Raw genomic sequence first — 227,702 nt, 5'->3', positions numbered from 1 at the left:
GGCAAGACCGCAGCGGGCAGAGCATTGCCCGCCACCGGCGCGTCGAAGGCGAAAAGCCCGCCCGCGAGCGGCTGGGCCGCCAGCGCCGCCGCATCCAGCCCGACGCGCGCTGTCGTGACATAAGCCGTGCGAAGGTCCGCGCCGCCGAACGCGATCTTGGTAACGCGCGCGCAGGGCAACGCGACGGTCAACAGCAGCTCCCCGTCGGGCGCATAGCGGCGGACGCCCCAGCCGTCCCAAAGCGCGACCCACAAACAGTCTTCGCTGTCGAGCACCACGCCATCGGGATAGCCGTCATGCGGCGTGAGTTGCAGGAATATTTCGGGATCGCCGATGCTTGGTCCTTCACCGATCGCATAGCGCCAGATCCTCCGATTTCCCGAGTCCACGTGATAGAGCGTCCGCCCATCGCGGGTGATCGCGGGACCATTGGTGACGACCGCCTCACCGCCGATACGGTGCAAACTCCCCTGATCGAGGCACCACAGCGCGCCGGTCGGTCGGCGCTCCTCGTCATCCATCGTGCCGAACCACAACCGGCCCTGCCCGTCGACTGTGGCGTCATTGGTGCGATTGTGCGCAGGCATCTGGATTTCGGTGACGACCGCCCGCGTGACGCCGTCACTCCCGACCGACAGGATGCGGTTGCCCGCTCCTACTACCAGCGTGCCGTCGTGTGCCAGCACGACGAAACTCGGCTGCCCGCCCAGGTCGAAGGTCTCCCGCGTCCCCGACCTAGGCATATAACGGTGCAGCTGCCCGCGCTTGATATCGACAAAGCGCAATGCCGCTTCATCGGGAACCCAAACCGGCCCTTCGCCGAGCAGCGCTTCAACAGGCCAAACAAGACGAACGTCGATACTCACTTGGGCGCTATGCACCCCTTGGCGTCGCGTGTCCCCGCCCAGGCGACGGCTTTTTCGAGCATTTGCACGTAAATCGGATCGCCATAGCGTTCGGGGCGGTGGCCGATGGCCGAATAAAACATGCGCCCCTTGCCGACACAGCGGCTCCAGGCAATCGGGTGATCGCCCATCCGCAAATTCTGGCCGCCGAAGCCATCGGGCTTGTACGTGGTTTCGTCGAGCGTTGCGATGATGCGCGATCCGCTCGCGCGCGGGTTGTTCTTAAACGAATACCATTCGTCGCTCATGTCCCAAGTCGCGGGCAACCCCTGCGCGACCGGATGGGCGCTGTCGTCGATCTTGATGCGCGCAATCTGGAACTGCGGCGCCATCGGGTGCCCGGCGAACCGCGCCCCGAGCAATGTGTCTACATACCAGTCCCAGAAATAAACCGGATCGCCGGCCGAGCCGTGCACGCCGATGAAACCGCCGCCCTGTTCCATGTAACTCTGAAACGCGCGGCGCTGCATCAGCGTGAGCACGTCGCCGCTGATGTTGTTCCAGATCACCGCATCGAACTGACGCAGGATGGCGGGGGTGAAGGCACTGCCCTTTTCCGTCGTGACCAGTGCCCAGCCCTTGCGCGCTGCCATCGAGACAAACGCAGAATGGGCGGCATCGACCGAAGGAACGTCGCGAAATCCGTTGATCTTTTCGAACAACAGGATGCGCGGGCGACCGCTCGGGATGACAAGCTTCGGCGGGTCGGTGTCATACCGCGAGCACCGCGCGATCTTGTCGGCAATCGTGACCGGGATAGCCGCCAGTTCACGGTCGATGGCGGGCAGTTCGGCGGACGGCAACCGCAGAAATCCCGATGCTTCTTTCAACGTCAGGATCGCGGCGAAGCTGGGAGGCGTTGTTCCCATGAGCTGGGCAGGCAGACGCGTGGCGATGCCGGGCAACGCCCTTTCGGCGACGGCCTTCGCTTGCGGGTTGAGCAGGATGTCGATCAGTGGCGAGGCCGAAGAATAAGGCGCGTCGCGCATCGGGCAATCGACCGGAGGTGCCGCCGACGCCGAGGCAGCAAAGGCGGCCGAAAACGCCACCAGCGCAAGTCGCACGTGTTTCAAGGTAGTCCTCCTAGTGACCCGCACTGACACCTTCTTCGATCGCATGCGTTGGCGCGTGACGCGCAGCCCGGGCGAACCAGAGCACATAGACGTAGCACGCCAGCGGCACCACGAACGCCAGCGACCGCGCGCCGATGGGAACGCCCGCCGCAAAGACATCGATCACCGCCCCATACAAGATCGAGATGAAGCCGCCGCCGCAGATCGCCATGCACATCAGGCCCGATGTGGCCGAGGCCGGAGCGCTCGACCGCTCGAGCGTCAGCGTGAAGATCGTCGGAAACATGATGGAGTTGAATAGGCCGAGCGAAATCGCGGCGAGCGCGGGCACGAAGCCCATCGTGAGCGGCGCCACGAAGCCGCCGGGCAGTGTCACCGTCCCGCCGAGCGGCGCGGCGGCGGTGCCATAGGTTGCCATGACAATCAGGCACAGGATCGATGCGCCTGCAGCCACGATGCCGAGCATCGTCGTTGCGGCAATCCGGCGCAGCAGCACACTGCCGCCGAAGCGCCCGACCATTGCCAGCAGCATGAAGATCGGCGCGATATAGCCCGCGACCTGCGACGGGATGTTGAGGATCTGCGGTTGTTCGAGAAAGAAGATCATGCCCGAAATCACGCAGACTTCGGCGCCAACATAGAGAAAGATCGCCACCGCGCCGAGATTGGCCCAGCGCGACTTCAGTGCGGACAGCGGCGATTCGACGTGTTGCGGGATCGCCGGGGCGTGCGCCGATATTGTTTTGCGCACGAAATAAATCGCCAAGATGAACACGGCGAGCGCCACCGCGATCAGGAAATAGACCTCTGTGACGAAGGACAGTCCCTCGGCCTTGAGCGCATCGGTCAGCACGACGTCCTTCGTGAAAAGGTCGCCCTTCAGCAGATAGCTCGCGCCGAAAATGCCGCCGACGTAAGCGCCCAGCGAGTTGAACGCCTGGCTGAGGTTGAGCCGGAAATGCGAACTCTTCTGGTCGCCCATCGAAGCGATCAGCGGGTTGGCAGCGACCTGGAGCAAGGTGATTCCCGAAGCAGCGACGAACAGTCCAATGAGCACGGTAACGAAGCTGTGCGACAGGCTGGTCGACCAGGCGATCAAGCACCCCGCCACGACGCCCACCAGCCCGAGGATGATCGAGTTCGCATAGCCGCGACGCGAAAGATACCAGGCGGCGGGAATCGAAACCACGCCGTAAGCGATGAAGAACGCGAACTGGTTGAGCTGCGTTTCGAAATCGGAGAGCGTGTAGATGACTTTCATGCTCTTCACGAGCGGATCGATGAGATTGGTAACGAACGCCCAGATGAAAAACAGCGCGGTGACGAACACCAGCGCGGTCGCCACCTTCGACGCCTGCGTTCCCGTCGTGCCGCCAGCCGTGCTCGCCATCCCGCCTATTCCCTCTCGCGCATTTTGTATTTGTATGAGTATAACGCCAGCATTAAGGGGTCAACACGATCGAGGGGGCACCATGCCGGGTTGGAGTAAAGCGCTGATGGCCGGAATAGCAGCGGCGCTTTCGCTGGCCGCAGGACCGGCGAACGGGGCAAGCGCCGAGCGGTCGGCGGCGGGGAAGCTGAAGGACGGAACCGCAGTTGAGGCGATCACGCTGCGCAACGCCCACGGCGTTTCGGCGCGCATCCTGACTTATGGTGCCACGCTCCAGTCGCTGGTCGCGCCCGACCGCCAGGGTCATGCTGCCGAAATCACGCTGGGGCATGACACGCCCTCCGATTATGAGGCGCATCAGGATTATCTCGGCGTGACAATCGGCCGCGTGGCCAACCGCATTGCAAACGCCCGGTTCGAGATCGACGGAACGGCCTATACCGTGCCCAAGAACAACGCGCCGAATTCGCTGCATGGCGGTGGGCAGGGATTCGACCGGGCGAACTGGACGGTGGCACATGTCGTTGGTGGCCCGGTGGCGCGCGTCGTGCTGACTCACCGGAGCCCCGACGGCGAGATGGGCTATCCCGGCAATCTCGACGTGACAGTCGCCTACACGCTCGACGAGCGCGGGGAGCTGGGCATCGTATTCGAAGCGACGACCGACAAGCCGACGGTCGTCAACATGACCAATCACGCGCTGTTCAACCTGGCCGGCAAAGCGGCGGTGCAGGGGGCGATGCTCCACCTTCTGACGATCCCTGCTGCGCGCTTCACGCCCGTCGACAAGACGCTGATCCCGACGGGCGAGTTGCGCGACGTTACGGGCAGCGTCTTCGATTTCCGGCGCGGTCGGGCGCTGGACGACGGGGTGCGCGACGGCAAGGACCCGCAGATCGCGATCGGCCGGGGCTATGACCATAATTTCGTGCTCGACAAGGGACAGACGGCGACGCCGCAGCTTGCCGCGCGGCTGGAGGACCCGGCGTCGGGCCGCGTGCTCGAGGTGCTGACCACCGAACCCGGCGTGCAGCTCTATACCGGCAATTTTCTCGACGGGACGGTGGCAGGCAGAGGCGGCCATCTCTACCGCATGGGCGATGGCATCGCGCTCGAGCCGCAGAAGTTTCCAGACACGCCGAACCAGCCAGCCTTCGGCTCCGCGCGCGTCGACCCCGGCAAGCCGTACCGCCACGCGATGATCTACCGTGTGTCCGTGAGCCGCTGATGACCAAGCTCCGGTCCGCTGCCTGGTTCGACAATCCGGCCAATGTCGACATGACGGCGCTCTATCTCGAGCGCTATCTGAACTTCGGTCTGAGCCTCGACGAACTGCGCTCGGGGCGTCCGATCATCGGCATCGCGCAGACAGGTTCGGACCTGTCCCCCTGCAACCGCCACCATCTCGTGCTGGCCGAACGCGTGCGAGACGGCATCCGCGAGCAGGGCGGCATTCCGATCGAATTTCCGGTCCATCCGATCCAGGAAACCGGCAAGCGCCCGACAGCGGGGCTCGACCGCAACCTGGCTTATCTCGGGTTGGTCGAGGTGCTTTACGGCTACCCGCTGGACGGGGTGGTGCTGACCATCGGCTGCGACAAGACGACGCCTGCCTGTCTGATGGCCGCAGCGACGGTCAACCTGCCCGCCATCGCGCTGTCGGTGGGGCCGATGCTCAACGGCTGGCACAAGGGCGAGCGTACCGGCAGCGGCACCATCGTATGGAAGGCACGCGAGATGCTCAGCCGGGGCGAAATCGACGATGCGGGCTTCATAAAGCTGGTGGCGTCGTCCGCCCCTTCGACCGGCTATTGCAACACGATGGGCACGGCCACGACGATGAATTCGCTGTGCGAAGTGCTCGGGATGTCGCTGCCGGGGTCGGCGGCAATCCCCGCGCCCTATCGCGATCGGCAGGAGAATGCGTATCGCACCGGGCTTCGTATTGTCGAGATGGTCGACGAAGACCTGAAGCCGTCGGACATCATGACGCGCGACTCGTTCCTCAATGCCATCGTCGTCAATTCGGCCATTGGTGGTTCGACCAATGCGCCGATCCATCTGGCGGCGATTGCGCGGCACATGGGCGTCGATCTCGACCTGCGCGACTGGCAGGACCACGGCCACAAGGTGCCGCTGCTGGTCAATTTGCAACCGGCGGGCGAATATCTGGGCGAGGATTATTACCACGCGGGCGGCGTGCCCGCTGTCACCAGCCAACTGATCGAACAGGGGCTGATCCGCGAGGATGCGATGACCGCCAATGGCAAGACAATTGGCGACAATTGCCGGGGCGTCGCAATCGAAGACGAAAAGGTCATCCGGCCCTTCGCCACGCCCATATTGGCCGACGCCGGTTTCCTCGTACTGTCGGGCAATTTGTTCGACAGTGCGGTGATGAAAACCAGTGTTATCTCGCCGGAGTTCCGCGCGCGCTATCTGTCGAACCCCGACGATCCCGATGCCTTCGAGGGGCCGGTGATCGTGTTCGACGGGCCGGAGGACTATCACGCGCGGATCGACGATCCCACATTCGCCATCGATGCGACAACGATGCTGGTGATGCGCGGCGCAGGGCCCATCGGCTATCCGGGTGCCGCCGAGGTCGTGAACATGCGCGCGCCCGCCTATCTGTTGCGTGAGGGGGTTGCGGCGCTGCCCTGCCTCGGCGACGGGCGGCAATCGGGCACGAGCGGGTCGCCCTCGATCCTCAACGCCTCGCCCGAAGCCGCAGCAGGCGGCGGACTGGCGCTGCTAGAGAGCGGCGACCGGGTGCGGATCGACCTGAAGCGCGGGACCGTCGATGTGCTGATCGACGATGCCGAGCTCGCCGCGCGCAAGGCAAAGCTCGAAGCGGCAGGCGGCTATCGCTACCCGGCCTCGCAAACGCCGTGGCAGGCCATCCAGCGCGCGCACATCGGACAGTTGCAGACCGGCGCGATTCTCGAAGGTGCCGAAGACTATCAGCGTATCGCGCAGACCCGCGGCCTGCCGCGTGACAATCATTAGCGCGCCCGGACGATGACGCACCCTATCCGCCTCGGGCTGGTCGGCCTCGGCAAGATCGCGCGCGACCAGCACCTTCCCGCCATTGCCGCGACCGAGGAGATCGAGCTGGTCGCGGTCGCCAGCCGCAACGCGACGGCACAGGGTGTTGTCAACTATGCCGATCTCGGCGCGATGCTGGCGGGCGAACCCGGCCTCGATGGAATTGTACTGTGTCAGCCGCCGCAGGCACGCTTCGACGCGGCACGCATGGCGCTGGCGGCGGGCAAGCACGTCTTTCTCGAAAAGCCCCCCGGGGCGACGGTTTCCGAGGCACAAGCGCTGGCGGCACTGGCGGCGCACCGGGGCACCACCCTGTTTGCCGGGTGGCATTCGCGCCATGCTTCGGCAGTGGCGACGGCCAAGGCATGGATCGCCGCACGCCGGATCCAGCAGGTTGTCATCACCTGGAAGGAAGATGTCCGTCACTGGCATCCGGGGCAGGACTGGATCTGGGAAGCAGGCGGCTTCGGCGTGTTCGACCCCGGGATCAATGCCCTGTCGATCCTGACCGAAGTGATCGGCGAGCCGGTGCGCCTGATCGACGCCGAACTCGAAACCCCCGCCAACCGGCACGCCCCCATTGCCGCGCGCCTAGCCATGGCGACAGCGGGAGGCGTGCCGGTGGCTGCCGAATTCGACTGGCGGCAGACCGGCCCGCAAACTTGGGACATAAGGATCGAGGCCGATGGCGAAGCGCTATGCCTGTCGCACGGCGGCAATGCGCTCACGATTGACGGCGTTGTTCAGGACACCGGACCCGAAGCCGAATATCCCGGTCTTTACCGCCGCTTCGTCGAGCTGGTCGACGAAGGGAAGAGCGACGTCGATCTCGCCCCATTGCAGTTGGTCGCCGACGCTTTCCTGCGTGGGACCAACCGCATCGTCGCCCCGTTCGACGCATGAGCGCTCCACACTATGGCAAGGGCTGAGCGCCTGCACCAAGCGATTGCCCGCCAGCTGGGCAGCGCGATCCTGAGCGGTGCCTACCGGCCCGGCGACGCGCTCGATGGCGAGATCGAACAGGCGTTAGCGCTCGGCGTGTCGCGCACCCCCTATCGCGAAGCCATCCGCATTCTCGTGGCCAAAGGGCTGCTCGAAAGCAGACCGCGTGCCGGCACGCATGTCACGGCCCGTGCGCGATGGACCCTGCTAGATCCCGATGTACTCGCCTGGACCTTCTCGGGCGAACCGGACGAGCAGTTCGTCAAAGGCCTGTTCGAGTTACGCGGCATTATCGAGCCTGCCGCCGCGTCGCTCGCAGCGCAGCGGCGGACCGAAGCGCAGATCGCGGCAATGCAGGATTCGCTGGCATCGATGGCGCATCACGGCCTTTCCTCCGAGGACGGCCGGGCAGCCGACCAGCAATTTCACCGCTCGGTGCTGGAGGCCACGCATAACGACGCGCTGGCATCGCTGGCGAGTTCGGTCGGTGCGGCGGTCCGCTGGACGACCCGGTTCAAGCAGCAGCGTGTGGCTCTGCCGCGCGATCCCCTGCCCGAACATATCGCGGTGTTCGACGCGATTGCCGCCAACGATGGGGAGGGCGCCCGCCACGCCATGGAGGAATTGCTGCGCCTCGCGCTCGACGACATGGCTGCCGCCCTGCCGTAACAATGACCATCTGTGAAACGGCTACGCGTGTTCAGCCGACGTCGCCGCGAAGGCGGTTGCTCCAGCTGATCACCACGCCGAGGCACAGCCCGGCAAGTTCGACGCCCAGCGAAACCTGACGCGGATTGGGATCGGCTCGATCCTCGAGTGCGACCTTCAATTGCGCACCGCCGTTGTTCGAAGCGACAACCAGAGCAATAGCTGCAAAGATAACGGCCAATCCCCGCCTGCGCTTCGTCATTCTCGCCCCCACCGCTTGTTCCGATAGCGTTACAGTTAGTGACACAACATGGCCGTGCAATGAACAACGGTTCATCTGCGGCGAATTTTACGCGACGCGCCATTCATCGCAGAGCGTCCGTCGCACGGGCTGTCCGCCTTCGAACCATTGCCATGTCCGAGCACGGCTGTTGCCGTCGGCGCTCAGTTCGATCATTTCGGTGAAATAGGCATCCGCAACGTCTTTGCGATCGAGGCGGAGCATCACGACACCGCCATGGGTTTCCCAGCCGGTACCGCTGAACCGGTGGGTGTCCCAGCGGAGCACGCCGTTGCGGAACGCCCCGCCGAAACTTCGCTCCTCGGTGCGGCCGTCGGCCCATGTCAGGCGGTTCGACTGGATATAGGCATAGGGTCCGTCCGCGGGAAATTCGCACTTCGTCCACATACGGTGTTGATCGACCAGTTCGAAATCGCGGCTGACGTGGCGATAGATGCCTTGCCATTCGCCCGCGTGGCGCAGCATGTTGGGCATGGCTTCGGCGAAGGATGCGCTCATTTCTGGAGCTGGTTCATTTCGATGAGGACGCCATCGGGGTCGAAAAAATTGCAGCCGATGACGCGGATCGGCGCTGCCCCGTTGCGTCCGGGATAGACTTGTTCGCGCGGCGCACTGGTGACGGTCACGCCCGGCACCTTGGCGGCGGCGGCGCATTTGGCGGGAACGTCGTCGGTATTGGTGACAATCACCACACCGCCCGGTCCCATGCGTTTGGGGTACGGGCCGGGATCGGGCAGCTTGGGGGCGGTCCACTGCATAAGGCCAATCCAGCCGATATAGGGATCGTTGCTGTTGAGAAGCACCAGCCGCGCCTTGGCCCCCGGCTCGCCTGCGGGAAGCGCGACGCCAGACGTGGTGACGACCGTGTCGTAATTGACCTTCAGCCCCATCACGTCGCGATAGAGCTTCAGCGAAGTCTCCATGTCGCGCACGATAATGGTCGCGCGACGAATGTCGGTGGGGATCCGCTCGGCAGGCTTTTCGACGCCGGCGGCTATGTTGGTCCGGTTGCCGGGGGGCGGCGGAGCGGGCTGCGCTGCAGCCGCGGCAAGCACGAGCAGGATCGTCATCTTTGGGCATCCTCTGCATAGGTGGAAATCGGAAGAGCGGAACCGGACTGGCGAATGATCGCCTGTTTGCGAAAAAAGCGGAGCAGCCCGGAATCGCCCATGCGCGACGGCCCCATACCGCTCGCCCCGAAACTGGTTTTCTCGACCTCCCAGACCATGGCGGTCAGCGATCCGTCATTGATCGAGACCGCACCGGCTTCGAGGCGGACGGCAACCGCTTCGGCTTCCTCGACCGTTCCTGCGAGCACGGCGGCGCTCAGCCCGAAGTGGCTGGCGTTGGCGTCAGAAATCGCATCCTCGACATTCTCGAAAACGGTCACAGGTATAACCGGCCCGAACGTCTCTTCGCGCATGAGTGTCATCGCCGGCGTGACGCCGGTCAGGACGGTCGGACGGAGATACAGTCCGCCACCCATTGTTTCGATCTGCCCGCCCGCGAGCACAGTCGCGCCGCCCGCGACGGCGTCATCGATCTGAGCTTGCACGATTGCGGCCTGCTTGTCGAAAATGAACGGCCCGATGTCGCCGACAGCGATATCGGGAAAGTTAGGACGCACCGATTTTGCTGCGTTGACGAGCGCAGCAATAAACGGCTCGTAAATGCTCCGCGCGACCAGAACGCGCTCGATCGACTGGCAGGCTTGTCCGGTGTTGACGATCGACGCGCGCAGGGCAGTGTGCGCGGCCGCCACCGGGTCGGCACTGGCGAGGACGATCATCGGATCCTTGCCGCCAAGTTCGAGGCTGGCAGGAATGAAAGCCTCTGCGGCGGCAGCGGCGACCTTGCGACCTGTGGCGACACTGCCGGTGAAAGCGATGAAATCGACAGCGCGCACGAGTGCCGCACCGGTTGCGCCATCTCCTTCGATCACGAGCAGCGGCAATTCGGGCACTTCGGCAATCGCGGCCATCAGGGGACCGATAAACCGCGGCGTGATCTCGCTCGGCTTGACGATGACCGCGCACCCGGCGGCCAGCGCGGGGATCGCGTCGATCAGCGCCAGGGTGAGCGGAAAGTTCCACGGGCTGATGACCCCGACGAGCGGATACGGCACAAGGCGGGTCGAGGTCGCGATCGTCGGGATCGCGGTCGGCTGGTCACAAGGCGAGGCCGCCGCGATCAGGCCGGGCGCGCGGGCCGCCCAGCGGCGGATCGCGCCTATGGTTCCGTCGACCTCGATCTGCGAGATGGCTTGGCGACCGGTGTCGATTGCGAGCGCCGCGGCAATCGAGACGCTATGGCTTTCGACGGCATCGGCAAATGCCACGAGGACAGCGCTGCGCCGGTCGGGTGACAATGCGCCCCAGTGTTTCTGCCGCACCCGTAAATGCTGCGCAGCATTTTCGACGGCGACAGTATCGAGCGGGGCGATCTCATGGTCGTACACGCCAGTGCGCGGGTTGCGGATTTTCATTGCTGCACGTCCCAGGCAGCGATGATTTCGTCACCGCTTGCGAACCACGCGCCATTGGCCTTCAGATCGGCGAGCAGTCTTTCGAACGCGTCGATGCGATAGGGCAGGCCCATGATGTACGGCGTAATGTGCAGCGGAAGCATGCGCCCGCCTTGCGTTGCTGCTTCGCCCGCCAGCCAGTCGAACGCGTCGCACATTTGCTGCGCATAGCTGTCCGCCGATTGCTGCTGGACTGCGATAATCTGACGGTCGCTAAGTTCGTGGTTGAGAGGCAGATTGATGAGGCCGTTTTCGAAGCGATACGGCAGCTCGTCGTTCACCCAGTCGCAGCAATAGCGCACCCCCGCTTCGTGCAGCAAGCGGGGCGTGTTCCAGCTCTGCGAACGGGCGATGGAGAGCCAGCCGGTCGCGCGGGTGCCGCTCACACGTTCCAGCGTGTCGAGCGATGTCGAGATCAACGCGCGCTCGTCGGCTTCGGGCAGACCGGTGGCGATAGTGCCGTTCATGTCGGTGGAATGCGCGACGATCTCGTGCCCTGCGCTCACGATGTCGGCGATGATCGACGGATAGCGTTCGGCGATGGTGCTGTTGGTGGCGACCGACACTTTGATGTGCGCTTTCGCAAACGCATCGAGCAGGCGGTAAAACCCGACCCGCGTCCCGTATTCGCGCGCGGTATAGTGGCGGTAGTCGGGATAGGCGGTTTGCATATGCCCCGGCGCGCGGAACGGCGTGTCGGTGGGGGTGAGGGGGAAAAATTCGAGGCTGACGCAGATCCAGACCGCGACGTTCGCGCCGCCGGGCCATGCGACGGGCTTGCGGTCCTTGAGCGCCGACCAGCCGTAGATATCGTGGTCATAGCCATGCTGGCGATGCGGGTAGTCCAGATAGGCGGGATCGAGCGTCATTGCTGTTTCGCCCAAGCATCCGCAATCTCGCCCGCCGTCGTCAGCCAGCCGCGCCCATCCGCCGCAATTTCGCGCAGGGCCTCCTCGAACGGCCCGATGCGGTGCGGCTGGCCGATAAGATAGGCGTGCAGCGGAATGCACATCACGGTGCCACCTTCATCCGCAAGCCGCCGGTATTGCCGCACCAGCGTGTCGGCATAGTCGCGGGGCGACATGTTGTAGACGAAGAAGCCGTAATGATCGTTGACCTCGAGGCTGTAGGGCATCGAAATCAGATCGCCGGTCTTGGTCTTCACTCGCTGCGGCTGGTCGTCGTGGTAAAGGTCGCAGGTGTAATCGAGACCGTATTCGGCAATCAGGTCGAGCGTGTTCTCGGTATGCGTCAGCGCGGGCGCCAGCCAGCCGCGGATCGTCTGTCCGGTTGCCTCGCGGACGGTGCGGATCGAATCCTCGATGATCGCGCGTTCCTGTTCCTCGTCCATGTCGTAGGCGTAGCGGGTGTTGTAGATGCCGTGGCTGAAGAACTCCCAGCCGCGCGCCGACCCATCGGCGACGACTTCGGGATGGTGCTGGCACAGCGCCACCGACAGGCTGACCGAGCCCGGAAAGCCGTGGCGCGTCATGACATCGGCCATCCGCCAGTGCGAGACGCGGTTGCCGTGGTCGCGGTGACTATAGCCGACAACATCGGGATGAACTTTGGTCCACGCCTTGCGGCGGGGATGGGCGGGGGGATCGATTTCGTAATATTCGAGGTTGGGTGCGACCCAGACCGCGACCTGCTTGCCGCCGGGCCAGACGATGGGCGCGCGGCTGCGATAGGGAACGAAGTCGTAGAGGCCAGGGTCGGATTTCACCGGCTCTCAAGCCAGTCGATCACAACCTGCACCGGCTCCACATCGGCATATTTCAGCTGGAGGTCGGTCAGATTGGCGAAATGGTAGCTTTCGTGCTTGTCGGCGCAGGTCTCGATGGGGACGATGGCGCGATAACCGTGCGACAACGCCTCGACGGCAGTCGCACGGACGCAACCGCTGGTGCTGCCGCCAGTGACGACCACGGTATCGATTTTGTGCCAGACGAGATAGCTCGCCAGCGGTGTCTCGAAGAACGCACTCGGCATGCGTTTGGTGAATTGCAGGTCGCCCGGGTCGATCTCGCAGCGCGGGTCGTAGGCGTGGCGTTCGGAGCCATAGCCGATGTTCTGCAATGAATCGGGCGTGTCGGTGCGCGTCCCCCAGACCCCGGCATCGCTGCCGTCATCGGCATAGCCGACCCGCGACCAGATGACGGGCATCCCCCTCGCGCGCGCCAGACGGCTGATCGTGTTGACATAGTCGATCTGGCGCGGGTCGGTCTCGTACGCGGTCTTGAAGGCGTGGATATCGGTATAGGCGCGCTGGAAATCGACGTTGACGATGGCGAGTTTCGACCCGAAGCCGAATTTGGCGCGGGCAGGGTTCGCGATGACATCCTCGAAAATCTGGCGCGCGGTGCGGCCGTCGGACAACATGCGGGAGCCAACAATCGTCATGGCATTACCATGCAGACACGATTAGGGGTTGTCGAGATGAATTTGTCCGGACAAATTATGCCCGTGATCACGCGGCATTTCATCGACGTTGGCACACGCCGTGTGCATTACCGCAAATGCGGTTACGGCCCGGCGTTGCTCATGGTTCATCAGTCCCCGCGCTCGTCGAAGGAATACGAGTCGCTGATGCGCGACTGGGGCGCGCATTTTACCTGTATCGCGCCTGACACGCCGGGGTTTGGACAGTCGGAGCCTTTGCCGGGTTCGCCCGCCATCGACGATTTCGCCGACGCCAATATCGCGCTGCTCGATGCATTGGGGCTGGGGCAGGTCGCGGCATATGGCTTTCATTCGGGCGGGATCATCCTCGTCACTGCGCTGAAGCGCCATCCCGAACGGTTCAGCCGCCTCGCGGTCGGTGGCTATGCGATCTGGACGCCGGAGGAGATGGCGATTTTCGGCGAGAGTTATCTGCCGCCGTTCGTGCCCTCGGCCTATGGCGAGCACCTGACCTGGCTGTGGAACCGCATCCTCGAACAGAGCTGGGTATTTCCGTGGTTCGATGTGCGCGATGCAGCGCGGTTGCTGAACCCGCATGACGACCCGGCCAAGGCTCACGCCGTCGTCATGGAAATGCTCGACGCAGGCGACGCCTATCGCGCGGGGTACGGTGCGGTGTTGCGCGCGCCGCGCGACATTCCGCCGGTGGATGCGGCGACGCCGCCGGTGCTGATCACAGCATACGACGGCGATCCATTACAGGCGCACATCGACCGGCTGGGGCCGATGCCGAAGGGGTGGTCGGCGGCGAAAGTCGCGACACCGGCGGCGCATCAGGCGGCGAGTCTGGCGTTTCTGATGGAGAGCGCTGAGGAGGCGGTCGGAGCGCTGCCCGAGGCTGGGGACGCGGGGTTCGTCCACGTAACGACGGCTGAATTCGATGGTCTTATTCATTGGCAGGGCGATGCCGTCGATCCGCCCGGGCATGGGCTTTCGGACGATTTTCAACCCTCTTCGCCCCGCAGAGAGGGCGATGCGAAGCATCGGGAGAGGAACGAGCCGCCGGGTCGTTCCTCTCCCGGCTCCGCTGGTGCTGCGCCGCCCTCTCCACAAAGTGGAGAGGGTTGGGACAGGTGGCAGGCTGTGTTCGACGCGTTCGAGGCCGCAACTGGGCGTAAGGTTGTCCTGCCGCCGCTGGCCAAAGGCGATCCCGATTTGCTTTATCCCGATTTGTCGCCCGACCGTTTCGGCGCGTATCTGGCCAAGGCTTGGAGTATTTCGCGCGCGGCGACGCTATTCGAGCCGTGGTATGAGGTGTGTGCGGCGACCGCGCTGCCGATCGATCCGGCGCGGATTACGCCTGAGGCATTGGCGCTCGACACGCGCAACCGGCTGCGCGCTCCGGCGGCAAAAGCACTGCATTTGGCACGACTGGAAAGGGGAGAAGGCTGATGGGAATCCGCGAAGACATGCCGTTGCTCGCAAAGCATGAAGGCGTGTGGGATGGGGTCTACACCTATTTCAACGCCGACAATGTGAAGATCGACGAGCATAAATCGCGCCTGCTGTGCCGTTTTCCCGACAGCGGACCTTCGCCCTATCACCAGACGAACTGGTACACTTGGGACGATGGACGCACCGATATCCGCGATTTTCCCGCTGAATATCGGGATAAGCGCGTTTGGTGGGACAATGAGCTGATCGTCGGCTGGGCGGCGGAAGTCGGGCTGGACGAATACAACCGCACCGTGATGCTTTACTGGCAACGGCAAGGCGACCCGTCGCTCTATCTTTACGAAATGATCCAGCTCGCCGACGATGGCGTCAACCGCTGCCGGACGTGGCACTGGATCAGAAACGGCCTGCTGGAAACGCGCACCGCGATTCAGGAAAAGCTGGTGACGCGCGACTGGCGCGCGGTCGAAGCGGAGATGACGGCTGGCTGAGCGCACGCTCTTCGACAAGCTATGGGACGCGCATGTCGTGGCCGATCTGGGCGATGGAAACGCGCTGATCGCCGTCGACCGGGTGTTCCTGCACGAACGCACCGGCGCGTCGGCGCTGAAAAGCATGGCAGCGGCGGGGCGTACGGTCGCCGATCCTGCGCGGGTGTTCGCGGTTATGGACCATATCGTCGATACACGACCGGGACGGGGCGATGCGACGACCATGCCCGGTGGCAGCGCCTTTATCACCGAGACCCGCGCAGCGTGCCACGCGGCAGGGATCACGCTGTTCGACGTCGATGACCCCGATCAGGGGATCACGCATGTCATTTCGCCCGAGCTGGGGATTGTGCTGCCGGGCGTGACATTGGTCGCGCCGGACAGTCACACCTGCACGCAGGGGGCGTTCGGCGCGTTCGCCTGGGGCATCGGGTCGAGCGAGGCCGAACATGCGATGGCGACGGGGACGCTCAGGATGGCGCGCCCGAAAACGATGCGGGTGACATTCGACGGACAGCTGCGACCCGGCGTGACCGCCAAGGACATGATCCTGACCTTGCTTGCGCGCCACGGCGCGGGCGGGGGCAGCGGCCATGTCGTCGAGTTCGCCGGAGATGCCGTGACCGCGCTCGACATCGAGGCGCGGCAGACTTTGTGCAACATGGCGACCGAATTTGCGGCAGTCAGCGGGATCATCGCGCCCGATGCGGTGACACTCACCTATCTGGAGGGGCGTCGCTACGCGCCCAATCCGTTGCCCGACTGGTCGGACCTGAAGTCCGACGAAGGCGCGGTGTTCGATGCCGAGATCGTCATCGATGCGGGCGCGATCAGGCCGATGGTCAGCTGGGGGACGTCGCCCGAACACAGCATCGGGATCGACGGCTTCGTGCCGCAGGGGCCGGGGCGTGTGCATGACTATATCGGCCTCGCGGCGAGAATGCCGATTGCCGGTGTGCCGATAGATGCTGCCTTTATCGGCAGCTGCACCAACGCGCGGCTGTCGGACCTGCGTCGTGCCGCTGCCATTCTAGACGGACGGCATGTCGCGCCGGGGGTGAAGGCGCTCGTTGTACCTGGGTCACGCGCGGTGAAGCGCGCTGCGGAGGCCGAGGGGCTGGATGTCATCTTCACCCGCGCGGGGTTCGAATGGCGCGACAGCGGGTGCTCGCTGTGTTTCTATGCGGGCGGAGAGGGCTTTGCGCCGGGAAGTCGGGTCATTTCATCGACCAACCGCAATTTCGAAGGGCGGCAAGGGCCGGGGATAAGGACGCATATCGCTTCGCCCGAAGTGGTAGCGGCGAGCGCGGTAGCGGGGTTTGTCACCCAACCCTCTTCGCCTAGCGGAGAGGGCGATGCGAAGCATCGGGAGAGGCCCGAGCCGACTGTTCAGGCCTCTCCCGGCTCCGCTGCGCTCCGCCGCCCTCTCCGCGAGGCGAAGAGGGTTTGATGCCCCCCTTCACCACCCTCACCGCGCGCGTGGCACTGCTCGCCCGCGACAATGTCGACACCGACGCGATTATCCCGTCGCGCGAGATGAAGACCACGGGACGGACCGGCCTTGCCGAAGGGCTGTTCGCGCCATGGCGCTATGTCGAGGGACGCGTGCCCGATCCCGCCTTCGTGCTCAACGCGATGCCCGATGCGCGGATTCTCGCGAGCGGCGAAAACTTCGGCTGCGGGTCGAGCCGGGAACATGCGGTGTGGGCGCTGGCCGAATGGGGCATCCGCGCGGTGATTGCCGAGACCTTCGCACCGATTTTCCGCAACAACTGCATCCGCAACGGGGTGCTCCCGGTGGTGCTGGCGAAGGAGGCGATTGCAGATATTGTGGGGCGTGAGGTCACCATCGACCTGCCCATGCAGACGGTTGCGGGCTACCGGTTCGAAATCGATGCCGAGGCGAAGACGATGCTGGTCGAGGGGCTCGACGCCATCGACCTGACCCTGAAACGCAGTGCGGCAATTGCGGCATTCCATCGACGCGACCGCATCGCGCGGCCATGGGTGTATCTATGATATTGATCTCCGAAGTCGGCCCGCGCGACGGGTTGCAGAGCATCGACCGGGTCATGCCGACCGAAGCGAAGAAAGCGTGGATCGCCGCCGAGGCCGCCGCGGGGGTACGCGAAATCGAGGTGGGGAGTTTCGTGCCGCCCTCGCTGTTGCCGCAAATGGCCGACACCGCCGAGGTTGTTGCGTTCGCGCGCACCATCCCCGGGCTGAATGTCGTTGCGCTGGTGCCCAATGCCAAGGGGGCAGCGCGGGCGGTTGAGGCTGGCGTCCACGGCATGTCGATCCCGTTTTCGATGTCCGAAACCCATTCGATCAAGAACGTCCGCAAGGATCACGCGGCGATGCTGGATGAGGTCCGCGCGGTCGTCGGCATTGCGGCGGAGGCGGGCGTGAAGTTCGCGGTCGGACTGTCGACGGCGTTCGGCTGCACGATGGAGGGGCCGGTCAGCGAGGACGCCGTTGTGCGGCTGGCGGCGGCGTGCGCCGAGGCGGGCGTGACCGAGTTCAGCCTGTCGGACACCACTGGCTATGCCAATCCGGCGCAGGTGCGGCGGCTGGTGAAGGGGGTGCGTGGTGCGGTCGGCGAGCGGCTGACGACGCTGCATCTGCACAACACGCGCGGGCTGGGGCTGGCGAACGTGCTCGCCGGATTGGACGAGGGGATCACGACGTTCGATGCGTCGCTCGGCGGCCTTGGCGGCTGCCCGTTCGCGCCGGGGGCGTCGGGCAATATCGTGACCGAGGATCTGGTGTTCATGCTGCAGGCGATGGGGGTGGAGACCGGGATCGATCTGCCCGCGCTGCTCAAGGTGCGCGATATCGTCGCGGCGGCGCTGCCGGGCGAGCCGCTTTACGGGTTCACGCCCGACGCGGGCTTGCCGCTGGGGTTCGCGGCATGACCGCCACACCGCTGCTCGGCCTCAAGGTCGTCGAATTCACGCACATGGTGATGGGGCCGGCGGTCGGGCATATCCTCGCCTCGCTGGGGGCCGAGGTCGTCCGCGTCGAGCCCATCGGCGGCGACCAGACACGGCGGTTGCTGGGGTCGGGCGCGGGCTATTTCCCGATGTACAACCGGCACAAGGACAGCATTTGTCTCGACCTGAAGGCTGAAGAGGGCCTTCGGATCGCGACGCAGCTGGCCGAGCGCGCCGACATCCTGATCGAGAATTTCCGCCCCGGGGCGCTCGACCGGCTGGGTCTGGGTTATGACGCGCTGAAAGGGGCCAACCCCCGCCTGATCTATTGCTCCGAAAAGGGATTCCTCCCCGGCCCGTACGAGAGCCGCACCGCGCTCGACGAGGTCGCGCAAATGATGGGTGGGCTCGCCTATATGACCGGCCCGCCCGGTCGCCCGCTGCGTGCCGGGGCCAGCGTCATCGACGTTACCGGCGGCATGTTCGGGGTGATCGCGGTGCTGGCCGCCGTCGAGGAGCGTCACCGGACGGGTAAGGGGCAGAAGGTCCAATCGTCGCTTTTCGAAACCACGGTGTACCTCGTCGGCCAGCATATGGCGCAAAAGGCGGTGACGGGTCGCGCCGCCGACCCGATGCCCGCCCGGATTTCGGCCTGGGCGATCTATGACGTGTTCGAGACGGCGGACGACAGCCATGTATTTATCGGCGTCGTCACCGACGCGCTGTGGCAGAAATTCTGCGAGTTGTTCGGCCTCGACGACCTGTGGGCCGACTTGGCGCTGCGCAAGAACAACGAGCGCGTCCTCGCCCGCGACCGGTTGATGCCGCAGGTCCGCGCGCTGGTGAAGACATTCGCGCGCGACGATATTATCGCCAGGCTCGACGGCACCGGCCTGCCCTTCGCGCCCATCGGGCGGCCCGAGGACATGTTCGACGATCCGCATCTGCTGGCGTCGGGCGGGCTGGAGGCGGTCACGCTCGACGACGGGCGGGCGACGCTGCTGCCGGGTCTGCCTATCGAAATGGACGGGGTGCGTCCGGGGGGCGGCGATGCGCTGCCCGCACCCGGGCGGGATACGCAGGCTGTGCTGGCGGCGCTCGGCTACGACGCCGACGCGATCTCGGCGCTGATTGCCAAAGGGGCAGCAGCCTGACCGCGCTCAATGGTCTTTACAGCACCGCGCAATCCGACGCAGGGGAAAGCGTCACTTGCCGGGATTTGCCATGTCGCACAGCTATGATGTCCTGATCGTCGGCGCCGGCCATGGCGGCGCGCAGGCGGCGATCGCGCTGCGCCAGCGCGGCTTTACCGGGTCGATCGCGATGGTCGGCGAGGAACCCGAGATTCCCTATGAGCGACCGCCGCTGTCGAAGGACTATCTGGCGGGCGAAAAGGAGTTCGAGCGCATCCTGATCCGGCCCGCGAGCTTCTGGGCCGAGCGCGAGGTCGATATCCTGACCGGGCGTCGGGTCGTCACGGTCGATGCGGCGGCGCATCGCGTTGTCACCGAGGATGGCGACAGCATCGGCTATGGCAGCCTGATCTGGGCGGCGGGCGGGCACGCACGGCGGCTGAGTTGCCACGGCCATGACTTCGCGGGGGTACATTGGGTGCGGAGCCGCGCCGATGTCGAGACGATGATGGGCGAACTGGCGACCACGACGCGGGTGGCGGTGATCGGCGGCGGCTATATCGGGCTTGAAGCAGCGGCGGTGCTGAGCAAGCTCGGCAAGCAGGTCACGGTACTCGAGGCGCTGGACCGCGTGCTGGCGCGCGTCGCGGGCGAGGCACTGTCGCGCTTCTACGAGGACGAACACCGCGCGCACGGCGTCGATGTGCGGCTGGGCACGATGGTCGAGAGCATCGAAGGGGCGGACGGGCGCGCATCGGGCGTACGGCTGGCGGACGGCGAGGTCGTGCCGTGCGAGATGGTGATCGTCGGCATCGGGATTGTCCCGGCGGTCGAGCCTTTGCTGGCGGCGGGGGCCGAGGGCGGCAACGGCGTTGCGGTCGATGCGCTGTGCCGCACGAATTTGCCCGATGTGTTCGCCATCGGCGACTGCGCCTTCCATGCCAATGATTTCGCCGACGGGGCGTCGATCCGGCTGGAGTCGGTGCAGAACGCCAACGACATGGCGACGACGGTGGCCAGGGTGCTGACCGGCGAAGAAATACCCTATCACGCCGTCCCGTGGTTCTGGTCGAACCAGTACGACCTGAAGCTCCAGACCGTCGGCCTGTCGACCGGCTTCGACCGCGCCATCGTGCGCGGCGACATGTCCGCGCGGAGTTTTTCGGTGGTGTATCTGCGTGACGGCGCGGTGATCGCGCTCGATTGCGTCAATGCGGTCAAGGACTATGTGCAGGGCAAGGCGCTGGTGGTGAACGCGACCCGTGCCGATCCGGCGTTGCTTGCGGATGCGGGCACCCCGCTGAAATCCCTGTTGGAGGCCGCATGAACGACGAAGCCCTGCGCGACGATTTCCGTCAGGCAATGCGGCGGCTGGCAACGACAGTCGCGATCGTCACGACCGGCAGCGGCGACAGCTATGCCGGGATGGCGGCGACTGCCGTTATGTCGGTGACCGCCGACCCGCCCACGCTGGTTGTCGCGGTCAATCGCACCGCGAGCATGTCGCCGATCCTGGGCGAGCACGGCTGGTTCTGCGTCAACCTGCTCGCCGAGCGGCATCAGGAACTGGTCGCGGTTTTCGGCGGCAAGAAGGCGGGACAGGCGCGGTTCGAGGATGGCGACTGGACGCTGAGCGTCGATATGCCCCCGGTGCTGGCCGACGCCGCCGCGAGTCTGATCTGCCAGACGACCGGCCGCTTCGATGTCGGCACCCATACGCTGTTCGTCGGCGAGGTCCGCGCGATTGCCAATCACCCGCAGATCGACCCGCTGATCTGGGTCGATGGCAAGGTGGCGTCGGCAAAGCGGGCTGACTGAACGTTATCGAAGGAAAATCGATGGCAGCGTTTGAAACGATAACGACGGCTATCGACGACGGCATTTTTACGCTCACGCTCAACCGCCCGGAGCGCATGAACGCGTTTACCCCGCTGATGATGCGCGAGATGTGCGCGGCGTTCGATCTGGTGGACGCCGATGATGCCGTGCGGGCCGTGATCGTCACCGGCGCGGGCAAGGCTTTTTGCGCGGGGGCCGATCTTGGCGGTGGTGCGGCGACGTTCGATTATGCCGCGCGCGGCGGTAAGGACGGCGTCGGCTCACCGATTCGCGACGATGGATCGGTCGACTGGGACCATGAGGGCGTGCGCGACAGCGGCGGGCGGCTGACGCTGCGCATGTTCGCCTGCAAAAAGCCCGTTATCGGCGCGATCAACGGGGCCGCGGTCGGCATCGGCGCGACGATGCAGTTGCCGATGGATTTCCGGCTGGCGAGCGACAGTGCGCGGTTCGGCTTTGTGTTTGCGCGACGCGGGATCGTGCCTGAGGCGGCTTCGAGCTGGTTCCTGCCGCGCCTCGTCGGTATCGGGCAGGCGCTGGAGTGGTGCTATTCAGGCCGGGTGTTCGATGCGGCGGAAGCGCTGAAGGGCGGACTGGTCCGCAGCCTCCACGCGCCAGACGACCTGCTCCCCGCCGCGCGCGTACTGGCGAAGGAATTGACGTCCGAAAGTGCGCCGGTGTCGATTGCGCTCACCCGCCAGATGATGTGGCGGATGCTGGGTGCCGCCAGCCCGATGGACGCCCACCGGCTCGACAGCCGGCTGGTCTGGGCGCGCGGCGGGATGGCCGATGCGAAGGAAGGCGTGGCGTCGTTTCTGGAGAAGCGGGCGGCGGTCTATCCCGATATGGTGTCGCGTGACACGCCGCACTTTTCGCCATGGATGGACGATCCAGCCTATTGAGTGGCGTCGAGTTCGGGCAAGCGATCGATGTAGACGGGCTTCGCCGGCAGTTTCTTCGTGACGAGCGGCCCCGGCGTATAAGGTCCATCGCGCGACACGAGTTTCAGCGTGCGGCGCGTCCGGACGCCGGTCAGCAGGTTCCAGCTCGTTTCCACGCCGTCGTGCGACCAGGTCCGGCTGTAAAGCGTGGTGTCGAAGCCGATGAGCTGCATCTTCTTCGCCGCCGCATTCCAGCGCAGGCGGTAGGTACCCGACGTCGCCGTCGTGCCGCCCGTCATGTCTTCGACGACCAGCACGCCCCGCACGATCTTGAGGTCGGCATTCCCTAGCGGATAGGCGTTCAGCGCGCCCTGCCCCGCCGGATCATGGCCCATGTCGGTTTCGTTGCGATAGGCCATCAGCACATAAAGCGTCCGCCGGTCCTCGCCGCGTCCGACAAAGGCGGTGTCGATCTGGCCGTCACCGTTGAGGTCGCCGTCGGCGCGCGTTTCGAGGGTTTCGCCTCTGGCGAGCTGGTTCGTTAGCGTCTCGGTCGAGGCGCGCGGCACTGTAGGGCGCTGGGCCGGTGCCGAAGCTGCGACGGCGAGCGCCAGCAGCGCGACCGCCGTGCCCTTCATTTTGCCGCGGTCCACGTCTGCGTCTGGCAGAAGAACGCGATGCACCCCTGCACTTTCAGCGTCCCGTCGGGATTGCGCGCCACGTTCGAGCGATACGACTTGCCGTTGCGCGGGTCGTAGATCGTACCGCTCCATTGGCTGCCCGCATCGGTGAAATCCGACAGAATCGGGACGCCCAATATCGGCCGCGTCCGCAGCGCGGGATTGGGGTTGAACTTGTCGGTTGCGGTGCCGTCCTTCGCCGGTTTCAGGATCTTGGCGACACGCCCGCAGACTTTTGCCCCGCATGGCGCGATCTCGATGACCGAATCCTTGGCCGGGGTCAGCCAGCGCCCTTGTACCGATGTTGCGGCAAGCGCCGGAGTTGCGGTCAGCAAGCTGGCGAGAAGGACAGTACGCAGAATCAATTCGGGTCTCCGGCTTGGCGTCGGGATGCAGGGGTGCAATAGTCCGTGCCCATGAACAAGCCCTGTCTTTACGTAGCGGTGTTCGCGCTGTCCGCTTCGCCGCTGGCCGCAAAGACGATTGCGGTAGCCCCCGGACCCAATGTTCAGGAAGTGCTACAAACCGCGCTGATCGAGGCGAAACCCGGCGATGTCGTCGAGCTGGCGGCAGGACGATACGTCCTGACCGACGGCCTGTCGCTCGACGTGAACGGGGTGACGGTGCGCGGGGCGGGGCCGGACAAGAGCATCCTCGACTTCAAGTCGCAGAAGGCGGCAGGCGAAGGATTGCTCGTTACGTCGGACGATGTGGTCCTGCGCGGTTTCGCGGTCGAGGATGCGCGCGGGGACGCGATCAAGTCGAAGGGCGCGGACCGCATCATCTATCACGACCTGCGCGTCGAATGGACCGGAGGCCCCAAGGAAACCAACGGCGCGTACGGTGTCTATCCGGTGTCCTCGACCGATGTGCTGATCGACAAGGTCGTGGTGCGCGGCGCGTCCGACGCGGGCATCTATGTCGGCCAGTCGCGCAACATCATTGTCCGCAACTCGACCGCCGAAGTGAATGTTGCCGGGATCGAGATCGAGAACAGCTACAATGCCGACGTCCACGACAATGTCGCGACGAAGAACGCCGGTGGCATATTGGTGTTCGATCTGCCCAACCTGCCGCAGATGGGCGGACATTCGGTGCGGATCTACAACAACCGCGTCACCGACAATTCCACGCCGAATTTCGCGCCGAAGGGGAACATCGTGGCGAGCGTCCCAACCGGTACCGGCGTCATGGTGATGGCGAACCGCGACGTGCATGTGTTCGGCAATACGCTGGCCGATAATGCGACCGCCAACGTCATGGTCGTCGCCTACAAGCGCCCCTTTACCGATGCGACGTATAACCCGTTGCCGCGTAACGTCGTCATCCGCGACAACACGCATGGCCGCGCCGGTTGGGCACCCGCCTTTCCGGGCGGCGACATGCTGGCGAAGATGATGGGCGGGTCGATCGCGCCGGTGTTCTGGGACGGCGCAGGCGGGATGGCCGCGACCAATATCCGCGTGACCGATAAGGTCGGCGTGCTGACCATGGGCCTGCCCGAACCGCTGACGCCGATCATGGAGGCCAAGCCTGCGCCGGTAGATTTGTCGAAGGGGACGGCGATTGCCGAACCGGGGGCGGTTGTGCTGCCCGCGAGCATGGAAGCGGTGGTAGTCTCGCGTTAGCCACGCAAAAATTATCCAAATAGGCACTTTTTGGTTGACATACATGCTGCTCTTGTATAGAACATAACAGGATCAAACGTGGGGCCGTTCGAACGCTATATCAGGACGGGGCGAGTTCGTCAGCCCGACGCGCTAGAGTTGAAGTTCAACCCTTGGCACGATCCGGACAACGGCCGCTTCACCTTTCGCAGGTGGATGGAAACTTAGAAGACTTCAGTTTCAAGAATCGCAAGGGAGGTCGCTAATGCGCTCGACGGATATCGGTTCCGATTACGAGGAGCTCGCACACCTGATCGTTGAGGCGTGTGGCGATGCGACAGATGGCCTTTTCCTTTATGCGGAAGTGGAACCCGGAGTCGTTGGTTCGGGACTGTTTCAGGAACTTGGTGGTCGGGTGGTCTATCATCATCCTACGCGCGACCTGACCAATAAGCTGGACGAAATCTGGGAGAAGCTGGACGGAGATGACCGCTGGCATGCCATCCGTTGTCGGGTGGTCGGCGGGCGATTCAGTGCTGAATTCGACTTTCCTTCGGACCTGAAGCCGGGCGAAAGCCTGAGCGAACGCCGGCCGCGTGCGTTGAACGCAGTGTTTGGAGACAAGCGCATCGAATATCCCGAACTCTGACGGTGTCTAAGTTTCGGCGAGGCGCCACAGGTCATCTTCATTAAGCTTGGCGACCGGTCAGCTCGGTCTATTTTCTGTGCAAATGCGCCAGGAAACGGCAATAGGAGGCAATGCGCCGCCTGCTTCCCTTGATCTTGATCCTGCTCGGTGCAGCACCCGCGTCGTCTCCCGTGGCACTGGATCTGATCGCATCGGACGCGCTGCCCCCCAAACTCTCCGATTTCCGTTTCTTCAACGGTGCGCGCCCGAATAGCGGCGTGCGACCCTATGCGCTGAATACGCCGCTGTTCTCCGACTATGCGGAGAAGGATCGCTATCTGTACCTGCCGCCGGGTACGAAAGCGACGTTCACCGGCGAAGGGCTGCCCGAGCTTCCCGTCGGCGCGGCGCTCATCAAGACATTCCGTTACGGCGCGAGCAAGGTCGAGACGCGCGTGCTGCTCCACCGGGCGAGCGGCTGGGTGGCGCTGCCCTATGTCTGGCAGGGCGACGATGCCGTCCTGAAACGCGCGGGGACGCGGGTGGCGCTGATCGTCGATGTCGGCGGGCAAAAACAGGCGATCGATTATGCCGTGCCGAACGTAAACCAGTGCAAGGAATGCCATGCACTGGGCGACGCGATGACCCCCATCGGGCCGAAGGCGCGGAACCTGACGCCGGGGATGCTGGGCGTGACGGGCGGTGGCGTGCGCTTGCCGAAATGGGGCGACACCGGTGCGCCGCTCGAAGCCCGCGCGCGTGCCTATCTCGACGTCAATTGCGGCCATTGCCACAACCCGAAGGGCGCGGCGTCGAACTCCGGCCTCAATCTGACCTGGGAGACCACCGACCGCACCGCGCTCGGCATCGGCAAGACGCCGGTGGCGGCAGGGCGCGGGTCGGGCGGGTTCCTTTACGCCATCGACCCGGGCCACCCCGAACGCTCGATCATGGTCCACCGCATGGCAACCGCCGAGCCCGGTGTGGCAATGCCCGAAGTGGGACGTGCGCTGGTCCACAAAGAGGGCGTGAAGCTGGTGAGTGACTGGATTGCGGGAATGAAGCATGAGTGAGTGGGTGATCGGCGTCATCGGCGGCTCCGGGTTGTATGCGATCGACGCACTCGAAAACCCGCAATGGATCGCGGTTGCCTCGCCCTGGGGTCAGCCGTCGGACGCTTTGCTGACCGGTACGATATCGGGCGTGAAGTTCGTGTTCCTTCCGCGACACGGACGGGGGCACCGGGTCAGCCCCGGCGAGCTCAACGCGCGGGCGAACATCGATGTGCTGAAGCGCGCGGGCTGCACCGACGTGCTGTCGATCTCGGCAGTGGGGTCGCTGGCCGAAGAATTGCCGCCGGGTAAATTCGTGATCGTCGACCAGTTTATCGACCGGACCAAGGGGCGGCCGTCGTCGTTTTTTGAAAGCGGGATGGTCGCGCATGTCAGTATGGCCGATCCCGTCTGTCCGCGCTTGTCCGGTCTTGCGGCGGCGGCAGCGCGGGCGGCGGGGGCGGACGTGCACGAAGGCGCGACCTATCTCGCGATGGAGGGGCCGCAATTCTCGACGCGCGCCGAATCGAACCTCTACCGGGGGTGGGGCGCGCATGTGATCGGCATGACCGCGATGCCCGAAGCGAAGCTCGCGCGCGAGGCCGAGCTGCCCTATGCGCTGGTCGCGATGGTCACCGATTACGATTGCTGGCGCGAGGGCGAGGCGCATGTCGACGTGGCAACCGTTGTGGCGCAATTGGGCAGCAATGCCGCGACGGCGCGCGCCTTGCTGGCCGAACTGGCGAAATCGCTGCCCGCGACGCGCGCGCCGTCGCCTATCGACACCAACCTCGATGTCGCGCTGATCACCGCGCCCGATGCCCGCGACCCGGCGCTATTGGCGAAACTCGATGCGGTGGCGGGCCGGGTTCTTCGTTAGGCACTTATGCGCTGCGTTTCGGTCTGTTTGCTGGTCGCGATGTCCGCCCCGTTGCGGGCGCAGGACGATATTGTCGTAACGGGTCGCGGGCTGGCCGATCCAGCGGGCGATGCCGCTTATAGCGTCATCACGGTCGAGCGCGCGCGTCTAACCGGCACGGCAAGCGGGCGGCTCGAAGACGCACTGAAGGACGTGGCCGGGCTGCAGCAGTTCCGGCGGTCGGATGCGCGGTCGGCCAATCCGACCAGTCAGGGAGCGACGTTGCGGGGGCTTGGCGGCAATGCGGCGTCGCGGGCGCTGGTCCTGCTCGACGGGGTGCCGCAGGGCGATCCGTTTGCGGGCTATCTGAACTGGCCGCTCTATTCGCCCGAGCGGCTGGGACGGGTCCGCGTGACCCGCGGCGGTGGGAGCGGCGCGGGTGGATCGGGGGCGCTGGCGGGGACCATCGAACTCGAGAGCGTCGCAACGGGGGATGCTCCGGGGCTGGCAGGGTCGGTCGCGGGCGGTAGTTTCGGCGCAGTCGAGAGCCGGGTGCTAGCGTCGGGTCGGCTCGGCAGCGGGTTTGCGCTCGTGTCCGGCGGCTATGCGCGCGGCGACGGGTTCGTACCGGTCGTGACTCCCGGCACCGCCGACAGGGGTGGGCGCTACGAACAATATAACTTTGCCGCCCGCGCCGTCATTCCTGTCGGTGCGAGCGAGCTTCAGGCCAATGTCGATGCCTTCGACGATGCCCGCACGCGCGGTAGCGATTTCAGTGCGAACCGCACGACGGGCGCGGATGCCAGCCTGCGCCTTGTCGGCAGGCAGTTCGTCGCGCTCGGCTATCTCCAGCTGCGCCGCTTCACCTCGCAATTCGCCAGCGTCGATGCAGGTCGGACCACAGCAACGCAGACGCTCGACCAGTATAATACGCCCGCCACCGGTGTCGGTCTGAAAGTCGAGGCGCGGCCCCAAATTGGCAGTACCGAACTCCGTCTCGGCGGCGAATGGCGGCGGACTTCGGGCGAGACCAACGAGGCGTTCAGCTATGTGTCGGGCTCCCCGACGCGGCTGCGCGTGGCGGGCGGCGCGAGCGATATTGTCGGCGGCTTTGCGGAGGCGACGCGGGTGGCGGGGCCGTTGACGCTCACCGGCGGCGGGCGGGTCGATTACTGGTCGTTGACCGGCGGTTTCCTGACCGAGCGGCGGCTGGACGGGACGGTCGTGACCGACAACCACTTTGCCGACCGTACCGGCTGGGCAGCGACCGGGCGTGCGGGGGCCGCCTATGCAATTTCCCCGACGCTGACCGTCAGCGTCGCGGGTTATGTCGGCTGGCGTTTGCCGACGCTCAACGAGCTCTACCGCCCGTTCCGCGTCGGGGCCGAAGTAACCAATGCCAATGCCGCGCTGCGGCCGGAGCGGTCGCGCGGGATCGAACTGGCAGCACGCTGGCGACCGGGCGGGGGGGCGGCAATCACCGTGACGGCCTTCGACGTGATGCTCGACGATGCCATCGCCAATGTGACGCTGTCGGGGACGACGCGGCAACGGCAAAACCTCGACGCGCTGCAGTCGCGCGGGATCGAGGTCGATGCCACATTCGCGCGCGGCGACTGGCGACTCGCCCTGTCGGCTGCCTATGCCGATGTCGTCCTGCAAGGCGCCGGGGCATCGGCATCCCTGACTGGCCTGCGACCGGCGAGCGTCGCGCCGTTCCAGTCCTCGGCGACGTTCGGCTGGCGCGGTCTGTCGGCGACCGCACGATATGTCTCGGCTCAGTTTGACGACGATCTCAACACGCGGCGACTCGCGCCTGCGCTTACTGTGGATGCCGTCGCCGATTTACCGCTAGGTCGTGGTGCGATTGTGCAACTGCGCGGCGAAAACCTGTTCGACACGCGCGTCGAAGCGGCGGTCAGTGCGAGCGGGGTCGTCGAACGGGCCAGTCCGCGCACGATCTGGCTGGGCATTCGTTTCGAAAGGTAAACGACTGTGGCGGGATATCGAACGTCTCGCATCCGTCACGCGTTGCGGCTACGCTGTCACGGCTGCGGCCAGCCCGCCCTATTAACGGAGAGACGATATGAGCATTTTCGGTGCCATCAAGGACGCGATTTTCGGCAAGCCCGCTGAGGCCGCAACGCCGCCCTCGCCCGCTGTTGTGGCGCCCACGCCGCCGCCGCCCGCACCGGTCCCCGCGACTCCCGAGGACATCGATGCACGCCTCGCCTCGATCGCGGCATCGACGGGACATCCGTCGAATTACAAGACGTCGATCGTCGATCTGATGAAGCTGCTCGGTCTCGATTCGAGCCTCGCCAACCGCACCACGCTGGCGAAGGAACTCGGCTACACCGGCGACACCAATGATTCGGCCACGATGAACATCTGGCTGCACGGTGAAGTGATGAAGAGCCTCGCCAACAAGGGGGCGTAACTTCTTCGCCGAGCGTTAGCGAGGTGCTCTTTCGAGCGTCAGCGAGAATCACAAAGTCACCTCGCTGGCGCTCGGCAGGGCTTCTCGCTGCGCTCGAAGAAGCGTAGTCACGTCGCATGTCCGATCTTTCCGTACCCCCCCTCTCGCTGGCGACCCAGTCCGCCGACCCCGAAGCCTTTGCGCGCGATTTCGGCGCGTCGTTCCAGCGTTTCGGTTTCGCCATCATCGCCGATCACGGCATCGACGCCGCGCTGATCGACCGCGCCTGGACCGCGACCAAGGCGTTTTTCGCCTTGCCGCTCGAAGAGAAGATGAAATACCGGGCCGGAAAGGGCGGCCAGCGCGGCTATATCCCGTTCGGGATCGAGATCGCCAAGGGCGCGACCGAGAACGACCTCAAGGAATTCTGGCACATCGGGCGCGACCTGCCTGTCGGCCACGCTTTCGCCGACCATATGCCGCCCAATATCTGGCCCGCGCATCCGGACGATTTCCGCGCCATCTTCACCGAGCTCTATGCCGAATTCGACAAGGTCGGCGCGCGGTTGCTCTCGGCAATCGCGCTCTATCTGGGCCTCGACAAGGACTGGTTCGTCGACCCCGTGCGCGACGGCAACAGCGTGCTGCGGCTGCTCCATTATCCGCCGGTGTCGCCCGATGCGCCGGGAGTGCGCGCCGGCGCGCATGAGGACATCAACCTGATCACCCTGCTGCTCGGTGCCGAGGAGGGCGGGTTGCAGTTGCTGACGCGCGAAGGCGAGTGGATCGCCGTCGCGCCGCCACAGGGTGCGCTGGTCGTCAATGTGGGCGACATGCTCCAGCGGCTGACCAATCACGTCCTGCCCTCGACCACGCACCGTGTCGTCAACCCCCCGCCAGAGCGCCGCGGTGTTGCGCGCTATTCGATGCCGTTCTTCCTGCATCTTGCGAGCGACTTCGAGATTTCGACGCTGCCGGGGTGTGTGACGGCGGACAATCCGGATCGCTATCCGCAGGTGATCACCGCGAACGGGTATCTGGAGCAGCGTTTGCGGGAAATCGGGTTGCTCTAAGCGGCACCTCTCCCCTTGCGGGAGAGGTCCACACGCGCGTAAGCGCGGCGGGGTGAGGGGGCGAGCCTTTGGCTCGCGCGGCGCTTCGCGCCGCACCCCTCATCCAACTTCGCCTAAGCTCGCTTCGCTCGCTAAGGCTTCGTATCCTTCTCCCGCAAGGGGAGAAGGGCTAGCTGGGAACCGCATGACCGAACCTCTAAAAATCGCCCTCGCCGGGCTCGGCACCGTCGGCGGCGGCGTCGTCAAGCTGCTCGATGCCAACCGCGACCTCATCGCGCGTCGCGCGGGACGGCCCATCGAGGTCGTTGCCGTGTCGGCCCGCGACCGCAGCCGCGACCGGGGCGTCGATCTGTCGCGTTTCGACTGGGTCGACGACACGACCGCGCTGGCAGAACGCGACGGTGTCGATGTCGTCGTCGAACTGATCGGCGGCAGCGACGGCCCCGCGCTTACGCTTGCCAACCGGACGATTGCGGCGGGTCGCGCCTTCGTCACCGCGAACAAGGCGATGATCGCGCATCATGGGCTGGAACTGGCAAGCGCTGCCGAAACGGCGGGCACCGCGTTCAAATATGAGGCAGCGGTCGCGGGCGGTATCCCCGTCATCAAGGGGTTACGCGAGGGTGCCGCAGCCAATGAGCTGACCCAGGTTTACGGCATCCTCAACGGCACCTGCAATTACATCCTGACGCGGATGGAAGCCGAAGGGTCGGGCTTCGACGCGGTGCTTGCCGACGCGCAAGCGCTGGGTTTCGCCGAAGCCGATCCGTCGTTCGACGTCGATGGCGTCGATGCCGCGCACAAGCTCAGTATTCTCGCGAGTCTCTCGTTCGGAACGCGGATCGATTTTGCGGGTGTAGCCTTGGGCGGCATCCGGCAGGTCCAGGCGGGCGATATCGCGCAGGCGCGGACGCTCGGCTATTGCATCCGGCTGGTGGGCTTGGCCGAGGCGGGCAGCCATGGCCTTTTCCAGCGCGTCCACCCTTGCCTCGTCCCGCTGTCGCACCCGCTGGCGCATGTCCAGGGGCCGATGAATGCGGTTGTGGCGGAAGGGAATTTCGTCGGGCGGCTGTTCTTCGAGGGGCGCGGCGCGGGCGAGGGACCGACCGCGAGCGCCGTCGTCGCCGACCTGATCGACATTGCGCGCGGCGAGATCGGACCGGCCTTTGCCATGCCCGTCGCCAGCCTCGCCGCTGCCACGACCGCCGATCCCGGTGAGCGCCGCGAGCGGGCGTATCTGCGCTTCGCCGTCGCCGACAAGGCGGGGGTGCTCGCCGAACTGACCGCCGCGATGCGCGACGGCGGGGTGTCGATCGAAAGCATGATCCAGAAGGGCGAGACGGCAGACGGCGGCGTGTTCGTCGCGATGACCACACATGAGGGTCCTGCCCGCGCGGTGCACGCCGCGCTCGACCGGCTCGACGGCAGCCCGAGCCTGACCGGCAAGCCCGTGTGGATGCCGATTTTGGACGTCTGATCAGGGCGCGAGCTGCCTCAGCTTCAGCCCGTCGCCCGCCATTCGCGTACTGACACTCACGCCCACGCCACCGCCGCAGTCTGCAATGATGGCACGACGACCGCAGGGCGGGCGATGCTCGTCTGAAATCCGCTTGCGTTCGCCCTCGACGCTCTCGCCGCGCGGATCGCCCAACTCATAACCGACGAACGGCACCCGCCAGCGGTCCGCCCGTCGCGCACCGCAGACCAGGATGTCGCGATCCGACGACGGGCGAACGCAACGTGGCTCCACACTCGTCAGTTTTTGATAGGTTTCCAGCGTGTCGGGTGTTGCGGCCGACAGGGGGATGGCGACGCCAAGCGCGGTTGCCGCAATGACAATTCTCGACAATGACACATGCGGCTCCTATCGGCCTGCCAACTGTTGCGATCCAAGGATGCCATAAATCGTGCCCGAAACAAATATCGCCCCCAGCGACGTCCTCGACCGTGTCCTCGTCCTCGAAATGGTGCGCGTCACCGAAAAGGCGGCGATTTCGGCCTCGGCGTTGATCGGGCGGGGGGACGAAAAGGCCGCCGATGCCGCCGCTGTCGAGGCGATGCGCGACGCGCTCAACAGCCTGTACATGGACGGTACGGTCGTCATCGGCGAAGGCGAGCGCGACGAGGCCCCGATGCTGTTCATCGGGGAAAAAGTCGGCTCCGCCCCGGGCAAGGGCCCCAAGATCGACATCGCGCTCGACCCGCTCGAGGGAACGACGATCACGGCCAAGGCCGGTCCCAACGCACTTGCCGTGTTGGCGGCAGCAGAGGGCGGCAACCTGCTCAACGCGCCCGACACCTATATGGACAAGATTGCGGTCGGCCCCGGCTATCCGGAAGGCGTGATCGATCTGACGAAATCCGCGACCGAGAATGTGCACGCGCTCGCCGCTGCAAAAGGCGTGGCACCGAACGAGATCATCGCCTGCGTCCTCGACCGTCCCCGCCACGAAAAGCTGATCGCCGAACTCCGCGCGATGGGCTGCGGGGTCATGCTGATCGGCGACGGCGATGTCGCGGGCGTGATCGCGACGACCGATCCCGACACCGGCATCGACATCTATCTGGGTCAAGGCGGCGCGCCCGAGGGTGTGCTCGCCGCAGCCGCATTACGCTGCGTCGGCGGCCAGTTTCAGGGCCGCCTTGTCTTTCGCAACGACGACGAGCGTGCCCGCGCGCGCAAATGGGGGATCGAGGATCTCGACCGCGTGTATCACCTGAACGACCTGGTGAAGGGCGACTGCATCTTCGCCGCCACCGGGGTGACCGACGGCTCGCTGCTCGGCGGCGTCAAGCGCAAGGCCGGCGGGCGACTGACCACCGAAAGCATCGTGATGCGCGCATCGACCGGCACCGTTCGCTGGGTCAAAGGCGAACACCGTATCCGGTAGTCAGCGCACCTGCGCGGTGAAGCTGAGCGTGAAGCTCGGCTGGCTGGTCAGCGTCGCGCCTGCCATCTGCGTCGTCGGCGGCCCTGTTCCGGGGGCAAAGCGGATGCCCGTGACCAGCGTATCGAAGCCATTGGCATCGGCGACCGGCGCATAAGTGAAGGCGCTGTTGCCGCCCGCTGCTTTCGTCCATTTGAGATCGGTGGCCGCATTCCATGTCAGCCCGCTCGGCACCGCGCCGTCGGTAAACGTGACGGGCGTGCCCGCGACATAGGCCATCACTGTCGTGGGCAAGGGATCGACGATCACGATCGTCCCGCCATCGACGGTTCCGGGACCGGTATTGGTGACCGTGATCGAATAACGGATCAGGGCGCCCGGAATCGCCTTGGGATTGGTCGTACCGTTGACGGGGTCCGACACGACGATCCACGCCTTCGTCATCCCCAGAATGGCTTTGGTCGGATTGGGCGTATTGGTCAGCGTGCAGGCGATGTTGTCGCCCCAGTCTGGCGTCACCGTCCCGCCGACGGTTGTGGGCAGTACCGTTCCCGAGACGCCATAGGCATTGGTGCACGACAGCGCGCCACCATAGAGCAGCGTGTTGGTCGTGCCGGCCGCGATTTCGGTCAAGGTGTAGGCAGTGGCCGTCACCACCTGCTGCACGCCGGTCGTGCCGGTGCTGACGGTGGCACCCGTGCCGGTCGTTGTGGCGCTGGCGACAACCGTCGCCCCGTTCTTGATCTGCACGGTGAATTGGTCGGTATTGAAGACGCGGTTGCCGCTCAGCGCTTTCGACAACGCGATGCGCGGCTGCGGCGCGTTGACGAAAGTGCAGGTGATCGCATCGCCATAGGCAATCGAACCGAGGACATAGCTGGTCGTGGTCAGGTTGGTGGGAAGAACGGTCGGCGACCCGGCGTTCGAGTTGGTACAGCTGAGCTTGCCCTGATATTGCGACAGGGTGCTGGTACTGCCTGCCGCCATCGCCTCGCTGAGGGTGATCGAAATGCCCGACGCCAGCGACGCAGCAGCATTGGTGAAGGGTCCGGCACCGGTGCCGGTCGACGTGGCCGAGGACAATGCGGTCCCCGAGCTTGTCGATCTGATGCTGTAGGTGAACTGGTCGGCGGCGGCGAGGCGGGTCGAGGCGATGGTCTTGTTCAGCCGCACCGAGGCGAAGCGTACCGCGAACATCACCCCCTGGAGGCCGCCCGCGACGATTGTCGTCGTTACAGTGGTCGGTGACGTGCTGCCGAAAATCTGCCCGCCGACGGTCCCTGCGACGCCCCCCACATTCACGGTCGTGCCGCTGTTGGTGTAGGTGGGATAGACCGCGCCCGAAATCGGCGGCACCAGATCGAGCAACTGCCAGTTGCCGCCATTGGTTTGATAGGCGAGCGATTCGCCGTTGTTGCTCGATTCGCCGTCGGCAACGATGAACATGTAGCTGCCCGACGTCGCCCCGGCCGGCGGCGTGATCGACATGCCCGACATCGTCAGCGTGATCGTGCTCGCGTTGTTCGCCGAATACATGATCGGCTTGCCGGGGATGGTCAGGAACGAGGTGTTGCCGATGGCCGCCCCCGTCCAGGCAGGGGCGGTCGTCGCCGTGACGCCTGTCGCTGCGGTGCTGACCGTCTTGACCGTGACGTTGAAGACCGAGCCGTCGCTGAGGTTGAACGTCATCGCCTGTCCCGAGGCGGAACGCGCGGTCGCATCGTTGTAACTGGTCATGTCGAGCCAGCAATAGGTGTCCCAGCCATTGGCGGCCGCGCCCGCCGAGCCTGCGGGCGCACAGCTGGCGGCGTGCGCGGGAGCCGTAGCGAACAGGCACAACAGGGCCGCCAGCAGCGACCGGAGGATCAGCAGCTTGACCAAGCTGTTGCAAAAAAACGGAATAATGCCCGTCATGGTCCGGCCAATCTACCGAAACAAGGTTAACAAGGCGTTGGAAAAAGCACGATGTTGACCCTTGTTTACACCCTCCCCCCTCCGCATAGCGGCGACCATGAACCCCCTGGACGTCAACCAGTCGATCTCCGGCCAGTCGTGGCGCTGGCGCAGCGGCGTGGGTCCGGGCGACGATCTGGTCGCCGGGCTGTTGCTGGCGCGGGGTTGTCCGCCCGACGAGATCGACGCGCACCGCGCGCCGACCTTGCGCGGTTTCATGCCCGATCCGTCGATGTTCCGCGACATGGACGTGGCAGCGTCACGGCTGGCGGATGCGGTCAGTCGGGGCGAGGCAGTCACGGTGTTCGGCGATTATGACGTCGATGGCGCAACCTCGGCGGCGCTGCTGATCCGTCTGTTGCGCGGCCTCGGACTCGATCCGCAGGCGTATATCCCCGACCGGCTCATGGAGGGTTATGGGCCGTCGGGCGAGGCGCTGGTGAAGATTGCCGAGGGCGGCGCATCGCTGATCGTGACGGTCGATTGCGGCGCGCAGGCGTTCGAGGCACTTGCCATGGCGCGGGACGCCGGAGTCGACGTGATTGTCGTCGATCACCACCAGTGCGCGGCAACGCTGCCGCTGGCACTGGCGCTGGTCAATCCGAACCGGCTCGACGAAGGCGAAGGGGCCGCCCACGGGCATCTGGCGGCGGTCGGGGTGGCGTTCCTGCTGGGGGCGGCGCTGCTGCGCGAGCTTCGCGGGCGGGATTTTTTTGCCGCCCGCGCCGAGCCGAAACTGATCGAACTGCTCGATCTTGTCGCGCTCGGCACCGTCGCCGATGTGGCGGCGCTGCGTGGCCTCAACCGGGCGTTCGTAGCGCAGGGGCTGAAGGTCATGGCGCAGGGCCGCAATATCGGGCTGGAGGCTTTGCTGGCAGCGTCTCGGCTCAAGCGCGCACCGCAATGCTCGGACCTCGGCTTTGCGCTGGGGCCGCGGATCAATGCGGGCGGGCGGGTCGGCAAATCCGACCTTGGCGTGCGCCTGCTCACGACCGATGACGCCCAGGAAGCGGCGGACATCGCCGAACAGTTGAACCAGTTGAACGAGGAACGCCGCGCGATCGAAGCCGGGGTGCAGGCCGAGGCCGAAGCATTGGCGGTCAACAAGGGCAACCGCGCTGTCGCGGTCGTCGCCGGGCAGGGCTGGCATCCGGGTGTCATCGGCATCGTTGCGGGGCGGCTGAAGGAGAAGCTCGGCAAGCCCGCCATCGTGATCGCGCTCGACGAAGCTGGCGTCGGCAAGGGTTCGGGCCGCTCGATTTCGGGCGTCGATCTGGGCGCGGCAGTGCTGGCCGCCAAAGACATGGGGCTATTGGTCGCGGGCGGCGGCCACGCGATGGCGGCGGGACTGACGGTCGCGGAGGGACAGGTCGAAGCCTTCGCCGATTTCATCGACGAGCGGTTGTCCGCCGATATTGCCCGCGCGTCGGGCGACCGGGCCCTACTGCTCGATGTCGTCGTATCGTGCGGCGGCGTGACACCGTCGCTGGTCGAGGCGCTGGAGGGGGCGGGTCCCTATGGCATGGGCTGGCCCGCGCCGCGGGTGGCAGCCGGACCGATGCGCGTCATCAAGGCCGATGTTGTCGGCAGCGGCGGCCATGTCCGCGCGATCATGCAGGGCGACGACGGCCGCAGCCTGAAGACGGTCGCCTTCCGCAGCGCCGATACGCCGCTGGGCCAGGCGTTGCTCGCTGCCCCGCGCGACCGGCGGCTATGGGTAGCGGGGCGCGCGAAAATCGACGACTGGGGGTCTCGCCCAGCCGCCGAACTCCACATCGACGATGCGGCATGGTGCGATTGAGGGAGGCAGGAACAATGTTCAGCCACATAACGCTCGGCACCAACGACTGGGCACAGGCGCGCCCCTTCTGGATCGCGGTGATGGAGGTGCTCGGCCATCCGGCGCTGTTCGAACGCGAAGGGGGCATCGCTTTTGGCGAAGCGGCCGGACCCAAAACATTTGTCGGCCCCGCGTTCGACGGCGAACCGGCAAGCGTGGGCAATGGCACCCATATCGCCTATCTCGTGCCCGACCGCGCGACGGTCGACCGCTTCCATGCGGCCGCTGTTGCGCACGGCGGTGCCGACGATGGCGCGCCGGGGCTGCGTCCGCATTACCATCCCCATTATTACGGGGCCTATGTCCGCGATCCCGACGGCAACAAGCTGCAGGCGGTATGCCATCGCCGTGAAGCATGACGGGCGAGGTTGACGATACGAACGCTTATGCTATGCGCGCGCCTCGCTCCGACGGCCCCATCGTCTAGCGGTTAGGACGCGGCCCTTTCACGGCTGAAACACGGGTTCGATTCCCGTTGGGGTCACCAGGCGGATGTCCCGGGCGGACCGCTTTCGACAAATCGCGCACCTCTCTGCCGATACCGGACGGCCCGGCATTGCCGTCAGCGAAAATATCACAGACAAACCGGTAGCTTGCGCGCCGTGTCTACTGTCTGGTTGACTGCGCCTTAACCGCTTTTTCTTGGCGCGCGCATTTCCGGCAAGAATCGGCGTGTCGAACGACAATGGCGCACAGATGGGCGCATCCGGCACTATAATAACGATTCTGCGATTGACAGCTTTCGAAAGACTGCGTTAGTCTCAAAAGAAAAGAGCAGCTCTCAATCGGGATCGCAGATTGGAGTAGCAAAATGCCCCAGACTCTGACGTGGTCCTTCAGCGCCGGCAGCCCAAGCGGCGCGCTCAATACATCGGGCAGCACCGAAGTAGATGCCTTGGTTTCCGCGAGCGTTACGCTCGATGCGGCGATGGCCAATACCAAAGACCTTGCACTCCAGATCGACGATGTCGCCAAGGTGCGCTTCCTGTCGATTTCCAGTTCGGACAGCGGCGGCAAGGTCGAGGTCAAAGGCTCGGGCGCGGCCATTGCGCTGACCGGACCGCTCGTACTCTATGGCGCTGCGGTACCGCTGTTCGCCACCGATCTGAGCACGATCAAGGTGCAGAACAAGCACGCGACCAATCCCGCAACCCTCACCATCCTGGCCGGTCTGACGCTGGGCGCCTGACGCCTTCGCGTTCCGGTCGACGCTCGATCCACGTCCGGCTTTTACCGAAGCCCACCACTTAACCCGCCACACAAGGGGAAAGTCCATGGCGATTTCACCGACCTATCCCGGGGTATATTTGCAGGAAATCGATTCGGGCGTCCGCACCCTGGCCGGTGTGCCGACGTCGATCGCCGCACTGATCGGGCGGGCGCTGCGCGGACCGGTCAACGAACCGACCACCTGTTTCAGTTTCGGCGAATTCTCGCGACGCTTCGGCGGCCTGTGGACCGATGGTCCGCTGTCCTATGCCGTTGCCGATTTCTACGACAATGGCGGCGGCCAGTCGGAGATCGTGCGGTTGTTCAAGGCAAAGGCCGGGGGCGACGGGATTGCCACGATCGATATCGGTGCGCTGCGCCTGCGCGCGGCGAACCCGGGCAGTTGGGGGAACGCGCTGAATTGCAGCGTCACCCATCCGTCGATCGCCGACCCGACCGGTACCCAGGCAGCAGCCGACCGTTACGGCCTGCTGCCCGACCAGCTGTTCGACCTGAGGGTGGAGGACACCGGCAACCGGACAGTCGAGGTGTTCCGCAACCTGACCACCGAAGAAACCGGCGGCTCGCGGCGCTTCGACCGGGTGCTCGCCGATGCTTCCAACCTGGTCCGCTGCGCGTTCAACCTCGACGGCTCGGTGCGCCTCGGCAACCGTCCGGCGAACAACTCAACCGGCACCGGCACCGGCGGCGACGATGGCGACGCGCTTACCCCGGGCGACTATATCGGCGCCGAGGCCGATAAGACGGGCCTGTTCGCCCTGCTCAAGGCGGACATCTTCAACCTGCTCTGCATTCCGCCCGACGTGCGCGGCGGCACGCTCGACAAGAGCGTCTGGGAAGCAGCGGCTGCATTCTGCAAGAAGCGGCGCGCGTTGCTGATCGTCGATCCGCCCGCCAGCTGGGATGCCAATCCCGCCGAGGCCGCCGCCAAGGTCAAGGCGGAACAGCTCGATCCCAACAAGATGGTGCTGTCGCTGACCAATGCCGACAATGCCGCACTGTACTTCCCGCGCCTGCGCAAGCGCGATCCGCTGCGCGCGGGACAGATCGACACTTTCGTGCCCTGCGGCGCAGTCGCCGGGATCATTGCCCGCACCGACGTCAACCGGGGGGTGTGGAAAGCACCGGCCGGGATGGCCTCGACGATCTCGGGGGCCGACGGCCTGACGGTGAAGCTGACCGACGACGAAAACGGCCTGCTTAATCCGATCGCCGTCAACTGCTTGCGGAGTTTCCCCAATATCGGACGCGTCGTCTGGGGCGCGCGGACGATGAAGGGGTCCGACCAGTTGTCGGACGACTATCGCTATGTGCCGGTGCGCCGTCTGGCGCTCTATATTGAGGAGAGCCTGTTCAGGGGGACGCAATGGGTCGTGTTCGAGGGCAATGACGAACCGCTCTGGGCCCAGATCCGCCTGTCGGTCGGCAGTTTCATGCATCGCCTGTTCCGGCAGGGAGCGTTTCAGGGCAAGAGTCCGCGCGAAGCCTATTTCGTCCAGTGCGATGGCACCACCACGACGCAGGACGACCGGAATCGCGGGATCGTCAATATCGTGGTCGGCTTCGCGCCGCTCCAGCCCGCCGAATTCGTGATCATCTCGATCCAGCAAATCCGCAACGCGGCCTGATCGAAGGGGGACTGAACCCATGCCGAAGTTCACCAAAAATGCCGACCACCGGAACGGCGATCCCTATAAGACCTTCAAATTCCGCCTGAAGATGCCCGACGGGGCCTATGTCGCGGGCCTGAGCAAGGTCGGCGCGATGAAGCGCAGCACCGACGTGATCAAGTGGCGCGAAGGGGGCGACCCTTCAAGCTCGCACAAGACGCCGGGGCACACCGAGTACGAGGCGATCACGCTCGAACGCGGCGTCACCCACGACATCCAGTTCGAGCAATGGGCGAACAAGGTGTGGAATTATGGCGCGGGGCTGGGGGCCGAAGTGTCGCTCAAGGATTTCCGCAAGGATCTGGTTCTCGAAATCTATAACGAGGCCGGACAACTGGCGATTGCCTATAATCTCTACCGTTGCTGGCCTTCAGAGTTCGTCGCTTTCCCCGACCTCGACGCGTCCGCCAATTCGATCGCGATCCAGACGCTCAAGCTCGAGAACGAAGGGTGGGAACGCGACTATGATGTCGGCGAACCCGACGAACCGTCGTTTGTCGAGCCGGCCCAATGAGCTAGGCCATGCACGCGCTCAGCCCCGCGCAACTGCTCGATCTGTCGGAGCGCGGACGGTCGCTTGGCATGGCCAGCCGCGCCGCGCTGGTCATCGGTGTCGCACGTCCCGACCTCGCCGCAACCGCGATCCACGCGCTGCGGCTGGGCGAGGCGGGACGGTTGTTGCTCGAATTGCGTGCGGCGACTTTTGCCGGCCCGCTTAGTACCAGCCAGCCCTGCCCGGCCTGCGGCACCGCGATCGAGTTCGACCTGGAATGCGACGAACTGCTCGACAGGTTTTCGGGAACTAGCGACCCTGCCGCGCCCGCTTTGCAGCTGACCGATCTGATCGCGGTCGAGGTCGAGGGCGAATACGATCCCGACCGGATCAGGCACCTGCTGCTCGCGCGGATCGCCGGGGAGAGCGACGACGACCTTGCGGCCCTGTCCGCTGCGCTGGAAGCCGCCGATCCCGACGCGGATATCCAATGCGAGGTCAACTGCCCGTCGTGCGGCACCGACCAGCTGCTACTGTTCGATCCGGCAACGTTCCTGTGGGGCGAGATCGCCGCGCAGGTGCCGCGCATCCTGCGCGAGGTCGCCGAGCTAGCACGCGCCTTTCACTGGTCCGAACGCGATATTCTGGCGATGTCGAGCCAGCGCCGCGCGCACTATCTGGGCATGGTGCAGTGAGCGCGTTCCTCGACCATATCGCCGGTCGCGCCGCCGGTACCGCGCCGATGTTGTTGCCGCGCAAGCGCTCGATTTTCGAGCCTGTCCCCGGCCTCGCCGACAGCACGCCCGAACCGCTTGAGGCGAGTGTTTTCGAGGAAGGATTGGCTCCCCGAGGCGATCCGGGTCCGGCGACCCGGCGCGCGCCCGAGACCGCTGTCGAGGTCCCGCCCGAACCTATGCGGGGGACGAACGTCGCAACGACCGCACCACCGCCTGCTCCGGTGCCGCTGCGACTCGGCGCACCGATTGCGGACATCGTCCAGCCGGCGCCCGCTTTGCCATCAGCCGCAGCAGTTGCCCCCTCCCCGATAGCGCTGACTGCAACGGCACCTGCAGTTGCGCTTCCGGCGCATGCCATTCCGGCAGCGAGCCGCGCCACTGCCGGGGCGCTACAGCGCCGGGAAACGGCGTCTCATATGGCAGCGACGATCGACATTCGCAGTTCGTCGCCGACACAAGCGATCCCCGACCGCGCCGGGTCCGGCATTGATCGGTCGCCCGACACGGCGGGCAGCCCGATATCCACGCCACCGCGCCGCCGCACCGGTTTTACCCCGGTCGAACCTGTGCCGCTGCAGACCGAGACAGCGCACCGGGCGTCTCCAGCCGCGACGACGCCGCTGCCCGCAGTGGCAGCGGGGCAGAGCTGCTTCGCACAACTTGCCAAGGCAACTTTGCTTACGGCGGAAACCGCGCCTGCCGAACCAAAGCCGGTGACCCCATCGACGCGTCCGGTCGCCGGGCAACCGCGCTTGCCCGAGACCCTGCGGGCACCACCAGTCCAGCCAATTCCGCCGCTTCCCGCGCTCGCCCGCCAGGTCGATGCGCCAGCACCCATCGAAGTGCATATCGGTCGCGTCGAGATCGTTGCGGATCGCACGCCGACGGCCTCTGCGCCGGCGGCGCCCGTGTCGCAGGGTCCATCGCTCGATGCCTTTCTGGCGCGGCAGCGGCGATGAGCAACTTCCGCGCCATCGCCGCCGTGGTCGCCGCGCTCGAGCAAGTGGTGCAGACTGCGGCCAATGCGGCCGTCGGGCAGGCCAATGTCAGCTTCGGACCGCCGGTTGCCCGGACCAAGGATGACGATCCCTCCGTCAACATCTGCCTGCTGCGCGTGACCCCCAATGCGGCGATGCGTAACGTCAACATGCCCAACAGGTCCGGCGAAGGCGGGCTGATGCGGCGCAGCCAGCTCGCGCTCGATCTCCACTTCGTCCTGTCCTTTTACGGCAGTGCCGACAATTTCGAGCCGGAACGGATGCTCGGCGCGGTCGCGGTCGCGCTCGAGGACCGGCCGATCCTGTCTAAAAGCGCGATCGCAAGTGGGATCGCCGCACATCTGGCGGCGATCGGCGAAAGCGACCTTGCCGACGCCGGGACGAATATCCGGATCACACAGGACCATTTCTCACTCGAGGAATTCACCAAATTATGGTCGGTGTTCTTCCAGGTGCCCTATGTCCTGTCGGCAGGTTACCTGTTTAGCCATGTCATCGTCGAGACTGACGACAGCCCGGCACCGGCACTGCCGGTTACACAGGGCGGGGTGTGGGTCGGGCCAATGGCGCAGCTGGGACTCGACCGCGCCGGGGCTGTCCCCGGCGGATCGGGACCGATTGTATGGAACGGGCCGTTGTGGATCCTGGGGCATGGCATGGCCCAGCCCGGCACCGATTTCCTGATCGACGGCACGACGGTGACCGTCGATGCCGCCCAGACTTCCGACCGGCAAGCACGGATTCCCCTGACGCCCGCAAATTTCGGCGGCGGCGAATTGCTGGCCGGAACGCATAGCGTTCAGGCGCTGGCTGCACCAAGTTCGCCCGGCCTGCCCGCGCATCTCCGCCAAGGGTCGAATATCCTCGCCTTTGCGCTTCAGCCCGTCGTCGCGCTCGGGGCCAATCCGCTGACCGTGACCAGCGGGGCAGCCCCGAAGCGCAGTGGGACTTTGGGCGTGGATTTCGTGCCGAAGCTGGGTGAGAAGCAGCGGGTTAAGCTCGCGCTCGACTCGCGCGATCCGGCCAAGCCGTGGACGACGATGCTCGACCGCGTCGCCCCGGCGGCGAACAGCGGCCTGTCGACATCGGCGAGCTTTGCTTTCACCGATATCGATCCCGGCACCTATCTGCTGCGCGGCGAGGTCGATGGCATCCCCAGCGTACCCGTGACGGGGAGCAATCCGCAGGCCGCCGATTATCTGCACATCGTCGGGCCGGAACTGGTCGTGCCATGACGGCGGCCGCGCTCCACCCCTTGGCCGAGGCCTTCGCGTTCGTCCGCGCGTGGGTGGAGGGCGCGCAGTCGACACCCGAACCGGCGCGGACCAGCGCGGACGTGCTCGCGGAAATTTTTGGGCTGGACGCGTTCGAACGCAATGTCGTGCTGCTCGGCGCCTATGCCGCACTGGAACCCGAAGGGAGCGAACGGATCGGGCAATTGCACGGCGACCCGATGCAAAACCAGCCGTCGTTCGGACTGGCCGCAGCGACGCTGCCCGGCGCGCACTGGTCGGCCTTTGCGCCCGCGTCGCCGCTTCGCCGCGAAGGCCTGATCGAACTCGACCGGCAGAACGCCTTGGCGGGGACGAGCTTCAGCCTGGCCGAGCCGGTGCTGTTCTTTCTGCTGGGCGAGCCGGTGCTGACCGAGGAATTGGCGGCTATTGCCCGGGTTCCGGTCGCCGCGGCCAACCCCGCCCCGGCGCGGCAGCGCTTCGCAACGGCAATCGCCAACCGAATCGCCGCCGACCGGGACGAAGTACTGATGCTGTGCGGCGGCGACAGCGTCGGCAAGGAACAGGCGGCGGCGCTGGCCTGCGCGACAACAGGGCGCGCCCTGTTTGCGATCAACGCGCTGACCATCCCGACCGCGACCGCCGACATCGCCCGCTTTGCGCGGAGCTGGCGGCGCGACCTGCAGCTTCTATCCGGATGGTTGCTGGTCGAGGCCTCGGAAGTCGAGGACCGGCGCGCGCTGCTGCTGTTCGCCGACTTGCTGCGGCTACCCTTTCTGCTCTCCGCGCCCGAAGCGGTACATATCGGCGGGCGCAGTGCGCTGCGGCTGGACATGCCGCGTGCCGAACCCGCCGAACACGCCCCGATCTGGCGCGCGGCGCTGGGGCCGCTCGCCGCGCGGATGAACGGTTCGGTCGAGCGGCTGTCGAACTTCTTCAACACGCCCCCCGAAACGGTGGCGACGATCGCCAGCGACCTGCACAGTGCCGACACCGCCTATCAGGCGGCGAAAAGGCGCAAGAAGCGTAAGACCGCCGTTGCCGAACCCGACTTCGAAGCCCTTGCCTGGAACGCCTGCCGCCAGTTCGCCCGGCCGCGGATGGACGATCTGGCCCGCCGCGTCGCCAGCACCAGCGGCTGGAACGATCTGGTCCTGCCCGAGCCGCAAAAGGACGTGCTGCGCGCCATCGCCGCGCAGGTGCGCCAGCGTGCCAGGGTTTACGGACAATGGGGCTGGGAAAAACGGTCGGGCGGTCGAGGCCTGGGGGTCAGCGCGCTGTTCGCGGGGCCGTCGGGCGCGGGCAAGACCATGGCGGGCGAGGTTCTGGGGGCCGAACTCGGACTCGATGTCTATCGCGTCGACCTGTCGTCGATCGTCTCAAAATGGCTGGGCGACACCGAGAAGAACCTGCGCCGTGTGTTCGACGCCGCCGAGGAAGGCTCGGTCATCCTGCAATTCGACGAGGCCGACGCGATTTTCGGCAAGCGATCCGAGGTCAAGGACAGCCACGACCGCAACGCCAATATCGAAGTGAGCTACCTGCTCCAGCGCTTCGAGGAATATCGCGGGCTGACGATCCTGACGACCAATTTGCGCGGCAATATCGATCAGGCGTTTCTGCGACGCATCCGTTTCATCGTCGACTTCACCTTCCCTGCGCTGCACGAACGTCGCGCGATCTGGGAAAAAATCCTGCCGACCGACACGCCGCGCGACGGCCTCGATTTCACCCGTCTGGCGCAGCTTAACCTGACCGGTGGCGCGATCCGCAACGTCGCGATGACGGCGGCATTCTTTGCCGCCGATGCCGATGATGCGGTCGGCATGGGGCATGTGCTGTCCGCGGCGCGGCTCGAATATGAAAAGACCGGACGCGTCATCACCGACGCCGAACTCAGCGGATGGCCGCGATGAGCGGGCGGCCGCCGATCCGCGTCGATATCGACCGGCTGGTCGTGCGCGGCTGCACACCCGGCAGCGGACCGGCGGTACAGCGCGGCGTGGCGGCAGGCATCGCCAGCGCACTGGCGCAACGCGGCGTCGCGCTGGCTCCCGCACAGGTGCCGGTAGTGCGGGTGAACAGCGCCGGCGAAGGCGATGCCGCTGCCGTCGGGCGGGCCATCGGGAATGCGCTGGGCGCGGGCAACTCTCCCGGACGCGGGGGGGCACAGCGGTGACCGCCACGCAAAGCCATGCCCCGGCCAAAAGCCAGGCACCGCCGCTTCAGGTGCAGGCAGCGGCCCCTGCGCTGCAACGTCAGGAACAGCGGGCGGGCATTGCGCTGCGCCCCTTGCGCTCGCTGTCGGGCATACCCGCGCGCCCGACGGTCCAGCGCAAATGTTCGGCCTGCAAAGGCGATGACGAGCGCGCGGAAATGCCGGTGCAGCCCCGGCTCGAAGTCGGACCGGTCGGCGACCGCTACGAGCGCGAAGCCGATGCCATTGCGGGAACCGTCATGGCGATGCGCGAAGGCGCGGCTTCCCCGACGCAGGCCTCGGTCGCGCGGCGCTCCATCCAGCGCGCTTGTTCGGCGTGTTCGGCGACCAAGGAAAAGAAGATCAGGCCCCGTCGCCAACCCGATTCAGGGCCCGAAGGCGGCGAGACGATCGCGGCATCCGATACGCAACTGACCAGCGGCGGTGCCGAATTGCCAGCTGCGACGCGGAGCTTTTTCGAAACGCGGATGGGCCGCGACCTGTCGGATGTGCGCGTCCATGGGGGAGGCGAATCGAACGCGCTCAATGCGTCGATTGCCGCGCGCGCCTTCACCTATCGCAACCACATCTGGCTGGGCGCGGGCGAACGCCCTGCACCGGGTTTTACCATGGCGCATGAACTGGCCCATGTCATGCAGCAGACTGCGCCGGGACCGGTGGGGCCAGCACCGCAGAGAGTGATGCGGATTGAATGCAATGAAGATTCCGACGATTTGTTCTTCGCACCGAAAAGTTTTGATCAGTCAGCGGCAGAACAAGGGTTTATCAAGCAACTGACCACTGGTACAAATATCATCGGTGAAGTCCCGATCCCGAATTCCAATCGAAAGGGCAATAAGGGTGGCTGCCAGGCGCTCGGCCTAAACGGCCGCGCCGACCTTGTTAAAACGAATAATGGCAAAGTATTCGGTTACTCATATCACGCGGAAAAGGGTCCATTGATACCACGACCATGGTATGTTCCCGATCATACTGCAATGGGATGCATTAGCCTCGACAAAGGTGAACGACTTATTCCAAAAACATGGATGTTCAATCATGAGCTATTCATCAATGGAAAAGATGCTCGGAAATCACTTGGTTCGCTCATTGCCCCGCGGTGGAACACCAGAAGTCGTGAATTCGACATTGATGCCGCGAGCGCGCCAACTTCGGTCGAGATCGGTGAAGTAAAATTCGGAGGCACACCAAATGCGCGAACCGTGGCGGAGCGCCAAATCAACAATTATCTTGCCGGGATAAAATTTGCTCGGGAGGGCTATGAAAATGTTCGCATCAACATTTCCCGGGGGAGCAATCAGCTCGAAGCCGGGACAAAACCGAATTTGTCCGCTTGGCCTGCACTTACGACGGGTAAGCTGACGAGCATTTCCGGAGTTTCCGACGGTTGGCAAGCACAGGGAGCTACTCAGGATCTCGTGCTTGCGCGATGGCATAAATTGCCCGGCGAGGAGGACACAGTCGTCCCCCGTCGGTGCGATGGCAAAGGAGTCCTACCTGGAAAGCAATTCCACGGCCATGATAGTCAACTGCCGCACGTCTGGCTTTACGCTTGGTACCCGGACGCCGCGCCCCCGATGAATAATCCACAAGGTGGAGCGCAGTATACTGGCTATCGTGATATCGCAGAGAAGCTTATCGGGGAAGCGACGACCGCCCCAGGTGACAAGCCCAAAAAAATCCAACCGCTCCGCCTCAACGCGGCTCCTGTGCCGATTGCCATTATGCGCAAGGCCAAGCCGGCAAAGCCCATCCCGGAAAGCGATCCTTTCAAGGATGCATATCCACAGTGGAAGGAATCGCGCAAAAAACTCGCAAAGGAATTTGGGACATTCGAAAAGACGGACGAGTTCCGCAAGGACACAATGCCGCTGCTGTTCAATCGAGCGCTAAAAAATACTACAAATATCATTGGAAAATCACCCAATCTGGTAACGCCGGATACGTCGGATCCAATGAAAAAGGCCGAAAAAGGATTCCATCATCTTAATTTGATGGCAGGCCCGGGGGGCGCGGTTATTGGTGAGCTACGCTATCGGCTGGGCCCCGTTTTCCTAAAAATCCTGGCGGCATACGAGAAGATCCGCGCCAAGATCGACGGCTTTTTCAAGAAGAAGGACCCGGGCTCGGGGGGAAGCGGACTTGCCGCCCGGGCCTTGAAGGTATTCCTCAAGATCGTCGGCGCAATTGCGTCGTACATGCTCCCCCGTGTCACCGACGCTCTGATAGACTGCGTGCAAAACGGATTCCGCAACACGCTCGAAAAATGGTTCGCCGAGTCGCCGCTCGCGTCGATCAAGGACGCGATCGACGGATATGTGGCAAAGGCCGAAGCGCTCAAAGAAGAAATATTCGGCGAAATCACCGCTTTCATCGAGCGGATCATCGGCCCGTTGAAAGAAAAGTACCAAGCGGTCATCGAAGTGGTGAAGACGATTGCCGATATCGTCGGCATCGCGAAAAAGGCGTTCGACGTCGCGCGTGGGCTCGCTTGCCTGGCCGGTGGACTGGAGACGCTGGGGATATCTTGTATCGTCTCTGCAGTCGATAAGTTGTCAGCGCTTCTTGGCGGGCCATCGTCGGAAACTCTCATGGCGTGGCTTCTCGAGACCTGCCCAGCCAAGGAGTATTTTGCCAAGGCGCTGCTCGCCTACCAGGAAGTCAAAAAAATTCCGCAGGAGATCGCAAAGAAGATCGTTGAACTGGTGCGCCCGGCGCTACCCGAATGGTTACAGAGCTTCCTCTGCGATCCAGCCACGATGGACGGGATCAACGCCGACCTCCCGACCTTCGACGAAATCGCCTGCGACGGCACCGAAGGCGGTGTTTCGCGCGCGGACCGGCCAAGTGATGTCGGAGCCGATGTCGACCGCAAGCCAACCGATGCCGAAAAGCGCGATCATGGTGGCTTCGATAAGGACAAGCGGGCGGCTGAACGGCCGCAAGTGCCGCAGAAAGCAAAACCACAACAGCCGGGCTCCGAACTCAAACCCGGCGACAGTCCGCCACCCGAAAAGCCTCCAGGTGCGAATAACAACACGACCAAGCCCGCAGCTCCAGCCGATCAAAATACCAAGAAGACGGGCTATGGTGGGATCATTCAAGGCGGCGAACAGGCCACAGAAGCCTATACGAAATTCGACGTTGCTGAACAGAAGATAGAACATATTGCACCCACGCCAAAAGAATTTCAGGCGATGTTTATCCATGGAATTGACAGTGGATTCCGCACGGATGCCACGGGCAATTTCGACGAGAAGACTGCAGGTGGATGCTACTCAAAAAGTGTAAAATTCAGCATTCAGGATTCATACGGCTTCCATCAAGATAACAATGCCATTCCAGTTCAGATATGCAAGCTTGTGAAAGCCGACAAACCTGCCTATAAAACAATGCCTAACAAGATTTGGTTTAAATGCGTCAATGATGTAACGTTGAAATTAACTGACGTCAGTAACAATATTTTGGTTACGTATGCGATGCAGGCTGGCAAGCTATATTCTGCTTGGCTTGCCCAACGCTTGCCAGACAACGCGAAATGACCACCTTCCCCGGCTCCCCCCAGGTCCTCAAGGGCGCGATTGTCGGGATCGACATTTTCAATCCTGTGTCGTCGGTCGCGGTGTTCCAGTACAACCCCGAGCAGCTGTCACGTTCGGTCACGCCGCGCTATTCGGAAGCTGGTGGCGGGCGGGCCGAGCCGTTGCGGCTGCAGGGGCCGCCGACCGAGACGATCAGTGCGACCTTGCAAATGGACGTGATCGACCAGCTCGAACGCGGCGAGACCGGGCCGCTCGGCGGCGGGCTGACCGGCTATATCGCCGCGCTCGAAATGCTGGCCTATCCCAAGACCATTCAGGTAGCGATCAATCAGGCGCTGATGCTGGCCGGCACGATGGAAGTGCTGCCGCCGGTCGCGCCGCTCACCCTGTTTATCTACGGCTGGAAGCGCGTGGTGCCGGTCAAGCTGGAATCGCTGTCGATCACCGAAACCGCGCACGACCCCGACCTCAATCCGATCCGCGCCGATGTCGCGCTGTCGATGAAGGTGCTGACCTATAACGACCTGTCGATGACGCATCCCGGATACTGGGCCTTCATCGCGCATCAGGTGATCAAGGAAGTCTACGCGACCGCCGCCAGCATCGACAATATCGCCAATTTCGGCGCGGTGCTGGGCGCCGGACCCGGTAGCTGAGGAGGAGACAGGCGCATGTTCGACAACCGCAGCCGCTATCGCGACCAGCCGCAGCGCGATTTCGTCCGCGCCGACGGCACGTCGCTGCGCTATGTCCTGCCGCGCTGGATTCCCGAACCCGCGCAGTCGGTGACAGCAACCTTGCACCGCGCCAGCGACAGCGACCGGCTCGACAATCTGGCCAGCCGCTATCTGGGTCTTGCCGAGGGCTGGTGGCTGATCGCGGATGCATCCGACGCGACCCATCCGCGCACCATCGGCGCGACACCCGGCGAAAACATCCGGATCCCGATGCCGCAGGCAGGCCCGGTCAAGGGATGAGCCTGATCGGCAACATACTCGGTGTTCGCATGAACATCATGATCGGCAATCCAGTCCTCTTGCCGATGCCGATGGAGGCGCTGGCCGGGCTGAGCGAGCTCGAGATCATGATGTCCGACTGCGCGCCGTCGGGGTTCAAGTTGGTGCTTCAGGCCGGGCGCACCGGCCTCCTCGATTTTCTCGGCGCGTCGATCCTCGAGGATCCGCGGTTCGCGGCCGAGACAAGGGTCGTCGTCACCATGATCTTCGACATTTCGCCGACGGTGATTTTCGACGGGCTGGTGTCGAAGCGCGTCTATCGTCCGGGCAGCGAGCCCGGCAAAGGGACGCTGACCCTGCTCGGCGACGACCTCAGCACCGAGCTCGACCGCGAGGTCAAGCAGGTCGAACATACCGCGCTCGACGAGACCATGATCGCGATCAAGATCGCGGGCTCCTACCCGAAACTCGGGCTGATGCCGGCGGTGTTCCCGCCCAAATTCGTCGATCCGCCGATCCCGATCGACCGCGTGCCGCAGCAGCGCTGTTCGGACTGGGCCTATCTCAAGCAAATGGCGCGCCGTCACGGGTATGACACCTATGTCGATCCGGGCCCGGCGCCGGGGCTGAACCAGCTGTACTGGGGGCCGCCGGTCAAACCCGGCATCCAGCAAAAGGCGCTCTCGATCAACATGGGGCCGGGGTCGGACGCGTACGATGTCGAGGTCTGGGAAAACGGTGACGAGATGGTGAAGGTCGAGGGTCAGGTCAAAGACCGCCAGACCGGAAAACTCGTGCCGATCTATGCCTTGATGCCCAGCCAGACGCCGATGGGCCTCGTCCCCGCAGGGGTCACGAAAATGGGGAACACGCGCAAGCAACCGATGGAGACGAGCGGACTGTCGGCGATGCAGGCGCAGGCGCGCGCGCAAAGCGAAGTCGATTGCGCCGCGCGCGAGGCGTTCAGGATTACCGGCACGATCGATTCCGCCTCGTACAACGATGCGCTCAAGGCCCGCGACAAGGTCGACCTGCGCGGCGCGGGCGCGCGCTACAACGGCACTTACAAGGTCGCCTCGGTCCGGCACCTGATCAAGCCGGGCAGTTACCAGCAGCAATTCAGCCTCACCCGCAGCGAAGCCTATTCCGCGCTGCCGGGTGTGAGGGCCTGACGAGGACATGATGGAAGAGGAATGCCCCAAATTCTTCGGCAAATACCGCGGGACGGTCGAAGCCGTGATCGACCCGCTGGGGCTGGGCCGGGTGCAGGTCAGCGTGCCCGATGTGCTGGGCGACGGCACATCGGCCTGGGCCTGGCCGTGCCTGCCGGGCGCCGGTCCCAATCAGGGATTCTTCATGATCCCGCCCGCCAAGGCGAATGTCTGGGTCGAGTTCGAGCGCGGCGACCCGGATTCACCGATCTGGAGCGGCGGCTTCTGGGGACCGGGCGAAGCCCCGGCGATGATCGGCCCGACGCAACAGATCACCCGCGTCTGGGCGGGCAAGAATTTCCGCATCGAAGTGCTCGATCTCGACGGCGCGCCCACGCTCGAAATCTCGCTCGACACCGCGATGGGCAAGGCCGAGATCAAGGCCGGGGCCGAAGGGATGGAGATCAAGGCCGGCGCGTCGAGCGTGAAGCTGGCGATCGACGGCGTATCGATCAACGGCACCAATCTGAAAGTGCTGCCATGACGACGCCCATCGTCACCATGGCCACGATGGTCCAGTGTCCGCATGGCATTCCCGGCACGGTGATGACCGCCACCGCCAAGGTGCTGGTCGACTCTGCCCCGCCGCTGGTCGCGGGCGACAAGGGGACCATTGCGGGTTGCCCCTTCACGGTGCCGACCGGCAAGCCGCAGCCCTGCGTCACCGCGCTGCTGACCCTGGCCTCGACCAAGGTGATGGCAGAGGGCAAGCCGGTTCTGCTGATGAACCCCGCCGACATCTGCCAGTCCGCCGAACAAATTCCGCAGGGGCCGGTGGTGTGGACCAATATCCAGGCGAAGGTGCTGGCGGCATGAGCAACTTCCCCTTCCCCTTTGCTATCGGGGCGGATGGATCGACGGTCCAGCCCGGCGACGAGCGCCATATCCGCGACATGATCGAGCAGGTGCTGTTCACGCGCCGCGGCGAACGCGTGAACCGGCCAGATTTCGGCGCAGGCGTGACCGACCTGCTATTTGCCGAAAACGCCCCCGAACTTGCCGCGGCCGCGCAGCACATGGTCCAGGCGTCTCTCCAGCAATGGCTCGGCCAGCTTATCGAGATACTCTCGGTCGAGACCGGCAGCGACGGTGCCCAGCTCAACGTGACGGTGACCTATCGCTCGCGCGCCGACGGGCAGGAAGACGTCGCCCGCTTCCGGAGGGCGACATGAGCACGGCGCTGTTCCATTGCGGCACCACACGCCGCCGCCAGCGCGTCGCCGATGCGACCATCGACACCGGCGGCGGCGTCCTGCTCAACGGGATCGACTTTCTCGAAGTCATCGACCGCGAGGCACTCGATCCGGCGCTGCGCCAGCGGCTGTTGCACCTGACGTTCATCCGCGATGACGGCGTCATCGCGGGCGGAGTGGCGTTGCTCGGTCCCGGCAATTTTGCGCTGAGCGGTGGCACCCGGGTCACCGGAATCGCAGTGCAACAGGTGACGCCACTCGCCGACGGGCGCACCCTCGAACTGTTGCTCAGCGAACCGGGCGACTATTCGACCTATGCGCTCGCGGTCCAGGCGACCGTCGACAATCCCGAACCGCCACCCTTCATCGACCGGCAGCTCGCCCGGGTCGAGTTCAGCTTCAAGGTCGAATGCCCCGCCCCGTTCGACTGCGAGGCCCCGACCCCGCCCGTCGCGCCGCGCGCCTTCGGTCCGCCGTCGAACTACCTCGCCAAGGACTACACCAGCTTTCGCCAGCAGATGCTCGACCGGATGGCAGCGACGCTTCCAGGCTGGGTCGAGCGCGCGCCTGCCGACCTCGGCGTCGCGCTGGTCGAGACGCTGGCGCACGGGGCCGACCAGACGAGCTGGTTTCAGGATGCGGTCTCGACCGAAGCATTTCTGGGGCGGGCGCGGCTACGCCAGTCGGTCGAGCGCCATGCACGGATGCTCGGCTATGCCTCGGCGGACAGTTGCAACGCGCGTGTGGCGGTGGCGATCGATGCCGCGCTCGACCGTAGCTCGGTGCAGCCGCCGCTGATCGCCAAGGGGACGCGCCTGCTGACCCTCACGCCCGATGCAACCGGTACCATTGCGCCGGTGCTCCCGGTCGATGCCGACAAGGTCGAGGCGGAGATCGACCGGGGTGCCTGTGTGTTCGAAACGCTTGAACCGGTCCATTCGTTGGCGGTCGCCCGCAATGCGATTTCCTTTCACGACTGGGGCAACGATTTTTGCTGTCTGGCCACCGGATCGACGCGCGGTTGGCTGGTCGGCAAGCGGGCGGCACTGGGGCTGGCCGCAGGCGACTTGTTGCTGTTCGAGGAGATGATCCCGTTCGGCGGCACCGTGAACGACCCGCCCGACCCCGCGCATCGCCAATGCGTGCGGCTCGTATCCGATCCCGTCGACATGCGCGACGCGGTGCTGGGCGTGGACATCGTCCAGATTGACTGGTTCGAAGACGACGCGCTGCGCTTTCCGCTCAACATTGCGTCGGCAGGAGGTACTCCCGGCGCGCTGGCGCGAGGGAATATCGTGCTCGCTGACGAGGGGCGAACGCTCGACTTTACCGACCCCCTGTCGCACCCCGAAGACGCGGTTGCGCTGGCGCGCGCCGGGGGTACGGGCCTGCAACCCGATCGCGGACCCGGAACGCGCGAACGGCTGCGGCTGGCAGTCGACAATCTGGTCTATGCCGCCGGATTCGGAGCCGATGCGAACCGCAAGGCTCCCGCGGGAATGGCTCTCGCACCCGCCGACGCAGAGGTGCGCGCGCAAGTGAAGCTTAGCGGCGACGGCACCGACTGGGTCACGATGCCCGACCTGCTCTCCTCCGACCGGTTCGCCGCGCACATCAAGGTCGAGGGGGATCGCGGCAGCTATGCCGCGCTGTTCGGCGACGGGACGATGGGCCGCCGTCCGACCGATACGAGCCGGTTGAAGGCGCGGCTGCGCCAGGGCGGCGGCCAGCGTGGCAATGTCGCCGCCGAGGCGATCCGCCGCATTGTCAGCGCCGATCCCGATATGATTGCGGGCATCCGCAACCCGCTTCCCGGTATAGGCGGGCGCGAAGCCGAAAGTGTGACCGCGATCCGGATTGCCGCACCGCAGGATTTCAAGCGCCAACGCCGCGCGGTGACGCTCGACGATTATGTCGCGGCGGCGCAATCTTATCCCAGCGTGCAGCGCGTCCATGCCGAACGGCGCTGGACCGGCAGCTGGCTGACCGTTTTTCTGGCAGTCGACCGCCGCGACAATCTGGACGTCACGCCCGAATTCGAGACCGGGTTGCGTGCCCATCTCGCCAACCGCCGCCTTGCCGGGCACGACCTCGAGGTCACCCCACCGCTGTTCGTGCCGCTCGACATCCGACTGTTCTGCTGCGTCTGCGCCGATCATTTCCGGTCCGATGTCGAACGCGCGCTGCGCGACAGTTTCAGCGCGGGCTACACCCAGGCGGGAACGATGGGCTATTTCCATCCCGACCGGTTTTCGTTCGGCGACAATATCCTGCTGTCGCCGATCATTGCCCGCGCGATGGCGATACCGGGCGTGGCGTGGATCGGCACGCGCGACGGTAGCGGCACGCTGGTCGGCCATTTCGGGCGCGCCGACCAGCCCGACCTCGAATTCGAGGGCGACGCCGAAATCCCCATCGCCAGCGCCGAAGTCGCGCGGATCGACAGCGATCCCAACCACCCCGAACGCGGCCGCATCCGCTTCGACATGGCGGGAGGGCGCTAGGCGATGGGCGACCGGCCCGACACGCTCTGCGGTGCCCGCGATCTGGCGGCGAAGCGCCCGGTCAATCGGCCGGGACTCGCGCGGATCGACTATCGAATCGGCACCCAGCCCGAATTCCTCGACCGCCTCGCCTGGGGAATTCCGCGCCAGCAGGTCGTCGATCCCGACAGCGGCCTGCCGGTCCAGCCGCTGGCACGGCTGCGTCGCCGCGACACGGGCGACCCGACGATCGCGCTGCTCGACAGCTTTGCGATGACGCTCGATACGTTGAGCTTTTATTCCGAACGGATCGCCAACGAGGGCTATCTGGGCACAGCAGGCGAGCGCCGCTCGCTGGTCGAACTGGCACGCACCATCGGCTATGAACCGGCGCCGGGTGGTGCCGCCTCGGTCTATCTCGCGCTCGAAGTCGAAAGCGCCGACGATCCCTATCGCGCGATCGAGGTGGCGAGTGGATTGCAGGCCCTGTCGGTGCCGCAAGCCAAGGGCGAACTGCCGCAGGTTTTCGAGACTGTCGAGACGATCACCGCACGCGCCGAATGGAATGCCATGCCGGTGCGAAAGGAGCACGACCAGAATCTGGCGTTGTGCCGGACGGGTAACGGGGGTCTGGTCAACCGGGCACTCTATCTGTTCGATACCGACAATTCGTTCGACGAGACACAAATCGACGCCGCCGATCTGTTGCGGGTGGCCGATCCTGCAGTGCTCGACGACTTCTATCCCGTGACGCCCGGACTCGACCTCACTGGCGCGCTCGCCCAGCTACAGGCCGACAGCGCGCTCAATCCCGAAATCGTTCCCGAGCTGCGTGCGGTGCAGGTCAACGAGGTTTTCCTGCGCGGCACCGGGCTGGGTCTCGCGCGGGCTGCCCGTATCGCCGTGGTCGGAATCCGCATCGCCGCCGATGCCAGCCGCCATGTCGAGACGGCAGTGTTCCATGTTGCCGAGAGCAGCGAGGATAGTACGCTCGGGATCACGCGGCTGATCGTGCGCCAGCCGAAGCAATCGGTCGGGCGGTTCCGCCTCGCCCCGCTGCGCCGCGCGCCGCGGCTCAAGCTGCTGTCGCTCCCGTCCGAACGGGTCGCCTTCGACGGGCCTGCCGTCGAGCACTATGTCCGCACCGCCAGCTGGACCGAGACCAGCCTCAACGCCTTTGTGCGGACACAGGCCTGGCCGCGCGAAAAGCTGTTGTTCGCCATCCGCCGCCGACCGGAAGTGACGGTTCCCGAAACGTCCGAGCCCCAGGCCGGGCTGTTCCTGATGCGCGAGGATGCCGGCTTTTTCGGCAATGCCGCCGTGCGCTGGGAAACCCTGGCCAAACCCGATGAGGCGCGCGGGACCGACCCCTATCCCGCGTCGTGGGACGGCAGCGACCCGACCAGCATCTGGGAGGACAGCCAGCGCACGTCGCTGGCCGATATCGGCATGCACGCGCTGCTCGAACGCGAGATCAAGCAAGTCGCGCCGGACGGCTGGGCGGTACTCGAACCCGGCACGGGCAATGCCAAAGTGCTGCGCGTGGCCGGCGCGCAGACCCTGTCGCGCGCCGATTATGCGATGTCGGCCAAGGTCACCGGGCTGTTGTTCAACACGCCCGACAACACCGCTTTCTCCCCGTCCGCCAACGACGCGAATTTCCGTAACCGGACGAGCAAATGTTTCTGCGCCAGCGAAGCGCTCGTCACGGCGGGCACCCCGATCCGCGACGGGGTCAATGCGGGGGAAACGACCATCGACCTCGACGGGCTGTTCCTCGACCTCAAGCCCGGACAGGCCATTTCGATCCGCGGCGAGCGCAGCGACTTGGCCGGGATTACCGATGCTGAGGCGCTGATCGCCGAGGATGTTTTTCATATTGGCGGGCATACCCGGCTGCTCGTCGATAGCGGGCTGGCCAATTCCTATCTGCGCGCGACCGTCACGCTCAACGCCAATATGGCGCGCGCCACGCATGGCGAGACCCAGACCGAGTTGCTGGGTTCGGGCGAGGCGTCGCGCACCAACCAGAATTTCAAGCTCGCCAAGGCGCCGCTCACCTATGTCTCGGCGGCAACCGCAAGCGGGCGCGCCTCGACGCTCGAAATCCGCATCGACGAAGTGCTGTGGCACGAGGTCGGCGCGTTGTATGATGCCGGTCCAGAAGATGCGGTCTATATGGTGCGCCGCGAGGACGACGGATCGAGCTGGGTATGGTTCGGCGACGGCGTCCATGGCCGGCGGCTGCCGACCGGGACCAACAATGTCGCGGCAACTTATCGCGCCGGCAGCGGCCTGTCGGGCGAAGTCGGCGACGAGGCGATTACGCAGCTAAAGACGCGCCCGCTGGGCCTGCGGAGCGTGTACAATCCCGCACCAGCAACCGGATCGGCGGAGGCGGAAACCTCGGACAAAATCCGCCTGAGTGCGCCGCGCAGCGTCCGCACGCTCGGGCGCATCGTGTCGCTGCGCGATTATCAGGACTATGCCGAAACCTATCCCGGCATCGGCAAGGCCCGCGTCGATGCGCTGTGGTCGGGCCAGCACCGGCTGGCGCATCTTTCGGTCAGCCCGGAAAGCGATTCGCAGTTCGATCCATCGGCGCAAACGCTGCTCGACCTGATCGCCTCGCTCGAACAGTTCCGCGATGCCCGCAACCCGCTGGTCGTGGCGCAGTGTCTGCGTCGCTATTTCCAGGTCGCGGCTTGCCTCCAATATCACCCCGACTATCTTGCCGATCTGGTCAAGGCCGACGCCCAGCAGGCGTTGCTCGACGGGTTCGGCTATGCCGCGCGCGGCATCGCCCAGCCGGTCAGCGCGGCAGAAGTGACCAGCACCCTGCAACAAGTACCGGGGGTTGTCGGCGTCGATGTCGATATCCTGTCGCGGATCGAACTCAACGGCAGCGGCGGCAGCTCGACACTGGCGACCATCCTGACGGCAGCACCGGCGCAGGCGCTGGCCACAAGCACTGGCGTGACGCTCCAACCCGCCGAATTGCTGACCATTCTTCCTTCGGGGATCGGCCTGACCATGGAGCCCGCCCATGCATAACCGGCCCGCACCCGACCTCTACACGCTGTTGCCGGACCATTTCCGCAACCGCGACGCCGATCAGGGACGCCCGCTGCAAGCGCTGATGGAATTGCTCGCGGGCGAACTTGCGCTGGTCGAACGCGACATCGACCAACTTTACGACAACTGGTTCATCGAAACCTGCGAGCAATGGGTCATTCCCTATATTGCCGATCTGGTCGGCGCGCGGGCGCTCCGGTCGTTCGGCGACGGCGAAGCGGGTCTGCGTGCCTATGTCGCCAACACGCTCGGCTACCGGCAGGCCAAGGGCACGGTCGCGGTGATCGAACAGATCGCGCGCGATGCCACGGGCTGGCCGATCGTAGCGGTCGAATTCTTCCAAAAGCTGGCGACCAGCCAACACGTCAACCACATCCGGCCTGACGCACCGGCCTTCGCCTCGGTGCGCGATGCGGAAACGGCACGGCTGGCGCATCGCCCGTTCGATCCGCTGTGCCATGCCCCCGGGGTCGGCACGGCATCGTCATGGACCGGGCGTTACAATATTCCGCATATCGGCCTGCTCGCCTGGCGGCTCGACGCCTATCCGCTCGGCTTCGTGTTCGACGCTCCGGCGGGCTATGTCGGCGGGCCGCTGGCAAGAGCGACGGCACTGGGGCCGGGGCTGCTGACGTTCGACCGCATCGGTCGCGACCGCCCGCTCCATAATCCACCCAAAGCCGATGTCTCGATTGCCGCGCGGGTGACCGAGCGGGTGGTCCCTGCCCCGCTCGACCGGCGACGCATTTACCGCAGCCTCGAAGCGCTGAAGGACGGCAGCGCCGACAGCTCGATCTGGTTCGACGACGAACCCGTGCTGCGCGTCCGGCTCGACGGCCAAACGGTGCCGCCCGAAAAACTGTGCTGCTGCGCGCTCGAAACCTGGGTCGACGGCGGCGGCCAGACCCAGTGGCGGCGGCCCGACAATCCGGGCGAGGTCTGCTTCGACCCCGAACTGGGGCGTCTGTCGCTGCACAGTAGCGACGAAGGCAAAAAGTTGGAGACGGTGCATGCCTATGGCGGGGCCTTCGACATCGGCGGTGGCCCTTATGACCGCACCGCTTCGGTCGATGGCTGGGCGCAAGATTTCTTTGTGGCCGGCGAGCCGCTGCCGTGGCGGGTGGCGGTGTCGCTGCGCGCGACCGAACTGACAGCGGACCACGTCTACGACGTGACGGTCCATCCTACGCTTGCGGCTGCGATCAAGGAATGGAACCAGCAGGCGACGTCGGGCAGCCGGGGCATCATCACCATCCTCGACAACGGCAGCTATACCGACAATCTGCACACCCCGACACGCATTATCCAGATTCCCGGCAATGCCCGGCTCGCCATCGTCGCAGCGGCCAGCCCGGTTTCCTCGACACTCGACGCCCCCGCCGCCAGCGGCACCTGGCCGCATCTCGCGAGCGATCTGGCCGTGCAGGGCAGCGTTGCGGGCGGTAGCGAAACCCCGGGCACATTGGTCCTCGACGGCCTGCTGATCGAAGGGAGCGTCCGGGTAAAGGACGGCGATCTCGGGCGGCTGGTGCTCCGCAACTGCACGGTCGGTGCCGCGTTGGCAGGCCTGACCGGCAATGTCCGGGTCGAGGCGAACAACAAAGGGCTGGCGCTCGATCTCGGCGCGTGCTGCGTGGGGGCGTTAAAACTCGGGGCGGCGGCGGGCGGTCTCATGATCGCCGATTCGATCGTCGGTGCCGGAACCGATCTGTCGGTCGACCCGGCCGCGCTGCCCCTGCTGGTCGACGGCGCCGAAACCGATGCGGATATCCAGCGCTCGACGGTCTTCGGCCGGTGCGAAACGCGGTCGATCGAAGCCGGAAACAGCCTGTTCCTCGGCGTTGCCCGCGCCGCCCAGCGCCAGCGCGGTTGCGTTCGCTTCTGCTATGCGCCGCCGGGCTCGCGGCTGGCGCGACGCTTCCGCTGCCAGCCCGAACTTGCCTTGGAGGCAGCGCAGCAGGCCGCTGCGCCGCTGACCGCCGCCGAGCAACAGGACATCGCGAGGCTTCAGCGCCCGATTTTTTCGAGCGTCCGCTGGGGCGATGCCGCCTTTGCCCGGCTGGCGCTGACCTGTCCCGAAACCATCCGCAGCGGGGGCGACGACGGTGCCGAGATGGGTGCGGGCTTTGCACTGGGCGAACCGTTTCGCCGCAGCAACCTTGCCGATGTGATCGACGAATATCTGCCGTTCGGCCTGACCGCGGCAGCAATTTATACAGACTGAGGATCGAGCTATGACCGGTGATTTCTCGCGCAACACCTTCGATCCCGCCAAGGGGTACAGCGCGGTGCGGATGCAGCAGGGCCGCCTGTTCACCGATGCCGACTGGAACGAAGAGGGCGATATCGCCCGCCATGCCGAACGCAGCACGACGCGCGCGGTCATCGGCGCGAGCGGCTTTCCCGAAACCGACCCGGGCTTTGCGATCCAGCCGGGCGCCGGTGCCGCTGCACTGCTGGTCGGCACCGGCGAGGCGTTTCTCGACGGCATTCGCATCGTCAATGCGCCAGGGCCTGCGATATCGCTCGAACGGGCGAGCGGTGCGGGCGCCAATACCCAATGGAAAGTCACCGCAGGCGAGCGGCTGGCGGTCGGTCACTATCTGGTGCTGGCGGGCAACAGTCCGGCGCAGGCGGTGCGCGTCAGCGAGTTGCTCGCCGACGATGCCGCCGGACTGCAACTGGTGAAATGCGCTGCGGCGCTGTCGGCAAACAACCAAGTCAGCGCCGTGCGCTGGTACAGCGTCGAGAGCCAGCCGCACTTTCCATCGCAGGCAATGCCCGCCCAGGCCGCCCAATATCTGGTGTATCTGGATGTATGGGAACGTCCGGTCGGCGCCATCGAGGATCCCGCGATCCGCGAAACCGCGTTCGGCGGCCCCGATACGGCGATGCGCGACAAGCTGTTGTGGCAAGTGCGGATCGCGGCTGTCGCCGACCTGATCGCCAGCGGTGCCGCCGCACAGCCGGTGAGTTGCAAGAGTTTCGGACCCGATTGGACCCCCTTCGGTCCCGGTCCACGGGGTCGGCTCGCCGCACGGTCGACGACAGTGCAGCTCGGCGGCGACCCATGCGTGCTGCCCGCTATTGGCGGCTATCGGCGGCTCGACAACCATTTGTACCGGGTCGAGGTGCACAACGGCGGCACGATCGCCTCGGGCAAGGTCAGGCTCAAATGGTCGATCGACAATGCATCGCACCGCTCGGCCTATTCGGCGATCGATAGCGGCAAGATCGTCGTCGATACGCTCGGCCCCGACGAGGTCACCAGCCTGCAGCGGCAGGACTGGATCGAAATCCTCGACGAGGCGCGCGTCCTTTCGGGCAAAGGCGGCTTCTTCGGACGGATTTCCGATGTCAACGGCACGCGGCTGTCGCTCGACAAGCTGCTCGACCCCGACACGCTGCTCGAACTCACCGCCAATGGCGCGCCCGACACCACGCTCCTGCCGTCGAAAGGGATCGTGCGACGCTGGGAAGGCGGGCAGCCGGTCGCGGTCGCCAACGCCAATTGGCTCGCGCTCGAACCCGGGGTCGAGGTCCAGCTCGCCGAGGGGCGCTTTGCCACTGGCGACTACTGGACCATTCCCGCACGGTCGCTGGTCGCCGATATCGAATGGCCGCGCGATTCGGCCACTGGCGGCCCGGCGCTGCGGCTGCCGCAGGGCATCCAGCATCATTATTCGGCACTGGGATTGGCGACCCTGGCGGGCGCATCGTGGACAGTCACCGATTGCCGACCGCCGTTCGCGCCGCTGACGCTCCAGCGCAGCTTCCTGTACCTCGGCGGCGACGGTCAGGAGGCAATGCCGCAACCGGCCAATACAGCGAACCTGACCGCGCTCGCCTCGCCGCTACGAGTCGGGGTCGTGCGCGGCAAGACTCCGGTCGCCGGCGCCAAGGTTGAGTTCAGGGTCACCACCGGCACCGGCAAGGTCGGCGATGGGGTCCAGAACCTGACCGTGCTGCAGGTTGCGACCGGAGCGGATGGCGTGGCCAGCGTCACCTGGTCGCTCGATGCCGCCACCCAGACGCAGCGGGTCGAAGCGCGACTGCTCGACGCCGCCGGGACTCCGACCCATTTGCCGATCCAGTTTTCGGCAAGCATCAGCCGCGCATCGCAGGTCTCGTTCGACCCGGCCAATGTCCCCGCACTCGCGGGGGCCGATACGGTCCAGGAAGCGATCGAAAAGCTGGTCGCGCTCAAGGAAGCAGGCTGTTCGACCTATGTCGTAGTCGAAGGTAGCGACTGGGTTGCCCTGCTCAAAGCGATCAAGCCCGGCGAGAATGCCGCCATCTGTTTCCAGCGCGGGCGGTTCGCGACAGCCGAACAAGTCGATCTCGAAGGTCTCGGTCATATCACGCTGCACGGCGCCGGCAGCGGCACGACCATCGTCGCGACCAAGGGCGAATGCGCGATCCGGTTCAGCAAATGCGCGAGCATCAGCGTGCGCGAAATTGCGTTCAGCGCGCCTGACGGCGGCGAGGTCAACTGGCGGCCCGGCATCCGTCCGCAACGCATGGGGGCGTTAACGGTGCTCGACTGCCCGGTGGTCACAATCAGCGATGCCGAGTTTACGTGCGGCGGCAGCGCCACCCCCGAACGGACCTGCCTGACCGTGCGCGGCAGTGCCAAGGCGCCGCTCAAATCGGTTGGTATCCTGCGGAACCGGATGATCGCAGGTTATGGACAGGACGGGGTGCTCGTCACCGATGCCGCACGCTGCCTGATCGAGGACAATGAAATCGACATCGCGCCGCGCAGTCGCCGCTTGTCGTTCGAACGGCTGTTGGGGGCGAGGTTCTGGCGTGCAAAGCTGCTCGATCAGCTGATTTCGGGCGTGAAGGAGGGCGGCCTGGTGATCGGTGACAATATCCGGACCATCGCCGCTGGCCCGTTCATCGCTACCTTCCGCTCGACCGTGCCACAGCGCGAATGGAGTTTGTTGCTCAAGAAGCGCCCGCTCGGACCCGCCGCGCGCACGGCCATGGCCGATTTCCAGACGGCGGTGCGCGCGCTGCTCGAAGCCGTGACCGATGATCCGACCTTGCTCGCCAGCTTCGAACGCACGGTGCGTCGGCTCGAGAACGCCGGGGGAAATACCAACCCGCTGGGCAGGGACGTCAAGCGGGCGCTGGTCGTCGCCGACGATGTCCAGTTCGGACGCAAGGACCGCGCCGAACGCGGCGACGCGGGCAAGGTTTCGGTATCGGTCGGCCAGGTCGGCTTGGTGTTCGACTCGGTCGTCGACCAGCAGGACTGGCGGTCGGCAATGGCGATCGTCCCGCCGAAAAAACCGCCGACCGATGCTGCCGAACTCGGCAATCACTTGCGTCGGCTGGCGGTAAGGATGATCGCCGACGTGAAGTTCCGCGACCGGCTGCCCAGCGCGAAGAACTGGTTCACCGGTTTTGCCAAGGCGCTGCCGTCGTTCGGGCGGCAGGCGATCACCTGCGGCGGCGGCGTGCTCGACGACGTGACGGTGACGGGAAATATCACCAGCGGTTTCGTGCGCGGGGTCCATATCGGCACCAGCGTGGATACGCGCAACACCGTGGTGAGCGCAGGCCGGGTTACCGTCAGCCGCAATCATCTCGCCTGTCGCAAACCGGCGGAAAAGGTCTACGCGGGCTGTGCGCTGTTCGTCGGCAATGCCGATACGGTGCGGATCGAGCGCAACAACATCGACTGGTTCGCCACCCCGATGAAGAACCGCTACGCGCAGGGCATCCGGGTATGGGGCAAGCTCGGCCGCTATCTGGTCGTGGCGGAGAACCGCATCGAGGTTGCGTCGCTCGGTATCCGGATAAAGCCTTCCGACCCGGTCGATGACGGCCTGTGGAAACGCTATCTCTGGCTGGTCGCCGACAATCTGGTCGACGGCGTCGATCCGGCACTCGTCATGCGGGTGCCACCCTGGACCGAAAAGCGGTTCAACCGTCCGTCCTGACCGATGTCCGGCATGGATGTGTCCAGCAGAGAGTTTACGGGCCGATTACTTCTTTTTTTCGAAGGATGAAGGGCAAAACAGCGCGGCTTTTGCTTGCCGATGACGCACCGACCGACTATTCTGTTCTCGCTTCAATTTACAATGGCAAATACAAAACTTTGGTGCCGTCCGGTTCGAGTCCGGTTTGGAGCGTGAGGGCGGGGCACAGAAGTGGCCCGCCCTCGTCGATTCCGGCGGTGTCGCCGTGGCAACTCAAGGCTTACGCCCCCACATCGTGCTTGTCCGCCCGCCGCTTTCCCAGCAGCAGCCGCTTCTCCAACCGCACCCGCAGCTGCGTGTAATAGGCGGTCAGAAACCCGTCGATGTCGGTGACTTCGGTCGGCCAGCCGATCTTGTCGATGATCGCCTGTGCGACCGTCAGCTTGGCCGCAGCCTCGCTCCGTCGCAGCACGCCTTCGAGGGTTTCGAGTTCGTACACACCATAAGCATCGAGCTGTTCGGCAGTGAAGACGAATCCCGCCACGGTCGGCATTGTCGTCAGGTCGCGGTCGAGCTTGTCGCGGGTGGTGCAGATGACCCAGGTACCCGCGAGCAGATCGCCGACGCGCAGCCGGTCCCTGTTGAAGAACGGGAAAAACAGGAACACGCCGGTCCAGATAAAGCCGAGCCAGCCGGTCAGCGCATCGACCGTGCCCGCGAACAGGCCGGTGATCAGCATCGTCAGCGGTAGAAACGTCTCGACCTCGCGCATCAAATTGCGCGCGACCACCGCGTCCGCCGTCAATCGACCGCCATCGCGCGCAACCACGCGCAGCTTCATCCAGCGTTTGCCGAGCGTTGCCGCACGCGGGCGCAATTCCATCGCGATGAAATAGAAATTGCGGATCAGGAAAAAGCCGAGCAGCCAGACGACGCCCACCATCTCGTCGCCCGCCTTGTTGCTGGCGGCGGCATAACCGGCGGCGATGCTCAGCACGATCATCAGCGCGAGCATCACGATCATGTCGAGCAGGAATGCGCCGATTCGCTGGCCGGTGTCGCCGATGACGACGCCCAGATCGACCCCCTCGGGCGTCACCAGTCGACGCCGCAAGTCGCGGGGCTTTACCGGCTTGGCAGCTCTAGTCGCCATGGCGCAGCCGGATCCCGTAGTAATAGGTCAGCCAGAACAGCAGCATCCCGCCACCGATGGCAAAGCGGATCCAGTCGGTATTGATCGTCTGCCGCCCCACGCCCTCGAGCAAACCGGCCACCGCCAGCATCAGGATCACCCCGATCATCGCGGTGCCCGATGTGCGTCCTGCCTTGGCCGCGGCGGCCATCCGTGTGCGCGCGCCGGGAAAAGCAATGCGGGTGCCGATGTGCAGACCCGCCGCCGCCGCGAGCGCGATTGCAAAGAGTTCGGTCGTGCCATGGATCGACAACCAGCCGATCATGGGGATTGCCAGACCCTTGGCCGCATAGATCTGAAGCATCGCGCCCAGTGCCGCGCCATTGTAGAAGACCAGAAACAAGGTCGGCACGCCGAATGCGAAGCCCAGCGCGAAGCAGGCGAGCGAAATCTGGGCATTGTGCGTGAACAGGTAAGTCGCGAAGAACTTCAGCCCATCCTGCCCCTTGCCATCGGTGTAGAGGATGCTCTTGAGTGTTTCGGCACTCGCATAGGGGCCGCGGCCGCCCGCCATTGCGCTGCCGACGATCGAATCGAACCAGCCGGGCTCGCTCTGGACGAGCAGGAAGCCCGCCGCCGTTCCGGCAGCGAGGACGGCAATGGCTACCAGCGTCTCGACCCACAACGCGCGCATCGCGGCGGGCCAGTCGGTCAGAAAGAAACGCGCGATCCGCCGCCCGAATCCGCCGCTCGCGCCATAGATGGCGAGATAGGCACGCAAGGAAAGCGCTTCGAGATAATCGATCAGCGCGCGGTCGAGCACCGTCGCGCGCGCGACCGACAGCGACGACAAGGTCGAGCGGTAAAGCAGCGGCAGGTCGAGCAGATCGTCGTCGCTGAGCGCGCGCGGGCTGCGCCCCTCGATGCGCTTGAGCATGGCTTCCAGCCGCTGCCAGTCGCCCTCGCGTTCGGCACGGAACGACGTAGAATCCTGGCTCACAACAGGTTCCTCCGCTTCAGCCCGAGATAGGCGTTGACCAGTTCGCTCCCGATCCGGTCGTGGTGCGCTTCGACGATATGGACGCCCAGCCGCTGAAGCCGCGCAACCACGATCTTGCGCTCGCGCAGCATCGATGCTGCGATCACCGCGCGCGACACATCGGCACTGTGTTCGGGTGCGGTGTCGGCCATCGCCTGCAACTCGACGTCCTCCATAAGCACAAACAGCACGAGGTGGCGCTCGGCGAGACGACCGACCGTCTTCAGCATCAGTTCGGCACTGGTCGGGTCGGCAAAATCGGTGAACACCAGCACCAGCGACCGCCGCTTGAGCTGCGACCCAAGGGTGGTCAGCGCCAGCGTGAAGTTGGTTTCCTCGTTCGAATAATCGAGTTCGGCGGCCAACCCCTGAAACGTCGCGAACGAGGCGACGCCCGATACCGACCCAGTCGAAATGCGCGGGCGCGCATCGAAGCCGAACAGCGACACCTTGTCGCCGAGTTTCAGTGCGACGAACGCTGCAGTCAGCGCGGCGGAGATCGCGCGGTCGATGCGCGGGATGCCATCGACCGGCTCGCACATCAGCCGCCCCGCATCGACGGCGAACACGATGTCGTTGTTGCGTTCGGTGCGGTATTCCTTGGCGATCAGCCCCGAATGGCGCGCGCTCGCTTTCCAGTCGATCGCGCGGCGGTCCATGCCCTGGCGGAATTCGGCGAGCGCCTGGAACTCGCCGCCGGCACCGGTATCGATCTGGACGAGTTCGCCAAAGCTCGCATCGCGGCGGAACAGGCGCAGCGCCTCGGTCCGGGCGGGGCGGACGTCGGGCAGCACCGCGATGCTGCGGTCGAGTTCGACGCGCTTCTGCCGCCAGACGAGCCCGAACAGCCCCGGCCAGCGCAGCCACAGCGCGTCGACGACGGCGGCTCCGCGCCGGACAGCGGTAAAGGTCATCTTCCCGGACGCATCGACCGGCCCGCGCGCGGAATCCGTAGGTGCCAGCCGCGCATCATGTTCGATCGCGACCTCGAACCGGCGTCCGCTCCCGACGCGTGCGGCTATTCCCAGCGCCACATCCTGCCCCACGAACACCGCAGCGGGTGCATCGAGCGTCGCCGTCAGCGACCTTGCGCCCGGCGTACCGAGCGCATCGGCAAGCGTCAGCGCCAGCACCAGCAACACGACCGCCAGCCCTGCGTACCAATAGGCCGGAACCAGCACCGCAACTGCAATCGCCGGGACCGCACTGGCAGCGGCCAGCACGGCAGCACGACCGGAAGGGTAGATCATGGTGCGCTCACCGTGGTGCCTCGACCTGCGCGATCAGGTCGGCGACGACCGCTTCGACCCGCTTGCCGTCGATCTGCGCGGCGGGCGACAGGATGACGCGGTGGCGCAACAGCGGCAGCGCAAGCGCTTTCACATCGTCGGGAATTGCATAGTCGCGCCCGTCGAGCGCCGCGCGGGCGCGGGCGGCACTGGCCAGCATCGCGGCGGCGCGGGGGCTGGCCCCGGTTTCGAGCGAGGCACTTTCCCGGGTCGCGCGGACCAGCCGCACGATATAGCGCACGACATCGTCGACCAGCCCGACGCCCGCGACCGCGTTTGCCGCCGCATCTAGTGCCGCCGCATCGGCGACCGCGCCGATCCCCCATTCCTCGACCTGCGGCGCGCCGAAACGGCTGCCGTGCCGCGTCACAATGGCGACTTCCTCTTCGGCGTCGGGATATTCGACGACCTGTTTGAACAGGAAACGGTCGAGCTGCGCCTCGGGCAGCGGATAGACGCCCTGCTGCTCGATCGGGTTCTGCGTCGCGACCACCATGAAGTTTGCCGACAGCGGATGCGTAGTCCCGTCGAAAGTCACCGAGCGTTCCTGCATGGCCTCGAGCAGCGCGGCCTGCGTTTTCGGCGGGGTGCGGTTGATCTCGTCGGCGAGCAGCAATTCGGTGAAGATCGGCCCCTTGGTCAGCGTAAAGGTGGACGTCTGGAAATTGAACAGGTTGGCACCGACAATGTCGCCCGGCATCAGGTCGGGGGTGAACTGGATACGTCCGTAATCGAGGCCCGTCGCGCGGGCGAAACAGCGCGCAAGAAACGTTTTGGCGGTCCCCGGCGGCCCCTCGAGCAAAATGTGTCCGCGCGCGAACAGGGCGATCAGCAACAGGTCGACGGTGCCGTCCTGCCCCGTGATCGCCTTGCCGACCTCTCCCCTGATCTTCGCGCCCAGCGCCTTTACGTCTTCAACGGTCACGAACCACCTCGTTTCTCCAGTCATGCAGGGCGCGGGCGGCGGACCGCATCGCGTCGGAATTGGGCGCGGCGCGGGTCCGGGCCGCCAGCGTCGCGAAATCGGCCCCGGGCAGGGACGGCAGACCGGCGAGCCACCGCTCTTGCGCTTCGGGGTCGAGCGCGCCCGCGCCCAGCGCAGTGGCGGCAGTTTCACGGATCATCGCGACATAACGGTCACCCAGACGCTTTACGGCACCCGCCCGCGCGATGAGTACCGCAGCATTGTCGGCGAGCGCGCGCTTGCCGAACGGGATCGCGCGCGGCTCGGGAACAGCCGGGCCGAACCGCCCGAAGGCGTGGATACCGACCAACAGTGCCGCCGCCAGCACCGCAAGCGTCAGCGCAAGGAATGGGGGTTCGAACATCAGCTGCAACAAATTGCGCGATCCCGATGCATTGAGCACCATGTCGAATGCCACCGAATCCTTCGTGTCGTGACGGAGCGCATCGACGACGGCGAGCGCCGCTCGCGCGCCCTCGGGCGACTTCAGCCCCTGATTGGACAGGATGTCGGGATCGGCGAGGATATAGTCGGCAGCCCCGTTGTTGAGGTCGGTCCTGCCCATCACCACCTCGCCGCCGCTGTCGATCAACACCGGCTTCATGCCTTTGGCGATATAGTGCAGCGTTGCCGACGGCGCCGGAATGTCGATCCCCGCCATTTCCTCGTCTGCCACGCCGATGATACGATTGCCCTTGGGCGACTTCTCCTCGGCAAAGGCGATGCGGCCGAACACGGCGAGCAGTTCCTTCGACCATTCGGGGTCGAGCATGCCCATATTCTGGACCCATCCAGACCGGGTAAAGCTCGGCAAAGTCAGATATTTGGGCAGGATATAGAGGGTTTTTGTGCCATCGACCGCACGCCGCGCGGCAACCAGCCGCTTCAGCCGTTCGAGATCGGTGTCAGGCTGGATCGTGACGATGACGAACCCCGTGGCCGACCAGTGGGCCTCGTCGGTTCCCAGCTCGGTCAGCCGGCCCGTCGCTTCCGACAGCTTGTACAAGCCGTAGAAGCCGACGGCCGATTTCGACATCGGCTGTGCGCCGCTGTCGCCGCGCGCCCTGATCTGCGGGGCATAAGCCATGAGGAACAGGAAACCGAGGAACGCCAGCACGCCGCCGAGAACGATAATCGCCACCGTCCTTACCGAGAACGGATTATCGGCAGCGCTGCGGTCAGCCATGCGCCGCACTCCAGGTCGCGGGCGTGGCGAAGCGGGCATAGGCAGCGCGGCACTCGGCCCAGGCGGCCTCGTTGACCGACCGGCTGCCGAAGGCGCTGACCTCGACGACGCGGGCAATGGCATCGAACGCGGGACGGGCCGCCCCCGGCAATTCCTGGGCGGCAGCAATGTCACGTGCAGTCAGCGAGGGTTTCAGGAATTGGGGCAGGCGGCGCGAAATATCCTCGACGCTCCGGAGCAGCAGCAACCGCGCGGCTTCCGCATATCGGCCCTGCGCCGCCAGCGCCTCGGCTTCCGCGAGCAACGCGCGCGCGGCACCCTCTTCGGGCCGCCAGTCCTCTTCGATCACAGCGTTGCGGTCTCGCGATCCGCGCGCCCACGGCCATTCGAACCCGTCGACGTTCGACAGCACGAAATAGAGCACTGTCAGCACCGCCAGGATGATCGCGCCCCAAAAAATATAGGGGAAAGCCGGGGACAGCCATTGCAGGAAATCGCCGATCCAGCGCAGCCATTCGGGCAGTTTCGGCGGGGTGCGCGAAGCCATAGGCGCCAGATCGAACTGGATGCTCTTGTCGGCGATCAGCGCGCGGTGCGCGGCATCGAAGCGGCCATCGATCGCTGCACGCTCCGCCGCACTCCCTACTCCTGGTCCGACACCTGCCACACGACCCCCGTACCGATTGTCCCGGTTGTGGCGGCGCGCCCTTGCGGGAGCAAGCGCCTAAACGCCGCAACGGCACAAAATTTGCCTAGCCGGTGCGTGCGCCCGCTCCGGGTTTCCGGAAGTCCGGCCAAGAGACCGGGCATCGCATCATCAGTGAAAATCCCGCGATTTCGGCAAAATACGCACATCGCGGGGATGGCCGTGGCGGGGGTATTGCGGATGCAGAAACGCGTCGGAGCGCGACATCGAGGGATTCGCGTCATGCGCCTCGGACAGGTACCGCAACGCCGCCGTGCGGTCTTGGATCTTGGTCGCCATCAGATGGACGACGCCTTCGGGACTATGCTGTACTTCACCCTCGACCAGCATCAGGCGCGCGGCCATCACTTCGCGCCGCAATGTTTCGAACAACCGCGCCCAGATGACGATGTTGGTGACGCCGGTTTCGTCCTCGATGGTCACGAAGATTGCGTTGCCTTTGCCCGGGCGTTGACGGACGAGGACGATTCCGGCGGTCTTGACGCGGGCACCATTTCTCGCAGCCGAGGTTTGCGCGCAGCTCAGTACGTTTTCCGCCGCGAAACCGTCGCGCAAGAACGCCATCGGATGCCCCTTCAGCGACAGGCGGATGGTCTGGTAATCGGCGGCGACTTCCTCGCCCGCCGGCATCTCGGGCAGGGTGAAGGCAGGTTCTTCGCCCAGCTCGCGGGCATCTGCGGCAGCGAACAAGGGCAGCACGTCGCTGTGCGTGCGCCGCACATCCCAGCCCCCGGCGCGCCGGCCAAGGTCGAGCGATCCCAGCGCATCGGCGTCGGCAAGCAGCCGCAGCGCCCGGGCAGGCAGGCAGGCCCGGCGGGCCAATGTCTCGACACTGTCATAAGGTCGGCCGAGCACAACCCGGTTCGCCCATTCCTCGCGAAACCCGTCGATCTGGCGCAGGCCGAGACGGAGCGCGGGCATATCCGGCCCCTCAGAAAATTCCAGACCGTTGTCCCACAGGCTCGCATTGACGTCGATCGTGCGAACCTCGACTGCGTGTTCCTGCGCATCGCGAACGATCTGGGCGGGGGCGTAGAAACCCATCGGCTGCGAATTGAGCAGCGCGCAGGCGAACACTGCCGGATGGTGGCATTTGATCCACGACGAAACATAGACCAGCCGCGCGAACGACAGCGCATGGCTTTCGGGAAAGCCATAGCTACCGAACCCCTCGATCTGCTTGTAGCAGCGCTCGGCGAAGGCGCGTTCGTAGCCGCGCGCGACCATTCCGCCGACCAGCTTTTCCTGAAACTTGTCCATGCCACCGACATGGCGGAACGTCGCCATCGCGCGGCGCAGTTTGTTAGCTTCGGACGGCGTGAAATCCGCCGCGACAATCGCGAGCTTCATCGCCTGTTCCTGGAACAGCGGCACGCCATAGGTCTTGCCGAGCAGGGTGCGCAGCTCGTCGGGGTCGTGCGGTGGTTTGGGAGAGGGGAATTCGGCTTTCTCGATACCCGAGCGCCGCCTGAGGTAGGGATGCACCATGTCGCCCTGGATCGGTCCCGGCCGCACGATCGCGACTTGCACGGTCAGGTCGTAGAGGTTTTTTGGTTTTAGGCGCGGCAGCATGTTGATCTGCGCGCGGCTCTCGACCTGGAACACGCCGATACTGTCGCCCTTGCACAGCATGTCATAGACTGCCGGATCGCTCGAATCGAGGTCGACTTCGAGCGTGTGATCGCCAAGCCCGTGCTGCCGCATCAGGTCATAGGATTTGCGGATGCAGGTCAGCATGCCGAGCGCGAGCACATCGACCTTCATCAATCCCAGCGCGTCGATATCGTCCTTGTCCCATTCGATGAAGGTCCGGTCGGGCATCGCGGCATTGTGGACCGGCACCGTCTCGTCGAGCCGGTCATGGGTCAGCACGAAACCGCCCACATGCTGGCCGAGATGGCGCGGAAAGCCCAACAAGCGTCCGACAAGCATGTTCAGCCGTGCGATTTCGGGATTGTCCAGGTCGAACCCGGTTTCGGCGATGCGTTTCCCGTCCATCGTCGAGGCGTGACTGCCCCATACTGTCGAAACGAGGCGTGCCGTCACGTCCTCGGTCATCCCCAGCGCTTTGCCCACCTCGCGCACCGCACTGCGCGGACGGTAATGCGCGATCGTCGCGGCGATCCCGGCGCGATGGCGGCCATAGCGACGATAGACGTACTGCATCACTTCCTCGCGGCGTTCATGCTCGAAATCGACATCGATATCGGGCGGCTCGTTGCGGTCCGCCGAGACGAAGCGCGAGAACAGCAAATTATGGGAAACCGGATCGACCGAAGTTATCCCCAGCATGAAACACACCACCGAATTCGCCGCCGAACCCCGGCCCTGACACAGGATCGGCGGCTCCTGCTCGCGCGCGAAGCGGACGAGATCGTGAACGGTCAGAAAATAATAGGCATAATTCTGGTCGCGTATGAGGCCGAATTCCTCGCGGAGCATCGCGCGCAATTTCTTTGGCAGGCGGGTGCGTTCGTGGCGGTCGCGCGCGGCGCGCATCGTCAGTCGGATCAGCCAGCCCATCGGCGTCCAACCGGGCGGCACGGGCTCATGCGGATATTCGTAACGCAGGTCGTCGAGCGTGAAGTCGATCCGGTCCAGAAGTGCCGAAGTCTGGGCTAGCGCGTCAGGCGCATCTGCGAACAGCCGGACCATTTCGCGTGCGTGTTTCAGGTGGCGTTCGGCATTGGCGGCGAGTTTGCGACCGACGTCGGCGAGCTTTGCCTTCTCGCGGATGCAGGTCATGACGTCCTGCAAAGGACGATCCGCAGGCGTCGCGAAAAGCGGGGCGTTAAGCGCGAGCAGAGGAATGCCTGCTTCGCCCGACAGCGACTGCAGAGCCGCCAGCCGACGCCTGTCGCCGCCGCTGCGGTGCATGGTTGCGCCGATCCAGAGGTTATCGCCCACAAGTTGGCGGAGGCGAAGAACAACCCCCAACCGGTCGATTCGACAAAGACGCGACGCGCCGGGGAGGACGATCAACACCATCCCTTCCCCCCATTCCAGCAAGTCGTCGAAGAACAGCTGGCACGCGCCCTTTGTCGCACGCAAATTGCCCAGACTCAGCAAGCGGCACAGCCGCCCCCAAGCGCGCCGGTCGGTCGGATAGGCGATAATGTCGGGCGTATTATCGGCGAACGACAGCCGTGCGCCGACGACCAGTCTGAAATCTTTCGCGTGTCCGGCAGCCCTGAGGTCGCGCAACGCAACATGGGCGCGGACGACACCGGCCACGGTGTTGCGGTCGGCAATACCGATCCCGCCATGGCCGAGGGCAAATGCCTCCGTCACCATTTCATGCGGATGCGACGCCCCTTCCAGGAACGAGAAATTGGTCGCCGCCGCCAGTTCGGCAAAACCGCTCATGCGAACAGCCCATGCAGATACCAGACAGGGTGCGCCTTTTCAGTGCCATAAAGGCCGTGGCGGAACAGCCAGTAGCGTCGGCCGCGCACGTCCTCGACGCGGTAATAGTCGCGGGTCAGCCCGGCATTGTCGCGACGCGTCCACCATTCGGCAGCGATGCGTTCGGGCCCTTCGTGCCGGGCGACCTCGTACATCGCCCGCCGCCATTTGAACCGTCGCGGCGGCCCGTCGGGGACTTCGGCGATCACCTCTATCCGGTGCGGCGGGTCGAACAAATGCAGGGGGCGCAGCGGCGGTTCGCCGGGCTCGGGCCTGGGCCACGCACCGGTCTTGCGGGTTTCGACAGCGGGGAATTCGAGCGCCGACTGTTCGGGAATATGCGTGTCGACAGAGGCAAAGCGCCGGACGCGATTGCGCCCCAGCCGTGTGCCCAGCCGGTCGATTAACGCCGCCAGCTCGCGGTCGGCAGTTTTACCGCCATCGAGCCGCAATTGTTCGGGTGCGAGCGGCTCGACAACATGCACTGCCAGCCGGATCATGTCATAACCGAACCCCGGATCGAGCGGATCCGCAAGCGTGTCGATCCGCTCGCGGAACAGCCGGTCGAGCACTGCGGGGTCGCGCACCGGCTGCCCCGTCTCGACCGACAGGCGTGCGACATGGCCGTCGCTGCGGAACAGGGCGACCGAAAAACGCCGCCCGCCGACACCGCGTTCGGACAAAGTGACGGCGGCATCCCCGACCAGCCCGGCTATAGTGTCGAGCACGATTTCGGTGTGCGCCACCGGTTCGCCAAAACGCACCTCCGTCTCGATTTCGGCAAGCCTCCGGCGGGGCGTGATGCGGACGTCGATCGCGCCGAGCAGGCGCGCCAGCAAAACAGGCAGGGCTTTGCCGAACCGGGCCGCAAGCGGTGCCGACGGCAATCGCGCGACATCGCCGATGGCTTTCAAACCTGCCCGCGTCAGCGCGACATGAATATCGGGGTCGGTGCGTAGTGCAGCGACCGGAAGGGCGTGCACATCGTCGCCTCCATGCCGGGCCAGTGCCGCAGCCGCATCGGGCGTATCCGCCAGCGAAAGGCACGCCGTCAGACCAAGCCTAGCAAGCCGCCTTGCCAGGTCGTCCGCCAGCCCGCGCTCTCCGCTTCCGAATGGATGGACGCAGCCGGTTATGTCGAGGAGCAACCCCTGCGGCGGATCGGTCGCAATCATCGGCGTATAACGGTCGCAGGCATCGGCGAGCCAATCGAGCAGCGCCGCATCGGCGCGGCTGTCGGCATCGAAAACAAGCAGTCCGGGCAGCAGGGAGCGGGCGTCTGCAAGCGCAAGACCAGGTGCAAGACCGAGTGCACGCGCCGCCATATCGACTGCGGCCAGCCGCATGCTGCCGCGCTGCTTTTCGACCAGCGCGAAGGGCGCGTCAGGCGGCTTTTCGCGCTTGATCCGCTCCGACGGCAGGAACGGCAGGAACACCGCCAGATAGCGGCGTGAAGCTTCTTGTATCACGGTTCCACTCCAGACGGGCCTCGAACCCGGCAATGCCGCCGCGGTGGCGCAGCAGGGCGATATCGAAAGCGGGTGCACCGGGGGCATTGGCAGCAAGCGGCGAAGAAGGGGCCGCTGCCACCTGCCACCGCGTTTGGGCGGCACTGGGTGCAGGCTCGGCATCGACGCGCAGCACCAATGTCAGCACGCCGGATACCGCCGCCGCCATCGAAAGCCTGCGCGAGGCTGTCAGGTCGAGCAGCGGTGCCTTTCCCCTGGGTTCGATAACGACCGCGCCGACCTGTCGGCATTTGACGATGTCCGCCCCGGCGCGAAGCACGGCCCGCACATCGGGTGCCTCGATCAAAATGAGATCGTCGGGATCGAACCCCAATTCGACAAGACCGGCAGCATAAAGGTGTCCGCTATGGGGCCCACAACGCTGTTCGCGCACCCAGATGACCGGACGGCCGGAAACACTGGCCCGCATGGCAATCATGACCGCAAAGCCCGCAGCGGCGCTGCCGTCTGCAGCCGATGCGGCAAAAACCTCATGCAATGCGCTTTGCCTCAAGCCGCCACCGATGCGCGCGTCGATTCCATCGACACCGAACGACACAGGATCGACAGCCGCACTGCCACCGACCGCGCGCGGGAGGGTTCGATGACAGTGCCGGACAGGAAAAGGTCGAATCATATGTTCTTATTATGTTCCATTCGATATAATTGCTAGGCCGAAGACTCGCAGCGCACATTCGAGGACTGCGGTCGTACCTCGCCCGACCTATCCGCGAGTCGCATCGAGCGATGAGAAGCCAGCATTGGCGAGGGCCGCTTTGCAAGAATAGGTTCGTATGCCGAGGGTGCCAGGGCCACCCGTCGAGGAGGGCGTTCAATGCCAATGCGTACGACACACCGGATGTCCCTGCTGGCCGCATTGGCCGTCCTCGGTCCGGCGATGGCGAACGGCCAGGCGAAGGAGAGCGGACCGGCAACCTATCCCGCCCAGAACAACTTCCCGCAGGAGGACGCCAAGAGCGTGGCGCGGCATCTGGCGGCGACACGGCAGATCGCGGGGGCCGACCTCGAAGCCGATTTCAACTGGCGCTGCCTGGTCAGTCCGCTCGACCGCCAGCTGGTGTTCGGCGTGCAGCACGACGGGCTGGTACCCGCGACCAAAATCTTCGACAATTTCTATTCGGTCGGCCAGAATGCGGTGTCCGCCTTTGCCCTCGATACGCCCGAGGGGATCATCCTGATCGATGCGCTCAACAACGAGGCCGAGGCGCGCGAGATCATCGTGCCGAATTTGGTCAAGTTGGGGCTCGATCCCAAGCGCATCCGCTATGTGCTGATCACCCACGGACACGGTGATCACTGGGGCGGGGCGAAGTATCTGCAGGACATCTATGGCGCCAAGATCGTGGCGTCCGAAGCCGACTGGCGGATGATGGAAAGTCCACAGCGCGGTGGCGGGCCATTCGCGGGGCTGGTTCCCCCGAAGCGTGACATCGTCGCCAAGGACGGCGACACGGTTGCGCTCGGTGGCACGAGCATCCGGCTTTACGTCACGCCCGGCCATACGCCCGGCGTCTTGTCGCTGCTGTTCCCGGTGTTCGACAAGGGCGTCCGCCATATGGCAGGCCTGATGGGCGGCACCGGCGGCGGGCAGGACGAAGCTTCGGTGCGCCAGCAGCTCGTTTCGCTGGCGCGCTGGCAGGCCCTGACCAAGGCCACCGGCGTCGATGTGCTGGTGACCAACCACCCGGTCCATATGGCGGCGAACGAGAAGCAGGCTCTGATCCGCTACGGCGCGACCGGCGGGCGTCATCCCTATGTCTATGGGGCCGCGCGCTACCAGCGTTATATGCAGGTGATGAGCGGATGCTCGCGCGTCCAGCTCGCGCGTATGGGCAAGGCGTCGGATTAGGCTGGTTCGCCCAGCCGGCCGATCTTGCCGACCACGAACAGATAGCTGAGCGCGGCGGCGAGCGCCGAGGCGGCCACCAGCGACAATACCAGATCGAACGAGCCGGTTTGCTTAAGGATCAGCCCGATCACGATCGGCGTGACGATCGACGAAATATTGCCGAACATGTTGAAGATGCCACCGCTCAGCCCTGCGCAATCGCGCGGCGCGACGTCGGACATCACTGCCCAGCCGAGCGCGCCGATCCCCTTGCCGAAAAACGCGAGGCTCATGAACAGCAGGATCATCAGGTTCGAGTCGACATAGTTGCAGCCGAGGATCGCCAGCGCGAGCAGCATCCCCGCCACCACCGGCACCTTGCGTGCGATCGTGAGCGTCGCGCCCCTGCGCAACAGCCAGTCGGAGAAGATGCCGCCGAGCACGCCGCCCGCAAAGCCGCACAGCGCCGGAACGGTGGCGAACAGGCCTGCCTTGACCACCGACAACCCGCGCTCCTCGACGAGATAGACGGGGAACCAGGTGATGAAGAAGTAGGTCAATGTGTTGATAAAAAACTGTCCGAGGTAGAGGCCCCACAAGGTGCGGGTGCCGAGCAGGATGCCGAGCTTGCGCCGCATGTCGCCGTCGGGAACCTTGGCTGTCGGTTCGACCGGATCGACCAGCGCACCGCCCTCGGCGATCAACGCCAGTTCGGCCTGCCCCAGCCGGGGATGGCGGCGCGGTTCGAAGATGACCTTGAGCCACACCGCCGATGCGATCATCCCCAACGCGCCCATGAACACGAACACCCAGGGCCAGCCGAATCCGGCAATAATCAGGCCCATGATCGGCGCGAACAGGACGGTCGCGAAATATTGCGCGGCATTGAAGATGGCCGATGCCGTGCCGCGCTCCTTGGCGGGGAACCACGCCGCAACCAGCCGCGCATTGCCCGGAAACGACGGTGCCTCGGCAAATCCGACGAGAAAGCGGAAGGCAAACAGCGCGGAGATCGCCGTCGCGCCGCTCAGCCACACCACGCCGCCCTGCATCGCGGTGAACAGCGACCATAACGCGATCGCCGCGAAATAGACACGCCGGGCACCATAGCGGTCGAGCAGCCATCCGCCCGGGATTTGCGCGACGACATAGGACCAGCCGAAGGCGGAGAACACAATCCCCAGCTGAAGCTTGTCGATGCCCAGATCCTTCGACAGGAAGGGGGCGGCCAGGGACAGCGTTGCGCGGTCGGCATAGTTGATCACCGTCACGGCAAACAGCATCGCCAGCACGGTCCAGCGGACCCGCCCCGCTCGTGTCGCTTCCGTCATCGTCTCTCTCCCGGAAGCATGCGTTAGACGATCAATAACGGACCCGCACGCCGATGCGATAGGCGCGACCGATCGTGTCATACAGGCCGACGTTGGTCTGTATGGCGCTCGCGTTGTTGCCTCCGACGACCGGCGGTGCCTGGTCGAAGAGGTTATCGACACGGAAATAGGCTTCGACACCCTTGCGGGGCTCGCCGAACAGGCGATAGCTGCCTGCGAGATCGAAATATTTCACGGCCGCGATATAGTTGTTGTCGATATCGACGCCGCTCTTCCAGTTGACGTCATAAACGCCCGAACTGATCGTCCGCATCGTCAGCTGGAACGTCGAGCGCGCATCGTCATAGCCGAGCGTGCTGTAGGTGCGCCAGCGCGGCACGGCGGGGCTTGCCTGCGGTCCGCCATTCTCGCCGACCGCTTCATTGGTCACGCCGCTGTTGGTGAAGGCATAGTTGAGCGCCCGGCTGGCGAGGAAGCGCAGCGTCAGCGTGCCACCCGCCTTGGCAAAGATTTCGGACAAGGGCAGCCGGTAGGTCGCGTCGATATCGAAACCGCGCACGCGCAGATTGGCGACGTTGACCGGCACGCGCCGGATTTGCGTGATGACACCCGCCGTGTCGCGCTGGATGAAGCCGCATAGTACGGTTTCGCCGGCAAAGCACCGCGCGGCAATTTCATTCGGCGACAGGGCCGTGATCGCGTCGTTGAGACGGATGTTGTAATAGTCGAACGATGCGGTGAAGCCGGGCAGGAAGCGCGGTTTCACCACCACGCCGAGTCCGAGCGTATCGGCCTTTTCGGGCGTCAGCGCGGTGTTGCCGTCGGTCACCTGCACGACACGGGTAACGATGCCGCCGCGTTGCGGATCGACGACGTCGACCGATTGCGACGACCCCGCCGCGTACAGCTCTGTGATGCTGGGCGCGCGAATGTCACGCGACTTGACCGCACGGAACATCAGGTCGGGGATCGGCTGGTAGGTCAGACCGGCCTTCCAGGTCGTGACAGTGCCCGCCGTGCTATACTTCGTGACGCGCACGGCGCCATTGAAGTCGAGGCGGTCGCCGAGGAACGAGTCGCGAGCCAGCGGCACGACGACTTCGGCAAAGCCTTCCTGGACGCGGTAGCTGCCCGAGTTGGTCTTGAAATTGCCGTTGTACCAGCCGTTGGCGAGCGAGATCGTGTCACCGACCGCGTCGGCGCGCTCGGTGCGCTGTTCGATGCCCATGGCGAGCGACACCGGCCCGGCCCAGGTGTGGAAGGGTTCGCCGTTGATCGCGAGCGCCGCCACCTGCTGCGTGATCTGCTGCGTCTGCCACGCCGTGCCCTGCACATAGGCGATCGCGGCAGGGCTCGCCACGCCGATACCGAAAACGTTGAGCGGCACGCAGCCGTTGGTCGGGTTGGTCAGCGTCGAGCGGCAGACGATCTGGCCGTTGCCATTGGTGACGGCATCGACAGCGAGGGTGATGTTGGCGCGATTGGTGGTATTCTTCAGATTGATTTCGAGATCCGTGCGCCCGTACTGGTAATAGGCGTTGTACGACCAGCCGGGGGCGAATTCGCCCGACAGCGTCCCGACGAAGCGATAGGTTTGGCGCGTATTGTCGTTGACCGGCCGCCCCAGATCGAACGCCGAATAGCCGTAGCGGAAGGTCGAGTTGGCGAGTCCCAGCCCGGCCGCCTGTGTCCGCACACTGGCGGGCAGGAACGGGTTGCTGAACGACAGCGCTGCAAAGGGCGCTGCGGCATTGGCGTAGCGCTGATAGGCCGCGCTGTTGATCGTGTGCGTGCGACCGTAGGACCCTTCCAGCGACAGCTTGAACAGGTCGGAAAAGTCGTAACTGAACCGGCCCCACAGATTGTCGCGGTCGATGCGCGGTGTGAGCGCGACGACATTGCCCTCGTTCCAGACGTCGCCGCCGATCATGAAATTGCTGCTGGTGATCGCGGAATTGACGGTCAGCGTGCCATAGTTGAACGTGCGCGGCGTGCCGGCGCTGCCGAAGGTCCGCCCGCGCAGCGCGGTGTTCAGAATCAGCCCGCCTTGCGCCAGCAAGCTGTAATATACGTTGCTCGTGACAATCTGCAGCGGCTGGCCGTTGGTCGCCGTATAGGCCGGGTTCGGCACGAGGTAGGTGTAGTTGTACCAGTTGCGGGTGGCGGGATCGAGAATGTCGATGCCGTCTTCATGCTGATGCTCGCCTGACACCAGGATATGGCCGCGACCGTCGGCGAACGAGGCACCGAATGCCGCGCTCAGCTGGTAGTTTTTGTTGTCGCCGCGGTCGGTGATCCCGGCCATCAGATTGGCCTTGAGACCTTCGAACTTGCCGTCGATGATGAAGTTGACGACACCGGCGACCGCGTCCGACCCATAGGCTGCCGAGGCGCCGCCGGTGACTACATCGACCCGCGAGAGCAGCGCCGAGGGAACATTGTTGACGTCGACCGACCCGTCCTGCGTCGATGGCGCAATGCGCTGGCCGTCGAGCAGGACGAGCGTACGGTTGGAACCCAGACCGCGCAGCGACAACAGGTTCAGGCCGGCAACGCTCTGGCTGGTTGTGCCGGCGGTCGTACGCGGCGTCGTGCTGCCGACGAGCTGCGGCAGCTGATTGACGAAATCGGCGATATTGGTGGGCGCGGCCTTACGGATCGCCTCCTCGCCGACCACCGTCAGCGGTGTCGGCGCGTCATAGCCGTCGCGCTTCACGCGGGTGCCGGTGACGATGATTTCGGGGGCAGCCGGTGCCGCCTCCTCGGCGGGCGCTGGTGCCGATTGAGCCAAAGCGTGACCCGGCAGGCTGGCGACTACGCCCGCTCCGCACAACAAGGCAATTCGAACGGCGGCCCGTGTCGACATCATAACCTCCCCAAGGTCCTGCGGCCCACTAGGGCCTGTTTGAGGATGCTTTGCTCGCAGGACCGCATCGGCGTCCAATGCACAGCGGCAATCGACCAATCCGTAGCGGGTATCAATGGACGCTGTCGCGCGTTCCTGTGCTATCGATGCTGCAAGACTGGACGGTCCACGCCCGTGCCTGGCCGCTCAGGCTGACGCCGAGACCCGGCCGTTCGCTGACGACCATCCTGCCATCCACGATCATCTGCCGCTCGTTGAACAGCGGGTCGAGCCAGTCGAAATGTTCCACCCATGCCGCATGCGGATAGGCTGCCGACAGATGGAGGTGCAGTTCCATCGCGAAATGCGGCGCGAGCGCGAGCTGCGCCTCCTGCGCCATGGCGGTTACCCGCTGGAACTGGGTGATCCCGCCGACGCGCGCCGCATCGGGCTGGATGAAATCGACGGCGTTGCTGCGAATCATCGCGAAATGCTCGGCCGCGCAGACGAGCATCTCGCCCGAGGCGACCGGCGTATCGAGTGCCGCAGCCAGTGCGGCATGGCCCTCGACATCATAGGCGTCGAGCGGCTCCTCGATCCACACCAGCCCGTATTGCTCCATCGCGCGGCCCATGCGGAGTGCGCTCGCCCGGTCCCATTGCTGGTTGGCATCGACCATCAGCGCGACCCGCCCATCGATCCGCCTGGCAACCGCTTCGAGCCGCGCGAGGTCGACTTTCGCATCGGGATGGCCGACCTTGATCTTGATGCCGCCGATTCCGCTCGCGATCGAGGCCTCGACATTGTCGAGCACTTCGTCGATAGGGCTCGACAGAAACCCCCCTGAAGTATTGTAACAGGGTACGCCGTCACGCTGCGCACCGAGCAGCTTGGCGAGACTTAGCCCTGCCCGTTTTGCCTTCAAATCCCAGAGCGCATTGTCGAACGCCGCAATCGCCTGTACCGACAGGCCCGACCGGCCGACCGACGCTCCGGCCCAGACGAGTTTGGTCCACAGTCGCGCAATATCACTGGGGTCTTCGCCGACCAGGTCCGGCCCGATCTCGCGGGCATGGGCGTACATGCCGGGACCGCCTGCGCGCTTGGAATAGCTGAAGCCCATACCTTCGTGCCCGTCGACTGTAGTGATTTCGGCAAATAGCATCGCGACCTGCGTCAGCGGCTTCTGCCGTCCGGTCAGCACCTTTGCGTCGCTGATCGGCTGCGCGAGCGGCAGGAAAGCGAGGCTGATCCGGACTTCGGCGATACGGTCGGCTGACATGGTCCGCTCCTTTATTCGACCCGCTCCGCCTAGCAACGGCACGCCCCCGATCAAGCAAGGCGATAGCATCGAACGATAGGCATTCCGCATTGATGCCGGGGTCAGACCCTGTCATTCGGGTATCGAAGCCAGCGATAGAAGTCAGCGAAAAGGGGGAAGCAAGTGCCAAGCATTACCCGGGTTCGCGTCACGCCGATCGCGTTCCGCGACCCGCCGCTGCTGAACGCGGCCGGCATCCATGAGCCTTATGCGCTGCGCTCGATTATCGAGGTCGAAACCGGGGAGGGGCTGGTCGGGCTCGGCGAAAGCTATGGCGATGCCCCTGCGCTGACAGCATTCGAAGCGGTCGCGCAGCTGCTGCCGGGCCTCGATATCTTCGATCTCAACGGCCTGGTCCGCTTGGTCGAACAGGCCGTCGCCGGCTTGCCGCAAGCCGCGCCCGGGGCCGAACTTGCACCCGGATCGCATCCGGCCAAGCTGATCGCGAACAGCGTTTCGGCCTTGGAGGTCGCGCTGCTCGACCTGCAGGCGCAGCATGCCCGAGTGCCGCTGCATGCGCTGCTCGGCGGCGCCGTGCGACGCGAGGTGCCGTTCAGCGCCTATCTGTTTTTCAAATACGCCCGGCATGTCGAGACGGAAGAAACCCCCGACGACTGGGGCGAAGCGGTCACACCGGCACAGATCGTCGAACAGGCGCAGCGGATGATTGCCGCACATGGTTTCGGCAGCATCAAGCTGAAGGCCGGAACATTGCCCCCGGCGACCGAAGTGGCGAGCATCGTCGCGCTGGCCAAAGCCTTTCCCGGCTTGCCGCTTCGCATCGATCCCAATGGTGCCTGGTCGATGGAAACCGCGCTGGCGTGTGCCGAGGAACTCGGCCCGCTGATCGAATATTATGAAGACCCGGTCGACGGGCTCGATGCAATGGCCGAACTCCACCGGCGCACGGGCCTGCCGCTCGCAACGAACATGGTAGTGACCGATTTCGACCAGCTGCGGCGCAGCGTTTCCATCGACGCGGTCCAGATCGTGCTGTCGGACCATCATTACTGGGGCGGCTTGCGCGCGAGCCAGCATCTGGCAGCGATGTGCCGCACATTCGGTCTGGGTCTGTCGATGCATTCCAACTCGCACCTCGGCATCAGCCTGATGGCGATGAGCCATTTGGCAGCGGCGACGCCCGACCTGACCTATGCCTGCGACACACATTATCCATGGGTCGAGGACGCCGACGAAGTCGTCACCGGCGGCAAGATCGCATTCTCCAACGGCTGTATCGCGGTCGGCGATAGCCCGGGGCTCGGCGTGACGCTCGACCGCGACCGGCTGGCGCGTGCCCATGCCACGTTCAACCGCATCGCCATCCGCAGCCGCGACGACGGGGGCCAGATGCGCAAATACGATCCTGCTTTCAGTGCGGCGAAACCACGCTACTGAGGGATCATAACGCTGCGGGAGAGCGGCATGTTCGAGCTGATCCAGCTACGCTGTTTCGTAGCCGTTGCCGAGGAACTGCATTTCGGCCGCGCTGCCGGACGGCTGAACATGACCCAGCCGCCGCTCAGCCGCCACATCCAGGTACTCGAGCGTATCTTGCGCGTCGAGCTGTTCCGGCGGTCGAGCCGTTCGGTAAAGCTGACGGCGGCAGGCGCGGCGTTCCTGGCCGAAGCGACGCGCATTGTGGAAATGACCGACAGCGCGGTCGCCACTGCGCGCGCCGCCGCCGAAGGGCAGCTCGGCATGGTCACGCTCGGCTTCACCGCCGCATCGGGCTATAGTTTCCTGCCGCGCCTGATCGGACGCGTGCAGGCCGAACTGCCCGATGTGCGGTTCCTGCTGAAGGAGATGGTCACCGGCGAGCAGCTCGAAAGCCTGTTGTCGGGGCGTATCGACTTCGGGCTGCTGCGTCCGCCCGTGCGGCGGCCGGAACTCGAGTCGCGGCGCGTGCTGCGCGAACGCTTCATCGTCTGCTCGCACAGCTCCGTCCCCGCCGCCGACCGCCCGCGACGCCTTGCCGATTTCGATGGCCTGCCCCTGATCATGTACGCGCCCGACAAGGCGCGCTATTTCCACGACCTGATCACCGGGTTGCTGGCGAGTGCGCGCGCCGAACCACGACTGGTCCAGTATCTCGCGCAGATCCATTCGATCCTGATGCTGGTCGGCGCCGGACAGGGCTTTGCGCTCGTCCCTGAGTCTTCGGCCCGCCTCCACCCCGAGGACGTCGTGTTCAGCGAGCTGGAGGATGCCGACCCCATCGTCGAGCTCCATGCGGCGTGGCGGCGCGAGAACGACAACCCCGCGCTGGGCGAACTGCTGCGCCATCTCGACGCGGTGAACGGATAGCCAGCCGGTATCGAACGATTGCGTGTCGCGATTGGCGGCCTCTCCCCGTTTGGCGTTAGCCTGTCCCGATAATGACAAGGGAGACGGCGATGGATCGGCGCGATTTCTTGGGCGGCATCGGCCTCGGCGCAACGCTGGCCGGTGCAGGAGCGGTCGCTTCGGCGAGCGCTGCACCCCCGCGACCGCATGCGGCGCGAGGTCCGTTGCGGATGAAGCTGGGCTGCCAGAGCGGACCCTCCACCGACGACCGTTTCGCGTTTTTCGCACGATACGGCGTCACCAACATCGCCGCACGGGCCAAGGTGTCCGACGGGCGGCTCGCCTCGACGGTTGCGGAACTGGCTGCGCTCAAGGACATGGCGATCCGCCACAAGCTGTCGCTCGACATCCTCGACCCCGTGATGCTGCCTTCGTCGCACATCGACCGCGAAGCGAACCCGGCGATCATGATGGCCGATAGCCCGCAGCGCGACCGCGACATCGAACAGTTCCAGACGCTGATCCGCAACTGCGCCGCCGTCGGCATTCCGTGCATCAAATATAATATGAGCATCCTCGGCGTGCTGCGGACGGGGCACGTCCAAGGCCGCGGCGATGCCGAATTCGGGGCATGGGATGCAGCGACGGCCACGCTCGACAAACCGCTGACCCGGGCCGGTCCCGTCAGCGCGGACGCGTTCTGGGAACGAATCGCCTATTTCCTCGACCGCGTCGTGCCGGTCGCCAACGAGTATAAGGTCCGCCTCGCCTGCCATCCGCACGATCCGGGTACGCCGCCGCAAGGATATCAAGGTGTCCACCGCGTGCTCGGCACGATCGACGGGCTCAAGCGCTTCGTCGGGATACGCGAGAGCCGCTATCACGGGCTGAATTTCTGTCAGGGGACTGTCAGCGAGAACCTGCCCGACCCGAAGACGCAGATTTTCGATACCATCCGCTGGTTCGGCAGCCGCGGCAAAATCTTCAACGTCCATTTCCGCAACATCGTCGGCGGACGCGGCAAGTTCCGCGAAGCCTTCCCCGACGAAGGCGATATCGACATGTACCGCGCGCTGATGACCTATCACGAGGTCGGCTACGACGGGATGCTGATGCCCGATCATGTCCCCGACGTGCCCGGCAAGCCCGAAGCCGCAATGCAGAGCTTCGCTTTTGCCTATGGCCATATCCGCGGGCTGATGCAGGCCGCCGCGCACGCATTGCCCGCCGCATGACCAGTCGCCGCCAGTTCCTTGGGAGCACAGGATTATCGCTGGTCGCGGCGTCGCTGCCCGCCGCCCCCCGCGCAGCGCGACCGCAGCTCGACATTGCGACACCCATGGCCCCGCCGCGCTGGGCGAAGTTGCAACGCGAGCTGATCGCGATGCAGGTGCCCGCCGCGCGCACATTCCACGACCGCTATTTCGATAAAGAGCATCGGCTCGAAGCTTTCCTGCGCTGGGGCGCGAACGACGGACCCGACGATGCCGTCGAGCATGTCAACGACTGGCCGCTACTTCACATCATCGGCGGCGATCCCGAAATTTTGCGGCTCTATCGCGGCGTGCAGGAGGCGCATTTCGCGCAATATTCGCGTATCCGCACCACCGATGTCCCGGCGGGCCGCAAGGGTATGTACGTTCGCGAATTCCCGACGCAGATGGACTGGCAGCACATCAGCGAGGGGTTGACGACGTTCAACCTGATGGGGCTGTCGACGCCGCGCGATGCCAAGCTCGCCATGCGCGCGCGGCGGTTTGCCGATTTCTACACCGGGCGCGATCCGGTCGCGCGCAACTACGACCCGGCGCGGCGGCTGATCCCGTCGCTGATCAACGGCAGTCTGGGGCCGCTGATGCGCCCGGCGACTGCGCTCGACTGGGCGGGCGACCCGTTCGACGCCGCGCCGTTCAAGCTCGAGCATGGCGAGAATACATACGCGCAATTCCTCGACCACTATCGCGAATATACCGAGACAATCGGCGACAACCCGCTCAACTTGCAGGCGACGTCGCTCGCGCTCAACGCGTGGTTGCTGACCGGCGAGGACCGGTTTCGTGGCTGGTTGTTCGACTATGTCGACGCCTGGGCGCAGCGCATGGCCGCCAATGACGGCGTCATCCCCAGCAACGTCGGCCCCGACGGCGTCATCGGATCGGCGGCGGGCGGGCGCTGGTGGGGCGGCACCTATGGCTGGGGATTTTCGCCGGTCGTGCCGCAGACCGGCAAGCGCGAGGACCGCAACCGCGTGCCGCGTGCGGTGGTCGGGTTCATGAACGCCTATCTGTTGACCGGCGACGATCGCTATTTGCAGCCGTGGCGCACGCAAAATGCGCGGATCAGCGACGCCGGTCGCACGATCGACGGGATCCGCCAGTCGCCCACGATGCACGGGGCCGAGGGCTGGTACAGTTTCAAGCCCGGCCCCTATCGCCACAACACGCGCGAAATCTGGTACATGTCGATGCGCGAGGCCGACCGGGCAGCAATGGTGCCGACGCCCTGGACCGAGTTCCTCGCCGGACGCGCACCCGACTGGCCCGAAGCGGCGCTGCAGACCGACATGCGGCGGATGCGTGACCGGATGGCTCTCGTCGCAGCCGACACCACGACGCCGCAGACGCGCCTTGCCGACAATGCCATCGAGAAGAACCCGGTATCGGTCGAGGCGTTGCTGCACCAGACGATGGGCGCGCTGCCTATCGCGCATCGCCCAGAGCCGACGCACACGTCGCCCGAACAGGGCGGAACACCGCTGTTCGCGCGGCTGCGTCATTTCGATGCCGACCGGCGTCAGCCCGGTCTGCCGAGCGATGTCGCAGTGCTGGTCCAAGCGATGGATTCGCGCTCGACGAAGTTCAGTATCGTCAACCTCGACCCCGCCGCGCCGCGCCGCCTGATCGTGCGCGGCGGCGGCTATGGCGAGCACGGCATCGTCAGCGCCACTGTCGGCGACCGGCGCACGGCGGTGGGCGGCAGCGACCTGACCGTGCGGCTCGGTCCCGGTGCAGGCGCGCAGATCGTGCTCGAGATGAGTTGCTACAGTCGCAAACCGACGCTGCAATTTCCCGACTGGGCATGACCGGCACGCGAGCGATGCCGAACCGGCATGAACCGAAACGCCATTTGACTTGGACCTGCACCGACCCGCGCCCTAGCGGCAGGACAACATATCCCATCCCGGAGTGACGAAGATGATGAGTGCCCAAGCCATGGCGCAAACGATCGGGGCAGGACTGCTCTCGTTCCCGGTGACGCATTTCGACAGCGAGTTGCGCTTCGACGAGGCCGCGTTCCGCAAGCATTGCGCGTGGATGCTGAGTTACGAAGTCGCCGGGCTGTTCGCGGCAGGCGGCACGGGCGAGTTTTTCTCGCTGACACCGGCCGAAGTCGAGCAGGTCGTACGCGCCGCCGTCGCCGAGACCGCCGGCCGCGTGCCGGTGATCGCAGGCGCAGGCTATGGCACCGCGATTGCCTGCGACCTCGCCCGCTCGGCAGAGCACGCCGGGGCCGATGGCATCCTGCTGCTGCCGATGTACCTGATGACTCCCGGGCAGGAAGGTCTTGCCGCGCACGTCGAGGCAGTCTGCAAATCGACCGACCTCGGCGTCATCGTCTATAACCGCGACAATGCCGTGCTCAACGAAGACACGCTGGCGCGGCTGTGCGACCGCAACCCCAACCTCGTGGGTTTCAAGGACGGCGTCGGCGATATCGAACTGATGATGCGGATTTACTGCAAGATGGGCGACCGGCTGACCTATGTCGGCGGCTTGCCCACAGCGGAGACCTTCGCCCCAGCCTATCTGGAAATGGGGGTCACCACCTATTCCTCGGCGATCTTCAACTTCATGCCCGAATGGGCGGTGCGGTTCTACAAGGCGGTACGGGCGCGCGACAAGGCGACCATCGTCCGCGAACTCAACGATTTCGTGCTGCCCTATATCGCGCTGCGCAATCAGGGCAGCGGCTATGCGGTGTCGATCGTCAAGGCCGGGTGCGACGCGATCGGACGGCCTGCAGGTCCGGTCCGCAGCCCGTTGACCGATCTGAAGCCCGGCGAACGCGCCGAGCTGGCGGCGCTGATCGAGCGCGTCAACGGTTCGCTCGCCGTCGCCGCATGAGCGCTGCGCCGGTCGTAACGGCGATGCGCGTCGTGCCCGTTGCCGGGCACGATTCGATGCTGCTCAACCTGTCAGGCGCGCATGCGCCGTTTTTTACCCGCAACATCGTCGTGCTGAGCGACAGCGCAGGCAACACCGGGCTCGGCGAAGTGCCCGGCGGCGAAGCAATCCGGCAGACGCTGGAAGACGCGAAGCCTCTGGTCATCGGTAAGCCGCTCGGCAGCCATGCTGCGACAATCGCCGAAGTCGGTGGCCGTTTCGCGGCGCGCGATGCCGGGGGGCGTGGCCTGCAGACCTTCGACCTGAGAACCACCATCCACGCGCAGACCGCGATCGAGGCGGCGATGCTCGATCTGCTCGGGCGGCACACCGGACAGGCGGTTGCCGATTTGCTGGGCGAAGGCCGTCAGCGCGACCGCGTCGAAATGCTCGGCTATCTTTTCTACATCGCCGACCGCCACGCGACCGACCTGCCGTATCGCGATGAAAGCGGTGCGGACGACGTCTGGCTGCGCCGCCGCAACGAAGCGACGATGACGCCCGACGCGGTCGTCGACCTCGCCCGCGCTGCACAGGCCCGCTATGGCTTTCGCGACTTCAAGCTGAAGGGCGGCGTGCTGTCAGGCGATGACGAAGCCAAGGCCGTCCGTGAGCTCAAGCGTGCCTTTCCCGACGCCCGCATTACGCTCGATCCCAATGGCGCATGGAGCCTAGCCGACGCCGTGCGGATCGGCCGCGATCTGACCGGCGTGCTCGCCTATGCCGAGGACCCCTGCGGGGCCGAGAACGGCTTTTCGGGTCGCGAGATCATGGCCGAGTTCCGCCGTGCGACCGGCCTGCCGACCGCGACCAACATGGTCGCGACCGACTGGCGGCAACTCGCCCATGCCGTCCAGCTGCAGGCCGTCGACATCCCGCTGGCCGACCCGCATTTCTGGACGATGGAAGGGGCGGTCCGTGTCGCGCAGCTGTGCCGGACGATGGGGCTGACCTGGGGCTCGCACTCGAACAACCATTTCGACATTTCGCTGGCGATGTTCACGCATTGCGCCGCTGCGGCCCCCGGGCGGATCACGGCGATCGATACCCACTGGATCTGGCAGGACGGCGAAACCCTCACCAAGGCTCCGCCGCAGATTGTCGACGGCCATGTCGCGCTGTCGGATCGCCCCGGCCTGGGCCTCGACCTCGACGAGGACGCGCTCGAACGCGCGCACCGGCTTTACCTGGACCACGGCCTCGGCGCGCGCGACGATGCGACGGGCATGCAGTTTCTGGTGCGCGACTGGCAGTTCGACCCCAAACGTCCCTGTCTGGTGCGATAGCTTCGCGCGGACTACGGCACCGCATCACGCACAGCATCGATCGAGGACAGATAATGGACGGCAGGTATTTCATCGGATCGGCGCGTATCGGCGGCACCGAGGTGTTCAAGGCGCTGGCGGCGGCCGACGGCACGCCGCTCGAGGGCGATTTCGCAGTAACACCGCCCGCCGATCTGGCGCACGCCTGCACCCTCGCCGACGCCGCTTTCGATGCGTTCCGCGAGACAACGCCTGAGGTGCGCGGTGCCTTTCTCGACGCAATTGCCGCACAGCTCGAAGCGCGCGGCGACCGATTGATTACCCGCGCCATGGCCGAAAGCGGGCTGCCGCAGGTGCGGCTGACGGGCGAACTCGGGCGCACCACCGGCCAGCTCCGGCTGTTCGCCCGGCTGGTGCGCGAAGGCGACTGGGCAGGCATCGTGCGCGACCGCCCCCTGCCCGACCGCCAGCCGCTGCCGCGCCCCGACCTGCGCCAGCGCCGCATCGCCGTCGGCCCCGTCGCCGTTTTCGGCGCGTCGAATTTCCCGCTCGCCTTCTCGGTCGCGGGCGGCGACACCGCATCCGCGCTTGCGGCAGGGTGCCCCGTCGTCGTGAAAGCGCATCCGGCGCATCCGGGGACATCGGTGCTCGCCGCCGAAGCCATCGCGCAGGCCGTGGTCGAGTGCGGCCTGCCCGAGGGCGTGTTCTCGCTGGTGCAGGGGCCGGGTAACGCCCTCGGTGCCGCCTTGGTTGCCGACCCCCGGATCAAGGCGGTCGGCTTTACCGGTTCGCGTCTTGGCGGGCTGGCGCTGGTCGCCGCCGCGCAAGCGCGCCCCGAACCCATTCCGGTCTATGCCGAAATGTCGAGCGTGAACCCCGTCATCCTGTTTCCTGCCGCCCTCGCCGCGCGTGCCGAGGCGCTGGGCGCTGCATATGCGGGTTCGCTGACGCTCGGTGCCGGACAATTCTGCACCAATCCCGGCATCGTCTTTGCGCTCGAAGGCCCCGATCTCGATCGCTTCACCACCGCCGCCGCCGCCGCACTCGGCGTCGTGGCGCCGCAGACCATGCTGACCAAAGGCATTGCAGCCAATTTTCGCGAAGGCAGTAACGCGCTTGCCGCCGGAGCCGGCGTGCAGCGCGTCGCACAAGGCGGCGAAGCCGGTTTGTGTGGCGGCAGCGCGGCACTGTTCGCCGTTTCGGCGGCCGACTTCCGCGCCGATCCGGCGCTCGCCGATGAGGTGTTCGGGCCGTCATCGCTGATCGTGCGGTGTGCCGACATGGCGGAAGTTGCAGCGTGCCTGAGCGCGATGGAGGGACAGCTGACGGCAACGCTGCACATAGACGCCGCAGACCATGCAGCAGCGACAGCGCTCGTGCCGCTGCTCGAACGCAAGGCCGGACGGCTGCTCGTCAACGGCTGGCCGACCGGCGTCGAAGTCAGCCGCGCGATGGTCCACGGCGGACCGTTCCCCGCCACCAGCGATTCGCGGACGACTTCGGTCGGCACTGCCGCCATCGAGCGCTTCCTGCGCCCGGTGTGCTACCAGGGTTTTCCCGACGATCTGCTGCCATTGATGCTGAACGATGCGAATCTGCAAAACATACCGCATCGCGTTTTTGACTGAATGGAAACGGACAGGCGTGCGTTCTTCAGGTTGAGGAGATCGACTCCTCGCCTTCGCGGTTCAGGCATGGTCTCTGCCGAACAGCGCACGAGCGCGAGGCCGCAAAAGCCGACAGAACTACGCCAGTTCTACGCCACGTCCGCTTGAGAACCGCCTCGGTCAGCGAAGTCGCACACTGCGTGGTGGACAGGGCTGGATTCGAACCAGCGTACCCTTGCGAGAGCAGATTTACAGTCTGCCGCCTTTAACCACTCGGCCACCTGTCCACACACCGCCTGGCATCAAGCCGTTGCAGCGAGCGCGCGCAATGGCGAAGCGGGCCTTGCCTGTCAATTGTGTGCGGGCGTAGGGCAGCCTGAACAAGGAGACACATGTGCGACGGGGTAACAGGACGAGCAGCCATAATGCCCAGCGCCCGCGCTTCTGGGGGCGGCATGCGGTAATAGCGGCGCTCGCCAATCCCGAACGTGTCGTCCACAAAATCTGGGGCACGCGCGAGGCACTGGGACGGCTCGATCTGCCGCCGGTGCTTCCTATCGTCTATGCCGATGTCGCCGATCTGGGCCGGATGGTTCCCGGCGACGCCCCGCACCAGGGGCTGGTGATCGAAGTCAATCCGCTCGAGGATGTCTGGCTCGGCGACCTGCTGGATCAGGGTGCGGACGCCGACGACCGACGCGCGCTGCTGGTGCTCGATTCGGTGACCGACCCGCACAATGTCGGCGCGATCCTGCGTTCGGCAGCCGCTTTCGACGCGCTGGGCATCGTCACGCAGGACCGCCATGCGCCGCCCGAAGGCGGGGCGCTGGCGAAATCGGCATCGGGCGCGCTCGAAACCGTCCCCTGGGTGCGGGTGGTCAATCTGTCGCGCGCGCTCGATGAGATCGGTGAAGCCGGGTTCTGGCGGATCGGTCTTGCGGGCGAGACGCGGACGACATTGGCTGAGGCGCTGGGGCCGCAAAAAGTCGCGCTGGTGCTGGGGGCCGAGGGCGAAGGAATGCGCCAGAATGTCGCGGCGCACTGCGACGCCATCGCGCGCCTGCCGATCTCGCCGAAAGTCGAGAGCCTCAACGTATCGAACGCTGCCGCGATTGCGCTTTATGCGGCGGCCCAGACGGGAGCCGGATGATGGGAAAGCTGCTGCGTGCCGGATTTGCGCTTTTCGCGCCATTGATACTCTGGGCGTGCGTCCTGACGCCGGGCAAGTTCGTGTCGTCGCTGACGGTGAATGCCGACCGGACGTTCGCCTTTGCCTATAAGGGCGAAGTGATTGCGCTCGATCCGGGCGGCGCAATGAAGGGCTTCGGCAAACGCGAGGAGAGCAAGGACGCCCAGGCCACCGACGACACGGACAAGGCGGCCAAGGAAAAGGCCGGCGTGGCTTCCGCCGCCGAAGCCGATGCCAAGAACCGCGAGATCGCTGCGGCGCTGTCGAACGAGGCGGGTTACAAATCCGTCGTCTATCGCGGCAACGGCAAGTTCGACATCGACTATGCCATTTCGGGAAGCCTGACCCACAGCTTCCTGTTCCCCTTCAATGCCGATGCGCAAGCCGTACTGCCCTTTCTGATGGTCGAAGTGCGACAGGGCGGCACAGTGCGGCTGCGAGCACCCGGGTTTGCCAACAGCGACAGCGGGACGGCGGCGATGAACCCGATGGGCGGCGGCGTCGCCGACGCGGCGAAATATCTCGATGGCGTGTTCACGCTCGACACCGACGCGGAGATCATCAGCCAGAACAACGAGGATGGCGCAAAAGCAGTCGGCAGGCGCAAGCAGATCGTCTGGCGCGCGACCCCGCTGACCAAGGATGCGCCAACGGCCGTGCTGCGCCTGAAGTAGCTCAGTCTTCCTGCGCGATCGTCACTTTCAGCCCGTCGAGCGCCGCTGTGAAGACCAGCTGGCACGACAGGCGCGACGTCTCGTCGCGGTGGTCGGACGAATCGAGCAGGTCGTTCTCGTCCTCGCTCATCGCCACGACCTGGTTGGCGAAGGCGGGATCGACGTGGACGTGACAGGTCGCGCACGAGCAGCAGCCGCCGCACAGCGCCAGCAATTCGTCGATGCCATTGTCGCGGATGACTTCCATCACGCTCAGGCCGGTTTTGCCTTCGAGTTCGACGGTTTCACCGTCGCGCTTCGTGACGATCAGCTTCGGCATCGATAACTCCTGTCCCGCCGGGTTCGCAGCGCCTATGTCGCGGACCGGACGCCAAGGCAAGGATGCGCGCGATGGGATTGAGTGCGGGGCAACTGAAAGAACACCTCGACGCGCTGGCCGCGCGTGACCCGCGCTTTGCCGCCGCGCTGGCGCTGGCGGACTATCCCGAGCCCCGCATGCGCGACAGGGGCTATGTCACGTTGCTCCGGACCATCGTCGGGCAGCAGATCAGTTTCAAGGCAGCGGACGCGGTGTGGAAGAAGGTCGAGGCAGCGGTCGGCGATATTGCCGACCCGAACGCATTGATCGCCCGTGCGGACGAAGACCTGCGCGGCGCGGGACTGTCGCGGCAAAAGATCGGCTATGCGCGCAGCCTCGCCGAACTCTGCGCGTGCGGGGCGCTCGACCTCGACGCCTTGCCGGAGGATGACGAGGAGGCGATTGCCTTGCTCGTCCGCGTCAAGGGCATCGGCCGCTGGTCGGCAGAGGTCTATCTGCTGTTTGCCGAGGGACGGACCGACATCTGGCCCGCAGGCGATCTTGCCGTGCAGGAATCGGTGCGGCGGATCATGGGGCACGATGCGCGGCCCAGCGAGAAGGCCGCCCGCGAGATCGCCGAAAGCTGGCGACCCTATCGCGGCGCTGCGGCGATCTTTGCGTGGCATCATTACAAGATACCGGTGATCTAGGCCCGATCGGAAAAGTCGTCGTGGCAGAACCACGCCGTCGGTCCGCGCTTTGGCGAGGCCGTCCGACAGCTATCGTGCGGGCCTAGGCTGCGCCCGACCCGCACCGGTTTTAGCGCCGCTACGAACCTCAATAGCTGTAGTACATATCGAACTCGACCGGGCTCGGCGTCATTTCCCAGCGCGCCACATCGGCCATTTTCAGTTCGATATAGCTGTCGATCTGGTCCTTGGTGAACACGTCTCCCTTGAGCAGATAGGCGTGATCGGCCTCGAGAGACTCCAGCGCTTCGCGGAGCGACCCGCAGACGGTCGGCACCTGCGACAGTTCCTCGGGCGGTAGGTCGTAGAGGTTCTTGTCCATCGCGTCGCCGGGATGGATCTTGTTCTGGATGCCGTCGAGGCCCGCCATGAACAGCGCAGCGTAGCACAGATACGGATTGGCCATCGCGTCAGGAAAGCGCACTTCGACGCGCTTCGCCTTGCTGCCCGCGCCATAGGGAATGCGGCACGACGCCGAACGGTTGCGCGCCGAATAGGCGAGCAGCACCGGCGCTTCGTACCCCGGGACCAGCCGCTTGTAGCTGTTCGTCGTCGGGTTCGTGAAGGCGTTCACCGACTTGGCATGTTTGATGATGCCCCCGATGAAATACAGGCACATGTCGCTCAAGCCTGCATAGCCATTGCCCGCAAACAGCGGCTCCTTGCCGTTCCAGATCGACAGATGGGTGTGCATGCCGCTGCCGTTATCTTCCTTGATCGGCTTGGGCATGAACGTCGCCGACTTGCCATAGGCGTGCGCGACCTGATGCACGACATATTTGTAGATCTGCATGCGGTCGGCGGTCTGGGTCAGCGTGCCGAAGGTCAGGCCCAGCTCGTGCTGGGCAGCGGCGACTTCATGGTGATGCTTGTCGCACGGCAGGCCCATTTCGAGCATCGTCGAAACCATTTCGCCGCGGATATCGACGGCGCTGTCCACCGGCGCAACGGGGAAATAGCCGCCCTTGGCACGCGGCCGGTGGCCGAGATTGCCGCCCTCATACTTCGTGCCGGTGTTGGTCGGCAGTTCGATATCGTCGATGTGGAAATAGCTCTCGTTATACCCCTGGCCAAAGCGCACATCGTCGAACATGAAGAATTCGGCTTCGGGGCCGACATAGACGGTGTCGCCGATCCCGGTGGTCTTCAGATAGGCCTCGGCGCGCTTGGCGGTCGAACGCGGGTCGCGCGAATACAGCTGACCGGTCGAGGGTTCGACGATGTCGCAGAACAGGATCATCATCGGGGTCGCCGAGAACGGGTCGATATAGACCGCATCGAGATCGGGCTTCAGGATCATGTCCGACTCGTTGATCGCCTTCCAGCCCTCGATCGACGATCCGTCGAACATCAGGCCGTCGGTCAGCTCGTCTTCGCCGATCACCCCCGAACACATGGTCAGGTGCTGCCATTTGCCCTTGGGATCGGTGAAGCGGACGTCGACCCACTCGATCTCTTCGTCCTTGATGCGCTTCAGAATATCAGCCGGGGTATTCGCCTTCGCCATGTGTCATTGCCCTTTGTGTAAAACGTGAAAAATCAGATTGCGTCGCTATCGGTCTCGCCGGTGCGGATGCGGAGCGCGCTCTCGACGGGGAGCACGAAAATCTTGCCGTCGCCGATGCGACCGGTCTGCGCCGCCGCCGCGATCGCCTCGACCACGCGGGCGACCTGGGCATCGTCGACGACGACTTCCAGTTTCACCTTCGGCAGGAAGTCGACGACGTATTCGGCGCCGCGATAGAGTTCGGTATGGCCCTTTTGCCGCCCAAAGCCCTTGGCCTCGGTCACGGTAATGCCGCTAACCCCGACGTCGTGAAGCGCTTCCTTCACCTCATCGAGCTTGAACGGTTTGATGATCGCTTCGATTTTTTTCATGAGTCGTCCCCAGCCAGACACTTCAATAAACGTGCCAAGCGTTGCAGCGCAACATATGTACCGGTGCGCGCCGTCGGGACGATGCGATGTTGCTCGATTTTACAGCATCCCGGCGACTTTTGCCTGAATTTTGTGCATCCAAAACCGCGCGACGCCTGCATCTGCGCCGTGCGCTGCCGACCGGCGGCGCACGGGCGCAACGGATCAGCGCGCCGCGAGGCGTATCGAGGTCTGGACCGAGGCTATTGCGCTTTCGACGGCAGCCTGTCGGCACTGGCGTTGAGCAACCCGCACGTTGAGGTCGAAACGTTCGTTGGCAAGGTCGCACAGGCTGTGCGCCGCCCGGTCGATCCTCAAGTCGAGGATGCGCTGGCCCTGTGTCGTGGAAAGGTCGATGTCGCGGGTTGCGACGCGGACGCTGGCGGTCTCCTGCGCCGACACAGGTACCGCAGCGGTGACGACAGCAGCGGCAAGCAAGGTAATGAGAATGTTCACAGCGGATCTCCTTCAGGTCGTCACGCCGCGGGATGCGTCGGGGCGATGCCGGGGAAATGGCGCGGATTGCGACAGCGAGCGCGGCAGACTTTGCAATTCGACCGGTCGATTCCGGAGTCGAAACGGCTGTGCGAATCCGAAAATCGCGCCTTGCCGGATTCGATCGGGTTGCCGACGGCCAAGTGCTCGCCCTCGACACATGAATCGGTGTGCGACATGATCGGCGCGTAAAAAGGGGGAATGCCTGTGCGCCATATTGCGGTCGTCGGCTCCGGTCCTGCGGGCTATTACACCGCAGAGGCCGCGCAAAAGGCGTTCGGCGACGATGTGTGCGTCGATATCATCGACCGGCTGCCCGTTCCCTATGGCCTGATCCGCTCGGGCGTCGCACCCGACCACCAGTCGATCAAGGCCGTCGCCCGCCGGTTCGAAGGGATCAGCCTTGCCGACAATACGCGGTTCGTCGGCAATGTGATGGTCGGACAGGATGTCTCGGTGGCCGAACTGCTCGACTTGTACGACGCCGTCGTGCTTGCGACCGGCGCACCGCGCGACCGTTCGCTCGATCTGCCAGGGGCGGAACTCGCAGGCGTAATCGGCTCGGCGGCCTTCGTCGGCTGGTATAACGGGCACAGCGATTTCGCTGCCCTATCGCCGCCGCTCGACAGCCCCGACGCGCTGGTCATCGGCAACGGCAATGTCGCGCTCGACGTTGCGCGCATTCTTGCCAAGACGCCCGCCGAATTGGCCGGATCGGACATTGCCGCGCATGCCCTGAATGCCTTGTCACAGTCGGGGATCGAGCGGATCACGTTGCTCGGGCGACGCGGGCCGCACCAGATCGCGATGACGCCGAAGGAGCTCGGCGAGCTCGGCCAGCTCGACCGTGCCACCCCGCATGTCGAGGCAGGCGACTTGCCACCGGCCGGCCACGACGGGGCGCTCGAACCGGGACTACGCAAATCGGTCGGCCATCTCCGCGCTTTCGCGGACGGCGTTGCTCAAGCGGGCAGCATCGAGATCGACTTCGATTTCTTCGCCCAGCCGGTCGCGATCATCGGCGAAGGCGGGCGTGCCGCGCGCGTACTGGTCGAACGCACCCGGCTCGATGCGGGCGGCCATGCGATCCCGACCGGCGAACGCTACGAAGTCGCCGCCGGACTTGTCGTCTCGTGCATCGGCTACAAGACCTCGCCGATCATAGGCGTTCCCTACGACAAGCGCGGCGGGCGTTTCGTCAACAGTGACGGACGGATCGGTAACGGCCTCTATTGCGCGGGCTGGGCACGGCGGGGGCCGAGCGGGACCATCGGCACCAACCGGCCCGACGGCTATGGCGTGATCGACGCCGTTGCCGCAGATATCGGCAGCGGATCGGGCAAAGCCGGTCCTGCGGGACTCACCGCGCTGCTCAGGGACCGCAAGGTCGATATCGTCGTCTTTGCGGACTGGCAGCGGATCGAAGCCGCCGAGAGCGCCCGCGCCCGCGACGGGTCGCCGCGCGAAAAGATTACGTCGGTCGCCGAAATGCTCGATCTGGCGCACCCTGCGCCATAAATTTTCTAGGGGCGATGCAGCCCCTTGGGACTGGTCGTGAAAATCTCGCACCCGTCCTCGGTAATCCCGATGCTGTGTTCGAACTGCGCCGACAGCGTCTTGTCGCGCGTCACGGCCGTCCAGCCGTCTTCGAGCACTTTGACGTCCGCGCGACCGATGTTGATCATCGGTTCGACAGTGAAGAACATGCCGGGGCGCAATTCGGGGCCGGTGCCGGGCCGACCTGCATGGACGACTTCGGGCGCATCGTGAAACAACCGGCCGATGCCGTGCCCGCAGAAATCGCGGACCACACCGTAGCGGTGCTTTTCGGCAAAGCTCTGGATGGCATGGCCGATGTCGCCGATGGTATTGCCCGGCCTGGCGACTTCGATCCCGCGCATCATCGCCTCATAGGTGACCTCGACCAGCCGCCGTGCCTTGATGCCGGGCGTGCCGACGAAATAGGTGCGGTTGGTGTCGCCGTGCCAGCCATCGACGATGCTGGTGACATCGACGTTGACGATGTCCCCCTCCTGCAACCGCTTCGGCCCCGGGATGCCGTGGCAGACAACATGGTTGATCGAGGTGCAGCAGCTGTGCGTATAGCCGCGATAGCCCAGCGTCGCGGGCAGCGCGCCCGCGTCCAACGTCATCCGCCGGACATGGTCGTCGATATCCTGCGTCGTGATGCCGGGCACGATGATGTCGTAGAGCGAATCGAGCACCTGGGCCGACAACAAGCCGGCGCGACGCATCCCCGCGAACCCGTCGGGTCCGTGCAGCTTGATCGTTCCGTCGCGCGCCTGGCGCATATCGGCAGTAGCAGTGACATAGGTGGTCATGCCGCAGATATAGAGTTAGGGGGCGGCGATGACCAGTCAGCGCATCTGGACCGCCGCCTTGGCCGTGATCGGCGACGAAATCCTGTCGGGCCGCACGCAGGACAAAAACATCGCGCAGATCGCGCTGTGGCTGAACCTGCAGGGTATCCGATTGCGCGAGGTGCGCGTCGTCCCCGATGTCGAGGACGCAATCGTCGAGGCGGTCAACCAGCTGCGCGCGCGCAACGACTATCTGTTCACCACCGGCGGGATCGGGCCAACGCATGACGATATTACGGTCGATGCGGTGGCCAAGGCGCTGGGCGTCGAGGTGGTCGTGCATCCGAAGGCGCGGGCGGTGCTGGAAAACTATTACGAGACGCGCGGGGGCATCACCGAGGCGCGGCTGCGCATGGCACGGGTGCCCGACGGCGCGACGCTGATCGAGAACCGCATGTCGGGCGCGCCGGGCATCCGCCACGGGAACGTTTTCATCATGGCGGGCGTGCCGCACATCACCGCGATGATGCTCGATGCGCTGTCGGGCACGCTGGAGGGCGGTGCGCCGCTGCTCAGCGCAACGCTCGGCTGCTGGGTCGGGGAGAGCGAAGTTGCCGAACTGCTGCGCGCGACCGAGAAAGCGCATGAGGGGTGCCAGATCGGCAGCTATCCCTTCTTCCGCGAGGGGCGGGTCGGGGCTAATTTCGTCGTGCGCTCGACCGAGCAGGCGGTGCTCGGCGCCTGTGTGGCGGCTTTGGCGGGGGGACTTGAGGCTACGGGCCGCGAGACAGTGGCGGGCGGGATCTAAACCGGTTGCACCCTCGGCAGTTGCCGTAACACGATCAGCGCTGCCGCGCCGAAGATGGCCGACACCACGAACGCCGCGCCGGGAAAATACACCGGCGCGCCGCCACCCGTGAACCAGGCCATCGGGCCGGTCAGCACCAACGGGCCGACGATCGAGCCGATGCCGAGCGCCATCGACGAGATACCCTGCACTTCGCCCTGCGTTTCGGGCGTGGCCCGCCTGCTGAGCATCGCCATCAGGCTGGGTTGGACGAAGCTTTGCATCGCGATGAAGCCCATTGCGAGGAATGCCTGCCAAGTCTCGCGGACGAACGCATAGGCAATGAACCCGCAGATCGCGACGACCAGCCCGATGGTCGCGGCGTCGCGTTCCCCGAACTTCTTGACCGCACGGCCGGTAAGGAAAATCTGGCTGAGCGCGATGGTGACACCGACAGCAGCAAGGCTGAGGCCGATCATCGCCGGTGACCAGCCAAGCTGGGCGATGGCGTAGAAACTCCAGGTTAGCGGATAGACCAGCGACGCGATCTGCCACAGGATCAGCACCACCGCGACGCCGATCATGCCGGGTGCGGCGCGCGCCGTCTTGAGTGCGCCGAGCGGATTGGCGCGCCGCCAGTCGAACGCGCGGCGGCGTTCGGGCGTCAAGGTTTCGGGGAAGACGATCAGGCCATAGAGCACGTTGATCGCGGCCATCGCCGACGCCGCATAGAAGGGCGCGCGCGGCCCCATTTCGCCGAGCAGTCCGCCCAGCGCAGGACCGAGCACGAAGCCGATGCCGAAGGCGGCACTGACGAAGCCGAAGGTCTTGGCGCGGTCCTCCGGCGTCGAGACATCGGCGACAGCGGCCATCGCGGGCGCATAGCTGCCCCCGAACGCGCCCGACAGCACGCGGCCGATAAAGATCAGCGGCAGCGTGTGCGCGACCGCGAGCAACAAATAGTCGAGGGCAAGGCAGCCGAGCGCCGCAAGGAGCACCGGACGGCGGCCATAGGCGTCGGACAGATTGCCGAGCACCGGCGCCGAAAAGAACGACGCCACCGCCATCGCCAACCCCATCCACGCGCCGATGCCGATGGCATGGCTCAGGTCGATCCGCCCGACCGTCATCAGCAGCTGCGGCAGCACCGGCATGATGAGGCCGAAGCCGATGGCGTCGATGAAAATGGTGACGAGCACAAACAAGGCGGAATGATTACGCGCCGCCATGATTGTGGTGTCCCCCTGTTGGTGTGCGGTGCGGTTGCATGAAAATGGTCGGTGCTCAAGCTAGGCGGGTTTGGGCAGCAAAAAAGCCCGGAAAACCGCCAAAGGTCACAAAGGTCACACCTGAAACATGTGCGACGAAGTCAGACGTCTAACCAGAGTTTTCCACAGCCGCATGTTCCCATGGCCAAACGGACGGCAGGTAATAAGAAGCATGGAAAGCGTCTCGCATGATCGGAACGTAGCAGGAACAAAAGCTGTAGGGAAGACCATTGTCTGTGAATGCACAGACGGAGCGCATGTCGCCGATCCCACCCCGTCATTCCCACAAAAGCGGGAGCCGAGCGCTGCCGCAGGCCAATCCAACTTCTTCTAGCTTTGCGCCTTCCCTTCTCCTTTGCGCCTTTGCGTGAAACCCCTTTCTCTCATTCGGGCAAAACCCGTGTCGCGGCAGAGCGCCAATGTTTCACGCAAAGGCGCAAAGGGAAGAAAAAGGCGCAAAGAAGGAAGGGAAGAAGCTGGATTTCCGCTTTCGCGGGAATGACGGGGTAAGTCGGGCAAGCTGCCGTCGCCAAGATGGAAAAGCGCACCGACATGGACGTCGGCAATCTGCGCCGCTTCGTCGAGGCGATGGGCGGCGGTCGGACTGCTGCTCCTGCCGACCCCTCACCAACTCCGACTAAGCCTCGCCAAGCGGCGAGGCCAAGTCTGCGTATCCTCTCCCGCAAGGGGAGAGGAGCTTAGTTACCGCCACCCCTCACAATCGCGTCGATCCGCCGCAGCGTTGCCACGAACCCTCGCAATTCCGCCGCGCCCAGGCCGCCGAAAATCTGTTTCTCCAGTTCCAGTGCCTTGGGGGCCACCTGCGCGTACAGCGCCCGCCCCTCGCCGGTCAGCGCGAGGTCGTGCGAGCGGCGGTCGGTGGGGCTGGGGGCTCGGGCGACGAGGCCCCTTGCGGTCAGCGCGATGGCGGCGCGGCTGACAGTGACCTTGTCCATGCCGGTGCGGGTGCAGATCGCGGCCTGGGTTATGCCGTCGTGCTCGGCGATCACCGCGACCAGCCGCCATTCCGGGATCGTCAGGCCGAACAGGCTTTCATAGGTGCGCGCGATGGCTTCGCTGACCAGGTTCGACGTGTACGACAGGCGGTAGGGGACGAAGTCGTCGAGGCGTAACGTGCTCATGCCGGGATGGTATCAATTGACACCAGTTGGTCAAGGCGATATGGTTTCATTTGATACTAGATTGCGTCTTAAGGGCGGTCACTCCAGACCGACTTGGCTGAGCTTCGAAGCCCTTTTCTGCTTTGCAGGCAGGTGAGAAGAAGGGCCTTCGACAAGCTCAGGCAAGTCGGCGGTAGGGCGGTGGGCGGCCTTTGCAACATCAGGCTATATCGGAGCAACGCGCATGACCGACCTGTTCGAAAACCCCCTCGGCCTCGACGGGTTCGAGTTCGTGGAATTTGCAGCACCTGAACGCGGGCTGCTCGAACCGGTCTTCACGGCCATGGGCTTCTCGCATGTCGCGCGGCACCGCTCGAAGCAGGTCGATCTGTGGCGGCAGGGCGGAATCAATCTGATCGCCAATTACGAGCCGAAATCGCCCGCTGCCTATTTCGCCGCCGAGCATGGCCCGTCGGCGTGCGGCATGGGTTTCCGCGTCCGCAATGCGCGCGCGGCCTATGACGAGGCACTGGCGCGCGGGGCCGAACCGGTCGAAACGCGGACCGGGCCGATGGAATTGCGCCTGCCCGCGATCCGGGGGATCGGCGGCGCGATCATCTATCTGATCGACCGGTATGGGGATCAGTTGTCGATCTATGACATCGATTTCGATTATCTGCCGGGCGTGGACCGCAATCCGGTGGGCGCCGGGTTCCGGCTGATCGATCACCTGACGCACAATGTTTACGGCGGGCGGATGGCGCATTGGAGCGCGTTCTACGAGCGCATCTTCAATTTTCGCGAGATCCGCTATTTCGACATCAAGGGCGAATATACCGGGCTGACCAGCCGCGCGATGACGGCGCCCGACGGCAAAATCCGCATTCCGCTGAACGAGGAAGGCAAGGCCGGCGGCGGGCAGATCGACGAATATCTGCGCGCCTATAACGGCGAGGGCATCCAGCATATCGCGCTGATCTGCGACGATCTGATCGCCTGCATCGACCGGTTGCGCGCTTCGGGCGTGCCGCTGATGGCACCCCCGCCGGCGACCTATTACGCCCAGCTCGACGACCGCCTGCCGGGGCATGGCGAGCCGGTCGAGGATTTGAAGATGCGCGGCATTTTGCTCGATGGGTCGACCGAGAATAACGACCCGCGCCTGCTGCTCCAGATCTTCGCCCAGCCGCAGATCGGGCCGGTGTTCTTCGAATTTATCCAGCGCAAGAAGGACGAAGGCTTCGGTGAGGGCAATTTCACCGCGTTGTTCAAGAGCATCGAGGCGGATCAGCTGGAACGTGGGGTGCTGGCGGAGGCGAGGGCATGAGCGGGCAACAGAAGCCGACTTCCCTGAGCTTGTCGAAGGGCACTTCTTCTTTTTGCCACTGTGCAGACAAAGAAGGGGGCTTCGACAAGCTCAGCCAAGTCGGTGGTTGGGAGTGCACGCCATGACGACCCTTCCCTTTGCCCTCCAGAAAATCCACCACGTCGCGTACCGCTGCCGCGACGCGAAGGTCACGGCGGACTGGTATGCGGCGATGCTCGGCATGTCGTTCCAGACCGCGTTTTCGGAGGACCACGTCCCCTCCACCGGCGCGTACGACCCGTATATGCACATCTTCCTCGATTGCGGAGGCGGCAATGTGATCGCGTTCTTCGAACTGCCGCAGCAGCCCGACATGGGCCGCGACCCGAACACGCCCGAATGGGTGCAGCATATCGCGTTTCAGGTGGCGGACTTCGACACGCTGAAGGCAGCCAAGGCGCATCTGGAGGCGAACGGGGTCGATGTGCTGGGGCCGACCTTCCACGGCATTTTCCGCTCGATCTATTTCTTCGATCCCAATGGCCACCGGCTGGAACTCGCCTGCGACATCGGGACCGAGGAGCAATATGCCGAATTGCGCCGCGTGGCGCCGCTGATGCTTGACGAATGGAGCCGGACCAAACAGGCTCCCCGTCATGCAGACTGGCTGCACGTCGATCCGGGGTCGCTGGCCGAATAAACCGGGCATCTGGGAGAGACCATGAAACTTGCCTCACTCAAGGGCGGCCGCGACGGCAAGCTCGTCGTCGTCTCGGATGATCTCGCTTGGTGCGCCGACGCCGCCCATATCGCGCCGACCTTGCAGGCCGCACTCGACGACTGGCACCATCTGTCGCCGTTGCTGGAAGCGCTTGCGACCGACCTCAGCCATGAAGCGATTCCGATGATGCGGTTCCACGAACGCGATGCGGCGGCCCCGCTGCCGCGCGCGTTCCAGTGGGCGGACGGATCGGCCTATGTGAACCATGTCGCGCTCGTCCGGCAGGCGCGCGGGGCGGAACTGCCCGACAGCTTCTGGCACGACCCGCTCGTCTATCAGGGCGGCAGCGACGGATTTCTGGGACCGCGCGATCCCATTCCGCTCGCCGACGAAGACTGGGGCTGCGACATGGAAGGCGAAGTCGTCGTGGTCATCGGCGACGTCCCGCAAGGCGCAAGCCGCGAAGACGCGCTGGCCGCGATCCGTCTGGTCGGGCTGACCAACGACGTGTCGCTCCGCAATCTCATCCCCGGCGAATTGGCCAAGGGGTTCGGCTTCTACCAGTCGAAGCCGGCCAGCGCGTTCTCGCCGGTATTCGTGACGCCCGATACGCTCGGCGACGCGTGGGCCGACGGCAAGCTCCACGGCGCTTTGAAGGTCGATCTCAACGGCCAGCCGTTCGGGCGCGCCGATGCGGGGGTCGATATGACCTTCGATTTCGGCACACTGATCGCGCATCTGGCGAAGACGCGTGCGCTCGGCGCGGGAACGATCGTCGGGTCCGGCACGGTGTCGAACCGCGATGCCGATGGCGGGCCGGGCAAGCCGATCGGCGCAGGCGGCCTCGGCTACTCGTGCATTGCCGAAGTGCGGACGGTCGAGACGATCCAGTCGGGCGCGCCGGTGACGCCGTTCCTGAAAAAGGGCGACACGGTCCGCATCTGGATGGACGATGCGAAACACCATCCAGTGTTCGGTGTGATCGAACAGACGGTCGGCTAGAGGTCGCTGCCGAACCCGCCGCCGCCGGGCGTTTCGATCACGAACACATCGCCGGGGGACATCTTGACGCTGGCGGTTGCGCCGAGGGTTTCAATCGTGCCGTCGGTGCGCTCGACGCCGTTGATGCCGGGTGCGCCCGGTGCGCCGCCCTCCAGTCCGAACGGCGGGACGCGGCGGCGGTTCGACAATATGCCTGCGTCCATTGCTTCGCGGAACCGGATGCGGCGGACAACGCCATTGCCGCCTTTGTGCGCGCCCGCACCGCCCGATCCGGTGCGGATCGCAAAGCGTTCGACCAGCACCGGAAAGCGTGCCTCCAATATCTCGGGATCGGTCAGCCGACTGTTGGTCATGTGCGTCTGCACCGCATCGGTGCCGCCGAACCCCGGACCTGCGCCCGATCCACCTGCGATGGTCTCGTAATATTGATGGGCGGCATTGCCGAAAGTGAAATTGTTCATCGTCCCCTGCGACCCCGCCAATGCCCCCAGCGCGCCGAACAGCGCGTCGGTGACGACCTGGCTGGTCTCGACGTTCCCGGCGACGACGGCCGCATCGGGGCGGGGGTTGAGCATCGACCCCGCAGGCACGCGGATCGTGACGGGCCGCAGGAAGCCGTCGTTGAGCGGGACAGGCGTGTCGGTCAACGTCCGCAAGGCGTAGAGCACGGCGGCGCGTACGACGGCGACGGGGGCGTTGAAATTGCCCGGCTGTTGCGGGCTGGTGCCGGTGAAATCCACGTCGAGTGTGGCGTCGCTGCCGACTGTCACTGCGACCTGCACCACCGAACCGTCGTCGAGCTCATAGGCGAAACTACCGCTCGACAGAGTGGAAATCAGACGGCGGACGACTTCTTCGGCATGGTCCTGAACATGGCTCATATACGCCAGAACGACCGGCGTGGAGTAGAGCGCGCAGGCATCGAGCAAGCCGCTGCTGCCGCGCGCGCAGGCGGCGACCTGTGCGGCCAGATCGGCGATATTCATGTCGATGTTGCGCGCGGGGTACGGCCCCGATGCGAGCACAACGCGGGTTTCGGCTTCGCGCAACTGCCCGTCCTCGACGAGCAGGACATTGTCGAAGACGACCCCTTCCTCGGCAAGTGTCGTACTGCCCGGCGGCATCGACCCCGGGCTGATCCCGCCGATATCGGCATGATGGCCGCGTGCCGCGACGAAGAAGGCGGGGGCCGCCTTGTCGTCGTCGGCGAACACCGGCTGGATCACCGTAATGTCGGGAAGATGCGTGCCACCGTCGTACGGCGCGTTGAGCGCATAGACATCGCCGCTTCGGATGCCGCGCCCGTCGTCTGTGCGCCGCCGCAATATGGTGCGGATGCTCTCGCCCATGGAACCCAGATGCACCGGGATGTGCGGCGCATTGGCGATGAGCGCGCCATCGCCCGCGAACACCGCGCAGGAAAAATCGAGCCGCTCGCGGATGTTCACCGAAGACGCACTGTGGCGCAGCGCCGCGCCCATGTCCTCGGCGATACCCATGAACAGTCCGGCGAAGATTTCGAGCCGCGCGGGATCGCGGGCAGTGCCGATCATGGCGACGGCCCGGGCGGCAGTCCGTTTGAGGATCAGCACGCCATCGGGGTCGACGGTGGCGTTCCAGCCGGGTTCGACCATGGTCGTGGCGACCGGATCGACGATGAGCGCGGGGCCGGGGACAGTTGCGCCTATGGCGAGACCGCTGCGGTCGAATACTCGTTGCACCCCGACTTCCCTGAGCTTGTCGAAGGGTTCTTCTTCTTTGCTTTCGCTCGAGGAAGAAAAAGGGGCTTCGACAAGCTCAGCCAAGTCGGTGTGGTTCGCACCTGCCGCCACGGCCTCGGCGCGGAGCATATCGACGACCAGCGGCCCGGTGTCGGCATAGCCGAAGCGCTGGCGGAATGCGGCAGTGAAACCGGTCGTCATCGCAGCGACGGGGCCGAGTGCGATTTCAAAGCTACTATCCGACCCTTGCGTCCGCACCAGTGCCGTTGCCTCAATGGTGATGCTGTCCGCGTCGAGACCCTGAGCGATCAGGGCATCGCGCGCCTCTTCACCCAGCGCCGAGGCTTCGCGCTCGATGCCTGCCAGCGTCGCGCCATCCAGCGGCATCCCCAGCGTTCGCTCACGCAACTCGCGCCGGTCGGCGAGGCCCATGCCGTAGGCCGAGAGCACGCCCGCGAGCGGATGGATCAGCACCGCGCCGATGCCCAGCGTGTCGGCGACCAGACACGCGTGCTGCCCCCCCGCCCCGCCGAAACACGTTAGCGCAAAGCGCGCGACATCATGCCCGCGCGCAATCGAGATCGCCCGGATCGCCCCCGCCATGTCGGCGACGGCAATCGCTATGAAGCTCTCGGCGATGTCCTCCACGCTGCCGCCGCCCATGGCATCGGCAACGTCCTGCAATCGCGCGAACGCGGCATCGACGTCGAGCGGTTCGTTGCGGTTCGGCCCGAACACATTGGGGAAATGCCGCGCCTGCACCTTGCCCAGCACGACATTGCAATCGGTAATCGTCAGCGGCCCGCCGCGCCGGTAGCAGGCCGGCCCCGGATCGGCCCCTGCCGACGCCGGACCCACCGCGAGCCGTCCGTCCTCATAGCGGCAGATCGATCCGCCGCCGGCAGCAACCGTATGAATCCGCAGCATGGGTGCGCGGATGCGGACGCCCGCGACGATATTGTCGTTATCGCGCTCATAATGTCCGTCGTAGAGCGAGACGTCAGTCGAGGTTCCACCCATGTCGAACCCGATGACGCGGTCGAACCCGGCGCGCGCCGAGGTCTGCGCCATGCCGACGATGCCGCCTGCCGGACCCGACAAGATCGCGTCCTTGCCGTGAAAATGCGTCCCCGGCGCCAGCCCGCCGTCCGATTTCATGAACAGCGGGTCTGCCTCGCCAAGCGCCGCCGACAACCCCTCGACATAGCGGCGCAGCACTGGCGAGAGGTATGCATCGACAACGCTGGTGTCACCGCGCCCGACAAGCTTCGCCAGCGCGCCGATACGGTGGCTGACCGAAATCTGGGTGAAACCGATGCTGGCAGCGATCTCCGCCAACGCCGCCTCGTGCGCGGTGTGGCAGTAGCCGTGCATCAGGACGATGGCGATGGCGCGCAAGCCACGTGCGTAAGCCGCCGACAAGGCCGTCCGCGCCGCTGCCGCATCGAGCGGCACCAGCACTTCGCCCTCGTGCGTCACCCGCTCGTCGATTTCCACGACATCGGCAAACAGCGGGGCCGCGCGGACGATATGGCGCGCGAAGATATCGGGCCGGTCCTGCGTGCCGATGATCAGCGCATCGCCGAAGCCGCGCGTGATGGCGAGCAGCACCGGTTCGCCGGTGCGCTCAAGCAGCGCGTTGGTGGCAATCGTCGTGCCGATGCGAATGTCGAGCGGGGGCAGAGGACCGCCGGGCGTCGCCGTCAGCTCGCGGATCGCCGCGACCGCGGCATCGTCATAGCGTTCCGGATCGACCGACAACAATTTCGCGACGCGCATCTCGCCTCCGGGCGTTCGCGCAATCACATCGGTGAACGTACCGCCCCGGTCGATCCAGAAGCTCCAGCGGGAATCGGGATCGGGCAGCACGCAGCCAGATAACGACAATTCGGTGCACGGGGAAAGCGGGGCTGGCCAACACCGGTGATTTGTGGCGATAGCGTCGCGCAAAACGGCGAGGACGACGATGCAGCTGGGCGTTTGCTATTATCCCGAACAATGGCCCGAGGACCGCTGGGCCGACGATGCGCGGCGCATGGTGGCCATGGGCCTGTCGCACGTCCGCATCGGCGAGTTCGCATGGAGCCGGATCGAACCTGCGGACGGGCAGTTCGATTGGGGCTGGCTCGACCGCGCGGTCGCGGTGTTGCACGAAGCGGGCCTGAAAATCGTGATGGGCACGCCGACGGCAACGCCGCCGCGCTGGCTGGTCGCGAAAATGCCCGACATGGTCGCTGTCGATGCCGACGGACGCCCGCGCAAATTCGGGTCGCGGCGGCATTACTGCTTCTCGCACCCCGGCTACCGCGCGGAAGCGGCGCGGATCGTGCGCGCGGTGGCGGCGCGTTATGGCACCCACCCCGCGGTCGTCGCGTGGCAGACCGACAATGAATACGGCTGCCATGACACGGCGATCAGCTATTCGGATGCGGCGGCATCGGGATTCCGGCGCTGGCTGGCGGTGCGGCACCGCAACATCGGCGCACTGAACGCGGCGTGGGGCAATGTCTTCTGGAGCATGGACTATCCCGGTTTCGACAGCATCGATCCGCCCAATCTGACCGTGACCGAACCCAACCCCGCCCATGTCCTCGACTGGCGGCGGTTTTCGTCGGACGAAGTGGTGAGTTTCAACCGCGCGCAGGCCGATATCCTCCGCGCCGCGTCGCCGGGGCGCGATATCGTCCATAACTTCATGGGGTTCTTCACCCAGTTCGATCACCACGCGGTGTCGCGCGACTTGGATGTCGCGACATGGGACAGCTACCCTCTCGGTTTCCTCGAACAATTTCCGTATTTTACAGCCGACGAAAAGCTGCGCTACGCCCGCACCGGCCACCCCGACATCGCGGCGTTCCACCACGACCTGTATCGCGGCTGTGCCAAGGGCGGGCGCTGGTGGGTGATGGAGCAACAGCCGGGGCCGGTAAACTGGGCGCGGTACAACCCCGCGCCGCTTCCCGGCATGGTCCGGTTGTGGACGCTCGAAGCCCTGGCGCACGGGGCCGAACTGGTCAGTTATTTCCGCTGGCGACAGGCCCCGTTCGCGCAGGAACAGATGCACAGCGGGCTGCTGCGTCCCGACAGCAGCGACGATGTCGGTGCGGGTGAAGTCGCCACGGTGGCGCGAGAGATCGCGGCGCTGGGTGCGACCGGTGCGCCGCCGAAATCGGTGGCGCTGGTGTTCTCGTACGAGGCAAGCTGGGTGTTCGAGACCCAGCCACAGGGCGTGGACATGCGCTATATCGAGCTGGCGTTCGCCCTATATTCGGCGCTGCGGCGGCTGGGACTCGATGTGGATATCGTTGCCCCCGACGCCTCGCTCGACGGCTATGCGATGGTTGTCGTGCCAAGCCTGCCGATTGCCGATACGGGGTTGGTGGAGAGGCTTGCAGCGTTCGACGGGCTGGTGCTGCTCGGCCCTCGCAGCGGCAGCAAGACGCGCGATTTCGCCATTCCCGATACTTTGCCGCCGGGGCCGCTTCGGGCGCTGATCCCGCTGCGCGTCGTTCGAGTGGAAAGCCTGCGTCCGGGGCTGGAGCACAAGGGTGACGGGTTCACCGTGGCGCGCTGGCTGGAGCATGTCGAGAGCGATTTGGTGCCCGAAGTGAAGCTCGACGATGGGCGCGGCGTCGTGTTCGCGCATGGCGCTGTGCGCTACCTGGCAGCCTGGCCCGACGCGGCGCTGCTCGACCGGCTGTTTACGGCGATGGCCGGTGAAGCGGCGCTGCCCGTCGTCGACCTGCCCCCCGATGTTCGGCTGCGTCGGCATAGCAACTTGCGATTTGCTTTCAATTTCGGCCCCGAGGCGGTCGATCTGTCCAGTATCGCGGGCGCGGATTGCGTGCTCGGGACGCCCCTCGTCCCTCCGGCAAGTGTCACAGTCTGGCGCGACTGAATTTGCGTCGGCGGGGCGGGTCGGCCACACCGTTGCCGATGCTGGGGATGATCCGGAAAATCGTGCGACGTCTGCCGGGACGCGGGTGGCTGATGCTCGCCTGCCTGTTCGGCCTGATCGTCGTCGCCGATGACCGCCTGTTCGGCCTGAGCAAGCTCGCCGACCAGCGCGGCGGCGATTTGATGCTGAAGCTCGACGCCGCGCGTCGCCCGGTTTCCGACCGTGTCGTTATCGTCGATATCGACCAGCGCTCGCTCGAACTGATGAACGAAATGGCCGGCAGCTGGCCATGGCCGCGTTCGGTTCACGGCGAGCTGATCGATCACATCGCCGCGCAAAAGCCGCGCGGCATCGCGTTCGACATCCTGTTCAACGAACCCGATGTCTATCGACCCGAACATGATGCCGCCTTTGCCGAGGCGGTCGAGCGCAACCGCAATGTCTGGCTGGCGATGACGCTCAACGCCGACGGCGACGGTGCCTGGGTGAGCAAGATGCCCGCGTCGGTCGGCGCGAAGGCGCTGGCCAGCCCGCCGAAGGATGCCCGCGTGCCGCTGATGATGCCGCTGGTCGTCGGAACCCACCCGAATGCCATGCGCGGGGGCCTCATCAACTTCACCAGCGACAGCGACGGCGTGGGGCGGCATCACACGCTGTTTCGCGACCGCAATGGCTGGCGCTTCGCGTCGATGGCGGCGCGGATGATGGCCGATCTTGGGCGACCCTTGCCGCCGCAGGAACGGGTGCTGCTCAACTGGCGGCGCGGCTGGACGCATGTGTCCTATGCCGACGTCTATCTCGACAGCCTGCGGGCGCAGCGCCAGCGTCCGCCGGGCGAGTTCAAGGACAAGATCGTGCTGGTCGGCACCTCCGCTCCCGGCCTGCTCGACCTGCGCGTTACCCCGCTCGACAGCACCTACCCCGGCGTGGAAATCTTGGCGACTGCCATCGACAATCTCGACCGGGGGGACTGGCTGCGCGAGGTGCCGCGCAGCTCGATGGTGCCGCTGGCGCTGGCACTGATCGCCCTGATCGCGATAGGGCTTGCACGCAATGTCAGCGCGAACCGGCTGGGTTATGCCCTGCTGGCAGTGACCGTGATCGTCATCGCGGCAAGCTGGGCAGCGCTCGTCGGTGGCACCTTCGTCCCCGTCTTCGCGCCGCTCGCCTTCGGCTGGGCCTTTTATCTGACCGCTAGCGCGCTCGCCTATCTCGACGAACGCACCCAGCGGCTGCGGACGTCGGGCATGTTCAAGCGCTTCCTCGACCCGCGCGTTGTCGCCGACCTGATCGAAAGCGGCGACATCGATTACCGGGGCAGCGCGGAGTCGCGCGACGTGACGGTGATGTTCTCAGATATCCGCGGGTTCACCGCACTGTCGGAGGTTGCCCGGGCCGAGGACGTGGTGACCTTGCTCAACAGCTATTTCTCGAAGCAGGTCGAAGTGATTTTCCGCCACGGCGGCACACTCGACAAGTTTATCGGCGATGCGATCATGGCGTTCTGGGGCGCACCGGTCGCGCACGCCGACCATGCGCGGTTGGCGGTGGCCGCTGCGCTCGACATGTCGACCGCGCTGAACGAGATGCGCGGGCAATTGGGCGAACTCGGCGCCGAACTCGAAATCGGCATCGGTATCCACACCGGTCGCGCGGTCGTCGGTTTCATCGGTTCCAGCGACCGGCTCGATTACACGATCATCGGCGACACGGTGAACCTGGCCAGCCGGATCGAGGGCATGACCAAGGGGATCGCCCGCGTGCTGGTCTCGGAGGCGGTACGCGATGCGGTCGGCGACGCCTATGACTGGCGCGATTGCGGGTCGCACCACGTCAAGGGGCGCGAGATGCCGGTTCGCCTCTTTGAACCGGTGTCCAAAGGTGATAGTGTCTTGGAGGAGGGTCGTGTCCGATAAGTCGGACCAGATGAAAAGAGGCAGCCGGTCGAGGCAAGTCTCGCGCGCTTCGATGCGATCGAAACTGTATCTGCGGGGACCTGGGGCTTGCGATCGACCACATTATTGACGCTGACTGTTTTGGCTTTGCTGCCGGGTGCTGCAGCGGCTGAAAAGGGACAGATCATCCGCGCCGGCGATCTGCTGGCCCAGCCGTTCATCGACGCCGCCAGCACCGCCAAGCTGACCGCTGCCCAGCCCGTCACCATCGTCGAGCGGCGGGGGCCGTGGGTGAGTGTGCAGGCGGCCGGAAAGACCGGCTGGGTGCGCTTGCTCAACCTGCGGCTCGAACCCGCCGTTGCGGTTGCAGGACTTGCGCGTCCCGCTGGAACGAAGCCGTCGGGCATGTCGAGTCTGTCGTCGCTGACCACCAACAGTTCGGGCCGGACGGTCACCACGGGCGTCAAGGGGATGGACGAGGAAGACATTCGTGGCTCCACCCCGAATTATGTCGAACTGACCCTGCTCGACACGCTGGGCGTCGATGCCGAAGATGCGCGCGCCAATGCCGCCAAGGTCAAGCTCGTCGAACGCAGCGTCGACTATCTCGGCAAAAAGGGCAGCAAATGAGGGGCCGCGACCTGCCCCGCACCGCGCTTGCCGCCTGCGTCGTACTGGCCTTGGCGACACCGGCCCAGGCCCAGTTCGGCGGTATCGGCAATCTGATCAAGGGCGTCAAAAATGCCCAGAAATTGAGCGAATCGTTCCGCAAGATTTCGGAAGCCGAGGAGATCAAGATCGGCGGCGATCTGGCCGGAATCATTCTCGGCGTCGCGCCGCTGATCAAGGACGGGCCGAAGCAGCAGTACATCAACCGGCTGGGGCGCTGGCTGGCGCTGCACAGCGACCGCCCCGATCTGCCGTGGAAGTTCGGCATCGTCGAGACTGCCGACGTCAATGCCTTTTCGATGCCCGGCGGTTACGTACTGATCACGCGCGGCATGTTCGACAAGATGCGGAGCGAATCCGAACTAGCCGGTGTGCTCGCGCATGAAATCGCGCATGTCGCGCACAAGGATCATCTTGCCGCGCTGCAAGGCAGTTTGCGGAATTCGGCGCTGACCGGGTTCAGCGAATATGCCACCGGCAGCGGCGGGCTGGGCGCGCTGGTCAAGACCGCGATCATCAACGCGGGCAAGGACATGTTCACGCGTGGCCTGAACAAGGACGACGAATTCGATGCCGACCGCACCGGCGTGGTCATCGCGGCGCGCGCCGGGTTCTCGCCGTTCGGCCTGCCCGGCGTCCTGCAAACCTTGAGCGCGGCGGGCGACGGAAAGGGCTATGCCCTGATGACCAAGACCCACCCCTTGCCGGTCGAGCGTATCGAACGCCTCGACAAGGCCATGGGCACGCGGATGGACGCGCTGGCGCTCGCGGATGTGCCACTACCCAGTTTCACGGTCGCGCCGCCACCATCCGCACCGAAGGCCGCCCCTGCCGGACCACGCAAGCCGAAGCGCAAATCGTGACCGGCGACGGCGGTTTAGAACGGGAAGAAGCTAGAGCGCGACCCGCAATCCGAATTTGGCGGCTGTCGCCTCGCCGTCGCGGCGGTCGATGGTCTGGACCAGCGCCCCGCTGACGCGTGCGCGCGGGGTCAGCCGATAGTCGAGGCCCATGCCGAGTTCTTCCCACATCGCCTCGACACCGCTGTTGCCCAGCGCATGGACCAGCCGTGCCCCCACCGAACCGAACTCGCGTGGTTGCCCGCCCGTGTCGGTCGCAGCAATCATTGCGCCATAGGCGACCGCGCGGAACCGCCGTTCGGCACCGAACCGGTGCGATACCGTCGCCCCCATCGTGCCGGTGAAGCCCGTATCGGCATTATTGACCATGAACGCGCGCGGGCCGGTGGAATCCACATAGCGCGCGCTGTCGATATGGTTGTAGTCGATCGACACGAACGGCGTGAACCGCCACGCTTTGGCAAGGCGGATGCCATAGGTGCCGGTTGTGCCGACCCCCAGCGCATTGCCATTATTGGTGAGCACCCAGCCGAGCGTTGCGCGCCGCGTCGACATGGTGTCGAAACTGCGGTGTCCGGCCAGCGGCTGAAGATTCAAATCGATCCGCACCTGCGGCGTTCCGGTCGTCGCGACCGCGCGCGACAGCGACTCGGAGGCCGTCATCGGCAGTGAGTCGCCGCGCATCGGCTCGACCACGACCGGGGCCCAATCGTCGCCGTCGAAGAATACCGCGCGCAGATCGGCAGCCGGACCTGCGGCACGATCTGCCTTCATCGCGCTGTTTTTCAAGTCGAATTTGACATTGCTGACTGCTGCACCGTGCGCCGGTGTCCCGGCCACAGCGGCTGTCACGAGCAATAAAGGCACCCAGCGATGCATCACGGCAACATGATCCCAACGCCCCCTACAGGAGACTAACGGATATGGTTACGGTCGCCAAGCCGAAACCCTTCGGCGCCTCGCGGCGCGGGCTGCGGCGGGTTTTGTCGCGTTTCGCTTGAAAGCAAAGGCAATTGCCCCGATATTTGCGTTATCCGGCCAATTGCGGCTGGGCAAAGGAGAGTTTCGAGATGGCCAATTGGGATCCACGGTCGACTGCGACCGCAGCCGCCGCTGCCTCGGCCGGAACACAGGCCGACGTCCGCGACGCGGGCCTGCGGAAATATATGCTGTCGGTGTACAATACCATGGCATCGGGCGTGCTGCTGACGGGGATCGTCGCGCTGCTGTTCGCGCAGTCGGGCTATGCCGCCGCCGTCCAAAATACACCGCTGCGCTGGCTGATCATGCTCGCGCCGCTCGGGTTCGTAATGGTGCTGAGCTTTGGCATCAACCGCCTGTCGACGACCGCCGCGCAGGGCATCTACTGGGCGTTCACGGTGGTGATGGGCCTGTCGCTGTCGTCGATCTTCCTCGTCTACACGGGTGAATCGATTGCCACGACGTTCTTTGCAACCGCCGCGGCTTTTGCGGGCCTCAGCCTCTACGGCTACACGACGAAGCGCGACCTGTCGGGCTTCGGTACGTTCCTGATCATGGGACTGGTCGGCCTGCTGGTGGCGATGGTCATCAACATCTTCCTGCAATCGACGGCGATGGCGATGGCAATCAGCTTCATCGGCGTGCTGCTGTTCGCGGGTCTGACGGCGTACGACACGCAGAAGATCAAGAGCATGTACTTCTATGTCGCGGGCAGCGACATGGTCGGCAAGTCGGTGATCATGGGCGCGCTGACGCTCTATCTCGACTTCATCAACATGTTCACCTTCCTGCTGAGCTTCATGGGCGACCGTCGCTAACGCATCGCTCCTGACACGAAAACGATGCCCGGCGGCGAAATCCGCCGGGCCTCTTCTTATCGCTAGCCCCGGCAAAGAAGAAGGGGCTTCGACAAGCTCAGCCAAGTCGGGTGGAGGGCAATCTCTCCACCCGACTTGGCTGAGCTTGTCGAAGCCCCTTTTTCAATCCTGCTTCGGCATCAACGCCGCATCGATTTCCTTCGCCCGCTTGTACGCCGCGCGTTCGCGGATCGGGGCGATATAGTCCTCGAACGCGGGGCGGGTCGGGATCGATTTGAACATCAGGCCCCAGTCGATTTGCGACCCGACATAAACGTCTGCCGCGCTGAACCGGTCGCCCGCGACGAAACGCTTGCCCGCGACCGCACGCTCGAGCGCGTCGATGGTCGCGTCATAGCTGCCATATCCCGCCATCATCGCCTTGTCGGCAGGGGCCTCTAGGCCCAGCGCCCGCGCCGTCACCGCCGTCTCGACCGGTCCAGCGGCAAAGAACATCCAGCGGTAATAATCGCCCCGCGCCGCCGCATCGGGGGCTAGCCCCGCGCCCGGAAACGCGTCAGCCAGATAGGCGCAGATCGCCGCCGCCTCGGTCACTACGGTATCGCCGTGCTTGATTGCGGGCACTTTCCCCATCGGGTTGACCGCCAGATATTCGGGGGCTTTCATCGTCGTGCCATAGTCGAGCAGCACCTGTTCGTACGGTTCTCCCACCTCCTCGAGCATCCAGCGTGCGATCTGTCCGCGCGACATCGGGTTGGTGTAGAAGGTGAGCTGCGCCATGATGGTCCTCCGAATCGTTCGATGAGCGGAACATAGGTCGAACGATTGGGCGAGTCACGCGTAACCGAGAGGACAAAAAAACCATGACCGACCGCCTCCCCGAAACCGAGAACTGGGTGAAATCGACGCAGATCGACCGGCGCGGCGCGCTGATCGGCGGCGTCGCGCTCGCGGGCTATGCACTTGCCGCGCAACCGGTCGAGGCGGCGATCCAGACGCCCGCCGACGGGCTCGACGCGGGCATGACGACCTTTTCCACCGGCGGCTTCACGATGAATGCCTATCGCGCCAAGCCGAAGGGCAAGCGCAATCTGCCGGTCATCGTCGTGGTGCAGGAAATCTTCGGCGTGCACGAGTGGATCAAGGATATCGTGCGGCGCTTCGCCAAGGCGGGTTATTACGCCATTGCGCCCGATTACTACCAGCGCCAGGGGGACGCGACCAGGATCGCCGACTTCGGGGCGCTGATCCGCGATATCGTGTCGAAGGTGCCCGACGCGCAGGTGATGAACGACACCGACGCCGCGTTCGCCTTTGCCGCGAAGGACGGCGGCAGCGCGACACGGCGCGGCATCACCGGTTTTTGCTGGGGCGGGCGCATCACCTGGCTCTATGCCGCGCACAATCCCAATCTGAAGGCGGGCGTTGCGTGGTACGGACGGCTGGCAGGCGCGGGCAATCCGCTGACGCCGAAACAGCCGATCGACCTCGTCCCCGCGATCCGCGCGCCGGTGCTCGGCAATTACGGCGCGCTCGACAAGGGCATTCCGGTGAAGGACGTCGACGCCATGAACGCTGCATTGAAGGCTGCGGGCAAGCCGTCGTCGATCACGCTCTATCCGACCGCCGACCACGGCTTCCTCGCCGATTACCGCCCCAGCTACAACGAGGCGGCGGCGAAAGACGCCTGGGCGAAGACGCTGGCGCATTTCAAGAAGTACGTTTGACGCCTCCGCAGGTCCGTCAGCAAAGCCCCGCCGCGCGTTGGAGCATGCCGCATTTCTTTTGCGGCTGGCGCGGTTCGTCGCTGCCGTCGCGGCCCGACATCGCTTCGTCCATGTCGGGCATACCGACGATCTTGTTGCTGACCGAGCGGTAGCGGACACGCGCGGTCCATTCGGGGTTCCACGCGATCTTCGGATTGGCGGGGCGCGGCGGGAAGGCAAAGCTCGCCTCGGGTCCGTAGGCGTACATCGACAGCATCATCATCTCGCCGCCGGCTGCTTTCACCTCGGCCGGAATCTGGCACTGGGTCTGCGTCGGCGGCATCACGACGCGTTCGCCGATCAACCGCTGAACGACGCTCGGGGCGAGCCAGTCGGTCAGCCCGCCGAAGAATTCCTGCCGTGACGCCGACGTCCACCAGACGATGTCGTTGGAACCGCCGCGCTTGCCCCCGCCCGAAAAGCCGATGCCATGCGCGTAATAGCCGGTTGCCGCCGGAATCGCGTTCCAGCTGACATTGGTGACGTTGCCCATCTCTGCCGTCCGCACCTGGAGCGGGTTCATGAAATCCTGATTGAGCGCGAATTTGATCTCCGGACTATAATTGCCCGCGATCCGATGCGGGCCGACCAGCGAGGAATTGCCCGGGATATCGACGCGCCGCCCGCGATCGTTGGGCCAATAGCCATAGGTGCGGCTGTTGCCCTGCGTCACGCCGCGATCGACCGGCACATTGGCACTGAACAGCCCCGGCGGCACTTGCCCCGCCGCCATTTTGGCAAAATCGATCACCACCGGCTGCCCCGGCCCGGCCTTCGCGCCGCAACCCCAGAAAATCAGCATCCGCCCCTTCGGCCGCTGAAAATCGCGCGGCACGTCGCCGCGCTCGACCGGTGGCGAGGCGGTCGCAACCGGCGTGGCAAGCGGCACCGACGGCCCCAGGCCCAGTCCCGCAGGAACGAAGTGGTCGGCCGCCGGTGTACCACTCGCCGCGAGCGTCGATCCCAGCCGCAGCTCGAGTTCGTGTCGCGGACCGCCGCCGCCCATCATCGCCGACATGCCGCCTCCACCGAACATCGCGCCAAGGCCGCCACGCGGCTTCGCACCCGCGCCGCCACCGCCGCCCATGCCCGCCATCCCGGGCATGCCCGAGGCCGTGGTGACATCCATCTGGTAGCGCGCCTTCGGGCCGGTCGTCTTCTGCGCGGCGACCTCGACCGCCAGCCCTGCCGCCAGAGCCAAAAGTGCAACGCTGCCCGCGATCAATCGTTTTTGCATCATCCGCTTCCCTGTCCGGCGATTCGAATTTACGGTTTCACCCTCTTCGGCACGCAACTCTAGGACGAATACGACATTGCCCGCTTGGCGTGGGCGACGACTCTGCTAACCCTAGGCTCAGAGAATAGGGTTCAGGGAGAGAGCATTGACCGATATGCGCCAGATTGCGCCCGAAATCGTGCCGCCCCGCGCCGCGTCACCGGCTTATGCCAATTACGTTTTGGTCGTGCTGACCATCGTTTACGTCCTGAACTTCATCGACCGCCAGATTCTCAGCATCCTCGCCGCCGACGTAAAGCGCGACCTGCACCTGACCGATGCCGATATCGGGTTCCTGTTCGGCACCGCGTTCGGCGTGTTCTATTCGCTGTTCGGCATTCCGCTGGGGCGGCTGGCGGATAACTGGAACCGGGTGCGGCTCATTACCATCGGTCTGGCACTGTGGTCGGCAATGACGGCATTTTCGGGATTGGCGCGCAGCGGCGGGCAGCTAACCATGGCGCGGATCGGCGTCGGCATCGGCGAGGCGACCGCCTCCCCTTGCGCTTATTCGTTGCTGTCCGACTATTTCCCCAAGCATAACCGCGCGACCGCGCTCGCAATCTACTCGTCGGGCATTTTCATCGGTGGCGGACTGTCGCTCTCTATCGGCGGGCTGGTCGTGGACAATTGGAACCACGCCTTTCCCGACGGGAAATGGGGTCTCGTCGGGTGGCAAGCAGCGTTTATGGCAGTCGGCATCCCCGGTCTGTTGATGGCCTTGTGGGTCGCGACCCTGCGCGAACCATTGCGCGGCCAATCCGATGGCATCATCACCCCCGCGCAACCCAACCCGTTCCGCGACTTCCTGGGCGAGCTCGTCACGATCATCCCGCCGCTGACGCTCATCGGCGCGGCGCGGCGCGGCGTTGCGGCCTTGCTCGTCAACCTGCTGGTCGCCGGGATCGTCGCGGTGGCGGCCTGGGGGATGATCGCGGCAACCGGCAAGGTGCCGCAATGGGTCGCTATCGGCGGCGGTGTCTATGCGGTGTTCTCTTGGGCGAGCGCGCTCAAGGCGCGTGACGTGCCGACTTTCAGGCTGATCTGGGGAACGCCGTCGTTCATCTATGTCACCTTGGGCTATGGTTTGATCGCATTCGCGTCCTATGGTCTCTCGGCCTTCGGCGCGCTGTATGCCGAGACCATGCTCGGTCAGAGCAAGACGGTGGTCGGCCTGTTTCTCGGCGGCGGCGCAGCGGCTGCCGGGTTCATCGGCATCGTCACCGGCGGGCGCATCGCCGATACGCTCAAGAAACGTTATCCTTGGGGGCGTATTCCGGTCATTCTGGTCGGGACGCTGGGGCCAGTCATTCCGGTGCTGGTTGCCTATACGACTGCCAGCCCGACGATTTTCTACATCGGCATGTTCCTCGCCGGGATGCTGGCGCCGGCGGCGCTTGGGGCGGCAGGGGCGACGACGCAGGATCTGGTGCTGCCCCGGATGCGCGGAACGGCGACAGCGACCTTCTTTATTGGCACTGCGCTGATGGGCCTCGGCCTCGGGCCGTTCATGACTGGCTTCGTCTCGGAAGTGACGGGAAGCCTGAGAACCGGCATCCTGTCGCTGCTGCTGGTCGCGCCTATCTCAACGATTTTCCTGCTGCTCGCGTGGCGCAGCGTCCCCGCTGCAGAGGCAAGTGTCGTCGAGCGCGCCCGCGCGGCTGGCGAGGCGATAGCTTAACCACAAATCAAGTGTGACGCCTTATGGCGGCGTCATGGGTCGCGGGGCGGAGCATCAATGAAAGTCATGACGATCTTCGGGACGCGTCCCGAAGCGATCAAACTCGCGCCCGTCATCGCGGCGCTGGAGGCCACCCCCGGCGTCGTCTCGCGCACCTGCGTTACCGCGCAACATCGCGGGATGCTCGACCAGGTGCTCGACCTGAACGGCATCAAGCCCGACCACGACCTCGACCTGATGCGCCCCGCGCAGACCCTCGACGCGATCACCGCCGCGCTGCTCACCGGTATCGGCGATGTTCTCGACAAAGACACGCCCGACCGCGTCATCGTGCAGGGCGATACTGCGACCGCGATGATCGGCGCGCTCGCTGCTTATTACCGCCGCCTGCCGGTCAGCCATGTCGAGGCCGGTCTTCGCAGCGGCGACATCTATCGCCCCTGGCCCGAGGAAGTGAATCGCCGCATCGTCTCAACGATCGCCGACCAGCATTTCGCCCCGACGACGACGGCGGCGGAGGCACTCTACCGCGAGAGCATCGACCCCGCGACCGTCCATGTCACCGGCAACACCGTGATCGACGCACTGCTCGCCACACGCGACAGGATTGCGGCGGAGCCGGCAATGACCAAGGGGCTCGACCTGTTGTTCAGCCGGTTCCGCCAGCGCCGGATCATCCTCGTCACCACCCACCGCCGCGAAAATTTTGCGGCGATGACCGCGGTCGCCGAGGCGATCAGCGCCATTGCCGAGCGCCGCGACATCGCCGTGATCTTCCCTGTCCACCCCAATCCGAATGTCGCAGGCGTCATGGAACGGATGCTGAAGGGCCGTGACAATATCGCGATGATTCCGCCGCAGGATTATCCGCATTTCGTGGCCCTGCTGAACGCGTGCGACTTTGTGCTGACCGACTCGGGCGGCGTGCAGGAAGAAGCACCCGCACTCGGGAAGCCCGTGCTGGTCATGCGCGACACCACCGAACGCCCCGAAGGGGTCGAAGCGGGCACGGCCCGCCTGATCGGCACCGACCCGCAGCGCATCGTCGCCGAAGCCAACGCCCTCCTCGACGACCGCGCCCGTTACGACGCGATGTCGCGCGCCCACAACCCGTTCGGCGACGGCGAAGCGAGTGGGCGTATCGCAGCAATTGTTGCCGGACGCTCCCCGATTGATTCGTTACGCTAACGTAATGAATTCATTGGGTAGTTTTTATTCATCACTTCCGCCGCAGTAACATTGCGGGGCTGTGACGCGGTTGTTACACCACCGGTAATATCTACCATCGACCAGGCGGGATGCCCTGAAATGAACGGCGTTGTGGAATTTGCTCTGATATTCGGCACCGTGATGATCGGTGGCACCTCGGTCGTCGCCATCGTCTTTGCCCAGGTACGAAAAAAGGCGCGGGCGCGTCGGCTCAAGCAGCATTTCTCGTCGAAAAAGTCACGCGGGCCGACCAACGCAGTGGTAGTCGATCCCTAGGGCTTCGACCGTCGCGCGGTCGTAAATGTTGCGGAGATCGACGAGCCGCGGCGTCCGCATGACCGCGGCCAGCCGGTTGAGGTCGAGCGCCCGGAACGCATCCCATTCGGTGACAATCGCCACGGCATCGGCGGCCTCTGCCACCGCATAGGCGTTCTTGCACATGGTGACCGCAGGCATCATCGGCGCGGCGATCTCCATCCCTTCGGGGTCGTACGCCTTCACGACTGCACCCGCGTCGAGCAGCGCCTGGACGATCGCCAGCGACGGCGCGTCGCGCATGTCGTCGGTATTGGGCTTGAACGTCAGGCCCAATATGCCGACCGTCTTGCCGCGCACGTCGCCGCCCATGGCCGCGACAACCTTTCGCCCCATGGCCCGTTTCCGCGTATCATTGACCGCAACTGTGGCTTCGACGATCCGCTGCGGCACGCCCTCGTCGTCCGCCGTCTTGAGCAGCGCCAGCGTGTCCTTGGGAAAGCACGACCCGCCATAGCCGGGCCCCGCATGCAGAAATTTCGCGCCGATGCGGTTGTCGAGGCCGATACCGCGCGACACATCCTTCACGTCTGCGCCGACCGCCTCGCACAGGTCGGCAATCTCGTTGATGAAAGTGATCTTGACGGCGAGAAAGGCATTCGCGGCATATTTGATCAGCTCCGCCGTCCGCCGTGCGGTGAACATCAGCGGGGCCTGGCCGAGCGACAGCGGACGATAGACGTCGCGCATCACTTGTTCGGCGCGCGCATTCTCGCAACCGATGACGATGCGGTCGGGGCGTTTGAAATCGCCGATCGCCGCCCCTTCGCGCAGGAATTCGGGGTTGGAGACGACTGCGACTTCGGCATTCGGGGCGACCTCGCGCAGGATGCGTTCGACCTCGTCGCCGGTGCCCACCGGCACCGTCGATTTGGTCACGACGACGCAGGGTCCGGTCAGCGCGCCACCGATGTCACGAGCCGCCTGATAGACATAGCTGAGGTCGGCATGACCGTCGCCGCGCCGCGAGGGCGTGCCGACCGCGATGAAGATGGCGTCGGCCCCCGCAGCGCCCTCGGCCAGGCTGGTCGTGAACCTCAGCCGCCCCGCATCGACATTGGCCTTGACCAGTTCGGCGAGGCCCGGCTCGTAGATCGGCATGCGCCCGGCGCGCAGCGCGTCGATCTTGTCCTGGCTGACATCGACACAAACGACATCGTGCCCGAAATCGGCAAAACACGCGCCCGATACCAGACCGACATAGCCGGCACCGATCATCGCAATTTTCATGGGGGTCGCAACTCCGCGTCGATTCAGATGCCAGGTGAAGGGCAACGCCCGTGCACCCGAAGTCAGACGCCTTTATGCGATCGACAACCGCTGGTCCACTCTCTGCGGGGCACCGCCGCCACTGCCCGTGGCGGCTGGACGCCAAATCTGCAATGCCAGGCGCGAGCCGGTAGGGGAGAGCCATGTTCAAACAAATCTGTTTCTTCAGAAAGCGTCCCGACATGACGATGGACGCGTTCATGGATTATTACGAGAACCAGCACGCCCGGCTGTCGGAGCGTATGGGCCGTGCGCCGTCGATCCCCAACGCGGTGCGCTATGTCCGGCGTTATCTGGTGCCCGAAAACAACCCGGTCACCGGCGCGGTGATCGATCCGGGATATGACTGCCTGATGGAAATCTGGTGGAACAGCCGCGAGGATTTCCTTGCCTCGCAGGCAATCATTTCGAGTCCCGACCGCCTGCCCTCGATCAAGGCCGACGAAGCCAATTTCCTCGCAACCCACGACAATCCGGTCTGTTCGGTGATCGAGTATGACTCACCGATGGGGCCGAACGGCGAGGCGACGCGGGTCGAGCTAAGGCATGGCGACTAGAGCTGTCGCATCCCCGTCGCGTCGCTTTCCCGGAACACCGGAACCGGCTCGACCGGTGTCATCATCACCAGCGGAATCTGGCGCGCGGTCGAAGCCTGATAGGCAGCGTAGGACGGAAAGACATCGACCATGAACGCCCACACCTTGTCGCGTTCGGCCCCCGACGGTTCGCGCCATGTCCCCCGGAACGCCTGTGTGCCGACCTGAAACTCGACGTCGGCGGCATCGCAGATATTCAGGTACCAGGCGGGATGCTCTTCCGCGCCCCCCTTCGACGCGACGATCACGACTTCGCCGCCGATGTCGCCATAGATCAGCGGCGTGATAAAGACCTTGCCGCTTTTGCGACCGGTGTAGCGGATCATGCAATGCGTCGTGAACCGGTGCCCGCCGACGGGCGCCAAATCCATGATGTGCCCTTCGCTGCCGCCCGACCGCAGGTACATCTCGCGGTGCTCGGTCATCCAGTCCTTGCGCGTCTCGCGGATCGCGGCGGCAGAATCGTCGGTCATGCCCTTCCCCTTTACTTACGGGCAGCACGCACTTCGGCAATTGCAGCCTTGAGCGCGTCATAGCCGACGGCGCCTGCGAGCAGCTTGTCGCCGACCACCCAGCTTGGCGTACCGCTCAGCCGCAACGCACTCTGAAGCTGGAGGTTGGCCGCGATCTCTCTCTCGGCCGCCGCGTCTTTCGCTTTCGGATCGACGCCGAATTGCTGCGCGAGCCTGGCGCGTGCCGCTGCATCGGGACGGGCGGCATAGGCAGCGCGGTGAAACGCCGCATAGCGCCCGGTTTTGGCAACGCGCAGACTCAGTTCGGCTGCGGCCGTGCTGTCGGGGCCCAGCACCGGCATCTCGCGATAGACGATCTTGAGCTTGGGATCTTCCTTCAGCAGCCGCTCGATGTCGGGCAGGCTCGCGCGGCAATAGCCGCAGGCATAGTCGAAAAATTCGACCAGAACAACGTCGCCGTCGGGGTTGCCTTCCCACGCGCCCGCATAGGGCGTCTCGATTGCCTTGCGGTTTGCCGCCACGGCCTTTGTCGTCTCACGCTCCTGCAACTTGTCCATCGCCTCGGGCAGGATTTCGGGATGTTCGAGGATATAATCGTGCACGATCTTTTCGATCGCTGCCTTGTCCGTCGTACCGATGGCAGGGGTTGCGCCCGTCGCCGCCAGCGTTGCCGCAGCACCCAGTGCAGCCGCCACCAATCCGATCACGATTTCACGTTTCCTACTCATCCTTGGGCTTGCGGCGTTTGCCGTCCTTGCCGACCTGGTTTTGCGCAACCATCAAAATGTCCTGCGCGCGAATCCAGTCGGACGAGCCCTTGGGGATCCCTGCCATCGCAATCCTGGCATTGTACAGCGCCTGCGGGGCCTGTCCCGTCAGATCGAAGCGCTCGGCGGACGCGAGCGCGGCACGCGCCGTATCGCCTTCCTGCGAATAGATGACCCCGAGCTGGTACCAGGCAAACGGGTTTTCGCGGTCGCGCTGCACAGCATTGCGAAGCACCGTTTTCGCCTCTGGATAGAATGCCTTGTCTTCGGTCGCGATCAGCGAATGCGCGAACAGCGCCGCGATCAGCGGCTGGTAGTTGGTGCCCTTCACCGCATCGCGCAGCACCGGGATCGCCTCACGCGGACGCCCCGATTCGAGCAGGATCTGTCCTTTCAGCTCCTCGAAATACGGGTCGTGCGGAATCGTCGCGAGCAGGGCATCGGTTTCCGCCACAGCCTTGTCGGCGAAGGACTGTTTGTGGAACGCGTACGCACGGGCGTAACGCGCCGGGATCGAGTTGTTGCCGACCGGAAAGCGGACGAGCGTATCCTTGGGATCGTTGACGAAGCCGAACAGCTTTGCCTTCACCCGCTGGAACCGCGCCTCGATGGCGGGATCGGTGGGGGTGTTCCACGCCGGATCGGCGGCCATCCGCTCGCTCAGGATTGCAACCCGGTCGCCGCTCAGCGGGTGAGTGACTGCATAGGGGTCGATCTTTTCCTGGCTCAGCCGATATTCCTCGGCGCGCAGTTTCTTGAAGAAGCTGATCATGCCCTTGCCGCTGATCTTGCTCGCCGACAGATACCGCCGGGCCGACTCGTCCGCGCCCGCCTCGACCGAGCGCGAGAACGCCAGATATTTGCCCATTGCGGCCTGCTGCCCGGCCATCAATATACCCGCGCCTGCATCGCCCGCGCCTGCCGCAATGGCAGCGGCCCCGAGCAACAGGCTGAGCAGGGTGATGCCGGTCGCCTCGCTTGCGCCTGCACTCGAGCGCAGGACATCGCCCGCCGCCACATGCCCCAGTTCGTGCGCGATGACGCCCTGCACTTCATTGGCGTTGTCGGCGGCCTGGATCAGCCCCGAATGGATATAAACGACCTGCCCGCCCGCGACGAACGCGTTGATCGACCCATCGCCGATCATGACGATATCGACGCTTTTCGGATTGAGCCCCGCCGCGGCGATCATCGGCGCGGACATGTCGCGGAACAGCGTTTCGGTCTCCGCATCGCGCAGAATCGATTGCGCCAGTACGGGCTGGGCAATGAGGGTGGCGGCAAGAAATGCCGCCACAAGCTGGCGCAGGAATTTCATCATTGGCGACCCTTGCGGGCGGAGGATGAACGGCGCGTGAAACACCGGCCATACTCCGCCCGGATGATCATTCGGTCGCGCCGAACGTGCGTTGCCACCAGCCGCCTCGGCGGGTGCCGTCGGCTTCGGTGCTGCCTTCGGTGCTGGGCGCGGTTTCGGCGGTTGCGGCTTCGGCAACGGGTTCGGCTTTGACCTTGCGGGTGCGCTTGGGCTTTTCCGCAGGAGCCGGTTCGGCTTCGGCGGCAGGGGCCGCTTCGGCGTCTACGACTTTTGCCTTGCGCGTCCGCTTGGGCTTTTCGGCTACAGCTTCTTCGACCGAAGCGACCGGCTCGGCTTCGACCACGGCCTCGGCTTTGGGCTTGCGGGTGCGTTTCGGCTTGACCGGCGGTGCATCGGCCTCGGCCTCGACCGGAGCGGCCTCGACGGTTTCGCCTGCCGCTTCGGCGGCATCGGCTGCTGCATCCTCGGCGACCTCTGCGGGCGTCCGATCCGCATCGCCGCGTCCGCGCCGACGGCGGCCGCCGCGACGGTTGCGGCGCTTGCGGTCGCCCTCTTCGCGCGGGGCGACTTCGCGTTCGGCAACTTCCTCGCCTTCGGGCGCTTCGGCAGCTTCGCCCTCGACCGGCTCGCGCGCGGGCCGCTCGGCACCTTCGCCGCCCTCGTCGCGACGACCGCGACGACCGCGGCGACGGCGGCGGCGGCCGCGACCCTCGCCTTCGCCCTCTCCCTCGCTGCGCTCACGCGCCTCGCGGGGACGACGTTCGCCGCGCGGCTCGTCCTCCTCCTCGGCGACTTCTTCCTCGTCGATCTCCTCTTCGAAGACCTCGTCGTCCTCTTCCTCATACGCCGGCGCATCGAGGCGCGGGGTAAAGGCAGGCGGCGGGCCGGAAACCTCGACGGTCATCCGTGCGCCCTCTTCCTCGTTATCCGAGGCGACTTCGATGATGACACCGTAGCGCGCCTCGATTTCGGCGAGTTCGGCGCGCTTCTTGTTGAGCACATAGAGCGCGGCTTCCTTGCTCGCGGTCAACACGAGGCGGCTGCCGCGACCGCGACCAGCCTCGTCCTCGAGCATGCGGAGCGCCGACAGCCCTGCCGACGAGGCGGTGCGGACGAGGCCAGTCCCCTCGCAATGCGGGCACTGCCGCGTCGAGGCTTCGAGCACGCCGGTGCGGAGGCGCTGGCGGCTCATTTCCATCAATCCGAACGACGAGATGCGCCCGACCTGGATGCGCGCGCGGTCGTCCGAGAGCGCCGCCTTCATCGCCTTTTCGACTTTGCGGATGTTGCCGTTCGATTCCATGTCGATGAAATCGATGACGACAAGGCCCGCCATGTCGCGCAGTCGCAACTGGCGCGCGATTTCGTGCGCAGCCTCGAGGTTGGTGTTGACCGCCGTCGCCTCGATGCCGTGCTCGCGCGTCGAACGCCCCGAATTGATGTCGATGCTGACCAGCGCCTCGGTCGGGTTGATGACCAGATAGCCGCCCGATTTCAGCTGGACGACGGGGTTGTACATCGCCGCCAGCTGGTCCTCGACATGCGCGCGCTGGAACAGCGGCACCGTGTCGACATAGGGTTTCACCCGGCGGGCGTGGCTGGGCATCAGCAGCTTCATGAACTGCTTGGCATGGGCATAGCCCTCGCTGCCCTCGACCACGACCTCTTCGATATCCTTGTGATAGATATCGCGGATCGCGCGCTTGATGAGGTCGCTGTCCTGATGGATCAGCGCGGGCGCGGCCGACGCCAGCGTGTTCTCGCGGATCTCGTCCCACAGACGGGCGAGATAATCGAAGTCGCGGCGGATCTCGACCTTGGTCCGCTGCAGCCCGGCGGTGCGGACGATGCAACCCATTGTCTTGGGCAGCGCGAGATCGGCCATGATCGACTTCAGCCGCTTGCGGTCCGCCGCGTTCGAAATCTTGCGGCTGATCCCGCCACCGTGCGACGTGTTGGGCATCAACACGCAATAGCGACCGGCGAGGGAGAGATAGCTGGTGAGCGCCGCACCCTTGTTGCCGCGTTCTTCCTTGACGACCTGCACCAGCAGCACCTGACGGCGGCGGATCACGTCCTGGATCTTGTAGCGGCGGCGCAGGTTCATCCGTTTTGCGCGGAGCGCGTCGGCGGCTTTCTCGTCGCCACCATTGCCGGTCGCGACAGGCGCGGGAGCCTCGCCGTCATCGTCATGCTCATCATCGGCGTCGGGACGCTCATCGTCGTGCCCGTCGTCGTCATGATGGCCGTCGATCGGTTCGAAATCGTCCTCGGCAGCACGAAGCGCTTCTTCCTCGGCGGCGTGCTCGGCCTCCTCGCGCAACAGCGCTTCGCGGTCTTCCTTGGGAATCTGGTAATAATCGGGGTGGATTTCGGCGAACGCCAGAAAGCCGTGCCGATTGCCGCCGTAATCGACGAACGCCGCCTGCAGCGACGGTTCGACGCGGGTCACCTTGGCGAGGTAGATATTGCCCTTGAGCTGTTTGTGTTCGGCGGATTCGAAATCGAATTCTTCGATCCGGCTACCCTTGACGACCGCGACCCGGGTTTCTTCCCGGTGGCGCGCATCGATCAGCATACGCATTGTCATGTAGGTTTCTCCGGGCGCGCAGCCGCCGCATTTCATGCCATGCGGGCGCGCCAAATGTCCTGCAGCAGGTCTTGGGCGCGGCTCCTCGCGCACCGCTGCTGCGGGGTGGTTGGTGGTCAGTGAGCGCGTCTGCTCCCGCAGCATGCCCGGCGAATGCCGCCGGGAAAAACGTCCGCGCACGCGACCGGACAGCGTGTCCGGCAGTTACGTGGTGCGGAATGTCATGCATCATGGAAGCGTCAACCTGTCGGGTGGCCGCATGGAAAGGCAAAGGCCCGCAGCAGTCCCCGCGCCAAGGCCTAGCAGCGTCGTCACGCCACGGCAACAACCTTGGCGCTGGGGGTAGCGCGCAGCATTCGTGGCAAACTTGCCGTTAACCCCACCGCTCAACCGCGTTTTGACCGCCCGAACGTAATCCTGCCCGCAACAGGGGTTAATTTCGGGAAACCGGTTCACCATGCAATATTTCTGGACCGCGCAAGGGGTTGCGCGGCAAAGAGCAGTCGTGTCCGCACTTCTGCCGATCCTGGCGGCAATCGCAACGCAGGCCCAGGCGGGCCAGGTGACCGGCGTGGACATCGCCGAAGACCGCATCGTCGTGCGTTTCGACGGGACCGTGGCCAAGGCGACCAGCTTCGTACTGGCCGGACCCGACCGGATCGCCGTGGATATCGAGGGGGGAGAACCCGGCTCGGCGGTTGCCGGCAGTGGCCCGGTGTCGCGGGTGCGGCAGGGCAATTATGTTGCGGGCACGACGCGCATCGTGTTCGACATGAGTGCGCCGCAAAAGGTGCGCGGCGGGCGGTTTTCCGACGACGGGCGCGAACTGGTGCTCGACCTCGCGCCGCTCGACGACGAAGCGCTGGCACGCGCGGTCGCTGCGCCGCGCAAGCTCTATCTTCCGCCCGAGGCGCACCGTGCCGCGCCGCCACGCAGTCGTTACAGCGTCACCGTCGATATCCCGCCGATGCAGTCGGGCCTGCCGCGTCCGCGTATCATGGGGCCGGCCGGTCGCCCACTCGTCGTCATCGATGCCGGACACGGCGGGCATGATCCCGGCGCGATCGGCGCGAGCGGCGCGCGCGAAAAGGACATCACGCTGGCGCTGGCCAAATCGATCCGTGACGAATTGCTCGCCGGGGGCCGCGTCCGCGTGGCGATGACGCGCGACGACGACCGGTTCCTCGTGCTCGGCGAGCGCGCCCAGATTGCGCGCGGGCTGAAGGCCGACCTGTTCATCTCGGTCCATGCCGACAGCGCGCCGGGGACCGAAGCGACGGGCGCCACGATCTATACGCTGTCCGAAGTTGCCTCGAGCCGCAACGCGGCCGCGCTCGCCGCGCGCGAGAACCGCGCCGACATCATCAACGGCGTCAATCTGGGCGGCGAATCGAACGACGTCTCGTCGATCCTGATCGACCTGGCCCAGCGCGAAACGATCAACGCCAGCGCGCGCTTCGCCGACCTCGTCAAGCGCGAAGCGCGCGCGGTGCCGTTCAAGCGCGACTATCACCAGATGGCGGGCCTTGCCGTGCTGAAGGCGCCCGACATGCCCGCTATCCTGTTCGAGGCGGGCTATATCAGCAGCGCCAGCGACGTCGCCCGCATCACATCGGGCGAAGGCAAGCAGGCCATCGCCGACTCGCTCCGCCGCGCCGTCGACGTCCACTTCGCGCGGCGGATCGCGTCGCGGTAACAGAGCGCTTTCCCCCGCCCGTTTCGCGCATTACACGCGGGCCGGATGACCGATGCTGCCGAACCCGAGAGCCTTCGCCTTACCCTGACGCGCCGGAGCAATGCTGCGGTCGAATTCGGCCGCCGTGTCTGGGCGCAGCGCTGGGGGCGGCGCGCCGTCATCGGCGCGGGGGTGCTGGCCGTTCTCTACGTCATCTTCTGGGCGATGTTCCTGCGCGGGCTGCCCGATGCGCGCACCTTGCTCAAATACGAGCCGCCGCTGCCGACCAATGTGCGCGGCAACGACGGGACGCCGGTCTATAGCTATGCCCGCGAGCGGCGGGTGCAGCTGTCGTTCCCCGAATATCCCAAGCTGCTCGTCGGTGCCTATCTGTCGGCGGAGGACAAGAATTTCTTCACCCACGGCGGCGTCGATTACCTGGGGCTGGTCCGCGCGGTCGGCCAGGGGGTGCTCAACCGCGAGACACCCAAGGGCACCTCGACGATCACGCAACAGGTGGCCAAGAACCTGCTGATCGGCAACGAAGTCAGCTATGCCCGCAAGCTGAAGGAAGCGGTGCTTGCCTATCGTATCGAGGCCGCGCTCTCGAAGCCGCAAATCCTCGAACTCTATCTCAACCAGATCGCGCTGGGGCGGAACGCGTTCGGCGTGCAGTCGGCAGCGCGCGCCTATTTCGGCAAGGACGTCGGTGAGCTGACGCTGCCGGAAATGGCCTATCTCGCGATCCTGCCCAAGGGGCCGTCGAACTATCGCCCCGAGCGATTTTACGACCGGGCGATCGAGCGGCGGAATTGGGTGCTGGGGCAGATGCAGGAGAACGGCTATATCGACCGCGCGCAGCACGACGCCGCGGTTGCCAGCCCGCTCGGCACGATCAGCCGTGTCGCCGCCGCGCGCGACGATGTCGGCGGCTATTTCACCGAGGAAATCCGCCGCCAGTTGATCGACAAGTTCGGCGAGAAGGCCGAGGATGGCCCCTTTTCGGTCTATGCCGGGGGGCTGTGGGTGCGCAGTTCGCTCGACACGCGGCTGCAGGGCTATGCGGAGACGGCGCTGCGCGAGGGGCTGTTGCGCTTCGACCGCGGGCGCGGCTGGAGCGGACCGTCGGGCAAGGTCGATGTGTCAGGCAACTGGGCGCAGGCATTCGCCGCCGCCAATATCGGGGTCGCGTATAAGGACTGGCGCACCGCCGTGGTGCTGGCGAAGGACGATGGCGGGGCGCGGATCGGCTTTGTCGAAGGGGCGGAGGGGCGCTTGCCCGCCTATGCCGCGTCGATGCCGCGAAAAGGCGGCGGCGCGGCGTTCAGCTGGCTGAACCCGGGCGACATCATCGTGGTTGCGCCCGAGGGCAGCGACTGGTCGCTGCGCAGTGTCCCCGAAATTTCCGGCGGCATGGTCGTCCAGAACCCGCACACTGGCCAAGTGCTCGCCATGCAGGGCGGGTTCGACGCGCGGCTGGGCAGTTTCAACCGCGCGACCCAGGCGCTGCGCCAGCCGGGATCGAGCTTCAAGCCGTTCGTATATGCCTCCGCGCTCGATCACGGGATGACGCCCGCGTCGATCATCGTCGACGGGCCGTTCTGCGTTTATCAGGGCGCGCGCTTCGGGCGTAAATGTTTCCGCAATTTCGGCGGTGCGGCGGGGGCCGGCGCGCAAACGATGCGCTGGGGCGTCGAGCAATCGCGCAACCTGATGACCGTGCGCGCCGCCAGCCAGACCGGCATGGAAAATGTGGTCAAGATGGCCGAAGCGGTCGGGATCAGCGATCCCGGCAAGCCCTATCCAGCTGTGCTCGCCGTGGCACTGGGCGCGGGCGACACGACCGTCGCCAAGATGGTCAACGCCTATTCGATCCTCGCCAACAACGGTCGGGCAACGACGCCGACGCTGGTCGATTTCGTGCAGGACCGGAACGGCAAGGTCGTGCTGCGCGCCGACACCCGGCCCTGCAACCGGTGCAACATGGCCGAATATGACGGGAAGCCGATGCCGCGCCCGCCGAGCCGGACGAAGCAGGTCATGGACGCAATGACCGCCTATCAGGTCGTGCACATCACCGAGGGTGTCATCCAACGCGGCACCGCAACGGTATTGCGCGACCTCGACCGGCCGGTGTTCGGCAAGACGGGCACGACGACGGGACCGACCAATGTCTGGTTCGTCGGCGGGTCGGCCGACATCGTCGGCGGGGTCTATCTCGGATATGACCGCCCCCGCAGCATGGGCGGCGGCGCGCAGGGCGGCGTCATCGCCGCACCGATTTTCAAGGCGTTCGCCAAGCCCGCGTTCGAAGGGATGCCCGTCGTCCCCTTCCGCGCGCCGCCGGGCATCCGCATGGTTCGCATCGACCGCCATTCGGGCAAGCGCGTCTATGGCACCTGGCCGACCGAAGCCGACCCCAAGTCGGCCGTCATCTGGGAAGCGTTCAAACCCGAAAGCGAACCGCGCCGCTCGCTGCGAGACGACGAGGTGCCGACCGCCACCGTCGTCAAGCGCGCCGCGCCCAAGGCGCAGGTGCAGCAGCGGCAGGACAGCGATTTCTTGCAAAGGCAGGGCGGGATTTACTAACCCCGCTCGTCATTCCAGCGAATACGACACACCAAGGAACACCCTATGCGCGCCGAAGCGCAAGCCCATGTCGACCAGATCAAGTCCGCGCTCGCGCTGCTCCGCCGTTTCATCGACTGGGACGTGGCGCTCGCGCGGCTCGAGGAACTGAACGCGCAGGTCGAGGACCAGGCGCTGTGGAACGATCCCAAGGCCGCGCAGGTCGTCATGCGCGAGCGGCGGCGGCTGGAAGAGGCCATCGGCGCGACGCGCGCGATCCAGACCGAACTCAGCGACACCGTCGAGCTGATGGAAATGGCAGAGGCCGAGGGCGACGAGGCAATGGTCGAAGAAGGCGTGGCGTCGCTCGCCGCGCTCGCTGACCGCACCGAACGCGACAAGGTCGCCGCGCTGTTGGCGGGCGAGGCCGACGCCAACGACACCTATATCGAGGTCAACGCAGGAGCCGGCGGCACCGAAAGCAACGACTGGGCCGAAATGCTCGGGCGCATGTACATGCGCTGGGCCGAGCGTCACAAGATGAAGGTCGAGACCATCGACTATCATGCGGGCGAGCAGGCCGGGATCAAGTCGGTGACCTATTTGCTCAAGGGCGAGAACGCCTATGGCTATGCCAAGACCGAAAGCGGCGTGCACCGGCTGGTCCGGATCAGCCCGTTCGGCAGCGGCGACAAGCGCCAGACGAGCTTCGCCAGCGTCTGGGTCTATCCCGTCGTCGACGAGAATATCGATATCGAGATCGTCGAAAGCGAACTCCGCATCGACACGTTCCGCGCGTCGGGTGCGGGCGGGCAGCACATCAACACGACCGATTCCGCAGTGCGGATCACGCATTTGCCGACCAATATCGTCGTCCAGTGCCAGAACCAGCGCAGCCAGCACAAGAACAAGGCGGAGGCGATGAACCAGCTCCGCGCGCGGCTGTACGAGGCCGAACTGCAAAAGCGCGAGGCCGAAGCGAGCGCGAACGCCGCGTCGAAAACCGATATCGGCTGGGGCCACCAGATCCGCTCCTATGTCATGCAACCGTACCAGATGGTGAAGGATTTGCGGACGGGCGTGGTGTCGAGTTCGCCGAGCGATGTGCTCGACGGCGACCTGGATCGTTTCATGGCGGCGGCGCTGAGCCAGCGGGTGACGGGCGAGAAGGTGGTTGTGGAGGACGTGGATTGAGCGGCGCGCAACTTAACCCTCTTCGCTTTGCGGAGAGGGCGATGCGAAGCATCGGGAGAGGCACGACCGCGCGCACTTCACGCCTCTCCCGGCTCGCTGCGCTCCCCGCCCTCTCCGCGAAGCGAAGAGGGTTGGCCCTCCCCCTCCTCCTCGCCGCCTGCAACACTTCCACCGCCACGCCCACCCCTAACGCCGCAGCCTTCCCCGCCGCCGCGCGTCCCGTGGCCAACATCGTCAGCCCGCGCTGGTCCGACGAGGACAGCCGCGACAAGGTCGGCGAATCGGTCGAGGTGATGGACCGCGCGGGCGTGACACCCGGCATGACCGTCGCCGACATCGGTGCGGGCGAAGGCTATTACACCATCCGCCTCGCCGCCCGCCTCGGCACCAAAGGGCGCGTGCTGGCGCAGGACATCATGCCGGAAGTGCGCGACAAGCTTGCCGAGCGCGTGACCCGCGAACGGCTCGACAATGTCAGCGTGAAGCTGGGCACGCCCGACAATCCGGGCTTGCCCGAAAACAGCTTCGACCGCGTCTTCCTCGTGCACATGTATCACGAGATCGAAAGCCCCTACGCGTTCCTCTGGCATTTGCGCCCCGCGACCAGGGCGGGCGGCCGCGTCATCGTGGTCGACGCCGACCGTCCGACCAACCAGCACGGCACTCCGCCGGCGCTGCTCAAATGCGAATTCGCGGCAGTCGGCTACAAACAGGTCGACTATCAGCCGATGCCGTCGGCAGGCGGCTATCTCGCCGCGTTCGCGCCGAGCGGAGCGCGGCCCGATCCGGCGGCGATACGGGCGTGTAAGGAGTAATAAATAGGGACAGGCACTATTTCCTATTTGGAATTAGTGCCTGTCCCTATTTCCTGATTCGGCGACAAGAGGGGAAGCAGCTATGCTATTCTACGATGCAGCAAATCCGGCACCCAACCCCCGTCGCGTGCGGATTTTCCTCGCCGAAAAGGGGTTGAGCGTACCGAGCCGGTTGGTGTCGATTCCGGCAGGCGAACACAAAAGCGAGGCTTTTCTGGCGGTCAATCCGCTGGGCCAGGTTCCGGCGCTGCAGCTGGATGACGGCACAGTCATCACAGAGAGCATGTCGATCTGCCGCTATTTCGAGAGCCTGCATCCCGAGCCGCCGATATTCGGTACCGGCCCGCTCGGCATGGCCGAAACCGACATGTGGGTCCGTCGCGTCGAGTTCAAATTGATGACGCCGCTGTCGATGGTGTGGATGCACACCCATCCCTTCACCGCGCGCGTCGTGAAGCCGCAATACACTGAATTCGGCGAGAGCAATCGTCCCCGGGTGATATCGGCGCTGGCCTATTTCGACACGGTGCTGAGCGATCGCACCTTCGTTGCCGGTGACAGCTTTACGATGGCGGACATCGCCTTGCAGACAACCGTCGATTTCGCGGCGTTCATCGGCATCGCCGTGCCTGACAATCTGGCATCGCTGACCGCGTGGCACCAGCGCGTTTCGGCGCGGCCCAGTGCGGCGGCGTAAGCGCTTCAGACCTCGCCGCCCTGATACTTGAGTTCGAGATACTTCCCCTGCGTCGCCAACCGCTCGAGGTCGCCGCGCGCGAGGTTTTCGCTCATCCGCGACAGTTCCTGATCCACGACGCCCAGCCCGTCGAGCAATTGCCGCTCGGGCACAATCCCGTCGGTATCGACGCGGCGCAGCGCGGGCGGCACGCGGGTGTAGCCCTTGACCAGTTCGGGCAGCTCATCCCCGATCAGCCGGCGCACGGCGGCAGCGGCGGGCTCGCGCTCGTCGAGGGTCTGCAATTGCGGCACCAGCGCTTCCAGCTTCACCCCGATCCCGTCGACCAGCCGCGCGGCCGGCGCGGGGAGCGCGAGGCGCTGCGTCGAGAGCCATTCCTCGGTCTTGAGCGGCAACAAGGCGAGCTGCGTCGTGGGCAGCGATTCCGCCGTCGGTTCCGCATCGCCCCCGCCGAGCAGCAGGATCGCGAGCGAGGCGATGACGAACAGCAGCACCGCCATCATGAGCCCCGAGACGCCGATGGGCGTCACGAACAGGCCCAGCGCGAACGTCCCGATCGCGATCGCAAGCGCCGCCCAGCCGATCTGCTTGAACTTGCGCGCAAACCGGGCCTGCGCGCGCTCGCGCTTGCGGCGCTGCACCTGACGGTTGTCCGAATGGCGCTGGATCAGCGTCTCGGCCTTGGCGATGATCTCGTCGGCGGTCATTCAGCCGCTCACGACACCGGGGCGAGCGGATTGTCGGCCATCGGCCCGCTCAGCCGCCCCTGTGCTGCACCCTCGGCGCGCGCGATATAGCCCTTCGACTTTTCGACTTCGGTCGTCAGTGCGTCGACCGTCGTCTTCATCGACACCAAAGCCTTGGCCTTGAACGCATCGACCTGATCCATCGTGTCGTAAATGTTCTGGAAGGCGCGTTTCAGCGTATCGAGCGGGATCGTCGACGACGCGGCCTGCTCATGGATCGTCGCAGTCTGCGACTTGAGCAATGTCCCCGTCGAGTCGATAATGTTTGCGGTCGTCGTGTTGAGCGACGTGATCTGTTCGAGCACCAGTTTCTGGTTGGTCAGCGCCTGCGCGACCGTCACCGCCGTCCGCAGCGCCGACACGGTGGTGGTCGAGGCGCGATCCACGCCCTTCATCAGCTCGACATTGTTCTTCTTGACCAGATCGAGCGCGAGATAGCCCTGCACGCTGACCGCCATCTGGGTCAGCAGGTCGGTGGTGCGTTGCCGGACGTAGAACAGCGCGGTCTCGCGGATTGCCTTGGCCTTGACCGGGTCCGACGTCTCGATCTCGTTGGCCTTGGCCTCCAGCTTGGCATCGAGCGCCTTCGAGACATGGATCATCTGTTCGAGACGCCCCATCGCCGCCCACAGGCTCTGCCGCTCGGTCGCAATGGCAGCGTTATCCTTGAGCAATTCGTCCTTGCCCCCGGCAAGCCGCGTCAGGATCGAGGCGATATGTGTCTGCGAGCTTTTGTAGCTGTCGAAGTAGTTCCGCATGTTGTTGCCGAACGGGATGATCCCGAACAACCGCTTCGGCGCGGTCAGCGACCCGCGCTTGCCGGGGTCGAGATCCTCAATCGTGCGGCGCAGCTCGGCGAGGTCGTTGCCGACGCCGCTTTCCTTGTCCATCGAGCGCACCGGGCGGTCGAGGAAGCGGTTCGACTGCCCCGCCGCCTGCGCGATTTCGTTGCGGCCCATATCGGCAATCAAGTCCACCCGCCGCCCGAACTCGGGCGAATTGGCATCCTGCGCGACGAGATCGGCAACGAACGCCTCGGCCTTGGCATCGAGCTGCGTCTTCTGCGCGTCCTCCAGCGGCACGAGGCCACTCGCCTTCTCCGCCGCAATGGGCGCGACAGGGTCGGGCGCGGTCAGTGTGATGTCAGCCGTCTCGGGTGCCGTCGTCGCCATGCAAAGTCCTCCAGCCCAATCGCTGCCTAGGCGCATAGATAGGGCGGGTGCGGTGTATTATTCAAGTGATACGGCACAGGTCGAAACCGTGGGTTGCAAATCCTGCACTCGATCGCCCGATGTTGCTGCTTGGGGGTTGGGCGACAAAGGGGTAGATTGCGGTCATGGACACCACCGAAACCGCCCTCCTCCTTGCGCGGGTGCAGTTTGCGTTCACCATATCGTTCCACTTCCTGTTCCCCTCGTTTTCGATCGGGCTGGCAAGCTATCTCGCCGTCCTTGAAGGATTGTGGCTGTGGACCAAGAAGCAGGTGTATCTCGACCTGTTCCGCTACTGGCTTCGCATCTTCGCGGTGGCCTTTGCGATGGGTGTCGTTTCGGGCATCGTCATGTCCTACCAGTTCGGCACCAACTGGGCTGTGTTCAGCGATAGGGCGGGGCCGATTATCGGCCCGCTGATGGCGTACGAAGTGCTGACCGCGTTCTTCCTCGAGGCCGGTTTTCTCGGCGTCATGCTGTTCGGCATGAAAAAGGTGGGGCCGGGCCTGCATTTCGCCGCCACGCTGATGGTCGCGCTCGGCACGTTTATCTCGGCGTTCTGGATTTTGAGCGTCAACAGCTGGATGCAGACGCCGCAGGGCTGGGCGGTCAACAACGTTGGGCAGTTCGTCCCCGGCCCCGGCGGCTGGTTGCCGATCATCTTCAACCCCAGCTTCCCCTATCGCCTCGTCCACACCGTTATTGCCGCCTATCTGACGACGGCGTTTGCGGTTGGCGGCGTCGGCGCTTGGCACTTGCTGCGCGGCCACAAGACCGAGGCGGCGAAAAAGAGCTTCTCTATGGCGATGTGGATGGCGGCGATCGTGGCCCCGATCCAGATTTTCGCGGGCGACATGCACGGGTTGAACACACTGGAGCATCAGCCAGCCAAGGTCATGGCGATGGAGGGGCATTTCCAGAGCCACCCCGATGGCGCACCGCTGATCCTGTTCGGCCTGCCCAACCAGAAAGAGCAGCGCGTCGATTATGCGGTCGAAATCCCCAAGCTCTCGTCGCTGATCCTGAAGCACGACCCGAACGCCCCGCTCGCGGGCCTCGACACCATACCGCGCAAGAACCAGCCGCCGGTCGCGGTCGTCTTTTGGACGTTCCGCATGATGGTCGGCATCGGTTTTGCCATGCTCGGCCTTGGCCTCTGGAGCCTGTTCGCAAGGCTTCGCGGCAAGCTCTATGACTGGAAGTGGCTGCACCGTGCGGGCGTGGCGATGGGGCCGACCGGCTTCGTCGCGGTGCTCGCGGGCTGGGCGACGACCGAGGTCGGACGCCAGCCGTGGACGATCACCGGGCTGCTCCGCACGGCAGAGGCCTCGTCCGCCATCGGCACGCCGGGGATGGTCGGATCGCTAACCGCTTTCGTGCTGGTCTATTTCGGCGCGTTTTCGGCGGGCAGCTGGTATATCCTCAAGCTCATGGCACAGCCACCGCATGAGGGCGAACCCGACAATGTGGCGGGCCCCATCCGCACTGCCGGAACGACGCCCGCGATGGAGGGCGCGTGATGGACCTGACCGTCATCTGGGCCGCGATCATCGCGGTTGCGATCGCCATGTATGTCGTGATGGACGGCTTCGACTTGGGCATCGGCATCCTGTTCCCGCGCTTCGAAGTGGGGCCGGACCGCGACCGCGCGATGAACGCCATTGCGCCAGTGTGGGACGGCAACGAGACCTGGCTGGTGCTCGGCGGTGGCGGGCTGCTCGCGGCTTTCCCGCTTGCCTATGCCATCGTCCTGCCCGCGCTCTACGCGCCGCTGATTGCGATGCTGCTCGGCCTCGTGTTCCGGGGCGTCGCCTTCGAGTTCCGCTGGCGCGACCCGGCGCACCGCAAGCTGTGGGACGCGGCGTTCTGCGCCGGGTCGGTCGTCGCGACCTTCGCACAAGGGATCACGCTCGGCGCGCTGTTGCAGGGGATTAAGGTCACGGGCCGCAGCTATGGCGGCGGCTGGTGGGACTGGCTGACCCCGTTCAGCCTGCTCTGCGGGTTCAGCCTGCTTGTGGGCTATGCGCTGCTCGGGACGTGCTGGCTGATCTGGCGGACCGAAGGGCCGCTGCATGCGGAGGCGCGGCGCTATGCCAAATGGCTGACTCCCGCGTTGATGGCCGCGCTCGGTGCCGTCAGCCTCGCGACGCCGTTCCTCGAGGGGCAATATTGGCAACGCTGGTTCGCCTATCCGGGGCTTTTCGTCACTGTGCCCATGCCGTTGCTTGTCGGCGGCGCGGCGCTGATGCTGTGGCGCGCAGTGGCGACCGGCAAGGACCATGCGCCGTTCCTGTGGGCACTGGCGATCTTCGCGCTGTCGATGGCGGGCCTCGCGATCTCGATCTGGCCCGACGTCATTCCCGGACGCGTGACGATCTGGCAAGCTGCCGCCCCCTACGACAGCCAGATTTTCATGCTGGTCGGCGTGGCGATCATGCTGCCGCTGATCCTCGCCTACACCGCCTGGGCCTATTGGGTGTTTCGCGGCAAGGTCGGCGACGAGGGCTACCATGCGCACGACCATTAAGCAGTTGGGGTGGCTGGTCGCGATCTGGGCGGGCAGCGTGCTGGCGCTGGCGGCGGTGGCGTGGCCGATCAGGATGCTGCTGAAGCCCTAGGACAGGCTCTAGTTGCTGCAATGCCGCAATTCAGCTAGGGGCGCGCGCAACATACGCTCTCGCACAATCAGGAAATCCAATGAGCCTCCGCAACGTGGCCATCATCGCGCACGTCGATCATGGCAAGACGACCCTTGTCGACCAGCTGTTCCGCCAGTCGGGCACGTTCCGCGACAACCAGCGCATCGAAGAGCGCGCGATGGATTCGAACGACCTCGAAAAAGAGCGCGGGATCACGATTCTGGCGAAGTGCACATCAGTCGAATGGGACGACCAGCACGGCACCAAGACGCGGATCAACATCGTCGACACGCCCGGCCACGCCGATTTCGGCGGCGAGGTCGAGCGCATCCTGTCGATGGTCGACGGCGTCATCTTGCTCGTCGATGCGTCCGAAGGCGCGATGCCGCAGACCAAGTTCGTCACCGGCAAGGCACTCGCGCTGGGCCTGCGCCCCATCGTCGTCGTCAACAAGGTCGACCGCCCCGACGAGCGCATCCAGGAAGTGCTCGACGAAGTGTTCGACCTGTTCGTCAGCCTCGAAGCCAGCGACGAACAGCTCGACTTTCCGGTGCTCTACGCCTCGGGCCGCAACGGCTATGCGAACGAAGACCATCATGCCCGCGAAGGCACGCTGAAGCCGCTGTTCCAGAAGATCGTCGATCACGTGCCGCCGCCGTCGGCAGACCCCGACGGGCCGTTCAAGTTTCTGGTGACATTGCTCGACCGCGACAATTTCCTCGGGCGCATCCTGACCGGTCTGGTCTTCTCGGGTTCGGTCAAGACCAACCAGCAAATCCACGCGCTCGATAACGACGGCAAGATCGTCGAGACCGGCCGCGCTTCGAAGATCATGACGTTCCGCGGGCTGGAACGCATACCGACCGACGAGGCGAACGCGGGCGACATCATCAGCCTCGCAGGCCTGACCACCGCGACCGTCTCGAACACGATCTGCGACCCAAGCGTCAGCGATCCGCTCCACGCCCAGGCAATCGATCCGCCGACCTTGTCGATGCGTTTCGCGGTCAACGACAGCCCGATGGCAGGCCGCGAAGGCAGCAAGGTGACAAGCCGGATGATCCGCGACCGCCTGTTCCGCGAAGCCGAAAGCAATGTCGCGATCAAGGTGACCGAAGCGTCGGACCGCGACAGTTACGAAGTGGCGGGGCGCGGCGAGCTCCAGCTCGGCGTGCTGATCGAAACGATGCGCCGAGAAGGGTTCGAGCTTGGCATCAGCCGCCCGCGCGTGCTGTTCGGCGAGGACGACAGCGGCGCGAAGACCGAACCCTATGAAACCGTCATCATCGACGTCGACGACGAATACAGCGGCACGGTCGTCGAGAAGATGGCGATCCGCAAGGCCGAGCTGACCGACATGCGCCCCAGCGGCGGCGGCAAGACGCGCATCACCTTCTCGGCACCGTCGCGCGGCATGATCGGTTACCACGGCGAATTCCTTTCGGACACGCGCGGCACCGGCATCATGAACCGGCTGTTCGAGAAATACGGGCCGCACAAGGGCCAGATCGAGGGGCGCAAGAACGGCGTGCTGATCAGTAACGGGTCGGGCGAGGCGAACAGCTATGCGCTCGGGCCGCTCGAGGATCGCGGCATCCTGTTCGTCGGGCACGGCGAGCAGCTCTACGAGGGGATGATCGTCGGCGAGAATGCCAAGCCCGACGACCTCGAAGTCAATCCGATGAAGGCAAAGCAGCTGACCAACTTCCGTGCCTCGGGCGGCAAGGACGACGCGATCCGCCTGACCCCGCCCAAGCGCGCGACGCTCGAACAGGCGATTGCCTATATCGACGACGACGAGATGGTCGAAGTGACGCCGAAGAGCATCCGGTTGCGGAAGCGGTACCTCGACCCGCACGAGCGGAAGAAGGCATCGAGAGCCAAGCTCGCCGCTTGAAATCCCGACGGATTTCGGCGTCGGTCCCCACACCGCCTTCCCTGAGCTTGTCGAAGGGCTTTTTTTCTTTTCGACCGGGTCAAGGGAAAGGAAGGGGCTTCGACAAGCTCAGCCAAGTCGGGTCTATCGCGTGCCCGCACGGCGGCTTGCACTTAGTCAACCAATAGACTAAGCTCCACCCATGACCACCGTCAGCGTCCACGAAGCGAAAACGCATCTGTCGCGCCTGATCGAACAGGTGCTGGCGGGCGAGGAAGTCGTGATCTCGCGCAACCGGGAGCCGGTCGTGCGCCTCGTGCGAGAGGCTCCGGCGAAGAAGCGCCCCCTGCTCGGTGCGTTTAAGGGACAATTCGACATCGACGATGCGGCGTTCGCGCCGATGACTGACGAAGAGCTGCGCGACTGGGGACTGGCTTGAAGCTGCTGCTCGACACCCACGCATTGCTGTGGGCGCTCGGCAACAACCCCCGCTTGTCGGCCCGCGCACGAGCGGCAATCGCAGACGACGCGAACGAGAAGATCGTCAGCGCCGTGTCCGCCTTTGAAATTACCACCAAATACCGGCTCGGCAAACTGTCCGAGGCCGCACCCCTGATCCCCGATTTCGAAGCCGCGCTCGCGCCGTTCGACTTCACCTTCCTGTCGATCACGCCCGCCCACGCCGCGCGGGCGGGAGGCCTGCCCTTTGCCCACGGCGACCCCTTCGACCGGTTGCTTATCGCGCAGGCGCAAGTCGAAAGGGTGACGCTGGTTTCGAACGAGAAGCTGTTCGACGGGTTCGGGGTGGAGCGGGTGTGGTGAGGGCGGCGCTACCAGCTTGACCTCCTGTTAATGTACGCTATTACGTACAGATGATCCACGTCTCGTCCTCCGATCTTCGCAAGAACCTCGCGCATTACATGGACCGCGCCGAGGCGGATCGCGACCCGATCCTCGTCACGCGGCAGGGGTCCGAACCCGTCGTCATCCTCGCGCACAGCGAGTTCGAATCGATGATGGAAACGCTGTATCTACGCCGCAGCCCCGCCAATGCGGCTTGGCTCGACGCGAGCATTGCAGAGATCGAAGCGGGCAATGTTGTGGAATTTAAGTTGCCACAAGATTGAAGATCGTTTTGTCGGCACGCGCTTGGGGTCAGTACGTCGCCTGGCAGGCTGACGATCCCAAAACCGCTGCGCGAATTAACGTCATGATCGACGACATCATGCGCTCGCCCTTTCGCGGCATCGGCAAGCCCGAACCGCTGCGCGAAAACTGGCGGGGCTGGTGGTCGCGCCGGATCGACGACGAACACCGGCTGATCTACCGCGTCACCGGCGCGGGCGAAGATCAGCGGCTCGAAATCGCGCAATGCCGGTATCATTACTGATGGGACCGGCATGACCCCGACCCCGCCGCCAAGCAAAGCCTTGTGGGCCGCCGAACTGCCGCGTGCCGTATGGGCATTCGCGTCGTTGCTGCCCGCCCGCGCGATGCTCGATGCCGCGCCGCGCGGGGACGGGCGGCCGGTGATGCTGTTGCCCGGGCTCGTCAACAGCGACCGGTCGATGACGATCATGCGGCGCTATCTGAACGGGCTGGGTTATCGCTGCACCGGCTGGGGACTGGGGCGCAATCTCGGTAACCGCGCCATCGGGGCGGGGGCCGAGAAACTGATCGCGCAGGTCGAGGCGCTGGCGCGCGAGGCGGGCGAGCCGGTGACGCTGATCGGGGTCAGCCTCGGCGGCATCATCGCGCGTTTTGCGGCGCACCGCGTGCCGCATGCCGTGCGCGAAGTCATCACTGTTGCCTCGCCCTATGCGGGCGATCCGCGCGCGACCAATGTGTGGCGCGCGTATGAATGGCTGACCGGCGAGCGCATCGACGGCGCGGCGACCCAGGCACAACGTGCGGAAATCGCGCAGCCGCTGCCTGTCCCCGCGACCGCGATCTGGAGCCGCAGCGACGGGCTGGTCAGCGGCTATGTGTGCCGCGACCCGGCGGATAGCGGATGCCGCGCCCTCGAAACTCCCGGCAGCCATATGGGGGTGCAATGGCGTCCCGCCGTGCTCCGCGCGATTGCCGATGTGCTGGGCGAGAGCGCGCGGGAGCGCGCGCCGGGATGATCGAGTTGCTCGACCTGTTCGGGATCGCGGTCTTCGCCGCCTCGGGCGCGCTGGCGGCGGCGCGGGCGGGGCAGACGCTCGTGACCTTTGCGTTCTTCGCGCTGGTCACCGGCGTCGGCGGCGGGACGGTGCGCGATCTGTTGATCGGCGCGCCGGTGTTCTGGGTGCATGACTGGCGCGTGCCCGCCGTGTGCCTCGCGACCGCGCTGGCGATCTGGGTATTGCCGCGCCGGTTGTGGCCCGAGCGCGCGGTCGACTGGTTCGATGCGGCGGGGCTGGCGGTCTATGCCGTGTTCGGCGCGGCCAAGGCGCTGTCGCTCGGCGTGCCGCCGCTGCCCGCGGTGATGATGGGCGTCATCACCGCCTGCGTCGGGGGCATTATCCGCGACGTACTGGCGGGCGTGCCGTCGATCCTGTTGCGGCCGGAGATTTATGTGACGGCGGCGGCGCTGGCGGCGGGGCTGTTCACGGGGCTGACGGTGGCGGGAGCCGGGGTGCCCGTGGCGGCGGCAAGCGGAGCCGTGGCCGGGTTCGCGCTGCGTGCGCTCGCCATTGCGCGCGGGTGGCGCATTCCAGCTTATCGGGGCTGACCGCGCCCGCCCGCGACAACCGGCGGCACGGACCAGACTAAGGCGAAACAGAACCCATGGTGTCGGCAGCACAACGCTCGCGCAGCCGGGCCCAGCTCGCGCCGCAATAATGGCCTGCCAGCGCGCGCAAATCGTCGGTCGCCTCGCGCTGCTTCTCGCCGGTGTCGCCGGTGAAGCCCCGGTCGGGGGTCTTGGCATCATGTTGCGTCGCGGCACGCATTACCGCCGCTTCGGTGGGCGTCGGCTCGACCCCGAAATGCGGGAGGATCGTGTCGAACACCGCCTCGGGCAGCGCCGGATAGGCGATGCAGCGCACCGGGGGAACAGCGTCGAGCGCCGCGTCGCCGAGGCGACCGAGCAGCCAAGCGGCAAAGCGTTCGCCGTGGAGGTCCGCATCGACAGCCTCGCCGGGCAGTGTCATGGCCACCACCGGCATCACGGGCTGATAGCCGGGGCTGCGCCGCTGCGACACCAGCACTTCGACCGGGTCGCGACACAGGAATATGCACGGCACATCGGGGAAAGCGGCGCGGAACAGCGGCAGCGCGAGCGCGTGCCAATGGAACAGTTTGACGAAGCGGCGGCGTGTCGTGCCGCTGCGGTCGCGGGTCAGCGCCAGAACGATCGCGCGCAGTGTCGCGACGGACACCTGCCCAGCCAGCGCAAACTGGACGACCGCGTCGAGGATCGGGGGTTCCGATACGACGACTTGGTCATCGACGGCGGCGAGCATCCGCGCCACGAGGGTCGAGCCGCAGCGCGACATGTGGAAGACGAACCCGTCGGGCGGCGGGGCTGCATCGGGTGCTGCGGAAACCAGGTCGTCGAGGGTCATGCCATAGCGGAACAGCCGGTTGAACGGCAGGTCGCGGACTTCGGCTTCCGACATTTCGAAGAACGGCCGGCGCAGCGGGTCGGGCCCGAACCAGAGCCAGCTCAAAGCTGTGCCGCCCTCCCCGCCGAAGAAGCCGGTCGGCAGCCAGCCGCGCGGAGGCCAGCCGCGCCCGCCGACAAGGGGTGGCCGGAACCGGTGCAGGCCGAGCGGATCGAGGGCGAAATACGGGGCGAAATGCGCCGGGTCGAGCACGATACCACGCGCGGCGGCGCGTTCGACCATGCGGGCGACAAAGGCGACCGGATCGCGCAGTGCGGCAAGTTCGGCCTGCAGCGCCTCATCGGCGAAAACGTGCTCCGCGAACGCATCGAACGACTGCATCAACGTCCGGTCTGTCCTCGCTGCATCAGCTTTGCATCGGCGAGCACCAGCGCCATCATCGCCTCGACCACTGGCGCACCCCTGATCCCAACGCAGGGGTCGTGGCGGCCCTTCGTCACGATGTCGGTCGCGGCACCGTCGCGCGTGATCGTCTCGACCGGCGTCAGGATGCTGCTCGTCGGCTTGAACGCGACGCGCACGACCACTGGCTGGCCGGTCGAAATCCCGCCCGCAACGCCGCCCGCGTGATTGGCTAGGAACTGCGGCGCAGCGTCACCGGGGCGCATCCGGTCGGCATTGTCCTCGCCGCGCAGGCGGGCAGCGGCGAACCCATCGCCGATCTCGACGCCCTTGACCGCGTTGATGCTCATGCAGGCACTGGCGAGTTGCGCGTCGAGTTTCATGTAGAGCGGCGCGCCCCAACCGGCGGGGACGCCGGTCGCGACGCATTCGACGACCGCGCCCAGCGACGATCCCGCCTTGCGGGCGTCATCGACCAGCCTTTCCCAGCGCGCCGCGGCGGCGGCATCGGCGCAGAATAACGGATTGCGGTCGATCTCGGCCGCTTCGAACGTCTCCGTGCGGTCGCCGCCGATTTCGACGACATGCGCGACGATACTGACCTCGGGGATCACCAGCCGCGCGACGCCGCCCGCTGCCACGCGTGCCGCCGTTTCGCGCGCCGAGCTCCGCCCGCCGCCGCGATAGTCGCGAAACCCGTATTTGGCATCATAGGCGTAATCGGCGTGGCCGGGGCGGTAAGCAGCGGCGACCTCGCTGTAATCCTTCGAGCGCTGGTCGGTGTTCTCGATCATCAGGCTGATCGGCGTGCCGGTGGTCCGCCCCTCGAACACGCCCGACAGGATGCGGACCGCGTCGGCCTCCTGTCGCTGCGTCGTGAATTTCGAGGTGCCCGGACGGCGCTTGTCGAGGAACGGCTGGAGGTCGGCTTCGGACAGGTTCAACCCCGGAGGGCAACCATCCACCACCGCCCCGAGCGCCGGCCCGTGCGATTCGCCCCATGTCGTGAAGCGGAACAGATGGCCGAAGCTGTTGTGGCTCACGAAAGCGCCATATCCGGCGCGTCCTCCGCCTTCATGCCCACGACCTGATAGCCCGCGTCGACATAGTGCGTCTCGCCGGTGACCCCCGACGACAGGTCGCTGCACAGGTACAGCCCGGCGCCGCCGACATCCTCGATGGTGACGTTGCGTTTCAGCGGCGCGTTCAGCTCGTTCCATTTCAGGATATAGCGGAAATCGCCGATCCCCGACGCGGCGAGCGTCTTGATCGGTCCCGCCGAGATCGCGTTCACGCGGATGTTGTCGCGGCCCAGATCGACGGCGAGATATTTGACGCTGGTCTCGAGTGCCGCCTTGGCTACGCCCATGACGTTGTAGTGGGGGATCACTTTTTCCGCGCCGTAATAGCTGAGCGTCAGCAACGACCCGCCATTGGGCATCATCGCCTGCGCGCGCTTCGCCACCGCGACGAACGAATAGACGCTGATGTTCATCGTCATCAGGAAATTGTCGAGACTGGTGTCGTAGTAGCGCCCCCGCAGCTCGTTCTTGTCCGAAAAACCAATGGCATGGACGACGAAATCGATGGTCGGCCACCGCGCCGCCAGCGTGTCGAACGTGGTGTCGAGCGCGCCCATGTCGGCAACATCGCAGTCGATCAGGAAATCGCTGCCGAGTTCGGCGGCCAGCGGGCGCACGCGCTTCTCCAGCGCCTCGCCCTGATAGCTGAACGCGAGCTCGGCCCCCGCCTCCGACAGTTTTTTCGCAATGCCCCAAGCCAGCGAGCGGTCGTTGGCAAGGCCCATGATCAGCCCGCGCTTGCCCTGCATCAATGTCATATGGTCACTCCTTGGGCAGCGCCTGTAGCGCAGGTTCGGGCGGTTCCGATAGAGCCGCGTTGAGGTGCGCGCCGACGGTAAAGCCCAAGCCGACGAACCAGAAGAAGATCAGCGTAATGATGACGCCCGCCAGCGACCCATAGGTCAGGTCGTAGTTCGACAGGCGCGCGATGACGACGGGCAGCAGCGCCAGCGCGCCGTACCACCACAGCGCGACCAGCAGCGCGCCCGGCCATTTGGGGTTGCGCGACATGCGGTACTGGCCCGGCGTCAGGGTCCACATGATCAGATAGACCGCGCCCCAGGCGACGAACAGCGGGACGAGGCGACTGAGCTGGATCCAGCCCATGACATTATCGGCAAAGGGGAACAAGCGGAACACGAACTGCTCCGCCGCGGTCAGGAACACCTGCAAAGAAAACGCCGCCATCATCGCGACGACGGCGGCGATGATCAGGCCGATGGCGCGCAGCCGGTATTGCCAGAACGGCGCCGACGACCGTGTGCCATAGGCCCTTCGCAAAATATCGCGGATCGTCTCGATAAAGCTGCCGACGGTCCACAGCCCGATCAGCGCGCCGATCCACAGCAATGCGCCGGTGCGCTCGGTAAGCACATCGTGGATCGGCTGGCGCAGCACCTCCTGCGTCGAGGCGGGCAGTGTGACGAACACCGAATTCACCGCATTGATCGTGTCCTCGCTGCGCCCGAACAGGCTCGCCAGCGCCGCCGTCACGATGAAGAACGGGAACAGGGTCAGCAGGGTCAGATAGGCGAGGTTGCCCGCATGGATGAACCCATCGTTGAACACGCCGACCACCACCCGTTTGACGACTTCGAAAGCACGCGCGACCACCGGCAGATGGTCGAGCCGATGCGCGATGGTCGTACGGTCGCCCTGCGCCAGATGCTTGTCGCGCTCGGCGGGCGACTGGGGCGAGGGCGCTTCCTGCATCGGCTGCGCTAAACGCCCAGCTTCGCTCGCGGGTTGCCGGGGCTGGCGCTTTCCGCCCAGCTTTTCAGGGCAGGATCGTCCGAGGGGAGTTCGATCATCAGTGTGACGAGCTGGTCGCCGCGCGTGCCGCCCTTGCCGGTGAACCCGCGCCCGCGCAGGCGCAACACCTTGCCCGACGAGCTGTCGGCCGGGACATTGAGCATGACCGGTCCATCGACGGTCGGCACTTTGACCGGCCCGCCGAGTACGGCTTCGGACAAGGCGACCGGCAGATCGAGCCGGATGTTGTCGCCCTCGCGCTTGTAGAAGGGGTGGCTCCCAACCTCGATGGTAATAATCGCATCGCCCGCGCCGCCCGCGCCCGGCTCGCCCTTCCCCGCCAGACGCATCTGCGTGCCGGTCTCGACCCCGTTCGGCAGTTTGACATCGATGGTCTTGCCATCGGCGAGGGTGATACGCTGCGGCTTGAGCGCGGCGGCGTCCTCGAACCCGACCGACAGTCGATAGGCGACATTTGCGCCCTTGGCCGGAGCCCCGCGCCCGAACGGGCTGCCACCACGCGCACCAGCACGCCCGCCGAACAGCCCTTCGAATATATCGCCGAAGTCTGCACCGCCGCTCTGGAACCCGCCCCCGGGAAATCCGCCTGCCTGACCGCGCCCGCCGCCACCGCCGAACCCGAACGGCGCGGCAGGATTGCCGTCGCCATCGATCTCGCCCCGGTCGAAACGCGCGCGCTTGTCCTTGTCGGACAGCAAATCATACGCGGCGGTCACTTTCGAAAACCGCTCGGTCGCTGCCTTGTTGTCCTTATTGCGGTCGGGGTGCAGCTCCTTGGCGAGCTTGCGGTACGCTTTTTTGATGTCGGCCTCGCTCGCCCCGCGCGCGACACCGAGAGTGGAATAGGGATCAGCCATCGCGTTCAGTTAGGCGTCGATGCGCGCCACGACAACATCCGGCACTGGAAGAAGGTGGGGTTCACCCTAAACACCGAAAAGGGCAGCGCGAAGCGCCTCGAATCGCTCCCTCGCGAACGTGGGCAAGATAGAAGTTTTTGAAGGCGCTGCGCGCGGTCGCGCTCTTTTGGGTCTTTAGGGTGAACCACCTCCCTATCCACCCAGCGCCAGTTCCTCTTCCGGTGCCACATCGACCGACACCGTCATCGTCTGTGCACCGGTGCCGAGAAACACGCCGTCGATGGGGGCGATTTCCGAATAATCGCGGCCGATGGCGATGACGATATGGTCGCCCGCCATCCAGATGCCGTTGGTGGGATCTACCCCTTCCCAGCCACGCTGCGGCCCGCACCACACCAGCACCCAGGCGTGCGTCGCGTCGGCGCCGACCAGCCGCGCTTCGCCGGGCGGTGGAATGGTGCGGAGATAGCCCGAGGCATAGGCCGCCGGAATGCCGTGGGCGCGTAGTCCGGCGATCATCACCTGTGCGAAATCCTGGCACACGCCGTGGCGGTGCGCGAAGGCCTCGGCAGGCCGCGTCGCCGTATGTGTCGCGTCGGGATCGTAATCGAATTCGCGCTGGATGCGCTGGGCTAGGCCGATGGCGGCATCCATGATCGACCGGCCGGGGTCCAGTTCCTGCGCGCACCAGTCGGCGATTTCGGGGGAGAGTTCGACCATCGGGCTGGCGAAGAGATAGTTCGTCGGGCCGTTCGCGCTGACATCGCGGCTGGCGCGGGCCAAGCGGGCGACAGTCGCCACATCGGGATCGTCGGGCGACGGGAACGGCACCCCGCGTTCGACATCGACATGCGCGGTACTGACGATCTTCAGTCGCGTCACTGCATCGGGAATGACCAGCCGGGTAACGTTCGCCAGCGACGCATCGGCGCGCGCCAGCGTGAGTTCGCCATTGGGCTCGACCGACAGATCGTGATCGACGAGCGTCTGCCCCGACCACAGGATCGGCTTCAGGCGCAGATTGCAGCGCGCAAAGCGCACCGGCGTGGCATAGGTGAACCGCGTTTCGTGGCGGATGCGGTACCTCATTGCGCTCCGCCGTCCATCAACTTGCCCGTTCCCGAGCGAAGTCGAGGGACTGGTTCGAGCGAAGTCGAGAACAATGCTTTCACGAACAGGCTCCTCGACTGCGCTCGGCGTAGTCCCTCGACTTCGCTCGGGAAAGAACCGTTCACGCGAGTGTAAGTCCGGCTGCCCGCAACGGCTCCCCGCCACGCAGGAAGAAGCGACGGCCGAGCGCATCGCTCAAGGACATCAGCCGGTTTTCGATCCCCTGCACGGCATGGCCGTCGAGCGCTGCTGCCGCAAAGGTCGCGAGATTGGCCGACAGCGCCGTCGCCTCGACCTGTTGCGGTTCGGCCATGCCGTCGTCGGCGAGGCGCGGCAACGCGGCGAGATGCGCGGCGATCGCTTCGACCTGAAACGCCAGACTGCGCGGATTGCCGCCGTCGAGCGCGACGAGATCGCGCACGGCCAGCGCGGCCAGGCCGCCGGGATAGCGCTGACGATATGAAATCGCGCTCGACGACAGATCGAGCAGCAGAAACAAATCGTCGGCAGTCGGCTCGTCGACGCCGAACACCTTGAGCAACCGGCACACCCCGATGGCGCGTTCGAGGCGGCGACCGAGGTCGAGGAAGCGCCAGCTGGCGGTGCGCCCCATATTCTCCGCCGAAAGACCTGCCAGTGCCGACAGCCGTTCGGACAAGGCCGCCGTGCGCTGGCTGAGCGGCCCCTCTTCGGGCAGCGATTTGTCGAGGAGCCGCCAGACATCCGCCGAAAGCCGTTCGCGCGATCCCGCGCCGATCCCGCGCGCGGCATGGAGCAGGCTGGCCACGCTGGACGGCTGCGACGGGTCGCCAAAGGCGGTGCCGAGCGTGCCCTTGCCCGTCGGCGCCGCACCGCTCGCCACGATCATCGCATCGAGCCGCGCCGCGGTGTCTGCGCCAAGCGACGCGCCGCCATCGACGTCCGCCGACCCGCCGAGGCCGCCGCGTACCAGTGCAAGAATGTTTTCGGCGCGCTCGAGATAGCGCCCCAGCCAGAACAGATTGTCCGCGACGCGCGACGGCAGGGTGCCGGGGTTGCGCCTGATCGCGACCTCGTCGGCGTGCGGCATCAGGGTCATCGGTGCCACGGCGCGGTCGGCAACGATGGCGACATCGGTCGAGAACGCCCCTTCGCCGATGACGATGGCACGCGCATCGCTGCCCGCGCCGATCCGGGCAAAGCCCCCGGGCATGACGCTCCACGCGCCGCTGGCATCGCGCGCCGCAAACACGCGCAAAGTGAAGGGTCGCGGTTCGAGGCCGTCGGCACCGACCGTCGGCAGGGTCGAGAGCTTGACCACTTCCTGCCCGACATAATCCACGCCGCGCAAATTCATGTCGGCGAACAACGCGGCGCGCTCTTCCGCATCGAAATCGCTGCCGAGCCGTGCGCCTTTCGGGCCGAGACCGCGCGGGTTCGTTGCAAAGGCAGGTGCGATCACCATCTTGTCGAGCGCGCCCTGTACCCGCGCGCATTCGTCGTCCTGCCCGCACCACCAGGTGGCGATATTGGGCAGGCGCAGATCCTCGCCGGTCATCCGCACCGACAGGCGCGGCAGGAACGCTGCGAACGCCGCCGATTCGAGCACGCCCGCACCCGGCGCATTGGCGACGACGACATTGCCCGCCGCAATCGCATCGATCAGCCCCGCGACGCCGATGCGCGAATGCGAATCGAACGCGAGCGGATCGAGCAGTCGCGCATCGACCCGCCGCCACAGCGCATCGACGCGCTTGAACCCCTCGATCGTCCGCAGATAGACCCGGTCGCCGTGGGTGGCGAGGTCTTCGCCCTCGACCAGCAACATGCCGAGATAGCGCGCGAGATGCGCCTGTTCGGCATAGCTCGGGTTCAGCCGTCCGGGGGTGAGCAGCGCCATGCGCGGCTCCGACCGTTTGCACGCCGCCGCAATCCCCTCGCGCAAATCGGCGAAAAACGGCGCGAGCCGCTCGATATGTAGCCGCCCCTGCAACCCCGGCAGGACGCGCGACACCGCCAGCCGGTTTTCGAGCGCATAGCCCGCGCCGACCGGATTGCGGGTGTGGTCGGCGAGTACCCGCCACTCGCCGCTGGGACCACGCCCCAAATCGGCGGCATAGACTTGCAGATGATGCCCACCCTGCGGGGTCAGGCCGACCATCGGACGCAGGAAATTGGGGCTGCCGTTGAGGAGCGCTGCCGGAACCAGGCCGTTGCCGACGAGCCGCTGCGCGCCGTAAATATCGGCGAGCAGCAATTCCATCAGTTCGGCGCGCTGGGCAATACCGTCGGCAATGCCGCGCCATTCGCGCTCGCCGATCATCAGCGGCAGAGGCGACAGCGGCCAGCGGCGTTCCTCGTCCTCGCCCGCCACGCGGAAGCTGGTACCGATATCGTCGGCCTGTCGCTCGGCGCGTAGCCGGAGCGCTTTCAAATCGCCACCCGACGCCTCGGCGACTTCGGCGAGCATCGGTGCCCAGACCGCATCGTCGCCCAGCGCCGCATCGCCGCGCATGACGCGGGTGCGGTAGTCCGCGAGAAGATCGAGCGCCTGTGCCATCGAATCGGCAGGATGGGGCTTTGCGCTAGCCACGGCCATACCCCATCTGCTGCACCGCCCCCGGTTTTTGTGTCGCGCGGTTAAGACCATAGCGTTTGCCGCAATGCAACACGAACGCGAAGGCGAACGGTGGCTAGCCATTTACCCTTTATTGCTAGACAACTTCCTCTCGAAAGCCTATCGTCGCCGTATGACCAGAGCTGCCGCCCAATTGAACGTCCGCTCGACCTACGCTCGCGAACGCGCTGCTGCCTTGGCCCACACGACGGGAATGACCACGACGCAAGTGGTGGAAGAGGCGCTGCGTTCGTACACCCCCCCCATCGCGTCGCCGCCCGGCGAACTCGTCCGTCGCGGCGCCTTGCTGATCCGGCCGGGCAAAGGAAGCATTACGCTCGACGTTGCCAATGCGGCACTCGATGCGGCGCGCGTCGAACGCTGAAGGCGTGCCTGCGCCGCTCGTCCTGCTGGATACCAACGTCATCGTCGCCGCGCTCGCAGAGGCACATGAACATCACCGCCCGTCGCTGGCATTATTTGCCGCCGAGCCGCCGCTCAACATGGCGGTGGCGGCGCACTGCTACGCCGAGGCATTCACGACGCTGACACGGCGCGGTTTGTCCGTCCCCTTCCAATGGCCGCCGGGAGAAGCCTGGGCCGCGCTCGAAAGCGTGGCGTCGGTTACCCGACTGGTCGGCCTCTCTCCGGCCCAGAGCTTCGAAGCGGTCCGCGATTTTTCGGCCAGCGGACAGATCGGCGCGCGCATCTACGATCATATGATCGGTCGAGCAGCCAGCGCCTGTGGGGCAAAAATACTCGTCACCTGGAACATCGGCCATTTCCCGCGGCTGGGCGATGGACTGGAAGCACGGACGCCGATCGAGGTCTTGGCTGCTTAAAGTGCGTTGCGTAGCGCGCTCGGCGTTTGCGTCGCGTCGTCTCGACTTGCGCGCTGCCCCCACTTACAGCGCCGCCCATGACCACCGATCCCCATGCCCTGTTCGAGAGCTGGCTGCGCGATGCCGAGGCCAGCGAGCCGAACGATCCCAATGCGATGGCGCTTGCGACGGTCGATGCGCGCGGGCAGCCGTCGGCGCGGATGGTGCTGCTCAAGGGGCATGATGAGGGATTCATCTTCTATACGAATCAGACCAGCCGCAAGGCGGGCGATCTGGCCGACAATCCCCGCGCCGGTTTGCTGTTCCACTGGAAATCGCTGCGGAAACAGGTGCGCGTCGAGGGGCCGGTGACGCCAGTGACCGATGCCGAGGCCGATGCCTATTTCGCCACAAGGGGCCGCATTTCGCGGCTGGGGGCGTGGGCGTCGGACCAGTCGTCGCCCTTGCCCGACCACGCCACGCTTGAGGCACGGCTCGCCGAAATCACCGCGCGGTTCGAAGGTGCCGAAGTCCCGCGTCCACCGCACTGGTCGGGTTATCGCGTGACGCCGGAAACGATCGAATTCTGGGAGGACGGCGACCACCGGCTGCACAACCGGCGCTTGTTCACGCGCGCCGGCGATGGTTGGCGCGAAGGGCTGCTTTACCCATGAGCGGCTCACACCACCACGGCGCGCACGCCCATGCCCGGGCGACGCTGACCAGCCGCGCCGCGCTCGCCAGCATTTCGATGGCAACGTTCCTGTTGCTGCTGAAGCTGTGGGCGTCGGCAGAAACCGGTTCGGTCGCGATGCTGGGGTCGCTGGCCGACACCGGGCTCGATCTGCTCGCCTCGCTGGTCACGCTGTGGGGCGTCAAGAAAGCCGCGCAGCCCGCCGACCGCGACCACCGCTTCGGGCATGGCAAGGCCGAAGCGCTGTCGGCGCTGTTCCAGGTCATGGTGATCGTGCTGTCGGCGCTCGCCATATTCGGGCGCGCGATCATGCGGCTGATGCAGGGCGAAACGACCGCGCATGCCGAATACGGCATCGGGGTGTCGCTGGTCGCCATCGTGACGACGCTCGCACTGCTCGCCTATCAGCGGTATGTGATCGCCAAGACCAAATCGGTCGCGATCCATGCCGACCATGTCCATTACCAGTCGGATGTGCTGCTCAACATCGCGGTAATCGCGGCACTCGCGCTCGACCAGTATCTCGGGATTAAATGGGCCGATCCGGTATTCGGCATCGGCATTGCCGTCGCGCTGCTGATCGGCGCGTGGCGTGCCGCGACGCATGCCATCGACCAGCTGATGGACAAGGAGTGGCCCGAGGAGAAGCGCCAGCATTTCCTGCAAGTCGCGGCGCGCCACCCCGAACTGACCGGCATTCATGATTTGCGGACGCGGTCGTCCGGCACGCAGGATTTCGTGCAATTCCATGTGTGGGTAGACCCGACGATGACGGTGGCGGAGGCGCACCGGATCATGGACGAGGTCGAACATGCGCTGGAGCATGAATTCCCCGGTACCGAAGTGCTGATCCACCTCGACCCCGAAGGACAGGTCGACAAGGAAGGCGTGTTGCCGTCGGCACTCGCTGAGGAAGCGACGCGGTGAAGATTCCGTTCGCGCAGATCGACGCGTTCGCCGAGCGGCCCTTCACCGGCAATCCGGCAGGCGTGATGCCGCTCGACGCATGGCTCGACGACGCGGTGCTGCAGGCCATCGCGCAGGAAAACAACCTGCCCGAGACCGCGTTCATCGCGCCCGACGTCAGCGGCGCGGCGGATTACGAATTGCGCTGGCACACGCCCGCCGCCGAAGTCGCGCTGTGCGGCCATGCGACCCTAGCGAGCGGGCATTATGTGCTGGGGGCGGACCCGGCACGTAGCCAAGTGACGTTCCGGACGCGCAAGTCGGGCATCTTGACCGTGGCGCGCAGCGGTTCGGGCTATGAGCTGACGTTGCCCGCTTGGGTCGCTTCGCCCAAGCCATTACCAGAAATTGCCGCCGCAATTGGGATCGCCACGCCGCTTGCGACGCTGTGGCACGAAAGCGGCTACGCGCTGATCGTTCTGGATGACGAGGCCGCTGTTCGCGCCTTGAAGCCTGACCTTTACGCGCTGCACAAGCTTGGCCCCATCGTCGCCATTGCCACGGCGCGCGGCGAGGTCACCGACTTTGTCAGCCGCGTGTTCACGCCGTTCTTCGACATTCCCGAAGATCCCGTGACCGGCTCTGCCCATGCCGTCGCCGTCCCCTATTGGGCCGAACAATTCGGCCGCGACACGCTGACCGCCTATCAGGCGAGCGCGCGCGGCGGCCATGTTGGCTGCCGGTTGGCGGGCGACCGGGTCGTGCTGTCGGGCAACTGCGTGACGGTGATCGAGGGGGTGTTCAGCCTCTAGGCGAAGGCAAGTTCCGCCGCCTCGGTTTCCTCGATCCAGCCGCCGCCGACCACACGCTCGCCCGCGTACAGCACCGCCGCCTGCCCCGGTGCCACGCCATATTCGGGGGCATCGAACACGACGCGGTCGCCGTCGAGGCGGGCGGGGACCGGCTTGGCCAGCGAGCGGACCTTGGCCGACAAGGGTGCTTCAGGCAGCGCCCCGATCAGGTTGATCTCCGACAGCCGCGCCGACCGCACTGCCAGCGCTTCGCGCGGCCCGACGATTACCTCGTTCCGTGCCGCGTCGAGCCGGACGACATAGAGCGGCTCGGCCAGCCCGCCGATCTCAAGCCCGCGCCGCTGGCCGATGGTGAAGCCGAGAATGCCCCGGTGCGTGCCCCGCACCTGTCCTGCCAGATCGACGATCTCGCCCGGCTGTCCCGCATCTGGGCGCAGCTTGCGGACAAGGCCCGCATAATCGCCATCGGGGACGAAGCAGATGTCCTGGCTGTCGGGCTTGCCGGCGACGCCCAGCCCCAGTTCGCGCGCGATGTCGCGGACCGCCGCTTTCTCCATACCGCCAAGCGGAAAGCGCAGATAGTCGAGCTGTGCGGTCGTCGTTGCGAACAGGAAATAGCTCTGGTCGCGCGCTGGATCGATCGCGCGGTGCAGTTCCGGTCCGGTCGGTCCTACCACCCGCTGCACATAATGGCCGGTCGCAAGGCAATCTGCGCCGAGGTCGCGGGCGAGCGCGAAAAGGTCGGTGAACTTCACCCCCATATTGCAGCGGACGCAGGGAATGGGCGTCCGCCCCGCGACATAATCGTCCGCAAACCGGTCGATTACCGAATCGCGGAACCGGCTTTCGTGGTCGAAGACATAATGCGCGAACCCCAGCCGGTCGGCGACCGCGCGCGCGTCACGAATGTCCTGTCCCGCACAGCACGCGCCGGGGCGCTTCGTGGCTTCGCCGTGATCGTAGAGTTGGAGTGTCACCCCGATCACTTCGGCCCCCGACTGCACGGCAAGTGCGGCCACTACCGAAGAATCGACGCCGCCCGACATGGCGACAACGATCCGCGAGTCGGCGGCAGGCCGGTCGAGCTGGAAAAGGGCGGCGGGATCGGTCACCCGCGCGCACATAGGGCCGCGCGGCCCGTTTCGCCATGGTTTACGCCGCCTTCAGCCTTTGTGGCGCATAGCCGCGGCCATGGATTTGAGCTTCATCCGTCGCAACCGGCCCGTCGCCATCGACTTGCCCGCGCTGCTGGCGCGCACGGCGGCGGCGCAAAGCGCCAGCCCGACGGCGCGCGCGCAGGTGCGGCTGGAGACGGTCGCCGGACATTTCCACCCGATCGATCCGCATGTCGTCCTGTTCGCCCAAGGCCCGACTGCGTCTGCCTTCGTCGGCCGGATCGCCTCATTCGCGGATTTGTCGGGCGATATCTTCAGCCCTCGTCAACCAAACTGAAGACGGCGTTTACCTTGGCGTTTTAGCGTTCTTTCAATGCCCTGTGGTTAGAAGCGGAAATCAAGACGATGCCCGGACCGGCTTTCAAGGTCCGTGATTGAGGTAAGAATGATCGAGAACCAGAAAATACGTCCCGCTCAGGTAATCGGCCCGCTCGGCGAGCCGCTGACGCTCGACTCTCTGCCGCCGCCGTCGACGACCCGCTGGGTCGTTCGCCGCAAGGCCGAAGTCGTGGCGGCGGTCAACGGCGGGCTGCTCTCGGTCGATGACGTCTGCGATCGCTACGGCTTGACGCTGGAGGAATTCGCCGGCTGGCAGCGCGCCGTCGACCGGTCGGGCATGCCGGGCCTGCGCGTCACCCGCATCCAGCATTACAAGTCGCTTTACGAGCGCCAGCAGAAATACTGACCGCCGGATTCCGGTGAGGGCGTAACGAATTCAGGGGCTCGCGCGGAACCGCGCGGGCCCTTCGTGCGTCTGGCTCCTGTCATCGCCCGGTATGCCCGGTGCGAAACAGGAGGAAAATCATGAACTTCATCATCTGGCTCATCATTGGCGGTGTCATCGGCTGGCTGGCGAGCATCGTCATGCGGACCGACGGGCAGCAGGGCATCGTGCTCAACATCGTCGTCGGCATCGTCGGGTCTTACATCGGCGGGTTCCTGTTCGGGCCGATGCTCGGCAGCGCGGGTCAGATCGGGCCGTATCTCAGCGCGTTCCTGGGTGCGATCGTGCTGCTCGCCATCGTCAATCTCGTCCGTCGCGGTTCGGTCCGCTAGGCGCAAATCCGGAGCCGTCCCTGCGGACGGCTCCGGCCTTTACGATTTACCGGCGCGAGGCGACGATCATGCGATAGAGCGCAAGCAGCAGGAATGCGCCTGTCCCCGCCGCCACCCAACCGACCGGGCCGGCAGGCGCAAAATCGCCGAAGGCGAGGCCGAGATAGCCCCCGAGCAAGGCGCCCGCGATCCCCACCAGAATCGCCGTAACGAACCCGCCCGGCTCGCGGGTCCGCGTTACCAGCCGACCGGCAACACCCATCACCAGCCCGATCAGAATCCAGCCCATCAGCGATGCCGACATGCCCGTCGCCTTTCCCCGTCTGCCGCCCACCCGTTCATCGCATTTTTAGCGCGGAATAGACAGCGCAAGCGTTGCACAGCGCCCTTGCGCCGAAAGTCGCTGGCGTCCATTAACCGCTACCTGACAATCGGCGCTTGAGCGCGGTGACTTAGTTGTATAACACACTTCGGCGATATCTGCCATATCGGCAGGCCGAGGCGTGGAAAACTGGATGCGTACGATGAACTATGAGACCGGCTTTTCCCGCGACCGCGAGGAACTGGACATGGCCGACAGCGAGGAGCGCGCGCGCAAACGCCGCCGCTGGTGGATCGTCGGCGGCATTGCGCTGGCGGTTCTGGTTCTCGTTGCAGTGGGCGTCTGGGCCTCGCGCCCGGCCGGTGGCGCGGGCGCTGCGGCCGGTGGCGAAGGCGGTGCGAAGCAGGCGCCGACCGTGTCGGTCATGGTACCGGGACGCCGGACGGTGGACCGGGTCGTGTCGGCAACCGGCAATATCGCCGCACGACGCGAGATGCCGGTCGGTGTTGCCGGCGAAGGCGGCCAGGTGACGCAGGTCCTGGTCGAACCCGGCAGCTGGGTCGCTGCTGGACAGGTGCTGGCGACCGTCGACCGCCGTGTCCAGTCGCAGCAGATCAACTCACTTGCCGCACAGATCGGCGTGTCGGAGGCCGACCTCCGCCTCGCGCAGGCCGAACTCGACCGCGCGCAGCAGCTCGTGTCGCGCGGCTTCATTTCAAAGGCCGATATCGACCGCAAGACCGCGACCCGCGATTCGGCACGCGCACGCCTCGGCGTCGCCCGCGCGCAGCTCGCCCAGCAACAGGCCTCGACATCGCGGCTCGACATCCGCGCACCCGCCGCCGGCCTCATCCTTGAGCGCAAAGTTGAACCGGGCCAGGTCGTGTCGGGCGGGTCGGGCGTCCTGTTTCGCATAGCCAAGGGCGGCGAACTCGAACAGCTGGCGCGGCTGGGGGAAGTCGATCTCGCGCGTATGACCGTTGGCCAGCGCGCAACCGTCACGCCCGTGGGCAGCGCGCAAACCTTCAGCGGCCAGATCTGGCAGATTTCGCCGGTCATCGATCCGCAGACGCGCCAGGGTGTCGCCCGCATCGCGCTCGCCTATGACAAGGCGCTGCGTCCGGGCGGCTTTGCCTCGGCCAAGATCGTCAGCGGTGCCGCCGATGTGCCGTTGCTGCCCGAATCCGCGATCCAGAGCGACCCCAAGGGCAGCTTTGTGTATATCGTCGGCCCGCAGAACAAGGTCGTCCGGCGCGACGTGACTGTCGGCGACGTCACCGATGCGGGCGTCACCGTCCTGTCGGGGCTGTCAGGCCAGGAAGCGGTGGTCGTCAACGCCGGAGCCTTCCTCAACCCGGGCGAGTCGATTAATCCCCAGCGGATCAAGTCCGGCGGATAGCGAATCGGGGCGTTCCGGGGGCAGTTTTTATTTCAGGATTGCCGTTTCATGAGTTTCCGGAACATCTCTGCCTGGGCGATCCGCAATCCGGTGGCCCCCATCGTCCTGTTCATCGCGCTGCTGTTGGCGGGCGCGATGTCGTTCATGCGGATGGACGTGAACGACCAGCCCGATCTTGAATTCCCCGCCGCACAGATATCGATTGTTCAGCCCGGCGCCGCGCCGACCGAACTCGAAACCCAGGTCACCCAAAAGGTCGAAGCCGCCGTCCGCAATGTCGTCGGTGTCGACGAAATCAATTCGGGCGTCCGCGAAGGGTCGTCGAACACGTTCGTTGTCTTCGCCATCGGCACCCCCGTCGATCGCGCCGTCAATGACGTGCGCGACGCCATCGCCAATATCCGCAGCGATTTGCCCGAGGGAATCCTCGAACCACAGGTGTCACGGGTCAACATATCGGGCAGCCCTATCGGCTTTTTCTCGGCCGAATCGCGCGACATGTCGCTGGAGGAGCTGAGCTGGTTCGTCGATAATACCGTCTCGAAACGACTGCTCAGCGTCGAAGGAATGGCGGCGGTCAACCGGACCGGCGGGGTCAGCCGCGAAATCCGCGTGACGCTAGACCCGGCCAAGCTGCAGGCACAGGGCGTCACGGCGTCGCAGGTCAACGTGCAACTGCGCTCGGTCAACCTCAACGCGGCGGGCGGCCGTGCCGAAATCGCGGGTTCGGAACAATCGGTGCGCGTGCTCGGCAACGCCAAGGACGCCTTTCAGCTCTCGCAGACCAACATTTCAGCCGGTAACGGACGCACGATCAAGCTCGCCGACCTCGGCACAGTACGCGATGCCTATGCCGAACAGCGCTCGATCGGGATGATGGACGGGCGGCAGGTGCTGGCGTTCAGTCTCGAAAAGGCCAAGGGCGCGTCGGACGTCACGGTCTACCGGGGCGCACAGGAGCAGATGAAGCTGCTCGAAAAAGAGAACCCCAAGGTCAAGTTCACGCTGCTGTCGACCTCGGTCCCCTATACGATCAGCCAATATCATTCCGCCATCGAAGCGATGATCGAGGGCGCGGTGCTGGCCGTGCTCGTCGTGCTGCTGTTCCTGCGCGACTGGCGCGCCACCGTCATCTCGGCCATCGCCATCCCGCTGTCAGCGATCCCCGCGTTCTGGTTCATGGACATGCTGGGCTTTACGCTTAACGGCCTGTCGCTGCTCGCGCTCAGCCTCGTCGCGGGCGTTCTCGTCGATGACGCCATCGTCGAGATCGAAAATATCGTGCGCCATATGCGAATGGGCAAAACCGCCTATCAGGCCTCGATCGACGCTGCCGACGAAATCGGCCTTGCGGTGCTAGCAACGACGATGTCCATCGTCGCGGTGTTCCTGCCGGTCGGATTGATGCCGGGGATCTCGGGCCAGTTCTTCAAGAGTTTCGGCCTAACCATCGTCGTGTCGGTGCTGCTGAGCCTTGCGGTTGCGCGTCTGATCACGCCGATGATCGCTGCCTATTTCCTGAAATCGCACGGCCATGCCGAACATGGCGGCGGACCGCTGATGGACCGTTATATGGCGCTGCTCGACTGGACGCTCGACACCTCGGCGATGCGGCGGATCAGGGCAGGACTGCACGCGCCCGCCGAGTCGTCGCGCCGCTATCTGTTGCCGGCCGCAGCTTTCGGCTTGCTGGTCGGCATTCTGGCGATGTTCGGCACGTTCAAGGGAGGGGCGTCGGTTATGTCGATCCCGGCGTTGATCTTCGTTGCGCTAATCGTGCTCGCGCTGGTCGCGCTAGTCGTTTTCCTGATGGCGTTGGCGGCGACCATCCTCACCGGCTGCATCCTCGGCAAAATCAACGGATGGAACGCGCGGCCCTATTACGCCTGGTCGCGCTACGCGGCGATGCGGATATGGGCGCGGCTTAACGACCACCGTGCCTGGGTGATCGGCATGGGCGCGTTCAGCCTGTTGCTTACGGTTATCATGTTCACCGGCCTCGGGCCGCTGATGAAGCCGCTGCCGCTGACCTTCCAGCCTACGATCAACACCGACTATAGCCAGGTCCGGATCGAACTGACGCCGGGATCTACCTTGGGGCAAACCAAGGCGATCACCGACCGCGTCCGCGAGATGATGGGCGCCGCCCTCGAGGTCGAGCATGCCTTTTCGCGGATCGGCGTCGGCAGCGCGAATATCAACCTGACGCTCCGCAAGAAGCGCGACATGACCAGCGTCGAATTCGAACGCAGCTGGGCGCCCAAACTCAACGCCATTCCCGACGCGCGCGTCACTTTCCAGTCGCAGCAGAACGGCGGCCCGGGCAGCACCGGGCGCGACATCACCATCACGCTTGGCGGCGACGATCCGGTGCTGCTCAATGCGACCGCGAACAAGATCGTCGAGGAGATGCGCGGCCTGCCCGAATTGCGCGCGCCGCGGTTCAACGGCGATCTGTTGCGCCCCGAGATCGTCATCAAGCCACGCACCGATCTTGCCGCGTCGATGGGGGTGACGACGCAAGCGCTGAGTCAAGCCATCCGGATCGCGACGCTCGGCGATATCGACCAGAACAGCGCGAAATTTTCGCTGTCCGACCGCCAGATTCCGATCCGGGTCGCCCTGAGCGAGGAATCGCGGCGTAATTTGTCGACCATCGAGAATTTGCCGGTGCCGACGGCGACCGGCGGCTCGGTGCCGCTCAAGGTCGTGGCCGATATCGGGTTCGGCGCAGGCCCGGTGATGGTCCAGCGCACCAACCAGATCCGCCGTACCTCGATCGGCGTCGATCTCGCGCCCGGCCTCGTGACGGGCGACGCCATGCCGAAGATCAACGAATTGCCGACGCTCAAGCATTTGCCGGCGGGGGTGAAAAAGCTCAATCTCGGCGCGGCGAAATGGCAGTTCGAACTGTTCAGGAGCTTCATCATCGCGGTGATCGCAGGGATCCTGCTGGTTTTTGCGGTGCTGGTCCTGCTCTACAAGCGCGTGATGCCGCCGTTCGTGAACATGGGGTCGTTGTTGCTCGCCCCGCTCGGCGGGCTGATTGCACTGCGGCTGACTGGCAACGCCATTTCGATGCCGGTGCTGATCGGTTTCCTGATGCTGCTCGGCATCGTCGCCAAAAACTCGATCCTGCTTGTCGATTTCGCCCTCGAAGAGATCAATAAAGGCGTCGAGAAAGTGACCGCCATCCTCGACGCTGGCCACAAGCGCGCCCAGCCCATCGTCATGACCACCGTCGCGATGGTCGCGGGCATGGTCCCGGTGTCGCTGTCGCTGACCGGCGACGGCGCCTGGCGCGCCCCGATGGGTATTACCGTGATGGGTGGTCTCATCCTGTCGACCGTGCTGACCCTGCTGATCGTGCCCGCGACCTTTAGCCTGGCGGTCGGGATCGAGCAGAAGCTGGGGCCGTGGCTGTCGCGCACGCTGACCAACGGCGGCGAGGGGGCGCCCAAGCCCGCGCCGCTGCCCGCCGAGTGAACCTTTCGTTACGCCAGCGCGTTTCGACCTGATGGCTTCCCGCTCCCGCTTTGCGCTTGCCGTGCCGGTGCAGGGGGGTGCCGCCGAAATGCGGCTGGTCGCGACTGGTCTGCTGGTGGCGATGGCAGCGATCTACCTGACGACACGCTTCTACGCCGACCTTCATCCCGCCCTCGGGTTCGTGAAGGCCTTTGCCGAAGCGGCGATGGTCGGCGGCATGGCCGACTGGTTTGCGGTCACGGCGCTGTTCCGCCACCCGCTCGGTATCCCTATTCCCCACACCGCGATCATCCCGCGCAACAAGGACCGCATCGGCGATACGCTGGCAGTGTTTCTGCGCGACAATTTCCTGACCCCCGCCGTCGTCGCGCGCCGGATGGGGCGCATCGATATCGCCGGTGCGGCCGGCAAATTCCTGAGCGATGCGCCGGATCGCGGCGGGCGGCTGAAAGAGGGCGCGTCGCGCCTCGCCGCCGATATGCTGGGCGCGCTCGATCCCGAGCGTCTGGGCGGGATGGTCAAGGGCGCGATCTCGACGCGGATCGCAGAGCTCGATCTGTCGCCGCTGCTCGGGCAAGCACTTGCCGCCGCGATTGCCGAGGGGCGGCACCGGCCGCTCCTCGACGGTATCGTGCGCTGGGGCGCGAAACTGCTCGACAGCAACGACGACCTGATCCGCGAGATCGTCCACCAACAGGCCGGGTCGGTGATGCGCTGGACCGGCCTCGACGAGACGCTTGCCAACAAGATCATCGACGGGCTGAACAAGATGCTGTCCGAAATGGCCGACGACCCCGACCACCGGCTGCGCGCCAAGGCCGAAGAGGGGCTGGCGCACCTCGCCATCGACTTGCAGGACGACCCGAGGATGAAAGCGCGCGTCGCCGAGCTGCGCGACGAGATCATGCGGAATCCGGCGATGCGGCGCTGGCTCGATGGCCTGTGGGAATCCGCCCGCGCTGCGATGCTCCGTGCCGCGCGCGACCCCGATAAGGCGCTGGCGGGCAAATTCGGCGAAGCGCTGCGCCAGCTCGGCGAGACGTTACAGAAAGACCCGGAACTACGCGCGACGATCAACCGCTTCGCGCGGCGGACGGCGGTCGGCGTCACGGCCAGCTATGGCGACCAGATCGTCAAGCTGGTGTCCGAAACCGTGCGCGGCTGGGACGCGCAGACGATCACCGACCGCGTCGAGGGTGCGGTCGGGCGCGATTTGCAGTATATCCGCATCAACGGCACTGTGGTCGGGGGGCTGGTGGGGCTGGCGCTGCACGCCATCGATGTCTGGCTATAGCGCGACTCAGGACTTTACCGCCCTAACCGAAAAAATGCGCCGCAATGTCCTTGGCGATGCGCGCGGGACGCAGCGTTTTCGCATCGAGACAGCACCAGCTCGACTTCACTTCGGCGAGCAGCTCGTCGCCGCGCCGGATCAGCGTCGAATAGAACGCCCGCACCCCCTCGACCTTGTCGAGCACGACTGTGGCAATCACCTCGTCGTTGAGGAATGCGGGTTTGCGGTAAGTAATCTCGTGCTTAAGCGCGACCCAAAGATGTTCCGCAACCGCGCTCGGCGGCGCAAGCTTTTCCCAATGCGCGACGACCGCATCCTGCACCCAGTTCAGGTAGCGCGCGTTGTTGACGTGCCCCATGAAATCGATGTCGGCGGGCAGGATGTGGATCGGATGGGCAAGCGTGCGGGACATGCCAGCTTATTTACACCGATGTCATTAATTAAGCCAGAACAGTCTTAGCCCCTTCCCCGATAGCCGGGCACGTCCTGCGGCGGCAGCCACAGACCCGCCGGCGGCTCGCCCGATTGCCAGAACACATCGATGGGAATGCCGCCGCGCGGATACCAGTAGCCGCCGATCCGCAACCAGTGCGGGGCCATCTCCGCAAACAGCCGCTCGCCGATGCCCACGGTGCAATCCTCGTGGAACGCCGCGTGGTTGCGGAAGCTGCCCAAAAACAGCTTGAGCGACTTCGACTCGACGATGGTCTCGCGCGGCGCATAGTCGATGACGAGATGTGCGAAATCGGGCTGGCCGGTGACGGGGCACAAAGATGTGAATTCAGGCACGGCAAAGCGCACGAGATACAGCGCGCCCGGGCGCGGGTTGGGGACGTAATCGAGCGCGGCTTCCTCCGGCGTGGCGGGAAGACTGCTGTTCTGGCCGAGATATTTGGGGGTCATAGGCGGTCTATAAGTCGGCAAAAGCCGTCTGACGATTCCCGACGGTAACTTTCGCCACGGCCATAGCGTAACAGGGGGATGCTGCTCCGCTTGACTTACCGGCCGCGAACGCCTGAGTTGCCCGTCATGAGTGCCCGTATCCTTATGCTGCTCGCCCTTGCGTCGCTTGCCTTCGGCAATGCTGCAATGGCGCGGGCGATGCCGATGCCGGGCACGATGGCTTGCACAAGCGAAGCGGCATGCTGTCCCGACAGCGAGAGCGGCATGCCGTTGTCGGCGTGCGTGACCTGCTGCGTACTTGCACCGGCCTTGCTCGTGATGCCCGACAAATCGGAGACTAAGCCGCTTGCAGCCCGCGCGGTGGAACCGGCGATCCTGCTTCCGCGCGACGTCCGGCCGCTCGATCCACCACCCCGACCCCTTGGCCAGACTGAAAATTCGATCTGAACAACCAAGGAAATCGACATGAAGACGATCATCAAAGCCGCTGTCGCCCTGTTCGGGCTGGCAGCAACCACGGCCCATGCCGCAGTTCCCGGACTGCTGGTTTCGGCGGTCGACGGATGCTGTGCGGTCGGCGCAGCTTGCTGCGCCGCCGGTGGTGCCTGCTGCTGATCCAGCAGCGTAAAGGGCGCGCGTGACGGCAACGTCACGCGCGCTTTTTTTCGAGTTGCGAACGCGCCGTCCATGGCGCACGTCCCGCCTGACGGCGATGAAGGACATGACGATGCGTGCACTGAAAATGCTGCTGGCGGCGAATTTGCTGGCTGCCCCGATCCACGCCATCGCGCAGGACAAGCCCACAGCCGACAAACCGGCGGAAAAGGCCGATGCGCCGCTGGTGTCGGTCACCCGGCACACCGGCACCTTCGGCGGCGTCAGCATCGCCTATACCGCGACGGCGAAGGAGACCTTTCTGAAGTCAGAGGACGGCACGCCCAAGGCGGCGATCTTTTCGACGTCCTATGTGAAGGACGGCAACGATCCGTCGCGCCCCGTCACCTTTTTGTTCAACGGCGGCCCCGGTTCGGGGTCGCTGTGGCTGCACATGGGGGCGTTCGGGCCGAAGCGCGTCGCCATCCCGAGCGACGCCCGCGACGACGGTGCGCCGCCCTACCCCATCGTCGCCAATCCCGATTCGCTGCTCGATGCGACCGACATCGTCTTCATCGATCCGGTCGGCACCGGGTTCAGCCGCGCGCTGGGGAAGACCGAGGCGAAAAGCTATTGGGGTGTCACTGCCGACGCCAAGTCCATCGCGGAGTTCATCCGCCTGTGGCTCACCGAAAACGGGCGCTGGAATGCCCCGAAATATCTGGGCGGCGAAAGTTACGGCACAACCCGCAGTGCCGCCGTCGCGAACGAACTGGAAGGGTCGTACAACGACGTCTCCCTCAACGGCATCCTGCTGATCTCGACAATCCTCGATTTCGGGTTGCAGGCCGAGGTGCAGGGCAACGAGATGCCCTATGTCATCCACGTGCCGTCCTACGCCGCCGCCGCCTGGTACCATAACAAGGTCGCGGACCGTCCCGCCGAAGTCGCGACGTTCGTCGCCGAGGCGCGTGCCTTTGCGACCGGCCCCTATCTGGCGGCGCTCGCCAAGGGGAATGCGCTCGGCGGCGAGGAACGTGCGGGCATCCGGCGGCAACTCGCGCGCTTCACCGGCCTGTCCGAACAATATCTCGACAGTGCCGAGCTGCGGGTGCTGCCGGGGCGGTTCTACAAGGAATTGCTGCGCGACCGGAAACTGACCATCGGCCGCCTCGACGCACGCTATACCGGCACCGATTACGACAATGCCGGTGAGGAACCCGACAACGACCCGAGCTTTTACGGCATCGACGGCGGCTATACCGCGGCGATGAACGCCTATGTACGCGGCGAGCTCGGCTACAAGACCGAACGCCAGTACGTCACCATCGGCGGCGTCAGCGGCTGGGACTGGAAGCTCGGGCGTGGCGGGCGCGACAGCGAAGTCTATATGAGCGTTGCGCCCTATCTGGGCCGGGCACTGCGCGAAAACAGCGGGCTGCGGGTGTTTGTCGGCCAGGGCTGGTATGATTTCGCGACGCCCTTCTTCGGTGCCGAATACAGCCTGTCGCGCACTGGCATCCCCGCCAATCGCGTGCAGTTCCATTACTATGACTCGGGCCACATGATGTACGTCCGTGACGAGGACCGGCGGAAATTGTCGGCAGACATTCGTGCGTTCATCCGTGGGCGTTGAACACGAAGGTCATATTGACATCTGAGTATCGATTTTGATACACGACCCTCCGAAAGCGGTAACTTTTCTGGGTGACAGCCTGTCGCGGATGCGGGACTTCCCCGACAATGCGCGGGCCGAAGCGGGTTACCAACTGAGTGAAGTGCAGCAAGGGCGCGATCCTGCCGACTGGAAGCCGATGAAGACGGTCGGTCCGGGAGTTCGCGAGATCAGGGTACGCGATGCGTCGGGTGCGTACCGAGTGATCTATCTGGCAACATTGGCCGATTGCGTGCTGGTGCTCCACGCTTTCGAGAAAAAGACGCAGAAGACGGCGCAACGGGATATCGATCTGGCCGCGCGGCGGCTGCGAGAGTGGAAGGATTGAGCGGATGGAAGTGCAGACCTTCGACAACATCTTCGATGCGCTAGCGCGGAACCCTGCTGAAGCTGCGAATATGAAGGCCCGGACCGAATTGATGACGGCAATCAGGCTGCGTGTGCTCGAATGGAACCTGTCGCAACAGGCGGCGGCGGCGCGCCTCGGCATTACTCGCCCGCGTCTCAACGACCTGTTACGCGGCAAGCTGGGCAAATTTTCGCTCGATGCGCTGGTCAATCTGGCAACGGCATGCGGCCTGTCATTCGAGATCCGGATCGCCGAAGCGGCGTGACCACCCTCATCCCCGTCCTTGGCGACCAGCTGTCGCCCGATCTGTCGTCACTGAAGGACGTCGACCCCGCGACCGCCGTAATTCTGATGATGGAAGTCGCCGACGAGACGACTTACGTCCGCCATCATAGGCGCAAGATCGCGTATATCCTGTCGGCGATGCGGCATCATGCGGCGGCTTTGCAGGCAGCGGGGTGGACGGTCGATTATGTGAAGCTCGACGACGCCGACAACACGGGCAGCTTCACCGGCGAAATCGCGCGCGCTGTCGAACGGCATGCGTCCGACCGGATCGTTGTCACCGAGAGCGGCGAACATCGTGTGCAGGCAATGCTCGATGCGTGGGAGACGCTGTTCGGAATCCCCGTCGACATCCGCGCCGACACGCGGTTCATCGCCACCCACAGCGAATTCGCCGCCTGGGCCGATGAGCGGAAGCAGTTGCGGATGGAATTTTTCTACCGCGACATGCGCCGCAAGACCGGGCTGCTCATGGACGGCGCCAAGCCCGAGGGTGGCGAATGGAATTACGACAAGGAGAATCGCAAGCCCGCCCAGCGCGATCTGTTGATGCCGCAACTGCCGCATTTCGCGCCGGATGCGATCACGACCGAGGTGCTCGCGCTGGTCGCGGCGCGCTTTACCGATCATGTTGGCAGCCTCGACAATTTCGGGATCGCGGTGACGCGCGAACAGGCGCTCGAAACACAAGCGCATTTCCTGAAGCACGCACTCCCGCGCTTCGGCGATTTCCAGGATGCGATGCTGACCGGCGAGCCGTACCTCTACCACGCGCATCTGTCGTTCTACATCAATTCGGGCTTGCTCGACCCGCTCGAGCTGTGCCGCGCGGTCGAGGACGAATATCGCGCAGGTCGCGTGCCGCTGAACGCTGCCGAGGGCTTTATTCGCCAGATCATCGGCTGGCGCGAATATGTGCGCGGGATTTATTGGTGGACCGGCCCCGAATACGGCACCCGCAATTTCCTGAACGCGAAACGCGCCCTCCCCGCCTTCTACTGGACCGGCGACACCGACATGCACTGTCTGTCGCAAGCCATCGGCCAGACGCTCGACCTTGCCTACGCGCACCACATCCAGCGCCTGATGGTCACCGGCAATTTCGCGCTGCTGATCGGGGCGGACCCCGATGATGTCGATCGCTGGTATCTGGAGGTCTATGCCGACGCCTATGAATGGGTCGAACAGCCCAACACCCGCGGGATGGTACTGTTCGCCGATGGCGGACTGCTGGGATCGAAGCCCTATGCCTCCTCGGGCGCGTATATCGACCGGATGTCGGACTATTGCCGCCACTGCCGCTACGACGTGAAACAGCGCACCGGGTCCGACGCCTGCCCGTTCAACGCGCTCTATTGGGATTTCCTCGCGCGCAACGATGACAAGCTGCGGTCGAACCAGCGGCTGGCGATGCCGTATCGGAACTGGGACCGGATGGACGATGCCACCAAGGCTGCACTGCGCGGTCAGGCAGCAAGTTTTCTGGAACGTCTCGACGCCGCGCCCAAGGGTTACTAGGGGACGACTCACGACGGAGACGGAGAGACTCATGGACGCGCTTGTTTCGACCCAATGGCTGGCCAGTGAAATCGGCGCACCCGACCTGCGGATCGTAGATGCGACATGGCTGATGGAACCCGGTCGCGATGCCGCCGCCGAGTACGAAGCCGAGCATATTCCGGGCGCGGTGTTCATGGATCTGGCGGGCCTCGCCGACGAGAAGACCGAGCTGCCGATGATGCTGCCCAGCGCGGAAAAGTTCGCCAGCCGGATGCAGTCGCTGGGTCTGGGCGATGGCAGCCGCATCGTACTCTACGACAATTCGGCGCAGAAGACCTCGGCGCGGGCGTGGTGGATGCTCCACCTGTTCGGCGCGCATGCGGTGGCGATCCTCGATGGCGGCCTCGCTAAATGGAAGGCCGACGGCCATGCGGTCGCCAGCGGCAAGGAAAAGCTGCGCCACCGGCACTTCACTGTGTGGAAGGACACCGGCTTCATCCGCACCATGGACCAGATGAAGGAACTGCTGGACACCAAGGCCGAACAGATCGTCGACGCACGCGGCGCGGCGCGCTTCGAAGGGCGCGAGGCCGAGCCGCGGCTGGGCGTCAACCCGGGGCATATGCCGGGCGCGAAGAACCTGCCGATGGGCGAACTATTCGACGCCGACGGCACCTACAAGTCGAAGGACGGGCTGAAGGCTGCATTCGAGGCTGCGGGTGTCGATCCGACCCAGCCGATTGCCGCGACCTGCGGGTCGGGCATCACGGCCGCGACGGTCGCGTTCGCCGCGCATCTGCTGGGGAATGACAAGGTCGCGGTCTATGACGGTAGCTGGTCCGAATGGGGCGCAGATCCCGATACGGCCAAGGCCATCGGGGCCGCATGAGCGACGATCCGGCCTACCGGCCGGATACCAGAATCGTCCGCGCCGGCCGCCGCCCCGAATGGGCGCAACGGGTGGTCAATCCGCCGGTTTGGCGGGCGTCAACGATCCTGTTCGACGACGTCGCCGCGATCGACGAGGCTAAAGCGGGTCACGGCAAATTCTATTACGGCCTGCACGGCACGCCGACCCAATGGAGCCTTGCCGAGGCGCTGACCGAGCTCGAGCCGGGCGCTGCGGGGACGATGCTCTATTCGTCAGGGCTGTCGGCGATCTCGACCGCGCTGCTGACGGTGCTCGCCCCCGGCGACGACGTGCTGATCGTCGAAAGCGCCTATGGGCCGACGCGGCGGCTCGCCGACGGATTCCTCAAGAAAATGGGCATCGCGACGCGTTACTACGCGCCGGGCGTCGGCGCGGGGATCGCACAGCTCTTCCTGCCGCAAACGCGCGCAGTGCTGATCGAAAGCCCGGGGTCGCAGACCTTCGAGCTGCAGGACGTGCCCGCGATCTGCGCGGCGGCGCGCGCGGCGGGCATCGCGACGATCCTCGACAACACCTGGGCCTCGCCGCTGCTGTTTCCGGCGATGGCGGCAGGCGTCGATATCAGCGTGCTGGCCTGTTCCAAATATGTCGGCGGGCATTCGGACCTGATGCTCGGGTCGGCCACCGCCAATGCCGAATGGTTTCCGCGCCTCGAACGCACGACCTTCGACATCGGCCATAATGTCAGCCCCGACGACGCCTGGCTTGGCGCACGGGGCCTGCGCACGATGGCGGTGCGGCTGAAGGCGCAAGGGGCGGCGACGCTCGAAGTCGCCGACTGGCTGGCCAACCGGCCCGAAGTGTCGAACGTGCTGCACCCTGCCCGCCCCGATTTCCCCGGCCACGCGATCTACGCGCGCGATTTCAAGGGCTCGGGCACCGTCTTTTCGTTTGCCCTGGCCACGGCCGACGTCGCGCGCCGGACGCGGTTCATCGAGGCACTGCAGCTGTTCGGCATCGGCTGGAGCTGGGGCGGGTACGAAAGTCTGGTCACGCCGGTCGATCCGGGCGCGCGGACAGGATTGCCCTGGGCGCCCGGCCAGCTGGTCCGCCTGCAAATCGGGCTGGAGGACGTCCGCGACCTGATCGCCGACCTCGCCCAGGCGCTCGATACCGCCTGACAACTGTTGCGCGCGCGCAACAGTTCGTCCGTCACCGACACTCGATTCAACTATTTCTTGTTGTGCGCTGCACAATTTCGCGGCACATCACGGGTGATCGAGACGCCGCCCCGCAATGAGAGGCGCGCGCCGAATCGAAGCAGGTGGGACGACCCGAGGGCATCAACGCCCGTTATGACAAAGGGAAGTCCATGCGCATTTTTCTCGGCTGCCTAGGCAGCGCCATCGCTCTCGCCGCAGCCACGCCCGCTCTTGCCGAAGATGCTCCGGCCTCGGCCTTCACGATCAACGGCACCGCCACCGTCACGTCCGACTACCGTTTCCGCGGCGTGTCGCAGACCGACAAGAACGCCGCCATCCAGGGTTCGATCACGGTCAGCCACGAATCGGGCCTGTATGCCAGTGTCTGGGGTTCTTCGGTCAGCGGCTATGTCGTTGCGGGTGCAACCGCGACGGTCGAGCTCGACCTGATCGCGGGCTGGAAAAAGACGTTCAGCAGCGGCACGACGGTCGATGTCGGCTTGCTCTATTATTATTATCCCCGCACCAAGCTGGCCGGCGACACGTCGTCGAGCGACTTCATCGAGCCCTATCTCGCCGTATCGCAAGCCATCGGGCCAGTGACCGCCAAGGGGACGCTGGCCTGGGCTCCGAGCCAAAAGGCGCTGCGCCTCGACCAGGCGACCGGCCCGAACCGCAGCAACGTCTATCTTGCCGGCGACCTGTCGGCGTCGATCCCGAACACGCCGCTCGGCCTGTCAGCGCATGTCGGCCACAGCTTCGGCCCGAGCTGGCTCGCATCCGATGCGTTCGGCAAGCGCGAATATACCGACTGGTCGCTGGGCGCGACGTTGACGCACAAGGCGCTGACGCTCGGCATTTCCTATGTCGATACCGACGCGACCTTCGTGTCGTTCACCGGCAAGAACGTGTCGAACGGCGGCATCGTCGTCAGCCTCGGCGCGAGCTTCTGATCCAAACAAGTTGCGAACGTGATGGGGCGCTGGTTTCGGCCAGCGCCCCGTTTTCGTTTGGGGGTTGAGGACAAGGGACTGTCCCCACTTGGGGACTGTCCCTCTTCACCTTAGCAGGGGACAGTCCCCAAGTGGGGACAGTCCCCGGTCCCTTTAGTTCGGCGTCGTCGCCCGCGCGCCCTGGCCTTCGCTCGCCGGAGCGGCCACGACGTCGCGCGTCGCCGCGCCCTTGTCGACTACGGTCGTGGCGGGGTCGCCGGCGGTCGAGCGGATGCCGGTATCGGCGCGCGCGACGCCTGCCGAAGTCAGCGCGCCCTTTTCAGCCGCACTGCGGTCGGCCGGACCGCCGAACATCGCCTGCAGCGCCAGTGTCGACGAATCGGCCTCTTGCGGGCGCGGGGCACCCGGTACCGGCGGGCGCAGCGCGAAATCGGGCGGCACGACCAGGGGTGCTGCGCGCGCGACGGCCAGCGCGTCAGGCCCGGCGCGGCCGAAAACGCCGCGGTTGCTGCCACAGGCACTAAGCGCAGTGGCGATCAGGAGAACGGGGACCAGTTTACGCATCGGCTTCAACCTTCGGCTTGTCGCGCGCGAGCAGCGCACGGAAAAACAGGATCAATACGCCGATGGTTATAGCGGCATCGGCGATATTGAACACCAGAAAGGGACGAAAGCCCCCGAAATGCAGGTCGGCGAAGTCGACGACATGGCCGAAGCGCACCCGGTCGAGGATATTGCCGAGCGCACCGCCGAGGATGAGGCCGAGGCCGAACACATCTTGCCGGTTCTTCTCGCGCCACATCCACACCGCGACGACGGTGGCGATGAGGCCGGTAAGCGCGGTCAACAACCAGCGCTCGGTCGCAGAATCGGCGACAAGCAGACCGAGCGACACGCCGTAATTTTCGACCCAGGTCAGGTTGAAGAACGGGAGGAGTTCGATCTGGCCGACGGTTTTGAGGTCGAGCGGGACCGTGACGAGCCATTTCACCAGCTGGTCGATGGCGAAGACGAAGGCCGCGAGGGTGAGGCCGAGCGTGCGGTTGGGGGTCATGCCACCACCTCTGCGCAACGCCCGCACAAAGCGCCATCCTCGGTCACTTCGGGCAAATGCCGCCAGCAGCGGCCGCATTTGTGAAACGCGGTAGGACGAACCCTAACGGAAAACTCGGATGTAATATCGGTAATCCATGGTCCGCTCCATGGTTCCCAAATTCGACCGACTTTGTCTTCATCGATTAAGGCAGGTGCAGTCATAAATACTTCTGCCATATCCTCGAACTCAAAAATAGCTGATTTTTGTTTCACCTCAACATTCGCTGCATTTCCAGAGCCGACACGTTTATCTTTTCGGAGTTGCTCGATTGCGTAGTTGCTTGCTCGCCTTGCGACGCGTCGGGTGTTCCAATCTTCACTGGAGGACAAGTCTAGCCATTCGAATTTTACATCCGGCCATTCAAGAAGATGCACACTTCCCAAAGCTGAAAATCTCGTGCCCCACACTTCCTCACTAGTAAAAACTAGAACCGGTGCTGCGTAACGAACCAGCGCATGGAACAAGATGTCGAGCACAGTGCGGTACGCTCGGCGTTTGTGGCTCCCGTGCGGAAGCGCAGGGCCGACGTCGCAATACAACGCATCTTTGCGAATATCGAAGTAGAACTCACCGAGGTCGTTGTTGGCGAAATCGCTGAGCAACCGCGTGTAGCTGTTGAAGTCGAAGTCATCGACCGCCTGCTTCAGCTTGGCATCCATGTCCGCGAGAAGGTGCAGGATGTACCGCTCCAGTTCGGGCATGTCCGCCACCGGCACACGTTCGTCCTCGGAGAACCCCTCCAGCGCGCCCAGCAAATACCGGAAGGTATTCCGCACCTTGCGATACTGGTCGGCCACGCCGCTCAGGATTTCCTTTCCGATGCGGTGGTCCTCGGTAAAATCCACCGACAGCGCCCACAACCGCAAAATGTCCGCGCCGTAATCGCGCATCAGGTCGAGCGGGTTGATGGTGTTGCCGAGCGACTTGGACATTTTCATGCCCTTTTGGTCCATCGTGAACCCGTGCGTCAGCACCGCGTCGTACGGCGCCCGCCCGCGCGTGCCGCAGGACTCCAGCAGCGACGACTGAAACCAGCCGCGATGCTGGTCGGACCCCTCCAGATACAGGTCGGCGGGCCAGCGCATGTCAGGCCATTTGCCGCTTTCGAGCACGAAGGCGTGGGTGCAGCCGCTGTCGAACCACACGTCGAGGATGTCGGTGACCTGTTCGTAATCGGCCACGTCGTAATCGGGGCCGAGCAGCGCGGGCGCGGCCTCCGCGCTCCACCCGTCGACGCCAGCCACGCGGATGGCGTCCACGATCCGCGCGTTGACCGCGGGGTCGGTGAGATACTGGTTGGTGCCCTTTTTCACGAACAGCGTGATCGGCACGCCCCAGGCACGCTGGCGGCTGATCACCCAGTCGGGGCGGCCCTCGACCATGCTGCCAATGCGGTTACGGCCCTTTTCGGGGACGAAGCGGGTGGCGGCGATGGCGGACAGGGCGGTCTGGCGGAGCGATGAACCCTCTCCACCTTGTGGAGAGGGCGACTGCGTAGCAGTCGGGAGAGGCACGCCCGCCTCCACGTCATTCCTCTCCCGGCTCGCTTCGCTCCCCGCCCTCTCCACGAAGTGGAGAGGGTTCAGCGGCGCATCCACTGGAATAAACCACTGCGGCGTCGCGCGGAAGATCACCTTGGCCTTCGACCGCCAACTGTGCGGATAGCTGTGCTTGTAATCCGACGACGCCGCGAGCAGCGCACCCGCCGCGCGCAGGTCTTCGCAGATCGGGCCGTCAGGTGCTGTAAACTTGGCGTTGATGACGCTCCCCTGCCCGCCGAGCCATGCCCAGTCGGCGCGATACTTCCCGTCGCCCTCGACCGCGAACACCGCATCAATGCCGTTGGCCTTGCACAGGTCGAAATCGTCCTCGCCATGATCGGGTGCCATATGGACGAGGCCGGTGCCCTGTTCGGTCGTGACGAAATCGCCGGGCAGGAACGGGCGCGGCTTGGCAAAGAACCCGCCGAGATGGTGCATCGGATGGCGGGCGATGGTTCCGGCGAGGTCGGAGCCCATAAGCCGAAACCAATTTTTTTGTTTAGCTGGCGGAAACGTCCACGTCTCTTCATCCGCGCCACTAGCTATTGCCCGACTCGCAAGCTGCTTCACTAGGTACTCTGCCAGAACATAACGCCGCCCACCGGCTTGGATCACCACATACTCAACCTCCGGCCCATAAGCCAAAGCCTGGTTCACCGGGATCGTCCACGGTGTCGTCGTCCAGATCACCGCGTGTGCGCCGACCAGTTCGGAGATCGGCGATTCCACAATCTCGAACGTCACATCGATCTGCGTCGAGATGATGTCCTCATATTCGACCTCGGCTTCGGCCAGCGCGGTCTTTTCGACGGGGGACCACATCACCGGCTTGGCCCCGCGATACAGCTGGCCGCGGGTTGCGAATTTCATCAGTTCCTGGACGATCGTCGCCTCGGCGTCGGCATCCATCGTCAGATAGGGATGGTCCCAGTCGCCGTTGATGCCCAGCCGCTTGAGCTGTTCGCGCTGCGTATCGACCCACCCCTGTGCGTACGCGCGGCATTCGGCGCGGAATTCTTGAGCCGGCACCTCATCCTTGTTCAGCTTTTTCTTGCGATACGCCTCCTCGACTTTCCATTCGATGGGCAGGCCGTGGCAGTCCCAGCCGGGCACGTACGGCGCATCCTTGCCGAGCAGATTCTGCGTCCGGCACACCATGTCCTTCAGGATATGGTTGAGCGCATGGCCGATGTGCATGTCGCCATTGGCATAGGGCGGGCCGTCGTGGAGGATGAACTTCTCGCGCCCCGCGCGCGCGGCGCGGAGTTGCTGATACGCGCCGTCGGCCTGCCATTTGGCGAGGATGCCAGGTTCCTTTTGCGGCAGTCCCGCCTTCATCGGGAAATCGGTCTTCGGCAGGAAGACGGTGTCGCGGTAATCGCGTGTCGTTTCGGGGGTGTCGGTCATGCTGTGGGGGCGGTTAGCGGCTTAGGGACATAATTCCAACCGTCGCCCCGGACTTGATCCGGGGCTTGGCTTCTTCTTGGTCGGCTGTGACGAAGAAGCCTAGGCCCGGATCAAGTCCGGGCTGACGACAAAAGGAGATTGCGCGCCGCCCCGCAATCCTTCTCCATCTGCGCGGTCAGCGCGTCCAGGCTGTCGAACTTCGCCTCGGGCCGGATGAAGGCGTGCAACTCGACCTCGATCTCCTGCCCGTACAAATCGCCTGCAAAGTCGAAGAAATAGGGTTCGAGCAACTCCTTGGGCGGGTCGAACGTCGGACGCACGCCGAGATTCGCGGCACCGTCCAACACCCGTCCATCCGCCAGCCGCCCGCGCACCGCGTAGATCCCGTAACGCGGGCGCAGATAGTCGCCCATGTCCACATTCGCGGTCGGAAAACCGATGGTGCGGCCCAGCTTGTCGCCGTGCTGCACCCGGCCCCGGATGGCGAAAGGCCGGGTCAGCAGGTGCGTCGCCGTGGGGCAATCGCCCGCCTGCAACGCCGCCCGGATGCGGCTCGACGAGATGGTCTCGCCGTCCTCGTCGACCGGTCCGACGGTCTCGACGGTCAGGCCGTGCGCGCCGCCGGTCTCCGCCAGCACCGCCGTGTTACCGCCGCGTCCCTTGCCGAAAGTGAAGTCCTCGCCGGTGACCACCCCCGTCGCGCCTGCGCGCGCGATCAGCCGGTCGGTGATGAAATCCGCCGCGCTGACCCCCGCCAGCTCCCCGTCGAAGCGGAACACCAGCATCACGTCCGCCCCGGCCCCGGCGAACAGGTGCTGGCGCTGGTCGAGGCTGGTCAGGCGGAACGGCGGCGCGTCGGGCACGAAATAGCTGACGGGGTGCGGGTCGAACGTCGCGACGATGGCCGGAACCCCGCGCGATCTCGCCAGCGCCACCGCGCGCCCGACCACGGCCTGATGCCCGCGATGGAATCCGTCGAAATTGCCAAGCGCGACGATGCCGCCGCGCAAAGGGCCTTCGACCGTTTCATCCCCGCGCAACCGCTGCATGGGAGCCGCCTATAAAGAAAGCGGGGCCGCGACAATGGTCGCGACCCCGCAAGACGGCGCACTCAGGGAAGGAAGCGCGCCGGAACGATCAGGCCTTGGCCTTGGCGTTGCACTTGGCGAGCGCGGCATCGTCGAAATTATTGGTGCCGACGGTGAAGCTTTCGAGCTTGCCGAACTTCTTGGCGGTCTGTTCGCACACGATGGCCGGACGCGAGGTCGCCTTCGACGTGGTGCATCCCGCAGTGCCGCAATTCCACAGCGTTTCGCCGATGACGACATTGTCGGCGACGGCCAGTTTCACGACCGGGACGGCGCGATAGGTCGGCGTCTGGGCCGAAGCGGGCAGCGAAACGCCGAGCGAAAGTGCGGCGGCAGCGAGTGAAATCAGGGTGTTGGAACGGAACATGGGGAGGTCCTTTCATTTCCAGTTGCGAATCACTACTTACTCCGTTAGATTTTAAGTTGCAACCAAAAACTGTTGCGGCACTGCAATATTTTTTGGCTGTTGGTGTCGCGGCAAAATTACGATAGGTTTCAAGGCGCTATGGGACATCTGAAAGAAAATCTGCGCGAACTCGCCGATTGCGCGCTGCCGGCTGCGCTCGAGGCGATGGGCGAGCGCTGGTCGTTCCTGATCTTGCGCGCCTCATTCAACGGCCTGCACCATTTCGAGGAATTCCAGTCGACGCTGGGGATCGCCCGCAACATCCTGGCCAACCGGCTGGGACGGCTGGTCGATCACGGCATCCTGTCGCGCGAAGCGATGGCGGACGACCGGCGCAAGGTGGAATACCGGCTGACGCAAAAGGGCGCCGAGCTGCTTCCCGCGATGCTGGCGCTGCGCCAATGGGGCGAAAAATGGGAATCGGGCGTCCCCTCGACGCCGGTGCTCGTCGACCTGCGCGACCACCAGCCGATCCGCAAAATAGACATCTTGTCGCACGATGGCCGTATCCTCGACCTTCACGACCTGTGCTGGGCACATGCCGAGGACGTGAAGCCGCTGGAGGCGGTGAAGCTGAAGGCTGTCGCGTAGGGCGGGCACGGATTAGCGGCGCTAATCCGCCCTCGCGCAAGCGCGGCCAGCGGCTGCAAGCCGACTGACGACGTGGCTTTGCCACGGCGGTATTTTCAGGAGATAATAACGCGTCGCGGCAAAGCCGCGCCGTCGGTCGGAACCTTCGGTCCGCCGTCCGGACGGTAGCGTCTGCAGGAATAGCTTGCGCTATTCCAGCGCGCTATCCGTCGTAATCCGCGCCAAGGTTCTGATTCCTGGGAGGCGCAGCCGCAGTCAGGCGCAGCGCTTCGGCCGACTGGCTCAGCGAGCCCATCTCGTCGACAGCGTCGTCGTCGTCGACCTGAACCTTTTGCAGGTTGCCGATCAGCGCTTCCATCAGTTCGGTGGGCATGACGGTTTCTTCGGCGATTTCGCGCAAGGCCACGACCGGGTTTTTATCACGGTCGCGGTCGAGGGTCAGCTCAGCCCCGCCCGAAATCTGCCGCGCGCGCTGCGCCGACAGCAGGACGAGATCGAATCGGTTGGGAATCTTGTCGACGCAATCTTCGACTGTGACGCGCGCCATCGGCTGAAATCCTCGAGGTCTGGGTGATGCAGGAAAGCGCGAGCGCCTAGCAGCGGCGGTGCCGAAACGCAACCTTGTCAAGCGCGACCCGAGCCGCGACAGCCGTCCGGTGACCATCCGCCATACCATCGACGGCAACACCCTGACCGTGCTGGTGCGCGGGACGGCGCGGCTCGACGCGCTGATCGCGCTGATCGAGGGCGCGCGGACGTCGCTGCGCCTGCTCTATTACATCTTCGCCGAGGACAGTGCCGGAACGCGGGTGCGCGAGGCGATGATCGATGCCGCCAACCGGGGCGTCGCAGTCCGCCTGATCGTCGACGGGTTCGGCAGCGACACGACTGGCGACGACGCATTTCTAGCTCCGCTCAAGGAAGCAGGGGTGGATGTGTGCGCGTTCATTCCGCGATTCGGTCGGCGTTATCTGCTCCGCAACCACCAGAAAATGGCGCTGGCCGACGATGGCCGCGCGCTGATCGGCGGGTTCAACGTCGCCGATGCCTATTTCGCCGATGAAGGCGCGACGGCATGGCGCGATCTGGGGCTGCGAATCGACGGTCCGGCAGCCGAACGGCTGACCGGCTATTTCGATACGCTGTTCGACTGGACCCACACGCCGAAAGCAAAGATGCGCGATTTGCGCGCGGCGCTCGCCGCGTGGAGCAATCCGCAAGGGGCCGTACGCTGGCTTCACGGCGGGCCGGTCCGCCGCCTGTCGCCCTGGCTGCGCGCGATGCGGGACGATCTGCTCCGCGCGACCGACGCCTCGCTGGTCGCCGCCTATTTCGCGCCGACGCCGCGCTTCACCCGCCTGATCGACCGGGTAGCGAAGCGGGGCAAGGCGCGGGTGGTGACGGCGGGCAAGACCGACAACGCAACGACCATCGGTGCGGCGCGCTTCACCTTTCCCGGCCTATTGCGAAAAGGGACGCGGGTGTTCGAATACGCCCCGTGCCGCCTCCACACCAAACTCTATGTGATCGACGATATCGTCCATATCGGCAGCGCCAATTTCGACCCGCGCAGCCTGTTCCTCAACCTCGAGATCATGTTGCGGATCGACGATGCCGGCTTTGCGGCGGCGATGCGCGGCTATGTCGATGGCGAGGTCGCGGCGTCGCGCGAACGGCGGCTGGCCGAATTCAGCGGGATCGCCAGCGTCCCCGACCGGGTCCGCAACGCCCTGTGCTATTTCCTCGTCGCCATCCTCGACCCCAATGTGACGCGCAGCTTCATATCGGGGTCGACTAACGCGCCCGCCCGCGCCTATCGCCGGACCCATGCAATTTCCCGCGCGCCCCAAACTCGACCGCGATTTCGCGCTGCTGTTCATGGTCATGCTGGTCATCGGTGCCGGTAATACGGCGCTACAGTCGGTGATGCCCGCCATCGGCCGCTCGCTGAAGATTCCCGACAGCGTCATTGCGGTCGCGTTTTCGGTGTCGGCGCTGGTCTGGGTGATTGCCGCGCCGATCTGGGCACGCAAATCGGACCAGACCGGGCGGCGGCGGATGGTGTTGACCGGTCTTGCCGGCTTTTCGGTGTCGGTGCTGCTGTGTGCGATTTCGCTGACGATCGGTATCCATGGCCTGATCGGGCCGATCACGACGATTGCCGCCTTCGTCGGGGCACGCATGATCTACGGACTGTTCGGGGCTGCCGCTCCCCCGGCTGCGCAAGCCATTTTGGCGTCGCGGACGACGCGCGAGGAGCGGACCAAGGCCCTGACCCTGCTCGCCTCGGCCTTCGGACTGGGCACGATCCTGGGTCCGGCGCTGGCACCGTTCTTCGTCCTGCCGGGCGTCGGCCTTGCGGGGCCCGCCTATTTCTTCGCGACCTGTGGGTTTGTCGTGCTGACGACGACATGGATCATGCTGCCCAATGATGCGCCGGGGAGCACGGCCAAAGGGGCGGCGACCAGCTACCCTTCCATCGGCGGCAATTTGACGGGCGCGAGTGTCACGGCGGCGGTTTCCGAACCCTCGAACGCGATGCTCAAATTGACCGATTCGCGGATCTGGCCGTGGATGCTGGTAGGACTGGTGATGGGCCATGCCCAGGCGATGGCGGGGCAGGCGATGGGCTTTCTCGTCCTCGATCGGCTCGCGATCGATCCGGTGCTGGGCCAACAGGCGGTCGGCGTCGTGCTGATGACCGGCGCGTTCGCCGCGCTGCTCGTGCAATGGGGCCTGATCCCGCTGCTCGACATGAAGCCGCGCGCGCTGGTCATTACGGGGCTGGCGCTGGGGGCAGCGGGCTGCCTGATTATCAGCGCATCGACGACTCTCTATGGGCTTGCCGTCGCGTTCGGGCTGACCTCGGCGGGATTCGGCTTTGCCCGGCCCGGCTATACCGCCGGATCGTCGCTGGCCGTGGGTCCCGAGTTGCAAGGCGCGGTGGCGGGGCGGGTGACGTCGGTCAACGGCGCGTCGTTCGTGCTGGGGCCGTCGATCGGCATCGGCATGTACGAAATCTGGCGGCCATTGCCCTATCTGGCGGCGGCAACGATGTCGGTCGCGCTGATGATCTACGCCATTTTGCGGCTGCAAAGGCGCGAAGCATAAAAAAAGGGCCCGGTCGTTGCCGACCGGGCCTTGAAAGTTTTTAGGAGAGGATGCCTGAAAGGCCTGTTCTATGTGCAGTGCAGCATAACCTTTCGCAAGTGCGAAAAGAATAATCGAGGTTGCGTTGATTGCATCTTGCAACTTTCACCTGTGTAAGGCTCAATGGACATGGTGCAGCGCGGCATAATCCGGCGCTGCCAGTAGGAATGGGAGCAAGGACGATGCGACGTCTGCCATCGCTGTCAGGAGTCGAAGCGTTCGTTGCGGTCGCGCGCACCGGATCGGTCAAGGCCGCTGCCGAGGAACTGTCGCTGTCGTCGCCCGCGCTCAGCCGCCGGTTGCAGTCGCTCGAGCGCTTCATCGGCAAGCCGCTGTTCGAACGGCGGCACCATGCGCTGGCGATGAACGCCGATGGCGACCGTCTGCTGGCACTCGTCGCTCCTGCCATCGACCAGCTGTCCGACGCCATCGAGACGATTGCCGGAATCGGCGGAATCATGCGGTTGCGGCTCGGCGTGCTGCCGCTGTTCGCCTCGCAGCAGCTGATGCCGCGTCTGCCCGAACTGCGCGCGGCGCATCCCTCGCTCCATCTCGACATCGATACCGGCGGCCACGCCACCGCGCGGCTGGGCGACGGCATCGATGCCGCGATCGTGCTGGCCCGCGAGATCGAACCGGCGCTTTACGCCAAGCGGCTCGACCGCAACGAGGTTTTCGCCATTGCGTCGAACGACCTGTCGGTCGACGGCGCACCGCTGACCGATCCCGGACAGCTGACCGGCGTTACGGTGTTCCTGCACCGCGACATGCCCGACACCTATGAGGAATGGCGCAAGGCCGCCGGGCTGAAGACGATCGAGCCCGCCGCCATCGACCTGTTCGATTCGGGACAGTTGATGCTCGACGCGGCCGCGCAGGGGCTGGGCGTCGCCTTCATGCACGGCAGCCATTTGTCGAGCGCGCAGGACCCGCGCCTGACCCGGGTATTCGATGTCGAGGTCGAAAGCCCCTACAGCTACTGGTTCGTCTGCCGCCCCCGCGCGCTGGAAACGCGCCCGGTAAAGCTGTTCCACGACTGGCTGGTGGGGGCGATGGCGGCATAGTTCCGCTCGCAATGCTCTGATCCTTCCTTTGTGCCTTCGTGGGCTTCGTGTGAACGCACTGCGCGCTGTCGCAACAGGTACGCGGCGAAAGCGAAGGGCTTCGACAAGCTCAGCCAAGTCGGGTTGAGAGCCTGTCCCCCCAACCGACTTGGCTGAGCTTGTCGAAGCCCCTTCTTGCTGAAATCTCCAACATCGACAGACACACGCCTCCCTCCGCAGCTACCCCGCGCGAAATTGCGGCCGGCGCGTCCTGCCACGGGCATCCGGGCGGGACGCTTGTTTTAGGGGCAAGCATCCCCGTCTAGGCACTTGGGAGAGTGCCGTGTCGTCGCTGGTCCTGCCTCGTCATGAAATGTGGCGACGTCGGCATGTCGATCCTGACCCCGCTGCCCGCACCATGAGGGGTGCGAGGGTCGAACGACCGGCGCAGTCCCGCACGCGGCGGGACCGACGACCGGCAAGCCTCCCCCTGAAAGGAGCGGCCTGGCCGTGCCGGACGTCCAGCGGGCGTTGCGGTTGACCGAACGGCTGGACCGGTGACGATCCGGCGACGATGCATCGGTTTGAAACCGGATGACTCCGCGCCGGCCGCATGTCGCAGACAGAGCCGAAGCCCCGCCCGCGCATCCCGGCCGCCACGCTGCGCGGGCGTTTAGGCCGAGACCGGGTTCTGATAACCGATCTGGTTATGTCTGTCAAGAACAAATTAAGAACATTATCACATGACGGAGCGCGTGGCGTTCGGGCGGCACAACGTCGCGCGCAGCGCCCCAATCCCTTCTTCCTTTGAGCCTTCGTGAGCTTCGTGCGAACCGTCGTCTCACGTTCTCCGCCGCGTACCGGTCGCGACAGTGTGCCGTTTGTTCACACGAAGCTCACGAAGGCACAAAGGAAGATATAAGAAGAAAAGCGGGCTGATGCCTGCGGCGCTTAGCCCACCGTTGCCTTCACGATTTTCCCCGGCGTGCGCGGCGGCTCGCCCTTGGGCAGCGCGTCGACATGGTCCATGCCCGAGGTCACTTCGCCCCAGACGGTGTACTGGCCGTCAAGGAAGGTCGCATCGTCGAGGCAGATGAAGAACTGGCTATTCGCCGTGTGCGGCTGGTTAGTCCGCGCCATCGAACAAATGCCGCGCTTGTGCGGCTCGCGGCTGAATTCGGCCTTGAGATCGGGGAGCTTCGACCCACTCATGCCGGTGCCGGTCGGGTCGCCACCCTGGGCCATGAAGCCGGCGATCACGCGGTGGAACACCACGCCGTCGTAGAACCCTTCGTTCGCCAGCGTCGTGATGCGCTCGACATGGCCGGGGGCGAGGTCGGGACGCAGCTTGATCGTCACATCGCCGGTGTCGAGCGTCAGGGTCAGGGTGTCGGCCATAAGTTGTCCTTTCGAAATTTGCCCGCGCCTTACGCAGCCTCGGCCAATCCTGCCAGCCCATATTCGGCGGCGAGCAGCGCATAGCTGCGGACGCGCGCTGCGTGGTCGGGCAGGATGTTGACGAGCATCAGTTCGTCCGCACCGTAGAGCGCCGCGACTTCGTCGAGTTGCGCGCGGACTTCGCCGGGCGACCCGAGCGCACGGCGGCGGCGGTGCGCAGGTGGCGGGGCGGTCGCCGCCCATGCCTCGGCACGCTCGACCGAAGGTACCGCGATCAGCTCGCCGCGCAACAGGTGCGCGAACATCATCTGCGAAGGCAGCGCCAGCCGCTCGGCCTCGGCACGGGTCGGGGCGGCAATCGTCCAGGTCGCGACCATGACATGCGGGACCGCGATCCGCCCGGGCCTGAACCGTGCCCGGTAGAGATCGGCAAGCGGCACCCCGTCCGAATTGATGAAATCGGCAATGCAATAGGGGAGGCCTGCCTCTGCGGCCCAGATTGCCGAATCGGTCGAGGAACCAAGCAGCCAGACTTCGGGGCTTCCCCCGCCTGTCGGCAGCGTGTCCTGCAACCCCGCAAACGGGTGATCGGCGGGCATCGTGCCGTCGAGATAGGCGATGGTTTCGGCGAGGTTGTTCGGGAAATCGTCGACCGGCATCCGCCGCGAGCGGTCGCGCTGGAGCGCGAACGCGGTGCGCTGGTCGCTGCCCGGCGCGCGGCCGAGCCCGAGATCGATCCGACCCGGCGCGAGCGCCGACAGCAGCGCAAAGGTCTCGGCGACTTTGAACGGCGAATAATGCGGCAGCATGATCCCGCCCGACCCGACCCTGATCCGCGACGTCGCGAGCGCCACCGGCCCGATCAGCGCCTCGGGCGCAGCCCCCGCCAATCCCGGCGAGGCATGATGTTCGGCGAGCCAGTAGCGGTCGTAGCCGAGCGTATCGCTCTGCCGCGCGAGATCGAGCGTGTTGGCGAGCGCATCGGCAGCCGTGCTGCCTTCGGCAATGGGCGACTGGTCGAGGACGGAGAGGCGGTACGGCATCAAGCCAAGATAAGGTCGTGCGGCGCGATTGCGAGAGACCAAACCCTCTTCGCTTCGCGGAGAGGGCGATGCGAAGCATCGGGAGAGGCACGCCCCGTCGCCGCATCATCCCTCTCCCGGCTCCGCTGGCGCTCCGCCGCCCTCTCCACAAAGTGGAGAGGGTTTGTGCGGCAGGTCTTGACCCTTGCGCGAAAACCCGCAGACGGGCGGGGTTGGCGCATCAGAGGAGGTCACAGCGATGAGCGAAGCCGATCTCCGCCAAGACACCCGCGACGACGCCGCCCCCGACACCCGGATGGACGAGGACGACCGGCTGCGGCCCGATTTCGTTCGCGAGGTGATTGCGCGCGTCGATGCGGGCGATGACGAGGGCGCGCGGCATCTCGTCTCGCCGCTGCACCCCGCCGATCTCGCCGACCTCTTCGAACTCGCGCCCGAGGACCGGCGCGGCGCGATGGCGGCGGCGTTCGGCGACCTGCTCGACGGCGACGTGCTTGCCGAAATGAACGATCACGTCCGCGAGGGCATGATCGACCAGCTCGAGCCGCATCAGGTGGCCGATATCGCCGCCGAGCTCGATACCGACGATGCCGTCGCGATCATCGAGGACATGGACGATGCCGATCAGGCCGCCGTCCTGCGCGCGCTCGACCCCGACGACCGCGCCGCGATCGAAGCCGCGCTGTCCTACCCCGAGGAGTCCGCCGGCCGGTTGATGCAGCGCGACCTGGTCGCGGTGCCCGAGCACTGGAGCGTCGGCCAGACCATCGACTGGCTGCGCGACAATGCCGACCTGACCACCGATTTCTGGGAAATCTTTGTCGTCGATCCGGCGCACAAGCCCATCGGCACGTGCCAGCTGTCGTGGATTCTCCGCACCCCGCGCAGCGTCGCGATTGCCGATGTGATGAAGCGCGAACAGACGCTGATCCCGGTCGATATGGATCAGGAAGAGGTGGCACTCCGCTTCCAGAAATACGCGCTGATCTCCGCTGCCGTCGTCGATGGCGACGGGCGGCTGGCGGGCATGATCACCGTCGACGATATCGTGCACGTCATCCAGCAGGAGGCCGGCGAGGACATCCTGCGCCTGTCGGGCGCGGGCGACGGCGACATCAACGAACCGATCCTGATGACGGTGCGGACGCGGCTGACCTGGCTGGTGGTCAACCTGGGCACCGCCATCCTTGCCGCGTCGGTCGTCGGGTTCTTTCAGGGCGAGATCGCGAAATTCGCGCTGCTCGCGGTGTTGATGCCGATCGTCTCGGGGATGGGCGGCAATGCGGGGACGCAGACGCTCGCCGTGGTCGTACGCGCGCTGGCGACCAACCAGCTGACCAGTTCGAACACACGCCGGATGATCCTGCGCGAATTCCGCATCGCGCTCGCCAATGGCAGCGCGCTGGGGCTGATGATCGGCTATGCGGTCGCGCTGATTTTCGGCAATCCGATGCTGGGGCTGGTGATCGGTTCCGCAATGGTCATCAACAATCTGGTCGCGGGCTTGTCGGGCATTCTCGTGCCGGTGACGCTCGAAAAATTCGAGGTCGATCCGGCGGTGTCGTCGGCGGTTTTCGTGACGATGATGACCGACGTGATGGGCTTTTTCAGTTTTCTGGGGCTGGCGTCGCTGGCGGGGCTGGCAGGTTAGATGCTTCACCTGACCAAGGTCGCGTTCGGGGCGACGTCGATCGACCAGTTGCTCGGCTGGTGGGCCGACCGGGGACCGCAAGCGCGGCTGACGACGCGCTACAAGCCCAAACGCGCCGACGAGCTGGTCGGCGGATCGCTGTTCTGGATTTTGAAGCACCAGCTGGTCGCGCGCACCGAAATCCTGGGGTTCGAGGAAGCCGAAGCGGGCAAGACCAATATCGTGGTCAGCACCGGCATCGTCCGCGTGCGCCCGATCCCGCGCCGCGCGCATCAGGGCTGGCGCTATCTGGAAAATGCCGATGCGCCGCGCGATCTGGTTTCGGGCGACGGAGCGGACGAACTGCCGCCGCACCTCGTCGGCGATTTGTCAGCGCTGGGGCTGATCTGACCCGCAAGCGACGGTGCCGCTACCGATATTTTTGACCGTGCAGGCAGGCTTGCCGAGAACCGTGACCGTCCCGCTGCCGGTCATCGTCACATTGGCGGCGCGTTTCACCGCGACCGTCACCACACCCGCGCTCTCGCTGGTCAACGTCAGGTCGGACACGGCAAGCTTGCCTGCGTCGAACGTCCCCGCCCCGCGCGCCGTCGCGTTCAGTGTGGCGACGGTACCGCTGACGACCAGCGTCCCCGATCCGAGCGTGGCGAGCTCCATCCGGTCGGCAGAGACATTGGCGATGCTCAGCGCGCCCGGCCCCTCGAGCGAGGCAGCAACGCGCAAGCCCTTCAACCGGTCGACCGACACCTTGGCCGGACCGCTGACCCAGATATTGGCGAGCGACGGCACGGTGAGACGGATGGTCGCCGCTGTCGGCACCTGCCCGGGATAGCCGCCCCAGCTCGACCGGTTGCGGCGGATGTTCAGCTGTCGCCCCTGCACTTCGACGCTCACCGCTTCAATGGCGGCTTGTGTGCCGCTGATCCGGCCCGAGGTCGCGGTACCGGTGCGGATTTCGACGACGAAGCTGCCGTCGATGCGGACGCGGTCGAAATCGGTCAGCGACAGCGACCGATCGGCTGCGGCGGCAAAAGCGGGCGCGGCGCACAGCAGCAAAAAAGGCAGGGCGAACCGCATCGGTCCCCCCTGCCCTTCATGACCCTTAGGGGCAAGCGGCGTTAAGCCGCCTTGTTGTAGATCGCCGCCGAGGCGCGCAGGATTTCGAGCAGCTTTTCGAGCGCCTTGGGCTCGTCGAGCTGTTCCATCGCCGCGAGTTCGCGCGCGAGGCGCGAGGCGGCAGCTTCGAAAATCTGGCGTTCGGAATAGCTCTGCTCGGGCTGGTCTTCGGCGCGGAACAGGTCGCGGACCACTTCGGCAATCGACACCAGGTCGCCCGAATTGATCTTCGCTTCATATTCCTGCGCGCGGCGCGACCACATGGTGCGTTTGACCTTGGGCTTGCCCTTGAGCGTCGCCAGCGCCTCGCGCATCGTCTTGTCCGACGACAGCTTGCGCATGCCCACGCTTTCGGCCTTGTTGGTCGGCACGCGGAGCGTCATGCGCTCTTTCTCGAAGCGCAGCACATAGAGTTCGAGCGCCATGCCGGCGATCTCGGATTTCTGCAGCTCGACGACGCGCCCGACGCCGTGCTTGGGGTAAACGACATAATCGCCGACGTCGAAAAGCAGCACAGGTGCAGCGGCCATTTTTATCCTTTCGAATCGGACCATCGGGATGCAGGGCGGCTTCGCAGGCCGCAGCATTGCGGCACGGTCAAAACGGCGGTGCGGGGATGGCTCCGGTTGTGCGTTCCCACGCGGACACGGGAGCATGTCCGCCTGTTGGACCCGGTGTTTAACAGATTCGCAACAAAATTACCAGCTTTTGTCACATAGCGATTGTGCCGCCGTGGATCAGTCGCATTTGGCCACCGGCCTTCGCTAAGTGATTGAATTGAGAATCACAATTCTCCAACAACAACAAAGGCTTGACATTCTTGTTCTGTTCCGCCACTAAGACAGTGTGACTTATGCAGTGCCTATGCAGTTTGATCGCGCCAAACTCGAGGCGGTGATCCTGTACACCTGTCAGAAGTGCCCCCCAAGCCGACTTGGCGCGGTTAAGCTTCACAAAGTCCTGTATTTTTTCGACATGCTTCGTTTTGCTGAATCGGGCACTCCGGCAACCGGAGCAACGTACCGCAAACGCCCGCATGGTCCGACTTGTGACCAGTTGTTGCCCACGCTCAGAGAGCTTGAGCGTAGCAGTGCGATTTCGATCGAACAGGTCAATTATCACGGGTTCAGAAAGAACGAATATACGGCGATCACTAAGCCAGAGATGGAAAGACTTAACGAGGCAGAGGTGTCACTGCTCGACGATGTCGTTGATTTTGTGTGCTTTCAAAACAGTGCGCGCACGATCAGTGAGTTTAGTCATCAGCGCCCTTGGGAATCGGTCGAATTCGGTGCCGAGATTCCATATGAATCGGCATTCCTGCTTTTTCCGACGGACGTTTCTCCTGAGGCGTTTGATCGGATCGAACGAGGGTTAAGCGACAGTGAAGCGACGCGACCGAGCGGAGACACCTTGGGTTCTGGAACCCTCGCCGCTTTTCGAAGCCGCGTTCTTTCGTCGCTTGGGAAACACTGACCCCGAGGGTGGACTCGACGCAATTGCCATCTTTGAGCGGATTGCTAGCCGCAATCCGAGAGAAGCGGGCCAACCGCATCCGGCCATTGAGGGAATGTGGGTCTACGAAGGCCCGCCAATTGCCCGCCTGCCGACGATAGTTATCGGATACACCATTGATGATGACGCCGGTATCGTGCGGCTGCACAACTTGGACGTCTTACATCGGTAGGAAAAAAGACGGCGAGTTGGCTACATCGTTCGTCAGTCGCCCTGGCCTGGCTCCGGCGAGAAATGCGCGTCGAATTTGCCTTCGACGCCCTTGTATTCGTCGGCGTCGGCCGGGGCTTCGCGGCTGCGCGTGATGTTGGGCCATTGCGCGGAGAAGGTCGTGTTGAGCTCGAGCCATTTCTCGAGACCGTTTTCGGTATCGGGCAGGATCGCCTCGGCCGGGCATTCGGGTTCGCACACGCCGCAGTCGATGCACTCGCTGGGGTTGATGACGAGCATGTTCTCGCCCTCGTAGAAACAGTCGACCGGGCACACTTCGACGCAGTCCATATACTTGCATTTGATGCAGGCGTCGGTGACGACATAGGTCATTGCGGTCGGTGCTCCCTAAGAATGGGCTTCGCGTTAGTTTTGCGCGTCCGCGCCGTCAATCATGTCGGTGTAACAGGCGCGCGCTTCTGCTGGCGGGCCGCGCCGCGTCGGGAGGCTTTCGATCCGCAACACCCGGATGTCGCCGCGATGCGTGGCAAAGCTCAGCACGTTGCCGATGTGGACGGGTGCGGCAGCCTTGGCCACCGGGCGTCCGTCGATGCGCAGATGCCCGCTGGCGGCCAGCGCCTGTGCGAAGCTGCGCGAGGCCGAAATCCGCGCAAACCACAGGAAACGGTCGAGCCGCATCGTGGCACCGGACCCCTCAGCCAAGCCGCATATCGCCCAGCGCCGAAAACGCATTGGGTTTGACCGGCTTCACCGGTCGTACCGGTTTCGGGCGGCTGCCCCATGTCCACTGCCCGTCCCCGCCGGCACGAAAGCCGAGGGCGCCGAGGATGGCGGCAAAGGTTGCGGCGTCGATGCCGAACGAGGTCGCCAGCGCGGTATCGGGCAGGAACGGCACCCGCGCGGTCCGTAGATCGTGCGTCGCGCGCGCGATCCGTTCGACCAGATCGACGCGGACCAGCGTGCCGCCGAATGCGCGATACCCGCGCGCCGCGATCCCCTTGCTGGTCGTCGCGCCGGGTTTGAGCGTATCGGCGACCGGCGTTCCGGCACGCACCGCATCGAGCGCGTTCGCCCAGAACAGCGCGCCGGGCTTGAGCAGCCGGGCGTCATAGACGTCGAGGCTACCGATGGTTAGCCCCGAACGGGTCAGCGCACGGCGCAATTCGCTGCCAAGGCCGCCAAGCGCGCTGTCGACAGCGGCGCGCGGCACAATGCCGCCGCCCGCGATCAGCGGTGCGAGGATGGCGCGGGTCGGCGCGGGTGTCTTCGGCGAGGCGCGCGCCGCCTCCATATCGCGCAACGGCCCGAGATAGCGGGCGAGCTGTCCGTCGAGCCATGCTGCGAGCCGCGCCGCAACCTTCGTGCGGTCGAGCGCATCAAGGGTGCGGTCGAGACGGATGTCGGGCACGAGCGCGCGGCCCTGAGCCAGAGTCGCGACCGGATGCCCCGCCCAGAGGAGGACCAGCGGGCTGGCCATCCCCTCGACCCGGAATTCGCTGTCGGGTGCGCCGACCAGCGCCGCCGCCCGCAGCGCGCGTTCGGCAACGAGATGGCGTTCGGCCGCCGCAATCAAGCGCTTGCGGTCGAGGCCGCGCGCTGCCGGATCGACGCTGAACGCAAATCCGTCGAGCCGTCCGATGCTTTCGTTTTCGACCGTGACCGCGCCGTCCTCATCCACCGCGACGGCGAGCAATCCGGCATCGCCGCCGACCTGCCGCATCAGCACCGATGTCCGCCGGTCGACGAAGCGTTCGGTGAGCCGCGCGTGGAGCGCATCGGACAGCCGTTCCTCGACGGCCTCTGTCCGCGCCGCCCAATGCGCGGGGTCGGCGAGCCAGTCCGAACGGTGCGCGATATAGGCCCAGGTCCGCACGCCTGCGATGCGTCCACCCAAGGTCTCGACATCGCCATCGGCGCGGTCGAGACGTTGAAGCTCGTCGGCGAACCATGGCACCGGGACATGGCCCTCGCCTTCCGACAAATGCCGGAACAGCCGTCCGACAAAGCGGGCTTGATGGTCCGCGCCGACCTTGCGAAAGTCGGGGACACCGCATGCCGCCCATAACCGCGCGACCATCTGGCCGCGCGCACGACTGCGGATTTCGGGGTCTTCCGACAGACGCTTGAGCACGGCCAGATCGACCGATTGCGGCGCGCTGCGGAGTTTTTCGTGGATCGGCGGCGTCTCCAGACTGTCGATCAGCGCATCGAGCGACGAGGTGTCGGGCGCGCCCTCTCGCCAGTAAAGATGATCGACGCGGGGGAAACGGTGGTCCTCAATGGCCTCGATTTCTTCGGGGCGGAAGGCAGCGGGGCCGACCTCCGACCCCAGCGACCCGAACGTCCCGTCGCGCTGGTGCCGCCCGGCGCGGCCCGCGATCTGCGCCATTTCGGCGACCGTCAGCCGCCGCAGCCGGTGGCCGTCGAATTTGGTCAATGAAGCAAAGGCGACATGGCCGATGTCCATGTTCAGGCCCATGCCGATGGCATCGGTCGCGACCAGATAATCGACCTCGCCCGCCTGATACATCGCGACCTGCGCGTTGCGGGTTCGGGGGCTGAGCGCGCCCATGACGACCGCCGCGCCGCCGCGCGTCCGGCGGAGCATCTCGGCGACCGCATAGACCTCCTCGGCGCTGAACGCGACGATGGCGCTGCGTTTCGGGATACGCGACAGCTTCTTCGCACCGGCATAGCTCAGTGTCGAAAAGCGCGGGCGGCGGACGATTTCGGCTTCGGGCACCAGCGCGCGAACGAGGCCGCTGATGCTCGCCGAGCCGAGCACCATCGTCTCCTCGCGCCCCCGCACGCGCAGTAGCCGGTCGGTGAAGACATGCCCGCGCTCGGGATCGGCCCCCAATTGCGCTTCGTCGAGCGCGGCAAAGGCAACATCCCTGTCCACCGGCATCGATTCGGCCGTGCACAGCAGCCAGCGCGCACCGGGGGGCAAGATTTTCTCCTCGCCGGTGAGCAGCCCGACCTCTTTCGCGCCCTTGATCGCAACGACGCGGTCGTAAACCTCGCGCGCCAGCAGGCGCAGCGGAAAGCCCAGCATCCCGCTCGAATGCGCACACATCCGCTCGATGGCGAGATGCGTCTTGCCGGTGTTGGTGGGGCCGAGGACGGCCGTCACATTGGCGCGGGGATGCGGCATGATTTCTACATCGGGCGTGCGGGCATGTCGCGCAACCACTTCGCTTGGGCTGTCTGCATTCTTCCTTCTCGCCGGAAGGAGAAGGACGAAACTTCCATCGCGCCGCACTCACCATTCGCCGCAACTGCCCGTCCGCGCGGCACGAGTTAGTTTGACTTTAACCCTGTCGCTCCACAGTGATGTCACCGGGCGGTCGCAGATCAGACGACCGGGCGGGTTGCACTCTGACGCGGGCGGGCACGGGTTGTTTCAGGCGAGCGAGAACGGTTTCGGCGGCGGGGGGACGGCCATGCTGTCGCTCGACCGCGCGCTGCCCGACGCGCGCATCCCCTTCGGCCGTGCGGGCCTCGCCAAACCGAGCGCCAACTGGTTCAGCATCGATGTGCTGCCCGATCTCGGGATCGATATCGGCAGTCGCCACTGGTGGCGCGGCCTTGCCGCCTGTATCGCGCTGTGCGCGACAACCTTGGCCTTCGCCCCCGGGTTCGAGCCGCTGGTCGTTCCTGCCGCCCCGCCGCTGTCCCCCGCCGCTTGGGAGGAAAGCCGCGCCCAAAGCATTTCGCCGCTCGCCTGGGGCGGCGACACCGGTCGCCATATGGCTGCGACCGATGCCGTCCAGCCGCTGGCCGATACACCCGAACGTCCGCAGATCGACCTGACCGCGATGCTCGGCGAGGGCGACAGCCTGCGCCACGCGCTCGAACGCGCCGGAGTCGGCGGCGGCGAAGCCAGCCGGATCGCCGAGATGACATCGGATATCGTCGATCCCGACGAGATCCCGGCGGGGACCGCGCTGGCGGTCACCCTCGGTCGCCGGTCGTCGAAAAACGACGCCCGCCCGTTGCAGTCGCTCGCCTTCCGCGCGCGGTTCGACATGCGGGTCAATTTCGTGCGCGTCGGCAATGCGCTGACGATGCAGCGGATGCCGGTTGCGGTCGACAGCAGCCCCTTGCGTGTCGAGGGCCGCGTCGGCGACAGCCTCTACGCCTCTGCTCGTGCGGCAGGCGCCCCGGCGGGCGCGATCCAGACCTATATCCGTGCGCTCGCGCCGCATGTCCCGATGGAAAATATCGGTGCTGACGACCGGTTCGACCTGATCGTCGAACAGGACCGCGCGGCGACCGGCGAAGTCCGCTATGGCAAATTGCTCTATGTCGGGCTTGCGCGCGGGAACCGGGCCACACGGATGATCCAGTGGGATGTCGACGGTTCCGGGGGGGATGGCCAGAGCCAGTGGTACGATGCCGCCGGGGTCGGCGAGCGCCGCGCCGGGTTCGTGCTGCCCGTCGCCAACGCGCGCAAGACCAGCGGCTTCGGCTGGCGGCTCCACCCGCTGCTCGGCTATTCGCGCATGCATCAGGGCACCGACTATGGAGCCGCCTATGGCACGCCGATCCGCGCGGTCACCGACGGCATCGTCAGCTTTGCCGGTTGGCACGGCGGGCATGGCAACATGGTTCAGCTGAAACACCCGAGCGGCCTCGGCACCGGCTATGCCCATATGAGCCGCATCGCCGTCGCGCCGGGATCGCGCGTCGCACAGGGGCAAGTGATCGGCTATGTCGGCTCGACGGGCCTGTCGACCGGCCCGCATCTGCATTTCGAGGTTTACCGGGGCGGCGTGGCGGTTAATCCGTCGGGCGTGAGTTTCGAGTCGCGCTCGATCCTCGAAGGCGCGCAACTCGCGGCGTTCCGGGCGAAACTGGGCAGCATATTGGCGATGCAACCGCAGCGGATGCAAGTCGCAGCGCGTTAGGCTTCGGTCGGCGGCACTTCCGCCCGCCCCTTGAATCCCTGCGCCACCACATACCATTCGGTCGAGCCTTTGCGGCTCGCGGGCGGTTTCGCGTGCTTCACATGGGCGAAGTTGCGTTTGAGTTCGGCGACCAGCGCGCTGTCGGCCCCGCCCGCAAATACTTTCGCGACGAACGCGCCGCCGGGGCGCAGCACCTGGACCGCGAATTCGGTCGCGGCCTCGACCAGCCCCATCGTCCTGAGCGCGTCGGTCGGCGGGTGGCCGGTGGTGTTCGCTGCCATGTCCGACAGCACGAGGTCGGGGGGACCGCCGAGCGCGTCGATGAGATAGTCGGGCGCGGCGTCGTCCATGAAATCCATCTGGACGATGTGCACGCCGTCGATGGGGTCGACCGGCAACAGGTCGATTCCGATGATCCGGGCCTTGGGGGCTTGCTTGCGGACGACTTGTGCCCAGCCGCCCGGCGCGATGCCGAGATCGATGACGTGGCGCGCACCCTTCAATATGGCGAACCGCTCGTCGAGTTCGATCAGCTTGTATGCCGCGCGGCTGCGATAACCCTCGGCGTGCGCGCGTTTGACATAAGGGTCGTTGAGCTGGCGGGCGAGCCAGCGGTTCGACTGGGCCGTGCGCCCGCGCGCAGTCTTGACGCGGGTTCGCGAGGCACCGCCGCCCCGGCTCACCGGACGGCTCCCGCCATCAAGGCGCGCAAAATCCCCTCGCGGATGCCGCGATCCGCCACCCCGACGCGCGGCGCGGGCCACAGGTCGAGGATCGCTTCGAGAATCGCGCACCCCGCCACGACCAGGTCGGCGCGCTCGGTGCCGATGCAGGCAACCTGCGCGCGCTCGGCAATCGACATGGCGGCCAGGTCGCGGCCGATGCGGCGCATATCGCCGACCGGGACATGCAGCCCGTCGACGGCGCGACGGTCGTAGCTTGGCAGTTCGAGGAACACGCTGGCGAGTGTCGTCACCGTGCCGCTGGTGCCGAGCAGCCGCAGCTCGCCTTCGGGCAGGTCGAGCGCGCCGAGTGCCTCGGCGACGCGACCCTTCATGCGTTCATAGGTCGCGATCCGCGCGTCGCGGTCGCCGACGCCTTGCGGTTCGCTTTCGGCCAGCGAGACCACGCCCCAGGGGACGCTGATCCAGTCGGCGATCTGCGGCGGCCCCGCGCCCGGCAGGAGTTCGACCAACTCGGTCGAACCGCCGCCGATGTCGAAGATCAGCGCCGGCCCGTCGCCCGGCTCGAGCAGCGCGTGGCAGCCCTGCACCGCCAGCCGCGCCTCCTCGCCGGGGTCGATAATGTCGAGTGCAATGCCGGTTTCGCGATAGACCCGGTCGACGAATTCGCGCCCGTTTTCCGCACGGCGGCAGGCCTCGGTCGCGACCGCGCGCGACAGATGGACGCCGCGCCTGACCAGCTTGTCGGCGCAGATCGACAGCGCCGCGACCGCGCGTTCGATCGCCGCATCGCTTAGCCGCCCCGACGCCGCCAGTCCCTCGCCGAGCCGCACGATGCGCGAAAAGGCATCGACAATGACGAAACCGTCTTCGCCCGAGGGCCGCGCGATCAGCAAGCGGCAGTTATTGGTGCCCAGATCGAGCGCGGCATAGGTCCGGCGCGGGTGCCACGCCCCCTGGCTGTTGCGGTGCCCCGCGCCACTTGCGGCAGGGGCGGCTGAACCGGCGTCGGCCATCATGTGTCTGCCCAATCACTACGGACGCACCAGCCCGCAGCACTTGGGCACAGGTGTAGCGGGCGTCTCGCCGCGCGGCAACCACGGGTCGGCGTAGCGCACGCGACCGCGTTGACTTGAGGCCTCGATTCGACCTACAGGCGCGCTCCGGCGCTGCCCTGTCGTCTAATGGTAAGACAACGGTTTCTGATACCGTTTATCGAGGTTCGAATCCTCGCGGGGCATCCAGCAGGACGAGGAACCGCCGTTCAGGCCCGATGCGCTAGGCCGGGGTATAGCTGCCCACATACCATGCCCCGCCCGCGTCCGAGCACCACTCCGTCGTCTTGTCCTCAAAATTGCAATAGACGCGGATATAGGGCTGGCCGTTGAGCACATAACAGGTCGCCGAAACGTGTCCGCCGGGCGCGAGGAAGTTCGTGCTCGCCCAGGCCGACCCTGCCCAATAGCGTTCGGTTATGTTGTTCCCGTCGGTCGAATAGACGTGCAGTTGCGCGATATTGTTGGTGTCGATCCAGCTGACAGCAGCGGTGCCGACCGGCATCGGTGGCGGTGTAAAGGTCATGATGCATTTTCCCCCGGATCGCGCGAACGACTCGCGCGACGTGCCGGTGAAAAGGACGACATTGTAACTTGGCGCGCAACACTTTGTTGGCCGCGTCAGTCCTTTTCGCGATAGCCGAGCGAGACACTGCCATTGGCGGGGACGGTCGCCGCCCAGAGCCAGGCGCCGTCCTTTTTGCGGACCCTGGCCGAGAAGCCCGACAGATTGCGGTCGCCGAGCTTGCCCTCGAAGGCGACCGGATAAGGATTGTCGTTGGTGACGGTCAGCTTCCCGTCGGTCTGGCGCGCAATGACGCCGGTCGCGGTCGCGACATCGATTTCGACTTCCTCGCCCACCGCCTTGTCGCCGACCGATCCCTCGCCGAGGAGCAGCTCGCGTGTCGTCCCCCGCTGGTAGAGCGCGAGCTTGCCCGCCGGGAGCGGCAAGCCGAGGCCGTCGGCAATGCGGTTCTTCGCCCGCAAGGTCAGGCGAACCTGCGCGTCGCCATCGCCCCAGATATCGGCACGATAGACGAGCGCGACGGGCACGCGCTCCTTGTCGAGCAAGGCCACCTGCTTCTGGGCGTTGGCGGCAACGGTGACGGGTTCGGGGACGCGGTAAAGTTTGAGGTCGCCCAGTTCTTCCTGCTGTACGGTCATTGCCGATTTGGCCCGGCGTCCCGTTACGACGACATCCTGCGCCAGCGCCGACATCGCGACCGGCGCGGGCATCAGCATGTCGCCGCGTTCTTCGGCGTAGCGTTCGAGCCGCTCCATCGAAATGTCGTTCGTCGTCCCCTGCGGCCAGCAGGTAAGATTGACGGCAGGGTTTTGATAAGGCCGCTCGCGCCGCTCATTACTGCGGTTCAGCCGCCCTGCGATCACCATCGCCTGCGCCTTTGGGAAACTGGTCTCGTCGGCGCTGGCCAGCGTGACCCAGCCGAACAGGTCGAGGCTTTTGCCGTCGCTGCCCAAGGTCGCGACATAGTTCGCCTGCCAGTCGAAATTATCGGCGAGGTAGCTGAGCGTCACCGTCGCGGTCGCGGCGCGCGCGCTGCGTGTGCGGACCGACAGCGTCGGCTTGGCCGACAGTCCCTCGGGCAACGCGTCATAGACGATGGTTTCGGGGATGCCGGTGCAGCGCAGCGCCTCGATCCCCGCCGCCGTTTGCAGCACCACTTGTCCGCCGGGGCCGGAGCGGATCACGGCTTCCTCTTCGCTGGTCTTGCCGGTCGCGCGCACCGTGCGACGGATCGAGACGCGCCGCCCCACCGATGCGCCGAGCAGGCTGGCGGGGGACAGGAGATTGGCGTCCTGATTCTTTTCGACCACCCCGTCGGGCAGGCCGGTGACGATCGCGCTTTCGGGCAGGATGCCGCCCGCGACCCCTTCGAAGCGGATCACCCCGTCGCCCGCCGGGATGGTGACGCGACGGGTTTCAGTGACGAGCGCGAAGCCGCGCAGATACCGCAGGTTCATTGCCTCGTCGGCGGAACGGTCTGGCGCGCGGTAGATGCTGACCGAGACGGTCTCGGGGGCGGGTGAGGTCGTCGTAGTTTGGGCAAGCGCCGGTGCCGAGACAAGCACCAGCAACGCGGCGTAGCGCACCCTCAATACCGCGTGTCGAACACGGCTGTGACCGTCGCTTCGCCGTTGGCGGGCACGGTCACTTTCCACACCGCCTCGTCCGACGAGCGGCGCTCGCTCTTCTGGCTTTCGGACAGGATGCGCGTGTCGTCCCAGTAATTGTCGAGACCTGCCTGGGTCAGGTCGACGACCACTGGTGCGTTGCGGGCGTTGGTCAGCGTGTAGCGCATCGACGTACGCCAGCGGATGTCGCTCAGCCGTTCGCGCTTCTCGACGACGGGCTTCACTTTCACATCGAACGCCTCGCCGGTCTTGAGGCCCAGCGCCGACCCCATCGGGGTGTGGCCGATGGTGTTCTCACCGATGAACTGCGGCTGGCCCTTGGCGTCCTTCATATAGACGCGCACCGTCCCCGCCGGGAGGGCGTCGCCGAGGCCGCCGTCGCGCGAGGTCGAAAAGCGCAGCACCGTGTCCGCGGATTGCGCCTCGGTCTGCGTGCCTAGCCAGCCATTGCGGTATTCATAGCCCTTGGCCGCCGCCGCACCGCCGACGTCGAGGAAGCTCACCTGCTTCTGCTGCGCCTGCGCAATCGTGGTGCGTTCCTTGATCGGGTAGAGATAGAAATCGCCGAGTTGCGCGCGGTTTGCGGTCTCCGTGCCGGGCTTGATCATCCCGCCGCGCTGCGGCTGCGGATTGTACGAGCGGCCGTATTGCGGCTGGCTGTCGCCGACCTGGCCCGCGACCAGCAGCGTTTCCGCGTTGGTGTAGGTCGTGCCCGAATTATTGGTCAGCGTGACCCAGCCCTGCACGTCGATCTTGCCGAGACCCTCATCGAACAAGGCGACATAGTCCGCCTTCCAGCCGAGGCCGGGGGTCAGATAGCTGAGCGACACAGGGCGCGTGCCCGCGCGGGTCGAATCGAGCGTGACCGACAGCGTGGGCCGCGCGCGCAGATTCGGCGGTACGCGGTCGAAGATCACGCGAACCGGCAGGCCGTCATCACGCAGCACTTCGATCCGCTGGCCGATCTGGAGCACGACACCGCCGTTCGCGGCCAGCACCTTGGCCTGTTCGCGGGTTTCCGCGCCGGTTGCGGGGTTGATGCGGACGATGGTCACGACCTGCCCGACCGCTTTCTGCATCAGTGCGGAAGGGCTGAGCAGGTCGTAATCGAAATTCTGTTCGACGATACCGAAATCCGCGCCGCCGATAGTGACGGTCTCCGCCCTGATCTGGGCCGAAACGTCCGGAAATTCGACCGTCGTCCGGCCCTGCGGCAGCGCGGTCGCGCGTATGTCCTGCACCAGCGCGAGATTGTTGTTGTAGATCGTAACCGCGACAGTCCCTTGCGCGGATTGCGCCGCAAGGGGGGCGCTCAGGGCGAGCAACGGCAACAGGGCGAAACGGCGCATCAGGTGACTCTCCCGGGTCGGTGTTGCCGGGAGCATGACAGCATCGCAGGTGAAGCGGGAGTGAATAAGCTTCTTTCCCTCTCCCCTTGCGGGAGAGGGTCCTCGCGCGAAGTGCGGGAGGGAGAGGGGTCGGCGGTCGGACAGTCTCGTCGGGCGCAGACGCGCCCGAACCCCTCTCTCCGCCGCCCCTGCGGCGCGTGTAGTCCTTTCCCGCAAGGGGAGAGGGGCAGTATCACTCCCCTTCGGTTGCCTCGACGACCTTTTTCGGGCGACCGCGCTTCTTGGGCACGGCGATTTCTTCGCCCTCGACGCCCATTTCCGGCTCCATTGCCGCAACCCCGATAGCGGGCGGCAGCGCGTCGAAGGGGAGCACGCCGACGCTGTCGTCATCGTCATGCGACGCGCCATTGCCGTTGCTGCGCGCGCGCGGGCGGCGGCTTTCGCCGTCTTCGCGGGTGCGCTCGAGACGGGGACGCTCCTCGCGCTGCGGGCGGTCGTCGCGCGCCGTCACGTCACGCTGGGGACGATCTTCGCGTTGCGCGCGATCCTCGCGGGGCCGGTCGTCACGCTGGTAGCGATCCTGACGCGGGCGATCTTCGCGGGGACGGTCATCACGGGGACGGTCCTCGCGCGGCCGGTCATCGCGATTCTGGTTGTCGCGGTACTGGCGCGGGGCCTGCTCCTGACGTTCCGGACGATCCTGACGCGCCTGCTGCGGGGGCCGCGCGTCGAATTCGCGCTCGATCTCGTTGCCGTCTTCGTCGAACTGCTCTTCCGGCTCGGCATAGTCCTGACGCGGGCGGTTGGGGTTCGCTTCCTCGTAGCGTGCGCGGCTTTCGGCCAGCACGCGGAAATAATGGTCGGCGAACTGGAAATAATATTCCGCCAGCACCCGGTCGCCCGATTGCTGCGCGTCGCGCGCGAGCGTCTTGTATTTTTCGAGCAACTGCGGGGCATTGCCACGCGCGCGATTGTCGATGCGGTTGCCGAGTTCGGGCCGTCCGTTCTGCTGACGCTGGCCGTTCTGGCCACCCCGGCCGCGACGGCGACCGGACTGCTGGCGATTGTTGATCAAGCTGATGCCGTCCTAAACAAGGGGGGTGTTCAAATCCCTTTTTGCCCCGTTGCGGACCGTCGTATCCGGGCTGTCCGGACGATCGGTCGCTCTGCCGAACCGCAGCCTCATTGCCGCGACCGGAAGGATGTGGGGGTAAGGCAGCGGCGCATTCGCTTTACAAAAAGCTGGGAGATGCGTTCGCCCCTTGGGAGCTGCATTAGCGCCGCCCGAGGGCCGCGCCAAGCATTATTTGCCAAGCACTAGTTAAAGGCGTCTATCGCAGCGTCGCCACGATGCAGCGGTCGCGACCGCCCAGATCGCTGCGGCATGCGACATTCAAGCCATGGGCGGTGAACAGCGCGGCGACGGTTGCAGCCTGCGTCCAGCCGATCTCGACACAGGCAACGCCGCCCGGCGCGATGAGGCGCGGGAGCTCGCCCGCGAGCACCCGATAGGGGTCGAGCCCGTCAGGCCCGCCGAACAACGCCTCGGCGGGCTCGTAATCGAGCACTTCGCGGGGCAGCCCCTCATCCTCGGCGACATAGGGCGGGTTGCTCAGCACCAGATCGAACTGCCGGTCGATGCCATCGGCCCAGTTGCCCCCGGTGATTTCGGCACGGTCGCCGAAGCCGAGCCGCGCGGTGTTGCGTAGCGCATAGGCGCGGGCGGCATCGGAGCGTTCCACGCCCAAACCGGTCGCGTCCGGCCATTGGTCGAGCGCAGCGAGCAGCAGTGTGCCGGGGCCGGTGCCGAGGTCGAGGATCGTTGCGGGGCTGCGGTCCCCGAAATGCGCGACGGCAGCCTCGATCAAGGTCTCGGTATCGGGGCGCGGGATGAACGCGCCGGGGCCGACCTCCAGATCGATCGTCCAGAACCCGCGCAGGCCGGTCAGGTGCGCGACGGGTTCGTGCGCGAGGCGACGGGCAAGGAGCGGGGCGAAGGTGTCGGGGACCGCGTCGTCGAGATGCGCCATGATCATCGCGTTGCGCGGGATACCGAGCGCGTGGGCCATGAGCAGCTCGGCATCGAGACGCGGCGTGGGGCCGACGCGGGCGAGGGCGGTGGTGGCGGTGGCGAGGGTCTGGCGGACAGTCATCCTCCCTCTCCCTGCAGGGGAGAGGGACAGAGCGGCGTTGCCCGCCGCTCAGGGTGAGGGAATGAGTGAGGTTTCGGTCCCTCACCCTGTTCGCGTTGCAACCGCGAACTGTCCCTCTCCCCTGCAGGGAGAGGGGGATCACCCATCCAGCGCACCCAGCCGCGCGGCCTCGTCCTCGCTGATCAGCGCGCCGATCAGTTCGTCCATCGCGCCCTCCAGAATTTCGGGCAGGCGGTGGAGGGTCAGGTTGATCCGGTGGTCGGTCACACGCCCCTGCGGGAAATTATAGGTGCGGATGCGTTCGCTGCGGTCGCCCGATCCGACCATCGCCTTGCGCGCGCCCGAGCGTTCGTCGGCGAGGCGGCTGCGTTCGAGTTCGTAGAGCCGCGTCCGCAGCACTTTCAGCGCCTTGGCCTTGTTCTTGTGCTGCGACTTTTCGTCCTGCTGGATGACGACAAGGCCGCTGGGCAAATGGGTGATGCGGACGGCTGAGTCGGTGGTGTTGACCGACTGCCCACCGGGGCCGGACGAGCGATAGACGTCGATCCGCAGGTCGGCGTCGTTGATGACGACATCGACGTCCTCGGCCTCGGGCAGCACGGCCACCGTCGCCGCGCTGGTGTGGATGCGCCCGCCGCTTTCGGTCGCGGGGACGCGCTGGACGCGGTGCACCCCGCTTTCGAACTTCAGCCGCGCGAACACGCCCTGCCCCGTCACGCTGGCAACGACTTCCTTGTAGCCGCCGACATCGGCTTCGGAGGCGGAGATCAGTTCCACCCGCCAGCCGCGTTCCTCGGCATAGCGCTGGTACATGCGGAACAGATCGCCCGCGAACAGCGCCGCCTCGTCGCCGCCGGTCCCGGCACGGATTTCGAGCATCGCCGCGCGCTCGTCGGCGGCATCGCGGGGGAGGAGTTTGAGCGCCAGCGCCCGTTCGGCTTCGGGCAGCGCCTCCTTGATGGCTTGTGCCTCTTCCTCGGCCATTTCGCGGATTTCGGGGTCGGCGTCCTTGAGCATCTCGCCCAGCACCGCCTGTTCGGCGCGCAGGCGGCGCAGCTCGGCAGCGGCAACAGCGACGGGTTCGAGCTCGCTATATTCCTTCGACAGCGCGATCAGCCGCTCGGTCGCAAGGTCGCCCGCGCTGAGCTGCCCCTGCAACTCCTCGCGCCGCGCTTCGATGGCGGCGATACGTTCGTCGGAAATTTGCGGGGTCATGCCGCTTCGCGCCGGATCACGCCGTCAAATTGGCTGCCTTGCGGCCCGCTCATGTGGCTGCTCAGGCCAAAATCATCGCGAAGTACGGAAAGCAACTTTAGCACAAGAGCTTCCCCGGCTTCGTGCGATTGATTTGCCCGAACGGAAATTCCGGCATTCAAGCGACCGTCGGGCTCAGCGCGCCAATCAGTCACGATGATGCGACCTGGACGGAACTCTTTAGCAGCTACTTCAAACCTCTTCTTTGCGTTGCCACGATAGGCCGTGTCCGAAGAGATGCCTCGTCGACGGAGCGCGTCAATGATCTCTCGAGTTAACGCTTCGGCACCTGGGGCTTCAGGAATTACAGCGACAGCTCCATCGGACGCATAGTTCTGAAGCAACATCCCCAACCGTTCGATCCCCGCCGCCCAGCCCACCGCCGGCGTATGCGGCCCGCCCAGCGTTTCGATCAGCCCGTCATAGCGGCCACCGCCGAGCACCGTCCCCTGCGCGCCCAGGCGGTCGGTGACGAATTCGAAGGCGGTGTGGCGGTAATAGTCCAGCCCGCGCACCAGATGCGGGGCGATTTCGTACGCCACGCCTGCTGCGTCCAACCCTTCGCGGACCTTGGCGAAGAAATCCTCTGCTTCCCCGCTCAGCACCATCTTCGGCGCGGTATCGGCGGCGGGGCGGTCGCGGGGGTCTTTGCTGTCGAGAATCCGCATCGGATTCTTGTCGAGACGCGTCAGGCTGTCCTCGGACAGATCGCCGCGATGCGCCTCGAAATGCGCCACCAGCGCCGCCCGCCACGCATCGCGCGACGCCGCATCGCCGAGCGTGTTGAGCTTCAGCGTCACGCCCTCATTGATGCCCAGTTCCTTAAGCAACTGATCGGCGAAGCACAGCAGCTCGACATCCGCCGCCGGTTCCGCCGCGCCGATCACTTCGGCATCGAGCTGGTGGAACTGCCGGAATCGCCCCTTTTGCGGGCGTTCGTAGCGAAACAACGGCCCGTGCGTCGCGACCTTCATCGGCGCGTATTGCTGCCAGCCCTCGGTCAGATAGGCGCGCGCGATGCCCGCCGTGAACTCGGGGCGCAGGGTCAGCGAGTCCCCGCCGCGGTCCTCGAAGGTGTACATTTCCTTCGACACGACGTCGGTCGTTTCGCCGAGCGACCGTGCGAACACCGCCGTCGCCTCGAACACCGGCACCTCGACCCGCCCGAAACCGTAGAGCCGCCGCACCCGGTCGAAGGTCTGCACGACATGGTGGAAGCGGTCGGCTTCCTCGCCGAACATGCTCTGAGTGCCGCGGATAGGGCGGGGGGTTTCGACCCGGGGAGTTTTGGGACTTGCCATTGGGACGCGCGCCTTAATCGGTTAGTGCGGTTTTACGCAACCGAGGGACGTCGATGGCCACCAAACGCACACTCGGGCAACGCGTCGCGCCTGCCCGGTTCCTTGCCTTCCTCGTGATCTTCGCCGTGGCGTTCGCTGCATCGTTTGCCGCGCTGGGCTGGAGCCGCGCGTTGATGACGGGGTTCGATGTCGCCGCCGTGTTCTTCCTGCTCGCAATCACCCCGATCCTGCGCACTAGCGGCAAAGCGACGATGCGCCAGCATGCCGAGGAGAACGACGCCAATCGCGTCGTCCTGCTCATCCTTACCAGCGTCACGATGATCGCCATCCTGACGGCCGTATTCAGCGAATTGTCGGTGAAGGACGGCGGCGGCCCGCCCAAGGGGCTGATCGTCGGGACGCTGGCGCTCGCCTGGCTGTTCTCCAACACGATCTATGCGCTGCACTACGCGCATGTGTTTTACGTCGAAGGGTCGAAGGGCGGGTTGAAGTTTTCAGGGACCGGCGATCCCGATTACAGCGACTTCGTCTATTTCGCCTTCACGCTGGGCATGACGTTCCAGACGTCGGATACCGCCGTCGAAACGCGGCACATGCGCCGGATCGTGACGGTGCACAGCCTGCTTGCCTTCGTCTTCAACATCGGGGTGCTGGCGTTCACGATCAATGTGCTGGGGGGCGGCTAGACGCGCGGTGCAGGCTTGTTACAAAGTTGCGCGATAGTCCTTTGCCGAAAGCGCCGCCCATGTACCTGCGTCCCCTCGCCGCCCTGCTTCTCCTCTCCGCTGCTGCCCCCGCGCTCGCCGCGAACAGCGCGCCGCAGCCGTTGCCGATCGTCGATACGATCCCGGCGGCGCGCGACATCCCCTATCCCGGCACGATGACGCTGAAGGTCGATGCGACCGACACCGACCAGAATATCTTCAAGGTCCAGCAGACCATCCCGGTCGCCAAGGCGGGGCCGATGACCCTGTTGTTCCCGGCATGGCTGCCCGGCAACCACGCCCCGCGCGGGCAGGTCGAAAAAGTCGCGGGGCTGGTCGTCAAGGCAGGCGGGCAGGTGCTGTTGTGGAAACGCGATCCCGTCGATGTCTATGCCTTTCATGTCGATGTCCCGTCGGGGACGCGGGCGCTCGACGTGAGTTTCAGCTTCCTGTCGGCCACCGTCGCCGACCAGGGCCGAATCCAGGTGACGCGCGAAATGCTGAACCTGCAATGGGAAGCGGTGTCGCTCTATCCGGCGGGCTATTTCACGCGCCGGATTCCGGTGACGGCGACGGTGACCTATCCGGCGGGCTGGCAGGCGGCGACGGCGCTGCGGCCCACCGCCACGACAGGCAATACGGTCACCTATGGCACGGTGAACTATGAAGTTCTCGTCGATTCGCCGGTCTTTGCCGGCAAATATTTCCGCAAGGACGATCTGGGTCAGGGGGTCACGCTCAACACCGTTGCCGACAGCGCGAAGGAGCTGGTCGTCAGCGACGAGGTGCTGGGCAAGCATCGCGAGTTGGTGACGCAGACAGTCAAATTGTTCGGCGCGCGGCACTTCGACCATTATGATTTCCTCCACGCGATCACCGACCGCATGGGCGGGATCGGCCTCGAACATCACCGGTCGAGCGAGAACCAGAACGATCCGGGCTATTTCACCGATTTCGCGAACAGCCTGCCCGACCATAATCTGCTGCCGCACGAATTCACGCACAGCTGGAACGGCAAGTTCCGGCGCGGGGCGGACATGTGGACGCCTGATTTCAAGACGCCGATGCGCGGGTCGCTGCTGTGGGTGTACGAGGGACAAACCCAATTCTGGGGGCATGTCCTCGAAGCGCGATCGGGCCTGACCTCGAAACAGGACAAGCTCGATGCGCTGGCCGGGATTGCGGCGGCGCTCGACAACCGGCCAGCGCGCGAATGGCGGTCGCTCGACGACACCACCAACGACCCCGTCATCAGTGCGCGGCGGCCCAAGGGCTGGCTGAGCTATCAACGCAGCGAGGATTATTACAACGAAGGGCTGCTGATCTGGACCGAGGCCGATGCAATCATCCGGCAGGGGATGAACGGCGCCAAGGGGATGGACGATTTCGCCAAGGCGTTTTTCGGCATCAACGACGGCGACTGGGGCGAGGTGACCTACACTTTCGACGATGTCGTGAGCACGCTGAACGGGGTCTATCCCTATACGTGGCGCGAATTCCTGACCGACCGGCTGACGCAGAAGGACCGCGCGCCTTTGGGCGGGTTCGAGCGGAGCGGCTACAAGCTGGTCTACACCGACACGCCGAGCAATTTCATCAAGCAGGGGATGAAGGCGAACAAGTTCCTCGACCTGACCTATTCGTTGGGCATCAACGTCGCCAAGGCAAAGATCACCGCCGTCCAGTGGAATGGCCCGGCGTTCAAGGCGGGGCTGACGGTGGGGCCGGAGATCGTCGCGGTAAACGGCGTACCGTACAGCGAGGATGTGCTGAAGGCGGCAGTGACCGCGGCCAAGGGCGGCACCGCGCCGATCCGGCTGACGCTCAAGACCGACACACTGGTCCGCGACGTCAATGTCCAGTGGAACGGCGGCCTGCGCTACCCGAAGTTCGAGAAGGCGGCAGGCGCACCCGATGGACCGTTGGACCGGTTGCTGGCGGCGCGGCCGTAAGCCGACCGCGCGCACCCGCAATCAGTCGACCCGGTTGAAGTAGGTCGTCTCCAGCTTCGGAATTTCGCTTCCGGCCCAGATGATCGTCTCGGTCATGCTCTTGCGGTCCGGCGCGACCGTGTAGACGCGCGTCGATACCGGGGTGCCGGCGCGGCCGAGCGTCATGACCAGCGTGCCCGCCGCGGGCTGACGCAGCGCGACGGTATCAGCTATCTTCAGACTGCTGACGACCGGCACGGGTGCGCCGCCCACGGTTGCGCGCGATTCGGCGTGCGCGATCGAACCGTCTCCGGCGACGATATCTACCAGCGTTGTCCAGGTCCGGTCCGCCGACGCGCGAAACGTGATCGTCACCCGCCTCGGTCGCTCATCTTCGGGGATACGCGCTACGTCCAGCGACCATGTACCTTCCAGAGGCATCGGTCCGGCTGTCGCGACGGCAGACGGCGCCGTTGCAGCCTGTTCCACCGACGACACCGTCGTCGCGGCATATCCAAGGGCTGCCATCGTTAGCGAGATCAGCATCACCAAAGTTCCTTTCGACCAGTCCGACCCGATCGTTTCGGGCCGCGACCAGCCCTGCACCGCGACTTCGGGCGTCCCCAGATCGATATTTTCGTCCCAAATTTTCTGGGCAGCCAGTCGCCGGGCAAGTTCGCGGCTGCTGCCCGTGCCGGTCTTGCGCCGCGCTTCACGCAAGCGTTCGTTTATCGCCGCTTCCGAACAGCCAAGCTGGGCCGCAATCGACTTTGCGGTGTGGCCCGACGCCAGCAGCCGAAGAACCGCCAATTCGCGATCGTTGAGACCGGCGGCGGAGACAGGCAGGCGGGCGGCAGACGACACGGCCAGTGCTCACCACAGGCGACTGCACGGGTCCATCACAATTATTTCGTCCGCGCGAAGATTGCGCCGCAGAGCTTCTTTTCGGGGGCGGCGCACAACCCAGCCGCGGGCTTTCCATCGGCAATCGACCTGGGCTATCGTCCTCTCATGCGCATCGACCTTATCCCCGCCGGGGACAATCCACCCGACAGCATCAACGTCGTCATCGAAGTGCCCATCGGCGGCGAGCCGGTGAAGTACGAGCTCGACAAGGCGAGCGGCGCACTGTTCGTCGACCGTATCCTGCACACGTCGATGCGCTATCCGGCCAACTACGGGTTCGTACCCCATACGCTGGGCGAGGACGGCGATCCATTGGACGCGCTGGTCATTGCGCGGTCGCCGATCATCCCCGGCGCGGTCATCCGGGTGCGGCCGGTCGGCGTGCTTCTCATGGAGGACGACAAGGGCGGCGACGAAAAGCTGATCACCGTGCCGGTCGACACCACTTTCCCCTATTATAGCGAAATCGGCACGCACGACGATCTGCCGCCGATCGTGACGCAGCAGATCGAACATTTCTTCGCGCACTACAAAGACCTCGAGCCCGGCAAATGGGCCAAGCTCAACGGCTGGGGTACCGCCGACGACGCCAAGCGCATCATCGTCGAGTGCATCGAGCGGGCGAAGCTGCACCCGTGATGACGCGCGCATGACCCGCTGGCGCTGGGCCGCGCTGGCGGCGGTCGCGACGATCCTGACGGGCCTCAGCTTCGGACTGGTGCCCGCGAGCGATGCGTGCCGCGCCGTTGCCGCGCACCCCTGGGCCGAGTTCCAGCAGGTCGCTACGCCACACGCCGCCACGACGCTGATCGATGCCTGTGGTGCAGGTCGCCTGCGAAGCGGCATGTGGATCGACGCGCTGGCGTTCATCCCGGTCTATGCCGCGTTCCTTCTGGCATCGCTGTGGGCAGCGCGACCGCAACATCTTGTCGGGCTGGCGATGGTCGCCCTGCTGTCGGTCGGCGTATTCGCCGACCAGATCGAAGGGTTTCGCCTGCTGGCAATGATCGACGCCAATGGCGGCACGACGGCGATGGTCGCCGCCGCCAACCGTGCGACCTTTGCCAAGGAATTGTTTCTGGCAGCCGCAACCGGCGCGGTCGGGCTCGCGGTGTTCGGGATGCGCGACTGGCGTCGCTATGCCGGAGCACTGGTCGTGGCGGGCGCGGCAATCGTTGTCGTGGCGCTCTTCACGCACCGGCCGACGGCGCCGGTCATGCTGGTGCTGTGGCTGACGCTGGCGGTGGTTGCGCTGACCGGCGCCTTGCGATCCGAAGTGCCCGCAGACCGAAACGGAGCAATATCCCCGAGATAGCCGCCGAAACGGAGCCGGTCGCTTAACCCTCCGGTGACCCCGCGCCGCTACACCCGCTCTCCAGCAGAAAGGAGGCGGCGGCGATGGCACAGTTCGGGATCGGCAGGCGGCGCGGGCGCGATAGCGGTTTCATGCTGTTGCTCGGCGGGGCGCTGGCGGCAGGGGCGGGGATCGGCACGCTGGTCGAGCTGCCGCGCACGGCCCCGGCCTTGGAAACCGGCGTGCCCCTAACCGCGGTCTCGCGACAGTTCGGGTCGTGCCACACCGGCGGCGGCATCGATTGTGTCGTCGACGGCGATACCTTCTGGATGGACGGCGAGAAGATCCGCATCGCCGATATCGACGCGCCCGAAACGCACCCGTCGCGCTGCATGGAAGAGGCGCGATTGGGCAGTGCCGCGACCGACCGGCTACAGGCGTTGCTGAACGCGGGGCCGGTAGAACTCGCAATCGCCGACCGCGACACCGACCGCTACGGGAGCAAGCTGCGGATCGTGCGGCGCGACGGACGGTCGGTCGGCGCGATGCTGGTCGACGAAGGGCTGGCGCGCCCCTGGGAAGGGCACCGGCGACCGTGGTGCGACGACGAAGCTAGCGTTTGAGGACTGCCAGCGCCGCAGCCGTCGCGCGGGCATAGGCACTGCCGGTGTAGCGGTGCGTGCCGGGAAAATGGACGAGGCCCGGGTCGGCACGGTCGCCGTCGTCCCAGAAATGGTAATAGCGCGCATAGGGCAGCAGCACTGGATCGGGCGTGTTGGCGACGAGATAGTTCGACGCGACCTGTTCGCTGCCCCATTGCCGCCAGACCTCGCTGCCGACTGCCGCCTCCGCCGCGCGTGAAAAGGCCTGCGCGTCGGCACGGGTCACGCTGCCGGGGGCAAATCCGGCGAAGGCAGCACAGGCGCGGACGTAGCGGCGGGTGTCGGGATCGGGCAGCCGGTCCATCCGTGCTTCGATCTGCGTCTGGACGTGCGACGCAGCGGGCAGGGCGTCGGGGCCGTCGGGGTACACGTCGCGGCGGAAGTCGGTCAGCGTCTTCAGCCCCTGCGCCTCACCATCGGTGCCGCCGACAATCGTAAAGCTGCGGCCCGCATCGATGGCGGCGCGGACTTCACCGACTGCGCCGAGCGTCACCGTGTCAGAATCGAGCTGGATGACATAATCGCGCGCCGACAGGTCGATCAGCGTCATCAGCCGTTCCCAGCACCCGCCGCGCGGGGCATCGCCGGTATCGACATCGCGGATCGAACGGATTTCAGGGTTGCCGAGATGCGCCGCCATCAGCGCCTTGTCGTCGGTCGTCAGCGAGCCGTCGTCGAGCAACACTACCCGCCCCCGACCGAGCGCGGCAAGAAAGGATTTGGCCGCGACCAGATAGGGGCCGAGCACGCGCGTCCCGATCATCGAAAAGACGACCACCCCATCGTCGTGCACCGTTGCGGGCGGGGTAGCGAACACCGCGCGACACTGGCGCGTGTGCGCGGCTTCGCGGGCTTTGCGGACGATACGGTCGATCATGCGCGCGCCTTAACCGGCACCGGTTAAGATCGCTTTGCCAGCGCCATCAATGCGTCGCCCTCGACACGGTTGACCGTCCATTCGTCCATCGCCTTTGCGTCCAGCGATTTGTAGAAAGCGATGGCAGGTTCGTTCCAATCTAGTACCGACCATTCGAGCCGCGCACAGCCACGTTCCAGCGCCAGTTGCGCGAGCCGGGCCAGCAGTGCCTTGCCGAGACCGCTGCCGCGCGCTTCGGGGTCGACGAACAGGTCTTCGAGATAGATGCCGGGCCGCCCCTCGAAGGTCGAGAAATTGTGGAAGAACAGCGCAAAGCCGCGCGGCTGCCCGTCGATTTCGCCGATCAACACTTCGGCCATGGGCTTGTCGCCGAACAAGTGGCAGCCGATCAGCGTCCGGTCGAGCCGCACCTCGTCGGCCAGCCGCTCGTATTCGGCGAGCGCGCGGATGAAGCCGATGACGAGATCGAGGTCGTCGACTGTTGCTGTGCGGATCGAAACGGTCATACCGGTTCCCCTCTTACGAACCGCTCGGCGAGGCGCGGCCACAGGATGCCGAGCGCGAGGCCCGACATCACGAGCAGCGCGGCGAGCAATTTCCAGTCCTGCATCGGCTCGCCGAGAAGCGCCGCCGACGCAGTCATGCCGAAGACGGGGACCAGGAGCGCGAGCGGTGCGACCGTTGCCGCCGGATAGCGCGCGAGCATCCAGCCCCAGACGCCGTAACCGAACATCGCATTGCCGACTGCCTGCCACACGACCGCCGCCCAGGTGGCGAGGTCGGCGCTGCGGATGCCGTTCGCCATTGCCGTCGGCCCTTCGAACACGAACGCCAGCGCGAACAGCGGCGGGACCGCGAACAGGCTCGACCAGACGACATAAGCCAGCATGTCGACCTTCCCCGCCGCGCGCGACACCATATTGCCCGACGACCAGCTGAACGCGGCGATCAGCAGGAGACCGAGGCCGAGCGGCGTGATGCTGCCATCGGTATGCGAGACGATGACGCCCAGCCCGCCGACCGCGAGCAGCAGGGCGACGACCTGCACCGCCTTCAGCCGTTCTCCGGTCAGCGCCATCGACAGGCCGATGGTGAAGAACACCTGTGTCTGCATGATGAGCGAAGCGAGTCCCGGCGGCGCGTCGGCCCGGAGCGCAATGAACAGCGCGCCGAACTGGCCCGCACCGATCAGCAACCCATAGGCAGCGAGGTTCGCCCAGCTTGCCGCCGGACGCTTGAGGATGAACACCATCGGCACGACGACGGCGGTGAAGCGCAGCGCGGCGAGCGTCAGCGGCGGCAGATGGGCGAGTGCCACTTTGATGACGACGAAATTGCTGCCCCACACCGCCATCACCGCGATGGCGAGCAGCAGATGCGCGGGCGTCAGCGACGTGCGTTCGACCATTTGGGCGCTCATGCCGCCGCTTCCAGATGCGCGGTGTCGGGCCGTCCGCCACGCGCCGCGATGATGCAGCCGGTGACGATCAGCGCGGCGCCCGCGACCGTCGTCCAGGTCACCGCCTCATTGTAGAAGATCGCGCCCATGATCGCGGCCCAAACGAACGCGGTATATTCGACCGGCACCAGCACCTGCGCCTCGGCGCGCGAATAGGCCCAGCTGAGCAGGAACAGCGAGCAAAAGGCGAGTGCCGCCGACAGGACGAGCATCGGCCAGTGCGATGCGTCGGGTACGGTAAAGATCGACGGCGCGAACAGGAGGACGACGGGTAGTGCTGCCAGAAGGAACCCGCCCGCCGTCACATTCTGGAAAAACGCCACTTCGGCCGGCGGGGCGAGCAAGGCCTGTTGCCGCATCAGGATGATGTTCCACGCATAGAAGACAGCCGAGAGGAAGATCGCCGCAACCCCGTCGAGATGGCGCGGGCCACCGTCGTCATTGACGATGCGCGCGGCGAGCAGCACCGCGACGCCGCAAACGCCGAGGAGCGAGGCAATGATGCTGTGCCGCCCGACCGTCTCGCCAAGCAGCACGACCGCGAGATAGAGCGCGATCAACGGCGCGATAAACGACAGCGCAATCCCCTCGGCCAGCGGCACCCGCGCAATCCCGTAAAAGAACGACACCGCCATGATCGAGGCGACGAACCCGCGCAGGATATGGATGCGGATGCCCGCCCGGCTCGGCCAGCCTTTGCGCGTCAGGAAATACGGGCCCGCGCTGATCAGCCCACCGATCCCCTGCCGCCACAACATTGCGCTGTACGCCCCGAGTGCAATCGCCAGCCCCTTCATTGCAGCATCCATCGCCGAGAAAAGCGCAATGCCGAGGCAAGCGACAGCGAAGGGGACGGCGGTTGAGCGTGCCGTTTTCATCGTTGCTCTCCGAGCAACAGATGATCGACCTGCAACAGCGCGGCCGCCGCCGCCATAGCTCGATCGGCGGTAACGACCCGACAGTCGCGGCGCGTCGCCACGGCGAGATGAAGGGCATCGCCGGGACGTAATTTGGTGTCGAAGCGCCGGACGAACCCGTCGGCCATCGCAATATCGGCCGTTTCGACCGGGAGCATTTGGGCTGCACCATCGCGCCAGCGGTCGAATTCGGTCAATGCGTTGTGCGCGTCGTCGTCGGTATAGACCCGCTCGCGCACCAGCCGCGAGAAAGCCGATGCGACTTCAAGCGCCGTAAAGTCGCTGATCCGCAAGGCTTCGTCGTTTGCCGTTAGAAAGGCCTGAACGAGTTCCGTGCGTGCCTCGTCGGCGAACAGGGGGACAACAACGCTGGCATCGAGATAGATCGCTACCAGGGCCTTTCGTCCTTCATCTCCTGAAGAATTTCGAGTGAGGGTCGCGGCAGTCTCGGTCGCGTCTTGCGCCGTTCGGCGAGCCATTCGAGGCCGGCGCGGGGATCTTTCTGGCTCTCGTCGCGCGTCGGATTGATCTCGGCGACGGCCTGCCCTCGCCGTGTGATCACCACGCGCTCGCCGGCTAGTGCCTTGTCGATCAGTCTGGGTAGCCCGCTTCGCGCTTCTGCAATGGAATAGGAGGACATCACAGCTTCCTTATGTACATCCATATGTCCATTCGGCCGCGTTACGTCAAGCCGCGAGGCTGATCCCCGCCTCGATCTCCGCTGCTTTCGCTTCGACCAGCTTGACGATGTGTTCGACCATATCGGCGTCCTGCACCGTGTGGTCGGTGACGCCCGAGAGATAGACCATGTGCTTGCCATTGCCGCCGCCGGTCAGGCCAATGTCGGTTTCGCGTGCCTCGCCCGGACCGTTGACGACGCAGCCGAGGATCGAAAGCGACATCGGGGTGCGGATGTGCTGGAGGCGTTCTTCGAGTGTCTGCACGGTGCGGATGACGTCAAAGCCCTGCCGCGCGCAGGACGGGCACGACACGACGCGCACGCCGCGATTACGGATACCGAGGGCTTTCAGAATTTCGAACCCGACGCGGACCTCGTCTTCGGGTTCGGCGCTGAGCGACACACGGATGGTGTCGCCGATACCGTACCAGAGCAGGCTGCCGATGCCGATCGCCGACTTGACCGTCCCGCCGACAAAGCCGCCCGCCTCGGTAATGCCGAGATGCAGCGGGCAATCGACTGCTTCGGCCAATTGCTGATAGGCGGCGACCGCGAGGAAGAAGTCCGACGCCTTCACCGCGACCTTGAATTCGTGGAAGTCGTGGTCCTGCAACAGCTTGATATGGTCGAGCGCGCTTTCGACCAGCGCCTCGGGACAGGGCTCGCCGTATTTTTCGAGCAGGTCTTTTTCCAGACTGCCGCCGTTCACCCCGATGCGGATCGCGCAACCGTTCGCCTTGGCCGCGCGCACGACTTCGGCCACGCGCTCGGACGAGCCGATATTGCCGGGATTGATCCGCAGACAAGCCGCGCCCGCATCGGCAGCTTCGAGCGCGCGCTTATAATGGAAATGGATGTCGGCGATGATCGGGACGTTGCTGGCACGCACGATCTGCCCCAGCGCGGCGGTGCTCTCCACATCGGGGCACGAAACACGGATCAGATCGACCCCCGCCTCCTCGCAGCGCCGGATCTGCGAGATCGTCGCGCCGGGATCGCTGGTCGGGGTATTGGTCATCGTCTGCACCGTCACCGGCGCATCGCCACCGACAGGGACATTGCCGACCATGATCTGGCGCGAAGTGCGGCGCGTGATGTCGCGCCAGGGGCGTATAGAGGACATGGGCGGCGCTATAGCGAAGCGCCACCCATCCGTCACGTCACTGATTCATGCGCGCGTTATGCTCAGACCCGTGTCATCACCCAGGCGCCGGTCTTGTCCTTGCACGCCTGATAGGTTTCGGACTGGGCGGCCTCGCCCGGCACGCTGACGTTCTGTTTGACGATCTTGCAGCTCGACGCGACCGCGACCGATTTTTGCAGCAGCGGGGCGGAGACATAGCCCTGGGCGACGCCGCCGTCGCTGACCAGCATCCACGGGCTGCCCGTGACCGAGGCGGGCACCCAGACACGCTGGCCGGGAGTGAGTTTGGCCAGCACTGTGCCCGTCGTGTTGGGCGCGCTGCGGACGTTGGCCGCACTTGCCGAAGTGTAGCTGCCGCCGACCTTCGTGAAGCCGCTGGCCGGTTCGACGCCGTCGGCGAACTTCAGGTCGCCGAGCGACGAGCCAGCTGAATTGGCGACCTCGACCTTGCCCGAAGCACCGGTTTCGGTGTTCTGCCATTCCTGGCTCTTGCCCGACGCGATCGCCGCCTGGGTCGCGCGTTCAGCGCGCATCCGGTCGTTCTTTTGCAGCTTGCAGCCGAGCGCCGATCCGGCCGCCGCGCCGAGCGCGCCGCCGAGGATGGTGCCGACCGTGCCCTTGATCTTCGAGCCGATCAGCCCGCCGACCGCACCGCCCGCCACCGCGCCGATGATCTGTTTATTGCCGCCCTCCGAGCAGCCGAAGATATTGCCGAGCAACCCGCCCCCGGTGCTGCGCTGGCCGTCGTCGACATTGGCCGCGCTGCGGTTCGCCAGCACCTGTTCGGCGGCCTGCGCAATCGTCGGATCGATGGCGTGCGCGGGCACCGAAACCAGTGCAAGGGCGGCGACCGTCGTCAGGCCGAAGGATGTCCGTGCGAAGCTCATCGTCTCTCTCCCCAATCGTTTGCAATCGGCACAATGTCACAATTTGGCGCTGAATGCGCTGTGAATCGAACCCGGGCAATTGTGAAACTTGGTGACGTCACGACGTCGTCGCGCGCAGGCCGAGCCAGCGGGCGAGGACCGGAATCCGGCGCAGGACGAGCAGCTCGACGAGCAGGATCACGACCAGCGACAGGGCCAGCATCGGCAGCATCGCGGCGAGGATGAGGACGATCGCGACCACCCCGCCGATCCGTGCCGGCGTTTTCGGCAGCGGCGGTGCGCCGAGCACGCCGTCGGGCTTGCGCCGCCGCCACAGGACGAAGCTCGACGCTGCCAGCCCGACCAGCATCAGTGCGGTGAGCAGACCGATGAGCTGGTTGGCCCAGCCGAACAGCGCGCCCTCGTGCCACGCGATGCCGTACGCCACCGCGCGGTCGATGATGTGCTTGTCGGCCTGTCCAGAGCGGCTCAGTTCGTTACCTGTGGCGGCATCATAGGTGATGGTGACGCGTTGCGGCCGGTTCTGTGTGTCCGATTTGACGGTCCAGACCATTGTTTCGGCAGGCGGTTTGACGAGCACCGGCGCGGGCAGATTTTCGGTTGCAGCCTTTGCCACGATAGCGTCGAGACCCGGCGCGTTCGGGGCGGCCATTACCCGCAGCATCGCGGCGTGATCGTGTTCGGCGTGTTCTCCCCCGGTTTTCCAGTCCTGCTTGCCCTTGACCCAGCCGAGTTCGGCGCGGGCGAGCTTGAATCCCTCGCCCCAAACGCCCGCCCAGGGGAGCGCGGTGACCAGCAGGACCAGCGCAAGGCCCGACACCCAGAAGCCGGTCACTGCGTGCAGATCGCGCCACAGAGCGCCGCGCTGCCATCGGGGCCAGACGACGCCTGCCGCGCCCCGACCCCTCGGCCACCACAGGTAAAGGCCGGTCAGCACCATGACGATGGCCCAGCTGCCCGCCGTCTCGACAATCCAGCTGCCGGTTTTGCCCGCCAGCAACGTTCCGTGAATGCGGCTGGCAAGCGCGCTGATCCGCGTTTCAGGATCGATACTGCCCAGCACCTTGCCCTGCGGCGAGACATAGACATCGCGCATCGTGCCCGAGGCGAGGCCAATATGGACGACCGGCGCGTCACCGGTTTCGGCGGGCAGGCGGTAGCTGTCGAAGCGGCTGCCCGGGAATGCCGCCAGCGCCGCGTTTCGCTGTGCGGAGGGCGTCGCGGCACCGGCACCCGGTAGATTCTGGAAGCTGCGTTCCTGCCAGCGGTCGAGCTGCGGCTTGAACAGGAACACCGCGCCGGTCAGCGAGAGGACGAGGATGAACGGCATGACGAACAGCCCGGCATAGAAATGCCAGCGCCAGACGGTGCGGTAGAATGCATTGGTTGCGGGATCGCGGACAGCCACGGCGGCCTCCCTGAAATCTGAAACACGGACAGCCGCAGGCGAACGCGGCGACGGATCAGATCAGGCTTGGCGGTCCGATGGCGGGCGGCGGCGGGGCCGGGACACCGATGTGCGGTGCGCGGACCAGCGGGCTCGGGACTTGCGCGACGGGCGCGAGGATGACCGGCGCGGCAAGCACAGCCGGAACATCGGGTGCAGTGGCGACGGCAAGCGACGCAAAGGCGCAGCCCCCGCTGCCCGGCATGGCGGGAGTCGATTTGCCGGGGATGTGGATGCTGGCGGCACCCTGCCCCGAACACATCGCAATGGTAAAGCCATTCGCATCGGCGACCGGCATGAACCCCGGCGCAACGACCAGCCGCACCGCAAGCGCGCAAGCCACTAGCCACAGGCCGAGGGTACGGAAGCGGGGCGCGGTGCGGGTCACGGGGCGGCGCTTACATCCCAAGCCGTTCGCGCGAAAGCGATTTGGGTTCTTTGTTTCGCGCACCCGTCCTGATACCGCCCTCCGCATGACCGAACCCCAATGGACTCTCGTCATTCACGGCGGTGCCGGAAAGATCACGCCCGACAAGATGAAGCCAGGGCAGGAGGACGCGATCCGTGCGGCGCTGCACCGGGCGCTCGACGCGGGGGCGGCCATTCTGGAGCGAGGCGGCGCGGCGCTCGATGCGGTCGAGGCGGCGGTGCGGGTGCTCGAGGACGACCCGAATTTCAACGCGGGGCGGGGCGCGGCGCTGAGTTACGACGGCGTCGCCGAGCTCGACGCCGCGATCATGGACGGGCGGACCCGCGACGCGGGGGCGGTCGCGCGGGTCACGACGACGCGCAATCCGGTCAGCCTCGCCCGGGCGGTGATGGACAACGGCCGCCATGTCTTCCTCGCCGGGATCGGAGCCGATGCGTTTTCGCAAAGCTCGGGCGTGGAGCAGGTCGACAACGACTGGTTCATCACCCCCGAACGCCGCGCCAACCTGATCGAGCTCAAGGCCGACAATGCCGATGCCTATGACGTCGACATGAAATACGGGACGGTCGGCGCGGTGGCACGCGACCGCCACGGCCATGTCGCCGCGGCAACCTCGACCGGCGGCGTCACCGGCAAGCGCTGGGGCCGGATCGGCGACACCCCCGTCATCGGCGCAGGCACCTATGCCGACGACCGCGCGGGTGCAGTGTCGGCAACCGGCTCGGGCGAGTTCTTCATTCGCGAGAATGTGGGGCACGAAATCTGTGCGCGGGTGCGGCTCGGCGGGGTGGACATTGCCTCGGCGGCGCGCGCAGTAATGGCCGACGTGAAGGATATGGGCGGCAGTGGCGGCGTCATCGTGGTATCGCCACAGGGCGACGCGAGTTGGTCGTTCAACACGCCAGGAATGTACCGCGCGCGGGTTTCCTCGATCTCGGCTCGCGTGATTGGAATATTTGGCGAATGAGCGGTTCGGCGTGACGCCGGTCACGCTCCCTCGTCGCAAGCGCGTGGCACCTTGACTGCGGGAGGGTTCGCCGGTCCGGCGCGCCGCCCGACAACAAGGAGCGTAAAAGATGAAATCGTTCAAACTGTTTGCGGCGATTGCCGTCGCACCGATGATGCTGTCCGTTGCCGCCCCGGCGATGGCGCAGAACTACCCGCTGGTCGCGGGCGATTATGCCCAAATCACCGATATCAAGATCGAATCGGGCGGCGACTATGATTATGCCAACTGGCTGGCGGGACAGTGGCGCAAGAATCAGGAGTTCGCCAAGGCGCAAGGCTGGATCAAGGACTTCAAGATCTGGTCGAATGTCTACAGCCGTTCGGGTGAGGCGGACATCTATCTGATGGTAACGATGGCGGCCATTCCCGACGGACCGGAGGGCGCGCGGCGCAGGGAGGCCTATCGCAAATTCGTCGCGCAGAGCGATCAGCAGCTCGCAGCGGCGTCGGGCGATCGTGGCAAGTTCCGCAAGGTACTGGGAACGACCCTGTTGCAGGAACTGAAGTTCAAATGAGGGGTGTGCCGGGCGTTCGCACGCCCGGCACTTCGTTATTCGCCCGTGAACCGGTAGGTCCGCACTTCGCACACGTTGACCTTGCGCGCGCGGGTCTTGTCGTCGTCGAAGCTCGCCTTCAGGTTGAAGTCGCACGCGTCGCCGCCGCCAACCACCAGCTGCGCCGACTGGCCCGGTTTCAGGATCGTGTCACCGAGCATGTCCTCGTCGACCGGTGTTCCCGTCGTCGGCGAGGCATAGAGGCGCGTCATCGTGTGCGCGGTCGCGTTGACGACCGTCAGGCGACGGTCCGCCGCCTGCGCCGCAACCGAAGTCGCCGCGATCAGTCCGCCCAGCACCAGAAACTTCACCGTCTTCAAGTCTTTATCTCCTCGCCCCGTTGCCGGAGCCCGCGTCACAGGGATATGACCCCGGTAACGTCGCAATCAATAGGGCCGCCTGCATGTATCGCCTGTTAATGGGATTGCTCGTGATAGCGCTGCCCTCGCCCGCGTTCGCCTGGTGGGAATACGGGCATGAGACGGTGGCAAAGATCGCGCTGGCCGAGGTGAAGCCCGCGACGCGTGCCAAGGTGCAGGCCATGATGCGGCAGGGCGCGCTGCTCGCGACGCCGACGTGCAAAATCGATACGGCGGAGGGGCTGGCCTATTGGCCCGACTGTATCAAGACGCTGAAGGACCGGTTCAGCTATGCGTACAGCTGGCATTACCAGAACGTCGATGTATGCAAGCCGTTCGACCTGAAATCCGCCTGTGCCGACGGCAATTGCGTGTCGGCGCAGGTGACGCGCAACGCCAAACTGCTCGCCGACAAGAGCCTGCCGATGCGCGAACGGGTGATGGCGCTCGCCTTCCTCGTGCACTTTGTCGGCGACCTGCATATGCCGCTCCACGCGGGCGACCGCAGCGACCGGGGCGGCAACGACCTGAAAATGTCGTACGGCGCGTTCGCGGGGTCGCGGCTCAATATCCACAGCATCTGGGACGGCTATCTGGCCGAACGCGCAATCTCGTCGCCGCCGGACGGGGCGCAGGGATTGACGACCGAAGTTCGCCCGGGAATGGCCGACGGCAGTGTCGAGGACTGGAGCCGCGAAAGCTGGGCGGTCGCACGCGATGCCGCTTATGGCGCGGCGCTCGGCGACCCCTGCGGCCCGAAACCCGCGCGGGCCACGCTCGACAATGCGAAGATCGAGGCATTGGTGCCGGTAGTACGGTTGCAGGTCGAGCGCGGCGGAATGCGGCTGGCGCGGTTGCTGGACGAGGCTTTGCGTTAATCGTCGTTTCCCCAACGCCAGCGCCAACCGCCTTCGGTTCTTGCTGCGTAGATTGGCAGTGGGACGACGCCCACGACGATCATGACGAGCCAGTCTTTGCCGTCCAACCGACCCTGCGTGACGATCGCAGCACCGATGAGCAACGCACAATGCGCCGTCAGCAGCAGCCAGCCCTGCCAAGCGATCGGAAGACCTGCGCCATATCCGAAGCTTTTCGCGGCGAACCAAGGTTTGCCGTTCAACAAGTTGTGCAACATCTTAGCCTCCTTTTGTCGGCGGCCGACCCCGTTTCGGCCCTTCGCTCTGCCCGACCTTCACCCCCCGCCGCGCCAAAGCCTCGCGCAACAGGCATTCGATCTGGGCATTGACGCTGCGCAGGTCGCCCGCCGCCGCCCGCTCGACCGCACCGTGGAGCAGCGGGTCGAGACGCAAGGCAAAGGGTTTCCGGGTCTCCGCCATCACTATTGGTAGAGCGAGCCGGTATTCACGATGGGCTGGGTGTCGCGCTCGCCGCACAGCACGACCATCAAATTGCTGACCATCGCCGCACGGCGCTCGTCGTCGAGTTCGACGACTTTCTTTTCGGACAGCATCTGCAACGCCATTTCGACCATGCCCACGGCACCCTCAACGAGTGTCTTGCGCGCCGCGACCACAGCCTCGGCCTGTTGACGCCGCAGCATTGCGCCGGCAATTTCCTGGGCATAGGCAAGGTGTGTGAAGCCGCACTCGTCGACGGTGATCCCCGCGACGCTCAGCCGCTCGATCAACTCGGCACGGAGTTCGACACCGACTTGCTCGTGGCTGCCGCGTAACGTCACTTCCTGATGCGTGAAATCGTCATAGGGATAGCGCGCGCCGATGGTACGGATCGCCGCCTCGATCTGGACCATCACGAATGCCTTGTAATCGTCCACGTCGAACAGCGCCTGCGCGGTGTCGGTGACGCGCCAGACGACTTGCGCTGCCATCTCGATCGGGTTGCCGCGCAGATCGTTGACCTTGATCTTGTCCGAAATCAGGTTGTTGGCGCGTGCCGACACCTTTTTCTTGGTGTACCACGGCAGTACCCAGCGCAAGCCGGTGGTGCGGTCGGTGCCCTTATAGGTGCCGAACAGCGTCACCGCCGCCGCCTGATTGGGCTGAAGCATGTAAAAGCCCGAAATGACGAGCACGAACGCGACGATGCACAGCCCCGAACCGATGACCTCGGCCGGGCCGCCCATGTCGCCAGCCAGTCGCGCAATCAGCGCAAAGGACGCGCAGAACAGCGCGACCGCCACGCACAGCATCACATAGCCGCTGTTCGTCGAGGCCCGGAACTCCCGGCTGGCATTCAGCGCCGACGAATGTTGCGAATCTGTCATCGAAACCCTCCCGTTAAAGTGATATCATCTTTATATCGGCTTTGACGGGCGGGCAAGCGAAATCGGTCGGTGCCATGGACCGGTTGTCAGCGATATGCTTTGCTGCGGTAAAACAGGGGAGAGCGCCGGATGGCCGAGATCGAGACCGACTATCTGGTGGTGGGCGCGGGTGCCGTCGGGCTGGCGTTCGCGGACACGCTGCTGACCGAAGCCCCCAATACGCGCATCGCCATCGTCGACCGGCATGGCAAGCCGGGCGGGCATTGGAACGATGCCTATGCGTTTGTGGCGCTGCACCAGCCGTCGGCGTTTTACGGGGTCAATTCGCTCCAGCTCGGCAGCGGGCATATCGACACCATCGGCGTCAATGCGGGGCTGAACGAGCTTGCCTCGGGCCCCGAAGTCAGCGGCTATTTCGACACGGTCATGCGCCAGCGCCTGCTCCCGAGCGGGCGGGTCGCCTATCTGCCGATGAGCGACCATGTAGGAGAGGGCCGGGTCGTGTCGTTGCTGTCGGGTGCGGAAACAAATGTCGCGGCGAAGAAGATCGTCGATGCGACCTATTACGGCACCACCGTCCCGTCGACGCATACGCCCAAGTTCCATGTCGGCGAGGGCGTCCGGCTGGTCACGCCCAATGCCCTGCCGCATCTGTGGCAGGCGAAGGGCGCGAAACCGAAGCGCTATGTCATCCTGGGGGCGGGCAAAACCGCGATGGATGTCGGCGTATGGCTGCTCGGCAGCGGTGCCGCGCCGGACGCGATCCAGTGGGTGATGCCGCGCGATTCCTGGCTGCTCAACCGGCTCCGGACCCAGCCGGGTATCGAATTCTTCGACACCACTATCGGCGGACAGGTCGCGCAGATGGAGGCGTTTGCACAGAGCGGTTCGGTCGAAGAGATTTTCGAGCGGCTGGAAGCAGCGGGGGTCACGCTCCGCATCTATCCCGACCGGCAGCCAACGATGTTCCATTATGCCACCATTTCCGAGGGAGAGGTGGCCGAGTTGCGGCGCATCACCGACGTCGTGCGGCTGGGGCGGGTGCAGTCGATCGGCAGCGACACGATGGTGTTAGAGGAAGGCACCGTGCCGGTCACGCCCGACACGCTGTTTATCGACTGCACCGCGTCCGCCGTCGAAGTCCGTCCAGCGCTGCCGATCTTCGACGGCAACCGCATCACGCCGCAATTGGTGCGGGTGCCGCAACCTGCATTCAGCGCCGCGCTGGTCGCCTATGTCGAGGCGCATTATCCCGACGATGCGGCAAAGAACGCGCTGTGCCGCACCGTCCCCTTCCCCGAGACGCTGGGCCATTATCCGATGTGCAACATCGTCAACATGATGAACCAGTTTGCGTGGAGCCAGGACAAGGCGCTCAGCCGCTGGATCCGCGACAGCCGCCTCGACGGATTCGGCAAGGTCATCGCGGCAGTGAAGCCCGAAGACACCGAAAAGGTCGAACTCCTGACCCGGTTCCGCAGCACCGCGATGGCGGCGATGGTGAATCTGCAGAAGCTGACCGCTACTGGATCGTGACCGTCACCGCTCGCCGGTTCTTCGCATAGGCATCCTCGTCGGATCCCGTCGCGTCGGGGCGTTCCTTGCCGTAGCTGATCGTCGTGATCCGTGCCGCATCGACGCCGAGTGCCGACAGCGCATTCTTGGTGGCATTGGCGCGGCGTTCGCCGAGCGCGAGATTATATTCGCGGGTGCCGCGTTCGTCGCAATGCCCCTCGATCGTCACGCGCTTCTGCGGATAGCGGGCAAGCCACGCCGCCTGCGACTGGAGCGTGGCGCGATCCTGGGCATCGACGCTGGCCTCGTCGAGCGCGAAAAAGATGCGGTCGGCGGCGACGCTGGCGACGAAATCCTCCTGGCTGCCGGGGACGGGCGCGGTGCTGGTCGGGCCGGTCGGCACCACAGGGCCAGTCGAATCGACCGGCGCGGGCGGCAACACGGCGGGCGGCTTTTTCGCACAGCCCGCAATGGCGATCAGCGAGGCCGCGAGCAGCAGCGTGGCGGGGCGTTTCGTCATGATCGAATCTCCTTACTCTCGACTACCATTCTTCCCCCGAAACGAACTCAGGGCAATAACGGTCCCCAGGTCGGATCCGATCCATCGACCGGCGTCGGCAGGCGGCGTTCGTTCACGCCGGTCAGGTCGACCTGCCACAGCGACGACTTGCCACCGCGCCCTTGGCTGGTGCGGAAGAACTGGATGACGCGGCCGTTGGGCGACCAGGTCGGCGCTTCGTCCTGCCACGAATTGGTCAGGACGCGCTCGCCCTGTCCGCCGGGCGTCATCACCCCGATGCGGAAATTGCCCTGCATGCGGGTGAAAGCGATCAGGTCGCCGCGCGGCGACCATTCGGGGGTGGCGTAACGACCGCCACCGAAGCTGATCCGCTGCTGGTTCGATCCGTCGGCATTCATCACATAGAGCTGCTGCGAGCCGCTGCGGTCGCTTTCGAAGACGATTTTCGACCCGTCGGGCGAAAAACTGCCGCCGACATTGATGCCGGGCGTGCTCGTCAACCGGCGCGGGGTGCCGCCGCCCGCTGCCGACACCGCATAAATGTCGGTATTGCCGGCCTGGCTCATCGAATAGAGGATCGTCCGTCCGTCGGGCGACCAGCGCGGTGCAAACGCCGCCGCACCTCCCTCGGTGACCAGCCGCTGCCGACCGGTGCCGAGCTCGTAGATATAGATGCGCGGCCGCTTGTTGGCGTAGCTGAGATAGACAATCGACTTGTAATCGGGCGAGAAGCGCGGGGTCAGGACGATGTTCTGGCCGTTGGTCAGGAAACGGTGATTGGCCCCGTCCGAATCCATGATCGCGAGCCGCTTGACCCGGTTTTCCTTGGGGCCCGTCTCGGCGATATAGGCGACGCGGCTGTCGAAGAACGGCGTCTCGCCCGACAGCCGCGAATAAATGGCATCGGCGCATTTGTGCGCGGCGCGGCGCCAATCGGACGGCTGCACGACATAGCCCGCGCGGGTGAGCTCGCTCTTCAGCGCGACGTCGTAAAGGTAACAGCCGACGGTGATCTCCCCGCCGGGATTGGCACGGACGAAGCCCTGCACCAGCGCCGCAGCACCCCCATTGGTCCAGCGCGCGAAATCGGGTGCGGTGACTTCGGCGAACCCGATGCCGGGGACGCCCGATGGGCCGACCGGCTTGAACAGGCCCGATCCGCGCAGATCGGCGGCGACGACTTCGGCGACCTGTCGCCCGAGCGCATCGGTGCTGCCCGCC

General features: G+C 65.3%; 215 protein-coding genes and 3 tRNA genes (2 of these 218 only partly in view). 122 read left to right on the top strand and 96 right to left on the bottom strand.

From position 1 onward, the window contains the following. The 3 genes in view from M0209_RS17105 to M0209_RS17095 are tightly spaced (at most 19 nt apart) and all read right to left on the bottom strand, a layout consistent with a single transcriptional unit that may run on beyond the window. On the bottom strand, positions 1-866 hold the 5' portion of the coding sequence (locus M0209_RS17105; RefSeq protein ID WP_258889475.1) for an SMP-30/gluconolactonase/LRE family protein. The gene continues 7 nt to the left of window position 1, outside the view; only the first 866 of its 873 coding nucleotides appear in the window; its start codon is at positions 864-866; its stop codon lies off the left edge, out of view. Continuing rightward, entirely contained in the window at positions 863-1,969 is a 1,107-nt protein-coding gene (locus tag M0209_RS17100) for a ThuA domain-containing protein (RefSeq protein WP_258889695.1), read from the bottom strand. The genes M0209_RS17105 and M0209_RS17100 overlap by 4 nt, the downstream gene beginning before the upstream one ends. Before the next feature lie 19 nt (positions 1,970-1,988). Further along, positions 1,989-3,368 (bottom strand): sugar MFS transporter, encoded by a 1,380-nt coding sequence (locus M0209_RS17095; RefSeq protein WP_258889474.1) that lies wholly within the window; start codon positions 3,366-3,368, stop codon positions 1,989-1,991. 106 nt (positions 3,369-3,474) lie between these two features. Between M0209_RS17095 and M0209_RS17090 the strand changes: the two genes are divergently transcribed. The 4 genes from M0209_RS17090 to M0209_RS17075 are packed head-to-tail and all read left to right on the top strand — an operon-like array spanning position 3,475 to position 8,027. Continuing rightward, positions 3,475-4,596, top strand: coding sequence for an aldose epimerase family protein (locus tag M0209_RS17090; RefSeq protein ID WP_258889473.1), 1,122 nt, complete (start codon positions 3,475-3,477; stop codon positions 4,594-4,596). Continuing rightward, entirely contained in the window at positions 4,596-6,377 is a 1,782-nt protein-coding gene (locus tag M0209_RS17085; RefSeq protein ID WP_258889472.1) for an IlvD/Edd family dehydratase, read from the top strand. Before M0209_RS17090 ends, M0209_RS17085 begins: the two co-directional genes overlap by 1 nt. Before the next feature lie 12 nt (positions 6,378-6,389). After that, positions 6,390-7,319, top strand: a complete 930-nt coding sequence (locus M0209_RS17080; RefSeq protein WP_258889471.1) for a Gfo/Idh/MocA family protein — start codon at positions 6,390-6,392, stop codon at positions 7,317-7,319. Between the two features lie 12 nt (positions 7,320-7,331). Continuing rightward, the gene (locus M0209_RS17075; protein ID WP_258889470.1) at positions 7,332-8,027 is read left to right on the top strand and encodes a FadR/GntR family transcriptional regulator; all 696 of its coding nucleotides are present in this window, start codon (positions 7,332-7,334) and stop codon (positions 8,025-8,027) included. 31 nt (positions 8,028-8,058) lie between these two features. Here the strand turns inward: M0209_RS17075 and M0209_RS17070 are convergent, their stop codons facing one another. From M0209_RS17070 to M0209_RS17040, 7 genes are all read right to left on the bottom strand, one after another. Beyond that, positions 8,059-8,187 carry a hypothetical protein gene (locus M0209_RS17070; RefSeq protein WP_258889469.1) on the bottom strand — a complete coding sequence of 43 codons (129 nt, stop codon included), beginning with the start codon at positions 8,185-8,187 and terminating at the stop codon, positions 8,059-8,061. Positions 8,188-8,355: 168 nt separating this feature from the next. Beyond that, positions 8,356-8,805 (bottom strand): hypothetical protein, encoded by a 450-nt coding sequence (locus tag M0209_RS17065; RefSeq protein WP_258889468.1) that lies wholly within the window; start codon positions 8,803-8,805, stop codon positions 8,356-8,358. Next, positions 8,802-9,377, bottom strand: a complete 576-nt coding sequence (locus tag M0209_RS17060; protein ID WP_258889467.1) for a VOC family protein — start codon at positions 9,375-9,377, stop codon at positions 8,802-8,804. The genes M0209_RS17065 and M0209_RS17060 overlap by 4 nt, the downstream gene beginning before the upstream one ends. Next, positions 9,374-10,792 (bottom strand): aldehyde dehydrogenase family protein, encoded by a 1,419-nt coding sequence (locus tag M0209_RS17055; RefSeq protein WP_258889466.1) that lies wholly within the window; start codon positions 10,790-10,792, stop codon positions 9,374-9,376. The genes M0209_RS17060 and M0209_RS17055 overlap by 4 nt, the downstream gene beginning before the upstream one ends. After that, a complete protein-coding gene (locus M0209_RS17050; protein WP_258889465.1) occupies positions 10,789-11,700 on the bottom strand; it encodes a polysaccharide deacetylase family protein in 912 nt (303 codons plus the stop codon). Before M0209_RS17050 ends, M0209_RS17055 begins: the two co-directional genes overlap by 4 nt. Then, positions 11,697-12,557, bottom strand: a complete 861-nt coding sequence (locus M0209_RS17045) for a polysaccharide deacetylase family protein (protein WP_258889464.1) — start codon at positions 12,555-12,557, stop codon at positions 11,697-11,699. The genes M0209_RS17050 and M0209_RS17045 overlap by 4 nt, the downstream gene beginning before the upstream one ends. After that, on the bottom strand, positions 12,554-13,234 hold the full coding sequence (locus tag M0209_RS17040) for an isochorismatase family protein (RefSeq protein WP_258889463.1): 681 nt from the start codon (positions 13,232-13,234) through the stop codon (positions 12,554-12,556). The genes M0209_RS17045 and M0209_RS17040 overlap by 4 nt, the downstream gene beginning before the upstream one ends. A 57-nt stretch (positions 13,235-13,291) precedes the next feature. On the opposite strand from M0209_RS17040, the gene M0209_RS17035 reads away from it, so the two are divergent. The 9 genes from M0209_RS17035 to M0209_RS16995 all read left to right on the top strand — a co-directional run bounded on the left by M0209_RS17035 (position 13,292) and on the right by M0209_RS16995 (position 21,987). Continuing rightward, the gene (locus M0209_RS17035; RefSeq protein ID WP_258889462.1) at positions 13,292-14,686 is read left to right on the top strand and encodes an alpha/beta hydrolase; all 1,395 of its coding nucleotides are present in this window, start codon (positions 13,292-13,294) and stop codon (positions 14,684-14,686) included. Continuing rightward, positions 14,686-15,180 carry a DUF3598 domain-containing protein gene (locus M0209_RS17030; RefSeq protein ID WP_258889461.1) on the top strand — a complete coding sequence of 165 codons (495 nt, stop codon included), beginning with the start codon at positions 14,686-14,688 and terminating at the stop codon, positions 15,178-15,180. Before M0209_RS17035 ends, M0209_RS17030 begins: the two co-directional genes overlap by 1 nt. Then, positions 15,173-16,630, top strand: coding sequence for a 3-isopropylmalate dehydratase large subunit (locus M0209_RS17025; RefSeq protein ID WP_258889694.1), 1,458 nt, complete (start codon positions 15,173-15,175; stop codon positions 16,628-16,630). The genes M0209_RS17030 and M0209_RS17025 overlap by 8 nt, the downstream gene beginning before the upstream one ends. Next, the gene (leuD, locus tag M0209_RS17020) at positions 16,630-17,199 is read left to right on the top strand and encodes a 3-isopropylmalate dehydratase small subunit (RefSeq protein ID WP_258889460.1); all 570 of its coding nucleotides are present in this window, start codon (positions 16,630-16,632) and stop codon (positions 17,197-17,199) included. Before M0209_RS17025 ends, leuD begins: the two co-directional genes overlap by 1 nt. Next, positions 17,184-18,095 (top strand): hydroxymethylglutaryl-CoA lyase, encoded by a 912-nt coding sequence (locus M0209_RS17015; protein WP_258889459.1) that lies wholly within the window; start codon positions 17,184-17,186, stop codon positions 18,093-18,095. Before leuD ends, M0209_RS17015 begins: the two co-directional genes overlap by 16 nt. Beyond that, positions 18,092-19,267, top strand: a complete 1,176-nt coding sequence (locus M0209_RS17010; protein WP_258889458.1) for a CaiB/BaiF CoA-transferase family protein — start codon at positions 18,092-18,094, stop codon at positions 19,265-19,267. The genes M0209_RS17015 and M0209_RS17010 overlap by 4 nt, the downstream gene beginning before the upstream one ends. Positions 19,268-19,337: 70 nt before the next feature. After that, entirely contained in the window at positions 19,338-20,573 is a 1,236-nt protein-coding gene (locus M0209_RS17005; RefSeq protein ID WP_258889457.1) for an NAD(P)/FAD-dependent oxidoreductase, read from the top strand. Further along, positions 20,570-21,064 carry a flavin reductase family protein gene (locus M0209_RS17000; RefSeq protein WP_258889456.1) on the top strand — a complete coding sequence of 165 codons (495 nt, stop codon included), beginning with the start codon at positions 20,570-20,572 and terminating at the stop codon, positions 21,062-21,064. Before M0209_RS17005 ends, M0209_RS17000 begins: the two co-directional genes overlap by 4 nt. Positions 21,065-21,084: 20 nt before the next feature. Then, a complete protein-coding gene (locus tag M0209_RS16995) occupies positions 21,085-21,987 on the top strand; it encodes a crotonase/enoyl-CoA hydratase family protein (protein ID WP_258889455.1) in 903 nt (300 codons plus the stop codon). On the opposite strand, the gene M0209_RS16990 is transcribed toward M0209_RS16995, so the two are convergent. Beyond that, complete coding sequence (locus M0209_RS16990; protein WP_258889454.1) at positions 21,981-22,619, bottom strand: hypothetical protein; 639 nt, start codon at positions 22,617-22,619, stop codon at positions 21,981-21,983. The two genes, M0209_RS16995 and M0209_RS16990, sit on opposite strands and share 7 nt — an antisense overlap. Next, positions 22,601-23,011 (bottom strand): DUF2147 domain-containing protein, encoded by a 411-nt coding sequence (locus M0209_RS16985; protein WP_258889453.1) that lies wholly within the window; start codon positions 23,009-23,011, stop codon positions 22,601-22,603. The genes M0209_RS16990 and M0209_RS16985 overlap by 19 nt, the downstream gene beginning before the upstream one ends. Before the next feature lie 51 nt (positions 23,012-23,062). Between M0209_RS16985 and M0209_RS16980 the strand changes: the two genes are divergently transcribed. The 8 genes from M0209_RS16980 to M0209_RS16945 all read left to right on the top strand — a co-directional run bounded on the left by M0209_RS16980 (position 23,063) and on the right by M0209_RS16945 (position 31,761). Further along, positions 23,063-24,274, top strand: a complete 1,212-nt coding sequence (locus tag M0209_RS16980; RefSeq protein ID WP_258889452.1) for a parallel beta-helix domain-containing protein — start codon at positions 23,063-23,065, stop codon at positions 24,272-24,274. Between the two features lie 244 nt (positions 24,275-24,518). Beyond that, positions 24,519-24,902, top strand: a complete 384-nt coding sequence (locus M0209_RS16975; protein WP_258889451.1) for a hypothetical protein — start codon at positions 24,519-24,521, stop codon at positions 24,900-24,902. A 170-nt stretch (positions 24,903-25,072) separates the two neighbouring features. Continuing rightward, entirely contained in the window at positions 25,073-25,954 is an 882-nt protein-coding gene (locus M0209_RS16970) for an SO2930 family diheme c-type cytochrome (RefSeq protein WP_258889450.1), read from the top strand. Further along, entirely contained in the window at positions 25,947-26,813 is an 867-nt protein-coding gene (locus tag M0209_RS16965; protein WP_258889449.1) for an S-methyl-5'-thioadenosine phosphorylase, read from the top strand. Before M0209_RS16970 ends, M0209_RS16965 begins: the two co-directional genes overlap by 8 nt. Before the next feature lie 39 nt (positions 26,814-26,852). After that, positions 26,853-28,781 carry a TonB-dependent receptor gene (locus M0209_RS16960; protein WP_258889448.1) on the top strand — a complete coding sequence of 643 codons (1,929 nt, stop codon included), beginning with the start codon at positions 26,853-26,855 and terminating at the stop codon, positions 28,779-28,781. Between the two features lie 97 nt (positions 28,782-28,878). Continuing rightward, positions 28,879-29,232 (top strand): DUF3597 domain-containing protein, encoded by a 354-nt coding sequence (locus tag M0209_RS16955; RefSeq protein ID WP_258889447.1) that lies wholly within the window; start codon positions 28,879-28,881, stop codon positions 29,230-29,232. Positions 29,233-29,348: 116 nt separating this feature from the next. After that, on the top strand, positions 29,349-30,284 hold the full coding sequence (locus tag M0209_RS16950; protein WP_258889446.1) for an isopenicillin N synthase family oxygenase: 936 nt from the start codon (positions 29,349-29,351) through the stop codon (positions 30,282-30,284). Between the two features lie 184 nt (positions 30,285-30,468). Continuing rightward, positions 30,469-31,761 carry a homoserine dehydrogenase gene (locus M0209_RS16945; RefSeq protein ID WP_258889445.1) on the top strand — a complete coding sequence of 431 codons (1,293 nt, stop codon included), beginning with the start codon at positions 30,469-30,471 and terminating at the stop codon, positions 31,759-31,761. On the opposite strand, the gene M0209_RS16940 is transcribed toward M0209_RS16945, so the two are convergent. Continuing rightward, positions 31,762-32,139, bottom strand: coding sequence for a hypothetical protein (locus M0209_RS16940; protein WP_258889444.1), 378 nt, complete (start codon positions 32,137-32,139; stop codon positions 31,762-31,764). A 52-nt stretch (positions 32,140-32,191) separates the two neighbouring features. Between M0209_RS16940 and glpX the strand changes: the two genes are divergently transcribed. Continuing rightward, positions 32,192-33,175 carry a class II fructose-bisphosphatase gene (glpX, locus tag M0209_RS16935; protein WP_258889443.1) on the top strand — a complete coding sequence of 328 codons (984 nt, stop codon included), beginning with the start codon at positions 32,192-32,194 and terminating at the stop codon, positions 33,173-33,175. On the opposite strand, the gene M0209_RS16930 is transcribed toward glpX, so the two are convergent. Further along, positions 33,176-35,086 (bottom strand): hypothetical protein, encoded by a 1,911-nt coding sequence (locus M0209_RS16930; RefSeq protein WP_258889442.1) that lies wholly within the window; start codon positions 35,084-35,086, stop codon positions 33,176-33,178. Between the two features lie 97 nt (positions 35,087-35,183). Between M0209_RS16930 and recJ the strand changes: the two genes are divergently transcribed. The 22 genes from recJ to M0209_RS16820 all read left to right on the top strand — a co-directional run bounded on the left by recJ (position 35,184) and on the right by M0209_RS16820 (position 63,954). After that, positions 35,184-36,926, top strand: a complete 1,743-nt coding sequence (gene recJ, locus M0209_RS16925; RefSeq protein WP_258889441.1) for a single-stranded-DNA-specific exonuclease RecJ — start codon at positions 35,184-35,186, stop codon at positions 36,924-36,926. Between the two features lie 14 nt (positions 36,927-36,940). Continuing rightward, positions 36,941-37,324: a VOC family protein gene (locus M0209_RS16920; RefSeq protein WP_258889440.1), complete on the top strand. Its 384-nt coding sequence runs from the start codon at positions 36,941-36,943 to the stop codon at positions 37,322-37,324. 53 nt (positions 37,325-37,377) lie between these two features. Further along, positions 37,378-37,452, top strand: a tRNA-Glu gene (locus M0209_RS16915). A gap of 324 nt (positions 37,453-37,776) precedes the next feature. Next, positions 37,777-38,154 carry a hypothetical protein gene (locus tag M0209_RS16910; RefSeq protein WP_258889439.1) on the top strand — a complete coding sequence of 126 codons (378 nt, stop codon included), beginning with the start codon at positions 37,777-37,779 and terminating at the stop codon, positions 38,152-38,154. An 85-nt stretch (positions 38,155-38,239) separates the two neighbouring features. Further along, positions 38,240-39,823 carry a phage tail sheath subtilisin-like domain-containing protein gene (locus M0209_RS16905; protein WP_258889438.1) on the top strand — a complete coding sequence of 528 codons (1,584 nt, stop codon included), beginning with the start codon at positions 38,240-38,242 and terminating at the stop codon, positions 39,821-39,823. Positions 39,824-39,842: 19 nt separating this feature from the next. After that, a complete protein-coding gene (locus tag M0209_RS16900; protein ID WP_258889437.1) occupies positions 39,843-40,379 on the top strand; it encodes a phage tail protein in 537 nt (178 codons plus the stop codon). A gap of 8 nt (positions 40,380-40,387) precedes the next feature. Beyond that, entirely contained in the window at positions 40,388-41,053 is a 666-nt protein-coding gene (locus tag M0209_RS16895; protein ID WP_258889436.1) for a hypothetical protein, read from the top strand. Next, on the top strand, positions 41,050-42,054 hold the full coding sequence (locus tag M0209_RS16890; protein ID WP_258889703.1) for a hypothetical protein: 1,005 nt from the start codon (positions 41,050-41,052) through the stop codon (positions 42,052-42,054). Before M0209_RS16895 ends, M0209_RS16890 begins: the two co-directional genes overlap by 4 nt. Continuing rightward, the gene (locus M0209_RS16885; RefSeq protein ID WP_258889435.1) at positions 42,051-43,328 is read left to right on the top strand and encodes a DUF4255 domain-containing protein; all 1,278 of its coding nucleotides are present in this window, start codon (positions 42,051-42,053) and stop codon (positions 43,326-43,328) included. The genes M0209_RS16890 and M0209_RS16885 overlap by 4 nt, the downstream gene beginning before the upstream one ends. Beyond that, positions 43,325-45,241: an ATP-binding protein gene (locus M0209_RS16880; RefSeq protein ID WP_258889434.1), complete on the top strand. Its 1,917-nt coding sequence runs from the start codon at positions 43,325-43,327 to the stop codon at positions 45,239-45,241. The genes M0209_RS16885 and M0209_RS16880 overlap by 4 nt, the downstream gene beginning before the upstream one ends. After that, positions 45,238-45,504: a hypothetical protein gene (locus M0209_RS16875; protein WP_258889433.1), complete on the top strand. Its 267-nt coding sequence runs from the start codon at positions 45,238-45,240 to the stop codon at positions 45,502-45,504. The genes M0209_RS16880 and M0209_RS16875 overlap by 4 nt, the downstream gene beginning before the upstream one ends. Further along, positions 45,501-49,085, top strand: coding sequence for a DUF4157 domain-containing protein (locus M0209_RS16870; protein ID WP_258889432.1), 3,585 nt, complete (start codon positions 45,501-45,503; stop codon positions 49,083-49,085). Before M0209_RS16875 ends, M0209_RS16870 begins: the two co-directional genes overlap by 4 nt. Further along, positions 49,082-49,741 (top strand): hypothetical protein, encoded by a 660-nt coding sequence (locus M0209_RS16865; protein ID WP_258889431.1) that lies wholly within the window; start codon positions 49,082-49,084, stop codon positions 49,739-49,741. Before M0209_RS16870 ends, M0209_RS16865 begins: the two co-directional genes overlap by 4 nt. A gap of 15 nt (positions 49,742-49,756) precedes the next feature. Then, on the top strand, positions 49,757-50,062 hold the full coding sequence (locus M0209_RS16860; RefSeq protein WP_258889430.1) for a hypothetical protein: 306 nt from the start codon (positions 49,757-49,759) through the stop codon (positions 50,060-50,062). Then, positions 50,059-51,213, top strand: coding sequence for a hypothetical protein (locus tag M0209_RS16855; protein ID WP_258889429.1), 1,155 nt, complete (start codon positions 50,059-50,061; stop codon positions 51,211-51,213). The genes M0209_RS16860 and M0209_RS16855 overlap by 4 nt, the downstream gene beginning before the upstream one ends. 7 nt (positions 51,214-51,220) lie before the next feature. After that, a complete protein-coding gene (locus M0209_RS16850; protein WP_258889428.1) occupies positions 51,221-51,736 on the top strand; it encodes a phage baseplate assembly protein V in 516 nt (171 codons plus the stop codon). Next, positions 51,733-52,068 (top strand): hypothetical protein, encoded by a 336-nt coding sequence (locus M0209_RS16845; protein WP_258889427.1) that lies wholly within the window; start codon positions 51,733-51,735, stop codon positions 52,066-52,068. Before M0209_RS16850 ends, M0209_RS16845 begins: the two co-directional genes overlap by 4 nt. Further along, on the top strand, positions 52,065-52,424 hold the full coding sequence (locus M0209_RS16840) for a GPW/gp25 family protein (protein ID WP_258889426.1): 360 nt from the start codon (positions 52,065-52,067) through the stop codon (positions 52,422-52,424). The genes M0209_RS16845 and M0209_RS16840 overlap by 4 nt, the downstream gene beginning before the upstream one ends. Beyond that, the gene (locus M0209_RS16835; protein ID WP_258889425.1) at positions 52,421-54,949 is read left to right on the top strand and encodes a baseplate J/gp47 family protein; all 2,529 of its coding nucleotides are present in this window, start codon (positions 52,421-52,423) and stop codon (positions 54,947-54,949) included. Before M0209_RS16840 ends, M0209_RS16835 begins: the two co-directional genes overlap by 4 nt. Before the next feature lie 3 nt (positions 54,950-54,952). Further along, complete coding sequence (locus M0209_RS16830) at positions 54,953-57,982, top strand: putative baseplate assembly protein (protein WP_258889424.1); 3,030 nt, start codon at positions 54,953-54,955, stop codon at positions 57,980-57,982. Further along, a complete protein-coding gene (locus tag M0209_RS16825) occupies positions 57,975-60,227 on the top strand; it encodes a hypothetical protein (protein WP_258889423.1) in 2,253 nt (750 codons plus the stop codon). Before M0209_RS16830 ends, M0209_RS16825 begins: the two co-directional genes overlap by 8 nt. Before the next feature lie 10 nt (positions 60,228-60,237). Continuing rightward, positions 60,238-63,954: a DUF6519 domain-containing protein gene (locus M0209_RS16820; protein ID WP_258889422.1), complete on the top strand. Its 3,717-nt coding sequence runs from the start codon at positions 60,238-60,240 to the stop codon at positions 63,952-63,954. A 259-nt stretch (positions 63,955-64,213) separates the two neighbouring features. Here the strand turns inward: M0209_RS16820 and M0209_RS16815 are convergent, their stop codons facing one another. The 9 genes from M0209_RS16815 to M0209_RS16775 all read right to left on the bottom strand — a co-directional run bounded on the left by M0209_RS16815 (position 64,214) and on the right by M0209_RS16775 (position 75,799). Next, positions 64,214-65,086, bottom strand: a complete 873-nt coding sequence (locus M0209_RS16815) for an RDD family protein (protein WP_258889421.1) — start codon at positions 65,084-65,086, stop codon at positions 64,214-64,216. Next, on the bottom strand, positions 65,076-66,065 hold the full coding sequence (locus M0209_RS16810) for a stage II sporulation protein M (protein WP_258889420.1): 990 nt from the start codon (positions 66,063-66,065) through the stop codon (positions 65,076-65,078). Before M0209_RS16810 ends, M0209_RS16815 begins: the two co-directional genes overlap by 11 nt. Continuing rightward, positions 66,062-67,354, bottom strand: a complete 1,293-nt coding sequence (locus M0209_RS16805) for a DUF58 domain-containing protein (protein WP_258889419.1) — start codon at positions 67,352-67,354, stop codon at positions 66,062-66,064. Before M0209_RS16805 ends, M0209_RS16810 begins: the two co-directional genes overlap by 4 nt. Positions 67,355-67,361: 7 nt before the next feature. Next, positions 67,362-68,318 (bottom strand): MoxR family ATPase, encoded by a 957-nt coding sequence (locus M0209_RS16800; protein WP_258889418.1) that lies wholly within the window; start codon positions 68,316-68,318, stop codon positions 67,362-67,364. Continuing rightward, the gene (locus M0209_RS16795; RefSeq protein WP_258889417.1) at positions 68,308-69,543 is read right to left on the bottom strand and encodes a hypothetical protein; all 1,236 of its coding nucleotides are present in this window, start codon (positions 69,541-69,543) and stop codon (positions 68,308-68,310) included. The genes M0209_RS16800 and M0209_RS16795 overlap by 11 nt, the downstream gene beginning before the upstream one ends. Further along, on the bottom strand, positions 69,536-70,210 hold the full coding sequence (locus M0209_RS16790; protein ID WP_258889416.1) for a DUF4129 domain-containing protein: 675 nt from the start codon (positions 70,208-70,210) through the stop codon (positions 69,536-69,538). Before M0209_RS16790 ends, M0209_RS16795 begins: the two co-directional genes overlap by 8 nt. Before the next feature lie 150 nt (positions 70,211-70,360). After that, a complete protein-coding gene (locus tag M0209_RS16785) occupies positions 70,361-73,615 on the bottom strand; it encodes an error-prone DNA polymerase (protein WP_258889415.1) in 3,255 nt (1,084 codons plus the stop codon). Then, positions 73,612-75,123, bottom strand: a complete 1,512-nt coding sequence (locus M0209_RS16780; protein ID WP_309547084.1) for a DNA polymerase Y family protein — start codon at positions 75,121-75,123, stop codon at positions 73,612-73,614. Before M0209_RS16780 ends, M0209_RS16785 begins: the two co-directional genes overlap by 4 nt. Continuing rightward, positions 75,038-75,799: an ImuA family protein gene (locus tag M0209_RS16775; protein WP_258889414.1), complete on the bottom strand. Its 762-nt coding sequence runs from the start codon at positions 75,797-75,799 to the stop codon at positions 75,038-75,040. Before M0209_RS16775 ends, M0209_RS16780 begins: the two co-directional genes overlap by 86 nt. Before the next feature lie 198 nt (positions 75,800-75,997). Here M0209_RS16775 and M0209_RS16770 point away from each other — a divergent pair, with 198 nt between their 5' ends. Further along, entirely contained in the window at positions 75,998-77,032 is a 1,035-nt protein-coding gene (locus M0209_RS16770; protein WP_258889413.1) for an MBL fold metallo-hydrolase, read from the top strand. Here the strand turns inward: M0209_RS16770 and M0209_RS16765 are convergent. The 3 genes from M0209_RS16765 to M0209_RS16755 form a co-directional block, all read right to left on the bottom strand. After that, positions 77,029-78,342: an MFS transporter gene (locus M0209_RS16765; protein ID WP_258889412.1), complete on the bottom strand. Its 1,314-nt coding sequence runs from the start codon at positions 78,340-78,342 to the stop codon at positions 77,029-77,031. The two genes, M0209_RS16770 and M0209_RS16765, sit on opposite strands and share 4 nt — an antisense overlap. Before the next feature lie 31 nt (positions 78,343-78,373). After that, entirely contained in the window at positions 78,374-81,208 is a 2,835-nt protein-coding gene (locus tag M0209_RS16760) for a TonB-dependent receptor domain-containing protein (RefSeq protein WP_258889411.1), read from the bottom strand. Positions 81,209-81,320: 112 nt separating this feature from the next. Next, a complete protein-coding gene (locus tag M0209_RS16755) occupies positions 81,321-82,469 on the bottom strand; it encodes an L-talarate/galactarate dehydratase (RefSeq protein WP_309547083.1) in 1,149 nt (382 codons plus the stop codon). Positions 82,470-82,631: 162 nt separating this feature from the next. Here M0209_RS16755 and M0209_RS16750 point away from each other — a divergent pair, with 162 nt between their 5' ends. From M0209_RS16750 to M0209_RS16720, 7 genes are all read left to right on the top strand, one after another. Continuing rightward, entirely contained in the window at positions 82,632-83,906 is a 1,275-nt protein-coding gene (locus M0209_RS16750) for a glucarate dehydratase family protein (protein ID WP_258889410.1), read from the top strand. A gap of 27 nt (positions 83,907-83,933) precedes the next feature. After that, a complete protein-coding gene (locus M0209_RS16745) occupies positions 83,934-84,815 on the top strand; it encodes a LysR family transcriptional regulator (RefSeq protein ID WP_258889409.1) in 882 nt (293 codons plus the stop codon). 89 nt (positions 84,816-84,904) lie between these two features. Beyond that, entirely contained in the window at positions 84,905-86,029 is a 1,125-nt protein-coding gene (locus M0209_RS16740; RefSeq protein ID WP_258889408.1) for a mannonate dehydratase, read from the top strand. Continuing rightward, a complete protein-coding gene (locus tag M0209_RS16735) occupies positions 86,026-87,876 on the top strand; it encodes a hypothetical protein (protein WP_258889407.1) in 1,851 nt (616 codons plus the stop codon). The genes M0209_RS16740 and M0209_RS16735 overlap by 4 nt, the downstream gene beginning before the upstream one ends. Before the next feature lie 112 nt (positions 87,877-87,988). Then, the gene (kdgD, locus tag M0209_RS16730; RefSeq protein ID WP_309547082.1) at positions 87,989-88,918 is read left to right on the top strand and encodes a 5-dehydro-4-deoxyglucarate dehydratase; all 930 of its coding nucleotides are present in this window, start codon (positions 87,989-87,991) and stop codon (positions 88,916-88,918) included. Further along, a complete protein-coding gene (locus M0209_RS16725) occupies positions 88,915-90,243 on the top strand; it encodes an enolase C-terminal domain-like protein (protein ID WP_258889406.1) in 1,329 nt (442 codons plus the stop codon). The genes kdgD and M0209_RS16725 overlap by 4 nt, the downstream gene beginning before the upstream one ends. A gap of 50 nt (positions 90,244-90,293) precedes the next feature. Continuing rightward, a complete protein-coding gene (locus tag M0209_RS16720; protein WP_408988244.1) occupies positions 90,294-91,850 on the top strand; it encodes an aldehyde dehydrogenase (NADP(+)) in 1,557 nt (518 codons plus the stop codon). A gap of 180 nt (positions 91,851-92,030) precedes the next feature. Here the strand turns inward: M0209_RS16720 and M0209_RS16715 are convergent. After that, positions 92,031-92,116 (bottom strand) — tRNA-Tyr (locus tag M0209_RS16715). 107 nt (positions 92,117-92,223) lie between these two features. On the opposite strand from M0209_RS16715, the gene rlmB reads away from it, so the two are divergent. Both rlmB and M0209_RS16705 read left to right on the top strand, forming a co-directional pair. Further along, entirely contained in the window at positions 92,224-92,979 is a 756-nt protein-coding gene (gene rlmB, locus M0209_RS16710; protein ID WP_258889404.1) for a 23S rRNA (guanosine(2251)-2'-O)-methyltransferase RlmB, read from the top strand. After that, positions 92,976-93,692: a hypothetical protein gene (locus M0209_RS16705; RefSeq protein ID WP_309547081.1), complete on the top strand. Its 717-nt coding sequence runs from the start codon at positions 92,976-92,978 to the stop codon at positions 93,690-93,692. The genes rlmB and M0209_RS16705 overlap by 4 nt, the downstream gene beginning before the upstream one ends. Position 93,693: 1 nt before the next feature. On the opposite strand, the gene M0209_RS16700 is transcribed toward M0209_RS16705, so the two are convergent. Continuing rightward, entirely contained in the window at positions 93,694-94,011 is a 318-nt protein-coding gene (locus tag M0209_RS16700; protein WP_258889403.1) for a 2Fe-2S iron-sulfur cluster-binding protein, read from the bottom strand. Between the two features lie 71 nt (positions 94,012-94,082). Between M0209_RS16700 and M0209_RS16695 the strand changes: the two genes are divergently transcribed. After that, positions 94,083-94,700 (top strand): DNA-3-methyladenine glycosylase, encoded by a 618-nt coding sequence (locus M0209_RS16695; RefSeq protein ID WP_258889402.1) that lies wholly within the window; start codon positions 94,083-94,085, stop codon positions 94,698-94,700. A 127-nt stretch (positions 94,701-94,827) separates the two neighbouring features. Here the strand turns inward: M0209_RS16695 and glnA are convergent, their stop codons facing one another. From glnA to M0209_RS16680, 3 genes are all read right to left on the bottom strand, one after another. Next, the gene (glnA, locus tag M0209_RS16690; protein ID WP_258889401.1) at positions 94,828-96,246 is read right to left on the bottom strand and encodes a type I glutamate--ammonia ligase; all 1,419 of its coding nucleotides are present in this window, start codon (positions 96,244-96,246) and stop codon (positions 94,828-94,830) included. 32 nt (positions 96,247-96,278) lie between these two features. Continuing rightward, positions 96,279-96,617, bottom strand: a complete 339-nt coding sequence (locus tag M0209_RS16685) for a P-II family nitrogen regulator (RefSeq protein WP_258889400.1) — start codon at positions 96,615-96,617, stop codon at positions 96,279-96,281. A 204-nt stretch (positions 96,618-96,821) separates the two neighbouring features. Then, positions 96,822-97,112, bottom strand: a complete 291-nt coding sequence (locus M0209_RS16680) for a UrcA family protein (protein WP_258889399.1) — start codon at positions 97,110-97,112, stop codon at positions 96,822-96,824. A 246-nt stretch (positions 97,113-97,358) separates the two neighbouring features. Here M0209_RS16680 and M0209_RS16675 point away from each other — a divergent pair, with 246 nt between their 5' ends. Then, positions 97,359-98,669, top strand: a complete 1,311-nt coding sequence (locus tag M0209_RS16675) for an FAD-dependent oxidoreductase (RefSeq protein WP_258889398.1) — start codon at positions 97,359-97,361, stop codon at positions 98,667-98,669. Positions 98,670-98,674: 5 nt separating this feature from the next. On the opposite strand, the gene map is transcribed toward M0209_RS16675, so the two are convergent. Beyond that, positions 98,675-99,493: a type I methionyl aminopeptidase gene (gene map, locus M0209_RS16670; RefSeq protein ID WP_258889397.1), complete on the bottom strand. Its 819-nt coding sequence runs from the start codon at positions 99,491-99,493 to the stop codon at positions 98,675-98,677. 28 nt (positions 99,494-99,521) lie between these two features. On the opposite strand from map, the gene M0209_RS16665 reads away from it, so the two are divergent. Next, positions 99,522-100,280 (top strand): molybdopterin-binding protein, encoded by a 759-nt coding sequence (locus tag M0209_RS16665; protein WP_258889396.1) that lies wholly within the window; start codon positions 99,522-99,524, stop codon positions 100,278-100,280. Here M0209_RS16665 and M0209_RS16660 read toward each other — a convergent pair. After that, positions 100,277-101,488: an MFS transporter gene (locus tag M0209_RS16660; protein ID WP_408988219.1), complete on the bottom strand. Its 1,212-nt coding sequence runs from the start codon at positions 101,486-101,488 to the stop codon at positions 100,277-100,279. The two genes, M0209_RS16665 and M0209_RS16660, sit on opposite strands and share 4 nt — an antisense overlap. Before the next feature lie 737 nt (positions 101,489-102,225). Continuing rightward, complete coding sequence (locus M0209_RS16655) at positions 102,226-102,669, bottom strand: MarR family winged helix-turn-helix transcriptional regulator (protein ID WP_258889395.1); 444 nt, start codon at positions 102,667-102,669, stop codon at positions 102,226-102,228. A gap of 223 nt (positions 102,670-102,892) precedes the next feature. On the opposite strand from M0209_RS16655, the gene hppD reads away from it, so the two are divergent. From hppD to M0209_RS16640, 3 genes are all read left to right on the top strand, one after another. After that, positions 102,893-103,975, top strand: a complete 1,083-nt coding sequence (hppD, locus tag M0209_RS16650) for a 4-hydroxyphenylpyruvate dioxygenase (protein ID WP_258889394.1) — start codon at positions 102,893-102,895, stop codon at positions 103,973-103,975. 121 nt (positions 103,976-104,096) lie between these two features. Next, positions 104,097-104,654 (top strand): VOC family protein, encoded by a 558-nt coding sequence (locus M0209_RS16645; RefSeq protein ID WP_258889393.1) that lies wholly within the window; start codon positions 104,097-104,099, stop codon positions 104,652-104,654. Positions 104,655-104,675: 21 nt separating this feature from the next. Continuing rightward, the gene (locus tag M0209_RS16640; RefSeq protein ID WP_258889392.1) at positions 104,676-105,677 is read left to right on the top strand and encodes a fumarylacetoacetate hydrolase family protein; all 1,002 of its coding nucleotides are present in this window, start codon (positions 104,676-104,678) and stop codon (positions 105,675-105,677) included. Here the strand turns inward: M0209_RS16640 and M0209_RS16635 are convergent. Continuing rightward, positions 105,674-109,267 carry a hydantoinase B/oxoprolinase family protein gene (locus tag M0209_RS16635; RefSeq protein ID WP_258889391.1) on the bottom strand — a complete coding sequence of 1,198 codons (3,594 nt, stop codon included), beginning with the start codon at positions 109,265-109,267 and terminating at the stop codon, positions 105,674-105,676. The two genes, M0209_RS16640 and M0209_RS16635, sit on opposite strands and share 4 nt — an antisense overlap. A gap of 97 nt (positions 109,268-109,364) precedes the next feature. Here M0209_RS16635 and M0209_RS16630 point away from each other — a divergent pair, with 97 nt between their 5' ends. The 4 genes from M0209_RS16630 (at position 109,365) to M0209_RS16615 (ending at position 114,723) form a co-directional block, all read left to right on the top strand. After that, positions 109,365-111,296 (top strand): beta-galactosidase, encoded by a 1,932-nt coding sequence (locus M0209_RS16630; protein ID WP_258889390.1) that lies wholly within the window; start codon positions 109,365-109,367, stop codon positions 111,294-111,296. A 47-nt stretch (positions 111,297-111,343) separates the two neighbouring features. Next, positions 111,344-113,212, top strand: coding sequence for a CHASE2 domain-containing protein (locus M0209_RS16625; protein ID WP_258889389.1), 1,869 nt, complete (start codon positions 111,344-111,346; stop codon positions 113,210-113,212). Between the two features lie 105 nt (positions 113,213-113,317). Continuing rightward, complete coding sequence (locus tag M0209_RS16620) at positions 113,318-113,821, top strand: hypothetical protein (RefSeq protein ID WP_258889388.1); 504 nt, start codon at positions 113,318-113,320, stop codon at positions 113,819-113,821. Further along, entirely contained in the window at positions 113,818-114,723 is a 906-nt protein-coding gene (locus M0209_RS16615) for a M48 family metalloprotease (RefSeq protein WP_258889387.1), read from the top strand. Before M0209_RS16620 ends, M0209_RS16615 begins: the two co-directional genes overlap by 4 nt. A gap of 30 nt (positions 114,724-114,753) precedes the next feature. On the opposite strand, the gene M0209_RS16610 is transcribed toward M0209_RS16615, so the two are convergent. Next, on the bottom strand, positions 114,754-115,572 hold the full coding sequence (locus tag M0209_RS16610) for an autotransporter outer membrane beta-barrel domain-containing protein (protein ID WP_258889386.1): 819 nt from the start codon (positions 115,570-115,572) through the stop codon (positions 114,754-114,756). A gap of 218 nt (positions 115,573-115,790) precedes the next feature. Between M0209_RS16610 and M0209_RS16605 the strand changes: the two genes are divergently transcribed. Further along, positions 115,791-116,519, top strand: coding sequence for a Bax inhibitor-1/YccA family protein (locus M0209_RS16605; protein ID WP_258889690.1), 729 nt, complete (start codon positions 115,791-115,793; stop codon positions 116,517-116,519). A gap of 162 nt (positions 116,520-116,681) precedes the next feature. On the opposite strand, the gene M0209_RS16600 is transcribed toward M0209_RS16605, so the two are convergent. Then, positions 116,682-117,299: a glutathione S-transferase family protein gene (locus M0209_RS16600; RefSeq protein ID WP_408988218.1), complete on the bottom strand. Its 618-nt coding sequence runs from the start codon at positions 117,297-117,299 to the stop codon at positions 116,682-116,684. A gap of 83 nt (positions 117,300-117,382) precedes the next feature. Between M0209_RS16600 and M0209_RS16595 the strand changes: the two genes are divergently transcribed. Then, positions 117,383-118,246, top strand: coding sequence for a dienelactone hydrolase family protein (locus tag M0209_RS16595; RefSeq protein WP_258889385.1), 864 nt, complete (start codon positions 117,383-117,385; stop codon positions 118,244-118,246). Positions 118,247-118,262: 16 nt separating this feature from the next. Here the strand turns inward: M0209_RS16595 and M0209_RS16590 are convergent, their stop codons facing one another. Beyond that, positions 118,263-119,522: a hypothetical protein gene (locus M0209_RS16590; protein WP_258889384.1), complete on the bottom strand. Its 1,260-nt coding sequence runs from the start codon at positions 119,520-119,522 to the stop codon at positions 118,263-118,265. Positions 119,523-119,676: 154 nt separating this feature from the next. Here M0209_RS16590 and M0209_RS16585 point away from each other — a divergent pair, with 154 nt between their 5' ends. After that, positions 119,677-121,242 carry an MFS transporter gene (locus tag M0209_RS16585; protein ID WP_258889688.1) on the top strand — a complete coding sequence of 522 codons (1,566 nt, stop codon included), beginning with the start codon at positions 119,677-119,679 and terminating at the stop codon, positions 121,240-121,242. Between the two features lie 57 nt (positions 121,243-121,299). Further along, a complete protein-coding gene (wecB, locus tag M0209_RS16580) occupies positions 121,300-122,430 on the top strand; it encodes a non-hydrolyzing UDP-N-acetylglucosamine 2-epimerase (RefSeq protein ID WP_258889383.1) in 1,131 nt (376 codons plus the stop codon). On the opposite strand, the gene M0209_RS16575 is transcribed toward wecB, so the two are convergent. Beyond that, on the bottom strand, positions 122,427-122,621 hold the full coding sequence (locus M0209_RS16575; protein ID WP_258889382.1) for a hypothetical protein: 195 nt from the start codon (positions 122,619-122,621) through the stop codon (positions 122,427-122,429). The two genes, wecB and M0209_RS16575, sit on opposite strands and share 4 nt — an antisense overlap. Positions 122,622-122,688: 67 nt before the next feature. Continuing rightward, entirely contained in the window at positions 122,689-123,996 is a 1,308-nt protein-coding gene (locus tag M0209_RS16570) for a UDP-glucose/GDP-mannose dehydrogenase family protein (protein WP_258889381.1), read from the bottom strand. Positions 123,997-124,178: 182 nt separating this feature from the next. Between M0209_RS16570 and M0209_RS16565 the strand changes: the two genes are divergently transcribed. Next, positions 124,179-124,592 (top strand): EthD domain-containing protein, encoded by a 414-nt coding sequence (locus M0209_RS16565; RefSeq protein WP_258889380.1) that lies wholly within the window; start codon positions 124,179-124,181, stop codon positions 124,590-124,592. On the opposite strand, the gene M0209_RS16560 is transcribed toward M0209_RS16565, so the two are convergent. From M0209_RS16560 to M0209_RS16545, 4 genes are all read right to left on the bottom strand, one after another. Next, on the bottom strand, positions 124,589-125,104 hold the full coding sequence (locus M0209_RS16560) for a nitroreductase family deazaflavin-dependent oxidoreductase (protein ID WP_258889379.1): 516 nt from the start codon (positions 125,102-125,104) through the stop codon (positions 124,589-124,591). The two genes, M0209_RS16565 and M0209_RS16560, sit on opposite strands and share 4 nt — an antisense overlap. Positions 125,105-125,115: 11 nt before the next feature. Next, positions 125,116-125,811 carry a DsbA family protein gene (locus M0209_RS16555; RefSeq protein WP_258889378.1) on the bottom strand — a complete coding sequence of 232 codons (696 nt, stop codon included), beginning with the start codon at positions 125,809-125,811 and terminating at the stop codon, positions 125,116-125,118. A gap of 13 nt (positions 125,812-125,824) precedes the next feature. Then, entirely contained in the window at positions 125,825-127,192 is a 1,368-nt protein-coding gene (locus tag M0209_RS16550) for a M48 family metalloprotease (RefSeq protein WP_258889377.1), read from the bottom strand. 64 nt (positions 127,193-127,256) lie between these two features. Further along, a complete protein-coding gene (locus tag M0209_RS16545; protein ID WP_258889376.1) occupies positions 127,257-129,779 on the bottom strand; it encodes a ribonuclease E/G in 2,523 nt (840 codons plus the stop codon). A gap of 505 nt (positions 129,780-130,284) precedes the next feature. On the opposite strand from M0209_RS16545, the gene M0209_RS16540 reads away from it, so the two are divergent. The 5 genes from M0209_RS16540 (at position 130,285) to M0209_RS16520 (ending at position 136,728) form a co-directional block, all read left to right on the top strand. Then, positions 130,285-131,475: an N-acetylmuramoyl-L-alanine amidase gene (locus M0209_RS16540; RefSeq protein WP_309547080.1), complete on the top strand. Its 1,191-nt coding sequence runs from the start codon at positions 130,285-130,287 to the stop codon at positions 131,473-131,475. A 45-nt stretch (positions 131,476-131,520) separates the two neighbouring features. Further along, entirely contained in the window at positions 131,521-134,043 is a 2,523-nt protein-coding gene (locus M0209_RS16535; RefSeq protein WP_408988217.1) for a penicillin-binding protein 1A, read from the top strand. A gap of 45 nt (positions 134,044-134,088) precedes the next feature. After that, the gene (prfB, locus tag M0209_RS16530; protein WP_258889374.1) at positions 134,089-135,216 is read left to right on the top strand and encodes a peptide chain release factor 2; all 1,128 of its coding nucleotides are present in this window, start codon (positions 134,089-134,091) and stop codon (positions 135,214-135,216) included. 131 nt (positions 135,217-135,347) lie between these two features. Further along, the gene (locus M0209_RS16525) at positions 135,348-136,031 is read left to right on the top strand and encodes a class I SAM-dependent methyltransferase (protein ID WP_258889373.1); all 684 of its coding nucleotides are present in this window, start codon (positions 135,348-135,350) and stop codon (positions 136,029-136,031) included. 82 nt (positions 136,032-136,113) lie between these two features. After that, on the top strand, positions 136,114-136,728 hold the full coding sequence (locus M0209_RS16520; protein ID WP_258889372.1) for a glutathione S-transferase family protein: 615 nt from the start codon (positions 136,114-136,116) through the stop codon (positions 136,726-136,728). A 5-nt stretch (positions 136,729-136,733) separates the two neighbouring features. Here M0209_RS16520 and M0209_RS16515 read toward each other — a convergent pair whose 3' ends face one another. Further along, a complete protein-coding gene (locus M0209_RS16515; protein ID WP_258889371.1) occupies positions 136,734-137,435 on the bottom strand; it encodes a hypothetical protein in 702 nt (233 codons plus the stop codon). A gap of 8 nt (positions 137,436-137,443) precedes the next feature. After that, the gene (locus M0209_RS16510) at positions 137,444-138,646 is read right to left on the bottom strand and encodes a toxic anion resistance protein (RefSeq protein WP_258889370.1); all 1,203 of its coding nucleotides are present in this window, start codon (positions 138,644-138,646) and stop codon (positions 137,444-137,446) included. A gap of 164 nt (positions 138,647-138,810) precedes the next feature. On the opposite strand from M0209_RS16510, the gene M0209_RS16505 reads away from it, so the two are divergent. From M0209_RS16505 to M0209_RS16460, 10 genes are all read left to right on the top strand, one after another. Beyond that, positions 138,811-140,205 carry a cytochrome ubiquinol oxidase subunit I gene (locus tag M0209_RS16505; RefSeq protein ID WP_258889369.1) on the top strand — a complete coding sequence of 465 codons (1,395 nt, stop codon included), beginning with the start codon at positions 138,811-138,813 and terminating at the stop codon, positions 140,203-140,205. Beyond that, positions 140,205-141,212, top strand: coding sequence for a cytochrome d ubiquinol oxidase subunit II (cydB, locus tag M0209_RS16500; protein WP_258889368.1), 1,008 nt, complete (start codon positions 140,205-140,207; stop codon positions 141,210-141,212). Before M0209_RS16505 ends, cydB begins: the two co-directional genes overlap by 1 nt. After that, positions 141,196-141,303 carry a DUF2474 domain-containing protein gene (locus M0209_RS16495; protein ID WP_258889367.1) on the top strand — a complete coding sequence of 36 codons (108 nt, stop codon included), beginning with the start codon at positions 141,196-141,198 and terminating at the stop codon, positions 141,301-141,303. The genes cydB and M0209_RS16495 overlap by 17 nt, the downstream gene beginning before the upstream one ends. A 79-nt stretch (positions 141,304-141,382) precedes the next feature. Further along, positions 141,383-143,221, top strand: coding sequence for a translational GTPase TypA (gene typA, locus M0209_RS16490; protein WP_258889366.1), 1,839 nt, complete (start codon positions 141,383-141,385; stop codon positions 143,219-143,221). A 181-nt stretch (positions 143,222-143,402) separates the two neighbouring features. Next, complete coding sequence (locus M0209_RS16485; protein ID WP_258889365.1) at positions 143,403-143,639, top strand: type II toxin-antitoxin system Phd/YefM family antitoxin; 237 nt, start codon at positions 143,403-143,405, stop codon at positions 143,637-143,639. Further along, positions 143,636-144,022 carry a type II toxin-antitoxin system VapC family toxin gene (locus M0209_RS16480; RefSeq protein WP_258889364.1) on the top strand — a complete coding sequence of 129 codons (387 nt, stop codon included), beginning with the start codon at positions 143,636-143,638 and terminating at the stop codon, positions 144,020-144,022. Before M0209_RS16485 ends, M0209_RS16480 begins: the two co-directional genes overlap by 4 nt. A gap of 50 nt (positions 144,023-144,072) precedes the next feature. Next, on the top strand, positions 144,073-144,327 hold the full coding sequence (locus M0209_RS16475) for a type II toxin-antitoxin system Phd/YefM family antitoxin (RefSeq protein ID WP_258889363.1): 255 nt from the start codon (positions 144,073-144,075) through the stop codon (positions 144,325-144,327). Continuing rightward, a complete protein-coding gene (locus tag M0209_RS16470) occupies positions 144,324-144,590 on the top strand; it encodes a Txe/YoeB family addiction module toxin (protein ID WP_258889362.1) in 267 nt (88 codons plus the stop codon). The genes M0209_RS16475 and M0209_RS16470 overlap by 4 nt, the downstream gene beginning before the upstream one ends. 10 nt (positions 144,591-144,600) lie before the next feature. Next, a complete protein-coding gene (locus M0209_RS16465) occupies positions 144,601-145,326 on the top strand; it encodes an alpha/beta hydrolase (protein WP_258889361.1) in 726 nt (241 codons plus the stop codon). After that, positions 145,323-145,916, top strand: a complete 594-nt coding sequence (locus M0209_RS16460) for a trimeric intracellular cation channel family protein (protein ID WP_258889360.1) — start codon at positions 145,323-145,325, stop codon at positions 145,914-145,916. Before M0209_RS16465 ends, M0209_RS16460 begins: the two co-directional genes overlap by 4 nt. Positions 145,917-145,953: 37 nt before the next feature. On the opposite strand, the gene M0209_RS16455 is transcribed toward M0209_RS16460, so the two are convergent. The 7 genes from M0209_RS16455 to M0209_RS16425 form a co-directional block, all read right to left on the bottom strand. Further along, positions 145,954-147,132 (bottom strand): hypothetical protein, encoded by a 1,179-nt coding sequence (locus M0209_RS16455; protein ID WP_258889359.1) that lies wholly within the window; start codon positions 147,130-147,132, stop codon positions 145,954-145,956. Next, positions 147,132-148,196 carry a chorismate synthase gene (aroC, locus tag M0209_RS16450; protein WP_258889358.1) on the bottom strand — a complete coding sequence of 355 codons (1,065 nt, stop codon included), beginning with the start codon at positions 148,194-148,196 and terminating at the stop codon, positions 147,132-147,134. The genes M0209_RS16455 and aroC overlap by 1 nt, the downstream gene beginning before the upstream one ends. Then, positions 148,193-148,984, bottom strand: a complete 792-nt coding sequence (fabI, locus tag M0209_RS16445; RefSeq protein WP_408988243.1) for an enoyl-ACP reductase FabI — start codon at positions 148,982-148,984, stop codon at positions 148,193-148,195. The genes aroC and fabI overlap by 4 nt, the downstream gene beginning before the upstream one ends. A 13-nt stretch (positions 148,985-148,997) precedes the next feature. Further along, positions 148,998-149,948 carry a YihY/virulence factor BrkB family protein gene (locus M0209_RS16440; RefSeq protein ID WP_258889356.1) on the bottom strand — a complete coding sequence of 317 codons (951 nt, stop codon included), beginning with the start codon at positions 149,946-149,948 and terminating at the stop codon, positions 148,998-149,000. Positions 149,949-149,956: 8 nt separating this feature from the next. After that, positions 149,957-150,865 carry a J domain-containing protein gene (locus tag M0209_RS16435; RefSeq protein WP_258889355.1) on the bottom strand — a complete coding sequence of 303 codons (909 nt, stop codon included), beginning with the start codon at positions 150,863-150,865 and terminating at the stop codon, positions 149,957-149,959. Positions 150,866-151,057: 192 nt separating this feature from the next. Next, positions 151,058-151,954, bottom strand: a complete 897-nt coding sequence (locus M0209_RS16430; protein ID WP_258889354.1) for a transglutaminase family protein — start codon at positions 151,952-151,954, stop codon at positions 151,058-151,060. A gap of 142 nt (positions 151,955-152,096) precedes the next feature. Continuing rightward, a complete protein-coding gene (locus tag M0209_RS16425) occupies positions 152,097-154,553 on the bottom strand; it encodes a circularly permuted type 2 ATP-grasp protein (RefSeq protein ID WP_258889353.1) in 2,457 nt (818 codons plus the stop codon). 151 nt (positions 154,554-154,704) lie between these two features. Between M0209_RS16425 and M0209_RS16420 the strand changes: the two genes are divergently transcribed. From M0209_RS16420 to M0209_RS16400, 5 genes are all read left to right on the top strand, one after another. Next, the gene (locus tag M0209_RS16420) at positions 154,705-154,956 is read left to right on the top strand and encodes a hypothetical protein (RefSeq protein ID WP_258889352.1); all 252 of its coding nucleotides are present in this window, start codon (positions 154,705-154,707) and stop codon (positions 154,954-154,956) included. Then, positions 154,934-155,413 (top strand): PIN domain-containing protein, encoded by a 480-nt coding sequence (locus M0209_RS16415; protein ID WP_258889351.1) that lies wholly within the window; start codon positions 154,934-154,936, stop codon positions 155,411-155,413. Before M0209_RS16420 ends, M0209_RS16415 begins: the two co-directional genes overlap by 23 nt. Before the next feature lie 77 nt (positions 155,414-155,490). Then, positions 155,491-156,066, top strand: a complete 576-nt coding sequence (pdxH, locus tag M0209_RS16410; protein ID WP_258889350.1) for a pyridoxamine 5'-phosphate oxidase — start codon at positions 155,491-155,493, stop codon at positions 156,064-156,066. Further along, positions 156,063-157,013, top strand: coding sequence for a cation diffusion facilitator family transporter (locus M0209_RS16405; protein WP_258889349.1), 951 nt, complete (start codon positions 156,063-156,065; stop codon positions 157,011-157,013). Before pdxH ends, M0209_RS16405 begins: the two co-directional genes overlap by 4 nt. After that, positions 157,010-157,804 carry a PhzF family phenazine biosynthesis protein gene (locus tag M0209_RS16400; RefSeq protein WP_258889348.1) on the top strand — a complete coding sequence of 265 codons (795 nt, stop codon included), beginning with the start codon at positions 157,010-157,012 and terminating at the stop codon, positions 157,802-157,804. The genes M0209_RS16405 and M0209_RS16400 overlap by 4 nt, the downstream gene beginning before the upstream one ends. On the opposite strand, the gene mnmA is transcribed toward M0209_RS16400, so the two are convergent. Further along, entirely contained in the window at positions 157,801-158,916 is a 1,116-nt protein-coding gene (gene mnmA, locus M0209_RS16395; protein ID WP_258889347.1) for a tRNA 2-thiouridine(34) synthase MnmA, read from the bottom strand. The two genes, M0209_RS16400 and mnmA, sit on opposite strands and share 4 nt — an antisense overlap. A 79-nt stretch (positions 158,917-158,995) precedes the next feature. Here mnmA and M0209_RS16390 point away from each other — a divergent pair, with 79 nt between their 5' ends. The 3 genes from M0209_RS16390 to M0209_RS16380 all read left to right on the top strand — a co-directional run bounded on the left by M0209_RS16390 (position 158,996) and on the right by M0209_RS16380 (position 160,035). Beyond that, on the top strand, positions 158,996-159,256 hold the full coding sequence (locus M0209_RS16390) for a hypothetical protein (RefSeq protein ID WP_258889346.1): 261 nt from the start codon (positions 158,996-158,998) through the stop codon (positions 159,254-159,256). Positions 159,257-159,364: 108 nt separating this feature from the next. Next, positions 159,365-159,664, top strand: coding sequence for a DUF1153 domain-containing protein (locus tag M0209_RS16385; RefSeq protein ID WP_258889345.1), 300 nt, complete (start codon positions 159,365-159,367; stop codon positions 159,662-159,664). 119 nt (positions 159,665-159,783) lie between these two features. Then, positions 159,784-160,035: a GlsB/YeaQ/YmgE family stress response membrane protein gene (locus M0209_RS16380; protein ID WP_258889344.1), complete on the top strand. Its 252-nt coding sequence runs from the start codon at positions 159,784-159,786 to the stop codon at positions 160,033-160,035. Positions 160,036-160,081: 46 nt separating this feature from the next. Here M0209_RS16380 and M0209_RS16375 read toward each other — a convergent pair whose 3' ends face one another. Next, positions 160,082-160,339 carry a GlsB/YeaQ/YmgE family stress response membrane protein gene (locus M0209_RS16375; protein WP_258889343.1) on the bottom strand — a complete coding sequence of 86 codons (258 nt, stop codon included), beginning with the start codon at positions 160,337-160,339 and terminating at the stop codon, positions 160,082-160,084. A gap of 220 nt (positions 160,340-160,559) precedes the next feature. Here M0209_RS16375 and M0209_RS16370 point away from each other — a divergent pair, with 220 nt between their 5' ends. From M0209_RS16370 to M0209_RS16360, 3 genes are read left to right on the top strand one after another with little or no spacing between them, the layout of a single operon-like run. Next, a complete protein-coding gene (locus M0209_RS16370) occupies positions 160,560-161,756 on the top strand; it encodes an efflux RND transporter periplasmic adaptor subunit (protein ID WP_258889686.1) in 1,197 nt (398 codons plus the stop codon). 48 nt (positions 161,757-161,804) lie between these two features. Then, positions 161,805-165,242, top strand: coding sequence for an efflux RND transporter permease subunit (locus tag M0209_RS16365; protein ID WP_258889342.1), 3,438 nt, complete (start codon positions 161,805-161,807; stop codon positions 165,240-165,242). 31 nt (positions 165,243-165,273) lie between these two features. Then, entirely contained in the window at positions 165,274-166,536 is a 1,263-nt protein-coding gene (locus tag M0209_RS16360) for a DUF445 domain-containing protein (RefSeq protein WP_258889341.1), read from the top strand. Between the two features lie 22 nt (positions 166,537-166,558). Here M0209_RS16360 and M0209_RS16355 read toward each other — a convergent pair whose 3' ends face one another. Then, positions 166,559-166,948, bottom strand: a complete 390-nt coding sequence (locus M0209_RS16355; protein ID WP_258889340.1) for a thioesterase family protein — start codon at positions 166,946-166,948, stop codon at positions 166,559-166,561. A gap of 44 nt (positions 166,949-166,992) precedes the next feature. Further along, positions 166,993-167,439, bottom strand: coding sequence for a preQ(1) synthase (queF, locus tag M0209_RS16350; protein WP_258889339.1), 447 nt, complete (start codon positions 167,437-167,439; stop codon positions 166,993-166,995). 126 nt (positions 167,440-167,565) lie between these two features. Here queF and M0209_RS16345 point away from each other — a divergent pair, with 126 nt between their 5' ends. From M0209_RS16345 to M0209_RS16305, 9 genes are all read left to right on the top strand, one after another. Then, positions 167,566-167,886 (top strand): hypothetical protein, encoded by a 321-nt coding sequence (locus M0209_RS16345; protein ID WP_258889338.1) that lies wholly within the window; start codon positions 167,566-167,568, stop codon positions 167,884-167,886. 18 nt (positions 167,887-167,904) lie between these two features. Next, positions 167,905-168,054 (top strand): hypothetical protein, encoded by a 150-nt coding sequence (locus M0209_RS16340; RefSeq protein ID WP_258889337.1) that lies wholly within the window; start codon positions 167,905-167,907, stop codon positions 168,052-168,054. A 112-nt stretch (positions 168,055-168,166) separates the two neighbouring features. Beyond that, positions 168,167-169,669 (top strand): S10 family serine carboxypeptidase-like protein, encoded by a 1,503-nt coding sequence (locus tag M0209_RS16335; protein WP_309547079.1) that lies wholly within the window; start codon positions 168,167-168,169, stop codon positions 169,667-169,669. A gap of 34 nt (positions 169,670-169,703) precedes the next feature. Beyond that, entirely contained in the window at positions 169,704-170,036 is a 333-nt protein-coding gene (locus tag M0209_RS16330; protein WP_309547078.1) for a type II toxin-antitoxin system RelE/ParE family toxin, read from the top strand. 4 nt (positions 170,037-170,040) lie between these two features. Further along, positions 170,041-170,322 (top strand): helix-turn-helix domain-containing protein, encoded by a 282-nt coding sequence (locus M0209_RS16325; protein ID WP_258889336.1) that lies wholly within the window; start codon positions 170,041-170,043, stop codon positions 170,320-170,322. Further along, positions 170,280-171,860 carry a cryptochrome/photolyase family protein gene (locus M0209_RS16320; RefSeq protein WP_408988216.1) on the top strand — a complete coding sequence of 527 codons (1,581 nt, stop codon included), beginning with the start codon at positions 170,280-170,282 and terminating at the stop codon, positions 171,858-171,860. The genes M0209_RS16325 and M0209_RS16320 overlap by 43 nt, the downstream gene beginning before the upstream one ends. Positions 171,861-171,891: 31 nt before the next feature. Continuing rightward, positions 171,892-172,731, top strand: coding sequence for a 3-mercaptopyruvate sulfurtransferase (sseA, locus tag M0209_RS16315; protein ID WP_258889334.1), 840 nt, complete (start codon positions 171,892-171,894; stop codon positions 172,729-172,731). After that, positions 172,728-173,894, top strand: coding sequence for a cystathionine beta-lyase (metC, locus tag M0209_RS16310; RefSeq protein ID WP_258889333.1), 1,167 nt, complete (start codon positions 172,728-172,730; stop codon positions 173,892-173,894). Before sseA ends, metC begins: the two co-directional genes overlap by 4 nt. 191 nt (positions 173,895-174,085) lie before the next feature. Beyond that, positions 174,086-174,868: a TorF family putative porin gene (locus tag M0209_RS16305; protein WP_258889332.1), complete on the top strand. Its 783-nt coding sequence runs from the start codon at positions 174,086-174,088 to the stop codon at positions 174,866-174,868. A 153-nt stretch (positions 174,869-175,021) separates the two neighbouring features. On the opposite strand, the gene M0209_RS16300 is transcribed toward M0209_RS16305, so the two are convergent. From M0209_RS16300 to M0209_RS16280, 5 genes are all read right to left on the bottom strand, one after another. Next, positions 175,022-175,432, bottom strand: coding sequence for a DUF3035 domain-containing protein (locus M0209_RS16300; protein WP_258889331.1), 411 nt, complete (start codon positions 175,430-175,432; stop codon positions 175,022-175,024). After that, on the bottom strand, positions 175,425-175,922 hold the full coding sequence (gene lspA / locus M0209_RS16295) for a signal peptidase II (protein WP_258889330.1): 498 nt from the start codon (positions 175,920-175,922) through the stop codon (positions 175,425-175,427). The genes M0209_RS16300 and lspA overlap by 8 nt, the downstream gene beginning before the upstream one ends. Further along, complete coding sequence (gene ileS, locus M0209_RS16290; protein WP_258889329.1) at positions 175,919-178,912, bottom strand: isoleucine--tRNA ligase; 2,994 nt, start codon at positions 178,910-178,912, stop codon at positions 175,919-175,921. Before ileS ends, lspA begins: the two co-directional genes overlap by 4 nt. Positions 178,913-179,022: 110 nt before the next feature. Continuing rightward, on the bottom strand, positions 179,023-179,961 hold the full coding sequence (locus M0209_RS16285) for a bifunctional riboflavin kinase/FAD synthetase (protein WP_258889328.1): 939 nt from the start codon (positions 179,959-179,961) through the stop codon (positions 179,023-179,025). Positions 179,962-180,049: 88 nt separating this feature from the next. After that, positions 180,050-180,367: a CC_3452 family protein gene (locus M0209_RS16280; protein WP_258889327.1), complete on the bottom strand. Its 318-nt coding sequence runs from the start codon at positions 180,365-180,367 to the stop codon at positions 180,050-180,052. Between the two features lie 138 nt (positions 180,368-180,505). On the opposite strand from M0209_RS16280, the gene M0209_RS16275 reads away from it, so the two are divergent. Then, positions 180,506-180,997 (top strand): helix-turn-helix domain-containing protein, encoded by a 492-nt coding sequence (locus M0209_RS16275; protein ID WP_258889326.1) that lies wholly within the window; start codon positions 180,506-180,508, stop codon positions 180,995-180,997. 202 nt (positions 180,998-181,199) lie between these two features. On the opposite strand, the gene rpoZ is transcribed toward M0209_RS16275, so the two are convergent. Continuing rightward, complete coding sequence (gene rpoZ, locus M0209_RS16270; RefSeq protein WP_258889325.1) at positions 181,200-181,544, bottom strand: DNA-directed RNA polymerase subunit omega; 345 nt, start codon at positions 181,542-181,544, stop codon at positions 181,200-181,202. Positions 181,545-181,653: 109 nt separating this feature from the next. On the opposite strand from rpoZ, the gene M0209_RS16265 reads away from it, so the two are divergent. The 3 genes from M0209_RS16265 (at position 181,654) to M0209_RS16255 (ending at position 185,211) form a co-directional block, all read left to right on the top strand. Beyond that, positions 181,654-182,904, top strand: coding sequence for a phosphatidylserine/phosphatidylglycerophosphate/cardiolipin synthase family protein (locus tag M0209_RS16265; protein ID WP_258889324.1), 1,251 nt, complete (start codon positions 181,654-181,656; stop codon positions 182,902-182,904). Then, positions 182,825-184,108: an MFS transporter gene (locus M0209_RS16260; protein ID WP_258889323.1), complete on the top strand. Its 1,284-nt coding sequence runs from the start codon at positions 182,825-182,827 to the stop codon at positions 184,106-184,108. Before M0209_RS16265 ends, M0209_RS16260 begins: the two co-directional genes overlap by 80 nt. 221 nt (positions 184,109-184,329) lie before the next feature. After that, positions 184,330-185,211: a LysR substrate-binding domain-containing protein gene (locus M0209_RS16255; protein ID WP_258889322.1), complete on the top strand. Its 882-nt coding sequence runs from the start codon at positions 184,330-184,332 to the stop codon at positions 185,209-185,211. Positions 185,212-186,141: 930 nt separating this feature from the next. Here M0209_RS16255 and M0209_RS16250 read toward each other — a convergent pair. Further along, positions 186,142-186,588 (bottom strand): peptidylprolyl isomerase, encoded by a 447-nt coding sequence (locus M0209_RS16250; RefSeq protein WP_258889321.1) that lies wholly within the window; start codon positions 186,586-186,588, stop codon positions 186,142-186,144. 29 nt (positions 186,589-186,617) lie between these two features. Next, the gene (locus tag M0209_RS16245; RefSeq protein WP_258889320.1) at positions 186,618-187,631 is read right to left on the bottom strand and encodes an LLM class flavin-dependent oxidoreductase; all 1,014 of its coding nucleotides are present in this window, start codon (positions 187,629-187,631) and stop codon (positions 186,618-186,620) included. A 238-nt stretch (positions 187,632-187,869) separates the two neighbouring features. Here M0209_RS16245 and mgtE point away from each other — a divergent pair, with 238 nt between their 5' ends. Both mgtE and M0209_RS16235 read left to right on the top strand, forming a co-directional pair. Next, positions 187,870-189,282 (top strand): magnesium transporter, encoded by a 1,413-nt coding sequence (gene mgtE, locus M0209_RS16240; protein ID WP_258889319.1) that lies wholly within the window; start codon positions 187,870-187,872, stop codon positions 189,280-189,282. Next, on the top strand, positions 189,283-189,672 hold the full coding sequence (locus M0209_RS16235) for a DUF1489 family protein (protein WP_258889318.1): 390 nt from the start codon (positions 189,283-189,285) through the stop codon (positions 189,670-189,672). Here the strand turns inward: M0209_RS16235 and M0209_RS16230 are convergent. Together M0209_RS16230 and M0209_RS16225 are read right to left on the bottom strand one after the other, a co-directional pair. Next, on the bottom strand, positions 189,652-190,359 hold the full coding sequence (locus tag M0209_RS16230; protein WP_258889317.1) for a head GIN domain-containing protein: 708 nt from the start codon (positions 190,357-190,359) through the stop codon (positions 189,652-189,654). The genes M0209_RS16235 and M0209_RS16230 overlap by 21 nt on opposite strands. 41 nt (positions 190,360-190,400) lie before the next feature. Continuing rightward, the gene (locus M0209_RS16225; RefSeq protein WP_258889316.1) at positions 190,401-190,928 is read right to left on the bottom strand and encodes a CarD family transcriptional regulator; all 528 of its coding nucleotides are present in this window, start codon (positions 190,926-190,928) and stop codon (positions 190,401-190,403) included. 316 nt (positions 190,929-191,244) lie between these two features. Here M0209_RS16225 and M0209_RS16220 point away from each other — a divergent pair, with 316 nt between their 5' ends. After that, entirely contained in the window at positions 191,245-191,874 is a 630-nt protein-coding gene (locus M0209_RS16220; protein WP_258889315.1) for a Panacea domain-containing protein, read from the top strand. 243 nt (positions 191,875-192,117) lie between these two features. Here the strand turns inward: M0209_RS16220 and fdxA are convergent, their stop codons facing one another. The 3 genes from fdxA to M0209_RS16205 are packed head-to-tail and all read right to left on the bottom strand — an operon-like array spanning position 192,118 to position 195,238. Beyond that, a complete protein-coding gene (gene fdxA / locus M0209_RS16215) occupies positions 192,118-192,456 on the bottom strand; it encodes a ferredoxin FdxA (protein ID WP_258889314.1) in 339 nt (112 codons plus the stop codon). Positions 192,457-192,489: 33 nt separating this feature from the next. Continuing rightward, positions 192,490-192,762 (bottom strand): RNA-binding S4 domain-containing protein, encoded by a 273-nt coding sequence (locus M0209_RS16210; RefSeq protein WP_258889683.1) that lies wholly within the window; start codon positions 192,760-192,762, stop codon positions 192,490-192,492. A gap of 16 nt (positions 192,763-192,778) precedes the next feature. Next, positions 192,779-195,238, bottom strand: coding sequence for a helicase-related protein (locus tag M0209_RS16205; RefSeq protein ID WP_258889313.1), 2,460 nt, complete (start codon positions 195,236-195,238; stop codon positions 192,779-192,781). Between the two features lie 151 nt (positions 195,239-195,389). On the opposite strand from M0209_RS16205, the gene M0209_RS16200 reads away from it, so the two are divergent. After that, positions 195,390-196,994 (top strand): M23 family metallopeptidase, encoded by a 1,605-nt coding sequence (locus M0209_RS16200; protein WP_258889312.1) that lies wholly within the window; start codon positions 195,390-195,392, stop codon positions 196,992-196,994. Here the strand turns inward: M0209_RS16200 and M0209_RS16195 are convergent. Then, positions 196,991-197,677: an RlmE family RNA methyltransferase gene (locus tag M0209_RS16195; RefSeq protein WP_258889311.1), complete on the bottom strand. Its 687-nt coding sequence runs from the start codon at positions 197,675-197,677 to the stop codon at positions 196,991-196,993. The two genes, M0209_RS16200 and M0209_RS16195, sit on opposite strands and share 4 nt — an antisense overlap. Next, the gene (locus M0209_RS16190; protein WP_408988215.1) at positions 197,674-198,696 is read right to left on the bottom strand and encodes a Ppx/GppA phosphatase family protein; all 1,023 of its coding nucleotides are present in this window, start codon (positions 198,694-198,696) and stop codon (positions 197,674-197,676) included. The genes M0209_RS16195 and M0209_RS16190 overlap by 4 nt, the downstream gene beginning before the upstream one ends. 151 nt (positions 198,697-198,847) lie before the next feature. Here M0209_RS16190 and M0209_RS16185 point away from each other — a divergent pair. Continuing rightward, positions 198,848-198,921, top strand: a tRNA-Gln gene (locus M0209_RS16185). 34 nt (positions 198,922-198,955) lie between these two features. Here M0209_RS16185 and M0209_RS16180 read toward each other — a convergent pair. From M0209_RS16180 to hisS, 7 genes are all read right to left on the bottom strand, one after another. After that, a complete protein-coding gene (locus tag M0209_RS16180) occupies positions 198,956-199,258 on the bottom strand; it encodes a hypothetical protein (RefSeq protein WP_258889310.1) in 303 nt (100 codons plus the stop codon). A gap of 95 nt (positions 199,259-199,353) precedes the next feature. Beyond that, positions 199,354-200,844, bottom strand: a complete 1,491-nt coding sequence (locus tag M0209_RS16175; protein WP_258889681.1) for a DUF4139 domain-containing protein — start codon at positions 200,842-200,844, stop codon at positions 199,354-199,356. Positions 200,845-200,846: 2 nt separating this feature from the next. Further along, positions 200,847-202,235: a DUF4139 domain-containing protein gene (locus tag M0209_RS16170; RefSeq protein WP_258889309.1), complete on the bottom strand. Its 1,389-nt coding sequence runs from the start codon at positions 202,233-202,235 to the stop codon at positions 200,847-200,849. A 232-nt stretch (positions 202,236-202,467) separates the two neighbouring features. After that, on the bottom strand, positions 202,468-203,310 hold the full coding sequence (locus M0209_RS16165; RefSeq protein ID WP_258889308.1) for a DUF4167 domain-containing protein: 843 nt from the start codon (positions 203,308-203,310) through the stop codon (positions 202,468-202,470). Between the two features lie 256 nt (positions 203,311-203,566). Continuing rightward, a complete protein-coding gene (gene prmC / locus M0209_RS16160) occupies positions 203,567-204,388 on the bottom strand; it encodes a peptide chain release factor N(5)-glutamine methyltransferase (RefSeq protein ID WP_258889307.1) in 822 nt (273 codons plus the stop codon). Positions 204,389-204,526: 138 nt separating this feature from the next. Beyond that, a complete protein-coding gene (prfA, locus tag M0209_RS16155; protein WP_258889306.1) occupies positions 204,527-205,603 on the bottom strand; it encodes a peptide chain release factor 1 in 1,077 nt (358 codons plus the stop codon). After that, positions 205,600-206,943 (bottom strand): histidine--tRNA ligase, encoded by a 1,344-nt coding sequence (gene hisS / locus M0209_RS16150; RefSeq protein WP_258889305.1) that lies wholly within the window; start codon positions 206,941-206,943, stop codon positions 205,600-205,602. The genes prfA and hisS overlap by 4 nt, the downstream gene beginning before the upstream one ends. Positions 206,944-206,996: 53 nt before the next feature. Here hisS and M0209_RS16145 point away from each other — a divergent pair, with 53 nt between their 5' ends. Together M0209_RS16145 and M0209_RS16140 are read left to right on the top strand one after the other, a co-directional pair. Next, complete coding sequence (locus tag M0209_RS16145) at positions 206,997-207,629, top strand: DUF1345 domain-containing protein (protein WP_258889304.1); 633 nt, start codon at positions 206,997-206,999, stop codon at positions 207,627-207,629. A gap of 59 nt (positions 207,630-207,688) precedes the next feature. Further along, positions 207,689-209,599, top strand: a complete 1,911-nt coding sequence (locus M0209_RS16140; protein WP_258889303.1) for a M61 family metallopeptidase — start codon at positions 207,689-207,691, stop codon at positions 209,597-209,599. Between the two features lie 21 nt (positions 209,600-209,620). Here the strand turns inward: M0209_RS16140 and M0209_RS16135 are convergent, their stop codons facing one another. Beyond that, positions 209,621-210,442, bottom strand: coding sequence for a helix-turn-helix transcriptional regulator (locus tag M0209_RS16135; protein WP_258889302.1), 822 nt, complete (start codon positions 210,440-210,442; stop codon positions 209,621-209,623). Between the two features lie 147 nt (positions 210,443-210,589). Between M0209_RS16135 and ppa the strand changes: the two genes are divergently transcribed. From ppa to M0209_RS16120, 3 genes are all read left to right on the top strand, one after another. Continuing rightward, the gene (gene ppa, locus M0209_RS16130) at positions 210,590-211,123 is read left to right on the top strand and encodes an inorganic diphosphatase (RefSeq protein WP_258889301.1); all 534 of its coding nucleotides are present in this window, start codon (positions 210,590-210,592) and stop codon (positions 211,121-211,123) included. 10 nt (positions 211,124-211,133) lie between these two features. Continuing rightward, on the top strand, positions 211,134-211,799 hold the full coding sequence (locus M0209_RS16125) for a hypothetical protein (protein ID WP_258889300.1): 666 nt from the start codon (positions 211,134-211,136) through the stop codon (positions 211,797-211,799). Positions 211,800-211,882: 83 nt separating this feature from the next. Continuing rightward, positions 211,883-212,401, top strand: a complete 519-nt coding sequence (locus tag M0209_RS16120; RefSeq protein WP_258889299.1) for a thermonuclease family protein — start codon at positions 211,883-211,885, stop codon at positions 212,399-212,401. On the opposite strand, the gene M0209_RS16115 is transcribed toward M0209_RS16120, so the two are convergent. The 10 genes from M0209_RS16115 to M0209_RS16070 form a co-directional block, all read right to left on the bottom strand. Next, entirely contained in the window at positions 212,391-213,317 is a 927-nt protein-coding gene (locus tag M0209_RS16115; RefSeq protein ID WP_258889298.1) for a hypothetical protein, read from the bottom strand. The genes M0209_RS16120 and M0209_RS16115 overlap by 11 nt on opposite strands. 23 nt (positions 213,318-213,340) lie before the next feature. Next, positions 213,341-213,823, bottom strand: a complete 483-nt coding sequence (locus M0209_RS16110) for a GNAT family N-acetyltransferase (RefSeq protein WP_258889297.1) — start codon at positions 213,821-213,823, stop codon at positions 213,341-213,343. Then, positions 213,820-214,737, bottom strand: coding sequence for an EamA family transporter (locus M0209_RS16105; RefSeq protein ID WP_258889296.1), 918 nt, complete (start codon positions 214,735-214,737; stop codon positions 213,820-213,822). The genes M0209_RS16110 and M0209_RS16105 overlap by 4 nt, the downstream gene beginning before the upstream one ends. After that, positions 214,734-215,654: a DMT family transporter gene (locus M0209_RS16100; protein WP_258889295.1), complete on the bottom strand. Its 921-nt coding sequence runs from the start codon at positions 215,652-215,654 to the stop codon at positions 214,734-214,736. Before M0209_RS16100 ends, M0209_RS16105 begins: the two co-directional genes overlap by 4 nt. Beyond that, positions 215,651-216,172, bottom strand: coding sequence for a type II toxin-antitoxin system VapC family toxin (locus tag M0209_RS16095; RefSeq protein ID WP_258889294.1), 522 nt, complete (start codon positions 216,170-216,172; stop codon positions 215,651-215,653). The genes M0209_RS16100 and M0209_RS16095 overlap by 4 nt, the downstream gene beginning before the upstream one ends. Beyond that, entirely contained in the window at positions 216,082-216,333 is a 252-nt protein-coding gene (locus M0209_RS16090) for a type II toxin-antitoxin system Phd/YefM family antitoxin (protein ID WP_258889293.1), read from the bottom strand. Before M0209_RS16090 ends, M0209_RS16095 begins: the two co-directional genes overlap by 91 nt. A gap of 46 nt (positions 216,334-216,379) precedes the next feature. Then, a complete protein-coding gene (ispG, locus tag M0209_RS16085; RefSeq protein ID WP_258889292.1) occupies positions 216,380-217,495 on the bottom strand; it encodes a flavodoxin-dependent (E)-4-hydroxy-3-methylbut-2-enyl-diphosphate synthase in 1,116 nt (371 codons plus the stop codon). 62 nt (positions 217,496-217,557) lie between these two features. Continuing rightward, positions 217,558-218,403 carry an SH3 domain-containing protein gene (locus M0209_RS16080; protein ID WP_258889291.1) on the bottom strand — a complete coding sequence of 282 codons (846 nt, stop codon included), beginning with the start codon at positions 218,401-218,403 and terminating at the stop codon, positions 217,558-217,560. 97 nt (positions 218,404-218,500) lie between these two features. Beyond that, positions 218,501-219,811: a PepSY domain-containing protein gene (locus M0209_RS16075; protein ID WP_258889290.1), complete on the bottom strand. Its 1,311-nt coding sequence runs from the start codon at positions 219,809-219,811 to the stop codon at positions 218,501-218,503. A gap of 55 nt (positions 219,812-219,866) precedes the next feature. After that, positions 219,867-220,238: a hypothetical protein gene (locus M0209_RS16070; protein WP_258889289.1), complete on the bottom strand. Its 372-nt coding sequence runs from the start codon at positions 220,236-220,238 to the stop codon at positions 219,867-219,869. Positions 220,239-220,323: 85 nt separating this feature from the next. Between M0209_RS16070 and M0209_RS16065 the strand changes: the two genes are divergently transcribed. Together M0209_RS16065 and M0209_RS16060 are read left to right on the top strand one after the other, a co-directional pair. Beyond that, positions 220,324-221,247, top strand: a complete 924-nt coding sequence (locus M0209_RS16065; protein WP_258889288.1) for an isoaspartyl peptidase/L-asparaginase family protein — start codon at positions 220,324-220,326, stop codon at positions 221,245-221,247. Between the two features lie 109 nt (positions 221,248-221,356). Beyond that, positions 221,357-221,803, top strand: coding sequence for a hypothetical protein (locus M0209_RS16060; RefSeq protein WP_258889287.1), 447 nt, complete (start codon positions 221,357-221,359; stop codon positions 221,801-221,803). A gap of 35 nt (positions 221,804-221,838) precedes the next feature. On the opposite strand, the gene M0209_RS16055 is transcribed toward M0209_RS16060, so the two are convergent. Further along, a complete protein-coding gene (locus M0209_RS16055; RefSeq protein ID WP_258889286.1) occupies positions 221,839-222,162 on the bottom strand; it encodes a hypothetical protein in 324 nt (107 codons plus the stop codon). Between the two features lie 83 nt (positions 222,163-222,245). On the opposite strand from M0209_RS16055, the gene M0209_RS16050 reads away from it, so the two are divergent. Next, positions 222,246-223,079, top strand: coding sequence for a S1/P1 nuclease (locus M0209_RS16050; RefSeq protein ID WP_258889285.1), 834 nt, complete (start codon positions 222,246-222,248; stop codon positions 223,077-223,079). Here the strand turns inward: M0209_RS16050 and M0209_RS16045 are convergent. Genes M0209_RS16045 through M0209_RS16035 form a run of 3 tightly spaced genes read right to left on the bottom strand, consistent with a single transcriptional unit; the run spans position 223,076 to position 224,446 of the window. Beyond that, the gene (locus M0209_RS16045) at positions 223,076-223,336 is read right to left on the bottom strand and encodes a hypothetical protein (RefSeq protein WP_258889283.1); all 261 of its coding nucleotides are present in this window, start codon (positions 223,334-223,336) and stop codon (positions 223,076-223,078) included. The two genes, M0209_RS16050 and M0209_RS16045, sit on opposite strands and share 4 nt — an antisense overlap. A 1-nt stretch (position 223,337) precedes the next feature. After that, positions 223,338-223,538 (bottom strand): toxin-antitoxin system HicB family antitoxin, encoded by a 201-nt coding sequence (locus M0209_RS16040; RefSeq protein ID WP_408988214.1) that lies wholly within the window; start codon positions 223,536-223,538, stop codon positions 223,338-223,340. Between the two features lie 2 nt (positions 223,539-223,540). After that, positions 223,541-224,446 (bottom strand): SPFH domain-containing protein, encoded by a 906-nt coding sequence (locus M0209_RS16035; RefSeq protein ID WP_258889281.1) that lies wholly within the window; start codon positions 224,444-224,446, stop codon positions 223,541-223,543. Positions 224,447-224,575: 129 nt separating this feature from the next. Between M0209_RS16035 and M0209_RS16030 the strand changes: the two genes are divergently transcribed. Beyond that, positions 224,576-225,982, top strand: coding sequence for an NAD(P)-binding protein (locus M0209_RS16030; RefSeq protein WP_258889280.1), 1,407 nt, complete (start codon positions 224,576-224,578; stop codon positions 225,980-225,982). Here M0209_RS16030 and pal read toward each other — a convergent pair. Together pal and tolB are read right to left on the bottom strand one after the other, a co-directional pair. After that, a complete protein-coding gene (gene pal, locus M0209_RS16025; protein ID WP_258889279.1) occupies positions 225,969-226,481 on the bottom strand; it encodes a peptidoglycan-associated lipoprotein Pal in 513 nt (170 codons plus the stop codon). The genes M0209_RS16030 and pal overlap by 14 nt on opposite strands. A gap of 47 nt (positions 226,482-226,528) precedes the next feature. Next, positions 226,529-227,702: the 3' portion of a Tol-Pal system beta propeller repeat protein TolB gene (gene tolB, locus M0209_RS16020; RefSeq protein ID WP_408988242.1), read on the bottom strand. It continues 212 nt past the right edge of the window; the window shows 1,174 of its 1,386 coding nt (coding positions 213-1,386); its start codon lies off the right edge, out of view; the stop codon is at positions 226,529-226,531.

The organism is Sphingomonas sp. SUN039, assembly GCF_024758725.1.
GTDB lineage: Bacteria > Pseudomonadota > Alphaproteobacteria > Sphingomonadales > Sphingomonadaceae > Sphingomonas_O.
Note: the sequence above shows the minus strand (reverse complement) of the source record. Positions and strands in the feature narration are given on the sequence as shown.

Excerpts from the sequence above, each read along its gene's own strand:
- M0209_RS16060 (WP_258889287.1), top strand. The coding sequence starts at position 221,357 with ATGAAATCGTTCAAACTGTTTGCGGCGATTGCCGTCGCACCGATGATG.
- M0209_RS16980 (WP_258889452.1), top strand. The coding sequence starts at position 23,063 with ATGAACAAGCCCTGTCTTTACGTAGCGGTGTTCGCGCTGTCCGCTTCG.
- M0209_RS16335 (WP_309547079.1), top strand. The coding sequence starts at position 168,167 with ATGCGTGCACTGAAAATGCTGCTGGCGGCGAATTTGCTGGCTGCCCCG.
- M0209_RS17075 (WP_258889470.1), top strand. The coding sequence starts at position 7,332 with ATGGCAAGGGCTGAGCGCCTGCACCAAGCGATTGCCCGCCAGCTGGGC.
- M0209_RS16685 (WP_258889400.1), bottom strand. The coding sequence starts at position 96,617 with ATGAAAAAAATCGAAGCGATCATCAAACCGTTCAAGCTCGATGAGGTG.
- M0209_RS16255 (WP_258889322.1), top strand. The coding sequence starts at position 184,330 with ATGCGACGTCTGCCATCGCTGTCAGGAGTCGAAGCGTTCGTTGCGGTC.
- M0209_RS16425 (WP_258889353.1), bottom strand. The coding sequence starts at position 154,553 with ATGGCCGTGGCTAGCGCAAAGCCCCATCCTGCCGATTCGATGGCACAG.
- hisS (WP_258889305.1), bottom strand. The coding sequence starts at position 206,943 with ATGGCAAGTCCCAAAACTCCCCGGGTCGAAACCCCCCGCCCTATCCGC.
- M0209_RS17065 (WP_258889468.1), bottom strand. The coding sequence starts at position 8,805 with ATGAGCGCATCCTTCGCCGAAGCCATGCCCAACATGCTGCGCCACGCG.
- M0209_RS16805 (WP_258889419.1), bottom strand. The coding sequence starts at position 67,354 with ATGATCTACCCTTCCGGTCGTGCTGCCGTGCTGGCCGCTGCCAGTGCG.
- M0209_RS16370 (WP_258889686.1), top strand. The coding sequence starts at position 160,560 with ATGAACTATGAGACCGGCTTTTCCCGCGACCGCGAGGAACTGGACATG.
- M0209_RS16560 (WP_258889379.1), bottom strand. The coding sequence starts at position 125,104 with ATGACCGACGATTCTGCCGCCGCGATCCGCGAGACGCGCAAGGACTGG.
- M0209_RS16140 (WP_258889303.1), top strand. The coding sequence starts at position 207,689 with ATGTACCTGCGTCCCCTCGCCGCCCTGCTTCTCCTCTCCGCTGCTGCC.
- M0209_RS16905 (WP_258889438.1), top strand. The coding sequence starts at position 38,240 with ATGGCGATTTCACCGACCTATCCCGGGGTATATTTGCAGGAAATCGAT.
- M0209_RS17005 (WP_258889457.1), top strand. The coding sequence starts at position 19,338 with ATGTCGCACAGCTATGATGTCCTGATCGTCGGCGCCGGCCATGGCGGC.
- M0209_RS16225 (WP_258889316.1), bottom strand. The coding sequence starts at position 190,928 with ATGGCCGCTGCACCTGTGCTGCTTTTCGACGTCGGCGATTATGTCGTT.
- M0209_RS16405 (WP_258889349.1), top strand. The coding sequence starts at position 156,063 with ATGAGCGGCTCACACCACCACGGCGCGCACGCCCATGCCCGGGCGACG.
- M0209_RS17035 (WP_258889462.1), top strand. The coding sequence starts at position 13,292 with ATGCCCGTGATCACGCGGCATTTCATCGACGTTGGCACACGCCGTGTG.
- M0209_RS16920 (WP_258889440.1), top strand. The coding sequence starts at position 36,941 with ATGTTCAGCCACATAACGCTCGGCACCAACGACTGGGCACAGGCGCGC.
- M0209_RS16100 (WP_258889295.1), bottom strand. The coding sequence starts at position 215,654 with ATGAAAACGGCACGCTCAACCGCCGTCCCCTTCGCTGTCGCTTGCCTC.
- M0209_RS16045 (WP_258889283.1), bottom strand. The coding sequence starts at position 223,336 with ATGTTGCACAACTTGTTGAACGGCAAACCTTGGTTCGCCGCGAAAAGC.
- M0209_RS16840 (WP_258889426.1), top strand. The coding sequence starts at position 52,065 with ATGAGCAACTTCCCCTTCCCCTTTGCTATCGGGGCGGATGGATCGACG.
- M0209_RS16740 (WP_258889408.1), top strand. The coding sequence starts at position 84,905 with ATGGATCGGCGCGATTTCTTGGGCGGCATCGGCCTCGGCGCAACGCTG.
- M0209_RS16030 (WP_258889280.1), top strand. The coding sequence starts at position 224,576 with ATGGCCGAGATCGAGACCGACTATCTGGTGGTGGGCGCGGGTGCCGTC.
- M0209_RS16205 (WP_258889313.1), bottom strand. The coding sequence starts at position 195,238 with ATGCCGCATCCCCGCGCCAATGTGACGGCCGTCCTCGGCCCCACCAAC.
- pal (WP_258889279.1), bottom strand. The coding sequence starts at position 226,481 with ATGACGAAACGCCCCGCCACGCTGCTGCTCGCGGCCTCGCTGATCGCC.
- leuD (WP_258889460.1), top strand. The coding sequence starts at position 16,630 with ATGCCCCCCTTCACCACCCTCACCGCGCGCGTGGCACTGCTCGCCCGC.
- M0209_RS16625 (WP_258889389.1), top strand. The coding sequence starts at position 111,344 with ATGATCCGGAAAATCGTGCGACGTCTGCCGGGACGCGGGTGGCTGATG.
- M0209_RS16250 (WP_258889321.1), bottom strand. The coding sequence starts at position 186,588 with ATGGCCGACACCCTGACCCTGACGCTCGACACCGGCGATGTGACGATC.
- M0209_RS16785 (WP_258889415.1), bottom strand. The coding sequence starts at position 73,615 with ATGAGCGGTTTTGCCGAACTGGCGGCGGCGACCAATTTCTCGTTCCTG.
- cydB (WP_258889368.1), top strand. The coding sequence starts at position 140,205 with ATGGACCTGACCGTCATCTGGGCCGCGATCATCGCGGTTGCGATCGCC.
- M0209_RS16110 (WP_258889297.1), bottom strand. The coding sequence starts at position 213,823 with ATGACCGTTTCGATCCGCACAGCAACAGTCGACGACCTCGATCTCGTC.
- M0209_RS16300 (WP_258889331.1), bottom strand. The coding sequence starts at position 175,432 with ATGCGTAAACTGGTCCCCGTTCTCCTGATCGCCACTGCGCTTAGTGCC.
- M0209_RS16235 (WP_258889318.1), top strand. The coding sequence starts at position 189,283 with ATGCTTCACCTGACCAAGGTCGCGTTCGGGGCGACGTCGATCGACCAG.
- M0209_RS16880 (WP_258889434.1), top strand. The coding sequence starts at position 43,325 with ATGACGGCGGCCGCGCTCCACCCCTTGGCCGAGGCCTTCGCGTTCGTC.
- M0209_RS17010 (WP_258889458.1), top strand. The coding sequence starts at position 18,092 with ATGACCGCCACACCGCTGCTCGGCCTCAAGGTCGTCGAATTCACGCAC.
- M0209_RS16860 (WP_258889430.1), top strand. The coding sequence starts at position 49,757 with ATGTTCGACAACCGCAGCCGCTATCGCGACCAGCCGCAGCGCGATTTC.
- M0209_RS16665 (WP_258889396.1), top strand. The coding sequence starts at position 99,522 with ATGACCAGTCAGCGCATCTGGACCGCCGCCTTGGCCGTGATCGGCGAC.
- ileS (WP_258889329.1), bottom strand. The coding sequence starts at position 178,912 with ATGACCGACACCCCCGAAACGACACGCGATTACCGCGACACCGTCTTC.
- ispG (WP_258889292.1), bottom strand. The coding sequence starts at position 217,495 with ATGTCCTCTATACGCCCCTGGCGCGACATCACGCGCCGCACTTCGCGC.
- M0209_RS16390 (WP_258889346.1), top strand. The coding sequence starts at position 158,996 with ATGGATTTGAGCTTCATCCGTCGCAACCGGCCCGTCGCCATCGACTTG.
- M0209_RS16305 (WP_258889332.1), top strand. The coding sequence starts at position 174,086 with ATGCGCATTTTTCTCGGCTGCCTAGGCAGCGCCATCGCTCTCGCCGCA.
- lspA (WP_258889330.1), bottom strand. The coding sequence starts at position 175,922 with ATGACCCCCAACCGCACGCTCGGCCTCACCCTCGCGGCCTTCGTCTTC.
- M0209_RS16285 (WP_258889328.1), bottom strand. The coding sequence starts at position 179,961 with ATGCAGCGGTTGCGCGGGGATGAAACGGTCGAAGGCCCTTTGCGCGGC.
- M0209_RS16565 (WP_258889380.1), top strand. The coding sequence starts at position 124,179 with ATGTTCAAACAAATCTGTTTCTTCAGAAAGCGTCCCGACATGACGATG.
- M0209_RS16695 (WP_258889402.1), top strand. The coding sequence starts at position 94,083 with ATGGGATTGAGTGCGGGGCAACTGAAAGAACACCTCGACGCGCTGGCC.
- M0209_RS16885 (WP_258889435.1), top strand. The coding sequence starts at position 42,051 with ATGAGCAACTTCCGCGCCATCGCCGCCGTGGTCGCCGCGCTCGAGCAA.
- M0209_RS16355 (WP_258889340.1), bottom strand. The coding sequence starts at position 166,948 with ATGTCCCGCACGCTTGCCCATCCGATCCACATCCTGCCCGCCGACATC.
- M0209_RS16325 (WP_258889336.1), top strand. The coding sequence starts at position 170,041 with ATGGAAGTGCAGACCTTCGACAACATCTTCGATGCGCTAGCGCGGAAC.
- M0209_RS16955 (WP_258889447.1), top strand. The coding sequence starts at position 28,879 with ATGAGCATTTTCGGTGCCATCAAGGACGCGATTTTCGGCAAGCCCGCT.
- M0209_RS16520 (WP_258889372.1), top strand. The coding sequence starts at position 136,114 with ATGCTATTCTACGATGCAGCAAATCCGGCACCCAACCCCCGTCGCGTG.
- M0209_RS16965 (WP_258889449.1), top strand. The coding sequence starts at position 25,947 with ATGAGTGAGTGGGTGATCGGCGTCATCGGCGGCTCCGGGTTGTATGCG.
- M0209_RS16170 (WP_258889309.1), bottom strand. The coding sequence starts at position 202,235 with ATGCGCCGTTTCGCCCTGTTGCCGTTGCTCGCCCTGAGCGCCCCCCTT.
- queF (WP_258889339.1), bottom strand. The coding sequence starts at position 167,439 with ATGACCCCCAAATATCTCGGCCAGAACAGCAGTCTTCCCGCCACGCCG.
- M0209_RS16995 (WP_258889455.1), top strand. The coding sequence starts at position 21,085 with ATGGCAGCGTTTGAAACGATAACGACGGCTATCGACGACGGCATTTTT.
- M0209_RS16495 (WP_258889367.1), top strand. The coding sequence starts at position 141,196 with ATGCGCACGACCATTAAGCAGTTGGGGTGGCTGGTCGCGATCTGGGCG.
- glnA (WP_258889401.1), bottom strand. The coding sequence starts at position 96,246 with ATGGCGAAGGCGAATACCCCGGCTGATATTCTGAAGCGCATCAAGGAC.
- M0209_RS16430 (WP_258889354.1), bottom strand. The coding sequence starts at position 151,954 with ATGAGGTACCGCATCCGCCACGAAACGCGGTTCACCTATGCCACGCCG.
- M0209_RS16365 (WP_258889342.1), top strand. The coding sequence starts at position 161,805 with ATGAGTTTCCGGAACATCTCTGCCTGGGCGATCCGCAATCCGGTGGCC.
- M0209_RS16320 (WP_408988216.1), top strand. The coding sequence starts at position 170,280 with ATGCGGCCTGTCATTCGAGATCCGGATCGCCGAAGCGGCGTGACCACC.
- M0209_RS16440 (WP_258889356.1), bottom strand. The coding sequence starts at position 149,948 with ATGCAGGAAGCGCCCTCGCCCCAGTCGCCCGCCGAGCGCGACAAGCAT.
- M0209_RS16655 (WP_258889395.1), bottom strand. The coding sequence starts at position 102,669 with ATGAGCACGTTACGCCTCGACGACTTCGTCCCCTACCGCCTGTCGTAC.
- sseA (WP_258889334.1), top strand. The coding sequence starts at position 171,892 with ATGGACGCGCTTGTTTCGACCCAATGGCTGGCCAGTGAAATCGGCGCA.
- M0209_RS16930 (WP_258889442.1), bottom strand. The coding sequence starts at position 35,086 with ATGACGGGCATTATTCCGTTTTTTTGCAACAGCTTGGTCAAGCTGCTG.
- ppa (WP_258889301.1), top strand. The coding sequence starts at position 210,590 with ATGCGCATCGACCTTATCCCCGCCGGGGACAATCCACCCGACAGCATC.
- M0209_RS16615 (WP_258889387.1), top strand. The coding sequence starts at position 113,818 with ATGAGGGGCCGCGACCTGCCCCGCACCGCGCTTGCCGCCTGCGTCGTA.
- M0209_RS16260 (WP_258889323.1), top strand. The coding sequence starts at position 182,825 with ATGCAATTTCCCGCGCGCCCCAAACTCGACCGCGATTTCGCGCTGCTG.
- M0209_RS16420 (WP_258889352.1), top strand. The coding sequence starts at position 154,705 with ATGACCAGAGCTGCCGCCCAATTGAACGTCCGCTCGACCTACGCTCGC.
- M0209_RS17090 (WP_258889473.1), top strand. The coding sequence starts at position 3,475 with ATGGCCGGAATAGCAGCGGCGCTTTCGCTGGCCGCAGGACCGGCGAAC.
- M0209_RS16850 (WP_258889428.1), top strand. The coding sequence starts at position 51,221 with ATGATGGAAGAGGAATGCCCCAAATTCTTCGGCAAATACCGCGGGACG.
- M0209_RS16960 (WP_258889448.1), top strand. The coding sequence starts at position 26,853 with ATGTCCGCCCCGTTGCGGGCGCAGGACGATATTGTCGTAACGGGTCGC.
- hppD (WP_258889394.1), top strand. The coding sequence starts at position 102,893 with ATGACCGACCTGTTCGAAAACCCCCTCGGCCTCGACGGGTTCGAGTTC.
- M0209_RS16105 (WP_258889296.1), bottom strand. The coding sequence starts at position 214,737 with ATGAGCGCCCAAATGGTCGAACGCACGTCGCTGACGCCCGCGCATCTG.
- pdxH (WP_258889350.1), top strand. The coding sequence starts at position 155,491 with ATGACCACCGATCCCCATGCCCTGTTCGAGAGCTGGCTGCGCGATGCC.
- M0209_RS16945 (WP_258889445.1), top strand. The coding sequence starts at position 30,469 with ATGACCGAACCTCTAAAAATCGCCCTCGCCGGGCTCGGCACCGTCGGC.
- fabI (WP_408988243.1), bottom strand. The coding sequence starts at position 148,984 with ATGCAGGGCAAGCGCGGGCTGATCATGGGCCTTGCCAACGACCGCTCG.
- M0209_RS16975 (WP_258889451.1), top strand. The coding sequence starts at position 24,519 with ATGCGCTCGACGGATATCGGTTCCGATTACGAGGAGCTCGCACACCTG.
- M0209_RS17000 (WP_258889456.1), top strand. The coding sequence starts at position 20,570 with ATGAACGACGAAGCCCTGCGCGACGATTTCCGTCAGGCAATGCGGCGG.
- prfA (WP_258889306.1), bottom strand. The coding sequence starts at position 205,603 with ATGACCCCGCAAATTTCCGACGAACGTATCGCCGCCATCGAAGCGCGG.
- M0209_RS16570 (WP_258889381.1), bottom strand. The coding sequence starts at position 123,996 with ATGAAAATTGCGATGATCGGTGCCGGCTATGTCGGTCTGGTATCGGGC.
- M0209_RS16065 (WP_258889288.1), top strand. The coding sequence starts at position 220,324 with ATGACCGAACCCCAATGGACTCTCGTCATTCACGGCGGTGCCGGAAAG.
- M0209_RS17085 (WP_258889472.1), top strand. The coding sequence starts at position 4,596 with ATGACCAAGCTCCGGTCCGCTGCCTGGTTCGACAATCCGGCCAATGTC.
- M0209_RS16550 (WP_258889377.1), bottom strand. The coding sequence starts at position 127,192 with ATGATGAAATTCCTGCGCCAGCTTGTGGCGGCATTTCTTGCCGCCACC.
- M0209_RS17050 (WP_258889465.1), bottom strand. The coding sequence starts at position 11,700 with ATGACGCTCGATCCCGCCTATCTGGACTACCCGCATCGCCAGCATGGC.
- M0209_RS16040 (WP_408988214.1), bottom strand. The coding sequence starts at position 223,538 with ATGGCGGAGACCCGGAAACCCTTTGCCTTGCGTCTCGACCCGCTGCTC.
- M0209_RS16705 (WP_309547081.1), top strand. The coding sequence starts at position 92,976 with ATGATGGGAAAGCTGCTGCGTGCCGGATTTGCGCTTTTCGCGCCATTG.
- M0209_RS16835 (WP_258889425.1), top strand. The coding sequence starts at position 52,421 with ATGAGCACGGCGCTGTTCCATTGCGGCACCACACGCCGCCGCCAGCGC.
- M0209_RS16465 (WP_258889361.1), top strand. The coding sequence starts at position 144,601 with ATGACCCCGACCCCGCCGCCAAGCAAAGCCTTGTGGGCCGCCGAACTG.
- M0209_RS16280 (WP_258889327.1), bottom strand. The coding sequence starts at position 180,367 with ATGTTCCGTTCCAACACCCTGATTTCACTCGCTGCCGCCGCACTTTCG.
- M0209_RS16855 (WP_258889429.1), top strand. The coding sequence starts at position 50,059 with ATGAGCCTGATCGGCAACATACTCGGTGTTCGCATGAACATCATGATC.
- M0209_RS16755 (WP_309547083.1), bottom strand. The coding sequence starts at position 82,469 with ATGTCAGCCGACCGTATCGCCGAAGTCCGGATCAGCCTCGCTTTCCTG.
- M0209_RS16360 (WP_258889341.1), top strand. The coding sequence starts at position 165,274 with ATGGCTTCCCGCTCCCGCTTTGCGCTTGCCGTGCCGGTGCAGGGGGGT.
- M0209_RS16910 (WP_258889439.1), top strand. The coding sequence starts at position 37,777 with ATGCCCCAGACTCTGACGTGGTCCTTCAGCGCCGGCAGCCCAAGCGGC.
- M0209_RS16340 (WP_258889337.1), top strand. The coding sequence starts at position 167,905 with ATGAAGACGATCATCAAAGCCGCTGTCGCCCTGTTCGGGCTGGCAGCA.
- M0209_RS16660 (WP_408988219.1), bottom strand. The coding sequence starts at position 101,488 with ATGGCGGCGCGTAATCATTCCGCCTTGTTTGTGCTCGTCACCATTTTC.
- M0209_RS16145 (WP_258889304.1), top strand. The coding sequence starts at position 206,997 with ATGGCCACCAAACGCACACTCGGGCAACGCGTCGCGCCTGCCCGGTTC.
- M0209_RS16375 (WP_258889343.1), bottom strand. The coding sequence starts at position 160,339 with ATGTCGGCATCGCTGATGGGCTGGATTCTGATCGGGCTGGTGATGGGT.
- M0209_RS16035 (WP_258889281.1), bottom strand. The coding sequence starts at position 224,446 with ATGACAGATTCGCAACATTCGTCGGCGCTGAATGCCAGCCGGGAGTTC.
- M0209_RS16640 (WP_258889392.1), top strand. The coding sequence starts at position 104,676 with ATGAAACTTGCCTCACTCAAGGGCGGCCGCGACGGCAAGCTCGTCGTC.
- M0209_RS16545 (WP_258889376.1), bottom strand. The coding sequence starts at position 129,779 with ATGACAATGCGTATGCTGATCGATGCGCGCCACCGGGAAGAAACCCGG.
- M0209_RS16095 (WP_258889294.1), bottom strand. The coding sequence starts at position 216,172 with ATGGCTCGCCGAACGGCGCAAGACGCGACCGAGACTGCCGCGACCCTC.
- M0209_RS17055 (WP_258889466.1), bottom strand. The coding sequence starts at position 10,792 with ATGAAAATCCGCAACCCGCGCACTGGCGTGTACGACCATGAGATCGCC.
- M0209_RS16605 (WP_258889690.1), top strand. The coding sequence starts at position 115,791 with ATGGCCAATTGGGATCCACGGTCGACTGCGACCGCAGCCGCCGCTGCC.
- M0209_RS16575 (WP_258889382.1), bottom strand. The coding sequence starts at position 122,621 with ATGGCGACGACCGAGGTGCCACCGATCATCACGGTGCCGAATATCAGA.
- M0209_RS16190 (WP_408988215.1), bottom strand. The coding sequence starts at position 198,696 with ATGATGGCCGACGCCGGTTCAGCCGCCCCTGCCGCAAGTGGCGCGGGG.
- prfB (WP_258889374.1), top strand. The coding sequence starts at position 134,089 with ATGCGCGCCGAAGCGCAAGCCCATGTCGACCAGATCAAGTCCGCGCTC.
- M0209_RS16505 (WP_258889369.1), top strand. The coding sequence starts at position 138,811 with ATGGACACCACCGAAACCGCCCTCCTCCTTGCGCGGGTGCAGTTTGCG.
- M0209_RS16385 (WP_258889345.1), top strand. The coding sequence starts at position 159,365 with ATGATCGAGAACCAGAAAATACGTCCCGCTCAGGTAATCGGCCCGCTC.
- M0209_RS16120 (WP_258889299.1), top strand. The coding sequence starts at position 211,883 with ATGGCACAGTTCGGGATCGGCAGGCGGCGCGGGCGCGATAGCGGTTTC.
- M0209_RS16725 (WP_258889406.1), top strand. The coding sequence starts at position 88,915 with ATGAGCGCTGCGCCGGTCGTAACGGCGATGCGCGTCGTGCCCGTTGCC.
- M0209_RS16825 (WP_258889423.1), top strand. The coding sequence starts at position 57,975 with ATGCATAACCGGCCCGCACCCGACCTCTACACGCTGTTGCCGGACCAT.
- M0209_RS16900 (WP_258889437.1), top strand. The coding sequence starts at position 39,843 with ATGCCGAAGTTCACCAAAAATGCCGACCACCGGAACGGCGATCCCTAT.
- metC (WP_258889333.1), top strand. The coding sequence starts at position 172,728 with ATGAGCGACGATCCGGCCTACCGGCCGGATACCAGAATCGTCCGCGCC.
- wecB (WP_258889383.1), top strand. The coding sequence starts at position 121,300 with ATGAAAGTCATGACGATCTTCGGGACGCGTCCCGAAGCGATCAAACTC.
- M0209_RS16535 (WP_408988217.1), top strand. The coding sequence starts at position 131,521 with ATGACCGATGCTGCCGAACCCGAGAGCCTTCGCCTTACCCTGACGCGC.
- recJ (WP_258889441.1), top strand. The coding sequence starts at position 35,184 with ATGAACCCCCTGGACGTCAACCAGTCGATCTCCGGCCAGTCGTGGCGC.
- M0209_RS16475 (WP_258889363.1), top strand. The coding sequence starts at position 144,073 with ATGATCCACGTCTCGTCCTCCGATCTTCGCAAGAACCTCGCGCATTAC.
- M0209_RS16080 (WP_258889291.1), bottom strand. The coding sequence starts at position 218,403 with ATGAGCTTCGCACGGACATCCTTCGGCCTGACGACGGTCGCCGCCCTT.
- M0209_RS16700 (WP_258889403.1), bottom strand. The coding sequence starts at position 94,011 with ATGCCGAAGCTGATCGTCACGAAGCGCGACGGTGAAACCGTCGAACTC.
- M0209_RS16115 (WP_258889298.1), bottom strand. The coding sequence starts at position 213,317 with ATGATCGACCGTATCGTCCGCAAAGCCCGCGAAGCCGCGCACACGCGC.
- M0209_RS16345 (WP_258889338.1), top strand. The coding sequence starts at position 167,566 with ATGAGTGCCCGTATCCTTATGCTGCTCGCCCTTGCGTCGCTTGCCTTC.
- M0209_RS17040 (WP_258889463.1), bottom strand. The coding sequence starts at position 13,234 with ATGACGATTGTTGGCTCCCGCATGTTGTCCGACGGCCGCACCGCGCGC.
- M0209_RS16210 (WP_258889683.1), bottom strand. The coding sequence starts at position 192,762 with ATGCGGCTCGACCGTTTCCTGTGGTTTGCGCGGATTTCGGCCTCGCGC.
- M0209_RS17080 (WP_258889471.1), top strand. The coding sequence starts at position 6,390 with ATGACGCACCCTATCCGCCTCGGGCTGGTCGGCCTCGGCAAGATCGCG.
- M0209_RS16765 (WP_258889412.1), bottom strand. The coding sequence starts at position 78,342 with ATGACGGAAGCGACACGAGCGGGGCGGGTCCGCTGGACCGTGCTGGCG.
- M0209_RS16415 (WP_258889351.1), top strand. The coding sequence starts at position 154,934 with ATGCGGCGCGCGTCGAACGCTGAAGGCGTGCCTGCGCCGCTCGTCCTG.
- M0209_RS16820 (WP_258889422.1), top strand. The coding sequence starts at position 60,238 with ATGACCGGTGATTTCTCGCGCAACACCTTCGATCCCGCCAAGGGGTAC.
- M0209_RS16230 (WP_258889317.1), bottom strand. The coding sequence starts at position 190,359 with ATGCGGTTCGCCCTGCCTTTTTTGCTGCTGTGCGCCGCGCCCGCTTTT.
- M0209_RS16795 (WP_258889417.1), bottom strand. The coding sequence starts at position 69,543 with ATGGCTGACCGCAGCGCTGCCGATAATCCGTTCTCGGTAAGGACGGTG.
- M0209_RS16180 (WP_258889310.1), bottom strand. The coding sequence starts at position 199,258 with ATGACCTTTACACCGCCACCGATGCCGGTCGGCACCGCTGCTGTCAGC.
- rpoZ (WP_258889325.1), bottom strand. The coding sequence starts at position 181,544 with ATGGCGCGCGTCACAGTCGAAGATTGCGTCGACAAGATTCCCAACCGA.
- M0209_RS16875 (WP_258889433.1), top strand. The coding sequence starts at position 45,238 with ATGAGCGGGCGGCCGCCGATCCGCGTCGATATCGACCGGCTGGTCGTG.
- M0209_RS16865 (WP_258889431.1), top strand. The coding sequence starts at position 49,082 with ATGACCACCTTCCCCGGCTCCCCCCAGGTCCTCAAGGGCGCGATTGTC.
- M0209_RS16485 (WP_258889365.1), top strand. The coding sequence starts at position 143,403 with ATGACCACCGTCAGCGTCCACGAAGCGAAAACGCATCTGTCGCGCCTG.
- M0209_RS17030 (WP_258889461.1), top strand. The coding sequence starts at position 14,686 with ATGGGAATCCGCGAAGACATGCCGTTGCTCGCAAAGCATGAAGGCGTG.
- fdxA (WP_258889314.1), bottom strand. The coding sequence starts at position 192,456 with ATGACCTATGTCGTCACCGACGCCTGCATCAAATGCAAGTATATGGAC.
- M0209_RS16275 (WP_258889326.1), top strand. The coding sequence starts at position 180,506 with ATGGGACATCTGAAAGAAAATCTGCGCGAACTCGCCGATTGCGCGCTG.
- M0209_RS16630 (WP_258889390.1), top strand. The coding sequence starts at position 109,365 with ATGCAGCTGGGCGTTTGCTATTATCCCGAACAATGGCCCGAGGACCGC.
- map (WP_258889397.1), bottom strand. The coding sequence starts at position 99,493 with ATGACCACCTATGTCACTGCTACTGCCGATATGCGCCAGGCGCGCGAC.
- M0209_RS16830 (WP_258889424.1), top strand. The coding sequence starts at position 54,953 with ATGGGCGACCGGCCCGACACGCTCTGCGGTGCCCGCGATCTGGCGGCG.
- M0209_RS16515 (WP_258889371.1), bottom strand. The coding sequence starts at position 137,435 with ATGACCGCCGACGAGATCATCGCCAAGGCCGAGACGCTGATCCAGCGC.
- M0209_RS16585 (WP_258889688.1), top strand. The coding sequence starts at position 119,677 with ATGCGCCAGATTGCGCCCGAAATCGTGCCGCCCCGCGCCGCGTCACCG.
- M0209_RS17015 (WP_258889459.1), top strand. The coding sequence starts at position 17,184 with ATGGGTGTATCTATGATATTGATCTCCGAAGTCGGCCCGCGCGACGGG.
- M0209_RS16590 (WP_258889384.1), bottom strand. The coding sequence starts at position 119,522 with ATGCAAAAACGATTGATCGCGGGCAGCGTTGCACTTTTGGCTCTGGCG.
- kdgD (WP_309547082.1), top strand. The coding sequence starts at position 87,989 with ATGATGAGTGCCCAAGCCATGGCGCAAACGATCGGGGCAGGACTGCTC.
- M0209_RS17060 (WP_258889467.1), bottom strand. The coding sequence starts at position 9,377 with ATGACGATCCTGCTCGTGCTTGCCGCGGCTGCAGCGCAGCCCGCTCCG.
- M0209_RS16380 (WP_258889344.1), top strand. The coding sequence starts at position 159,784 with ATGAACTTCATCATCTGGCTCATCATTGGCGGTGTCATCGGCTGGCTG.
- M0209_RS16595 (WP_258889385.1), top strand. The coding sequence starts at position 117,383 with ATGACCGACCGCCTCCCCGAAACCGAGAACTGGGTGAAATCGACGCAG.
- M0209_RS16245 (WP_258889320.1), bottom strand. The coding sequence starts at position 187,631 with ATGCCGTACCGCCTCTCCGTCCTCGACCAGTCGCCCATTGCCGAAGGC.
- M0209_RS16510 (WP_258889370.1), bottom strand. The coding sequence starts at position 138,646 with ATGGCGACGACGGCACCCGAGACGGCTGACATCACACTGACCGCGCCC.
- M0209_RS16600 (WP_408988218.1), bottom strand. The coding sequence starts at position 117,299 with ATGGCGCAGCTCACCTTCTACACCAACCCGATGTCGCGCGGACAGATC.
- M0209_RS16050 (WP_258889285.1), top strand. The coding sequence starts at position 222,246 with ATGTATCGCCTGTTAATGGGATTGCTCGTGATAGCGCTGCCCTCGCCC.
- M0209_RS16760 (WP_258889411.1), bottom strand. The coding sequence starts at position 81,208 with ATGTCGACACGGGCCGCCGTTCGAATTGCCTTGTTGTGCGGAGCGGGC.
- M0209_RS16125 (WP_258889300.1), top strand. The coding sequence starts at position 211,134 with ATGACCCGCTGGCGCTGGGCCGCGCTGGCGGCGGTCGCGACGATCCTG.
- M0209_RS16455 (WP_258889359.1), bottom strand. The coding sequence starts at position 147,132 with ATGCAGTCGTTCGATGCGTTCGCGGAGCACGTTTTCGCCGATGAGGCG.
- typA (WP_258889366.1), top strand. The coding sequence starts at position 141,383 with ATGAGCCTCCGCAACGTGGCCATCATCGCGCACGTCGATCATGGCAAG.
- M0209_RS16770 (WP_258889413.1), top strand. The coding sequence starts at position 75,998 with ATGCCAATGCGTACGACACACCGGATGTCCCTGCTGGCCGCATTGGCC.
- M0209_RS16460 (WP_258889360.1), top strand. The coding sequence starts at position 145,323 with ATGATCGAGTTGCTCGACCTGTTCGGGATCGCGGTCTTCGCCGCCTCG.
- M0209_RS16815 (WP_258889421.1), bottom strand. The coding sequence starts at position 65,086 with ATGGCGACTAGAGCTGCCAAGCCGGTAAAGCCCCGCGACTTGCGGCGT.
- M0209_RS16090 (WP_258889293.1), bottom strand. The coding sequence starts at position 216,333 with ATGTCCTCCTATTCCATTGCAGAAGCGCGAAGCGGGCTACCCAGACTG.
- M0209_RS16435 (WP_258889355.1), bottom strand. The coding sequence starts at position 150,865 with ATGGCTGATCCCTATTCCACTCTCGGTGTCGCGCGCGGGGCGAGCGAG.
- M0209_RS16895 (WP_258889436.1), top strand. The coding sequence starts at position 40,388 with ATGCACGCGCTCAGCCCCGCGCAACTGCTCGATCTGTCGGAGCGCGGA.
- M0209_RS17095 (WP_258889474.1), bottom strand. The coding sequence starts at position 3,368 with ATGGCGAGCACGGCTGGCGGCACGACGGGAACGCAGGCGTCGAAGGTG.
- M0209_RS16950 (WP_258889446.1), top strand. The coding sequence starts at position 29,349 with ATGTCCGATCTTTCCGTACCCCCCCTCTCGCTGGCGACCCAGTCCGCC.
- mgtE (WP_258889319.1), top strand. The coding sequence starts at position 187,870 with ATGAGCGAAGCCGATCTCCGCCAAGACACCCGCGACGACGCCGCCCCC.
- M0209_RS16775 (WP_258889414.1), bottom strand. The coding sequence starts at position 75,799 with ATGATTCGACCTTTTCCTGTCCGGCACTGTCATCGAACCCTCCCGCGC.
- M0209_RS16745 (WP_258889409.1), top strand. The coding sequence starts at position 83,934 with ATGTTCGAGCTGATCCAGCTACGCTGTTTCGTAGCCGTTGCCGAGGAA.
- M0209_RS16735 (WP_258889407.1), top strand. The coding sequence starts at position 86,026 with ATGACCAGTCGCCGCCAGTTCCTTGGGAGCACAGGATTATCGCTGGTC.
- M0209_RS16845 (WP_258889427.1), top strand. The coding sequence starts at position 51,733 with ATGACGACGCCCATCGTCACCATGGCCACGATGGTCCAGTGTCCGCAT.
- prmC (WP_258889307.1), bottom strand. The coding sequence starts at position 204,388 with ATGACTGTCCGCCAGACCCTCGCCACCGCCACCACCGCCCTCGCCCGC.
- M0209_RS16645 (WP_258889393.1), top strand. The coding sequence starts at position 104,097 with ATGACGACCCTTCCCTTTGCCCTCCAGAAAATCCACCACGTCGCGTAC.